Origin of the sequence: Alloactinosynnema sp. L-07 (assembly GCF_900070365.1) — a bacterium.
Classification (GTDB): domain Bacteria; phylum Actinomycetota; class Actinomycetes; order Mycobacteriales; family Pseudonocardiaceae; genus Actinokineospora.
In genome coordinates this window covers 957,578-1,188,263 of record NZ_LN850107.1, presented here as the reverse complement: position 1 = coordinate 1,188,263, position 230,686 = coordinate 957,578, and the positions used below count along the sequence as shown (strand labels likewise).

The 230,686-nt window shown below is 69.5% G+C and carries 206 protein-coding genes, 1 tRNA gene, 2 pseudogenes and 1 riboswitch (2 of these 210 cut by a window edge); of the genes and pseudogenes, 97 read left to right on the top strand and 112 right to left on the bottom strand.

All coding sequences use genetic code 11. The features are described 5' to 3' along the window. From BN1701_RS05695 to egtA, 6 genes and pseudogenes are all read right to left on the bottom strand, one after another. On the bottom strand, window positions 1-1,297 hold the 5' portion of the coding sequence (locus BN1701_RS05695; protein ID WP_082859668.1) for an amidase. Its footprint begins 200 nt before the window's first position; only the first 1,297 of its 1,497 coding nucleotides appear in the window; the start codon lies at window positions 1,295-1,297; its stop codon lies off the left edge, out of view. Between the two features lie 33 nt (window positions 1,298-1,330). After that, window positions 1,331-1,627 carry an ATP-binding cassette domain-containing protein gene (locus tag BN1701_RS38085; protein ID WP_082859667.1) on the bottom strand — a complete coding sequence of 99 codons (297 nt, stop codon included), beginning with the start codon at window positions 1,625-1,627 and terminating at the stop codon, window positions 1,331-1,333. Continuing rightward, a complete protein-coding gene (gene egtD / locus BN1701_RS36340) occupies window positions 1,624-2,595 on the bottom strand; it encodes an L-histidine N(alpha)-methyltransferase (RefSeq protein ID WP_054055649.1) in 972 nt (323 codons plus the stop codon). Before egtD ends, BN1701_RS38085 begins: the two co-directional genes overlap by 4 nt. 36 nt (window positions 2,596-2,631) lie before the next feature. Then, window positions 2,632-3,351: pseudogene (gene egtC, locus BN1701_RS36335) on the bottom strand (ergothioneine biosynthesis protein EgtC); the annotation flags it as partial. Between the two features lies 1 nt (window position 3,352). Beyond that, on the bottom strand, window positions 3,353-4,666 hold the full coding sequence (egtB, locus tag BN1701_RS05685; protein ID WP_054046162.1) for an ergothioneine biosynthesis protein EgtB: 1,314 nt from the start codon (window positions 4,664-4,666) through the stop codon (window positions 3,353-3,355). Then, a complete protein-coding gene (gene egtA, locus BN1701_RS05680) occupies window positions 4,663-5,850 on the bottom strand; it encodes an ergothioneine biosynthesis glutamate--cysteine ligase EgtA (protein WP_231949496.1) in 1,188 nt (395 codons plus the stop codon). The genes egtB and egtA overlap by 4 nt, the downstream gene beginning before the upstream one ends. Before the next feature lie 225 nt (window positions 5,851-6,075). On the opposite strand from egtA, the gene BN1701_RS05675 reads away from it, so the two are divergent. The 5 genes from BN1701_RS05675 to BN1701_RS05655 all read left to right on the top strand — a co-directional run bounded on the left by BN1701_RS05675 (window position 6,076) and on the right by BN1701_RS05655 (window position 11,919). Beyond that, window positions 6,076-6,669 carry a TetR/AcrR family transcriptional regulator gene (locus BN1701_RS05675; RefSeq protein ID WP_054046158.1) on the top strand — a complete coding sequence of 198 codons (594 nt, stop codon included), beginning with the start codon at window positions 6,076-6,078 and terminating at the stop codon, window positions 6,667-6,669. 162 nt (window positions 6,670-6,831) lie between these two features. Continuing rightward, on the top strand, window positions 6,832-8,157 hold the full coding sequence (locus BN1701_RS05670; RefSeq protein WP_054055648.1) for a hemolysin family protein: 1,326 nt from the start codon (window positions 6,832-6,834) through the stop codon (window positions 8,155-8,157). Further along, window positions 8,154-9,203: a hemolysin family protein gene (locus BN1701_RS05665; RefSeq protein ID WP_054046156.1), complete on the top strand. Its 1,050-nt coding sequence runs from the start codon at window positions 8,154-8,156 to the stop codon at window positions 9,201-9,203. Before BN1701_RS05670 ends, BN1701_RS05665 begins: the two co-directional genes overlap by 4 nt. Then, entirely contained in the window at window positions 9,196-10,092 is an 897-nt protein-coding gene (locus BN1701_RS05660) for a hypothetical protein (RefSeq protein ID WP_054046154.1), read from the top strand. Before BN1701_RS05665 ends, BN1701_RS05660 begins: the two co-directional genes overlap by 8 nt. Window positions 10,093-10,158: 66 nt before the next feature. Then, entirely contained in the window at window positions 10,159-11,919 is a 1,761-nt protein-coding gene (locus BN1701_RS05655; protein WP_067520547.1) for a substrate-binding domain-containing protein, read from the top strand. 64 nt (window positions 11,920-11,983) lie between these two features. On the opposite strand, the gene BN1701_RS05650 is transcribed toward BN1701_RS05655, so the two are convergent. Then, on the bottom strand, window positions 11,984-12,802 hold the full coding sequence (locus BN1701_RS05650) for an aldo/keto reductase (protein WP_054046150.1): 819 nt from the start codon (window positions 12,800-12,802) through the stop codon (window positions 11,984-11,986). A gap of 83 nt (window positions 12,803-12,885) precedes the next feature. Between BN1701_RS05650 and rnhA the strand changes: the two genes are divergently transcribed. Beyond that, entirely contained in the window at window positions 12,886-13,353 is a 468-nt protein-coding gene (gene rnhA / locus BN1701_RS05645) for a ribonuclease HI (RefSeq protein ID WP_172803190.1), read from the top strand. 69 nt (window positions 13,354-13,422) lie between these two features. Here the strand turns inward: rnhA and gcvP are convergent, their stop codons facing one another. Then, window positions 13,423-16,302 (bottom strand): aminomethyl-transferring glycine dehydrogenase, encoded by a 2,880-nt coding sequence (gcvP, locus tag BN1701_RS05640; protein ID WP_054046148.1) that lies wholly within the window; start codon window positions 16,300-16,302, stop codon window positions 13,423-13,425. 170 nt (window positions 16,303-16,472) lie between these two features. Beyond that, window positions 16,473-16,573, bottom strand: a riboswitch (glycine riboswitch). A gap of 80 nt (window positions 16,574-16,653) precedes the next feature. On the opposite strand from gcvP, the gene BN1701_RS05635 reads away from it, so the two are divergent. Continuing rightward, on the top strand, window positions 16,654-17,409 hold the full coding sequence (locus BN1701_RS05635) for a GNAT family N-acetyltransferase (RefSeq protein WP_054046146.1): 756 nt from the start codon (window positions 16,654-16,656) through the stop codon (window positions 17,407-17,409). On the opposite strand, the gene BN1701_RS05630 is transcribed toward BN1701_RS05635, so the two are convergent. The 7 genes from BN1701_RS05630 to BN1701_RS33955 all read right to left on the bottom strand — a co-directional run bounded on the left by BN1701_RS05630 (window position 17,406) and on the right by BN1701_RS33955 (window position 21,205). Continuing rightward, on the bottom strand, window positions 17,406-17,972 hold the full coding sequence (locus BN1701_RS05630; RefSeq protein ID WP_054055646.1) for a MerR family transcriptional regulator: 567 nt from the start codon (window positions 17,970-17,972) through the stop codon (window positions 17,406-17,408). The genes BN1701_RS05635 and BN1701_RS05630 overlap by 4 nt on opposite strands. Window positions 17,973-18,197: 225 nt before the next feature. Beyond that, on the bottom strand, window positions 18,198-18,671 hold the full coding sequence (locus BN1701_RS05625) for a bifunctional nuclease family protein (RefSeq protein WP_054046144.1): 474 nt from the start codon (window positions 18,669-18,671) through the stop codon (window positions 18,198-18,200). 154 nt (window positions 18,672-18,825) lie between these two features. Then, window positions 18,826-19,551, bottom strand: coding sequence for a MerR family transcriptional regulator (locus BN1701_RS05620; protein WP_054046142.1), 726 nt, complete (start codon window positions 19,549-19,551; stop codon window positions 18,826-18,828). Window positions 19,552-19,562: 11 nt separating this feature from the next. Next, window positions 19,563-20,015: a glycogen accumulation regulator GarA gene (gene garA / locus BN1701_RS05615; protein ID WP_054046140.1), complete on the bottom strand. Its 453-nt coding sequence runs from the start codon at window positions 20,013-20,015 to the stop codon at window positions 19,563-19,565. A gap of 109 nt (window positions 20,016-20,124) precedes the next feature. Further along, window positions 20,125-20,715, bottom strand: coding sequence for a CDP-alcohol phosphatidyltransferase family protein (locus BN1701_RS05610; RefSeq protein ID WP_054046138.1), 591 nt, complete (start codon window positions 20,713-20,715; stop codon window positions 20,125-20,127). 26 nt (window positions 20,716-20,741) lie between these two features. Continuing rightward, window positions 20,742-20,951: a hypothetical protein gene (locus BN1701_RS05605; protein WP_231949495.1), complete on the bottom strand. Its 210-nt coding sequence runs from the start codon at window positions 20,949-20,951 to the stop codon at window positions 20,742-20,744. Then, a complete protein-coding gene (locus tag BN1701_RS33955) occupies window positions 20,948-21,205 on the bottom strand; it encodes a hypothetical protein (protein WP_082859664.1) in 258 nt (85 codons plus the stop codon). Before BN1701_RS33955 ends, BN1701_RS05605 begins: the two co-directional genes overlap by 4 nt. A 135-nt stretch (window positions 21,206-21,340) precedes the next feature. Here BN1701_RS33955 and BN1701_RS05600 point away from each other — a divergent pair, with 135 nt between their 5' ends. After that, the gene (locus tag BN1701_RS05600) at window positions 21,341-22,678 is read left to right on the top strand and encodes an FAD-binding oxidoreductase (protein ID WP_054046136.1); all 1,338 of its coding nucleotides are present in this window, start codon (window positions 21,341-21,343) and stop codon (window positions 22,676-22,678) included. Here BN1701_RS05600 and BN1701_RS05595 read toward each other — a convergent pair. Then, window positions 22,665-23,489, bottom strand: coding sequence for a crotonase/enoyl-CoA hydratase family protein (locus BN1701_RS05595; RefSeq protein WP_172803189.1), 825 nt, complete (start codon window positions 23,487-23,489; stop codon window positions 22,665-22,667). The genes BN1701_RS05600 and BN1701_RS05595 overlap by 14 nt on opposite strands. A gap of 186 nt (window positions 23,490-23,675) precedes the next feature. On the opposite strand from BN1701_RS05595, the gene BN1701_RS35265 reads away from it, so the two are divergent. The 4 genes from BN1701_RS35265 (at window position 23,676) to BN1701_RS05580 (ending at window position 27,147) form a co-directional block, all read left to right on the top strand. Then, the gene (locus BN1701_RS35265; protein ID WP_157367778.1) at window positions 23,676-23,813 is read left to right on the top strand and encodes a hypothetical protein; all 138 of its coding nucleotides are present in this window, start codon (window positions 23,676-23,678) and stop codon (window positions 23,811-23,813) included. 25 nt (window positions 23,814-23,838) lie between these two features. Next, the gene (locus BN1701_RS05590) at window positions 23,839-24,642 is read left to right on the top strand and encodes an alpha/beta fold hydrolase (RefSeq protein ID WP_054046132.1); all 804 of its coding nucleotides are present in this window, start codon (window positions 23,839-23,841) and stop codon (window positions 24,640-24,642) included. A 41-nt stretch (window positions 24,643-24,683) separates the two neighbouring features. After that, window positions 24,684-25,109: a winged helix-turn-helix domain-containing protein gene (locus BN1701_RS05585; RefSeq protein WP_054046130.1), complete on the top strand. Its 426-nt coding sequence runs from the start codon at window positions 24,684-24,686 to the stop codon at window positions 25,107-25,109. Window positions 25,110-25,908: 799 nt separating this feature from the next. After that, window positions 25,909-27,147: an MFS transporter gene (locus BN1701_RS05580; protein WP_157367777.1), complete on the top strand. Its 1,239-nt coding sequence runs from the start codon at window positions 25,909-25,911 to the stop codon at window positions 27,145-27,147. On the opposite strand, the gene BN1701_RS05575 is transcribed toward BN1701_RS05580, so the two are convergent. The 6 genes from BN1701_RS05575 to BN1701_RS05550 all read right to left on the bottom strand — a co-directional run bounded on the left by BN1701_RS05575 (window position 27,094) and on the right by BN1701_RS05550 (window position 35,459). Beyond that, window positions 27,094-27,792, bottom strand: coding sequence for a helix-turn-helix transcriptional regulator (locus BN1701_RS05575; RefSeq protein ID WP_231949494.1), 699 nt, complete (start codon window positions 27,790-27,792; stop codon window positions 27,094-27,096). The genes BN1701_RS05580 and BN1701_RS05575 overlap by 54 nt on opposite strands. Before the next feature lie 41 nt (window positions 27,793-27,833). Beyond that, window positions 27,834-29,990 (bottom strand): excinuclease ABC subunit UvrB, encoded by a 2,157-nt coding sequence (uvrB, locus tag BN1701_RS05570; protein WP_054046127.1) that lies wholly within the window; start codon window positions 29,988-29,990, stop codon window positions 27,834-27,836. A gap of 10 nt (window positions 29,991-30,000) precedes the next feature. Continuing rightward, the gene (locus tag BN1701_RS05565) at window positions 30,001-30,573 is read right to left on the bottom strand and encodes a TetR/AcrR family transcriptional regulator (protein ID WP_054046125.1); all 573 of its coding nucleotides are present in this window, start codon (window positions 30,571-30,573) and stop codon (window positions 30,001-30,003) included. Next, complete coding sequence (locus BN1701_RS05560; RefSeq protein WP_054046123.1) at window positions 30,566-32,974, bottom strand: molybdopterin-dependent oxidoreductase; 2,409 nt, start codon at window positions 32,972-32,974, stop codon at window positions 30,566-30,568. The genes BN1701_RS05565 and BN1701_RS05560 overlap by 8 nt, the downstream gene beginning before the upstream one ends. A 65-nt stretch (window positions 32,975-33,039) precedes the next feature. Continuing rightward, window positions 33,040-34,254 (bottom strand): DUF5685 family protein, encoded by a 1,215-nt coding sequence (locus tag BN1701_RS05555; protein ID WP_054055643.1) that lies wholly within the window; start codon window positions 34,252-34,254, stop codon window positions 33,040-33,042. After that, window positions 34,254-35,459 carry a DUF5685 family protein gene (locus tag BN1701_RS05550; protein ID WP_054046121.1) on the bottom strand — a complete coding sequence of 402 codons (1,206 nt, stop codon included), beginning with the start codon at window positions 35,457-35,459 and terminating at the stop codon, window positions 34,254-34,256. The genes BN1701_RS05555 and BN1701_RS05550 overlap by 1 nt, the downstream gene beginning before the upstream one ends. Before the next feature lie 128 nt (window positions 35,460-35,587). Here BN1701_RS05550 and BN1701_RS05545 point away from each other — a divergent pair, with 128 nt between their 5' ends. Together BN1701_RS05545 and BN1701_RS05540 are read left to right on the top strand one after the other, a co-directional pair. Continuing rightward, window positions 35,588-36,151 (top strand): DUF402 domain-containing protein, encoded by a 564-nt coding sequence (locus BN1701_RS05545; protein ID WP_054046119.1) that lies wholly within the window; start codon window positions 35,588-35,590, stop codon window positions 36,149-36,151. Between the two features lie 143 nt (window positions 36,152-36,294). Continuing rightward, the gene (locus BN1701_RS05540) at window positions 36,295-36,813 is read left to right on the top strand and encodes a DUF402 domain-containing protein (protein WP_054046117.1); all 519 of its coding nucleotides are present in this window, start codon (window positions 36,295-36,297) and stop codon (window positions 36,811-36,813) included. On the opposite strand, the gene coaE is transcribed toward BN1701_RS05540, so the two are convergent. Further along, the gene (gene coaE, locus BN1701_RS05535) at window positions 36,810-37,994 is read right to left on the bottom strand and encodes a dephospho-CoA kinase (protein WP_054046115.1); all 1,185 of its coding nucleotides are present in this window, start codon (window positions 37,992-37,994) and stop codon (window positions 36,810-36,812) included. The genes BN1701_RS05540 and coaE overlap by 4 nt on opposite strands. Window positions 37,995-38,029: 35 nt before the next feature. Between coaE and BN1701_RS05530 the strand changes: the two genes are divergently transcribed. Both BN1701_RS05530 and BN1701_RS05525 read left to right on the top strand, forming a co-directional pair. Next, window positions 38,030-38,629 (top strand): DUF4126 domain-containing protein, encoded by a 600-nt coding sequence (locus BN1701_RS05530; protein ID WP_054046113.1) that lies wholly within the window; start codon window positions 38,030-38,032, stop codon window positions 38,627-38,629. 85 nt (window positions 38,630-38,714) lie between these two features. Then, the gene (locus BN1701_RS05525) at window positions 38,715-38,927 is read left to right on the top strand and encodes a hypothetical protein (RefSeq protein WP_054046110.1); all 213 of its coding nucleotides are present in this window, start codon (window positions 38,715-38,717) and stop codon (window positions 38,925-38,927) included. Here the strand turns inward: BN1701_RS05525 and BN1701_RS05520 are convergent. From BN1701_RS05520 to rpsA, 3 genes are all read right to left on the bottom strand, one after another. Further along, window positions 38,917-39,594 carry a Clp protease N-terminal domain-containing protein gene (locus BN1701_RS05520; RefSeq protein WP_054046108.1) on the bottom strand — a complete coding sequence of 226 codons (678 nt, stop codon included), beginning with the start codon at window positions 39,592-39,594 and terminating at the stop codon, window positions 38,917-38,919. The two genes, BN1701_RS05525 and BN1701_RS05520, sit on opposite strands and share 11 nt — an antisense overlap. A gap of 64 nt (window positions 39,595-39,658) precedes the next feature. Next, window positions 39,659-41,260: a M28 family metallopeptidase gene (locus BN1701_RS05515; RefSeq protein WP_054046106.1), complete on the bottom strand. Its 1,602-nt coding sequence runs from the start codon at window positions 41,258-41,260 to the stop codon at window positions 39,659-39,661. Between the two features lie 144 nt (window positions 41,261-41,404). Then, window positions 41,405-42,910, bottom strand: a complete 1,506-nt coding sequence (rpsA, locus tag BN1701_RS05510; protein WP_054046105.1) for a 30S ribosomal protein S1 — start codon at window positions 42,908-42,910, stop codon at window positions 41,405-41,407. Between the two features lie 235 nt (window positions 42,911-43,145). On the opposite strand from rpsA, the gene BN1701_RS05505 reads away from it, so the two are divergent. Both BN1701_RS05505 and BN1701_RS05500 read left to right on the top strand, forming a co-directional pair. Then, on the top strand, window positions 43,146-43,967 hold the full coding sequence (locus tag BN1701_RS05505) for a class I SAM-dependent methyltransferase (protein WP_054046103.1): 822 nt from the start codon (window positions 43,146-43,148) through the stop codon (window positions 43,965-43,967). After that, window positions 43,964-44,860, top strand: coding sequence for a GNAT family N-acetyltransferase (locus BN1701_RS05500; protein ID WP_054055642.1), 897 nt, complete (start codon window positions 43,964-43,966; stop codon window positions 44,858-44,860). The genes BN1701_RS05505 and BN1701_RS05500 overlap by 4 nt, the downstream gene beginning before the upstream one ends. 35 nt (window positions 44,861-44,895) lie before the next feature. Here the strand turns inward: BN1701_RS05500 and BN1701_RS05495 are convergent, their stop codons facing one another. Together BN1701_RS05495 and BN1701_RS05490 are read right to left on the bottom strand one after the other, a co-directional pair. Beyond that, window positions 44,896-45,375 (bottom strand): hypothetical protein, encoded by a 480-nt coding sequence (locus BN1701_RS05495; RefSeq protein ID WP_054046100.1) that lies wholly within the window; start codon window positions 45,373-45,375, stop codon window positions 44,896-44,898. A gap of 101 nt (window positions 45,376-45,476) precedes the next feature. Beyond that, window positions 45,477-46,844 (bottom strand): hypothetical protein, encoded by a 1,368-nt coding sequence (locus BN1701_RS05490; protein ID WP_054055641.1) that lies wholly within the window; start codon window positions 46,842-46,844, stop codon window positions 45,477-45,479. Between the two features lie 234 nt (window positions 46,845-47,078). Between BN1701_RS05490 and BN1701_RS05485 the strand changes: the two genes are divergently transcribed. The 5 genes from BN1701_RS05485 (at window position 47,079) to BN1701_RS05465 (ending at window position 51,564) form a co-directional block, all read left to right on the top strand. After that, window positions 47,079-47,540, top strand: coding sequence for a hypothetical protein (locus BN1701_RS05485; protein ID WP_231949493.1), 462 nt, complete (start codon window positions 47,079-47,081; stop codon window positions 47,538-47,540). Window positions 47,541-47,609: 69 nt separating this feature from the next. Next, on the top strand, window positions 47,610-48,269 hold the full coding sequence (locus BN1701_RS05480; protein ID WP_054046098.1) for a bifunctional 2-polyprenyl-6-hydroxyphenol methylase/3-demethylubiquinol 3-O-methyltransferase UbiG: 660 nt from the start codon (window positions 47,610-47,612) through the stop codon (window positions 48,267-48,269). A gap of 117 nt (window positions 48,270-48,386) precedes the next feature. Further along, on the top strand, window positions 48,387-49,004 hold the full coding sequence (locus BN1701_RS05475) for an ABC transporter ATP-binding protein (protein ID WP_054046096.1): 618 nt from the start codon (window positions 48,387-48,389) through the stop codon (window positions 49,002-49,004). Further along, window positions 49,001-50,980 carry a YhgE/Pip domain-containing protein gene (locus BN1701_RS05470; RefSeq protein WP_054046095.1) on the top strand — a complete coding sequence of 660 codons (1,980 nt, stop codon included), beginning with the start codon at window positions 49,001-49,003 and terminating at the stop codon, window positions 50,978-50,980. Before BN1701_RS05475 ends, BN1701_RS05470 begins: the two co-directional genes overlap by 4 nt. Continuing rightward, window positions 50,977-51,564: a TetR/AcrR family transcriptional regulator gene (locus BN1701_RS05465; protein ID WP_054046093.1), complete on the top strand. Its 588-nt coding sequence runs from the start codon at window positions 50,977-50,979 to the stop codon at window positions 51,562-51,564. The genes BN1701_RS05470 and BN1701_RS05465 overlap by 4 nt, the downstream gene beginning before the upstream one ends. On the opposite strand, the gene BN1701_RS05460 is transcribed toward BN1701_RS05465, so the two are convergent. The 4 genes from BN1701_RS05460 to BN1701_RS05445 all read right to left on the bottom strand — a co-directional run bounded on the left by BN1701_RS05460 (window position 51,561) and on the right by BN1701_RS05445 (window position 54,145). After that, window positions 51,561-52,085, bottom strand: coding sequence for a hypothetical protein (locus BN1701_RS05460; protein ID WP_231949492.1), 525 nt, complete (start codon window positions 52,083-52,085; stop codon window positions 51,561-51,563). The genes BN1701_RS05465 and BN1701_RS05460 overlap by 4 nt on opposite strands. A 28-nt stretch (window positions 52,086-52,113) precedes the next feature. Then, the gene (gene bluB, locus BN1701_RS05455) at window positions 52,114-52,743 is read right to left on the bottom strand and encodes a 5,6-dimethylbenzimidazole synthase (RefSeq protein ID WP_172803188.1); all 630 of its coding nucleotides are present in this window, start codon (window positions 52,741-52,743) and stop codon (window positions 52,114-52,116) included. A gap of 92 nt (window positions 52,744-52,835) precedes the next feature. After that, a complete protein-coding gene (locus BN1701_RS05450) occupies window positions 52,836-53,429 on the bottom strand; it encodes a class F sortase (protein ID WP_054046091.1) in 594 nt (197 codons plus the stop codon). Then, window positions 53,429-54,145, bottom strand: coding sequence for a hypothetical protein (locus BN1701_RS05445; protein ID WP_054046089.1), 717 nt, complete (start codon window positions 54,143-54,145; stop codon window positions 53,429-53,431). The genes BN1701_RS05450 and BN1701_RS05445 overlap by 1 nt, the downstream gene beginning before the upstream one ends. Window positions 54,146-54,362: 217 nt before the next feature. On the opposite strand from BN1701_RS05445, the gene BN1701_RS05440 reads away from it, so the two are divergent. Then, window positions 54,363-55,544 carry a nucleoside 2-deoxyribosyltransferase domain-containing protein gene (locus BN1701_RS05440; RefSeq protein ID WP_054046087.1) on the top strand — a complete coding sequence of 394 codons (1,182 nt, stop codon included), beginning with the start codon at window positions 54,363-54,365 and terminating at the stop codon, window positions 55,542-55,544. Here the strand turns inward: BN1701_RS05440 and polA are convergent. Then, on the bottom strand, window positions 55,503-58,157 hold the full coding sequence (polA, locus tag BN1701_RS05435; protein ID WP_231949815.1) for a DNA polymerase I: 2,655 nt from the start codon (window positions 58,155-58,157) through the stop codon (window positions 55,503-55,505). The two genes, BN1701_RS05440 and polA, sit on opposite strands and share 42 nt — an antisense overlap. 163 nt (window positions 58,158-58,320) lie before the next feature. On the opposite strand from polA, the gene BN1701_RS05430 reads away from it, so the two are divergent. Both BN1701_RS05430 and BN1701_RS05425 read left to right on the top strand, forming a co-directional pair. Beyond that, window positions 58,321-58,755, top strand: coding sequence for a hotdog fold thioesterase (locus BN1701_RS05430; RefSeq protein WP_054046083.1), 435 nt, complete (start codon window positions 58,321-58,323; stop codon window positions 58,753-58,755). Next, window positions 58,752-59,102 (top strand): hypothetical protein, encoded by a 351-nt coding sequence (locus BN1701_RS05425; RefSeq protein WP_157367775.1) that lies wholly within the window; start codon window positions 58,752-58,754, stop codon window positions 59,100-59,102. Before BN1701_RS05430 ends, BN1701_RS05425 begins: the two co-directional genes overlap by 4 nt. Here BN1701_RS05425 and BN1701_RS05420 read toward each other — a convergent pair whose 3' ends face one another. From BN1701_RS05420 to BN1701_RS05390, 7 genes are all read right to left on the bottom strand, one after another. Continuing rightward, complete coding sequence (locus BN1701_RS05420) at window positions 59,103-59,282, bottom strand: DUF397 domain-containing protein (protein ID WP_054046079.1); 180 nt, start codon at window positions 59,280-59,282, stop codon at window positions 59,103-59,105. A 6-nt stretch (window positions 59,283-59,288) separates the two neighbouring features. Beyond that, window positions 59,289-60,131: a helix-turn-helix transcriptional regulator gene (locus tag BN1701_RS05415; protein WP_082859663.1), complete on the bottom strand. Its 843-nt coding sequence runs from the start codon at window positions 60,129-60,131 to the stop codon at window positions 59,289-59,291. Window positions 60,132-60,252: 121 nt separating this feature from the next. After that, on the bottom strand, window positions 60,253-60,966 hold the full coding sequence (locus BN1701_RS05410) for an ABC transporter ATP-binding protein (protein ID WP_054046075.1): 714 nt from the start codon (window positions 60,964-60,966) through the stop codon (window positions 60,253-60,255). Next, on the bottom strand, window positions 60,963-61,856 hold the full coding sequence (locus BN1701_RS05405; RefSeq protein WP_082859662.1) for an ABC transporter ATP-binding protein: 894 nt from the start codon (window positions 61,854-61,856) through the stop codon (window positions 60,963-60,965). The genes BN1701_RS05410 and BN1701_RS05405 overlap by 4 nt, the downstream gene beginning before the upstream one ends. Next, window positions 61,853-63,586, bottom strand: coding sequence for a branched-chain amino acid ABC transporter permease (locus tag BN1701_RS05400; RefSeq protein ID WP_082859661.1), 1,734 nt, complete (start codon window positions 63,584-63,586; stop codon window positions 61,853-61,855). Before BN1701_RS05400 ends, BN1701_RS05405 begins: the two co-directional genes overlap by 4 nt. Continuing rightward, window positions 63,583-64,512 carry a branched-chain amino acid ABC transporter permease gene (locus tag BN1701_RS05395; protein ID WP_054046071.1) on the bottom strand — a complete coding sequence of 310 codons (930 nt, stop codon included), beginning with the start codon at window positions 64,510-64,512 and terminating at the stop codon, window positions 63,583-63,585. Before BN1701_RS05395 ends, BN1701_RS05400 begins: the two co-directional genes overlap by 4 nt. A gap of 80 nt (window positions 64,513-64,592) precedes the next feature. After that, window positions 64,593-65,819 (bottom strand): branched-chain amino acid ABC transporter substrate-binding protein, encoded by a 1,227-nt coding sequence (locus tag BN1701_RS05390; RefSeq protein WP_067520540.1) that lies wholly within the window; start codon window positions 65,817-65,819, stop codon window positions 64,593-64,595. A gap of 227 nt (window positions 65,820-66,046) precedes the next feature. Between BN1701_RS05390 and BN1701_RS05385 the strand changes: the two genes are divergently transcribed. Next, entirely contained in the window at window positions 66,047-67,966 is a 1,920-nt protein-coding gene (locus tag BN1701_RS05385; protein WP_054046069.1) for a fibronectin type III domain-containing protein, read from the top strand. 159 nt (window positions 67,967-68,125) lie between these two features. Here BN1701_RS05385 and BN1701_RS05380 read toward each other — a convergent pair whose 3' ends face one another. Continuing rightward, entirely contained in the window at window positions 68,126-68,728 is a 603-nt protein-coding gene (locus BN1701_RS05380) for an ANTAR domain-containing response regulator (protein WP_054046067.1), read from the bottom strand. Between the two features lie 155 nt (window positions 68,729-68,883). On the opposite strand from BN1701_RS05380, the gene BN1701_RS05375 reads away from it, so the two are divergent. The 6 genes from BN1701_RS05375 (at window position 68,884) to BN1701_RS38080 (ending at window position 75,354) form a co-directional block, all read left to right on the top strand. After that, window positions 68,884-68,957: transfer RNA gene (locus BN1701_RS05375), tRNA-Leu, on the top strand. 277 nt (window positions 68,958-69,234) lie between these two features. Continuing rightward, complete coding sequence (locus tag BN1701_RS05370) at window positions 69,235-71,115, top strand: lysophospholipid acyltransferase (protein ID WP_054046066.1); 1,881 nt, start codon at window positions 69,235-69,237, stop codon at window positions 71,113-71,115. Beyond that, entirely contained in the window at window positions 71,112-72,554 is a 1,443-nt protein-coding gene (locus BN1701_RS05365; RefSeq protein ID WP_067520537.1) for an HAD-IB family hydrolase, read from the top strand. The genes BN1701_RS05370 and BN1701_RS05365 overlap by 4 nt, the downstream gene beginning before the upstream one ends. Continuing rightward, window positions 72,554-73,570, top strand: a complete 1,017-nt coding sequence (locus BN1701_RS05360; RefSeq protein ID WP_054046062.1) for an NAD(P)H-dependent glycerol-3-phosphate dehydrogenase — start codon at window positions 72,554-72,556, stop codon at window positions 73,568-73,570. The genes BN1701_RS05365 and BN1701_RS05360 overlap by 1 nt, the downstream gene beginning before the upstream one ends. Further along, complete coding sequence (locus tag BN1701_RS05355) at window positions 73,567-75,012, top strand: wax ester/triacylglycerol synthase domain-containing protein (protein WP_054046060.1); 1,446 nt, start codon at window positions 73,567-73,569, stop codon at window positions 75,010-75,012. Before BN1701_RS05360 ends, BN1701_RS05355 begins: the two co-directional genes overlap by 4 nt. A 144-nt stretch (window positions 75,013-75,156) precedes the next feature. Beyond that, the gene (locus BN1701_RS38080; RefSeq protein WP_369800666.1) at window positions 75,157-75,354 is read left to right on the top strand and encodes a hypothetical protein; all 198 of its coding nucleotides are present in this window, start codon (window positions 75,157-75,159) and stop codon (window positions 75,352-75,354) included. Here the strand turns inward: BN1701_RS38080 and mftF are convergent. From mftF to BN1701_RS05310, 9 genes and pseudogenes are all read right to left on the bottom strand, one after another. Then, a pseudogene (gene mftF, locus BN1701_RS05350) lies at window positions 75,297-76,673 on the bottom strand (mycofactocin biosynthesis glycosyltransferase MftF); the annotation flags it as partial. The gene BN1701_RS38080 and the pseudogene mftF overlap by 58 nt on opposite strands. Beyond that, window positions 76,670-77,434, bottom strand: coding sequence for a mycofactocin-coupled SDR family oxidoreductase (locus tag BN1701_RS05345; RefSeq protein WP_054046058.1), 765 nt, complete (start codon window positions 77,432-77,434; stop codon window positions 76,670-76,672). The pseudogene mftF and the gene BN1701_RS05345, both read right to left, overlap by 4 nt. Next, window positions 77,431-78,093: a mycofactocin biosynthesis peptidyl-dipeptidase MftE gene (mftE, locus tag BN1701_RS05340; protein ID WP_054046056.1), complete on the bottom strand. Its 663-nt coding sequence runs from the start codon at window positions 78,091-78,093 to the stop codon at window positions 77,431-77,433. The genes BN1701_RS05345 and mftE overlap by 4 nt, the downstream gene beginning before the upstream one ends. Further along, window positions 78,090-79,319, bottom strand: coding sequence for a pre-mycofactocin synthase MftD (gene mftD, locus BN1701_RS05335; protein WP_054046054.1), 1,230 nt, complete (start codon window positions 79,317-79,319; stop codon window positions 78,090-78,092). The genes mftE and mftD overlap by 4 nt, the downstream gene beginning before the upstream one ends. Further along, entirely contained in the window at window positions 79,316-80,536 is a 1,221-nt protein-coding gene (gene mftC, locus BN1701_RS05330) for a mycofactocin radical SAM maturase (protein ID WP_054046052.1), read from the bottom strand. Before mftC ends, mftD begins: the two co-directional genes overlap by 4 nt. Then, window positions 80,533-80,832 carry a mycofactocin biosynthesis chaperone MftB gene (gene mftB / locus BN1701_RS05325; RefSeq protein WP_054046050.1) on the bottom strand — a complete coding sequence of 100 codons (300 nt, stop codon included), beginning with the start codon at window positions 80,830-80,832 and terminating at the stop codon, window positions 80,533-80,535. The genes mftC and mftB overlap by 4 nt, the downstream gene beginning before the upstream one ends. Continuing rightward, entirely contained in the window at window positions 80,832-80,945 is a 114-nt protein-coding gene (gene mftA, locus BN1701_RS05320) for a mycofactocin precursor MftA (RefSeq protein WP_082859660.1), read from the bottom strand. The genes mftB and mftA overlap by 1 nt, the downstream gene beginning before the upstream one ends. A 22-nt stretch (window positions 80,946-80,967) precedes the next feature. Then, window positions 80,968-82,473, bottom strand: a complete 1,506-nt coding sequence (locus tag BN1701_RS05315; protein WP_054055637.1) for an aldehyde dehydrogenase family protein — start codon at window positions 82,471-82,473, stop codon at window positions 80,968-80,970. Between the two features lie 104 nt (window positions 82,474-82,577). Then, the gene (locus BN1701_RS05310; RefSeq protein ID WP_231949814.1) at window positions 82,578-84,065 is read right to left on the bottom strand and encodes a sigma-54-dependent Fis family transcriptional regulator; all 1,488 of its coding nucleotides are present in this window, start codon (window positions 84,063-84,065) and stop codon (window positions 82,578-82,580) included. Between the two features lie 296 nt (window positions 84,066-84,361). On the opposite strand from BN1701_RS05310, the gene BN1701_RS05305 reads away from it, so the two are divergent. From BN1701_RS05305 to BN1701_RS05290, 4 genes are all read left to right on the top strand, one after another. Beyond that, window positions 84,362-85,474 carry a Zn-dependent alcohol dehydrogenase gene (locus BN1701_RS05305; protein WP_054046044.1) on the top strand — a complete coding sequence of 371 codons (1,113 nt, stop codon included), beginning with the start codon at window positions 84,362-84,364 and terminating at the stop codon, window positions 85,472-85,474. Continuing rightward, the gene (locus tag BN1701_RS37105; RefSeq protein ID WP_231949491.1) at window positions 85,475-87,358 is read left to right on the top strand and encodes an AAA family ATPase; all 1,884 of its coding nucleotides are present in this window, start codon (window positions 85,475-85,477) and stop codon (window positions 87,356-87,358) included. It abuts the gene before it with no gap. A 289-nt stretch (window positions 87,359-87,647) separates the two neighbouring features. Then, on the top strand, window positions 87,648-89,519 hold the full coding sequence (locus BN1701_RS05295; protein WP_197672049.1) for a S8 family serine peptidase: 1,872 nt from the start codon (window positions 87,648-87,650) through the stop codon (window positions 89,517-89,519). A gap of 104 nt (window positions 89,520-89,623) precedes the next feature. Beyond that, complete coding sequence (locus BN1701_RS05290; RefSeq protein WP_067520526.1) at window positions 89,624-90,541, top strand: helix-turn-helix transcriptional regulator; 918 nt, start codon at window positions 89,624-89,626, stop codon at window positions 90,539-90,541. Between the two features lie 49 nt (window positions 90,542-90,590). On the opposite strand, the gene BN1701_RS05285 is transcribed toward BN1701_RS05290, so the two are convergent. After that, window positions 90,591-91,487 carry a LysR family transcriptional regulator gene (locus tag BN1701_RS05285; protein ID WP_054055636.1) on the bottom strand — a complete coding sequence of 299 codons (897 nt, stop codon included), beginning with the start codon at window positions 91,485-91,487 and terminating at the stop codon, window positions 90,591-90,593. 82 nt (window positions 91,488-91,569) lie between these two features. On the opposite strand from BN1701_RS05285, the gene BN1701_RS05280 reads away from it, so the two are divergent. Next, window positions 91,570-92,838, top strand: coding sequence for an MFS transporter (locus BN1701_RS05280; protein ID WP_197672048.1), 1,269 nt, complete (start codon window positions 91,570-91,572; stop codon window positions 92,836-92,838). A 103-nt stretch (window positions 92,839-92,941) separates the two neighbouring features. Here BN1701_RS05280 and BN1701_RS05275 read toward each other — a convergent pair whose 3' ends face one another. Next, on the bottom strand, window positions 92,942-94,498 hold the full coding sequence (locus BN1701_RS05275) for a substrate-binding domain-containing protein (protein WP_054046038.1): 1,557 nt from the start codon (window positions 94,496-94,498) through the stop codon (window positions 92,942-92,944). A 211-nt stretch (window positions 94,499-94,709) separates the two neighbouring features. On the opposite strand from BN1701_RS05275, the gene BN1701_RS05270 reads away from it, so the two are divergent. From BN1701_RS05270 to BN1701_RS05260, 3 genes are read left to right on the top strand one after another with little or no spacing between them, the layout of a single operon-like run. After that, window positions 94,710-95,102: a GntR family transcriptional regulator gene (locus BN1701_RS05270; protein WP_054046036.1), complete on the top strand. Its 393-nt coding sequence runs from the start codon at window positions 94,710-94,712 to the stop codon at window positions 95,100-95,102. Next, window positions 95,099-95,980 (top strand): ABC transporter ATP-binding protein, encoded by an 882-nt coding sequence (locus BN1701_RS05265; RefSeq protein WP_054046034.1) that lies wholly within the window; start codon window positions 95,099-95,101, stop codon window positions 95,978-95,980. The genes BN1701_RS05270 and BN1701_RS05265 overlap by 4 nt, the downstream gene beginning before the upstream one ends. Beyond that, complete coding sequence (locus tag BN1701_RS05260; protein WP_054046033.1) at window positions 95,977-96,966, top strand: transporter; 990 nt, start codon at window positions 95,977-95,979, stop codon at window positions 96,964-96,966. The genes BN1701_RS05265 and BN1701_RS05260 overlap by 4 nt, the downstream gene beginning before the upstream one ends. Window positions 96,967-97,013: 47 nt before the next feature. Here BN1701_RS05260 and BN1701_RS05255 read toward each other — a convergent pair whose 3' ends face one another. Beyond that, on the bottom strand, window positions 97,014-98,099 hold the full coding sequence (locus BN1701_RS05255; RefSeq protein ID WP_054046031.1) for a ScyD/ScyE family protein: 1,086 nt from the start codon (window positions 98,097-98,099) through the stop codon (window positions 97,014-97,016). A 222-nt stretch (window positions 98,100-98,321) separates the two neighbouring features. After that, window positions 98,322-99,710 carry a family 2B encapsulin nanocompartment shell protein gene (locus tag BN1701_RS05250; protein WP_054046029.1) on the bottom strand — a complete coding sequence of 463 codons (1,389 nt, stop codon included), beginning with the start codon at window positions 99,708-99,710 and terminating at the stop codon, window positions 98,322-98,324. Between the two features lie 283 nt (window positions 99,711-99,993). On the opposite strand from BN1701_RS05250, the gene BN1701_RS05245 reads away from it, so the two are divergent. The 3 genes from BN1701_RS05245 to BN1701_RS05235 are packed head-to-tail and all read left to right on the top strand — an operon-like array spanning window position 99,994 to window position 103,572. Next, entirely contained in the window at window positions 99,994-101,397 is a 1,404-nt protein-coding gene (locus tag BN1701_RS05245; protein ID WP_054046027.1) for a family 2B encapsulin nanocompartment shell protein, read from the top strand. A 52-nt stretch (window positions 101,398-101,449) separates the two neighbouring features. Beyond that, complete coding sequence (locus tag BN1701_RS05240; protein ID WP_054046025.1) at window positions 101,450-102,322, top strand: geranyl diphosphate 2-C-methyltransferase; 873 nt, start codon at window positions 101,450-101,452, stop codon at window positions 102,320-102,322. A 20-nt stretch (window positions 102,323-102,342) separates the two neighbouring features. Next, window positions 102,343-103,572: a family 2 encapsulin nanocompartment cargo protein terpene cyclase gene (locus BN1701_RS05235; RefSeq protein WP_197672047.1), complete on the top strand. Its 1,230-nt coding sequence runs from the start codon at window positions 102,343-102,345 to the stop codon at window positions 103,570-103,572. 40 nt (window positions 103,573-103,612) lie between these two features. On the opposite strand, the gene BN1701_RS05230 is transcribed toward BN1701_RS05235, so the two are convergent. Together BN1701_RS05230 and BN1701_RS05225 are read right to left on the bottom strand one after the other, a co-directional pair. Continuing rightward, a complete protein-coding gene (locus tag BN1701_RS05230; RefSeq protein ID WP_054046021.1) occupies window positions 103,613-104,638 on the bottom strand; it encodes an alpha/beta hydrolase family protein in 1,026 nt (341 codons plus the stop codon). A 117-nt stretch (window positions 104,639-104,755) separates the two neighbouring features. Next, window positions 104,756-105,760: an NAD(P)-dependent oxidoreductase gene (locus BN1701_RS05225; protein ID WP_054046019.1), complete on the bottom strand. Its 1,005-nt coding sequence runs from the start codon at window positions 105,758-105,760 to the stop codon at window positions 104,756-104,758. 289 nt (window positions 105,761-106,049) lie between these two features. On the opposite strand from BN1701_RS05225, the gene BN1701_RS05220 reads away from it, so the two are divergent. The 5 genes from BN1701_RS05220 to BN1701_RS05200 are packed head-to-tail and all read left to right on the top strand — an operon-like array spanning window position 106,050 to window position 112,379. Next, window positions 106,050-107,441 (top strand): NDP-hexose 2,3-dehydratase family protein, encoded by a 1,392-nt coding sequence (locus tag BN1701_RS05220; RefSeq protein ID WP_054046017.1) that lies wholly within the window; start codon window positions 106,050-106,052, stop codon window positions 107,439-107,441. A 21-nt stretch (window positions 107,442-107,462) separates the two neighbouring features. After that, window positions 107,463-108,572, top strand: coding sequence for a DegT/DnrJ/EryC1/StrS aminotransferase family protein (locus BN1701_RS05215; protein WP_054055634.1), 1,110 nt, complete (start codon window positions 107,463-107,465; stop codon window positions 108,570-108,572). Window positions 108,573-108,600: 28 nt separating this feature from the next. Further along, a complete protein-coding gene (locus BN1701_RS05210; RefSeq protein WP_054046014.1) occupies window positions 108,601-109,899 on the top strand; it encodes a nucleotide disphospho-sugar-binding domain-containing protein in 1,299 nt (432 codons plus the stop codon). Window positions 109,900-109,912: 13 nt separating this feature from the next. Further along, window positions 109,913-111,151 carry a class I SAM-dependent methyltransferase gene (locus BN1701_RS05205; protein WP_054046012.1) on the top strand — a complete coding sequence of 413 codons (1,239 nt, stop codon included), beginning with the start codon at window positions 109,913-109,915 and terminating at the stop codon, window positions 111,149-111,151. 7 nt (window positions 111,152-111,158) lie between these two features. Continuing rightward, entirely contained in the window at window positions 111,159-112,379 is a 1,221-nt protein-coding gene (locus tag BN1701_RS05200) for a class I SAM-dependent methyltransferase (protein ID WP_054046010.1), read from the top strand. Window positions 112,380-112,436: 57 nt separating this feature from the next. On the opposite strand, the gene BN1701_RS37100 is transcribed toward BN1701_RS05200, so the two are convergent. Continuing rightward, window positions 112,437-115,325 (bottom strand): proprotein convertase P-domain-containing protein, encoded by a 2,889-nt coding sequence (locus BN1701_RS37100; protein WP_054046008.1) that lies wholly within the window; start codon window positions 115,323-115,325, stop codon window positions 112,437-112,439. Between the two features lie 256 nt (window positions 115,326-115,581). Between BN1701_RS37100 and BN1701_RS05190 the strand changes: the two genes are divergently transcribed. From BN1701_RS05190 to BN1701_RS05175, 4 genes are all read left to right on the top strand, one after another. After that, a complete protein-coding gene (locus BN1701_RS05190) occupies window positions 115,582-116,394 on the top strand; it encodes a carbohydrate ABC transporter permease (RefSeq protein WP_054046006.1) in 813 nt (270 codons plus the stop codon). Then, window positions 116,391-117,725, top strand: a complete 1,335-nt coding sequence (locus BN1701_RS05185) for a sugar ABC transporter substrate-binding protein (protein WP_054046004.1) — start codon at window positions 116,391-116,393, stop codon at window positions 117,723-117,725. The genes BN1701_RS05190 and BN1701_RS05185 overlap by 4 nt, the downstream gene beginning before the upstream one ends. Further along, window positions 117,722-118,720 (top strand): ABC transporter ATP-binding protein, encoded by a 999-nt coding sequence (locus BN1701_RS05180; RefSeq protein ID WP_054046002.1) that lies wholly within the window; start codon window positions 117,722-117,724, stop codon window positions 118,718-118,720. Before BN1701_RS05185 ends, BN1701_RS05180 begins: the two co-directional genes overlap by 4 nt. Before the next feature lie 174 nt (window positions 118,721-118,894). After that, complete coding sequence (locus tag BN1701_RS05175; RefSeq protein ID WP_054046000.1) at window positions 118,895-119,752, top strand: carbohydrate ABC transporter permease; 858 nt, start codon at window positions 118,895-118,897, stop codon at window positions 119,750-119,752. On the opposite strand, the gene BN1701_RS05170 is transcribed toward BN1701_RS05175, so the two are convergent. Both BN1701_RS05170 and BN1701_RS05165 read right to left on the bottom strand, forming a co-directional pair. Continuing rightward, window positions 119,734-120,405, bottom strand: coding sequence for a response regulator (locus BN1701_RS05170; protein WP_054045998.1), 672 nt, complete (start codon window positions 120,403-120,405; stop codon window positions 119,734-119,736). The two genes, BN1701_RS05175 and BN1701_RS05170, sit on opposite strands and share 19 nt — an antisense overlap. After that, complete coding sequence (locus BN1701_RS05165) at window positions 120,402-121,958, bottom strand: sensor histidine kinase (protein ID WP_054045996.1); 1,557 nt, start codon at window positions 121,956-121,958, stop codon at window positions 120,402-120,404. Before BN1701_RS05165 ends, BN1701_RS05170 begins: the two co-directional genes overlap by 4 nt. A 209-nt stretch (window positions 121,959-122,167) precedes the next feature. Here BN1701_RS05165 and BN1701_RS05160 point away from each other — a divergent pair, with 209 nt between their 5' ends. The 7 genes from BN1701_RS05160 (at window position 122,168) to BN1701_RS05135 (ending at window position 129,603) form a co-directional block, all read left to right on the top strand. Further along, entirely contained in the window at window positions 122,168-123,112 is a 945-nt protein-coding gene (locus BN1701_RS05160) for a Bug family tripartite tricarboxylate transporter substrate binding protein (RefSeq protein ID WP_369800665.1), read from the top strand. Then, window positions 123,109-123,627, top strand: a complete 519-nt coding sequence (locus tag BN1701_RS05155) for a tripartite tricarboxylate transporter TctB family protein (RefSeq protein ID WP_054045992.1) — start codon at window positions 123,109-123,111, stop codon at window positions 123,625-123,627. Before BN1701_RS05160 ends, BN1701_RS05155 begins: the two co-directional genes overlap by 4 nt. Before the next feature lies 1 nt (window position 123,628). Further along, window positions 123,629-125,137: a tripartite tricarboxylate transporter permease gene (locus BN1701_RS05150; protein WP_054045990.1), complete on the top strand. Its 1,509-nt coding sequence runs from the start codon at window positions 123,629-123,631 to the stop codon at window positions 125,135-125,137. 339 nt (window positions 125,138-125,476) lie between these two features. After that, a complete protein-coding gene (locus BN1701_RS05145; protein ID WP_054045988.1) occupies window positions 125,477-126,607 on the top strand; it encodes a glutamate--cysteine ligase in 1,131 nt (376 codons plus the stop codon). Between the two features lie 41 nt (window positions 126,608-126,648). Further along, window positions 126,649-126,771, top strand: a complete 123-nt coding sequence (locus tag BN1701_RS36325) for a response regulator (protein WP_172803186.1) — start codon at window positions 126,649-126,651, stop codon at window positions 126,769-126,771. 55 nt (window positions 126,772-126,826) lie between these two features. Beyond that, window positions 126,827-128,878, top strand: coding sequence for an MDR family MFS transporter (locus BN1701_RS05140; protein ID WP_054045986.1), 2,052 nt, complete (start codon window positions 126,827-126,829; stop codon window positions 128,876-128,878). Between the two features lie 110 nt (window positions 128,879-128,988). Continuing rightward, on the top strand, window positions 128,989-129,603 hold the full coding sequence (locus BN1701_RS05135) for a cysteine hydrolase family protein (protein ID WP_054045984.1): 615 nt from the start codon (window positions 128,989-128,991) through the stop codon (window positions 129,601-129,603). Here the strand turns inward: BN1701_RS05135 and BN1701_RS05130 are convergent. The 10 genes from BN1701_RS05130 to BN1701_RS05085 form a co-directional block, all read right to left on the bottom strand. Beyond that, a complete protein-coding gene (locus BN1701_RS05130; protein ID WP_054045982.1) occupies window positions 129,600-130,781 on the bottom strand; it encodes a PQQ-binding-like beta-propeller repeat protein in 1,182 nt (393 codons plus the stop codon). The genes BN1701_RS05135 and BN1701_RS05130 overlap by 4 nt on opposite strands. After that, entirely contained in the window at window positions 130,778-131,539 is a 762-nt protein-coding gene (locus BN1701_RS05125; protein ID WP_054045980.1) for a DUF4239 domain-containing protein, read from the bottom strand. Before BN1701_RS05125 ends, BN1701_RS05130 begins: the two co-directional genes overlap by 4 nt. A 75-nt stretch (window positions 131,540-131,614) precedes the next feature. Then, complete coding sequence (locus BN1701_RS05120) at window positions 131,615-132,655, bottom strand: family 2 encapsulin nanocompartment cargo protein polyprenyl transferase (protein ID WP_054045978.1); 1,041 nt, start codon at window positions 132,653-132,655, stop codon at window positions 131,615-131,617. Window position 132,656: 1 nt separating this feature from the next. Further along, window positions 132,657-134,042, bottom strand: a complete 1,386-nt coding sequence (locus BN1701_RS05115) for a family 2B encapsulin nanocompartment shell protein (protein ID WP_054045975.1) — start codon at window positions 134,040-134,042, stop codon at window positions 132,657-132,659. Window positions 134,043-134,071: 29 nt separating this feature from the next. Next, window positions 134,072-136,279, bottom strand: coding sequence for a geosmin synthase (locus tag BN1701_RS05110; protein ID WP_054055633.1), 2,208 nt, complete (start codon window positions 136,277-136,279; stop codon window positions 134,072-134,074). A 7-nt stretch (window positions 136,280-136,286) separates the two neighbouring features. Continuing rightward, window positions 136,287-137,708, bottom strand: coding sequence for a family 2B encapsulin nanocompartment shell protein (locus BN1701_RS05105; protein ID WP_369800493.1), 1,422 nt, complete (start codon window positions 137,706-137,708; stop codon window positions 136,287-136,289). Between the two features lie 609 nt (window positions 137,709-138,317). Continuing rightward, window positions 138,318-139,169, bottom strand: a complete 852-nt coding sequence (locus BN1701_RS05100; protein WP_054045971.1) for an SDR family oxidoreductase — start codon at window positions 139,167-139,169, stop codon at window positions 138,318-138,320. A gap of 50 nt (window positions 139,170-139,219) precedes the next feature. Further along, the gene (locus BN1701_RS05095) at window positions 139,220-139,657 is read right to left on the bottom strand and encodes a MarR family winged helix-turn-helix transcriptional regulator (protein ID WP_054045969.1); all 438 of its coding nucleotides are present in this window, start codon (window positions 139,655-139,657) and stop codon (window positions 139,220-139,222) included. Next, entirely contained in the window at window positions 139,654-140,067 is a 414-nt protein-coding gene (locus BN1701_RS05090; protein ID WP_054045967.1) for an SRPBCC family protein, read from the bottom strand. Before BN1701_RS05090 ends, BN1701_RS05095 begins: the two co-directional genes overlap by 4 nt. A gap of 40 nt (window positions 140,068-140,107) precedes the next feature. After that, window positions 140,108-140,944 (bottom strand): dienelactone hydrolase family protein, encoded by an 837-nt coding sequence (locus BN1701_RS05085; RefSeq protein ID WP_054045965.1) that lies wholly within the window; start codon window positions 140,942-140,944, stop codon window positions 140,108-140,110. Between the two features lie 95 nt (window positions 140,945-141,039). Here BN1701_RS05085 and BN1701_RS05080 point away from each other — a divergent pair, with 95 nt between their 5' ends. Together BN1701_RS05080 and BN1701_RS05075 are read left to right on the top strand one after the other, a co-directional pair. After that, entirely contained in the window at window positions 141,040-141,537 is a 498-nt protein-coding gene (locus tag BN1701_RS05080; protein WP_231949490.1) for an RNA polymerase sigma factor, read from the top strand. After that, a complete protein-coding gene (locus BN1701_RS05075) occupies window positions 141,534-142,589 on the top strand; it encodes a hypothetical protein (RefSeq protein WP_054045963.1) in 1,056 nt (351 codons plus the stop codon). Before BN1701_RS05080 ends, BN1701_RS05075 begins: the two co-directional genes overlap by 4 nt. Here BN1701_RS05075 and BN1701_RS05070 read toward each other — a convergent pair whose 3' ends face one another. Beyond that, complete coding sequence (locus tag BN1701_RS05070) at window positions 142,590-143,792, bottom strand: ROK family protein (protein ID WP_157367774.1); 1,203 nt, start codon at window positions 143,790-143,792, stop codon at window positions 142,590-142,592. 453 nt (window positions 143,793-144,245) lie between these two features. Here BN1701_RS05070 and BN1701_RS05065 point away from each other — a divergent pair, with 453 nt between their 5' ends. From BN1701_RS05065 to BN1701_RS05045, 5 genes are all read left to right on the top strand, one after another. After that, window positions 144,246-145,487, top strand: coding sequence for an extracellular solute-binding protein (locus tag BN1701_RS05065; RefSeq protein ID WP_054045958.1), 1,242 nt, complete (start codon window positions 144,246-144,248; stop codon window positions 145,485-145,487). A gap of 97 nt (window positions 145,488-145,584) precedes the next feature. Beyond that, window positions 145,585-146,532: a carbohydrate ABC transporter permease gene (locus tag BN1701_RS05060; protein WP_231949489.1), complete on the top strand. Its 948-nt coding sequence runs from the start codon at window positions 145,585-145,587 to the stop codon at window positions 146,530-146,532. Between the two features lie 50 nt (window positions 146,533-146,582). Continuing rightward, on the top strand, window positions 146,583-147,470 hold the full coding sequence (locus BN1701_RS05055; RefSeq protein WP_082859658.1) for a carbohydrate ABC transporter permease: 888 nt from the start codon (window positions 146,583-146,585) through the stop codon (window positions 147,468-147,470). A gap of 184 nt (window positions 147,471-147,654) precedes the next feature. Then, window positions 147,655-152,907 carry a SpaA isopeptide-forming pilin-related protein gene (locus BN1701_RS05050; RefSeq protein ID WP_054045956.1) on the top strand — a complete coding sequence of 1,751 codons (5,253 nt, stop codon included), beginning with the start codon at window positions 147,655-147,657 and terminating at the stop codon, window positions 152,905-152,907. 94 nt (window positions 152,908-153,001) lie between these two features. Next, window positions 153,002-153,556, top strand: a complete 555-nt coding sequence (locus BN1701_RS05045) for an EF-hand domain-containing protein (protein WP_054045954.1) — start codon at window positions 153,002-153,004, stop codon at window positions 153,554-153,556. Here BN1701_RS05045 and BN1701_RS05040 read toward each other — a convergent pair. Together BN1701_RS05040 and BN1701_RS05035 are read right to left on the bottom strand one after the other, a co-directional pair. After that, the gene (locus tag BN1701_RS05040) at window positions 153,553-153,984 is read right to left on the bottom strand and encodes a hypothetical protein (RefSeq protein WP_054045952.1); all 432 of its coding nucleotides are present in this window, start codon (window positions 153,982-153,984) and stop codon (window positions 153,553-153,555) included. The genes BN1701_RS05045 and BN1701_RS05040 overlap by 4 nt on opposite strands. Window positions 153,985-154,045: 61 nt before the next feature. Further along, a complete protein-coding gene (locus tag BN1701_RS05035; protein WP_054045950.1) occupies window positions 154,046-154,789 on the bottom strand; it encodes a PaaX family transcriptional regulator C-terminal domain-containing protein in 744 nt (247 codons plus the stop codon). 83 nt (window positions 154,790-154,872) lie between these two features. Between BN1701_RS05035 and BN1701_RS05030 the strand changes: the two genes are divergently transcribed. Together BN1701_RS05030 and BN1701_RS05025 are read left to right on the top strand one after the other, a co-directional pair. Continuing rightward, window positions 154,873-156,495 (top strand): acyl-CoA dehydrogenase family protein, encoded by a 1,623-nt coding sequence (locus BN1701_RS05030; RefSeq protein WP_054045948.1) that lies wholly within the window; start codon window positions 154,873-154,875, stop codon window positions 156,493-156,495. A gap of 13 nt (window positions 156,496-156,508) precedes the next feature. Continuing rightward, the gene (locus BN1701_RS05025; RefSeq protein ID WP_054045946.1) at window positions 156,509-157,504 is read left to right on the top strand and encodes a crotonase/enoyl-CoA hydratase family protein; all 996 of its coding nucleotides are present in this window, start codon (window positions 156,509-156,511) and stop codon (window positions 157,502-157,504) included. Here BN1701_RS05025 and BN1701_RS05020 read toward each other — a convergent pair. After that, the gene (locus tag BN1701_RS05020) at window positions 157,491-157,736 is read right to left on the bottom strand and encodes a hypothetical protein (protein ID WP_054045943.1); all 246 of its coding nucleotides are present in this window, start codon (window positions 157,734-157,736) and stop codon (window positions 157,491-157,493) included. The two genes, BN1701_RS05025 and BN1701_RS05020, sit on opposite strands and share 14 nt — an antisense overlap. A gap of 152 nt (window positions 157,737-157,888) precedes the next feature. Here BN1701_RS05020 and BN1701_RS05015 point away from each other — a divergent pair, with 152 nt between their 5' ends. Next, the gene (locus BN1701_RS05015) at window positions 157,889-158,710 is read left to right on the top strand and encodes an NAD(P)-dependent oxidoreductase (protein WP_054045941.1); all 822 of its coding nucleotides are present in this window, start codon (window positions 157,889-157,891) and stop codon (window positions 158,708-158,710) included. Here the strand turns inward: BN1701_RS05015 and BN1701_RS05010 are convergent. The 3 genes from BN1701_RS05010 to BN1701_RS37095 form a co-directional block, all read right to left on the bottom strand. Next, window positions 158,677-159,186, bottom strand: a complete 510-nt coding sequence (locus BN1701_RS05010) for a MarR family winged helix-turn-helix transcriptional regulator (protein WP_054045939.1) — start codon at window positions 159,184-159,186, stop codon at window positions 158,677-158,679. The two genes, BN1701_RS05015 and BN1701_RS05010, sit on opposite strands and share 34 nt — an antisense overlap. 123 nt (window positions 159,187-159,309) lie before the next feature. Further along, a complete protein-coding gene (locus BN1701_RS05005; protein WP_054045937.1) occupies window positions 159,310-161,157 on the bottom strand; it encodes a S8 family serine peptidase in 1,848 nt (615 codons plus the stop codon). A gap of 248 nt (window positions 161,158-161,405) precedes the next feature. Next, window positions 161,406-163,328 (bottom strand): M14 family zinc carboxypeptidase, encoded by a 1,923-nt coding sequence (locus tag BN1701_RS37095; protein ID WP_231949488.1) that lies wholly within the window; start codon window positions 163,326-163,328, stop codon window positions 161,406-161,408. 249 nt (window positions 163,329-163,577) lie between these two features. Between BN1701_RS37095 and BN1701_RS04995 the strand changes: the two genes are divergently transcribed. The 7 genes from BN1701_RS04995 to BN1701_RS04960 all read left to right on the top strand — a co-directional run bounded on the left by BN1701_RS04995 (window position 163,578) and on the right by BN1701_RS04960 (window position 172,298). Further along, a complete protein-coding gene (locus BN1701_RS04995) occupies window positions 163,578-163,952 on the top strand; it encodes a PH domain-containing protein (RefSeq protein ID WP_054045934.1) in 375 nt (124 codons plus the stop codon). A gap of 108 nt (window positions 163,953-164,060) precedes the next feature. Beyond that, window positions 164,061-165,413: a rhodanese-like domain-containing protein gene (locus tag BN1701_RS04990; protein WP_054045932.1), complete on the top strand. Its 1,353-nt coding sequence runs from the start codon at window positions 164,061-164,063 to the stop codon at window positions 165,411-165,413. Between the two features lie 337 nt (window positions 165,414-165,750). Further along, complete coding sequence (locus tag BN1701_RS04985; RefSeq protein ID WP_054045930.1) at window positions 165,751-166,527, top strand: sulfite exporter TauE/SafE family protein; 777 nt, start codon at window positions 165,751-165,753, stop codon at window positions 166,525-166,527. 140 nt (window positions 166,528-166,667) lie between these two features. Beyond that, the gene (locus BN1701_RS04980; RefSeq protein WP_067521060.1) at window positions 166,668-167,501 is read left to right on the top strand and encodes an alpha/beta fold hydrolase; all 834 of its coding nucleotides are present in this window, start codon (window positions 166,668-166,670) and stop codon (window positions 167,499-167,501) included. 14 nt (window positions 167,502-167,515) lie between these two features. Next, window positions 167,516-168,763 carry a triacylglycerol lipase gene (locus tag BN1701_RS04975; protein ID WP_054055628.1) on the top strand — a complete coding sequence of 416 codons (1,248 nt, stop codon included), beginning with the start codon at window positions 167,516-167,518 and terminating at the stop codon, window positions 168,761-168,763. A gap of 11 nt (window positions 168,764-168,774) precedes the next feature. Then, the gene (locus tag BN1701_RS04970) at window positions 168,775-169,824 is read left to right on the top strand and encodes an alpha/beta fold hydrolase (protein ID WP_231949487.1); all 1,050 of its coding nucleotides are present in this window, start codon (window positions 168,775-168,777) and stop codon (window positions 169,822-169,824) included. A gap of 992 nt (window positions 169,825-170,816) precedes the next feature. Next, entirely contained in the window at window positions 170,817-172,298 is a 1,482-nt protein-coding gene (locus BN1701_RS04960; RefSeq protein ID WP_054045924.1) for a helix-turn-helix domain-containing protein, read from the top strand. On the opposite strand, the gene BN1701_RS04955 is transcribed toward BN1701_RS04960, so the two are convergent. The 3 genes from BN1701_RS04955 to BN1701_RS38075 are packed head-to-tail and all read right to left on the bottom strand — an operon-like array spanning window position 172,295 to window position 173,621. Beyond that, on the bottom strand, window positions 172,295-172,798 hold the full coding sequence (locus BN1701_RS04955; protein WP_231949486.1) for an NUDIX hydrolase: 504 nt from the start codon (window positions 172,796-172,798) through the stop codon (window positions 172,295-172,297). The genes BN1701_RS04960 and BN1701_RS04955 overlap by 4 nt on opposite strands. A gap of 53 nt (window positions 172,799-172,851) precedes the next feature. Then, window positions 172,852-173,283 (bottom strand): Imm1 family immunity protein, encoded by a 432-nt coding sequence (locus BN1701_RS04950; protein ID WP_054045920.1) that lies wholly within the window; start codon window positions 173,281-173,283, stop codon window positions 172,852-172,854. Continuing rightward, window positions 173,271-173,621, bottom strand: coding sequence for a DddA-like double-stranded DNA deaminase toxin (locus BN1701_RS38075; RefSeq protein ID WP_172803185.1), 351 nt, complete (start codon window positions 173,619-173,621; stop codon window positions 173,271-173,273). The genes BN1701_RS04950 and BN1701_RS38075 overlap by 13 nt, the downstream gene beginning before the upstream one ends. A gap of 291 nt (window positions 173,622-173,912) precedes the next feature. On the opposite strand from BN1701_RS38075, the gene BN1701_RS04945 reads away from it, so the two are divergent. Next, complete coding sequence (locus BN1701_RS04945) at window positions 173,913-174,929, top strand: DUF2382 domain-containing protein (RefSeq protein ID WP_067520523.1); 1,017 nt, start codon at window positions 173,913-173,915, stop codon at window positions 174,927-174,929. 55 nt (window positions 174,930-174,984) lie between these two features. After that, on the top strand, window positions 174,985-175,365 hold the full coding sequence (locus BN1701_RS04940) for an MmcQ/YjbR family DNA-binding protein (protein WP_054045916.1): 381 nt from the start codon (window positions 174,985-174,987) through the stop codon (window positions 175,363-175,365). A gap of 6 nt (window positions 175,366-175,371) precedes the next feature. Here BN1701_RS04940 and BN1701_RS04935 read toward each other — a convergent pair whose 3' ends face one another. After that, window positions 175,372-177,588 (bottom strand): M9 family metallopeptidase, encoded by a 2,217-nt coding sequence (locus BN1701_RS04935; protein WP_231949485.1) that lies wholly within the window; start codon window positions 177,586-177,588, stop codon window positions 175,372-175,374. A gap of 113 nt (window positions 177,589-177,701) precedes the next feature. Here BN1701_RS04935 and BN1701_RS04930 point away from each other — a divergent pair, with 113 nt between their 5' ends. After that, window positions 177,702-178,658 carry a LysR family transcriptional regulator gene (locus BN1701_RS04930; RefSeq protein ID WP_054045914.1) on the top strand — a complete coding sequence of 319 codons (957 nt, stop codon included), beginning with the start codon at window positions 177,702-177,704 and terminating at the stop codon, window positions 178,656-178,658. 22 nt (window positions 178,659-178,680) lie between these two features. On the opposite strand, the gene BN1701_RS04925 is transcribed toward BN1701_RS04930, so the two are convergent. The 11 genes from BN1701_RS04925 to BN1701_RS04875 form a co-directional block, all read right to left on the bottom strand. Next, entirely contained in the window at window positions 178,681-180,084 is a 1,404-nt protein-coding gene (locus BN1701_RS04925; protein WP_054045912.1) for an aminopeptidase P family protein, read from the bottom strand. Next, window positions 180,081-181,451, bottom strand: coding sequence for an aldehyde dehydrogenase (locus BN1701_RS04920; RefSeq protein WP_054045910.1), 1,371 nt, complete (start codon window positions 181,449-181,451; stop codon window positions 180,081-180,083). The genes BN1701_RS04925 and BN1701_RS04920 overlap by 4 nt, the downstream gene beginning before the upstream one ends. Beyond that, complete coding sequence (locus tag BN1701_RS04915) at window positions 181,448-182,449, bottom strand: proline racemase family protein (protein WP_054045908.1); 1,002 nt, start codon at window positions 182,447-182,449, stop codon at window positions 181,448-181,450. The genes BN1701_RS04920 and BN1701_RS04915 overlap by 4 nt, the downstream gene beginning before the upstream one ends. Before the next feature lies 1 nt (window position 182,450). Beyond that, window positions 182,451-183,365, bottom strand: coding sequence for a dihydrodipicolinate synthase family protein (locus BN1701_RS04910; RefSeq protein ID WP_054045906.1), 915 nt, complete (start codon window positions 183,363-183,365; stop codon window positions 182,451-182,453). Then, window positions 183,362-184,723, bottom strand: coding sequence for an NAD(P)/FAD-dependent oxidoreductase (locus tag BN1701_RS04905; protein WP_054045903.1), 1,362 nt, complete (start codon window positions 184,721-184,723; stop codon window positions 183,362-183,364). The genes BN1701_RS04910 and BN1701_RS04905 overlap by 4 nt, the downstream gene beginning before the upstream one ends. Then, window positions 184,720-184,986, bottom strand: a complete 267-nt coding sequence (locus tag BN1701_RS04900) for a (2Fe-2S)-binding protein (protein ID WP_054045901.1) — start codon at window positions 184,984-184,986, stop codon at window positions 184,720-184,722. The genes BN1701_RS04905 and BN1701_RS04900 overlap by 4 nt, the downstream gene beginning before the upstream one ends. After that, window positions 184,983-186,125: an FAD-dependent oxidoreductase gene (locus BN1701_RS04895; protein ID WP_054055625.1), complete on the bottom strand. Its 1,143-nt coding sequence runs from the start codon at window positions 186,123-186,125 to the stop codon at window positions 184,983-184,985. Before BN1701_RS04895 ends, BN1701_RS04900 begins: the two co-directional genes overlap by 4 nt. A gap of 61 nt (window positions 186,126-186,186) precedes the next feature. Further along, window positions 186,187-186,792, bottom strand: coding sequence for a helix-turn-helix domain-containing protein (locus tag BN1701_RS04890; RefSeq protein ID WP_197672045.1), 606 nt, complete (start codon window positions 186,790-186,792; stop codon window positions 186,187-186,189). A gap of 40 nt (window positions 186,793-186,832) precedes the next feature. Beyond that, on the bottom strand, window positions 186,833-187,423 hold the full coding sequence (locus BN1701_RS04885) for a hypothetical protein (RefSeq protein ID WP_157367771.1): 591 nt from the start codon (window positions 187,421-187,423) through the stop codon (window positions 186,833-186,835). Window positions 187,424-187,475: 52 nt separating this feature from the next. Next, on the bottom strand, window positions 187,476-188,063 hold the full coding sequence (locus BN1701_RS04880) for a hypothetical protein (protein WP_054045895.1): 588 nt from the start codon (window positions 188,061-188,063) through the stop codon (window positions 187,476-187,478). 65 nt (window positions 188,064-188,128) lie between these two features. Next, window positions 188,129-188,875, bottom strand: a complete 747-nt coding sequence (locus BN1701_RS04875; RefSeq protein ID WP_054045893.1) for a cyclopropane-fatty-acyl-phospholipid synthase family protein — start codon at window positions 188,873-188,875, stop codon at window positions 188,129-188,131. A 131-nt stretch (window positions 188,876-189,006) separates the two neighbouring features. Here BN1701_RS04875 and BN1701_RS35260 point away from each other — a divergent pair, with 131 nt between their 5' ends. After that, complete coding sequence (locus tag BN1701_RS35260; RefSeq protein ID WP_157367770.1) at window positions 189,007-189,384, top strand: hypothetical protein; 378 nt, start codon at window positions 189,007-189,009, stop codon at window positions 189,382-189,384. A gap of 71 nt (window positions 189,385-189,455) precedes the next feature. Further along, window positions 189,456-189,878 (top strand): PPOX class F420-dependent oxidoreductase, encoded by a 423-nt coding sequence (locus BN1701_RS04865; RefSeq protein WP_054045889.1) that lies wholly within the window; start codon window positions 189,456-189,458, stop codon window positions 189,876-189,878. Window positions 189,879-189,982: 104 nt separating this feature from the next. Here the strand turns inward: BN1701_RS04865 and BN1701_RS04860 are convergent, their stop codons facing one another. Together BN1701_RS04860 and BN1701_RS04855 are read right to left on the bottom strand one after the other, a co-directional pair. Next, complete coding sequence (locus BN1701_RS04860) at window positions 189,983-190,801, bottom strand: XRE family transcriptional regulator (protein ID WP_231949483.1); 819 nt, start codon at window positions 190,799-190,801, stop codon at window positions 189,983-189,985. Between the two features lie 80 nt (window positions 190,802-190,881). Next, window positions 190,882-193,017, bottom strand: coding sequence for a fibronectin type III domain-containing protein (locus tag BN1701_RS04855; protein ID WP_172803184.1), 2,136 nt, complete (start codon window positions 193,015-193,017; stop codon window positions 190,882-190,884). Between the two features lie 204 nt (window positions 193,018-193,221). Here BN1701_RS04855 and BN1701_RS04850 point away from each other — a divergent pair, with 204 nt between their 5' ends. Then, on the top strand, window positions 193,222-193,683 hold the full coding sequence (locus BN1701_RS04850) for a PaaI family thioesterase (RefSeq protein WP_054055624.1): 462 nt from the start codon (window positions 193,222-193,224) through the stop codon (window positions 193,681-193,683). 4 nt (window positions 193,684-193,687) lie between these two features. Here the strand turns inward: BN1701_RS04850 and BN1701_RS04845 are convergent, their stop codons facing one another. The 3 genes from BN1701_RS04845 to BN1701_RS04835 all read right to left on the bottom strand — a co-directional run bounded on the left by BN1701_RS04845 (window position 193,688) and on the right by BN1701_RS04835 (window position 197,765). Next, window positions 193,688-194,314, bottom strand: a complete 627-nt coding sequence (locus BN1701_RS04845; RefSeq protein WP_054045885.1) for a hypothetical protein — start codon at window positions 194,312-194,314, stop codon at window positions 193,688-193,690. Between the two features lie 102 nt (window positions 194,315-194,416). Beyond that, window positions 194,417-196,744 carry a glycoside hydrolase family 65 protein gene (locus BN1701_RS04840; RefSeq protein ID WP_157367769.1) on the bottom strand — a complete coding sequence of 776 codons (2,328 nt, stop codon included), beginning with the start codon at window positions 196,742-196,744 and terminating at the stop codon, window positions 194,417-194,419. 289 nt (window positions 196,745-197,033) lie between these two features. Next, window positions 197,034-197,765, bottom strand: a complete 732-nt coding sequence (locus BN1701_RS04835; RefSeq protein ID WP_054045881.1) for an HAD family phosphatase — start codon at window positions 197,763-197,765, stop codon at window positions 197,034-197,036. Between the two features lie 86 nt (window positions 197,766-197,851). On the opposite strand from BN1701_RS04835, the gene BN1701_RS04830 reads away from it, so the two are divergent. Next, window positions 197,852-198,205 carry a VOC family protein gene (locus BN1701_RS04830; protein ID WP_054045879.1) on the top strand — a complete coding sequence of 118 codons (354 nt, stop codon included), beginning with the start codon at window positions 197,852-197,854 and terminating at the stop codon, window positions 198,203-198,205. Here BN1701_RS04830 and BN1701_RS04825 read toward each other — a convergent pair. Both BN1701_RS04825 and BN1701_RS04820 read right to left on the bottom strand, forming a co-directional pair. Next, a complete protein-coding gene (locus tag BN1701_RS04825) occupies window positions 198,202-199,755 on the bottom strand; it encodes an AMP-binding protein (protein ID WP_067520520.1) in 1,554 nt (517 codons plus the stop codon). The genes BN1701_RS04830 and BN1701_RS04825 overlap by 4 nt on opposite strands. Continuing rightward, a complete protein-coding gene (locus BN1701_RS04820; protein WP_082859652.1) occupies window positions 199,755-200,615 on the bottom strand; it encodes an SDR family NAD(P)-dependent oxidoreductase in 861 nt (286 codons plus the stop codon). The genes BN1701_RS04825 and BN1701_RS04820 overlap by 1 nt, the downstream gene beginning before the upstream one ends. Before the next feature lie 73 nt (window positions 200,616-200,688). Between BN1701_RS04820 and BN1701_RS04815 the strand changes: the two genes are divergently transcribed. From BN1701_RS04815 to BN1701_RS04805, 3 genes are read left to right on the top strand one after another with little or no spacing between them, the layout of a single operon-like run. Beyond that, window positions 200,689-201,276 (top strand): TetR/AcrR family transcriptional regulator, encoded by a 588-nt coding sequence (locus BN1701_RS04815; RefSeq protein ID WP_054045877.1) that lies wholly within the window; start codon window positions 200,689-200,691, stop codon window positions 201,274-201,276. 52 nt (window positions 201,277-201,328) lie between these two features. Beyond that, a complete protein-coding gene (locus BN1701_RS04810) occupies window positions 201,329-202,255 on the top strand; it encodes a patatin-like phospholipase family protein (RefSeq protein WP_054045874.1) in 927 nt (308 codons plus the stop codon). Further along, window positions 202,252-203,733 carry an NAD(P)/FAD-dependent oxidoreductase gene (locus tag BN1701_RS04805; RefSeq protein WP_054045872.1) on the top strand — a complete coding sequence of 494 codons (1,482 nt, stop codon included), beginning with the start codon at window positions 202,252-202,254 and terminating at the stop codon, window positions 203,731-203,733. Before BN1701_RS04810 ends, BN1701_RS04805 begins: the two co-directional genes overlap by 4 nt. A gap of 319 nt (window positions 203,734-204,052) precedes the next feature. Here BN1701_RS04805 and BN1701_RS04800 read toward each other — a convergent pair whose 3' ends face one another. The 5 genes from BN1701_RS04800 to BN1701_RS35250 all read right to left on the bottom strand — a co-directional run bounded on the left by BN1701_RS04800 (window position 204,053) and on the right by BN1701_RS35250 (window position 213,285). Further along, window positions 204,053-205,591, bottom strand: coding sequence for an AMP-binding protein (locus tag BN1701_RS04800; RefSeq protein ID WP_054045870.1), 1,539 nt, complete (start codon window positions 205,589-205,591; stop codon window positions 204,053-204,055). Window positions 205,592-205,662: 71 nt separating this feature from the next. Beyond that, window positions 205,663-206,094, bottom strand: a complete 432-nt coding sequence (locus tag BN1701_RS04795) for an OsmC family protein (protein ID WP_054055621.1) — start codon at window positions 206,092-206,094, stop codon at window positions 205,663-205,665. A 129-nt stretch (window positions 206,095-206,223) separates the two neighbouring features. Beyond that, window positions 206,224-212,037: an ExeM/NucH family extracellular endonuclease gene (locus BN1701_RS04790; protein ID WP_157367767.1), complete on the bottom strand. Its 5,814-nt coding sequence runs from the start codon at window positions 212,035-212,037 to the stop codon at window positions 206,224-206,226. Between the two features lie 262 nt (window positions 212,038-212,299). After that, window positions 212,300-212,587 carry a hypothetical protein gene (locus BN1701_RS35255; RefSeq protein WP_157367766.1) on the bottom strand — a complete coding sequence of 96 codons (288 nt, stop codon included), beginning with the start codon at window positions 212,585-212,587 and terminating at the stop codon, window positions 212,300-212,302. Further along, entirely contained in the window at window positions 212,584-213,285 is a 702-nt protein-coding gene (locus BN1701_RS35250; RefSeq protein ID WP_157367765.1) for a hypothetical protein, read from the bottom strand. Before BN1701_RS35250 ends, BN1701_RS35255 begins: the two co-directional genes overlap by 4 nt. A 280-nt stretch (window positions 213,286-213,565) precedes the next feature. Between BN1701_RS35250 and BN1701_RS04785 the strand changes: the two genes are divergently transcribed. Genes BN1701_RS04785 through BN1701_RS36320 form a run of 3 tightly spaced genes read left to right on the top strand, consistent with a single transcriptional unit; the run spans window position 213,566 to window position 216,626 of the window. Next, window positions 213,566-214,462, top strand: coding sequence for a hypothetical protein (locus BN1701_RS04785; RefSeq protein ID WP_157367764.1), 897 nt, complete (start codon window positions 213,566-213,568; stop codon window positions 214,460-214,462). Next, window positions 214,459-215,064, top strand: coding sequence for an AAA family ATPase (locus tag BN1701_RS04780; protein WP_082859651.1), 606 nt, complete (start codon window positions 214,459-214,461; stop codon window positions 215,062-215,064). The genes BN1701_RS04785 and BN1701_RS04780 overlap by 4 nt, the downstream gene beginning before the upstream one ends. After that, entirely contained in the window at window positions 215,064-216,626 is a 1,563-nt protein-coding gene (locus BN1701_RS36320) for an ASCH domain-containing protein (protein ID WP_197672044.1), read from the top strand. The genes BN1701_RS04780 and BN1701_RS36320 overlap by 1 nt, the downstream gene beginning before the upstream one ends. Here the strand turns inward: BN1701_RS36320 and BN1701_RS04770 are convergent. After that, entirely contained in the window at window positions 216,541-218,127 is a 1,587-nt protein-coding gene (locus BN1701_RS04770) for a GMC family oxidoreductase (protein ID WP_054045861.1), read from the bottom strand. The genes BN1701_RS36320 and BN1701_RS04770 overlap by 86 nt on opposite strands. 96 nt (window positions 218,128-218,223) lie before the next feature. Here BN1701_RS04770 and BN1701_RS04765 point away from each other — a divergent pair, with 96 nt between their 5' ends. Next, complete coding sequence (locus BN1701_RS04765) at window positions 218,224-218,820, top strand: cysteine hydrolase (RefSeq protein WP_054045859.1); 597 nt, start codon at window positions 218,224-218,226, stop codon at window positions 218,818-218,820. On the opposite strand, the gene BN1701_RS04760 is transcribed toward BN1701_RS04765, so the two are convergent. After that, window positions 218,807-219,832: an acyl-CoA desaturase gene (locus tag BN1701_RS04760; RefSeq protein ID WP_054045857.1), complete on the bottom strand. Its 1,026-nt coding sequence runs from the start codon at window positions 219,830-219,832 to the stop codon at window positions 218,807-218,809. The two genes, BN1701_RS04765 and BN1701_RS04760, sit on opposite strands and share 14 nt — an antisense overlap. Window positions 219,833-219,977: 145 nt before the next feature. Here BN1701_RS04760 and BN1701_RS04755 point away from each other — a divergent pair, with 145 nt between their 5' ends. Continuing rightward, window positions 219,978-220,502, top strand: a complete 525-nt coding sequence (locus tag BN1701_RS04755; RefSeq protein WP_054045855.1) for a hypothetical protein — start codon at window positions 219,978-219,980, stop codon at window positions 220,500-220,502. A 1-nt stretch (window position 220,503) separates the two neighbouring features. Then, window positions 220,504-221,433 (top strand): NAD-dependent epimerase/dehydratase family protein, encoded by a 930-nt coding sequence (locus BN1701_RS04750; protein ID WP_054045853.1) that lies wholly within the window; start codon window positions 220,504-220,506, stop codon window positions 221,431-221,433. Here BN1701_RS04750 and zapE read toward each other — a convergent pair. After that, entirely contained in the window at window positions 221,405-221,806 is a 402-nt protein-coding gene (gene zapE / locus BN1701_RS38070) for an AFG1/ZapE family ATPase (protein WP_082859650.1), read from the bottom strand. The two genes, BN1701_RS04750 and zapE, sit on opposite strands and share 29 nt — an antisense overlap. A gap of 98 nt (window positions 221,807-221,904) precedes the next feature. Here zapE and BN1701_RS04745 point away from each other — a divergent pair, with 98 nt between their 5' ends. Both BN1701_RS04745 and BN1701_RS04740 read left to right on the top strand, forming a co-directional pair. Further along, window positions 221,905-222,357 carry a YidH family protein gene (locus tag BN1701_RS04745; RefSeq protein WP_231949482.1) on the top strand — a complete coding sequence of 151 codons (453 nt, stop codon included), beginning with the start codon at window positions 221,905-221,907 and terminating at the stop codon, window positions 222,355-222,357. Beyond that, complete coding sequence (locus tag BN1701_RS04740; protein WP_054045851.1) at window positions 222,354-222,602, top strand: DUF202 domain-containing protein; 249 nt, start codon at window positions 222,354-222,356, stop codon at window positions 222,600-222,602. The genes BN1701_RS04745 and BN1701_RS04740 overlap by 4 nt, the downstream gene beginning before the upstream one ends. Here the strand turns inward: BN1701_RS04740 and BN1701_RS04735 are convergent. Next, window positions 222,595-223,914 (bottom strand): HNH endonuclease signature motif containing protein, encoded by a 1,320-nt coding sequence (locus BN1701_RS04735; RefSeq protein ID WP_054045849.1) that lies wholly within the window; start codon window positions 223,912-223,914, stop codon window positions 222,595-222,597. The genes BN1701_RS04740 and BN1701_RS04735 overlap by 8 nt on opposite strands. A gap of 135 nt (window positions 223,915-224,049) precedes the next feature. Here BN1701_RS04735 and BN1701_RS04730 point away from each other — a divergent pair, with 135 nt between their 5' ends. Both BN1701_RS04730 and BN1701_RS04725 read left to right on the top strand, forming a co-directional pair. Further along, window positions 224,050-224,556: a hypothetical protein gene (locus BN1701_RS04730; protein ID WP_054045847.1), complete on the top strand. Its 507-nt coding sequence runs from the start codon at window positions 224,050-224,052 to the stop codon at window positions 224,554-224,556. 162 nt (window positions 224,557-224,718) lie between these two features. Further along, complete coding sequence (locus BN1701_RS04725; RefSeq protein ID WP_054045845.1) at window positions 224,719-224,979, top strand: hypothetical protein; 261 nt, start codon at window positions 224,719-224,721, stop codon at window positions 224,977-224,979. A 24-nt stretch (window positions 224,980-225,003) separates the two neighbouring features. Here the strand turns inward: BN1701_RS04725 and BN1701_RS04720 are convergent, their stop codons facing one another. The 5 genes from BN1701_RS04720 to BN1701_RS04700 all read right to left on the bottom strand — a co-directional run. Beyond that, window positions 225,004-225,408: an SgcJ/EcaC family oxidoreductase gene (locus tag BN1701_RS04720; RefSeq protein ID WP_054045842.1), complete on the bottom strand. Its 405-nt coding sequence runs from the start codon at window positions 225,406-225,408 to the stop codon at window positions 225,004-225,006. A 33-nt stretch (window positions 225,409-225,441) separates the two neighbouring features. Next, a complete protein-coding gene (locus BN1701_RS04715; protein ID WP_054045840.1) occupies window positions 225,442-227,445 on the bottom strand; it encodes an EAL domain-containing protein in 2,004 nt (667 codons plus the stop codon). A gap of 167 nt (window positions 227,446-227,612) precedes the next feature. Continuing rightward, window positions 227,613-228,434: an SAM-dependent methyltransferase gene (locus BN1701_RS04710; RefSeq protein ID WP_054045838.1), complete on the bottom strand. Its 822-nt coding sequence runs from the start codon at window positions 228,432-228,434 to the stop codon at window positions 227,613-227,615. Window positions 228,435-228,521: 87 nt separating this feature from the next. Then, a complete protein-coding gene (locus tag BN1701_RS04705) occupies window positions 228,522-229,397 on the bottom strand; it encodes an alpha/beta hydrolase (protein WP_054045836.1) in 876 nt (291 codons plus the stop codon). Between the two features lie 220 nt (window positions 229,398-229,617). Continuing rightward, window positions 229,618-230,686, bottom strand: partial view of a molybdopterin cofactor-binding domain-containing protein gene (locus tag BN1701_RS04700; protein WP_054045833.1) — the 3' end only. Its footprint extends 1,136 nt past the window's final position; 1,069 of the gene's 2,205 nt are visible here — the last part of the coding sequence; its start codon lies off the right edge, out of view — the gene reads right to left on this strand; it ends in the stop codon at window positions 229,618-229,620.

Below are 230,686 nucleotides of genomic sequence, written 5' to 3'. Positions count from 1 at the left end.
GGAACGCCACGAATCCGGCCGCGACGCGTTCGGTCTCGGTGGGGTCGTCGCCTGCCATCGCGCCCAGGAACGGGGGTGGCTGAGCCAGGGTCGGCGACAGCCACAGGTCGAAGTCGGCCATCGCGGCGGCGACCTCGCGGGTGAACCGCTGGATGGTCGTGGCGGCCAGCAGCAGATCGCCGCCGGTCACCTGTCGTCCGCGCTCCCAGTAGAGCTGGGTCAGCGGTTCCAGGTCGCCGGGGGCGGGCTCGCGGCCAAGCTCGGCCGCCCGGCAGCGGATCGCCCAGTCGAGGGAGGCCCCGTACATCCGGCCGATCGCGGTGCCGACATCCGGCGTCAGCTCTGTCAGGTCGCGTTCGAAGACGTGGTGGCCGAGCGACTCCAGCAGGTCGACGGCGGCGTCGAGGGCGGCGAGGCAGTCGGGGTGCACCGGGTGGCCTTCGGGGGTTCGGCGGGTCACCGCGATCCGCAGCCTGCCCGGCGACCGACCCACCTCAGCGGCCCACGCGCCGTCATGGGGCGACGCGCGATACGGGTCGCCGGGTGCGGGACCCGCGGTGACGTCGAGCAGTGCGGCGCTGTCGCGCACGGTTCTGGTGAGGACATGGTCGGTGAGCAACCCGAGGAACGCGTCGCCGTAGCGGGGCCCGAGTGGATTGCGCGCGCGGGCGGGCTTGAGCCCGAACAGCCCGCAACACGACGCGGGGATACGCAGCGACCCACCCACGTCATTGCCGTGAGCGACCGGCACCATGCCCGCGGCCACGGCGGCGGCCGACCCACCGCTGGAGCCACCGGGGGTACGGGTGAGGTCCCACGGGTTCGCCGTCGGCCCATACAGCCGGGGTTCCACGGTCGGGACCATGCCGAACTCCGGAACGTTGGTCTTGCCCATCACCACGAACCCCGCCACCCGCAACCTGCGCACATACTCCTGATCACCGGAAGAAACATGGCCCCGCAAGAACGCCGAGCCCTCGGAACACGGCATCCCATCAACCTCGGCGAACAAATCCTTGATCAGAATCGGCACACCGGCGAACGGCCGATCCGGATCCATCCGACACGCGGTGTCGACCGCCCGCTCATACCCGGTCGCGATCACCGCGTTGAGCATCGGATCAAGCGACTCAATCCGCTCGATCGCGTCACGAACCAACTCGACCGGCCGCACCACCCGCAGATGGACCAGCTCGGCCAAACTCACCGCGTCGAACTTGGCCGTACGGCACCCCGGCGCCGCCGGACCATCGCCGGACTCGGTGCCAACCGCCGCCACTTCCGGCGACTCACCCATCCGGCCAGTGTGGACTCGCAGCGGGGGCCGGTCCTATGGCCTTTCGTACCGACCTGGTGTGCCGAGCCCGCGCCCAGCGCGGTCCTTCGTCGCGCGGCAGCCAACGCACGGACCGGACCACATACTCGGCAGGCTCGTCCGCACCTCGCCCGCGTCCGGTGTCATCGCGCCGACGACGCACCGCAGGAGGGTGGTCTTGCCCGACCCGTTCGGCCCCGTCACCGCGACCGCCGACCCTGCTCGACCGCGAGACTGATCCCGTCGAGCAGGGTCGCCTAGCCGCTGGTCAGCCCGACGTCCAGCCGTGCCAGACCACCCACCCCCGGTTATTCAGCCTTCGCCAGCGACAGCGCGAACCGCCCCTCGGTGTCGGTCCACCAGTTGGTCAACGAGAACCCGGCGGCGGAAAGTTCCTCGGCCACGCCCGCGCGTCGGAACTTCGCCGAGATCTCGGTGCGCAGTTCCTCGCCCTCGGCGAAGGACACCTCAAGATCCAGGCCCGCGATCCGCACCCGCTGCCCGCGGGTCGAGCGCAGGCGCATCTCGATCCACTCGTTCTCCGCGTCCCACAACGCGACGTGGGTGAACGCGTCGACGTCGAAGTCGGCGTCTAGTTCGCGGTTGAGGACGTGCAGCACGTTCTTGTTGAACTCGGCCGTGACGCCTGCCGCATCGTCATAGGCGGCGACGACCGTGGCCTCGTCCTTCACCAGGTCGGTCCCCAGCAGCAGCCACTCCCCCGGCTTCAACACCCCGCGCACCGACGCCAGGAACCGCGCGCGCTCGTCGGGCAGCAGGTTGCCGATCGTGCCACCGAGGAAGGCCACCAGCCGGGCGGGCTCGCCCGGCAGCAGATCCAGGTGCTCGGTGAAGTCCCCGACCACACCGTTGACCTGGGCGTTCGGGTACTCGACGCTCAGCGCCGCCGACGCTTCGCGCAGGGCGGACTCGGACACGTCGAGGACGACGATCTGGTTCAGGGTCTCGTGCAGGGAGTCCAGCAGCAGCCGGGTCTTCTCCGACGAACCCGAACCCAACTCCACCAGCGTGTGCGCGCCCGTCACCTCCGCGATCTCCCGGGCGCGGGTGGCCAGGATCTCGCGTTCGGCGCGGGTCGGGTAGTACTCGGGCAGTCGGGTGATCTGTTCGAACAGCTCACTGCCGCGTGTGTCGTAGAACCACTTGGGCGGTAACGACTTCGGCGTGGCGGTCAGTCCGGAGAGGACATCGGCGGCCAGTGATCGGGCGGCGTGGTCGTCGGGCAGGTGGATGTCCACCACGGCTTCGGTCGTGTTCACTGCGTTCCCCTCAAGCGAATTGTCCAGGGCGCGCACGCGCACCTGGTCGAGCGTGGCGGTCACCAGCAGTCCGTCGCCCAGCGACGCCCAGTCGGGCGAGTCGTCCCAGGGTTCGGAGGCGAGGACCACGGAGTCACCGCGGTGCAGGACGGACAGGGAGTGCCACCAGGTGGTGGCGTAGAGCGTGTGGCCGTCGGTGAGCAGGAAGTTGAGTCGGGAGTCGGGCGCGAGGTCGCCCAATTCGGCCGCGAGGCCCGCGAGCACGTCACCGGGGTCGGCGCCGGAACGCAGCCGGTGGCGCAGCAGTGCCCAGACGAAGGCGCTGTCGGTCGGCGCGTCGAGCGTCATCAAGTCCACTGCGGACAGTTCGCCGGCGAGTTCCTCGACGCTGTGCGGCCAGCCCTTGACCCGGCCGTTGTGGCTGAACAGCCAGCGCCCGTCGGTGAACGGCGCGCACGCCGCGTCGCACACCGGCATGCCGACGGTGGCCGAGCGGACCGCCGCGACCACCGCCGTGCTCGACACGCCTGCGGCCACCGCCGCGAACGACTCGTCCGTCCACATCGGAACCGCGCGCCGGTAGCGGACCACGGAACCGTCCACGTACCAACCGACGCCGAACCCGTCGACGTTGACCGAACCGCCGCCGCGCATGTCCAGCGGCGCCCACGCCTGCTTGCGCAACCCACCGGGCGGGTCGAACAGCAGAGTGGACAAGGGCACGGCGGGGCCTAGGTAACCCAGATGGCGGCACATGTCAGCCGACCTCGCCGGGCCGCGGGTCTCGCGCGCATCTGAAGCCTGCGAAGATCTGCCTGCGGATCGGGTGGTCCCAGTTGCGGAACGTGCCCCGCACCGCCGACGCGTCCGTGCCGAACGAGCCGCCGCGCAGCATCTTGTAGTCGCCGCCGAAGAACACCTCGGAGTACTCCTGGTATGGGAACGCGGCGAATCCCGGATAGGCGTGGAAGTCGGAGTCGACCCACTCCCACACGTCGCCGATCAGCTGCCGCACGCCCAGCGGCGACTCACCCGCCGGATACGACCCGACCGGCGCGGGCCGCAGGTGCCGCTGACCGAGGTTCGCGTGTTCCGGGGCCGGATCGTCGTCGCCCCACGGATAACGTCGGGACCGTCCGGTCGCCGGGTCGAAGCGGGCCGCCTTCTCCCACTCCGGCTCGGTCGGCAGCCGCTTGCCCGCCCACCGCGCGTAGGCGTCCGCCTCGTGGAAGCACACGTGCACCACGGGTTCGTTCACCGGAACCGGTTCCACGACACCGAACCGCGTGCGGACCCAGCCGTCGCCGTCACGTTCCCAGAACCGGGGCGCCACCAGCTTGGCCCTGATCCGGTGCGCCCAGCCGGACTCGCTCCACCAGCGTTCGTCGTCGTAGCCGCCCGCGTCGATGAACGCCAGGTAGTCGCCGTTGCTGACCGGGACGGTGTCGATGAAGAACGGGTCGACGCGCGTGCGGAACGCGGGACGCTCGTTGTCCAGTGCCCACGGCTCGGTCGAGGTGCCCATGGTGAACTCGCCGCCGGGCACCAGCACCTCCCGTCGGGCGGGCGGGGTGGCGGGCGCCGGGTCCGGAGCGGTGAGCACCGGGGCGCCGATCCGCAGCTGGTGGGTGGCCAGCATCGTCTCGTCGTGCTGCTGCTCGTGCTGGACGATCATGCCGAAGACGAACCCCTGGTCGACCAGCGGCGAGCCCTCCAGCGGCACCCGGTCGAGCACCTCGAGCACCTTGTCGCGCACCTCCCGCACATAGCCGCGGGTCTCGGCTGGCGAGAGCAGCGGCAGGGCGGGCCGATCCGCGCGGGCGTGCTGGAACGCGTCGTAGAGGTGGTCGATGTCGGCGCGCACCGGCTCGCGCCCGCCCACATCGCGCACCAGCCACAGTTCCTCCTGGTTGCCGATGTGCGCCAGGTCCCACACCAGCGGCGACATCAGCTTCGAGTGCTGGCGCACCAGGTCGCCCTCGTCGACGGCCTCGGTGAGCGCGGTGCTGCGCTCGCGGGAGCGCCGCAGCTGGTCGGCTACCTTGCCGCGCAGGTCTTCGGTGCTGGTCACGACGTCCTCCCGGTGGTGCGGTCGTGCAGGCGGTCCAGATCGGCGGCGATGAGACGCTGGTACTCCGGTCTCAGGCACAGCCGATCGACGGCCGCTCTTCCCAGGTCGATCAGGCCACGGGCGGCCGCCGCGATCGGCCGGTCGGCCAGGCCGTTCATGGCGGCCTCGACCCAGCGGTCGGCGACCGGCGCGCACGCCTGGGCCACGGCGTCGACCGTGGCGCGGTCGGCGGTCAGTGCGGTGATCAGCGCCGCGGGCGTGACCCAGCCCGACCCTTCCTGGGCGTCGAGGTAGCGCACCTCGAAGTAGCCCTGCGGTCGGACCGCCGGGAACAGCGTGGAGATGTGATAGTCCAGATCGGCGGTGGTGGGCGGTGTGGACAGTGCCCCGGCGATCCAGTCGGCGAAGGTCACCCCTGGCGGGGCGTCCCAGCATTCGCCCGGTCCGCGCACGCACAGCAGCGGCGTGTCGAGCACGTGTCTGGTCCAGGTGTTGATCGGATCGTCGCTGAGCGGCAGTGGCGTGGTGCGGACCGGGTCGCAGCCGAACACCGCACGCGCGCGGGCCGACGCCCAGCCCGTGGGGTGGCCCGCCAGTTCCGGGGAGTTCGCGAACAGCGCCAGCAGCACCGGGCCCATCGATGTGATCGCGTTCCAGCGGGCGGGCACGTCCTCGGGTTCGCCGACGTCGACGCAGACCTGCAGGCCCGCCGTCGCGCACATCATGGCGATGCCGTCGGGCCCGATCGGCTCGAACGCGCGCTCCATCGCCGCGTAGCGGGGGGTGTCGAGGACCCGGCGCGGGGTCCGGAACGGATCGGTCCCCCTGGCACCGAACTCCAGGCCCGCTTCGTCTAACAGCCGGGCGAGGTGGTGGTGGTCGGCGATCACCGCGTCAAGCAGGTGATCGAAGCGGGGGGCGGGTAATGAGGAGATCTCCACCTGGCCGCCGGGTTCAACGGTGACCGGGGAGCCCGCGGGGAGAGGAAGTTGGGGACTGTCGGGATCCAGCGTGCGGGGCGTGTGTGGCCCCAGGGCGGCGACCAAGGCCGCGGGCTCGAGTCGCCGCCGGGGATCGTCGCGATGGTGGACGGTCCATTCCAGCTCGACGCCCACCAGGTTCGGTGGACCATGTTTGAAACAGACCGAGGCGACGTACGCCTCGGCCTCCACGCGGGCCCGCAACCGCTTTCCGTCGGGCCCCGTGGTCTCCGGTTCGCGCAGTGCGGTCAGGAGGGATCACCCCTTCGTCCATGCCTCCGAACGGCTTGAAATCGAAGCTACACGCGGCCACCGACAGTCGCACGACGCCGAATTGCCGACGTAAGGGTCTGTTCATGGACCTTGGGAGTGATACCCAATACGTACGTACGGATTGCTTCCGGCCGGCTTGGCTGACACCATCGTCCGGTGCCCAGGGTGAGCCAGGACCATCTCGACGCGCGCCGCCGCCAGATCCTCGACGGGGCGCGGTCCTGTTTCGCGCGCCACGGCTACGAGGGTGCGACCGTACGCCGTCTGGAAGAGGCTACCGGGTTGTCCCGGGGTGCGATCTTCCACCACTTCCGCGACAAGGAGTCGCTGTTCCTGGCCTTGGCCGAGGACGACGTGCTGCGGATGACCGAGGTCGTGGCCCAGCAGGGCCTCGTCCAGGTCATGCGCGACCTGCTCGCGGGCCCGACCGACACCGGCGGCGAGTCCCCGGCCGACTGGCTGGGCACCCGCCTGGAGGTCTCCCGGCGGCTGCGCACCGACCCGGAGTTCCGCGGCCGGTGGGCCGAGCGGTCCGAGCAGCTCACCATCGCCACCCGCAACCGCCTGCTCCGCCAGCGCGAGGCGGGCAAGCTGCGCGACGACATCGACGTGACGGTGCTCACCGCGTTCCTGGAGCTGGTGCTGGAGGGCGTGGTCTCGCATTTGGCCATGGGCCTGCCCGCCGACGACCTGGAGCCGGTGTTGGACCTGGTGGAGGAATCGGTCCGCCGACACCGACGCGCCGGATAAGCGCGCGAAAACCGGCTCGGGTTCCCTAGAATGGGGACATTCAGTACGTGAATAACGAGGAGTGCAGTTCACCGTGCGCAAAGCGCAGTCCCCGGGCCGCAGTAGCGGGCCGGGAGAGAGTCCCGGCGACCATACCGACCCGGAAGCCGGGTGTACTTCCCGGTGACCGGTCCCCTGTTCAGCGTCCTCGGCCTGCTGGCCGTCGCCGCCCTCACCCTCGGAACGGCGCTCTTCGTCGCGGCCGAGTTCTCCCTGACCACCCTCGAACGCAGCCAGGTCGACCACCACGTCGCCCAGGTCGGTGACCGGCGGGCCCACGCCATCGCCAAGGCGCACCGGACGCTGTCGTTCCAGCTCTCCGGCGCCCAACTCGGCATCACGATCACCACGCTGATCACCGGATACATCGCCGAGCCCGCCATCGCCGAGCTGATCGAGCCGCTGCTCACCCTGGTCGGCCTGCCCACGGCCGCGGCCGACGCGGTCGCCATCGCCATCGCATTGCTGCTGGCCACGTCGCTGTCGATGGTGTTCGGCGAGCTCGTGCCCAAGAACCTGGCGATCGCCAAGCCGCTGGCCACCGCGCGTGCCGTCGCCGGTGCGCAGGCGGTGTTCTCCTCGGGCCTGCGCTGGCTGATCAGCGCGCTCAACGGCTCGGCCAACTGGATCGTGCGGCGCCTGGGCGTCGAGCCGCAGGAGGAACTGCGGTCGGCGCGCTCGCCGCAGGAACTCGGTGGCCTGGTCCGCTCCAGCGCGGCGCTCGGCACGCTCGACACCGGCACGGCCACGCTGCTGAGCCGGTCGCTGCGCTTCGGCGACCGCACGGCCGACGAGTTGATGACCCCGCGCGTTCAGGTGCAGGCGCTGCGCGCGGACGCCGCCGTGGTCGACCTGATCGACCTGGCCAGGGCCACCGGCTTCTCCCGGTTCCCGGTGTACGGCGGCGACCTGGACGAGATCCGCGGCGTCGTGCACGTCAAGCAGGTGTTCAGCGTGCCGAGCGCGATGCGGGCCACCACCAAGGTGTCCGCGCTGGCCCGGCCGGTGCCGACGGTCCCGGAGACGCTCGACGGCGACGTGCTGCTCGACCGGCTGCGCGGCTCCGGCCTGCAGGTGGCGATCGTGGTCGACGAGTACGGCGGCACCGCCGGGATCGTCACCCTTGAGGACCTGATCGAGGAGATCGTCGGCGACGTGCGCGACGAGCACGACCGCGGCGAGGTCAACCCGGTCCGCCCGCTGGGCAAGGACAGTTGGATGGTCTCCGGCCTGCTGCGCGACGACGAACTCGCCGAGGCGACGGGTCTGCGGATGCCGCACGGCGAGTACGAGACCGTCGCGGGCTTCGTGCTGACGAGGCTCGGCCGAATCCCATCGGTCAACGACGAGATCCGCTTCGACGGCTGGCGGATCACGGTGATGCGGATGGACCGCCACCGGGTCGCCGAGCTGCGCGTGGCCAAGGTGCAGAAGGAGGTGTCGGCGTGAGTGACGTACTCGCTTTGTTCGTGACGATCCTTCTGTTGCTGGGCAACGGTTTCTTCGTCGGCGCCGAGTTCGCCATCATCACCGCGCGCCGCGACCGGCTGGAGTCGCTGGCCCGCGACGGCCACGCCAGGGCGGCCGTGGCGATCGAGGCCGGCCGGGAGCTGCCGCTGCTGATCGCGGGCGCCCAACTGGGCATCACGGTCTGCTCGCTCGGCCTTGGCGCGCTGTCGGAGCCGGTGATCGCGAGTCTGCTCGAAGCGCCGTTCCGCTCCCTCGACATCCCGCCCGCGGTGCTGCACGGCGTCGCGTTCGCCATCGCCCTGGGCATCGTGGTCACGCTGCACACGGTGATCGGCGAGATGGTGCCGAAGAACCTCGCCATCGCGGGGCCGGAGGGCGCGGCGATGGCGCTGGTGCCGATCCACTTCGCGTTCTGCAAGCTGGTCCGGCCGCTGCTGGGCCTGTTCACCGTGGCCTCGACGTTCATCCTCAAGCTCTTCAAGGTCGAGCCGAAGGACGAACTGGAGAGCGCCTACACCCCCGACGAGTTGGCCACGCTGATCGCCGAGTCCCGGCGTGAGGGCCTGCTGGACGCCTCGGAGCACCGGCGGCTCACCAACACGCTGTCGTCGGTCGAGCGGACCGTCGCCGACGTGATGGTCCCGCTGGACCGGATCAAGACGGTGCCGTTCCCGCCGACGGTCGGCGACATCGACCAGGCGGTCGGAGAGACCGGCTTCTCCCGGTTCCCGGTGCGCACCGACGACGGCGGGCTCGGCGGGTACGTCCACGTCAAGGATGTCCTCGACCAGATCGACGCCGACCCGGCCACCCGACTGCCCGCGACCAGGATCCGCGCCCTGCCGCAGGTGCCCGCCGACTCCCGGGTCGACGAGGCGCTCAGCGCGCTGCGCCGGGCGCACAGCCACCTGGCGATGGCGGTCGCGGCGGACCGTACGGTGCTCGGCGTGATCGCGTTGGAGGACCTGGTCGAGGAGTACGTGGGAACCGTGCGGGACGGGACGCACATCGCCAACGGTGGCTGAGCCGACCGTGCTGGCCGAACCCGTCTGGCAAGCCAGGCGGGACCTCCACGCGCGCCGCATGCGCGCGTGGACGGTGCCCCACCAGCAGCGCCGGGTCCGCGGCGAGAAGCACCCGGTCCTGGACTTCCTGTTCACCTACTACTCGCACCGGCCCGCGCAGCTGGAGCGCTGGCACCCCGGTCCCGGCGTGGTGCTGGCGGGCGAGTCGGCGCGGGAGTACCTGCGCTGGCCCGCCTACACCGAGACCCCGGACGGCGTCACGGTCGACGTCGCGGCGCTGCCGGAGTCGCGGCGGCGGTCGGCCCGGTTCATCCGCGACCTGCTGTCGGCCACGGCGTCCCGCGCGCCCCGGCTGGGCTGCTTCGGCCTGCACGAGTGGGCCATGGTCTACCGGCAGCCCGCCACGCAGGTCCGGCACGTCGACTGGCCGCTACGGCTGGGCGCAGCGGGCACCGACGCGGTGGTGGAGACCCAGACGATCAAGTGCAGCCACTTCGACGCGTTCCGCTTCTTCACCGAGCCCGCGCGGCCGCTCAACACCCTGGATCCCAGCCGGGACAAGCAGATCGCCCTCGAACAGCCTGGCTGCCTGCACGCGACCATGGACCTGTTCAAGTGGGCGTACAAGCTCGACCCGTACACCCCGTCCGACCTGCTGGCCGACTGCTTCGACCTGGCCTCCGACGTCCGTGAGCTCGACATGCGGGCCAGTCCGTACGACCTGTCCGACCTCGGCTACGAACCGGTGATGATCGAGACCGAGCGCGGCCGGGCCGACTACGTCCGCGCCCAGGCCGAGTTCACCCGCCGCGCGAAACCCTTGCGGGCCAATCTGATCGCGCTTTGTGACGATCTGTTGAGCGACTTCACGGACCGTCAACCCTATTGACGCAAGAGTTTCACCTAATAGAGTGCCCCCACCGAGCGCGCACCGGGTGTGCTCGAAAGGGATGCGATGTCTCGACAACGTGGGCACCCCCGCCGTGCGCGGTGGGCGATCCTGCTCCCGGGGCTGATCGTGCTCATGATCGCCCTCTGGTTCGGCGGAAACTGGCTGCGCTACGCCGCTGACCAGCGCGCCGTCGAACGCGGCCGGGAGTGCGCCGGCGGTCCGGCCGCGCTCAAGGTCGTGGTGACACCGTCAGTCGAGACGCCCATGCGCGAGATCGCGAAGCGGTGGAACGCATCCGGCCCCGTGCTCGGCGACCACTGCCTTAAGGTCAACATCTCCTCCGCCGACTCCGCCGTCGTCCTCGCCGGGCTGACCAGCGAATGGTCAGTCCGCGAACTCGGCGACCGCCCGCACGCGTGGCTGCCAGAGTCCTCCATCTGGACCGACCGGCTCAGCGCCGTCGACGACGCCCTGCTCGGCTCGGCGCCGGACACTGTCGGGGGCAGCCCGGTCGTGCTGGCCGCGCCGCAGGAAGCCGCGACCACCCTGTCGAAGTCCATGGCGTTCAGCTGGGCCGACATCGTCACCCTGACCTCCGACCCCGGCGGCTGGACCCGGTTCGGCAAGTCGGGTTGGGGCCGGATCACCATGGCCCTGCCCTCCCCCGCGGCCAACCCGGCGACCGGCCTCGCGGTGCAGGCGGTGTTGTCCGGTGTCGGCAAGCAGAGCCCGCTGACACAGGACGTCCTCGCCCGGCCCGAGGTCACCGACGCGATTGGGAAGCTGGCCGCGGGCCAGCCCGCGGGCGTCCCGGAGACCACCCGCGACGCGCTGATCAGCTTGGGCGACACCGAGACGATGGAGTCGGCGCCGTTCAGCATGGTCCCGGTCCTGGAGGTCGACCTGCACCGGCGCAACCTCGCCGCCGACGGCAGACCCGCGGCCCGGCACCCGCTGTCCGAGATCGTCGCCACCGGCCCGGTACCCACCGCCGACTTCCCGTTCGTCCGGCTCGCGGGCATCGACCAGGTGCTCGCCGACGCCGCGGACCAGTTCCGCCAGTTCATCCTCGCCCCCGACCAGCAGCGCGACCTCGCCCGCGCGGGCCTGCGCACGGCGTCCTCGCGCGAGCGGCCGTCGGACTCGGTGTCGATGACCTGGCCGGACCTGCCGCCCGCGACGGCCCCGGCGAACTCCAAGACCACCCAGCAGCTCGCCGCGACCTGGGCGGCGGCCACCGAGGGCGGCCGGATCGTGACCCTGCTGGTCGACGTGTCGAAGTCGATGTCCGGCGACGGCGGCGACGGCCGGAGCCGGATCGACCGGGTCAAGGAGTCGCTGCACGGGTACGCGGACTACACGGTGTCGGGATCGGTCGGGCTGTGGCGGTTCTCCCGCGCGCTCGACAAAACCAAGGCCTACCAGCAGCTGGTCCCCATCGGCCCCATCGCCGAACGCCGCGCGGCACTGCACCGCGCGATCGACACGCTGGCGCCCACCGGGGCGACCGACCTGTACGAGAGCATCGCGGCGGCCTACAAGTCGGCGACCTCGACTTATGTGGCCGACAAGCGCAACGAGATCGTGGTGATCACCGACGGCGGCACCGACGGGCCGATGACCCTGGCCGAGCTGACCGCCCTGATCAAGTCCGTGGACGACCCGAAGAAGCCGGTGGCCGTCAGCGTGATCGCCTTCGGCCCCGGCCACAACCGCGCCGCACTGCGGGAACTGACCAAACTCACCAACGGCACGGTGTCGACCTTGACCGACGCCCGCGGCATCCAGGCCGCACTCGGCCAACTCTCCGCCCGCCGCGGCTGATCGCTCCCCTAGAGCATTAGCGACCAGACGTAGAAATTCGGGGGCGGCGGGAACGGCCCGCGGATCACCCCCAGAAGACGTCCGGGTCGGGGCCGATGCGCACGCCGTTGTCCAGCGCGGCCAGTTCGGCGCGGTCGGTGTCGGTCAGCTCGAAGTCGAACACGTCGATGTTGGCCCGGATCCGCTCCGGGGTGACCGACTTGGGAATGACGATGTTGCCCAGGTCCAGGTGCCACCGCAGCAGCACCTGCGCCGCCGATTTCCCGTGCCGCGCACCGATGCCGACGACCGTCTTGTCGTCGAGCAGCTTGCCCTGGCCCAGCGGGCTCCACGCCTCGGTCGCGATGCCGTGCTCGGCGTGGATGGCGCGCAGTTCGGCCTGCGGCAGGTTGGGGTGCAGCTCGATCTGGTTGACCGAGGGCACGGTGCCGGTCTCGGCGAAGAGGCGGTCCAAGTGCGACTTGTGGAAGTTGGACACCCCGATGGACCGGGCCCGGCCGTCTTCCTTGATCTTCTCCAGCGCGCGCCACGAGTCGACGTACTTGTCCTGTTCCGGCGCGGGCCAGTGGATCAGGTACAGGTCGACGTAGTCGAGCTTGAGCTTGTCCAGGCTCGCGTCGAAGGCGCGCAGGGCCTGGTCGTAGCCCTGGTCGGAGTTCCAGAGCTTGGTGGTGACGAACAGCTCTTCCCGCGCCACCCCGGACGCGGCGATCGCGGCACCGGTCCCCACCTCGTTGCCGTAGATGGCCGCGGTGTCGACGCTGCGGTAGCCGGCCTCGATGGCGGTGGCCACCGCGGTCACGGCGACGTCGTCGGGCACCTGCCAGACGCCGAAGCCGAGCTGCGGGATGGTGGTGCCGTCGTTGAGCTTCACTTCCGACATGCGGTGGTTTCCTCCCGAGTGGAATTACCCTCACTGTGGACAACTCGGACGGGCGATCATTATTCCCCGATAGCATCGCCACCGTGGGTGATCAGGTGGTGGAGATCTATACCGATGGCGCGTGCGTGCCCAATCCCGGCCCGGGCGGCTGGGGCGCGGTGCTGCGCTACGGCGACCGCGAACGCGACCTCTGCGGCGGCGAGGCGGAGCGCACGACCAACAACCGGATGGAACTGATGGCGCCGATCCAGGCGTTGGAGACGCTGTCGCGTGCGTGTCGGGTGGACGTCTACACCGACAGCACCTACGTCCGCAACGGCATCACCAAATGGATGACCACCTGGAAAGCGAACGGGTGGCAGACCTCGGCCAAGACCCCGGTCGCCAACGAGGACCTGTGGAAGCGCCTGGAAGCGGCGGCGGAGCGCCATGAGGTCGAGTGGCACTGGGTGAAGGGCCACGCCGGCCACCCGGAGAACGAACGCGCCGACCGCCTCGCCCTCGAAGGCCTCCAAGCAGCAGTCAAAGCGGCCCAACAGTCCGGAACCTAAGGGGACCGGGGCGGCAGCCGACCACGGCTACCGCCCCGACCGCACCTAAACCTCGTAAGGCGACCAAACTTAGAGGTTCGGGGAGGCGGAATAGGTGTCCAGGGGCGGGCAGGAGCAGACCAGGTTGCGGTCGCCCTTGGCGCCGTCGATACGGCGAACCGGGGGCCAGATCTTGTTGGCCGTGACGCCCGCCGGGAACACCGCTTCCTCGCGGCTGTACGGGTGGTCCCACTTGCCCGCGATCGACGCGGCCGTGTGCGGGGCGTTGACCAGCGGGTTGTCCTCGGCGGGCCAGTCCCCCGCCGCGACCCGGTCGACCTCGCCCTTGATGGCGATCATGGCCTCGCAGAAGCGATCGATCTCGGCGAGGTCCTCCGACTCGGTCGGCTCCACCATCAGCGTGCCCGCGACCGGGAACGACATGGTCGGGGCGTGCAGGCCGTAGTCGGCAAGGCGCTTGGCCACGTCGTCGACGGTGATGCCGGTGGCCTTGGTCAGCGGGCGCAGGTCGAGGATGCACTCGTGGGCGACGAAACCGCCCTCGCCGGTGTACAGCACCGGGAAGTGCTCATCGAGCCGACGCGCGATGTAGTTGGCCGACGCGACCGCGGTCAGGGTCGCGCGGCGCAGGCCGTCGGCGCCCATCATCCGGACGTAGGCCCAGGAGATCGGCAGGATCGACGCGCTGCCCCAGGGGGCGGCGCTGATCGGCCCGACACCGGTGGGCGGGCCCGCGGTGGGCTGCAGCGGGTGGTTGGGCAGGAACGGCGCCAGGTGCGACTTGACACCGATCGGGCCGACACCGGGACCGCCGCCGCCGTGCGGGATGCAGAAGGTCTTGTGCAGGTTCAGGTGCGAGACATCCGAACCGAACTTGCCGTAGCGCGCGAGTCCGATGAGGGCGTTGAGGTTCGCACCGTCCACATAGACCTGACCGCCCGCGTCGTGCACCAGGCCGCAGACCTCGCGCACGGTGTCCTCGTACACGCCGTGGGTGGACGGGTAGGTGATCATGATGGCGGCGAGGTCGGCCTTGTGCTCCTCGACGCTGGCGCGCAGGTGGTCGAGGTCGATGTTGCCCGAGTCGTCGCACTTGACGACCGCGACCCGCATGCCCGCCATGACCGCGCTGGCGGCGTTGGTGCCGTGCGCGCTCGACGGGATCAGGCAGACGTCACGCTCGCCGTGGCCCTGCGAGCGGTGGTAGGCGCGGATGGCCAGCAGGCCCGCGAACTCGCCCTGGCTGCCCGCGTTGGGCTGCAGGCTGACCGCGTCGTAGCCGGTGACCTGGGCCAGCCAGCCCTCCAGGTCGGTGACGACCCGCAGGATGCCCTCGGCCTGGTCGGCCGGGGCGAACGGGTGCAGGTCGGCGAAGGCGGGCCAGGTGATCGGCTCCATCTCCGCGGTGGCGTTGAGCTTCATCGTGCAGGAGCCCAGTGGGATCATGCTGCGGTCGAGCGCGACGTCCTTGTCGGACAGGGCGCGCAGGTAGCGCAGCAGCGCGGTCTCCGAGCGGTGCGTGCTGAACACCGGGTGGGTCAGGTACTCCGACGTGCGGACCAGCGCGGCCGGGATGGCGTCGGCGGTGTCGATGTCGAGCGCGTCGGCGTCGGCGGTCACGCCGAAGGCCTGCCAGACCAGCGCCAGCGTCTCGCGCGAGGTGGTCTCGTCGCAGGCGATGCCGACGTGGTCGGCGTCGACCAGCCGCAGGTTGACACCCAGGTCGCGGGCGGCGGCGACGATGTCGGCGGCGGTGCCGTGCACGCGCGCCAGGACGGTGTCGAAGAAGTCGCCGTGGACGATGTCGATCCCGCCGTTGTGCAGCCCGGCGGCGAGGACCGTCGCCATCCGGTGTGCCCTGGTCGCGATGGCCTTCAGACCGTCGGGGCCGTGGTAGACCGCGTACATCGACGCGACCACGGCGAGCAGCACCTGCGCGGTGCAGATGTTCGAGGTGGCCTTCTCCCGGCGGATGTGCTGCTCCCGGGTCTGCAGCGCCAGCCGGTAGGCCAGGTTGCCGTCGGCGTCGGTGCTCACGCCGACCAGGCGGCCGGGCAGCTGCCGCTCCAGGCCCGCGCTGACGGCCATGTACCCGGCGTGCGGTCCGCCGAAGCCCATCGGCACGCCGAAGCGCTGCGTGGTGCCGACGACGACGTCGGCGCCGATCTCGCCCGGCGCGCGCAGCAGGGTCAGCGACAGCAGGTCGGCGGTGACGGCGACCTTCGCGCCGCGCTCGTGCGCCTCGGCGATCAGGCCTGCGTGGTCACGCACGGCGCCGCTGGCACCCGGGTACGACAGCAGGACGCCGAAGAAGTCGCCTGCGGGCAGCCCGTCGGCCAGGTCCGCGACGACGATCTCGATGCCCAGCGGCTCCGCGCGGGTCTCGATGACCGCGATGGTCTGCGGGAAGGTGTCGGCGTCGATGACGAACCGCGCCGACTTCGACTTGCCCGCGCGCCGCACCAGCGTCATCGCCTCGGCGGCCGCGGTCGACTCGTCGAGCATCGAGGCGTTGGCGGTGGGCAGACCGGCCAGGTCGGCGACCATGGTCTGGAAGTTGATGAGCGCCTCAAGCCTGCCCTGGGAGATCTCGGGCTGGTACGGCGTGTAGGCGGTGTACCAGGCGGGGCTCTCCAGCACGTTGCGGCGGATCACCGGCGGGGTGACGGTGCCGTAGTAGCCCAGGCCGATCATCTGGGTGAGCGTCTGGTTGCGGGCCGCCAGCTCACGCAGCTCGGCCAGCGAGCCCTGCTCCGTGGCGGGCGCGGGCAGGTCGATGGCGAGTTCGCCGTCGCGGATGGACTCCGGCACCGCGCGCTGGGCCAGTTCCTCCAGCGACCCGACGCCGATGACGTCGAGGATCCGGGCCAGCTCGGCCGGACGGGGACCGACGTGGCGGTCGGCGAACAGGGTGCCGTGCTCGAGCGCGGCGAGGGGGATCCGTGTCATCAGTGCAGCTCCTCCGGCGAACGGGGTCGGGCCTGAAGCGGGTGGGGTGCCCGCTAGCCCTCCCCCTCTGTCCGTGCCCGTTGAACCCGGGCGCCTGAGAGCTTCGCCCGAACATCCGGACTTGCACCTTCGGCGGGGCCGCCCGAGGGCAGCCCGCTTTCCAGAGGCGTCTCGCCCACGCGGTCCTTTTGCCTGAGAGGTTCCGGGGAGGATTTGCTCCTTCGGCGTCGAGTCGGTCGGGTGACCGCTCGATCTCTCCCGCGTGGGTTCAGCGACGACTGCCCTTGAGTCTAGACGGACGGGTCGCTAACTCATTTGCCCAGAGTGCTGTGTCCAGGTTCCACTTGCCGAATGGATACCGCAGCGGCACTCTCCGCGTTCGACCGGCAACTCAGGCGTGAACTTCCGCCCGGCGACGACGCCACCACGGTCGAACGGGAGCTGCGGCTGATCCGCCATGTCAGCACGGCCGCGCACAGCTGGCAGGGTGTGGTGTGGACCGATCTAGACGAGGCCACCGCCGACGCGGCCATCGCCGCCGAACTGCCGCGGATCACCGGGGACTATGAGTGGAAGTACTACAGCCACGACCAGCCCGCCGATCTCCCGGACCGGCTCGTCGCGGCCGGACTGGTGCCCGACGACCTGGAGGCGGTGCTCGTCGCCGAGGCCGCCGAGGTCCCCGACTTCGCCCCGCCCGCCGGGGTCGAGATCGTCGACGCGACCACCCCGGCGGGCATCTCGCAGGCCACGGAACTGCACCAACGCGTCTTCGACAAGGACATGACCAAGCTGCGCGCCCAACTGCTGGCAGCGGCACCCGGCACGCTCGACGTGGTGTTGGCCGTCGCGGATGGCGAGGTCGTGTGCGCGGCGCGGACCGACTACTACGTGGGCACAGACTTCGCCGGCCTGTGGGGCGGCGGCACGCTGCCCGAGTGGCGCGGCAAAGGGGTCTACAAAGCCGTGGTCAGCCACCGCGCCCGCCGCGCCCAAGCTCGCGGGTTCCGCTACCTACAGGTCGACGCCCTGCCCACGAGCGAGCCGATCCTGCGCCGGGCAGGATTCACCAGGCTGACCTCGACCAGGCCGTTCACCCGCACCTAACCGACGTTTCTGGCTTTCCGGCGTTGGGTCAGCTCGTCCTCGGAGTGGTGCGGCAGCTCGACGCCGTCGGCACGCTCGGCCGGGAACTCGTGGATGGTGCCGCTGATCTCCCGGATCGCGCCGGAGACCGCGATGCCGAAGACGCCCTGACCGCCCTGGAGCAGGTCGACGACCTCCTCTGGCGACGTGCACTCGTAGACCGTGGTGCCGTCGCTGAACAGCGTGATCCGGGCCAGGTCGCGCACCCCGTGCTTGCGCAGGGTCTCGACGGCGACGCGGATGTTCTGCAGCGAGACGCCGGTGTCGAGCAGGCGCTTGACGACCTTGAGCACCAGGACGTCCTTGAACGAGTAGAGCCGCTGGGAACCCGAGCCGTGCGCGCCGCGCACAGTGGGAACGACCAGGTCAGTGCGGGCCCAGTAGTCGAGCTGCCGGTAGGTGATGCCCGCGATCTGGCACGCGGCAGGACCCCGGTAGCCGACGAACTCGTCGGGCAGTGAGGCATCCGGGAACAGTTCGCCCTGCTCTCCGGTATCAGCCCCGACGGGACCTTCCTCGAACACGCTGCCTCCCCTCGTCCGGCCACACTGGCCGTCGAACGAGACCGCCCGCTCCACTGTGGGGAACCGCCGGCCATGCGTATCGACCGGTCCTGGGTGCCTCTGCGGCGGTCGGACCGGCGATGCGCTATAGCTGACGGTAAGTCGGGCACGCGGACAGGTCAACGCGACGCGCGGGTGCGCGACACGCCGGTTCCGCGCGCAAGGGTCCGCATCGGGGCCGGACCACTATGTGTCAGCGCCTCGGAAGTCCTCGGGGGAGACCGAGTCGAGGAACTCGCGGAACTTCTCGACCTCGTCCTCCTGCTCGTCCGGGATGATCAGCCCGGCTTCCTGCAGCACGGAGTCCTCGGCGTGGATCGGTACGCCGACCCGCAGCGCCAAGGCTACCGAGTCGCTCGGGCGGGCCGAGACGCGCACGTCGCCGTCGAAGACGAGCTCGGCGAAGAACGTGCCTTCGCGCAGGTCGGTGATGCGGACCTGCTCCAATTCGCGGCCCAGCGCGCCGATCACGTCCTTGAGCAGGTCGTGGGTGAGCGGCCGGGCGGGCCGCACCCCCTGCTGCTCCAGAGCGATCGCGGTCGCCTCGACCGATCCGATCCAGATCGGGAGGTACCTTTCACCTTCCGTCTCGCGCAGCAACAAGATCGGCTGGTTCGCGGGCAACTCCACCCGCACTCCCACGACGCGCATCTCGCTCATCGGGCTCGCCTCCCTCCGCTCGCTGGGGCGTCCGGCGTCCCGTTCCCTTTCGAGGATCGCTCATCGCCTAGCTCGACGCTACCCGCCATCCGGTCCGAACGCCCGACTATCTCACGGTGATCAGATCACAATGAATAGATGGACAGAACCGGTTTTACCTGCTGATCATCCGTCGAAGACCGGCCTGGACGAGCAGTGAGTGCAAGCCCACCGCCAGTGTGCCGAGTTCCCGTGTCACCGCGTCCGCGCGCTCGCGGGCCGACGGGTCGCGCTGCCGGTAGAGCGGCGCCACGACCTGCTCGACCAGTCCGAGTTCCCGGTCGGCCGCGGCCCGGAACGCCCGCAGGTGCCGCGGCTCGATGCCGTACTCGGCCAGGTCCGCGGCCAGCCGGGCCACCCGCACCGCGTCACCGTCGTAGAAACCGCCGTCGTCGGCGGCGAGCAGACCGTACTGTTCCAACTCGTCGAGCAACTCGATCTCGACGGTCGCCTTCGCCGCGACCTCGGCCCTGGTCAGCCGCAGTGCCGGGGCCTCGTCGACATCCAGGGTGTCCGATACTTCCGTGGGCACCGCGCTTAGTTGCCTGGCCACGGCTGCCAGCGGCGGCGCGCCGCCGCGGTCGGCCTGGTCGAGCTGATCCTTGATCACCCGCAGCGGCAGGTAGTGGTCGCGCTGGGCGGCGAGGACGAACCGCAGCCGCGCGATGTCGTCCTCGGTGAACCGCCGATACCCAGACGGCGTGCGCTGCGGGGTGACGAGACCTTCGGCCTCGAGGAACCGGATCTTGGAGATCGTCACGTCCGGGAACTCGGGGCGGAGTCGTTCGAGCACCGCCCCGATGTTCCACCCGTCACGGGCAGGCCGCCCGGCCGCCGTCACGGTTCGACTGCCTACGCGCCCGCGCCGGGTCCGGTCAGGAAGACCAGGCGGAACTTGCCGATCTGGACCTCGTCGCCACCGGCGAGCACGGCCTGGTCGACCGGCTCGCGGTTGACGTAGGTGCCGTTGAGGCTGCCGACGTCGATCACCACGAACTCGCCACCCTCGCGGCGGAATTCCGCGTGACGGCGGGAGACGGTGACGTCGTCGAGGAAGATGTCGCTGTCGGGGTGCCGACCCGCGCTGGTGGTGTCGCGGTCGAGCAGGAAGCGTGACCCCGCGTTCGGGCCGCGCTTGACCACCAGGAGGGCCGATCCGGCGGGCAGGGCGTCGACGCCCGCCACCGCGGGTTCGGGGGCCGGGGCCTGGGTGCCCTCGGCTTCGGAGAGGAAGTCGGCCCGGAAAACGGAAGTCCGCTCCGGAGACTGCTCCGGCGGGACGCCGGGCCCGTCGTTCGTGCTCACCTGAGCTCCTCCTGCTGTTCTGATCCGCTGAACAGTGTCAACGTACCGTGCGCGATCAGCACCCGGGATGGTGGCACCCCCGAGAGCACTCGGCCGAACGAAGATCGTCTCACGCCGACCCGGTCCGGCGCAGTGCGGCCCTGGTCTGCACCAGGTAGAGCAGCCCCGACCAGAGGAACAGCGCCCCGCCCCAGATGGCCAGCGCGTAGGAGACCGGACGGACCACCGTGGCCAGGGTCGACTCCCCTTCGGCCAGCAGGAGCAGTGGGAAGGCGTACATCAGGTTGAACGTGGCCGCCTTGCCGATGTAGGTCACCTCGGGCGGGCCGAAGCCGTTGCGCCGCAGCACCGCGATGCAGCCCGCCACCACGACGTCCCGCGCGACGAGGGCGGCGGCCACCCACCAGGGCACGATGTCGCGGATGACGAAGGCGACGATCGTGGCCAGGGTGTAGAGCCGGTCGGCCGCGGGGTCGAGCAGGGCGCCGAGCTTGCTGGACTGGTCGAGCCAGCGCGCGATCTTGCCGTCAAGCCAGTCGGTGAACCCGCCGAACATCAGGATGCCGATCGCCCACGCGTCCGCGCGCGGGACCAGCAGCAAGTACAGGAAGACGGGCACCCCGGCGAGCCTGAGCATGCTCAGCACGTTGGGGATGGTCAGCACCCGGTCGGAGAGTGCGTCCCGTGCGGGTTCGGCCATAGGCCGAGAGCGTAATGGCCGGTCGCTCAGGTGCGGCGGCGCGACCAACCTTGCTCGTCAAGCGCGGCGGCGCTCAGCGCGCACGGCCGTCCGAAGGTGTCGAGGCCGACCCAGCGCAGGCGACCCGCGGAGCCTTCCAGGACGTAGGCGCGGCCTTTGCTCCAGACCACGGAGCATGGCGCGGTGGGAAGTTTCCGGTGAGTGCGGACGCCGGGTTTTACGGCGATGTCGTTCACGCTGTTTTCCGTTCGGCACGATGTGGGGTCCAGCCCTGCCGTTCGAGCGCTGATCGGCTCAGCGACTGCGGCCTGCCGTATTGGTCGAATCCGACCCAGAACGCGTATCCGTCCACTGCTTCCAGGACGTAGGCGCGCCCGCGGCTCCACACGACGCTGCAGGGCAGGGTGGGCAGTCTACGCGGACGCAACGGCGTCGCCGCCGCGGGTCGCCCCGCTTCGGGCCCACCGCCTGAGATCGCGTCGTCGCTCATCTCCGCCCACCTCCGCCAGGACTGTCGAACCCCGATGCGCCTTCGTTAGCCTGTTTACATAGTGGCCGCCTGATCGGTGCATTAGCTCCATCTATCGGCTGACAGGGCGACATTCCGCACACCGGAAGGGGATCCGTGGCACTGGCGCGACGCCTTGCCGCCGTGGTCGGTGTCGAGCACGTGCTGACCGATCCGGCGGTGTGTGCCGGGTTCGCGACCGACTGGACGGGGCGATATCGGGGATCGGCGGCGCTGGTGGTCCGGCCGGCGGATCGTGATCAGGTCGCCGGGGTCCTGAGCGAGTGTCAGGAGTCCGGGGTCGCTGTGGTGCCCCAGGGCGGCAATACGGGCCTTGTGGGCGGCGGTGTCCCCCACAACGGTGAAGTTCTGCTGAACCTGACGCGGCTGGACTCGCTCGGCCCGGTCGACCGGGCCGCCCGCCAGGTCACCGCGGGTGCGGGCGTCCGGTTGTCGGCGCTGCGGGCGCACGCGGGGGACGCGGGCCTGGACTTCGCCGTCGACATCGCCGCGCGGGACAGCGCGACGGTCGGCGGGATGGTGGCGACGAACGCCGGTGGGCTGCGGGTGCTGCGGTGGGGATCGATGCGGGAGCAGGTGGCGGGCGTCGAGGCCGTGCTCGCCGACGGGAGCCGCGTCGGGTCGCTCGCGGGGCTGGGCAAGGACAGCACGGGCTACGACCTGGCGGGTGGCCTGATCGGCAGCGAGGGCACGCTTGCGGTGATCACCGCCGTGCGGCTGCGGCTGGTTCCTTCGGTCGCTCGCCGAGCGACCGCGACGCTGGCTTTCGCCAGTACAGCCGACGCGGTGGCCGCGGTGTCCGAGTTGCGCGCGGTGCCGTCGTTGACCTCGGCCGAGGTCTTCTACGACGACGGGCTGCGGCTGGTCTGCGCGCACCGCGACCTCGCTCCGCCGTTCCCCACGGCGTACCCGGTTTACCTACTGGTGGAGTGCGCTGACGACGCGGATCCCACCGAGGCACTGGGGGCCGCGGTGGCCGACATCCCTGGCGTGCTGGACACGGCGCTCGCGGTGGACGAGGCCGCGCGGCGGACACTGTGGACACACCGCGAGGCGCACACCGAGACGGTGAATTCCCTTGGCACACCGCTGAAACTGGACGTCGGCGTCCCGGTGGCGCACGCCGCGGCGTTCGAACGGGAGATCCGGGCGGCGGTCGCCTCGGGCACATTAGTCCTTTTCGGACACTTGGCCGAGGGGAACTTCCACGTCAACGTCGTCGGCGCCGACGACGAGGAGCGGATCACCGAGACCATCCTGCGCGCCGCCGCCGCGCACGGCGGAACGATCTCCGCCGAGCACGGCGTCGGGGTGGCCAAAGCGGCCTGGCTGAGCCTGACCCGCTCCCCCGCCGAGCGTGACCTCTACGCCGCGATCAAGCACGCCTGGGATCCCCGCGGCGTGCTCAATCCGGGCGTCCTCATTCCCCGCTGAAGTTCGGCGGCCTGCGCTCCAGGAAGGCCTGGACGGCCTCGCCGAGGTCCTTGCTGGGCAGGAACGCGGAGTTCCACGTGGCGACGTAGCGCAGGCCATCGGCGACGCGGGCGTCGCGCTGGTGGCCGAGGACGTCCTTGGTGCCCTGCACGACCAGCGGCGGGTTCGCGGCGATGTCGGCGGCGAGTTCCCGCGCGGCGGCGAGCAGTTCGGCCTGGTCGGCGTAGACGTCGTTGACCAGGCCGATCGAGCGGGCCCGGTCGGCGTCGATGTCCTTGCCGGTGAAGGCCAGCTCGCGCAGGTGGCCCTCGCCGATGATCCCGGCCAGCCGCTGCAGGCTGCCCAGGTCGGCCACGATGGCGACCTTGACCTCGCGCACGCTGAACTTGGCGTCGGCGGAGGCGACCCGGATGTCGGCGGCGGCGATGACGTCCACGCCGCCGCCGATGCACCATCCGCTGACCGCGGCGATGACCGGCTTGCGGCACGCGGCAACGGCGGTGACGGAGTCCTGCAGGTCACGGATGATGCCGAGGAACTTGGTACGCGGGCCCGCGAGCGCCTCCCCGCTGAGCATCCCGGCCCAGTCGCCCATCATCGCGGGCAGGTCGAGGCCATACGAGAAGTTCGCGCCGCTGCCGGTGAGCACGATCGCGCGCACGTCCGGGTCGGCGTCGAGCTGGTTGAACACGATGGGCAGCTCGCGCCAGAAGTCGGGGCCCATCGCGTTGCCCTTGCCGGGGCCGAGCAGGGTTACCTCGGCGACGTGGTCGGCCACGTCGACCTTGAGCGAGACCAGATTCTCCGTCATGCACCCATTATTACTCATCAGTAACAACTTGTCCCGCGCGCGTTCTACTCCGAGTGGCGTTGCCCACGCTGTGCGGTTCGCCCGATCGTGTCAGCCTGGGTTTGCCAAGCTTGTCGTGGACGCGGGGTAGGTTCCGAGTCCGTACCGAGAGTGGATGGGAGACCCGCCGTGGCAGGGCAAACAGCGATGTCAACGCCGATCTTCGACGAACTGCTGCGCGAGATGGCGGCGGGCACCGCTCCGGCCCCGGCGAAGGACGAGCAGCCCAAGCAGCCGGAGCCCGACGCCACCGCAGGTGCCGGACGCCGCAGGCGACCCGATTAGCGCTACCGCCGAGTAACATCGCCCTATGCCCGCTGAGTTCGTCCGATCCTTCCAAGTAGGCGGTCACACGCTGCGCTACACCGAGTTCGGCGTGGGCGACCGGCTGGTGGTGCTCACCCACGGCCAGCTCATGACCCGCCGCATGCAGGCGCCGTTGGCCCGCGCCCTGGCCGAGACCGGCTTGCGGGTGGTCACCCTGGACCTGCTCGGCCACGGCGAGTCCGATCGGCCGACCCGTTCCTGGGAATACTCGATGACAACCTGGGCCACCCAGGTCGTCGCCCTGCTCGACCACCTCGGCGTCGACCGGGCCGTCATCGGCGGAACCTCATTGGGCGCGAACGTGTCCCTGGAGGTCGCGGTCGCGGCCCCGGACCGCGTCGAGAGCCTGATCATCGAGATGCCGGTGCTGGACAACGCGATCGTGGCGGGCCTGATCGCCTTCGCCCCGCTGCTGTTCACCGCCCGCTTCCTCCCCCAAGCCGTACGCGGCGTCGCCTGGGCCGCGGCCCGCGTGCCCAGCGGCAACCAGTGGGTCGACGTCGTCACCGACACCTTGCGACAGGAGCCCGCCGCGATGGCGGCCGCCGTCCACGGGATCTTCTTCGGCCGCATCGCCCCGCCCAAGTCCCTGCGCCTCGGGATCACCGCCCCCGCCTTGGTGATCGGCCACCGCCGCGACCCCATTCACCCGTTCGGGGACGCCGACATGCTTGCGGGTGAACTGTCGAACTCGACTTTCGTGGAGGCCGAGAGCCCACTTGAGCTGCGGTTGCGACCACGGCGCCTCACCGGCGTGATCCAGGACTTCCTCGCGGGCGTTTCATAATCGTTTGACATACCCCGCACACTTGCGGGCACACTCGTGTCATGACTCTGGGGGAGACTCATAGCACGCTGCGTGCCCTGGCCCACCCGCTGCGGCTGCGCATCCTGACCATGCTGACCACCACCGCCATGAGCGCGGCCGAGGTGGCCAGGGAAGTCGGCCACAGCCAGCCCAACATCAGCTACCACCTGCGCAAGCTCCTTGACGCGAGCATGGTCGAGATGGTCGAGGAAGTCCCGATCCGCGGCGGCATCGCCAAGCGCTACCGCAGCACGACGCTTGACCACGCCGCCCCGACAGCATCGGCGACCGACGCCGAGATCTGGGTGGACCCAGCCCTCTGGCGAGATACCGTCAGCCGCGCCCGAGAGTTGACCCACCGCCTTCACAACGCGGCCCAGGCGCCGCACACGCCGGGCACGGTGCCGGTTCGGGCGGCGAGCATGTTGGACATGGACTGCCGCTAGGGGAGCTTCGCCGTTCGGTGCGGCTTGATGCGGTGGGTGCCTGACTGGTGCGGGCGGGCTGCTGAGGCGGTGGGCGCCTGTTTGGGTGGTTCGCCTTGATTCGGGGACCCCGAAAATGGGCCTGTGCGGGTCAAAAGGCGAGGTCAAGGAGCCGCACCCGCACCGCGAGTTTAGGCCCATTTACCCCGAATCAAGGCGAACCACCCAAACAGGCCGTTCCGTTGTGCCCCTAGCGTTTGCCGTCATCACCTCGCTCCTCGCTCCATGTCCATGCCGATGGCGCATGCCCCTTGCCTCACCCCATTGGCCCTTCGGCCTAGCCCTTGCCCTTCGGGCCCTGGCCTCTTCGCCCCATCACTCGCCGCTCGCGCCTAACCCCTGATCCTCGCCCCCGGCCCTTGCCTGTCGGCCTGTCGGTCCGTCACCGCTCGGCCCTCTGCGTTCGCCCGTTGCCTTTGCCCTCTGCCCCTCGCCGCCTCGGCCTTTGCCTTTGGCCCGTCGGCCCTCTTGCCCTCTTCCCACCTCCGCACCCTCCTCACCGCACAAACCGCCCGAGCAGCATCGGGTGAAGCTGGGTGATCCCGCTTTGTCTGGGGGGACGACGGCCCTAAGCTGCTTGGCGTGTGGGGTGCCTTATCCGCCACCGCTTTTTCCCCACAGGGCCGTCGTAGGGGCCCCAGGCAAAGCGGGATCACCCAGCTTCACCCGATGGTGCGGACAGCACCACCGAAGCCCGGCGCACTTGCTCGGTGGACCTCGCGGCGGTGCCGGAATTCACCGAGATCACCTTCACCCTACGATGCTCCGCATGCTCGAACCATTGCGGCACAGCATGTTTCGCAGGCTCACGATCGGCAGGGTGACGACCTTCCTCGGCAACTCCGTGGCGCCTATCGCGTTGGCGTTCGCGGTGTTGGACTTGACGCACTCGGTTATCGCGTTGGGGCTGGTGGTGGGGGCCAGGTCGATCGCCAATGTGTTGTTGCTGCTCATGGGGGGTGTGCTGGCTGACCGGTTGCCGCGGTCGGTGATCCTTCAGGGGGCGAGTCTGGCGGCGGCGGTGTCGCAGGCGATGACCGCGGCGGCTGTGCTTATGGGGTTCGCGAACATTCCCCTTCTGGTCGTCCTCAGCGTCATCAACGGGGCGGTCTCGGCTGTCTCGCTCCCGGCGGCTTCGGCGTTGACGCCGCAGACGGTGCCCAAGGCGCTGTTGCGGCAGGCCAACGCGGTGGTGCGGATGGGGATCAACACCGCGATGATCACCGGGGCGTCGATGGGGGGCATGGTCGCGGCGCTGGCTGGGCCTGGGTGGGCTATCGGGGGCACCGCCGTGGTGTTCCTGATCGCGTCGTTCTTCTACGCGCGGGTGGATGCTCCGGAGATCGATGAGGACGCGCCGACGCGGCCGTGGGCGGACATTCGGTCCGGGTGGCGGGAGTTCACCGCGCGGGCGTGGGTGTGGACTGTTGTGGCGGCACTCATGGTGATCAACGCGGTCATGACCGGGGGCATCTTCGTGCTCGGTCCGTCCATCGCCGACAGCACGATCGGGCGGTTGGCCTGGGGGTTCGTGCTGGGCGCGCAGACGGTGGGGGCGTTGATCGGCGGGATCGTGGCGACTCGGTGGCAGCCGCGACGGGCGCTGTTGTTCGGGACGGCGCTGATCGGGGTTCAGGCGGTTCCGCTGCTGTTCCTCGCGCACGCGCCCGCGGTGGTGCCGCTGCTGGTCGTGATGTTCGTCGGCGGGATGGCGATCGAGCAGTTCGGGATCGCTTGGGACGTTTCGCTGCAGGAGAACGTGGCGCCGGACCGGCTCGCCCGCGTGTACTCCTATGACGCCGTGGGGTCGTTCATCGCGATCCCGGTCGGCGAGATGGCTGCGGGTCCGCTGGCCAAGGCTTTCGGCGTGTCCGCCACCCTGACCGGGGGCGCGGTGCTCGTCGTCGTCGCGGTGGCGGCGGCCGCGTTCGCGCCCAGTGTGCGGTCACTCGTGCGGCATCCGGACGTCCAGAAGCCGGTCGAGCGCGCCCGCTCCTGACGCCGTCAGCCGGACGGCTCGCGACGAGCCGACGCGCACGACCCATTCCCGCTCCATCAGCGCCGTGCACAGGGCCGCTCCGGCGGCGCCCGCGAGGTGGGGGCGGCGTTCGGTCCAGTCGAGGCACGCGCGGGCGGTCGGTCTGGTTTTGGACCTGAGCGCATCGGGATCTATGCCCAGCTCACCGACCAGCCACGATCCACCCTGGGCGGTCAGCGCGAGATCGGCGTCGCGGTCCAGCAGTTGGCGTTCTGCCATGGCGTCGGTGAGGGCCACGCCGAGGGTGCCCGCCAGGTGGTCGTAGCAGGTGCGGGCGGCGGCCATGGCCCGGTTCGCGATGGCCACGCGCAGGGACGACGGGGCCGCCGTCGGAGCGGTTCGGCTCACCAGCTGCTCGACAAGCGATGCGACAGACGTGTCCGCGAGGCGGACGTACCGGTGTCGACCTTGGCGTTCCTCGACCAGCAGGCCGCCGCGAACGAGCTTGTCCAGGTGTTCGCTGGCCGTCGACCGGGCGACCCCGGCCGAGCGGGCCAGTTCCCCCGCCGTCCACGCCCGGCCGTCGAGCAGGGCGAGGCAGAACCCGGCGCGGGTCTCGTCGGACAGCAAGCCCGCAACCGCGGCTAGTTCGGCTGCTCCTGTCACGCCCACAAGCATCCACCCGCGACTGTTCGGCCAGGACCGAACTATTTGATCCCGGCCGCGTCCATCCCCCGCAATTCGCGCTTGAGGTCGTGGATCTCGTCGCGCAGGCGGGCGGCGAGTTCGAACTGGAGGTCGCGGGCGGCGTTCATCATCTGGTCGGTGAGTTGTTGCACCAGGTCCGCCAGTTCGGCGCGGGGCATGGACTTGACGTCCTTGTCGCCGATGACTCCGGCGCTGCGGGCGTTGCCCGGCTCCCCCGCCGCCCGCTTGCCGCGGGAGGCGTTGCGGCCGGAGCCGCCCACGGGAACGTCCTCGTCCTCGGCCTCGGTGAGCACGCGATCGAGGATGTCGGCGATCTTCTTGCGCAGTGGCTGCGGGTCGAGGCCGCGTTCGGTGTTGTACGCGACTTGCTTGGCACGCCTGCGGTTCGTCTCGTCGATGGCGTGCCGCATCGAGTCGGTGATCCGGTCGGCGTACATGTGGACCTGGCCGGACACGTTTCGCGCGGCGCGGCCGATCGTCTGGATCAGGGATGTGCCGCTACGCAGGAAGCCTTCCTTGTCGGCGTCGAGGATGGCGACCAGCGAGACCTCAGGAAGGTCGAGGCCCTCGCGCAGCAGGTTGATGCCGACCAGGACGTCGTAGTCGCCGAGGCGGAGCTGGCGCAGCAGCTCGATCCGGCGCAGGGTGTCGACCTCGGAGTGCAGGTACCGCACCCGGATGCCCAGCTCCAGCAGATAGTCCGTCAGGTCCTCGGACATCTTCTTCGTCAGCGTGGTGACCAGGACGCGCTCGTCGCGTTCGGCGCGGACGCGGATCTCGTGCACCAGGTCGTCGATCTGGCCCTCGGTCGGCTTGATGATCACCTCGGGGTCGACCAGGCCGGTCGGCCGGATGACCTGCTCGACGAACTCGCCGCCCGCCTGGCCCATCTCGTACGGTCCGGGGGTGGCCGACAGATACACCGTCTGGCCGATCCGGTCGGCGAACTCCTCCCAGGTCAACGGCCGGTTGTCGACGGCGCTGGGCAGCCGGAAGCCGTGTTCGACCAGGTTGCGCTTGCGCGACATGTCGCCCTCGTACATGCCGCCGATCTGCGGCACCGTCACGTGCGACTCGTCGATGACGAGGAGGAAGTCGTCGGGGAAGTAGTCGATCAGGGTGGCGGGGGCGGTGCCCCCGGCGCGGCCGTCGATGTGGCGGGAGTAGTTCTCGATGCCGGAGCAGAATCCGACCTGGCGCATCATCTCGACGTCGTAGCTGGTGCGCATGCGCAGCCGCTGGGCCTCCAGCAGCTTGCCTTGCCGCTCCAGCGTGGCCAGTCGCTCCTCCAGTTCGGACTCGATGTCGCGGATCGCCCGCTCCAGCCGCTCCGGGCCCGCCACGTAGTGCGTCGCGGGGAAGATGCGCAGTTCGTCGACCTCGCTGACGATGTCGCCGGTCAGCGGGTGCAGGTAGTAGAGCTTGTCGATCTCGTCGCCGAAGAACTCGATCCGGATGGCCAGTTCCTCATAGGCCGGGATGATCTCGACGGTGTCGCCACGAACCCGGAACGTGCCGCGGGCGAAGGACATGTCGTTGCGCGTGTACTGCACGTCGACCAGGGCGCGCAGGAACACGTCCCGCTCGACCTCGGCGCCGACCTTGAGCGCGACCGAGCGGTCCAAATAGGACTGTGGGGTGCCGAGGCCGTAGATGCACGACACCGAGGCCACCACGATGACGTCACGCCGCGACAGCAGGCTCATCGTGGCCGAGTGGCGCAGCCGCTCGACGTCGTCGTTGATCGACGAGTCCTTCTCGATGTAGGTGTCGGTCTGCGGGATGTACGCCTCGGGCTGGTAGTAGTCGTAGTAGCTGACGAAGTACTCCACGGCGTTGTCCGGGAAGAACTCGCGCAGCTCGTTGGCCAACTGCGCGGCCAGCGTCTTGTTCGGCGCCATGACCAGGGTCGGCCGCTGCACCCGCTCGATCAGCCAGGCCGCGGTCGCCGACTTGCCCGTACCGGTGGCGCCGAGCAGCACGATGTCCTGCTCGTTGGCCTTGATGCGCTTCTCCAGCTCATCGATGGCGACTGGCTGGTCGCCCGCGGGCTGGTAGTCGGCGACCATGCGGAACCGGCCGCCCGCGCGCGGGATGTCGCTGACGGGGCGGTGCTCGGAGTGCGCGAGGACTGGGTGCTCGGTCGGGAATGCCACACGAACGAGGCTACGCGGCCCCACCGACATTCTCAGCGACGAGCCTGCGCAGCTCCGCACCCACCCTGGCCAGCGGCTCCGTGCTGCCCTGCGCGCGGCAGATCAACAACGCGCCCTCGATGCCCGCGATCGCCAAAGTCGCCAGCGATGCCGCCCGAGCGGCAGGCACACCGCGCCGAGCGATCGCCTCGGCGAGCAGCGATTCCCACCGCCCGAACGCGACCCCCGCCGCCGTGCGCGCCGAGGCGGTCTCGTCTGAGGAAAGCGCCGCCGCCGCGACCGGGCAGCCATCCTGAAAGCCCGCCGCGGTGAGCGCCGACGTCCAATAGTCGACGAACGCGGCGATGGCCTTCTCGGCGTCGTCGTCGAGCAGCCGCTCCAGCAGCCCGCTGATGAACGTGCCGCCGCGCTCGGTCGCGGCAAGCGCCAGCTCTTCTTTGCCGCCGGGGAAATGGTGGTAGATCGACCCGCGCGAGACCCCGCTGTGCTCGACCACGTCCCGCAGCGACGTGTCGGCCACCCCGCGGACCCGGAACAGCGTGACCGCGCTGTCGATCATCGCCTCGCGGGGAGCCCTAGGCATCGATACGCTCCAAGCGGGCCGGGACGTACTTGTGCCATGGCGTGCCCGCCAGCCAGTCGCGGTGGTGCAGCGAGGTCAGCTCGTTGGGCGCCACGCCCGGTCCGCCGTCGAGGCCGAGCCCGTTGGGCAGCGAGATGTGCCCGGCCTGCATCGTGTCGGACACCTCGACCACCGCGTCGGCCTGCCCGCGCTCAGTGACCACGCGCAGGGTGTCGCCGGTGGTGACGCCGAGCCCGTCGGCGTCGGCCGGGCTCAGCCGCAGCGCGCCGTCGCGGTCGCGGCGCCGCCAGCCCGGGTCGCGGATGATCGTGTTCGCGGTAAACGCGCGACGCTCCCCCGCCGACAGCACGAACGGGAACTCCTCGGTGACCCAGGAACTCGGCTCGTCGGCCAGAGCGCGGGTCCGCTCGACCAGTTCGGGGATGTCGAGGGTGAACCGCTGGTCGGGCCTGCGCACGTAGTCCCACGCGTGCTCGTAGTCGTCCAGGGTGAACACCACGCCCTCACCGCAAAGCACCGCGTCGAACAGCTTGTCCCCTGGTTCGAATCCGGATCCGGTGAACCCCGCTCGGCGCACGGACGCCGGGTTGGCCAGCGCGCAGAGCTGCGCGGCGCCCCACAGCGACGCCGTGCCCTCGGCGCCCTCCGGCAGTGTCGGGCCGAGGGTCTCCCGCAGCAGGTACGGCGCCAGCGGCATGAGCTTGGGGTTGGCGCCCACGGTCAGGAAGAACGCCGCCGCGTACTGCTTGCGCCCGCGGCGCGCGGCGCGGCGCAGCGGCGCGAGCACGGACTCGCCGACCACGCCGAGCGCGCGGATCACCCTGGCGTAGATCTCCGGCTCCGACAGCGTGCCCGTCAGCGGCGCCATGACCGGTTTGCGCAGGTGGAAGACGTTGCGCGGGAAGTCGACGTTGAAGAACGTGCACTCCCACTTCTCGAACTGGCTCGACGCGGGCAGCACGTAGTCGGCCTGCTTGGCCGTCTCGGTCATCGCGATGTCGACGACGACGGTCAGATCGAGCGAACGCATGGCCGCGCGGAAGCTCGCCGAGTCGGCCAGCGAGTGCGCCGGGTTGACGCTGTCGATCCACATCGCCCGGAATCGGTCGGGGTGGTCGGTGAGGATCTCTTCGGCGATGGAGTTGCACGGGACCAGCCCGGCGATGATCCGCGCGCCGGTCACCGGGGTGCGCCTGCTCGGCCCGCCCGGCTTGCCCGGTCCGCCGCGGGCGACCTTGGCGGCCTGCGGGCTCAGCGCCGCGCCGATCCGGGACGCGAGCGCGTCCGGCAGGACCGAGGGCAGCCGGACCACCGCGCCCGACACCATGTCCTTCGCGGTGCCGACGAGCATGTCCAGACCACTCTTTGGCTTGCGGGATCCGCCGGAACCGGGCGCCCCGCCCGCGAGCGGGGCGAAGGACGAGTGCAGGAACATCGCGCCCGGCTTGGCGAAGTTGCCGGTCAGGATCCAGAGCAGCTTGTTCAGATAGGACGAAAGCGTGCTGTGCGGGGCCTGCTGGATGCCGAGGTCCTCATAGGTGCAGACGCTCTTGGCCGCACCGATGCGCCGCGCGGTCTCGCGCAGCAGGGCTTCCTCGACCCCACAGCGGGCCGCGTAGTCGGCCACGTCCACCGCCCGCAGGGTGTCGATGATCGTCTCGCCGCCGGACGTGTGGCGGTCGATGAACGCGTGGTCGACCAGGTCCTCCTGGACCAGGATCGCGCCGAGCGCGGCCAGACACCACGCGTCGGTCCCCGGCCTGACCTGCAGGTGGATGTCGGCCATCGCCGCGGACTCGCTGCGGCGCGGGTCGATGACGACCATGGCCCGCTCCGGGTCGGCGGCCAGCGCCTTGAGCACCGGGCGGGCGCGCGGGAAGCTGTGCGACTGCCACGGGTTCTTGCCGACGAACACCACGACCTCGGCGTGCTCGAAGTCGCCCTTGGTGTGACCGCCGTAGAGCCTGCCGTCGACGTACATCTCGCCGGTCTTCTCCTGGGCGAGCGCGTTCGACTGGTACCGCGCGCCGATCGCACCCTGCAGCGCCTTGTTGTAGGTGGCGCCGAGGTGGTTGCCCTGGCCGCCGCCACCGTAGAAGAAGATCTTGTCGCCGCCGTGCTCGTCACGGATCGCGGTGAGCCGGGTGGCGATCTCGGCGATCGCGGTGTCCCAGCTGATCTCCTCGTACTCGCCGTCGGGGGTACGGCGCAACGGGCTGGTCAGGCGGACGGTCCGGCTCTGGTAGTGGTCGAGCCGCAGCGCCTTCTCACAGGTGTAGCCCTCGGAGCCGGGGTGGGCCTTGTCGCCGCGGATCTTGGCCAGGGACCGGTCCTCGACCTGCACCTCGATGCCGCAGTTGCACTCGCAGAGGATGCAGGCGGACTTTTGCCACTCGGTCACGGGTACCTCCAGGGGCGTCTATGACAGTCGTCATAATCGCCGACGCCGGAGGTCGCGTCAACCGGTCAGCAGGAACAGTCACAGCAGCTGCAGCAGTCGCAATCGCAGTCGCACGACTCGCGGGGCTTGCCGCTCCACGGCCCCGGATACGGGTCGCGGCAGCACATCTGGCAGGTCCCGCACTCGTACAGGCAGGCCACACACCCGAGAACCACGCCGCGCCGCTTGGGCGGGATCTCCAGCGTCGGCCAGCGCCAGCACAGGCAGCTGGAGGGCTTGCGGTGGCCGCCGTGGCGATGCGGCGGCGGCGGTGGCGGGCCCTGCGGCCCAGGGGCGCCCTGGGGTGGGCGGTACTGCTGATAGCCGCCCGGGGGCAGGGGTGGCCCTGGGCGCTGCCAGCCGCCGGGCGGGACGTCGTGGACCGACATCCCGTGGACCCGGAACGCCCGGTCGACCGCGACGCCGAGTTCGTGCACGAGCAGCGCGTGGACCAGCGCGGAGTCGCGCAGGTCGGCCTCGGCCAAGGCGAGCCGGACACCGAACACGGCGTCGTCACACAGCCTGCGTGCCTCGATCAGGGTGGTGCCGGTCCCGGTCAGCGGATTCCAGGCACCTGCCGCGGCGTCGGCGTCCAGGTCCTCGACGGCGTCGATGAGATGGGCGACCCGGCCGAACAGCCTGCCCGCCTCGCTCAGGGGCGCGACGTTCCCCGGCTTGCCCGCGAGCACGGCGGTGTGGGCGAACGCGGCGGCCGTCGCGGTCTCGGTCGGCTCGGTCGCGGTGAGCACCGAGGCGCCGAGCCCAAGACCCGATTCCAGTTCACCCTGACGCCCGACCGCGTCGAGCAGGACCGCGGTCGGGAAGCCGATGTCCGCGCCGGTCACCCCGCCCTGGCGGGCCCAGCGGTCGGCGATCTTGCGGGCCGCGCCCGCCACGGGCCGCAGGCCGAAGACGCCGTCGCCGTCCTCCACGTGATCACGGACTTTGGCCGAAGCCAGCACCAGTGACACAGCCGCGGCGAGGCGCGCCCCCGAGCCCTCGGCGACCGACGCGGAACGCATCCCGCGCAGCGCGCATGGTCCCGCCGTGCGGCGGGCGGCGGCCGGTATCTGGGCCTCGACCAGCGCGGAGATCACCAGGCCGTCGTAATTGGTGACGGTGCGGGCGAACTGGCCGTGATCGTCACGCAGGGCGAGGCAGAGGCCGCAGAGGTGGGCAAGCCAGGTCTTGGCGAGGTCGCCCGGCAGACGGTGGCGGCAGGGCCGCAGGATCCCGAACATCAGCAGGAACAATCGCAGCAGCAGCCGTCACAACAGCAGCTATCGCAGCCCGAGCAGTCCGCACAGCTGCATGAGGAACAGTCGCAGTTGCGGCACCAGCCAGACCTGGGCTCGCCGGTCCAGGGGTCGTGGAACTCCTCGGCGCAGCAGTACTGGCAGGTCACACACATCGCCAGGGCGACGCCGCAGCCCGCCAGCGTGCCGCGCGACTTGCCTCTGCGCGGGCCGTGCGGCGGCATTCCGGGCGGCGGGTATCCCGGCGGCTGATACCCCGGCGGCGGCTGCTGCCAGCCGGGCGGGGGCGGCCGGTGGCCGGGCTGCGGGGGCTGGCCGTGGCCGTGGAGCAGGCCCTGCGGGTGGCCGAACGTCCGCACGACCGCGGTGTCGAGCTCATGCGCGAGCAGCCGGTGGACGAGCTTCGCGTCGGTGAACTCGGCTTCCTTGAGCGCCAGCCGGACCCCGAGCACGGCGTCGTCACAGAGTCGCCGAGCCTCGGAAAGGCTGGTGCCGGTCGCGGTCAGCGGGTTCCAGGCGCCCGCGGCGGCGTCGGCGTCGATGTCCTCGACGGCGTCGAGCAGGTGCGCGACCCGGCCGAAGAGCCGACCCGCCTCGCTCAGCGGCGCCACGTTCCCCGGCCTGCCCGCCAGCACGGCGGTGTGGGCGAACGCCGCGGCCGTCGCGGTCTCGGTCGGCTCGGTCGCACTCAGCACCGACGCGCCCAGGCCCAGCCCCGATTCCAGCTCACCCTGGCGGCCCACGGCGTCGAGCAGCACGGCGGTGGAGAACCCGATCCGCTCCCCCGTCGCCGAGCCCTGCCGGGCCCAGCGGGTGGCGATGCGCCGCGCGACTCCGGCGACCGGAGCGCGGCGGAACACGCCGTCGCCGTCGCCTACGTGGTCGCGCACCTTGGCCGAGGCCAGCACCAGCGACACAGCCGCGGCGAGCCGGGCGCCGTCACCCTCCGCGACCGGCGCCGGGCGCATCCCTCGAAGGGGGCACGGCCCGGCGACCCGGCGACCGCCGACGACGGTCGACTGTGCCTCCACAAGCGCGGAGATCACCAGGCCGTCGTAGTTCGTCACCGTCCGGGCGAGATGCCCGTGGTCGTCGCGCAAGGCAAGGCACAGTCCACAAAGGTGGGCCATCCACGAAGTACGCAGCGTGGCGGAAAGCCGGTGACGACAAGGGCGGATGATTCCGAACATCGACTCGACTGTCCCTTCGCGATCACCGAACCAGGCGCGCGCGGAGCCTAGCGGGATTCACCCGTTCGGATGGCGAAAACCCTCGGAAAGCACTGGGCGAAGTCGTGTCCGATAGGCACGATGGCGACATGGCCGCGAACTTCCCGGTGCCCGTCCCGATCGCCCGTCGCGACGACACCCACCACGAGGTGCATCCGCCCAAGGTGGAGCTGTTCGACCTGGCCGCGATGACGAACACCGACCCGAAGGGCTTCGTCCGCGCGGTCGACGAGTACCGGCGCACCGACCACGGCCTGCTGATGGCCCGCCCGGTCGACAGCCACCGCCGCATCGCCTACTTCGAGTCGCTGCTACTGCCCGAGTTGGGCCTGCGGGTGTCGAAGTGGCGCGCGAAACCCGGCTACGACCTGGGCCACGACTTCTACATCGACGTCGTCGACATCACCGACGGCCCGGTCTGGCGCACCGTCGACCTGTATCTCGACGTGCTCGTGCGCACCGGCCGCGACCTGCGCGTGGAGGACACCGACGAACTGCTGGCGGCTCTGGGCGCCCGGCTCATCGACCGCTCGGCTGCCCAGCGCGCGCTGGAGCGGACCCACGACGCGGTCGACGGCATCGCCTATCACGGCTACGACGTCGACGCCTGGCTGCGCACGCTCGGAATCACCACGATCTGGCGAACCCAATAGTGGAGAACCGGCAGCCTCGTCAACAGTGCGTAGTCCGCCGGTGACAAAATTCCCCTGATAGATATCGAAGTGCACACGACTCGTGACATAACGAATCGACCCTGATGATCACTGCCTGAACTCGGCCGACTACGCTCTGGCCGGTGGGCACCGCCATCACGCCGCAACTGGTCGACATCGTCGACACGGTGACCGCGGTACGAAGCTTCTCGTCCGGGATGTCGCGCACTCTCGGGACGTGCCAGGTCGAGCGCTGGGGCCTGCGGCTGGAGTGCCCGACGCCGGAGGACCCGTTCTCCGACACCGAGGTCACCTGGCTGCTGCCCGACCACAATCTCCGCCTCACCCAGCAGAAACCCCGCTCCCGGCACGCGCGCGGCGGCCCGAGCGTGCTCACCGCGGTGCGAATCCTGCGGGACGGCCGCTACTGGCGCACCACGGACCTGCTACTCGGCCTTGCCGCCCCCGGCGGCACGTCGGCCCGGATCGTGCGCTCGGAGGAGTTCGCCGCCGCGGTCGCGGGCCGCGTCCTGCGCGTCGGCGACGCGGACCTCGCGCTGTGCACGGTGCACAAGACGCTCGAAGAACTGAGCCGAGTCCGCCACGACCTGTCGTCCTGGCTGGCGTTCAAGCACATCTTCGAGGTCTGGCCTCCCTATTAGGGTGTCCAGCGAGCCTGGGTCGCCCACGTCTCGGCGCGCGGCAGGGCTTGGGCGAACCACGGTTCCTTGGCGTCGCCGTAGGCCGGGATCGCGTCGAACTGGCCCGTCAGTCCGCGCTTGACCTGCTCGTATTCGTCGCGGGCCGCGGTGTCGGCGCGGAGCCAGGCAGGCATCAGCAGGGCATAGCGCCACCCCGGTGACCCCTGCTCGCGGACATGCACGTTGGCCCAGCGCAGCGGGTCGGCGCCGACGTGGGTGCGCTTGCGCCAGCCCGCCGGGTCGCCGCCGAGCGGGTACGGCGTGTCCTGGTCGAACCCCGGCAGATACGGGAAGCCCGCCGCGCCCAGCGGCTCGACCAGTTTCTCGGCGTCGTCGAGGTTCGCCACCGTCACCTGGAAATCCAGCACATCCTTGGCCGCCAATCCGAGCACCGAGGTCGAGCCGATGTGGTCGACCCGCGTGGCGACCGAGCCCGCCGCGAGGCGCAGCCGGGCCAGTGCCCGCTCGGCCTGCGCGGGCCATGTGGGGTCGGCGTCGACCAGCCGAGGAGCGCCGCGCGGGGTGTGTCGGTGCAGCCGGACGTTGGCCTCGAACCGCACCAGCCGGTCGGCCCACAGCTCGTCGACCGCGGCCAGCACCTTGTCCTGCGCGCCGCCGTTGTCCAGCCACACGTCCGCCACCGCGCGGCGGGCCGCCTCGGTGGCCTGCGCGGCCACGCGGGCCCGAGCGTCGGCCTCGGCCAGTCCACGCGAGTGCACCAGTCGGTGGACTCGCACCTCCACGGGCGCGTCCACGATCACCACGAGGTGATAGGCGGCCGCGAGTCCACCCTCGACCAGCAGCGGGATGTCGTGCACGACCACCGCGTCGGCGGGCGCGGCGGCGAGCAGCTCCGCGGTCCGCGCGCCGATCTTGGGGTGCACGATCGAGTTCAGCAGCCCACGCGAGTCCGCGTCGGCGAACGCGATCTTGGCCAGCCCGGCCCGGTCGAGCGTTCCGTCGGTGGTCAAGATGCCTTTGCCGAAGGCCGCCGCCAGCTCGACCAGGCCGTCGGTGCCCGGCTCGACCACCTCGCGGGCGATCTTGTCCGAATCGATGACCCAGGCGCCGTGCTCGGCCAGCCGACCGGCCACAGTGGACTTGCCGGATCCGATTCCACCGGTGAGGCCGACCTTCAACATGCCGACAGTCTGTCAGGCGCCTTACGATCCATCTCATGCTGGCGGCGCTGACAGGAATGGGTCTCTCGGCCGCCGCGGGGCTCAACGCCTACATCCCGATCCTGATCGTCGGACTGCTGTCGAACTTCACCGACGCCGTCCACCTGCCCAAGGACTTCGCCTGGCTGGGCAACGGCTGGGTGCTCGGTGTCGTCGGCGTGCTGCTGGCCGCCGAGTTCGTGCTGGACAAGGTGCCGGTGGTCGACAGCGTCAACGACACCATCCAGACCGCCATCCGCCCGGCCTCCGGCGGCATCGTCTTCAGCGCGACCCAGGCCGCCTCGGAGATCGACAACTCGACCTGGATGAGTGAACACCCGTGGGTCGGCTGGCTGCTCGGCATCGTCATCGCGCTGATCGTGCACGTCATGAAGTCCACCGCCCGGCCGGTGATCAACGCGACGACCGTGGGCGCGGGCGGGCCCGTGGTCAGCGCGGTCGAGGACGCCGGTTCGGTCGGGTTGAGCTTCGTGGCGATCTTCCTGCCGATCCTGGTGATCGCGTTCCTGATCGCCCTGGCGTTCATGGCGGTGTGGACCTTCCGCAAAGTGCGCGCCTTCAGAGCCCGCAACCGGCGGCGTCCCGTCCCCGGATAGTGGCGACACGCCCGGCGAATTCCGGCGTTCGCACACGGTGAGTGGCTACGGTGGCCCGCAACACCGTCACCCACACGGAGGACCGATGCGCGGCGCCCGGCATCCTGGACGGCATCGGCTCGGCACGCCCGGGCTGGTGCACTGCATGGCGCACGCTTCCGTAGCCGACGCGCTCACCGAGTACCGCAGGACGTGGTGGTCGACGCTGCTGCTCCCCGCCCGCCACAGCCTCGCCGGGCTGCGCCGCCGCGCCGTGGCCGCCGCCATGGAACGCGCGTGGGCCCCCGCTATTGGCTGAGCTTCGCCAGCATGTCGAGGATGAACTTCTCCACCTTGTCCCGATCGATGTCCAGCGTCGCGAGCGGGGAATCGTCCAGTTCGAACAGCGCCAGCAGCTGGTGCTCGGTGCCGATGTAGTTGTGGCCCAGCCGCAGCGCCTCCCGGACCGACAGCTCCATGGCCTTCTTGCCCGCAGGCGCGAACGGGACCAACGGGCCGGGATCGTCCGCCCCTGACTCGGGGAACACCAGGGCGGCCCGGATCTTGTCCGCGTCGAATCCCTGCTCGGCCAGGGCGACCATCGCCATGCTGGTCGGGGCCGCGAGCAGGCCGAGGACCAGGTGCTCCGGCTGGATCTTGGGGTGATGGGCAGCGCGCGCCTCTTCCTGCGCGGTGACGACGACCGCGCGCGCCTTCTCCGTGTAGCGGGTGAACATGTTCGGGTCGTCCTTGGGGACCGACCGCTGCTGCGCGGCCTGCTTGGTCACCCCCATGCTCTGTCCGATGTCGGTCCAGGACGCGCCGGAGCGGCGGGCCTGGTCGACGAAGTGGCCGATGAGGTGGTCGGCGAGTTCGCCGAGGTGTTGAGCGGTGAGGACGGCCGCGGAGAGCTGGTCCAGCGGGCTGTCGTCGGAATACGCCGCGCGAATGGTGCTGATCAGGTCATCGAGTCGTGGTTGTTCCATGCGTCAACTGTAGATTGACGCACCCCGGATCGTCAATCTTAAGTTGACGATCCGGGGTTTCACGTCAGGAGGCCGCCCCCGCGTGTTCGCTGTTGCCCGCGCCGTGGGACTTGCCCGGCGCGCGGACCCCGTTGACCGTCGAGGTGTCGAACGCGAAGGTGATCACCGCGGTGGCGATCGCGTCCGCGTTGACGTCGAGTGCGTGCACGTTCACGTTGCCGTCGAGGTCGTACAGCGCGTTCAGCTGCGCGTACAGCGCGGCGTTGGCACCGTCGGCGACAGGGGTGAAGCTGTCGCACGGCTGGTGGTAGCACGGGTCGTAGGCCGCGCCCGCGACACCGCCGTACCGCCCGGCCTGCGCGGCCGTCTTCACGCCCTCGGCGCCGGTGAACAACCCGCCAGCCGGGATGCCGACGGCGATGAACGGCCCGTAGTCCGACCGACCGGAGAACTCCGTGTCGTCCTTGGGCAGCCCTCGGTCGGCGTAGAACTTCTCGAAGACGTCCTCGATCTGCGCCGACCCCGGCGGGATGAACCCGGGCGGCGCGGTGCCACCGGAGTTGTCGCCGTCGTAGATGCCGAAGAAGTAGTTCGGCGAGCCGACCATGTCGAAGTTCAGGTACAGCGCGATCTTGTCCTGCTCGGCCTGCGGCAGGGTATCGATGTAGTGCTCGGAGCCCAGGAGACCTTCCTCCTCAGCACCCCACCACGCGAACCGGACCTTGGCGTTGGGCTTGACCTTCGACATCTGCTCGGCGACCTCAAGGATGGCCGCGGACCCGGTGCCGTTGTCGTTGATGGCCGGGCCGTCCTGGACACCGTCGAGGTGCGCGCCCGCCATGACCACGTTGTTCGGGTTGCCCTCGTCGCTCTCGGCGAAGACGTTCCACGACGTGCGGGTCTCGGACAGGAAGTCGACCTTCACCCGGACCGTGCGCGGGCCGGGTGCGGCGAGCGCGTTGCCGGTGGCGAAGGTCGCGAACACGACGGGGATCGCCAGGCCGGGCGTGGCACCGATCGGCGTGACCAGGCCGGTGCGACCAGGCTGGCCCTCATTGAACAGGATCACCGCTGAGGCGCCCGCGGCTTGCGCGTTGAGCGTCTTGACGCTGAACCCGCAGGTCCCGCGTTGCAGCAGCGCGACGTTGCCCGCGGGGAAGCCTGCGAAGTCGGCGGCCTCGCAGCCACTGGAGTTGGAGTTCGGCGCTGGAGGCGGCGGCAGGACCACGTCAACCGGGGTCACCGTACCGGTCGCCTGACCGATGAACGTCGGCACGAAGCCGTTGCGGTTGAAGTCGGTGCCGTCCACGTAGCTGATCGGGGTGGGACTGAGCTGCACCAGCTCGGAGTTCTCCTCGAAGTAGGGGAACTCGAAGGCCTGGACGGTCGGGGCGTACCCGGCGGCGGTGAGCCGGTCGACGATGTAGTCGACCGACGCGGCGTAGCCGGGCCTGCCCGCGGCACGGTCGCCGCCGTTGGCGTCGGAGATCGCCTGCAGCGCTCGCAGGTGTTCCAGGACGCCCTCGACCGTGACGGCCTTGGTCAGCTTCTGGGGTGAGTTGTTGTTCGGGTCGGCGGCGGCGGGACCAGCGGCCGTCACGGAGGCGACAAGCGCCCCGACGGCCAGCAGGCTCAGCCATGTCCGCTTGTGGGCGCGGATCGACATCGAGCTCCCTCCAAAGGTCTGTGACGCGAGTCACCCAATGAGGGTCTCTCTTACACCCGGAAGCGTTACAAAAAGGACAGTGAAATACCCGAGGGCCCCACACCGTGATGGTGTGGGGCCCTCGGGTGAATCTCAGCGGCTAGCTCACACGCCGCCAGACAGCTTCTCGCGCAGTGCGGCGAGCTGCTCGTCGCTGGCGAGGGTGCCGCCACTCTGGGCGGGCTTGTCGCCGCCACCGGTGGAGGAGTAGTTCTGCTCGCCACCAGCGGCCGCGGCGGCGCCTTCGCCCGCCTCGGCGGCCTCGGCGTCGGCCTCGGCGGCCTTGACGATCTGCTTCATGTGCTGCTCGTAACGAGTGTGGGCGTCGGCGTACTGACGCTCCCACTCCTCACGCTGCTTCTCGAAGCCTTCCTGCCATTCCTGGGTGTCGGGGTCGAAGCCCTCGGGGTAGATGTAGTTACCCTCGGCGTCGTACTCCGCGGCCATGCCGTACTGAGTCGGGTCGAACTCGGTGTCGGCGGTGAAGCCCTCGTTGGCCTGCTTGAGCGACAGCGAGATCCGGCGACGCTCCAGGTCGATGTCGATGACCTTGACCATGACGTCGTTGCCGACCTGCACGACCTGCTCGGGGATCTCCACGTGGCGCTCGGCCAGCTCGGAGATGTGCACCAGGCCCTCGATGCCCTCGTCCACCCGGACGAACGCGCCGAACGGAACCAGCTTGGTGACCTTGCCCGGCACGATCTGGCCGATCGCGTGGGTGCGGGCGAACTGGCGCCACGGGTCTTCCTGCGTCGCCTTGAGCGAGAGCGACACGCGCTCGCGCTCCATGTCGACGTCGAGGACCTCGACGGTGACTTCCTGGCCGACCTCGACAACCTCCGACGGGTGGTCGATGTGCTTCCAGGACAGCTCCGAGACGTGCACCAGGCCGTCGACGCCACCGAGGTCCACGAACGCACCGAAGTTGACGATCGAGGACACGACGCCCTTGCGGACCTGGCCCTTCTGCAGCTGGTTGAGGAACTCGCTGCGCACCTCGGACTGGGTCTGCTCCAGCCACGCGCGGCGCGAAAGGACCACGTTGTTGCGGTTCTTGTCCAGCTCGATGATCTTCGCCTCGAGCTCGCGGCCCACATACGGCTGCAGGTCGCGCACGCGGCGCATCTCCACCAGCGAAGCCGGGAGGAAGCCACGCAGGCCGATGTCGAGGATGAGGCCACCCTTGACGACCTCGATGACCGTGCCCTTGACCGGCTCGTCCGACTCCTTGAGCGCCTCGATCGTGCCCCAGGCCCGCTCGTACTGAGCGCGCTTCTTGGACAGGATCAGGCGGCCCTCCTTGTCCTCCTTCTGGAGAACCAGGGCCTCGACCTCATCGCCGACCTTGACCACATCGGCGGGATCGACATCATGCTTGATCGACAACTCACGCGAGGGGATGACGCCCTCGGTCTTGTAGCCGATGTCGAGCAGGACCTCGTCCCGGTCGACCTTGACAATCGTGCCCTCGACGATGTCGCCATCGTTGAAGTACTTGATCGTCGCGTCGATAGCGGCGAGGAATTCCTCCTCAGAGGCGAAGTCGTTGATGGCGACCTGCTGCTTCGGCGCGGTGACAGCCGGGACAATGGTGGTGTCGGTGGACATTAGGTAGGTGGCTCCGGTACGGATTGGGTTGCGGTGCGTGGCTGGGTGTCTAGCGGGTATGGCGTGGCTTCTGTGCACTGGAACGCCGCGCGACCCAAGCATGATTCCCAGCGAGGCGAAACCCAAGTCAGCGCGATACCACTGCGCGCCGGTATCCTACGCGGCCGCTCGACGGCCGAGCAAACCCGGGGTAGGTCCGAGAATGCGGACTCCGCCCTGGTGACAGGATGTCACGATGGCCAACCCCAGCGCCGAGAAAGCCCTAGGCACGACCGGTGTCGCCCGGGTGCCGGTGGGCTCGGCCGAATCCGTCGCCGCGAACATCGCGTGGTGGGACGCCGACGCCGACGACTACCACGCCGAACACGGTGAGTTCCTCGGCGTCGCCGACTTCGTCTGGTGCCCGGAGGCCCTGCGCGAGGAGGACGCCCGCCTGCTCGGCGACGTCGCCGGGCGGGACGTGCTGGAGGTCGGCTGCGGCTCGGCGCCGTGTGCGCGCTGGCTGGCCGCCGAGGGCGCGCGGGTGGTCGGGCTGGACCTGTCGACCGGGATGCTGCGCTATGCCGCCGCCGCGAACGTCGCCACCGGCATCACGGTGCCGCTGATCAGGGGAAACGCCGAGCGGCTGCCGTTCGCCGACGGCTCGTTCGACCTGGCCTGCTCGGCGTTCGGCGCGGTCCCGTTCGTCGCCGACGTCGGCGCGGTGTTCAGTGAGGTCGCGCGGGTGCTGCGGCCGGGCGGGACGTGGACGTTCGCGGTGACCCACCCGATGCGGTGGATCTTCCCCGACGATCCGGGTCCGGACGGCCTGCGGGTCACGGGCTCGTATTTCGACCGCACGCCGTATGTGGAAGTCGACGCCTCCGGCACACCCACCTACGTCGAGCACCACCGCACGCTCGGTGACTATGTGCGCGCGCTGTCCGGCGCCGGGTTCACCCTGTTCGATCTGGTCGAGCCCGAGTGGCCGGAGGGCCACACCCAGGAGTGGGGCCAGTGGAGCCCGCTGCGCGGGGAACGGTTCCCCGGGACCGCGATCTTCCGGTGCCGCCGGTGACAGCGGCGCTTCTGCGCGCCCAGTCAGCCTGGTTCGCCTGCCTGGACCCTCTGCTGCCGTCCGCGGTCGAGCCGCCCGCGGGCGAGGTGGTCCAGCCCGACGGCTCCCCGGCCGTGGGCGTGCTCGTCCGCACCCTGCTGGAACCCGGAACCCCACAGACCCTGTGGTCGGCCATGGACGTCACCGAACTCCACCCGATCATGGGCGACACCGACGACTTGGACCCTCTCCTGCGTGCCGCGCGGCCCACGCTGCGGGACGCGGCGGACTCCAGTTTCGTCGTCATCTGGCCCAGCCGGGACATCCGAGCGGCCCGGGCGCTGCTGGCGCACGGCTTGGTCCCCCTGTCCGTGCTCGCCGCGCGCACCGCCCACGCCGGTCCGGTCGCGGAGGTGCCCGGCCTGTCGATCCGTCGGGCCGGAACAGCCGACCTGCCCGCCCTGACGGAGTCGGCCATGGCCGAACTGACCTACTCCCACCAGGTCGGCGGCGCGTTCCTGCGCCCGAACGCCCCAGCGATCAAACGAGCCGCGCTGAGCACACATCTGCTCCAAGGCGACCCGGTGTGGATCGCCGAGCGCGACGGCAGGGTGGTCGGGCATGCCGAGGGCTGGCATACCGACTCGGTCCCCGGCTCGTGGGCGGAGACGCGGGTGCGCCACGGGCGGTGGGGGTACGTGAACTGCCTGTCGGTCCGCGCGGACGCGCGGGGGACGGGGGTCGGCCGGGCGCTGATGGATGTCGTGCACGCGGAACTGCTGGGTGAGCCGTCGGTCGGGGCGTTCCTCTATTACAACCCGCCGAATCCGGTGTCCCCCGCGTTCTGGTCCCGCCAGGGTTACCGTCCCTTGTGGACAGTCTGGGAGATCCGCCCGGCGTCAGCGCTACGCTGAGCGGTCTCTGCTGGCGAGTCCGAGAAATGACCAGTTCACCCGCGCCGTGCCCCATCGGGCCAAACGACCGTCACGACAAGACCGCGCGCGCGAGCCGCGTCCACAACGTCGGCGGTCCCGCCGTACCCGCCGGAGGGACCACCGTCCCACACAGCGACCATTGCGTCCACGTTGTCGAGCACGCACTCGCTCGCCGCCATGTAGGCATCGCGGTTGGACTCCGCGAACGGCATCACGCGGACCGTCGTCGCTTTGCCTACCAGGTCATCGAAGTCGGCCGAGTTGTCGGGCTTGACCTTGCGGTCGCGGTAGTCGGCGGCAGGCAGGACCACTTCGACAGCGCCGCCCATGTCCAGCACGACGCGGGCGAACACTTGGTCCGCACCGCGCGCCAGGCACGTCACGCCCACAAGGCCGGGGCCGACGTACGAGCTCAGCGCCGCGCGGATCTCTTCGGCGACGAGTGGCACGGTGTCGTCGCTGAGGTTGCTGTGTCCGGTGATGCCGATGCGCACGTGCGGAAGTCCTCTCCGTCAGGGCTCACGAACTGGTTCGATCATCTTCGCGCCGTTGCTTTCGCCTTCAGGCGCAGTTTGTCGCGCAGCTGAATCAGCCGCTAGTTCTTTCCGTGGTCACGACCCTGACTGCCAACCAGGTCGGCAATTCCATCCCTGGCGTTGCGCATCGCAGGCACGACGGCGTACGGCGCGGACTCCCGGTGAAAGTCGCGCAGTTTCGCACCGACCCGCCCGGATGCCCACGATTCGGCCAGCGGGAGCACTTGGTCGATCAATTCAGCGGCCTCGTTGGCGTCGCCGCTGATCAGGTGCGTGCGGGCCAAGCCGATCATGTCGAACGCGCGGTTGCGGGTCTTGCTGGGATGGCGCAGTTCCAGTGCGCGGCCAATGTGTTCCTGTGCGGCGTGGACGTATCGCCTGTCGTGTTGGGCTAGGTCGCGGAAGCGTGCGCCGATGACACCGGCCAACTCGGCTGCGTCGAGCCCTCGCACAGTCGGGAGGTTGCTGTCGCCCTCATACACACCCTCCCCGTGGTGATCCTCCGCCAGAGCGACTGTGCGCGTGAACGCCCGGACATCCCCGCGTTGCGCGTACGCCCATGCCTCACGGGTAGCAAGCGCCGCCCGCAACCGTGGCGTTCCGCAACGCCGTGTCGCGTACTGGGCGAGCTGTACCACCTCCAGACCGTCGTCCGGTCGGCCGAGGTCGAAGCACTGTCGTGCCAGCGACGACAATGCGACCGCGGCGAGTGCGTCATCACCAGCTACGTGGGCGAGTTGGGCAGACAAGATGAAGTACCGCTGCGCTGGTGCGTGTTCGCCCCCGTCCCAGGCCATCGATGCCGCGATATCCGCCAATTCAGCACCGACGCGGAACGCGCGCACCGTTTCCGGTGTTCCTTGCGGAGCACCGCGCAACCGGCTGATGTGGGCTTTCAGCTGGGCCACGACTGCCGAACGGGCGAGCGCACCGTTGCCGCTGTGCCAGGCGCGCAGGTTGGCGGTGAGGTGCTCGGCACCCTCCAACTCGCACACGGTGAACGCGCTTCCGTGCGCCGAGCCGCCTGCCGCCCTGACCAGCCGTAGGAACGGTTCCAGTTCGGCGAGCAAAGCGGTCCCGGTCACGGTCACGGCATTTGTGAGTACTGAGCGGCGGTTGGGCGGCATCAGGTCATCCTGGGTGAGTGCGATCGCCAGTTCTACCGCCGATGCGGCATCCCACGTACTGGGCCGCGCGAAGGAATCGACAGCCCATATTGCCGGACGGCTCGCGGTCGTGAAGAACCCAAGGGCCGCATCGTCGAGTGCGCCAAGCACTTGCCGCAGCGCCGACCGGTAGTACGCGCCGGGCCAGCGCACCGCGCCGCGTTCCCACCGTGCGACGGCGCGGGCGTCGAGGTCGAACCGCTCACCGGTGGTTTCCCACAGCCAGGCGTTGACCGCCTCAGCCAGCTCCGCGCGGCTCATCGGCTCGCCCGAGACCCGCCGCGACGGGGTTCGTTCGCGCGCGGCGCGGAGCTGGGTGTTGGGCTCGAACACCTGCCGAGTGTAACCGAGCAAGTTCGGAGCGTCAGCGCCCCGATTTGCCCCGCGATGCCCCCGGATGCCACTTGATCTGCGCTCCCGTTCACAGCGTCGCGCACCGACGCTGATCACCATGAACTCCGTGCCGTCCGGTGCGGAGTGACGATTGGAGGATCAGTGACAGCCACCGTGGAGCCGGCAGTACCGGTCATCGTGCGAGACCCGCGCGACTACGTGACCGCCGAAGTATGGGATCGTGAGGTTCGGCTGATCATGCGCGACCACGACTTCGACCGTGACTTGGCCGAACGCACATTCGGACAGACGATCGCCTATCTCGTCACGACGGCAGAGAAGCCGCGGACGCCGATGGGGCCAACTCCACAGGTCGACAAAGGCGTCCACTCGTTCGTGCTGGACACGCCCCGCTACGTGGACTTCTGCATGGAACACGCTGGACGGTACCTGCACCACGTGCCACACCTCCCGGAGGAACGGGGCAGTCAGCCAAAGGTTCTACACCACACCATCGAGACCATCCGCGCCGCCGGGTTTCCGCTGGACACTGAGTTGTGGAACGCCCAAGACGTGGATTGCCACCAGTGCTACGCCTGCTGCTCGAACAGCCCAAAGAAGTAGTTGGCCGTACCTTCGCCCCCGCGCCCCGTCACAGGGGCGCGGGGGTGAGAAACGTCAGGAAGGCAAACTATGGTCACTCCGACCCAGGCATGGGACCGCTTCGCCCAGAGGGCCACCCCGCGCCGGGCCGCGAACGCGGCTGGAGCCACTAGCTGGCTGAACTGGACCCAGTACCCGGACCACGGTCCTGACGAGTCCGTCCTCGGCTTGGTCGACGGCAAGCGAGTGGTCGAGTTGGGCTCGGGTTCCGGCGACAACCTCGCGCACCTGGTCAGTCTCGGGGCCACGGGGGTGGGGGTAGACATCGCCCCCAGCCGGACGGCCGTTGCGACCACAGTCTGGGGGCATCTTTCAGGCGTCGACTTCGTCACCGCTGACGCAGCCGACTACCTCGCCGCCAACCTTGGCGGCTTTGACATCGTTTACTCGATCTTCGGCGCGCTCTGGTTCACCGACCCTAAGCTGCTCCTGCCCCGCGTGCGCGACGCACTTGTGCCGGGCGGGGTGCTGGTGTTCTCACACCTGCCCGCCTGCGCCGCCGGGCAGTCAGTCAACCGGGTGATCACTCAGCACCACCTGTCTGCCGAACTGTGGGTGAACAAGTTGCTCGCCAGCGGATTCGAGCGGGCGACCGCAAACACTGTCGCCTCGCCGACCACCGCCGAAGATCAACGCGGCACCCTCCTCGTGCGGGCATACCGGCCGGACGCCGACTCAGTGCCACGATGACGCTCGACATGGGCTAGGACCGCCTGTCGGCCTACCGATGGAGGTTGCACTCACGTTGCCCAACCCAACCATGCGTGCCACTATTTAGACTGACCAGTCAGTTCAAATGGAGGTCCCATGGAGGTCGTCGCCGATCGTGTCGCGGTCACCGGCACGCACGGGCCGTTGCTCGCGGCGACCTCGTTGCGGGTCGGGCCGGGTGAGTTGGCCGTGGTGGCGGGCGACCCGTACGCCGGGCACACCGCCTTCGGGCTCGCGCTGACCGGCCGGATCGCCCCATCCGCTGGGTCGATCGCACCAAAGGGCGCTGAGCTGCGCAAACGCTCGGTCCTGATCGACGCCCCCGGGGTGACGGAGCCGGAACCTGGGCTGTCGGTGGGCGACGTGATCACCGAGGAGCTGGCGCTGAGCCGGGTGCGCGGGCGCAAGTCGCACCGGCTGTTGCTCGACCGGTACGGCCTCGACCCGCGCGATCGGTTCGAATCGGTGGCGCCCGCCGTGCGGACCGCGCTGCTGGCCGACCTGGCGAAACCGGGGACCGATCTGCTCGTCCTCGACACGCCCGATCGGCACACCGCCGACACCGCTGACTGGTGGCCCACCGCGCTCGCCCAAGCCCAGGCTGGACGCGCGGTCGTCGTGCTCTGCGGCACCGCGGCCGCCGAGCGGCTCCCCCTTGTCCCGGCCCGCCTCGGCGAGCACTTCCAACCCGCGCCCCTGGAGATGCTGTCGTGAACACCGTGCGCCTCGCGTTGACCGAATTGCGCCGGGTCACCTCGGGCAGGCTGCCCAAGCTCGCCGTGCTCGCCCTGGTGCTGGTCCCGCTGCTCTACGGCTCGCTCTACCTCTACGCCAACGCCGACCCGTACGACCGGCTCGACCACATCCCGGCCGCGCTGGTCATGTCCGACACCGGCGTGGCGACCGCTGACGGCACCCGGCTCAACGCAGGCCGCAAGGTCGCCGACAAGCTCAAGGAGTCCGGCGCGTTCGAGTGGCACGAGGTGAGCGCCGCCGACGCCGAGGCCGGGGTGCGCGACGGCCGGTACACCTTCTCCTTGACGCTGCCCGCCGACTTCTCCGCCGCGCTGACGTCCACTTCGGACTTCACGCCGCGGCAGGGGCTGATGACGGTGACCACCAACGACGCCAACAACTATCTCGTCGGCACGATCGCCGACCGGGTGGTCAGCGAGGTGCGGCGGTCGGTGGCCACGGAGGTCGGGCAGGAGGCGGCCGAGAAGTTCCTGATCGGGTTCGGCACGGTCTACCAGCGCACGCGGGAGGCCGCCGACGGCGCCGCGCGGCTCACCGATGGCGCGAACCAGGCGAACACGGGCGCGACCAAGCTCGCCGACGGCACGCGGCAGCTCCTCGACGGCGCGCAGCGGCTGGCCGACGGCACCGCGAGCGCGGCGACCGGCGCGACGGAGCTGTCGTCCGGTCTCGGCACGCTGCAGGACAAGACCAAGGACCTGCCCGCGCAGACCTCGAAGCTGGCGACCGGCGCCCGCCAGGTCGCCGACGGCAACGAGCAGGTCGCGGCCAAGGGCGAAGAGGTCGCGGGCGCCGCGCAGGGCGTGGTGGACCAGCTCGACGGCGCCGAGTCGCGGCTGACCGACCGGCTGCGGTCGCTGGGCTTGTCCGAGGCGCAGGTGACCCAGGCGATCACCGAGTTGCACGGGCTACGCGCGCCGGTCGACGCGGCGAACACCCGCGTGCGGACCGCGTCGACTCAGCTCCGCACGCTGGCCAACGGCGCCGACCAGGTGGCCGACGGCGCGGAGACACTCGCCGCGGCGACACCCGCGCTCACTGAGGGAATCGGCAAGGCCGCGACTGGAGCCAAGCAACTGGCCGACGGCTCGGCCCAGCTCCGCGACGGCGCCGCGACCCTGCGCGACGGTGAACGCACCGCGGCCGACGGCGCGTCCCAACTCGCCGACGGCACTCGTGCGTTGGCCGACGGCTCGACGCGGCTGCGGGACGGCCTCACCGCGGGCCTCGGCTCGATCCCCCACCCCGACGACGCCACCCGCGACGCCACGGCGCGCACCATAGGCGACCCGGTGGCGATCCGCGCGGTCGGCGAGAACGGCGCGGGCTCCTACGGTGCGGGTTTGGCCCCGTTCTTCCTGGGGCTGGCGGCGTGGATCGGCGCGTTCGTGCTGTTCCTGCTGCTGCGCCCACTGTCGCCGCGCGCACTGGCCGCTGGGTATCCCGCGCTGCCGACCGCGATCGCGGGGTGGCTGCCCGCCGCGCTGCTCGGATTGGCCCAGGTCACGCTGATGTTCGCGGCGGTGACGACGCTGATCGGCATCCATCCGGCCCGGCCGCTGGCCACCCTCGGCTTCCTGATGCTCACGTCGATGGCGTTCATCGCGATCGTGCACGCGCTCAACGCGTATTTCGGCGCGGTGGGCAAGTTCATCGCACTCGTGGTGCTGATCTTGCAGTTGATCAGCGCGGGCGGCACCTTCCCCTGGCAGACTCTGCCCGAGGCGCTCTACCCCCTGCACAAGGCGCTGCCCATGGGCTACGTGGTCGACGGTCTGCGACACCTGATGTATGGCGGTCCACCGTCGGGCGTCGTTGTCGATGTTGCGGTGTTGGCGGCGTACCTGATCGGAGGGCTCGCGGTGTCCACTGTGGCCGCACGGCGGAATCGAGTGTGGACGGCGACGCGGCTGCGCCCGGAACTGGTCCTGTGACCAACCGGCCCGCCCGCACGGACGTCACCAAGCGCAAGCTCTTCGAGGCCACCTTGCGCCTGGTCGGCACGCGCGGCGTCGGTGGGCTGACGGTGGACGAGATCGCCGCCGAGGCCGGGGTGGCGAAGGGAACGGTCTACTACAACTTCGGCAGCAAGGACGGCCTGATCGAGGCCCTGCTCCGCTTCGGTGTCGACCTGCTGGCCGAACGGATCCGCGGCGCGGAGTCCCTCGACGCGGCCGACACCGTCGCGCACCTGGTTGACGGGATGCTGGGATTCTGCGCGGACTATCCGACCTTCGCCCAACTCCTGGTCAGCGAACTGTGGCGGACGCCTGGGCAGTGGCAGCAGACGCTGTCGCTGGTCCGGGAGCAGGTGACGTCGATCATCCGAGCGCAGTTGCAGCGGCTCGGCGACTTGGGCGAACTGCCGGACGGGGTTCGGGTGCCCACAGCTTCTTCGGCGCTGTTCGGGACGGTGCTGGTGGTCGCGCTGGACTGGCAGGTCTTCACCCCGGAGCAGTCCCGCGCCGAGGTCCGCGACTCGGTGCTGCTGCTCTTACGCGGGCTGCGCGGCACTTAGCCGACGCGGGCCACACCGATCTGGTGGACGCCGGGGGCGCGCCCCGCGAGGCCTCGGCGGACGGCGTCCAGCACGCTTTCGGCTATCTCCTGCTGGGTCAGCCAGCGGGAGGCTCCGCGTTCGGTCATGGTGCCCAGGACCACCTGCTGCGTCGGGTGGTCGATGACCGGGTCCGGGGTGCCCCGCACCGGGTCCGCCGCAGAGTGCACCTCCACGACCGGCGCTTCCGGCGACAACAGCGGTACGACGGCGCGCAGGATCGGTTCCCGGGAGTGGCCGTCGACCCACGCGACCAATAGGTCGGCTTCGCCGCCCAGGGCCCGGCCCGCGCGGGCGGCGACGTCTTCGGGATCCGACCAGTCCGCCTCGACCCACAAGGCCCGGCCGACGCCGCCCTCGGCGGGCAGGGGGGCGTATCGCCTGCTGGGGACCACCACGTGCCAGCCCTCGGCGATGAGGGCGGACGTGCAGTGGGTGAGCATGCCGGTGCCGCCCAGGATGAGTGCCCGCCGAATCGCCATGGCCGTCTCCCTCCGGGGAAACCTCAGGCTAACCGCTGCGCGTGGGGTACCGCTCGTGGTGGACGACCTCGTCGAGCGGCAGCCGGGAGCGCCAGCCGTGGCGTTCGAGGTCGGGCACCTCGTGCAGCCGCGCCACCGGGCCCAGGCAGAGCCAGGCGACCGGTCGCACGGAACCGGGGATACCCAGCAAGCCGCGCAAGTAGTCCTCGCGGTAGAAACTCACCCAGCCCACGCCCAGTCCCTCGGCGGTCGCGGCGAGCCACAGGTTCTGGATGGCCAAGCACACCGAGTACAGACCCGCGTCGGCGATGGCGTGCCTGCCGAGCACCGACGGCGAACCCCGGTCGGGGTCGTAGGTGACCACGACGGACAGGGTCGACTCCAGGATGCCGTCGATCTTGATCCGTTCGAACGTCTTCGCGCGCTCGCCGCTCAGGGTCGCGGCGTAGGTGGCGCGCTCGTCGTGGACGTGCCGGTGGAAGGCCGCGCGGGTGTCGGGGTCGCGCACGACCACGAAGTCCCACGGCTGGCTCATCCCGACGCTCGGCGCGGCGTGCGCGGCGCCGAGCACGCGTCGCAGCACCGTGTCGTCGAGCGGTTCGCCGGTGAACTCCGCGCGCACGTCCCTGCGGCGGTTGATTACCTCGTAGACATCCACGGCGGGCAGCGTAGTTCGGCTCCGCCGCGGCGCGGCGATGACAGATATCACCACGCGGGTCCGCCCACCCCCAGGAGAGCGGACCCGCGCGGCTACTCCGCGAGCGTCGCGTAGACGATGACGTTGTCGCGGTAGCTCTTGGCGGCCGGGTCGAACGACCCGCCGCAGGTGATCAGCCGCAGTTCGGCCGCGTCGGTCTCGCCGTAGACCTTCTCGGTCGGGAACTCCGTCTTGGCCACGCGCTCGACCAGCCGGACCACGAACACCGCGACGCCGCCGTCCTGGCGGGTCACGACCACTTCGTCGCCGGGAGCCAGTTCGCGCAGGCGGTGGAAGATCCCCGGCTTCCCGCCGCCGTCGACGTGGCCGAGCACGACCGCTGGGCCGATCTCCCCCGGCCGCGGCCCGTGCTGGTACCAGCCCGCCTGCATCGGCTGCTCGACCGGTGGCACCTGCACGGTCTCGTCCGGGTTCAGGCCCAGTGAGACCACAGTGGACACCGCGCCGATCTTCGGGATCTCGATGGACGCTGGTTCGGCGACCCGGTCGGTCTCCTCGGCGACCACCTGTTCGGCCGACGCCGACGAGGTGACCGTCCCGGCGGGAGACGGCGGCGCGGGAGCACCGCCGCAGCCCGCCACGATCAGCAAGAGCGCGGCCAGCGCCCCGAGGATGATGCGGCGCATCACGAAACCGGACCGCCGCCGGTCTCCGGCGCGCCCTTGGGCGTGACCGAAGCCTTGACCGGGGTGCGCGCGACGACGGTCAGCTTGGCGGACAGCTTCGCGCCCGCGCACGACACGGTGACGGTGTGGGTGCCGGGCTTGGTGCCCGATGGCACGATCGCCGTCGCCGACATCCGCATCTCGTCCTCGATCACCGTCGCCGCCCGCGCGCCGCCCGCGAGGCGGACACCAGTCACGGTGACGTCCGAGCCGCAGCTGGCGGCGTGCCACCACAGCGTGACCTTGTGGCCCGCGACGGCCTTGCCGGGGAAGATCTTGAGCTGGCCTGGGTCGACCTTGATGTTGTCGTTCGCGCCAGGCACGTGGACGGTGAGCACGCTCTCGATCTTCTTGCCCCCGCAGGTGAAGGCGACCTGGTACACGCCGGACTTGGCGGACTTCTTGACGTGTCCGGTGCCCGCGAACGATCGCTTGCCGTCTGCCCCGTCCTTGGCCGCGATGGTGAGCGAGTTCAGCACCGGCGAGGTGATCACCGCGGCGGTGAAGGCGGGGTCGGTGCACCAGCCGTCGAGCGGGACGGTGCCGCCCGGCTTGGCGACGTAGGACTGACCGCCGAAGCTGAGGCCGCCTTCGACGGTGGCGGCCTGCGCCCCCGGCGCGAGGACGGTCAGCGCGGCGGCGGCGATGCCGATTCCGAGAACAGTGCGACGAGACATGTGAAGCTCCCCAGGTGCTGTCCGCGCTCCCAGCGCGGTTTGTGGACTGACAGCACGGACACGCCCGGACCGGTCCGGCGGTTGCCAAGGTCATGGCAAGTTGCGACGTTCGGCTCGACTTCGGCGACCAGCGCAACCTGGCACGTGATCGGGCGTCTTTACGACTTCATGGACACCCACCGGATGACGTAGTTCGATGGCTCGCGTGGGAGTTCCAGTGAGCGAAGTCGTCAGAGTCCACGCGGGCGAGGATCCGCCCGCCGAGTGGACGGCCAGCCTGTTCCTCGCGGGACCGACACCGCGATCACCCGAGGTGCCCTCGTGGCGGCCCGCCGCGCTCGCCGAGATCGAGCGGACGTGGGACCGCCCCGGCAAGCTGGTGGTGTTCATCCCGGAGCCGCGCGGCGCGGTCTGGCCGGTCTACGACGACCAGCGCACGTGGGAGCTCCACTGGGGCGACCGCGCCGACGTCGTCCTGTTCTGGATCGCCCGCGGCCCCGGGATGCCCGCGCTGACGACGAACGACGAGTTCGGGCGGTGGAAGGACAGCGGCCGGGTCGTCCTGGGCACCCCGCCCGACGCCGAGCGCGTGCGCTACCAGCGCGAGTACGCCCGCGAGGCACACGTCCCGCTGTCGGACACCCTCCCGGACACGATCGCGGCGGCCATGAAGTCCATTGAGGACGGAGCGTCCCGGCGCGGCGGCGCGCGCGACGTGCCGCTGCTGGTGTGGCGCACCCCGTCGTTCCAGCACTGGCTGCGCGCGCACGAGGCGGCGGGCAACGACCTGCGCGGCGGCCGTCTGGAGTGGACGTTCCGGGTCGGCCCGGACCGGGACATCGTGTTCCTGTGGGCGTTCCACGCCCAAATCCATGTCGCGGCCGAAGATCGGGTGAAGACCAACGAGATCGTCCTGTCCCGCCCGGACGTCGCCGCGGTCCTCGCCTACCGCCGCGCGCCCGAGTTGATGGACACTCGCGTGGTCCTGGTCCGCGAGTTCCGCTCCCCCACCGTCTCCCCCGACGGCTTCGTGCACGAACTGCCCAGCGGTTCGAGCCACCGCCCGATGCCGCCGGTCGAGGTCGCCGCGCTGGAACTGGCCGAGGAGACGGGGCTGGACCTGCCGTTGAACCGGTTCCGCGCCCACCACGCCCGCCAGCTCGCAGCGACGTTCAGCGCCCATCGGCAGCACTTGTTCTCGGTGGAGCTGACCGCCGACGAACTGGACCGCATCGACCCGGCCGCCCGCGGCGTTCCCGGCCACAGCGAGCGCACCTACCCCGAGGTCTGGCGCCTCGGCGACCTCGTCAGCGACCCCAGGGCCGACTGGACGACCCTGGGCGCGCTGATGGAAGTACTAGTGAGCGGCCTCGTTCCAGGAGCGGCCGAAGCCGACTGAGACGTCCAGCGGGACCTGGAGCTGGTACGCGCCGCCCATCTGAGTGCGGACCAGGGTCTCCACCGGCTCCCGTTCGCCCTTGGCCACGTCAAGGACCAACTCGTCGTGGACCTGGAGCAGCATGCGGCTGCGCAGCCCCGATGACCTGAGTTCCTTTTGCACGCCGAGCATCGCGACCTTGATGATGTCGGCGGCGCTGCCCTGGATGGGCGCGTTGAGCGCCATGCGTTCGGCCATCTCGCGGCGCTGGCGGTTGTCGCTGGTCAGGTCCGGGAGGTAGCGGCGGCGGCCGAAGATGGTCTCGGTGTAGCCGTCCTTGCGGGCCTGGGCGACGATCTCCTGGAGGTAGTCGCGGACGCCGCCGAAGCCCGCGAAGTACTCGTCCATCAGACCGCGGGCCTCCTCGGTGGAGATCCGCAGCTGCTGGGAGAGCCCGTAGGCCGACAGACCGTAGGCGAGCCCGTAGTTCATCGCCTTGATCTTGGCGCGCTGTTCGCTGGTGACCGCGGCGGGCTCGACCCCGAACACGCGCGCCGCGGTGGCGGCGTGGAAGTCGTGGCCGGACTGGAAGGCGGCGATCAGGGCCGCGTCGGCGGACAGGTGGGCCATGATCCGCATCTCGATCTGGCTGTAGTCGGCGGTGAGCAGCTCCGCGCAGTCCGGGCCGACGATGAAGGCGTCGCGGATGGTGCGGCCTTCCTCGGTGCGGATGGGGATGTTCTGCAGGTTCGGCTCGGTCGAGGAGAGCCTGCCGGTGGCCGCGATGGTCTGGTTGAACGTGGTGTGGATGCGGCCGTCGTCGGCGACGGACTTGAGCAAGCCCTCGACGGTGATCTTGAGGCGCATCGCGTCGCGATGTTCGAGCAGGTGTTCCAGGAACGGGTGTTCGGTCTGGGCGAAGAGGGTGGTCAGGGCCTCGGCGTCGGTCGTGTAGCCGGTCTTGGTCTTCTTCGTCTTCGGCATCGCGAGCTCGTCGAACAGCACCACCTGGAGCTGCTTGGGCGAACCCAGGTTGATCTCCTTGCCGATGACCTGGAACGCGGCCTGCTCGGCCTCCCTGACCCGGTTGGCGAAGTGCGACTCCAGGGTGCCCAGCTTCTCGGTGTCGACGGCGATGCCGACGGCCTCCAACTCGGCGAGGACCTGGAGCAGGGGCAGCTCCATCTCCCCCAGCAGCGAGTACTGGCCCGCGTCGCGCAGCGCGGTGTCCAGGGCGTCGGCGAGTTCGGCGATGGCGCGGGCCCGCAGGATCTCGCCCGCGGCGAGCTTGCGCTCGTCGTCGCCTTCCTCGTCCAGCAGGGACAGCTGCTGCTCGCCGTCGCCGTCCTCGACGCGCAGTTCGCGCTTGAGGTAGCGCAGGACGAGGTCGTCGAGGCTGAACGTGCGCTGACCAGGGCGGACCAGGTAGGCCGCGAGCGCGGTATCGGTGGTCAGGCCCGCGAGGGTCCAGCCGCGGTGGCGCAGCGCGTGCAAGGCGCGCTTGACGTCGTGGGCGAGCTTGGGGACGTCCGGGTCGGCGAGCCAGTCGCGGAAGGCGCGCTCGTCGTCCTCGTTGAGGGTGGCGACGTCGACGTAGACGCCTTGGCCCGCCGCGTCGCACAGTGCCACCGAGCGCAGCTCGACCGCCTGCCCGGACACGCCGGTTGCCACGTCGCGGAACGACAGGCCGATCCGGGTGCCCTTCGGCGCGTGCTTGACCAGCCACGCGGGCAGCGCGCCCGCCTCCAGCGCGCCGCCGCTGACCTCGAAGCCCTCGTCGGCCTCCGGCTCGGCGCTGCTCAGCGTCGCGAACAGCCGGTCGCGCAGGACGCGGAACTCCAGTTCGTCGAACAACCGGTGCACGGCGTCGCGGTCCCAGGGGCGCACGCCAAGCTCGTCGGGACCCAGTTCCAGCGGCACGTCGCGGACCAGCTCAGTGAGCTGGCGGTTGAGCATGACGCTGGACAGGTTCTCCCGCAGCGAGTCGCCGATCTTGCCCTTGACCTCGTCGACCCGGTCGATCAGCTCGTTGAGCGAGCCGAACTGCTGGATCCACTTGGTGATCGTCTTCTCGCCGACGCCGGGCACCTTGGGCAGGTTGTCGCTCGGGTCGCCCCGCAGCGCGGCGAAGTCGGGGTACTGGGTGGGGGTCACGCCGTACTTGGCGAGAACCGCCTCCGGGGTGAACCGGGCCAGCTCGGAGACGCCCTTCACCGGGTAGAGCACGGTGACGTTGTCGTTGACCAGCTGCAGCGCGTCACGGTCGCCGGTACAGATCGCGACATCGAACCCGTCGGCCACGGCCTGCGTGGTGAGCGTGGCGATGAGGTCGTCGGCCTCGTAGTTGTCCTTCGACATCGTCGGGATGTTCAGCGCGGCCAGGACTTCCTCGATGAGGCTGACCTGGCCCTTGAACTCGTCGGGGCTGGTGCTGCGGTTGGCCTTGTACTCGGCGTAGGTCTCGGTGCGGAACGTCTTGCGCGAGACGTCGAAGCAGACCGCCAGGTGCGTCGGCGCCTCGTCGCGCAGCAGGTTGATCAGCATCGAGGTGAAGCCGTAGACGGCGTTGGTGTGCTGGCCGGTGCCGGTGGAGAAGTTCTCCTTCGGCAGCGCGAAGAACGCCCGGTAAGCCATCGAGTGGCCGTCGATAAGAAGCAATCGACGGGTGTCGGTGGTGGCGACGGGCTTGGTCCGGGTTTCGGTCTGCGCGGGCACCCGGCGAGTCTAGGCTGAGGCACCGACAGCCTCGCCCAGAGTGGGGGTCAGTCGACCATGCGTCACCCATCGGAGGTTTTCCGTGAGCACGATCGACCCGACGAAGATTCCCGGCCTGCGCCCGGAGGTCGCCGACCAGCTGCTGGCCGACAAGCTCGGCATCGAGGTCACCGAGTGGGAACCGAGCAGGCTCGTGGCGACCATGCCGGTCAAGGGCAACCTCCAGCCCTACGGCCTGCTCCACGGTGGCGCCAACGCGGTGCTGGCCGAGACCCTGGGCTCGATCGGCGCCGCGCTCAACGCGCCGGAGGGCAAACTGGTCGTCGGCCTGGAACTGTCCTGCACCCACCACCGCGCGGCCCGCGACGGCCTGGTCACCGCGGTGTGCACGCCGCTGCACGTGGGCCGGTCGACGTCGACCTTCGAGATCGTGATCACCGAGGACAACACGGGCAAGCGCACCTGCACCGCCCGCCTCACGTGTGTCGCGCTCGACCGCGCCCCCGGCGACAAATGAGACGACTCGCCCTTGCCGCGGCGCTGGTACTGACCGCCTGCGGCTCCCCCACTGTGGTGTCCACGCCGACGACGACGGAGACTCCCCCGCCGGATCCCCTGACGGTGTGCGCGAACCAGCTCGACTACTGGGTCGGGCAGAAGCTCGCGGGCGTCACCGACACCTACGAATACCAGGCGATGGGGCTGACGGGCGACCAGTACGAGGTTTTCATCCCACTGGCCGACGAGGCGATCCGCCAGCGGGACGCAGGCGTGCTGCGGGACGGGTGGGTGCGGGAGCAGGCGACGGAGAAGTGCCGGGGCATCCTCGCGAAGGCCGACCCGTCGGCGCCGGGCTGGCCGTGATCAGCGGCGCGCGGCCAGTTCGGCGAGCACAGCGGGCGACCAGGCGAACGGGGGCACGCTGAGCAGGCCGCCATCGGGGTTCTTGGAATCCCGCACGCGCACAGTGGTGGCGAAGGAGACCTCAACGCAGCTCGCCTGCCCGCCGCCGCTAAAGCTCGACTTCCGCCACTGTGCGCGCATGCCGTTTCAGCCCCACTCGTAGTCGACCGCCATCCTGGTCAGAAAGTTCACCGAATCGGCGGACCCCAACGCGAACTCGACCAGCCTAGCAGCCAGATCTTGGAACATCCCCGCGTCTGAGGGCGCATCGAGGAAGCCCGACGCGCCTTCATGTTCCACGTAAACGATCGGCGGGACACCGCGAAACCCCATGAGCGCGAATTGACCCGGGTTCCGATATCCGCCGAGCCGGAACGGGATCACGCGAAGGTTGATGTTCGGCTGCTGCGCCTTCCCGATCAGCCAATGGATTTGCTGCGCCATCACCTCTGCCCCACCGAATGGCCTGCGCAAAGCGGCCTCATCAATGATTGCCGTGTAGGTCGGCGCGGTGCGCTTGCTCAGCACATTCTGGCGGTCCAGGCGAGCCTCGACCATCGCGTCTTGGTCGGCACCCGTGATGCCACAGGCAGCGTGGATAGCCCTGGCGTAGGCGGGTGTCTGAAAGAGACCCGGCACTTCGGCAGGCGCGAAGTCAAGTAGCGAGGTCGCTCGCGACTCGAAGGCCATCAGCGCAGGCAGCAGGCGGGGCAACCGGTCGCATGACTCCAGCCATTCGCTGGCTTCCAGATTGTGGGCGAGGTCCAAGATTCTTTCCCTGTCCGGCCCTGTCACCCCGTAAAGCGCTAGCAGGCCCGCCACATCCGTGATCGGCGAGACGCGCTTGGCGTTCTCGGTCCGATTAACTGTCGTCGGCGAGGACCCGATTCCCTTCGCCGCTTCCTTGGTCGTCTTCCCGTCATACACACGGGCTGCCGCCAACTCCATACCCAAGGCCCGCATCCGAGCGGGCAACCGGTTACTGATCATGTGCTCATGACACCGGACCAGCCGATGAACAGCAACCGGACCGATCGGCTGAACGATTTCGGCACATGAAACGGCGAAGGCCGCACCCCGTGGGATGCGGCCTTCGCTCGATCTGAAACCTCTAATCCTCGCCGAGGTAGGCGGCGCGGACGCGGGTGTCGGCCAGCAGGTCGTGACCCTGGCCTTCCAGCGTCGTGCGGCCCAGGTCGACCACGTAGCCGCGGTCGGACAAGGCCAGGGCGGCCAGCGCGTTCTGCTCGACCAAGAGGATCGTCGTCCCCTGGGACTGCAGCTCGGAAATGGTGTCGAAGATGCGCTGGGTCATGATCGGCGACAGGCCCATGGAGGGCTCGTCGAGCATGAGCAGTCGCGGCTTGGACATCATCGCCCGGCCGATGGCGAGCATCTGCTGCTCACCGCCGGAGAACAGGCCCGCCTTCTGGTTGCGTCGTTCACCGAGGACCGGGAACAGCTCGTAGACCCGGTGCATGTCCTGCTCGACGCCGTTGTCCCGGCGGACGTAGGCGCCGAGTTGCAGGTTCTCCTCGACGGTCATCCGGCCGAAGAGCCTGCGGCCCTCCGGACAGTGCGACACGCCCTTCTCCAGGATCTCGTGCGCGGCCGCGTTGGCGATCGACCTCCCCTCGAAGAGGATCTCGCCCGCCTTGGGCCGGAGCAGACCGGAGATGGTGCGCAGCGTGGTGGTCTTGCCCGCGCCGTTGCTGCCGATGAGGCTGACGATCTGGCCCTCTTCGACGGAGAACGAGACGTCGCGAACGGCTTCGATGGCGCCGTAGGCGACGCTGAGGTTGCGTACCTCGAGCAGTGCGGTCACCGCTGTCCTCCCTCTTCCCGGCGGATGGGCTCCATCACCTGGGTGCGCTCCGAAATCGTCTCGATCACCGATGTGCGCTCAGCCGGGGATTCCTCCGCGTACTGGCGCACCTCGGCCTGGACTTCCTCCGGCGGTTTGCCAAGGTATGCCTCGATGACCCGCGGATCGCCGCGGACCACCTCGGGCGCGCCCTCCACCAGCAGTTGGCCCTGCACGAGGACCGACACGTGGTCGCACAGCGAGAAGATGAACTTCGTGTCGTGCTCGATGACCACCACGGCGATGCCCAGCTCGCGGATCGCGAAGATCAGCTGGCGGGCCGCTTCGGTCTCCTGCGGGTTCATGCCCGCGGTGGGCTCGTCGAGCAGGAGCACCGCCGGGTCGGTGGCCAGCGCGCGGGCGATCTCAAGCCGACGCTGGTCACCGTATGGCAGGTTGCGCGCGAGCTCGTCGTCCAAACCGGACAGTCCGACGAACTCGAGCAGCTCCAGCCCACGCGCCTTGGCCGCGGCTTCGCCCTTCTTGAAGGCGGGGCCGTGGAACAGCGACGCGACCGGGCCCTGCTTCATCCGCGCGTGCCGTCCCACCAGGACGTTCTCCAGCGCGGTCATGCTGGGGAACAGCCGGATGTTCTGGAACGTGCGGGCCACACCGGCCACCGTCACCGCGGCCGGGTCGCTGGGCAGGGTGCGCCCGTGCAGCTTCACCGTGCCCCGGGTCGGGGTGTAGAGACCGGTGAGGCAGTTGAAGAACGTGGTCTTGCCTGCGCCGTTGGGGCCGATCAGCCCGAGGATCTGGCCCTCGTGCAGCTCGATGTTGACGTCCTTGAGGGCGGTGAGACCGCCGAAGACCATCGAGACGTCGGTGGCGGACAACACTGGAGCCGTCATCGGGCCACCTCCGCTTTCGCGCCACCCGGGGTGTCATCGGTGACGTTGAGTTCACTGATGGGGACGCCTTCGGCGCCCTCGTTGGCCAACTCCGCTCTCCGGTGCTTGTCGGGCACCAGGCCCTGCGGCCGGAAGCGCATGATCAGCACCAGCGCGAATCCGAACAGGATCAGGCGGTAGTCGGAGAACTCACGCAGTTTCTCCGGCAGCACCAGCAGCAGCGCGGCACCGAGCACGGCACCGGGGATCGACCCCATGCCGCCCAGGATGACCGCCGCCAGCAGCGTCACCGACTCGATGAACTGGAAGCTGTCATAGGCCACTGTGGACGTCTTGTGCGCGAACACCGCGCCCGCCAGACCGGCCAGCGTGGCACCGATCAGGAAGGCGAGGATCTTGGCCTGGCCGGTCTTGATGCCCATGGCCCGCGCCGCGTCCTCGTCCTCGCGGATCGCGATCCAGGCACGGCCGATCCGCGAGTTCTTCAGGTTCGCGAACACGACCATGACCAGCGCGACGAGCACGATGATCAGCACGTAGTACAGGACGCCGGACGGCAGCTCGATCGAGCCGATGGTCAGCCCCTCGTCGAAGGACTGGCCGAACCAGTTGATCGGCGGCACGCCGGGGATGGCGTTGGCGCCGCCGGTGAGCCCGCCGATGTCGTTCTGCGCCGACTTCTTGAAGATCTCACCGAAGGCGAGCGTCACGATCGCCAGGTAGTCACCGCGCACGCGCAGCGTCGGCGAGCCGACCACCGCGCCGAAGATGCCCGCCACGATCGCGGCGATGATCGCCGCGACCACGAACGGCAGCTCGATGCCCGCCTTGGCCGCGACCGCCCCGGAGAAGTTCGCCGCGACGAACGCGCCGATACCCAGGAACGCGACATAACCGAGGTCGAGCAGACCCGCGAGACCGACCACGATGTTCAGACCGATCGCGGTGGCGGCGTAGATGCCGATGTTGGCCGCGGTGGTCATCCAGTAGTCGGTGCCCGCCTCGGTGAACGGCAGCGCCAGCGCGCACGCCAGCAGCACGATGATGCTGAACCACTTGTGGTCGTCGGAGAGCCGGGAGATCCAGGTGGTGAGCCCGATCCCGTGCAGCGCGCCCAGGGCACCGGCGAGGAAGCCCAGCAGTGACAGGAAGATCGGTCCCGCGTACGGGTTGCCGACACCGCCCTGGCCACCCGCGTTGAGCAGCATCGCCACGACCAGCAGCAAGGCGACGAACGCCACGATCAGCGCCACGTAGGCCACCAGGGTCGGGACCTTGGTGTTCCAGTGCGGGATCGGCTCGACGGTGCTCGCCTTGGTGGCCAGGATGACCAGCACGGCGGCGATGATGCCCACGATGCCGCCGAAAGCGACATTGCCCTCGGCGGCGGTGATCGCGCCGAAGCCGCCGCCGTCGCCGAGGATGAACGCGGTGTTCACCGCGGCCACGGCCAGCAGGCCCCAGCCCAGCGAGCGCTGGATCCGGGTGCGAGCCGGGATCGGCGCGAAGGTCACGACCAGCAGAGCCACGCCGAGGATCAAGGTGTGCAGGCGGAACCCGCTCACCGCGAACGGCAGGTCGAAGAACTGCAGCGTCGCCTTGTCCGGGTAGGGACCGTCGTTGAGGGTGAAGGTCGCCCACGGCAGCAGCGCCGCGATGATCCCGAGAACGCCACCCGCGATGATCATGGGTCGCGCCATCGAGGGCTTGACAAGCTCATTGAGGCTCACGCGCGCACCCTTTCCGGCTCACCGAACAGGCCCTGCGGCCGGAAGACCAGCACGACGATGAGGATGACGAAGATCCACACCAGGTCGTACTGCGTGCCGCCCCACATGTACTGGCCGGACAGCGTCTTGACCAGACCGATGGCGAACCCGCCGATCACGGCGCCCTTGATCGAACCGACGCCGCCCAGCACCGCCGCGGTGAACGCGAAGATGCCGTAGAGGAACCCGACCTCGGTGTCGACGTTGGTGATCTGGATGCCGTACAGCACACCCGCGATACCCGCCAGTGCCGCGCCGATGACGAAGGTCAGCACGATCGTGCGGTTCGGGTTGACGCCCATGAGCCGGGCGGTGTCCGGGTCCTGCGCGGTGGCTCGCATGGCGCGACCCATCCGCGACCTGGTGATGTAGGTCTGCAGGATCACCGCGCCGATGATCGAGACGGCGATCATGAGCAGCGCCGTCGAGCCGATCGTGATGGAGCCGCCGAAGACGTCGAAGCTGAACGTCTTGTCGACGAAGATGCGGGGGAAGGGGACCGGTGCGGTCGCGCCCGGGTACCACAGGCGGACCGCTTCCTTGAGGATCACCGAGACACCGAGCGCGGTGATCAGCGGTGCCAGGCGCGGCGCGTTGCGCAGCGGCCGGTAGGCGAACCGCTCCATGATCACCGCGAGTATCACGGCGACAAGCGCACCACCGAGCGCCATGAGCGGCAGCGCGAACCACCAGTCGCTCTTGAGACCCTCGGGAAGGACGTATGAATAGGTGGCGAGGGATGCGAATCCGCCCACCATGAAGACCTCGCCGTGGGCGAAGTTGATCAACTGGATAATGCCGTACACCATCGTGTAGCCCAGCGCGATGAGCGCGATCAAACCGCCCAGCACGAGGCCGTTAATGAGCTGCTGTAGCAGCGTGGCCACGTCTACCTCCAAAAGCGGCGGGGGCAAGCATGTTCGCCTACCCCCGCCACATCCGACTTATTGGGACCAGAACTTAGCTATCAGCCGCCGAACGTTCCGGTCTCGTCGGCCACCCACTTGCCCGCCGACACCTTGTAGACGGTGAGCAGCTTGTTGGTGCTGTCGCCGTACTCGTCGAACTTGATGTCACCGGTCGCGCCCTGAGCCGAGTAGGACTGGACGTTCTTGATCACGTCAGCGCGCTTCGAGTCGCTCCAGTCGCCGCCTTCGACGGCCTTGGCGAGCGAGCCGATGATGGCGTTGGTGGCGTCGTAGGAGAAGGCGCCGTACGCGCTGAAGTCGTCCTTGAAGCCCTTGGCCTTGTACGCGTCGATGAACGCCTTCGCGCTGGGCAGGGTGTCGGTGGGGGCGCCGACCGACGTGGCCAGGTCGCCTTCCTTACCGCCGAGGTCGATGTACTTCTGGTCGTAGATGCCGTCGCCGCCCATGACCGGGACGTTCAGACCGGCGTCCTTGGCCTGCTTCGACAGCGGGCCCGCCTGCGGGTACTCGCCGCCGTAGTAGATGGCGTCGGGGTTGGAACCCTTGATCGTGGCGATGACGCCCGCGAAGTCGGTGTCCTTCTCGCCGACCTTGGCCGACGCCACGATCTTGGCGCCGTCCTTCTCGGCCTGCTTCTTGAACTCCGCCGCGAGGCCCTCACCGTAGGTCTTGCCGTCGGTGATGATCGCGATGGACTTCTTGCCCGCCTTGCCGACCAGGTACTTGGCCGCGAACGGGCCCTGGAGGTCGTCAGTGGCGCAGACGCGGAAGTACGTCTCGAACGCGCGCTTGGGCGCGGTGCCGTAGTCGGCGCCGCGGGTCAGCGCCGGGTTGGTGTTGGCGGGCGAGATCTGAACGATGTTCTTGCCCTTGAGAATCGGCTGCACGCTCTGCGCGACCGAGGAGTTCAGCGTTCCGACGACGCCGACCACGTTCGCGTTCGAGGAGAGCCGAGTAGCGGCCTGCGCGCCGACCTGAGCCGTGGCCTGGTCGTCCTCGGTCTGCACAGCGAGCTTGTAGCCCTTGACAGCGCACTTCTCGTTGGCCTGATCGGCCGCGAGCTGCGCGGAGTTCTTAATGCCGAGGCCAAGCGCGGACAGACCACCGGACTGCGGCGCGATGACGCCGATGACCAAGGTGCCCTTGCTCTGGTCGCAGCTCTGGTTGCCCCCGCCTGCACCGGTCTCGGTCTTGTTGGTGCCACAGGCTGCGAGCAACAACGCGCCAGCGACCAGCACACCGGCCTTCACCGTCTGGTTTCGCACGTGATGTCCCTTCTCCGCTTCTGTCCGACGATGCCGTACAGCATGTCGAACCTAGCCCTCATACCTTTGGAGGGTTGGGGCGGAAAGTAGTGACCTAACGAGGTGTAGTCACGCGCCTAGGCTGCTCGTGACCAGACTGCAACGAAAGTGTGTGGTGATGTTGGCCCTGTTTTGGATCGTTCGGACAGGTGGTCGAGCGGGCGGGGTCCTGGCCATACGCTGCGATAGTGCCGAGCCGCAAGCAGGTACTCAGCTGGGTGGGCGCCGTCGCCCTGGTCGGGGGCGCGGTGCTCATTCTGCGTACTCCGAGTGACGAACCCGAGGCCGAACGGCCGTCTCCTCCACCGTCGGTTCCGATCGTGCGGGTGACGAAGTACGCCGCCGACACGGTTCTGCTGCCCGAGCCGGGACGGGTGCCCGACCAGCCGCGCGACCTGCGCGCGGTCCCGGGGCCGGGACGCCTGCGCGTGTCGTGGGCGGGCTCGCGGACGGCCGGGTACGAGGTGCGGTGGGCCGAGGGCGATCAGGTCAGGACCCGGCTGGTCGTGACCCCGGAAGCGCAGCTCGACCGCCTGGCCGACGGCACGGAATACCAGGTGGAGGTGCGCGCGGTCGACCACTTCGGCCAGCGCTCGACCCCAGCCCGGATCGAGGCGAGCCCCGGGCGCGGCGACGTCGGCTGGCGCAACGGCCTGACCGGCCTGCTCGACGACTTCGGCGACGACAGCACCGTCCTGGCCGACGTGCCGGGCTCGCGGTGGCACCTGTCGGGCTACCGGGGCTGTGTCGACATCGGACAGCGCGGCCCCGGCGAGGCAGGGCTGCCGATCGACCTGGGCTGCGGCGCCGATGAGGCGGTCCTGCGGGCCCGCCAGCCACTGCGACTCGCCGAGGACGGCGCCGGGGTGCTGGCCCGGTTCGCCGCGCTGACCGACGCCGCCGGACCCGGCGGGCGACTCACCTTGGACCTGGTCCCCGGCAGGCCCGACCGGATCGGCGCGGTCCGGTCCGCCCCGCACCCCGGCGAGGACCCGACGCTGCCCGACGGCGCGATCCGGGCGATCGTCGACGACACGGGCGCGCGGGTGAACACCGGCGCGGGCCTGGACTGGCTCACCGCCACCGACCAGCCCGCCATCGCGCCGCCGCGCGGGGCGGGCGTGCTGCACCTGATCGAGGTCCGGCTGACCACGCGCGGGGTGTTCGTCCAGCAGGACGGGGTCACCATCGCGGTCTCGGGGGCGCTGCCGCGCTGGCAGGAGGCGTCCGCGCTGGTCGGGGTCCGCGGCCCGCAAGGCAGGCGGGCGCGGGTGCACCTCGCGGCGGCCGGGTTCACCGGCCCGTCCGCCCCGGTGCCGCAGGTCATCGAGGTCCCGGTCAACGTGGCGACCCGCCAGGTCCAGACCCCGGAGTCGGCCGCGCCGGACTTCGGGATCAACCGCCGCCCCCTGACCGGCGCCCTGGCCGCGAAGATCGTGGTCACCATGACGACCTCAGGCGGCATGGACGCCACCGCGACGACGATCCAGCTGGGCGATCGGCTGCTCCCCGCCGCACCTGCCGTCCCTGGCAGACCGCCGGTGTCCGCCGGAGCCGCGGTCACGGTGATCGCCGACGTGCCGCCCGACCTGCTGGGGTCGCAGGGCCCGGCGACCCTGAGCCCGTTCGTCGTGCGCGCCCCGGGAGCAGGCGCCGGGGCGGTGGTCCAGGAGAGCTACCTTGAGCTGACACCGGCACCGTCGGCGGCGCCCCAGACCACCACCCAGCCCCGCCGCACCGATCGCAACCGCCCAGGTCAAGCCGCCCTCCCGGTGGCCACGGTCGACCTCGGCGACTCCGCGGGCACGCCGCTGCCCACCCCCACGGTCACCCCGGAGGGCCGACTGGTGGTGACGATCGACCTGGCGGGCGCCCCGGCGCAGTGGGACACCGGCTCGGTGGGTGGTGTGCAGGGCCTGCAACTGTGGCTCGACGGCACGCTGGTCGCGGGCCTGCCCACGTCGATCGGCGGCCCGTCCCCGGGCGGCCGCTACACGATCCCGATGGGCCTGAGTGGACTGACACCGGGGCGGCATGTGCTGGAAACACGGGTGATCGGGGTGGACGGGAGCCAGTCGTCCACCCTGCAGAGCTTCATCGTCGTCTAGTGCTGTGTCCATGAGCGTTGTCGGGCTATCGGCGGATCCAGGTTTCCGCTGGGCGTGCCGCCGGAATGCCGCTCGTACTGGGTGTACTTGGGCTTTCCGCCCATGCGGCCAGGGGCCGCTCGGGCGCGGATAGCGCGTGCCGGACTCGCAGGGCGGCGCCTAGGTGATGTTCTCCACCACGGCTTCGGCGACGGCCTTCATCGTCGTACGCCGGTCCATCGCGGTGCGCTGGATCCACCGGAACGCCTCGGGCTCGGACAGCCCCTGCTTGCTCATCAGCAGCCCCTTGGCCCGCTCGATGACCTTGCGCGTCTCCAGCCGCTCGGTGAGCCCGGCGACCTCGGTCTCCAGGGCCTGCAACTCGGAGAACCGGCTGACCGCGAGCTCGATCGCGGGCACCAGATCATGCTTGGCGAACGGCTTGACCAGATAAGCCATCGCCCCAGCGTCCCGCGCCCGCTCCACCAGCTCCCGCTGACTGAACGCCGTCAACATCACCACCGGCGCGATCCGCTCCCCCGCGATCGTCGTCGCCGCGTCGATCCCATCCATCTTGGGCATCTTGACGTCGAGGATCACCAGGTCGGGCTTGAGTTCACCGGCCAGCCGCACAGCCTCTTCGCCGTCGGCGGCCTCACCCGCGACCTCGTACCCCTCTTCCCGCAACATCTCGACCAGGTCAAGCCGGATGAGCGCCTCGTCCTCCGCCACCAGCACCCGACGGGGCGCGGCGGCTTGGGCCTCGGTAGCCAGCTCGGTCACCGGGGTCCTCCTTGCTGCCAGGAAACGGGGAACCTGAAGCCTACCGCCGCGTACCCCTTGACCACGTACCCGGCGACGTGACACCCCCGACATCACCCCAACGCCCCAACCTCCGCGCGAGCCGTCCGACTGATCGCGTAGAGTGCTCAGCCGACGCCCCCGTAGCCCAACCGGCAGAGGCAGCGGACTCAAAATCCGTCCAGTGTCAGTTCGACTCTGACCGGGGGCACGTACAGCATCTACACAAGCAGGGTCTGCCGTCGGAGCAGGCGCTGCTGGTGTTTTGATCAGGTTCGTTGATCCTTTCCGCCGTTTCGGCGATGTGGGGTAGTTGGTCTGCGGGTAGCCGGATGGCGATGTCGACGGCTCGGTTCGGCGTCGTCGGCCGCGTCTAGTTTGAGTGATGGCGCCGAGGGTGGCGATCCGTTCGGCTCCATTGACCTTGACGAGGTGCTCAACAAGACTGAACCCTCTGTGATCTGGTTCACATAACCAGGGAGGCGGTCATGGGCGAGGGGCACCCGGCCTTGATCGGTGCGCTGGATCGGCTGCACGCGCGAAGACTGCTGCAGCGGGCGGGCGTACTCGAGGAGGCGGTCACCCCGCTCGGTTCGGACACGCGGGAGGTGGCCGACCTGCTCGGCGACACGGCCGCCGACGAGAGCCTGGCGAGCCTGGCGCAGCGGCTGGGCAAGAAACCCGACGATGTCCGGGCGGAGGCCGCGGGGTACCTGCGCGAGATGTCCGCGACCCACGGCGACAGGGCGGGCGACACGTGGAGCCGGTTCAGTCAGTGGCTGATGCGCGCGCACGATGTGTATGTCGATGACGAGTCGGTCAGTCGGCTGCGGGCCCTGGACCGCAAGCATTCGCTGCTGTTCCTGTTTTCCCACCGCTCCTATCTCGACGGAACGATGGTCCCGGAGGTGGTCAGCTCCCGCGGAATCTCGCCCGCATACACCTTCGGTGGCGCGAACCTGAAGTTCTTCCCGGTGGGCAACTGGATCAGCCGGGCGGGCGTCATCTTCATCCGGCGCAACACGTCCGACATGCCGGTGTACCGGTGGGCGCTGCGCAACTACATCGCTCAGCTGGTGCGCAACCGGGCGAACCTGGCTTGGTCGATCGAGGGCGGCCGCACCCGGACCGGCAAGCTGCGCCCGCCGGTGTTCGGGATCCTGCGCTACATCGCTGACGCGGTGGACGCCGTCGGCGCCGCGGAGGCTCTGGTCGTGCCGGTGTCGATCGTCTACGACCAACTGCACGAGGTCGCCATGATGACCACGGAGGCGCGTGGTGGCAGCAAACGGCCCGAGGACCTGCGCTGGCTGGTCAACTTCGCCCGCGAGCAGCGCCAGCGCCTCGGCCGCGCCTACCTGGACTTCGGTGAGCCGTTCTCGCTCAGCGAGCGGCTGGCGGAACTGCGGGCGGACGAGGCGGCGGCGCCGCACGTGATCGAGCGGGTCGCGCTGGACGTGTGCCACCGGATCAACCGGGCCACACCGGTCACCCCGACCGCGGTGGTCAGCCTGGCGATGCTGGGCGCGGACCGCGCGTTGTCGCTGGACGAGGTGCTGGCGACGGTCGCTCCACTGGCCGACTATTTGAGCAGCCGCAGTTGGCCGGTGGCCGGGGCGGCGAACTTGACCGACCGTTCGACGATCCGCCGCGCACTGCAGGAGATGACCTCCTCCGGCGTGCTCACCTGCTACGAGGGCGGCACCGAGACGGTGTGGGGCATCGCGCCGGACAGGCATCTGGTTGCCGCGTTCTACCGCAACACCGCGATCCACGTTCTGGTCGAGCGGGCGATCGGCGAGTTGGCGCTGCTCGCCGCGGCCGAGGATTCAGCGGTCGAGGGCACCGGCGAGGTGGCGCGGACCGCGCGCGGGGAGGCCCTGCGGCTGCGCGAGCTGCTCAAGTTCGAGTTCTTCTTCTCCGGCCGCGACGAGTTCGGTCACGAACTGCGCGAGGAACTGGCCCTCTTCGGCGACGCCAAGGTCGAGTTCGACCCGGCGGATCTGCGGCTGCGGCTGGAACGGGCTCGGCCACATGTCGCGCACCTGGTGCTGCGTCCGTACCTGGACGCCTACCACGTGGTGGCCGACCGGCTGGCCGCGTGGGACGACGAGTTCGAGGAGAAGCGCTTCCTCGACGAGTGCCTGCGAGTGGGCCGCCAGTGGGCGCTGCAGCGGCGAGTGGCAAGTGACGAGTCGGTGACGCTGGAGCTGTTCCGGACGGCGCTGCGCCTGGCCCGACACCGTGATCTGATCGACTCGGCGGAGCCGCATCTGGCCAAGCGCCGCAAGGACTTCCTGGCCGAGATCCGGGAGGCGGCCCGCCGTGCGGGAGTCGTCGCGCAGCTTGCCAGGGCGAGCAGCCGATGATCACACCTGAAGACGTGGTCGCGTCCATCCATAGTGGACCGGGTGGTCCGCGGATCGGAGCGTTCTTCGACCTCGACGGCACAGTCGTGGCGGGCTACACGGCCAGTGCGTTCTGGAACGACCGGCTGCGCAGCCGTGACATCGGCGTCGGCGAGTTCACCAGGACAATGGTCGCGGCGCTGGACGGCAACCTGCTTGGCGGCAACCCGACCAAGATCGGTGATGTGAGCGTCGGGGGCCTGCGCGGACGCGGTGAGGACGAACTGGTCGAACTGGGCGAGCGGCTGTTCGTGCAGAAGACCGCGGGCACCATCCGTCCGCAGGCCCGCGACCTGGTCCGGGCGCACCTGAAGATGGGGCACACGGTGGCCTTCGCTTCGGCGGCGACCCGGTTCCAGATCGAGCCGATCGCCGCTGATCTGGGCGTGACTCACGTGTTGTGCACCGAATTGGAGACCGAGGACGGCATCCTCACCGGGCGCCTGGCCGGGAAGATGCTGTGGGGTGAGCCGAAGGCGCGGGCGGTGCGGCAGTTCGCGCGGGACAAGGGAATCGACCTCGCCGCCAGCCACGCCTACGCCAACGGCGACGAGGATGTGGCGTTTCTCGCCTCGGCAGGCCTGCCGTACGCGATCAACCCGCACCGCGGCTTGCTGGACGCGGCGGCGCTGCAGAAGTGGCCGGTGCTGAGGCTTCGCGAGCCGAGGAAGGCGGGGCTGCGTTCGGTGCTGGGCACGGTCGGCGCGCTGGCCGGGCTCAACGTCGGCCTCGGGGTCGGCGCCGCGCTCGGCATCCTCAACCGTGACCGCAAGTTCGGCATCAACACCGGCATCCCGCTGGCATGCGACTCGGCGCTGGCGCTGGCCGGGGTGAAGCTGAACGTGATCGGCGAGCACAACCTGTGGCGGGCGCGGCCGTCGATCTTCATCGGCAACCACCAGAGCTCGCTTGATTCAATTGTGATGGGTTCCTTGCTGCGCAAGGATTTCACCGCGGTCGGCAAGAAGGAGGCGCAGTACGATCCACGGACGCTGATCGGCGGATTGCTGCTCGACCCGGCGTTCATCGATCGCTCCAACCCGGAGAAGGCCATCGCGGAGCTGGACAAGCTCGGTGAGCGGATCCGCTCGGGCACGTCGATCGTGATCTTCCCGGAGGGCGCCCGGGCGCCGACTCCGGCGCTGGCGCGGTTCAAAAAGGGCGCGTTCCACATCGCTATCCAGGCGGGCGTGCCGATGGTGCCCATCGTGTTGCGCAACACCGGCGAGCTGATGTGGCGCCGGTCCAAACTGGTGCACCCTGGCACCGTCGAAGTGTGCGTGCTCGACCCGATCCCGACCGATGACTGGAAGGTCGAGGACCTGGACCGGATCACCGCCGAGGTGCGGCAGAAGTTCGTTGACACGCTTGAGAAGTGGCCGGATCGAGAGGGAGATTGATGGCTGGCAGGATGCCCAGTGTCGCGGTGCTCGGCGGCGGGTCGTGGGGTACGACCGTCGCTTCGCTGGCGGCGCGAAACACCGACACAGTCCTGTGGGCGCGTGACCCGGCGACGGTCGCGGACATCAATGACAACCACCGCAATTCCCGCTATCTCAACGACTTGCCGCTCACCGAGGCGCTCCGCGCGACCGCGGAGCTGGCCGAGGCGGTAGGCAAGGCGGACGTGATCGTGCTCGGAGTCCCGTCGCAGCACAGCCGTTCGGTGCTGGAGCAGGTCGCCGAGCACGTGCGGCCGTGGGTACCGGTGGTGAGCCTGGTGAAGGGCCTGGAGCAGGGCACCCGGAAGCGGATGACCGAGATCGTCAACGAGATCCTGCCGGGGCATCCGGCCGGTGTGCTGGCCGGGCCGAACATCGCGCGCGAGGTGGTGCAGGGTTACGCGGCCGCGGCGACCATCGCCATGCCGGAGCAGCAGCAGGCCTCGATGCTGCAGGATCTGTTCCGTACCACGCGTTTCCGGGTCTACACCACCACTGACGTGATCGGCGTGGAGTACGCCGGGTCGCTGAAGAACGTGTTCGCCATCGCGGTCGGCATCGGCGACGGCCTGGAGGCAGGGGACAACACCAGGGCGATGGTGATCACCCGTGCGCTGCGTGAACTGACCCGCCTCGGCGTCGCACTCGGCGGGCAGGCCGACACGTTCGCGGGGCTGTCCGGCATGGGCGACCTGATCGCCACCTGCACCAGCCCGCTCAGTCGCAACAGGACGGTTGGAGTCGGTCTGGCGCAAGGGAAGTCGCTGGATCAGATCGCGCAGGAGATGAACCAGGTCGCCGAGGGCGTCAAGACCGTCGCCACCGTGATGAAGCTGGCCGCCGAGCGCGGGATCGACATGCCGATCGCCCGCGAGATGGATGCGGTGATCAACCACGGGCAGCCGGTCGAGGACACCTACCGTGGCCTGCTGCGCAAGGCGCCCGGCCACGAGGTGCACGGGGAGGAGTGGTGACCGGACCGCTTTCGACCAACGAGGAGGCCTGGGCCGCCGCCTCCGGGTGGAACACCAGCGACCGGATGAACGAGATCGAGGCGCTGTTGTGGCGCTCGGAACGGCATCCGCGGCTGTCCTCCACGATCACCTCGGTGCTGATCTACGACCAGGTCCCGGACTGGGACCGGTTCTTCGCCGCGCACGATTGGGCCAGCCTGCTGATCGCGCGCTGCCGCCAGCGGGTGCTCGAACCCGCCCTGCCGGTCGGCCCGCCCGCCTGGGTGCCGGACGAGAACTTCCAGCTCGACTACCACGTCCGGCGTACCCGCCTGCCCGCCCCGGGCGGCCTGGCCGCACTGCTGGAACTGGCCCAGTCACTGGCGATGACGCCGTTCGACCGCACCCGCCCGCTTTGGGAGGGCACCCTGGTCGAGGGATTCGACGGCGAAAAGGCCGCCTACGTGCTGAAGCTGCACCACTCACTCACCGACGGGATGGGCGGCATCCAGCTGATGACCATGGTGCAGAGCCGCACCCGCGAGCACACCCCGAACAAGCCGCTGCCCGCGGATCCGTTGACCGCCAGGGAAACCATGGACGCCTCCGGGCTGGCAACGGTCGAGCTGACCGAGCAGGCCCGGCGGGTGCCCGGCGTGCTGTGGCGCGCGCTGTCGATGGGCGTGTACGCCGCGACGCACCCGTCGGAGGTGCTCAGCGATGCGGTCAGATTCGCCGGGTCGATGCGCCGCACCCTCTCGCCACCACCCGCGGCGCCGTCCCCGCTGCTGACCAACCGGTCCGGCACATCCTGGAAGTTCGGTGTGCTGGAGTGCGGGCTGGCGGAGCTGCGTTCGGCGGCGAAGGCGGCCGGTGGATCGCTCAACGACGCCTATGTCGCCGCTCTGCTCGGCGGGTTGCGGCGCTACCACGACCGGCACGGCACGTCGATCGACGAACTGCCGATGGCGATGCCGGTCAGCCTGCGCAAGGCCGACGATCCGTTGGGCGGCAACAAGTTCGCCGGTGCGTTCTTCGCCGCGCCGGTCGGTGTGGAGGACCCGGCGGAGCGGATCGCCACCATCCGCGGCACCGTGCTCTCGCTGCGCACCGAACCCGCATTGGACACCTTCTCGATGGTCGCGCCGGTGCTGAACCGGATTCCGTCGGCGGTCGGCGGGTTCGTCTACGACCAGATCGGCAGCGCGGCCGACCTGTCCGCGTCCAACATCCCGGGCGTACCGCACCCGGTGTACATGGCCGGAGCGAAGGTGGAGCGGCTGTTCCCGTTCGGCCCGCTGCCAGGCGTCGCGGTGATGGCGGCGATGGTCTCGCATGCCGGGGTCTGCTGCTTCGGCATCAATATGGACGGTAGCGCGGTCCAGGATCCGGACGTGATGATGGAATGTCTGGACGAGGGCCTGCGCGAGGTGCTCGAGCTATCCACCGTGGAGGGCCGATGACGGAGCATGTGGAGGGTCGGTTCACCGGTACCGCGGGCGGCACCATCCACTGGCAGGGCTGGACCGGCCCGGACGCCAACGACGCCAAGGCCGTCGTGGTGATCTCGCACGGCATCGCCGAGCACGCGCCTTTACGGCCACAGCATGGGCGGCCTGATCGCCCTGCAGTGCACCACCGGCAACCCCGCCGACCTGGCCGGACTGATCCTCTCCGGCCCGGCGGTGGAGATCGCCGTCGGCTCCAAGCGCGGCGTTGAGATCCCGATCGAGCGGACCAACCGCACCGCGAGTGCCCGGGGAGAACGGGCCCGGATAGAGCCCCACCAGAGACCACCGCCATAGGCCAGATCATCGATCCGACGTCCGAAGAAGGCAGCGATGGGTCGCAGGCGAACTCCTTCCAGGGTGGCCGCGATGAGGTCCACGACGGTCGCCGTCACGATGGCGCGGCGTATCGACCGGCTCCACACGGCGGCAGCCAGTGCTGCCGGCCACCAGTGGCGCAGCAGCAGCGACGACTCCTGGCGCAGTGCCCAGCCCAATCCCCGCGCGGAGATCTGGCCCACGAGTCGAGGCGTGATCACCGGATCGGGGAGGCTGGTGGCCAAGGACCTGGCGCCGCGCGCAAGGCAGACGGCGGCGATCGGCACGGACCAGCGTCGGCGGACGAGCAGCGCACCGGCCGCCAGCGCCATCGCAGGCGACAATTGCGCCACCGCCGTGTGAGCGCCGTGCCGCTGTGCGAGCACGGCACCACCGGTGCCGTAGGCGAACTTGCGTCCCAGCCACCCGGTCAGGGTCGGTCGCGTGTCGTGTCGAGCAAGCACGGAGGGGTCGTAACGGACCGTGTGGCCCGCGGCGACGAGCCGCCACACCAGGTCGACGTCTTCCCCGATGCGCAGGTCGCCGTCGAACCCGTCGGCCAGCAGATCAACGCGACCGACGACGCACGCGCTGGGCAGCCAGGCGACCGCGGCGCCGGGGCGCACGGAGCAGGCGCGAACTCCCAGGTCGAGCGAGGATGCGGACTCGTCGTACCGCTCGTGCCATCGTGGCCGCGCGGAGCGCGCGACGCTGACGACCCGAGGCCCCACCAGGGCGACGCATGGATCGGCGAAGTGCTGTGCGAGGCGCATCAGGGCGTCAGCCGTGACGTCAACGTCGGAGTCGACGAACGCGACGTACGGCGTCTGGACGGTCGCGAGCCCGGCGTTCCGCGCGCCCGCCGGTCCCAGGTTGACCTGAAGTGGGACAAGTCGCGCACCATGGCGCGCCGCCACCGTGGCGACGGCCTCCGGGGCTTTCGAGCCATCGTCGACAACGACTGTGGGAAGCGGGTGGAGTGCTGCCAGGGCACGGTCCAACTGTTCGGGCCGGTCCCGCACCGGGATCACCACCGTCATCGAGTCGGCCGGGACCATCGCAAGCAGGACGGGGTCGGCGACGTTGGCGTCGAGGAGTCGTCGCGCGAGGGCGCCGCTCCGGGGGTCGACCACCCGAACCCGGTCTCGGTCGATCAGCCCCATCGCGCCGCTGCTGAGCCGGATGGCGCGCAACGGCGAGCCCCCGACCAGCACGCGACCATCGCCCAACCGTGTGACGTCGTCGCGGATGCGGACCTCGAACCCGTCCGGGAGCCGGGCCGCGGCTGACGTGGTCATGACGCGAAGCCGCCGTCGGCGTGCACGACACCGCCGTTCACGACCCGACCCGCCAGCGAGGCGCAGAAGGCGATCGTGGCGGCGATCTCGGCGGGGTCGATCGGTCGCCGGATCAGCTGGTGCCCCGCGAGTTCCGCGGCCGTGACGCCGTAGAGGTCGGCGGTCGCCTGCAGCATGGGCGTGTCGGTGGAGCCGGGCGAGACGGCGCAGGCCGTGACGCCGGTGGCCGCCAAGTCGGCGGCCAGGCCCTTCACGATGCCGACCACCGCGTGCTTGACGGCGTTGTAGGCGGCCAGGTGGAACATGCCGTGGGTGCCTGCCGCCGACGCGACGGCCACGAACCGGCAACCGGACGGGTCGGCGCCTGCCAGCATCGCGGGCACGGTGACGGCGGCGGTGTTCCAGACACCCTTGGCGTCCACGTCCCACAGCAGGTCCAGGTCTGCCTCGGCCGTCTCCCACAGCGGTGCGCCGCCACGGATGACCGCGGCGGAGGCGACGGCCACGTCGAGCCGGTGCCAGCGGTCGATCGTGTGCGTGACGGCCTCGGCCAGGGCAGCGCGGTCGCGGACGTCCGCGACGTGGGCGAGCACGGTGTCTCCGTGGGCGGCGGCCACGGCGTCGAGGTCAGCGCGAGTGGCCAGCGGGGCGCCCTCGCAGGAGTCCACTGCCGTGACCCGATAGCCGTCGGCGACCAGTCGCGCGACGGTCGCCGCTCCGATCCCGCGGGCCGCTCCGGTGACGATCGCCACCCGGCTCATGTCGCGCGCGCCAAGACGTCGCGCACCATCCGCGCGAGGAGCCGGGAGCCTTCCTCCGCCGTGGCGCCAGTCGGATCGCCCAGCACCCCGTTGGCGGAGACGGCACGCACGCCGCGCGTGATGAGGGTTGGCAGGATCTCTTGCAGGGGCTGAGTGTTTCCCGCCTCGGACCGGTCGAGGCGCACCGAGTCCGGTCGCAGGTGCAGCATCAGCGAGGTCTCGGTGCGACCGGCATGCAGATCGACCTCCTCCGTCGCGCACGGCGCCCAGGTGACATCGTGGCCTTCGTCCACCAGTTGGCGGACGGCGCCGTCCAGGGCCCGCAGGTTGCCACCGTGGGCGTTGACGAACAGCACGCGTCGCGTCCACGTCCGCATGGACCGGACCAGCTCGACCAGCATGAGACGCAGGGCATCGGTGCCGACGGAGCTGGTGCCCGGGAACGCCTGGTGCTCGCCGCTGGAGCCGTAGACGACCGCAGGCGCCACCCAGGCCCCCTCCAGAGCCGCGGCCACACCCCGCGCCACGCCGGTCGCGATCGCGGTGTCCGTGTCGAGCGGCAGGTGGGGTCCGTGCTGCTCGATCGACCCGACCGGCACCAGCACGAGATCGACCTGGGCCAGCTCGGGCCAGGTGGCGTCCGCGATCTGACCGGTCATCCGCCTGCGACCTCCGGAGTCCGTACGCCGAGAGTGCGGTGGAATCCCGCGGGCACCAGCACGTGCTCGGGGGTCAGCTCGTCGACCGAGGCGACACCCAGGCCCATGAGCGCCGAGTCGATGCCGCCGCGCAATACGTCGAGGACGTTCTCAACGCCCGCTTGACCGTTGGCCGCGAGACCCCACAGGTAGGCGCGGCCGATCATCACGGCCCGGGCGCCGAGAGCGACAGCTTTGACGACGTCGGAGCCGCGGCGAATGCCGCCGTCCATCACGACATCGAGGTCGTGACCGACAGCGTCGGCGATCGGCTTGACCATCCGGATCGCGGCAGGCGTGCCGTCGAGGTTGTTGCCGCCGTGGTTGGAGACAGAAAGGCCGGAGACCCCCACGTCGCGGGCGCGGATGGCGTCGTCGACGCGACAGACCCCCTTGAGCAGGAACGGCGTCCCACTGATCTGGGCCCACTGCTCGCGCATCCACGCGACGTCCTCCCAGGAGGGCGGCGGGGTGGTCATCCATTCGTAGTACGCCGTGAAGAACGTCGGCGCCTCTCCACCGAGAGGTGCCAGGTTGGGTGCGGTGAGGTCGGGGATATGGCCGGTGCGCCCGAACTGGTAGAGCCAGCGCGGTTTGGTGAGGACTTTCGGCGCCATTCGGACCATCGTCTTGAGGTCGACCTTCTCCGGGATCTCGGGACTCCCCCAGTCGCGGCCCATCGAGAACGACCAGTCGAGGGTGGCGATCAGGCCCACCACACCGGCCGCGTGCGCGCGCCGCATCCGCTGGACCACTACGTCGCGGTCGCCGGTCCAGTACATCTGGAAGAACGTCGCCGCTCCGGTGGCCGTGACCTCCTCGACGGACTTGGAGGCGAAATTCGACAACCCCATCACCGTTCCCCGCGCGGCGGCCGCGCGGGCGACGGCCACCTCGCCATCGGGGTGCACCGCCTGGACGCCGGTCGGGCTGATGAGGACCGGCAGCGAGATCTCCTGGCCCAGCACCGTTGTGGCCATCGATCGCTCTGCCCACTGACCAGCGACGTGCGGAGCGAACCCGAGTTCGCGGAACGCTGCTTCGTTGTCGCTCATCGTCTGGCCACGCTCGGAGCCCGCCACGAGGGCGCCGTACACCGGGGCGGGCAACTTCTTCCGTGCACGTCGTTGGGCGACGGCGACGGACTCGAACCAGGGGTTCTGTTTCCAGGGGTTCTCGAGCTTCACGAGCAGCAGCCGTTCTCGGGCGAGTAGTCGGCGAGCGGGCTCTCCGAGCACGCGGACACGGGAGGCCGGGTCATCAGTTTGAGCATCACCGGCTGGTTGCGCGTCGGACCGGTCTTGGAGTGGTCCTGGCTCGCGGCGGGAATGGTTCGCGCCCCGGCGAGCGCGGTTTCGCCATAGCCCCGCACGCATTCGGGATCGGGCCCGTCGAGCGGCAGCCCGGTGAAGAACTTGGCAGCCATGCAACCACCGCGACACGAGTCGAAGAACGTGCACTTCGCGCACGCGCCACCGGTCTGCGGCGAGCGCAGCTCGGTGAACAGCTCGGAGGTCTGCCACACCCGCTGGAATCCACCGTCGGCCAGGAGGTTGCCCGCCAGGAAATTGGCGTGGATCGCGAACGGGCACGCATACACGTCACCGATCGGGTCGATCAAGCACACCACGCGGCCCGCGCCGCACAGGTTCAGGCCCGGCAGGCTTTCGCCGAACGCGGCGAGGTGGAAGAACGAGTCACCGGTCAGGACGTCCTCGCCGTGCGCCATCAGCCAGTCGTAGAGCACCTTCTGCTGCTCGGGCCGGGGATGCAGCTCGTCCCACACATCCGCCCCGCGCCCCGAGGGGCGCAGCCGCGTCAGGCGCAGCGTCGCGCCGAACCGGTCCGCCAGGGCCTTGAACTCGTCGAGCTGCCCGATGTTCTCGCGGGTGCAGACGACCGAGATCTTCGCGTCTTTGAAACCCGCGTCGTGGAGGTTCCGCAGCGCGGTGAGCGCGGTGTCGTACGACCCTGGCCCCCGCACGTAGTCGTTGACTTCCGCGGTCGCGCCGTCCAGGGAGATCTGAACGTCGATGTAGTCGGTCGACGCCAGGAACCGCGCTCGCTCGGGAGTGATCCGCACGCCGTTGGTGGAGAACTTCACGCCGACCTGGTGGTCGACGGCGTACTCCAGCAGGTGCCAGAAATCCGGCCGGATCGTGGGCTCGCCACCGCCGATGTTGACGTAGAACACCTGCATCCGCCGCAGTTCGTCGATCACCGCCTCGCACTGCTCGGTACTCAGCTCACGCGGGTCGCGCTTGCCCGATGACGAGAGGCAGTGTGCGCACGCGAGGTTGCACGCGTAGGTGAGCTCCCACGTCAGGCAGATCGGCGCGTCCAGTCCGAGCTCGAACTGATCGATGAGGGAGCCGCCCAAGGGACGTTCGCGCACCGCGGTCATGTGGTCACCTCCTCGGCGCGCGGGCGAATCATGTCGGTGGCGGCCAGAGCGCGCAGCGCCGCGACGTACGCCGCGTGCTGGGCCTCGGGAACGCCTGCGGCTATCAGGGCCGACCGCACGTCCGGGCGCTCACCGAGCGCCCGGACCACTGACACCAACCGCGGGCGCTTGAGGAAGGTGAGCTTGCGGTTGCCGAAGTGGTAGGCCAGCGCACCGAAGGGTTCGGGACGCAGCGCCACCGACGGGGACAGTGTCCACGCCTGCCCCAGCATCGGGTCGAGCAGGAGGTCCGGCATCAGTAAACGCCACACATGCCGTCGATCGAGACCTCCTCGATGAGGTCTTCCGCGACGAGTTCCTCGCCTGCGTCCTCGGTGTCCTGCGGTGGGTTCATGTCAGCCGGGTTCATGGTGTTCCCTTCCTGCGGTGAGTCAGAGTGCGACGTTGACTGACTTGTTCTGGGTGTAGAGGTCGATCGCGCCTTCGCCGAGTTCGCGGCCCCACCCGGATTCCTTGAAGCCGCCGAAGGGCATGGCGGCGTCGAAGGCGTTGTGGCAGTTGATCCACACGGTGCCCGCGTTGATCTCGCGAGCGGTGCGGTGGGCCTTGGCGACGTCGCGGGTCCAGACACTCGCGGCGAGACCGAACGGCGTGTCGTTCGCCTGCCGACGGACTCCCTCCCGCGCGCTGAAGGGGGTGGCGACCACGACCGGCCCGAAGATCTCCTCGCGGTAGACGCTGAAGGAGTCCTGGACGTCCACCAGCACGGTCGGCTCCACGTAGAAGCCCTCGTCGCCGTGGCGGCCACCGCCGGTGAGTGCACGGGCTCCGTCATTGAGGCCTGCCTCGATGAAGCCGGTCACGCGCGCCAATTGGGTGCCGTCGATCAGCGGTCCCACCTCCGAGGTCGGGTCCAGGCCTGGCCCGAGCTTGCTCGCGCCTGCCACCTCGGCGACGGCCTGTGTGAACTCCTCGAAGATCGAGTCCTCCACGAGGAGGCGGGTGCCCGAGGTGCAGGCTTGGCCGTGGTTGAACAGGAAACCGCTCGCTGTTCCCGGGACCGCGACATTGAGGTCGGCGTCGGCGTAGACCACCTGGGGGCTCTTGCCCCCGAGTTCCAGCGAGACCTTCTTGAGGTTGCCGCGAGCGGCGTCGACGACGAGCTTGCCCACCTCGGTCGACCCGGTGAAGGCGATCTTGTCGACGTCCATGTGCGCGGCGAGCGAGGCGCCTGCGTCGCCGTAGCCGGTGACCACGTTGAACACTCCGTCGGGCAGACCCGCGTCGGCCATCACCTGGGCCAACAGCAGCGCGGACAGCGGGGTCTGCTCGGCGGGCTTGAGCACCGTCGTGTTGCCGCACGCCAGCGCGGCGGGCACCTTGAAGGCGGCCATGAGCAGCGGGAAGTTCCAAGGCACGATGCCGCCGCAGACACCCACGGGCTGGCGCAGCGTGTAGGCGTGCCACTGGGCGCCGGGCGCCCAAGGGACGGAGACCGGGATCGTTCGACCCTCGATCTTGGTCGCCCAGCCCGCGTAGTACGCGAACAACTCGGCCACCCACAGCACGTCGACGGCTTGGGCGACGGCAGCCGACTTTCCGTTGTCGAGCGATTCGAGCTGGGCGAACTCCTCGGCCCGATCCCGGATCGCCTCACTGATCTGGAACAGCAGACGCTGGCGCTGGGCCGGTGTCCAGAGGCTCCATTCGCCATCGAAGGCCATGCGCGCGGCCTTGACGGCCCGGTCGATGTCCTCCGCGCCGCCGAGGGCGGCGGTCGTGAGGACTCGTCCCGTGGCGGGGTCGACCGTGTCGAACGTTTCGCCGCTCGCCGCGTCGACCCATTCTCCGCCGATGAACAACTGCTTCGGGGTACCCAGGAAGTCGCGTACGGCCGGGATGACCGAAGCGTGTAGGTCGGGAAGAACAAACGTCATGGATGCCTCCGGGTGCGGCGACCCCGCCTCCTGCGAGGTCCGTGCGACCAGGATCACTCCCGACCGCGAGCGCCGGTGTTCAGTCTCTGGACAGTCCCGGGACGTCAGTACGTCGTGATGCGCAGGGTTCTCATGCGCGCATACAGGGTCGTGCGGGAAATGCCCAGTTCTTCGGCCGCGCGGACTTTGTTGCCGTCGGCGGCTTTGAGGGCCGTGACGATCACGTCCCGCTCGGCTTGATCCAACGCCGTCAGCGGGTGGTCCAGCGACGTCGAACGGTATTGCTCGGGAAGATCTCGCACGGTGAGGGCGCCCACGGACCGTTGCTGTGCCAGGTAGCTGATCACGGCCTTGAGCTCCCAGAGGTTCCCCGGCCAGGACTGGGCGGCGAGGGCCTGGATGAGGCTGGGAGCCAGGTGCAGCGCCCGATTCGGCGCCACCTCGCTCAACATCGCCGCGGCCAGCCCGGGGATGTCTTTGCGCCGGGTGGCGAGGGGGACGAGTTCCTCGCGGATCATCGCCATCCCGGCCAACGCGGCCGCGCGGCCGGTGAGGCCCGCGATCGGACCTGCCGTGAGGATCAGGTCAGGGCGCGGGTCACGATCGACCCAGTCGACGACGAGGTCGAGCAACTCGCTGGACAACAGGTCGATTCCGTCTACGCACACCGTCCCCTTCGGACGCCGCATCGCCTCCTCGAACTCGCAGGCCCACTCCGCGCCGCCTTCGAGGAGCGCGGCCGCTGGTCGCATGACCTTCAACGGGGGATGCTCGGCGGCCAACTCTCTTGCTCGCGTGGAACGTCCGGTACCTGGTACGCCGGTGACCATGCGGGGAGCGCCGACCTCCTTGAGTTTCGTCTGGGATCGGTGCAGTACCGCCCGTGCCCGATCGCCGCTCACGCGGTCCACCCGCAAGAGCGCGCCACGACACGCGCCACCCACGCGCGAGATTTCGATGCTGACGGCGACACCGGCCTCCAGCGTGAGCTCCACTGTCTGTTCCTCGCGCGGCGACTCTTCGGCAAGGGCGCGAAGCAGCGCGATGTCGCCAGGACTGAGCAAATCGTTGGCGGCGTGGTTCGACAGCACGATGTCCTCGCCAATGGCCAGGATCGCTCGACGCCGCAGGCCTGCCGCACCTTGGAACGCCAAAAGCAGGCTTTTCTCCGAGGTGCGACTGCCGTCCAGGAGACGCTGCTCGATGTCGTGGACCGCCCGGGAGATCAGCGGCGGCAAGAGCGGGCTGGCCTGGTCGACAATCGCCGTGATGTCGAGGACGCCTTCGATGCGCTTGGTGAGCGGATGCCTGATCGGGTGGCCGTAGCAGCTGAAACCCTGAAGGGATTTCGCGAAGTGCTCGTGCCCGCTGATGCTGATGCCCTGCCGGGTGACCATGACGGTGCCCAGCGCGTTGGTGCCGATGTTCTCCTCGAGGAGGCAGGCACCGAGCGTGACATTGAGAGCGTCGAAGCCACATTCGAGGCGCGGGTCGTCGAACCACCGACGGACGACTCGACAGTCGCGGTCCACCAGCAGCGTGCAGTAGTTGCTCCCCCGCAGGTTCTCCTCCAGCTCCTCGAGAACCGGCATCGCGCCCACCAGCAGCGAACTGCGCAGGTCGACGTCGTGGGCCGCCGTGTCGAACTCGGCGGACGGGTCGAGACCGGACATGGTCGCGCGCTGCCAGGACAGCGCGATGTCTTCGCGGACGCCTGCGCCCGCTGGCCCAGCGGGCCGATGCGAGTCCATAGGGCTGGCTCCCTTCGGGCTGTTATCGCCGTCACACAGTGTGACCCGCGCCGTGAACTCGACTTGTCCAGACTTTGAACAGAGTTTGTTCCTCAATCTTGCGATGATGTGGTCCCCATCACAACTTAGGAGGACCCGTGAAGACCATCGCCGCGGTCGTCTACGAGCCCGGGAAGCCGATCGAGATCGAGGAACTCGACCTTGACGGTCCCCAGGCCGGGGAGGTGCTGATTCGCTACACGCACGCTGGGCTGTGCCATTCCGATGTGCACGTCGCCCACGGCGACATCCAAGCGCGGCTCCCCATGGTGCTGGGCCACGAGGGCGCCGGAATCATCGAGGAAGTCGGCCCCGGTGTCACCCGCGTAAAGGTCGGGGACCACGTTGTCTGCTCGTTCATCCCCAACTGCGGCACCTGTCGCTATTGCGCGAACGGCCAGCAGTCGATCTGCGACATGGGCGCGACGATCCTCGAGGGCTACCTGCCGGGCGATCGCTTCCCGATCTCTGGCCCGCGCGGCCAGTACGGCGCCATGTGCATGCTGGGCACGTTCAGCCAGTGGGGCGTGATCCACCAGAACTCCTGCGTCAAGGTCGATGACGACCTCCCGCTGGAGAAGGCTGTGCTCGTCGGCTGCGGCGTGCCGACCGGATGGGGTTCCGCGGTCAACACCGCCAAGGTCCAGCCCGGTGACACGGTCGCCGTCTACGGCATCGGCGGCATCGGCATCAACGCCGTGCAGGGCGCCCGCCTTGCGGGCGCCAAGAACATCGTCGCCATCGACCCCCTGGAGAACAAGCGGGAAAAGGCGATGGAGCTCGGCGCCACGCACGCGTTCGCCGACGCCGCGCAGGCACAGGACAAGATCGTTGAGCTGACCCGCGGACAAGGGGCCGATTCCGCGATCCTGACGCCCGACCTGTTGACCGCCGAGATCGTCACCAGCGGGTTCAACGCCATCGGCAAGGGCGGCACCGTGGTCGTGACCGGACTGAACAAGCTCGACGAGCAGACAATTCAGCTGCCAGGCTCGATCTTGACTCTGTTCCGCAAGACCATCAAGGGCAGCCTCTTCGGCGACTGCAACCCCACCGTGGACATCCCCAAGATCCTCGGCCTGTACCAGAGCGGCGACCTCAAGCTGGACGAGATCATCACCCGCACATACCGCCTCGACCAGGTCAACGAGGGCTACGACGACCTCCTCGCGGGCAAGAACGTGCGCGGCGTCGTCGTCCACGAGCACTGAGTGGCCAACCAGCCGTCACTGTCGACGGGTGCGGCAGGCGCTGCCGCACCCATGGACGCGGTCGCCCGGACCGACGAGGCCCAGATCCTCGAAGCCGCGCTGCTCAGCGGCACACACGTGCTGCTCGAAGGGCCTCCCGGCACCGGCAAGTCCACCCTGCTGCGGCAGGTCGCTCGCGAACGTGAGATCCCGTTCGTCCTCGTGGAGGGCAACTCGGAACTCACTCCGGCCCGCCTCATCGGCCATTTCGACCCGGCACTGGTCCTGGACCGCGGCTACGTCGCGGAGATCTTCGAGGACGGACCCCTGCTCGACGCCATGAGAAGAGGAGGCCTCCTCTACGTCGAAGAGCTCAATCGCATTCCCGAGGAGACCCTGAACGTTCTCCTGGCCGCGATGTCCGAGAAGGAGATCGCCGTACCCCGGCTGGGACGCATCGTCGCAGCTGCGGGCTTCGGGCTCGTCGCGGCCATGAATCCCTTCGACACGGTGGGCACGGCACGCGTCTCCAGCGCGCTGTACGACCGGACATGCCGCATTTCCATGGGATACCAGTCGGCCGAGGCGGAGCGCGACATCGTCTCGCTGCACGCCCCCGGCATCGACGCGTCTTGGCGGAACAAAGTGGTCGCACTCGTGCGTGCCTCTCGTGAGCACGACGCTCTCGAATGGGGATCGTCGGTGCGGGGCGCCATCGACATCGCCCGCATCGCGGTCGAGCTGGCAAGGCTGCGCGGGGTGGCGGTGAACGATTGGCACGTGGGTCTGGCCGCGGCCAAGGTCTCACTCAGCGGTCGGATCCGGCTCCACGACTCCGCAGGCCGGAGCCCTGAGGACGTCGTGTTGGAGATGTATGAACGCGTCTTCGGTCCCGAGCCTGCCCAGAACGCGGCAGACCCCGACCCCGAGGCGTCGCCCGAGGGAACGCTGAGCCCGTCGACCCCGACGGGCTCACCTCAGCCGACGCACAGCCCACATGCGCGTGACCGCCCCCGCGGCGAGCGCACGACCGGCCGCTCGGACCTGGCGCGCAACCCGCGCTTCGCCGAGTTGTCCCCGGAGGTGGGCGTCCTGGACCAGGACGCCTTGAACTCGGCCCTGGCCGAACACGCCGACGAGACGCTCACGCTGATCGTCGAGATGTCGCTGGCGACCGACGACGCTCTGCGCAGCCAGGTGCGCCGACTGGCCCCTCGACTGATCCTGGAACAGACGCGGCGCGGCCTGCCGAAGTCCTCGGGTATCGCGAGGAGGCGCATCCGCCGTGCCGTGGACGGAGGCGACATCGACCTCGACCGATCCATGGACCGGGTGCTCGGCGCGCGAGCGGAAGGTCGCAGCCCGAGGCTCGACGAGCTCCTCGTCAGCGACTGGGCGAGGCCAGAGCTCGCGCTGTGTCTGGTGATCGACAGGTCAGGCTCGATGAACGGCGCCCGGCTGACGACGGCCGCGGTGGCGGCAGCCGCCTGCGCCAGCCTGACGCCTCGAGAGCACGCGGTGATCACCTTCGCGGCCCACGTGGGTGTGCTCAAGCCGATGAACGAGCGGAGACCGGCGAGTGAGACGGTGGCGTCGATCTTGTCGTTGCGCGGACACGGGACGACGTCGCTATCCGCCGCGCTCGACGAGGCTCACTCGCAGCTGGGCAAAGCCGGCGCGCGCCGCAAGGTCACCCTGCTCCTGTCGGACTGTCGGGCAACGGAGGAGTCCGGGGCCGTAGCCGCGGCGTTGGGGTTGCAGGAGCTGATTATCCTGGCCCCGGGCGACGACGTCGAGGCAGCCCGGCAGTTGGCCCGCGCCGCGGGTGGGACCTGGGCTCCCGTCGACACCGTCTTGGACGTACCACGGCTGCTGAACCGCCTGATGGCGGACGACCGCGTCTAGTGCTACCCGCAGACCGCCTCAAGCTCGGGGAACTGGTCGCCTGGCTCACCTCCGACGGCCACGCAGATCCCGAACCGCCGGGCGGTCCTGGTCTCGCCGGACCATGATTCCTTCGGCGGCATGATTTCGTTCGAAACGATCGTGGAAATCCATATGTCGCGAGTCGTTCGATCAAGGCAGGCCTGAGTCGCGCAATTCGACTGTTAAGAGTTAAGGGTTTCCTTAAGGTATTTCCGCACGCAGACTCACGACCCACAGAAAGCGCCGCAGTTCAGGAAGGTGCGCAGTCGTGGGTAGAAGAATCGCGCTCAATATCATTATCGCGCTCGCCGCGTCGAGTGTCGCAATTGTCGCCGCGCCGGTGGCCAATGCCGAACAACCGGGCCGCGCATATGTCGAGAACGTCGCCGACGGCGATATTGTCGATCAGTACATCGTGACCTACAAGCCACAGTCGCAGGCGCGTCGGGACAAGGCCAAGCGAGTCGCGTCGCAGCGTGCGGCGGGCACCAAGCACGGCGTCGCCGTCGAGGAGCTCCGGGACACCGCGCTCGGCAGTCAGGTGGTGCGGACCGACCGCGGGCTCGACGCGGCCCAGGCGCGGGGCTTCCTGCGCACGCTGGCCGCGCAGCCCGATGTCGAGGCGGTCGAACCGGACTCGCGGTTCTATCCGACGTACTCGCCGAACGACACCTACTACGGCGACCAGTGGCACTACTGGGAGTCCACCGCGGGCATGCGCCTGCCGACGGCGTGGGACACCGCGAACGGCGCGGGGTCGGTCGTCGCCGTGATCGACACCGGTCGGACGTTCCACCCCGACCTTGACGCGAACACGCTGCCCGGCTACGACTTCATCAGCTCGTCGAGCGCGGCCCGCGACGGCAATGGCCGCGACTCCAACCCGCAGGACCAGGGCGACTGGGTGCCCAACGCCGGTGACTGCGGCGTGGGCAGCAACCCGAGCGACTCCTCCTGGCACGGCACGCACGTCGCGGGCACCATCGCCGCGGTGACCGGCAACGGGTCAGGTGTCGCGGGTGTCGCCCCGAACGCCAAGGTCCTGCACGCGAGGGTCCTGGGGTTCTGCGGCGGCGCGCTGTCCGACATCGCCGACGCGATCATCTGGGCCTCCGGCGGCTCCGTCCCGGGCGTCCCGGCCAACGCGAACCCGGCCAAGGTCATCAACATGAGTCTCGGTGGCGGCGGCGCGTGCGGCACGACCTACCAGAACGCGATCAACTCCGCGGTCGGCCGCGGCTCGTCGGTCATCGTCGCTGCCGGCAACAGCAACATCGACGCGGCCAACACGCGGCCCGCCAACTGCGGCGGCGTGATCACCGTCGCCGCGACCGACCGCCAGGGCAACCGGGCGTCGTACTCGAACTACGGCGCGGTGATCGACGTCTCCGCCCCCGGCGGCGAGACCGCGACGGCCACCAACGGTGTCCTGTCCGCGATGAACGCGGGCACCACCACGCCCGGCGGGTCGACCTACGAGTACTACCAGGGCACGAGCATGGCGACGCCGCACGTGGCCGGGCTGGTCGCGCTGATGCTGGGCGAGAAGTCGATGTCCCCGGCGAGCGTGGAGAGTTCCCTGAAGGCCAACTCGCGGCCACTGCCCGGATCGTGCTCCGGCGGGTGCGGCGCGGGCCTGGTCGACGCGGCGGCGACGATCGCCTCGCTCGGCGGCGGCTCCGGCCAGGTCCTCGCCAACCCCGGCTTCGAGTCGGGCAACACCAGCTGGACCGCCAGCAGCGGCGTGATCACCACCGACGCCACCTACCCGGCGCGGACCGGCTCGTGGAAGGCCTGGCTGTGCGGCTACGGCGCGACGCACACCGACACCGTCGACCAGACCGTCAGCATCCCGTCCGGCGCGACGTCGTCAACGCTGTCGTTCTACCTGCGGATCGACTCCGCGGAGACCGGAACGACCGTCTACGACACGCTCAAGGTACAGATCCTCAGCACCTCGGGCGCCGTGCTCGGATCCGTCACCTACTCCAACGCGGACGAGAACACCGCGTACGCGCTGAAGTCGATCAACATGAACTCCTACATCGGGCAGACGGTGAAGATCCGGTTCACCGCCACCGAGGACGCCGACCTGCAGACGTCGTTCGTCATCGACGACACCGCGTTGACATACAGCTGACCAAGTCCCGCGGACGGCGGCACCCCTGCCCGGGGTGCCGCCGTCTCGGTCCGCGGACCCCAGGCCTTTCCCTACTCTAGGTGGCGCAGCTAACGTGGCTCATCGTGAGAACTCCCCGGTCGGCGAGCGGGACGGGCTCTGAGCCGGGCCCGAGCTTCGCTTTCACGCTGCGCAAGGCGATTCGGGAGCGTGGGATCAGCATGGAGCGGATCTGTGAACGGCTCCGCGAGCGTGGCACCCCGGTCAGCGTCGCCACCTTGAGCTACTGGCAGTCCGGCCGCAGCCAGCCGGAACGCGCGGCGTCGCTGGCCGCGGTCGAGCAACTCGAGCAGCTGCTCAACCTGCGGACGGGCGACCTGCTCGGCATGTTGTCCGCCCCGCGGCCACGCGGCCGGTCGGTCAACCGCGAAGCCATCGACGTGGCGGCGCTGTGGCCGGAGCCGGAGGCAGTGCACAGCGCCCTCGCCAACGTCGACACCAGCTGGGACACGCGGCTGAGCAGGGTCAGCCTGCACGACCGGATCGTGATCGGGCCGGACGGCACCGAACAGACCCAGTCCATCCGCCAGGTGCTGCGCGCCGAGGAGGACGGCGTCGACCGGTGGGTCGTGATCTATGAGGTCGATGAGCCAGGTGGGCCGATGCCCCTGATCCGTCCCGTGTGGAACTGCTCGCTCGGCACGGTGAACGTCGACCAGGCCACCGGGCTGCTCGTGACCGAGCTGGTTTTCCCGCATCCGTTGGCACGCGGGGAATCCATCCTCACCGAGCACGCGCTGGACAACCCGCCGGGGCAGCCGCTGTCGGTGCAACACGAGCGCCGCTGCAGGCTCCTCGTCCGGGAACTGCTGCTGGAGGTGCGTTTCGACCGGGCCGCCCTGCCCGCCAGGATCGTGCAGTACAGCGTGATCGCCGACCACGAGCGGGTCAAGACGTTGAGCTTGGACGCGGAAGGGTCCGTACACGCCCTGGCCACCGACTTCGGGCCAGGCCGCTACGGCATCCGCTGGGAGTGGGACTAGGAGCCTCCGCGACCAGCTCCATCACCAGGCATACCTGCGCCAGCCCAGGTCAGACCAGGCCTGACCTGGGCTGGGTCGGATTCGGCGTGCTCTTGATGAAGTCGAGAAGGCGGGTGGCCGCAGGCGCGAGATCACGGTCGCTGCGCCACGTGAGGCCCACCGTGCGGCGGGCGGCCGGGGTGTTCAGGGCGATCCCGATGGTGCCGGAAAGTCCGGCGAACTGCTCCGGTACCAGGGCAACGCCGAGTCCGGCCGCGACAAGACCCTCGATGGTCGCGAAGTCCGCGCTCTCAAAGGAGACGGTGGGTGAGACGCCCGCTTCGGTGAGGAGCTTGTCGAGCTGGGTTCGGAAGCCGAAGCCGACCGGTGTGGTCACCAGTTCCTCGCCCGCCAGCTCTTCGAGTCCGATCCGGCGCCGGGCGCGCAGGCGGTGGGTGGGCGGGACGACGAGGATGAGCCGGTCCTGCTGCAGTGCGAGCCAGCCGTGGTTCGGGCCCGGCCGGGATGAGGTGATGGCGAGTTCCGCGGCGCCGGTTTCCAGGTCGCGCAGGATCTCGTGGGCCGGTTCCTGGGTCAGCAGCACCTTGATCTTGGGTGCGTGCTGGTGGAAGGCCCGGAGCAGCCGCGGCACCAGCGAGGTGGCCATCGAGTCGAGGAAGGCGAGTCGAACGGTGCCGGTGTCCGGGTCGAGCCGACTTTCCAGCTCGGCGACCATCCGCTGGTATCGCGCGATGATCTCGCGGGCCGCGGTCACGACGAGGTCGCCGTTGGGATTGGCCCGCACACCGTGCGGAACGCGTTCGAACAATCGGGCGCCGAGTTCGGATTCGACGCGGGCGAGTGCTCGGGACAGCGTGGGCTGCGGCACTTTGAGGACGGCCGCGGTGTCGGTCACATGCCGGTAGTCAGCCAGGGCGACGAGCCAGGCGAGGTCACGCAGCAACATCGCCACATCATACGGCAAACGCATGATGTGGCGCTGTTTCACTCATTGGACGCATTGACTTACCGGCACGAGAGTCGGTCGGGTGAACACGCTCCTGCCGCCAAGGCCCGTCGAACACCTAGGCCATCAGTCCGGTACCGGTCCCTACCGCCGCGTCGTCTTCGCGCTCTTCACCGCGGGCATAGCGACTTTCGCCCTGCTCTACAGCACCCAGGCGCTGCTTCCCGAACTGGCGAACGGGTTCGGCGTCACCCCGGCGCAGAGCACCCTCGCGCTGTCGCTGACCACGGCCAGTCTCGCCATCGCGATCATCGTGGTGGGGCCGGTGTCGGACCGGTTCGGCCGGACCGCTTTCATCCACGTCTCGCTCGCGGCCGCCGCGGTGATCGCCGTGGCCTGCGCGTTGGCGCCGACCTGGCAGCTTTTCCTTGCGCTGCGCCTTGTCGAAGGTGTCGCGCTGGCCGGTCTGCCGTCGGTCGCCACCGCGTACCTGCGTGAGGAGCTCCACCCCGCCACCCACGCCCGCGCGGCGGGCTTGTACGTCGGTGGCACCGCGCTGGGCGGAATGGCCGGACGGCTGGTGACCGCGCCGATCGCGGAGGCCGCCGGATGGCGGTGGTCGATGGTCGCGGTGGCGGCGCTCGGCCTCGGCTGCGCGCTGACCGTGCGACTCCTGCTCCCGCCCTCCCGCCGGTTCACCGCGGCCCCCGCGGGCGGCCGGGCGGCACTCGCGCGGTTGCGCGGGGCGGTCTCCGACCCCGGGCTGCTCGCCCTCTACGGCATCGGCGCGTGCGTCGTAGGCGCGTTCGTCGCCGTCCTCAACACGATCGGATTCCGGCTCGCGGGCGCTCCGTTCCACATGGGACTCACCGCCGCGGGGATGGTCTTCCTCGTCTACCCGCTCGGGACCGTCAGCTCCACTGTGGCCGGTCGACTGGCCGACAAGCTGGGGCGGCGATCGGTCGTTCCGCTGGGGTGCATGCTGGCCGTCTTCGGCCTCCTGCTGACCCTTCCGGCCACCGTACCGACTGTCGTCGCAGGTCTGGCGCTGCTCACCGCGGGCTTCTTCATCGTCCACGGCGTCACCAGCGGGTGGGTCCCGGCCCGCGCCCACGCGGGCGGCGTCGCCACCGGCCAAGCGGCCTCGCTCTACCTGTTCGCCTACTACCTCGGGTCATCCGCGTTCGGCACCCTCGCCGCCCACGCCTGGTCGACAGCGGGGTGGCCGACCGTCGTCGGCCTGTCGCTCGCGCTGCTGGCGGTCACCGGCGTGCTGGCCCGCGTGCTGCACAGAACACCACCGCTCACCAGCGGACGCTCAGCGCAGGAGCGCGACAGCGTCGCCTTGTAGGTGATCACCAGCAGGCGCGGGTCTTCTCGGCCGCCGAGTCTGGTCAAGGGGGACCTCCTCCGGCCTGCCGCGATCGTCCTGGTCGAGCAGGCCGGTGCGGTCCTCAGAAGCACCCACGGGACTCCTTGAACGCGTCGGCGAGCGACCCGGCGGTCGCGTCGATCATCGAACCGCCGGTCGCGGTGGCGACCCGGCTGAGCTCCGCGGCGTCGGCGTCGCCGAACAGGATCGGGAACAGCGGGCCGACCGGGCCTCGGGCCTGTCGCGCGGCGAGGAACGCGTCGGCGGTGTCTCCGGCGTTGTTGAGGCCGTCGGTCATCAGCACGACCGACACCTGCGTTCCGGGGCGGGCGGCGCGGACCTTGACACCGATGTCGTACGCGGCGCCCACCGCCGACCAGATCGCGGTGTGGTCGCCGAAGTTCTCGACGGCGATCATGTCGCGCAGGGCGGCCATGTCCTGTTCGCCCGCGACCGCGAACTCACGTTGATCGAGCACGCCGTCGGCGAATTTCAGCACACTCATACGCTCGCCTTGGTGGAACCGGACGAAGCTGCTCTCCCCCGCGCCGGTCAACTCGTTGAACGCGGCGCGCAGCTCGGCGATGCGGTCCCCGCGCATGGAGCCGGAATAGTCGAGCACGAACACCACGTGCCGCCGGGCCGGGTCGCCGTGGCCCGGTTGGCCGTAATTGTCCAGGAGCGTCTTGATGACGTCGAGGTCGTCGGGGTAGTACAGGGCGGTGCCGACGGACCGGGCGAGCCGGTCGCTGCGCGGCACGTCGGGGTTGATCGGCCTGCGCGCGGTGTTGTCCATGATCCACCGCTGGGCGGACTCGGCGCGCAGCCACGTCGTGACCTTCTCGTAGGCGGCGTGGTGGGCGTCGTCGAGCAGCAGCAGCGGATGGTCGGCGAGCACGATCCCGTCGGCCGGGTAGACGATCCGCAGCGGCTCGGGCAGCTTGCCGCTCGCGTTGAGTTCCAACAGGACCGACTCGGTGGCGATCAGTCCGTCGAGCCCGCCGGGCGAGGTGAACCGCTCGGCGGCGTCGGCGGAGCTGTCGGTCGCCACCGTGTGCCCGGTGCGGAACCCGCTGAGCCGGTCGCACCGCACGTCCTCGACGCGCAGCGCCTGCCCGGTGTCCGCCGCCGCCGTGGCCACGCCGACCAGCGCGGACAGGCCGGAGCCGCTGTGCCGGGGATCGCCCATGGCGAACCGCAGCTCACCGGCCGCGGCGAGGTCGGCGATCGTCGCCCAGGTCGGGTTCGGGCCGCGCGCGGCGACCTTGTCGGCGACAGCGCCGGTGACGCCGATGACCACCGGCGAGGTCATGATCGCCGTGCTGGGCGGCAGGTTCCTCGGCGGCCGCTGGGCGCGCAGCCGCAGGTCGAGGTACTTGTCGGAGGACAGCCAGGCCAGGTCGTAGCCCGATCCGCCCGCGGCGATGTCCGCGCTGGCGTCGACGGTGGCCCGGTATTCCAGGCTCAGCTCGATCCCGGTCTCCGCGCGGAGGTCGGCGAGCAGCGGTTCCACGTCGCGCATCTCCGGACTCGCCAGCACCCGCAACCGGATCCGTTCGCCCGCGGGCGTGCAGCTCACCCCCGCGAGGACCACGACCATGCCGAGCACGCAGGCCAGCACCCGCGCGGGCAACGTCATTTCGGGCACGTCTTGGTGTCGGCGAGCACCTGGTCGATCATCGCCTCCAGCAGGGGTCCCCCAGGAATCCGTACAGGTTCCACCGCGCCTCGTGGCGCGCGGTCACTGATCACATCGCTTGCGTAGTCGACCCGTTACGGGTCGGGCACCTTGCCGCCCATTCATCGATGCATCTATAGTACTAGTTAGCTAGTTAAATGGAGGTGGCAATGTGATCGAGTTTCACCTGGACGGCGGCTCCGGGCTCTCGCCCTACCAACAGCTCGTCCAGCAGGTGCGTCACGCGCTGCGGCTGGGACTGCTGGAGGTCGGCGACCAGCTGCCGAAGGTCAAGGACGTCGTGGCGAGCCTGGCGATCAATCCGAACACCGTGCTCAAGGCCTATCGGGAGCTGGAGCACGACGGGCTCGTCTCGGCCCGACCGGGGGTGGGGACGTTCGTGACGGCGACCCTCAACGGGGCCCCGCTCGCCGTGCTCGGGCCGCTGCGGCAGGACCTGCGGCGGTGGCTGGCCAAGGCCCGCCGCGCGGGCGTCGACGACGAAAGCATCGAGGCGCTGTTCCTGGCCACGTTTCGCACCGCCGCCAGAGAGGAAATAGCGTGACCGTGCTGCGCGCCCGGGGACTGGGCAAGAAGTACAAGCGCAAGTGGGCGCTGACCGGCTGCACGATCGAGATCGAGGCCGGACACGTGACCGGACTTGTCGGACCCAACGGCGCGGGCAAGTCGACGCTGCTGAACCTCGCGTCCGGGATGCTCACGCCGAGCACCGGCACGATCGAGGTGTGCGGCGGAGTGCCGGGCAGCGGTCCGGCCCAGCTCGCCAAGGTCGGCTACGTCGCGCAGAGCACGCCGGTCTACGCGGGTCTGACCGTCGAGGACCACCTCCGCCTCGGCGCCCATCTCAACCCCAACTGGGACGACAAGCTGGCCCAGCGCCGGATCGAACGGATCGGGCTGGACCCGGGACAGCGGGCGGGCAGGTTGTCCGGCGGCCAGCGCGCGCAGCTCGCGCTCACGCTGGGCATCGCGAAGCGACCCGCGCTGCTGCTGCTCGACGAACCGGTCGCCGCGCTCGACCCGCTCGCCCGGCGGGAGTTCCTGCGGGACCTGATGGAGGCGGTCGCCGAGCACGAGCTCAGCGTCGTGCTGTCCTCCCATCTGGTCGCCGACCTCGAACGCGTCTGCGACCACCTGATCGTGCTGGTGGACTCCCAGGTGCGGATCATGGGCGAGGTCGAGGACCTGCTGGCCACCCAACACCGGCTCAGCGGGCCGCGGCGCGACCTCGACACCCTGCCCGCGGACCAGCACGTCATCTCCGCGAGCCACACCGACCGCCAGACCATCGCCGTCGTCCGCACCGACGCGCCGATCCTCGACCCCACGTGGACCGTCGGCGCCCTCACGCTGGAGGACCTGGTCCTCGAGTACATGGGCAACCCGGTCGCCGTCCGCCCCGCCCTGGAGGTCCTCCGATGATCTGGCTGACTTGGCGCCAGTTCCGTGTCCAGGCCGCGTCGGTGTACGCGGGCCTCGCCGTGATCGCGGTGATCCTGGTGATCACCGGGCAGGATCTGGCAGGCCGCACGGATTACTCGAACCTGGACGTGCTCTACCAGGGCGGCCTGATCACGCTGTACCTGCTGCCCGCGGTCCTCGGCGTCTTCTGGGGCGTGCCGATGGTGACCCGCGAGCTGGAGACCGGGACCCACGCGCTGGTGTGGAACCAGAGCGTCACCCGCTCCCGCTGGCTGACGACCAAACTCGGCATCGCCGTGCCCGCGGCCATGGTCGCGGCGGGGCTGCTGAGCCTGGCGGTCAGCTGGTGGGCAGGCCCGATCGACGCGCTCGCGAGCCAGACCGCGGACAGCTCCCTGCCCAGCCGCATCTCGCCAGTGGTGTTCGCCGCGCGGGGACTGGTCCCCATCGGCTACGCCGCGTTCGCGCTGGTCCTCGGCGTCACCATCGCAATGGTGCTGCGCCGCACGGTCGCCGCCATGGCCGTCACCCTCGTCGCGCTCACGGCGGTGCAGCTGGCCGTCCCCTTGCTGGTCCGCCCGAACCTACTGCCCGCCACGGAGCAGACGGTGACGATCAGCATCGACAACGTCACGCAGATCAGCGGGACTCAGGCAGGGGTGATCGATTACATCGCGATGGCCGAACCCGCGGGTGTGTGGGGGCTGAGCAACGTGACCGTGGACGCCGCGGGCAACGCGGTCACCCCGCTGCCCGACACGTTCCAGCAGTGCATGCCGAAACCGGATCGGGGCGAAGGCCCGCCGAGCGGCCAAACGCTCGCGAAGTGCTTCGCGCTGCTCAACGACCTCGGCTACCGGCAGCACCTAGTCTACCAGCCGGGCAGCCGCTTCTGGCCGCTGCAGTGGATCGAGACGGCGATCCTGCTCGCGCTGTCCGGCCTGCTGACCTGGTTCTGCTTCCGGCGCCTGCGCCATCTGTCCTGATCATCCCTGGGGGCAGGGCGTCGTCGGCCTGCCCCCAGGGATCGCAGTCAGGACAGCGGGATCCGCTTCACAGTGCCGGTTCCCGGGCAGACGCCGCAGTCGGTGACGTACGCGGCACCGTCCTTGATCGCGATGCCGCCGGGGCCGGTCAGGTCGGTGGTGACGATCTCGTGGGAGCCGTCCCGCTTGACCTTGATCAATGCGCCGGTCAGGTCGCCGGAGAGCAAGCCGTTGTGGGCGACCTCCAGGACATAGAGGGAGCCACGGCGGTCGAAGGCCAGGTCGATGATGTTGGTGAAACCGCCTGCCACGACGGTCGGCTGCTCGCCGGGCACCACGCGGAACACGCTGGCTTTGCCCACTGGGAACGGGAATCCGGTGAGCTGGCTGACGTAGTACGCGCCGTCCGGGCCGGTGACGACCCCGGTGGGCACGGCCTGCGCCGGGATCTGGGTGCCGGGCGGCAGCCCGAGGAACGGCGGCGCGTCGACCAGCTGGCTCGGGAACGAGGCCAGGGTGGTGATGCCGCCGTCCCGGTTGACGCGCACGAGGGTGTTGCCCGCCGAGTCGGCGACGGCCGCGCCCGCCGACGTGATGGCCACCGAGTTCGGGTTGCCGCCGTCCGGGTCGGTCTGGGTGGCGTAGCCGGTGATGTCTGCCAGTCGGGTGACCTGGCCGCGGTTGGCTGCCAGCAGCCAACCTGCGTTCTGACCCGCGCCGGGAAGCGTGGGTCGGTGCTCGGCGCGGACGGCGAGCCCGGCGGTGAACACCGGGACGCCGCCGACGACCGCGACGTCGGAGGGGCCGATGGCCGAGGCGCCGTCGGCTCCGGCGATGGAGGGCAGACCCGTCACCACGCGGCGCTGGTGGCCGTAGCCGACCTTGGTGATCGCGCCGGTCGCGCCGTAGCACACCTCCGCGGCCGTCTCACCGGGGAAGCACGGCGCGGTGCCGCCCGTGCCCGCCTCGGCGACATACAGCGACCCGTCCGCGGCGAAGGCCAGGCCACGCGGGTTGTCCAGGCCGGTGGCGATCGTGGTGACCCCCGTGTTGGCCGAGGCGACCGCGGGGGCTAACAGGGTGACGAGGATCGCGGCGCCGATGGCCTGCCCGACCCTGCCTCGAGTGATCATTGGAGTCCCTTCCGAGCATGTTCGTCCACTTAGGACTGGCAAGAGATCTGCCTGCCGCGGAGGCTACTGCGGCAACCGCCTTTGCCTGCCCCACTTGGACACCCGGAACTGGACACCGCACTCGCCGATGTCGGGTTTCGCACTGCTGGGTCGCTGTGATCGGAGGCGCTGTCCTCGGTTGGACAGCGCGGTCTCGACCTATCGGAACGCCGAGACTACTTGTCAGCGACCGAGTTCGACGTTGTCCAGGACGCCGAGGGCGTCGGGGACGAGCACCGCCGCCGAGAAGTAGGCACTGACCAGGTAGGAGATCACCGCCTTCTCGTTGATGCCCATGAAGCGGATGTTCAAGCCGGGCTCGAACTCGTCGGGCAGGGCGGCCGGGGTCAGACCGATGACCCCTTGATCCTCCTCGCCGGTGCGCATCACCAGGATGGAACTGGTGTTGGTGTTGGTGATCGGGATCTTGTCGCAGGGCAGCACCGGCACGCCTCGCCACGCCATCACCGGGGTGCCGTCGACCTCTGTGGTGGTGGGGTAGATGCCGCGCTTGGTGCACTCGCGGCCGAAGGCGGCGATGGTGCGCGGATGCGCCAGAAAGAACCGGGACTTGCGGCGCCTGCACAGCAGTTCGTCCATGTCGTCGGGGGTGGGTGGGCCGGTGCGGGTGTGGATGCGCTGGCGGAGATCGGCGTTGTGCAGCAGGCCGAACTCGCGGTTGTTGATCAGCTCGCGTTCCTGGCGCTCGCGCAGCGCCTCCACGGTGAGCCGCAACTGCTGCTCGGTCTGGTTCATCGGCTGGTTGTAGAGGTCTGCGACCCGGGAGTGGACCCGCAGGACCGTCTGGGCGACGCTGAGTTCGTACTCCCTCGGCGAGGTCTCGTAGTCGACGAAGGTGCCCGGCAGCTCCGCCTCCCCGGCGTGGCCCGCCGACAGCGCGATCTCGGCCTCACCGTACTTGTTCTGCGACAGCACCGGCCTGGACCGGAACGCTTCCAGGTGCGCCCGCAGCGGTTCCGACCGCTGGGCGAGCTCGTCAAGCGCCCGCTCCGCCAGGACCAGGACCGTGCACGCGGTCGTGGCCGTCACGCTGAACGGCCAGGTATCGCCGTTCTGATGGCTGACATGGTCGCCGTCGGCCAGCACACCCAGCACGACATCGTCGTCGTACATGCCGGTGCCCAGCTTGTCCGCCCTGCCGTGCGCGATCAGGCAGATCCGGTCGGCCGGATCCCCCGCCCGGATGATGACCTCGCCCGCGGCGAACTCCTGCTGCACGAACCGGTCGGCCAGCGCGGCCAGGGTCTCCTCGTCGTCGAAGTCGTGCAGCAGCGGCAACTCGCGCAATTCCTGCGGGATCACCCGGACCCGCGCGCCGACGTTGGTGAACTCGACACTGCCGTCGCCGACGGTGTAGGTCAGCCGCTGGTTCACGCGATACGTGCCGCCCGCGACGGTCACCCACGGCAGCATCTTCAGCAGCCAGCGCGGCGAGATGCCTTGCATCTGCGGCTCGGACTTGGTCGTCGTGGCCAGGTTGCGGGCAGCCTTGGTGCTCAGGCTGAGCTGAGCGTGCCCATTCAGGCTGACGTCGGGTTCTGTCACGGTCACAACGCATCACCAATCCGTTGGGTACTACCTGCGGCCGGGGTGAATAGCCAACGGAATTAAAACATTCACACCGCGCCGTGACCATGACACGAAAGTGGGTTCCGGCTCGATCCATCACCCTGTCGAGTGACTAGTCCTCGAAGATCATCAGTGCTAGTTTCGGTGCTGTCGCCCCAAACCGGGGCCGCTCGCCGACACGGCCGGGAATTCCTCCCAGCCGGTTAGGCCTATTTCGATATCGGCTTTCTCGTCGACCCTCACAGTTCGATAGGAGTATTCGCCGGTGACCGACATTCTTGACCCGGAAACCGAACAAACACAATTGAGTCTGAGCACGGCGGCGGCGCGAAATCTCGCGACGACCACCAAGTCGGTTCCCCAGATGCAGGGCATCAGCTCCCGCTGGCTGCTGCGCACCCTGCCGTGGGTGGAGGCCAAGGGCGGCGCCTACCGGGTCAACCGCCGCCGCACCCACACTGTCGGCGACGGGCGCGTCGAGTTCGTCACCACCGGGGCCGAGGTCCGGGTGATCCCCGAGGAGCTGCGCGAACTGGCCCCGCTGCGCGGATTCGACGACGCGGAGGTGCTCGCCGAGCTGGCCAACCGCTTCGAGCAACGCGAGTACGCCGCAGGCGAGTCCATTGTGGAGCAGGGTGGGTCGGTCGACCGGCTCGTCCTCATCGCCCACGGCAAGGTGCACAAGCTGGCCACGGGCGACTACGGCGACCGAACGACGCTGGGCGTGCTGGCCGACGGCGATCACATCGGCGACGAGATCCTGTCGACGGCCGAGGCGACGTGGGCGTACACCGCGCACACCGCCACCCGCTGCACCGCGCTGATCCTGTCCAAGGCCGACTTCCTGGCGCTGAACGCGCGTTCGGAGGCCCTGCGCGCGCAGCTGGCGTGGCACCGGGAGTTCACGGCAGGCGCCCAGGACGAGCACGGCGAGGCCGCCATCGAACTGGCCGCGGGCCACCGAGGTGAGCCCGAGCTGCCCGGCACGTTCGTCGACTACGAACTCACGCCGCGGGAGTACGAGCTCAGCGTCGCCCAGACCGTGCTGCGCGTGCACACCAGGGTCTCCGACCTCTACAACGACCCGATGAACCAGGCCGAGCAGCAGTTGCGCCTGACCATCGAGGCACTTCGCGAGCGCCAGGAACGGGAACTGGTGAACAACCGCGAGTTCGGCCTGCTGCACAACGCCGATCTCGGCCAGCGCATCCACACCCGCGGCGGCCCGCCCACCCCCGACGACATGGACGAGCTGCTGGCCACGGTGTGGAAGGAACCCACGGCGTTCCTGGCCCACCCCAAGGCCATCGCCGCGTTCGGCCAGGCGTGCAGCAGGCGCGGGGTCTACCCGCAGCACGTCGACATGAACGGCCAGATGGTGCCCGCGTGGCGCGGTGTGCCGGTGCTGCCCTGCGGCAAGATCCCGATCAGCGACCGCGGCACCACCTCGATCATGCTGCTGCGCACCGGTGAGGACCGCCAGGGCGTGATCGGCCTGCACCAGACCGGGCTGCCCGACGAGTACCGCCCTGGCCTGTCCGTGCGGAACATGGGCACCGACGCCAAGGCGATCACCTCCTACCTGGTCACCGCGTACTACTCCGCCGCCGTCCTGATGCCCGACGCGCTGGGCATCCTCGAAGACGTCGAACTCGGCCGCGCCGACTGACCCACGGGTCATCGATCCAACATCCGCACCACCGTTGAAGGAGTTCCCCAAAATGACCACGACGCGGTCTTTCTCCGATGCCCCCGCCCAGCCGGTGCTGCGCAGCGACTACCAGCGCTCGGTCGCGACGTACTGGAACAACGAGAAGGACCCGGTGAACCTGCGGCTGGGCGACGTCGACGGCCTCTACCACCACCACTACGGCCTCGGCGACTACGACCCCGCGGTGCTCACCGGCCCGGTTGAGGGTCGCGAGCAGGCGATCATCGCCGAGATGCACCGCCTGGAGACCGCTCAGGCCGACGTCCTGCTCGACCACCTCGGCGAGATCCCGGCGACCGGCGGGCTCATGGACGGCGGGTCCGGCCGGGGCGGCACGTCGTTCATGGCCAACAAGCGGTTCGGCTGCCGGGTCGACGGCGTCTCGATCTCGGAGTCCCAGGTCGAGTTCGCCAATTCCCAGGCCGTCGACCGCGGCGTCGCCGACCAGGTCCGGTTCCACTTCCGCAACATGCTCGACACCGGCTTCGAAACCGGGTCGATGAACGGCATCTGGACCAACGAGACGACCATGTACGTCGACCTGGACGACCTCTACGCCGAGTTCGCCCGGCTGATCCCGTTCGGTGGCCGCTACGTCTGCATCACCGGCTGCTACAACGACGTCACCGGCGGGCGGTCCAAGGCGGTCAGCCAGATCGACCAGCACTACACCTGCAACATCCATCCGCGCAGCAAGTACTTCGAAGCCTTGGCCCGCAACAACTTCGTGCCCATCAATGTCGTCGACCTGACCGCCGCCACGATCCCCTACTGGGAACTGCGGGCCCAGTCCTCGGTCGCCACCGGAATCGAAGACCCGTTCCTCACCGCGTATCGCGAAGGCAGCTTCCACTACCTCCTCATCGCCGCCGACCGGATCTGAGGCCGCCGACCATGTCCGTGTTGTCCCGTCTGTTCGCCCCCCTCGCGACCGACGACCTGGCCAGGCAAGCGGCGGCCGTGCTCGCGGACATGGACACGGCCCCGGCGGGCGAACTCGCCGCGCTGCTCGCCGGGGCCGGTCTGGCGCGAACGCCGTCCACTGTGTTCCCGCCGATCGAGAACCCGACCTCGCTGGGCATGTCGGCGGTCCTGCTCCCATTGCTTCTCGCGGCCAGGCTGCGCGAGGAAGCCGAGGATCCCGAGCCCGCAGACGACGATGACGCGATCCCGGAGCTGTTCTGCCCCGGCCCGGTGCGGGACAACCCCGCGCTCGGCGAGGAGGTCAACGACCGGATGGTCGAGTGGGCCGGGCAGGTCGGGATCTATCCCGGGCGCGAAGACCACCTGCGGGCCTGCGGGTTCGGCAGGCTGGTCATGCTCACCCACCCCGGCACCGACGACCCGGATCGGCTGCTGGCTGCCACCAAGGTCGTTGTGGCCGAGTGGGCCGCCGACGACTACTACCTCGACGAAGAGGAGATGGGCGCCGACCCTCAGCTCGCCGCCGCGCGGCTCGGGGTGCTCTACGGCGTGGTCGACCCGGTCGTGCTCCCCCAGCGCTACCAGCACGAACTCGATCGGTTCATCAAGGAGGAACCGATCGCCCACGCCTTCCGCACCGGCATGGAACACCTGGCGAAGTACACCACCGCGCCGCAAATGGGCCGGTTCCAGCACCAGATGGCGATCCTGTTCACCGCGCTGGGCCAGAACGCGAGCTGGCGCAACACCGGCAGGCGGCCCGCGGTCTGGGAGTACCTGATGCACCGCCATCACAACAGCTATCTGCCGCCGATGCTCCTGGTCGACGCGGTGGCGGGGTACGAGCTGCCCGCCCAGGAGTTCTTCGACCCGGCGGTGCGCCGCGCGTTCACCATGGCCGGGACCGCCGCCGTGCTGATCAACGACCTGCACTCGATGAGCAAGGAGGCCGACAACGACATCAGCCTGCCGATCGCGCTCATGGAGGAGGAGGGCTGCACGCCGCGGCAGGCGGTCAAGCGCACCGTGGAGATCCACAACGAGCTGATGAAGCGCTTCGTCGCCGAGGCGGCCGCGCTCAGCCTGAAGGGCACACCGATGTTGCAGCGCTTCCTGGCCGACACGTGGGCCTGGTGCGGCGGCAGCCGGGAATGGCACGCCACCACCAAGCGCTACCACGCCGAGAACGCCGCCACCAGCGCCGCGTAGCACCCAGCCATCCACCTGCACCGCTGACAGCGCCACGCTGTCAGCGGTGCAGGCGTTCGGCCAGCCAGGTCAGCGCGAGTGGGTAGCGGTAGTCGATCGCGCCGTGTCCGGCGTCGAAGAGTTCGAAGTGGACCCGGTCGTCCGGAACGCCGATCTTCGCCAGTTCCGCGCGGAACGCCTGGGCGCCAAGGTCCAGATACCACTCGTCGCTGGTGCCCGCGTCGATCCAGATCGAGTGCACAGAGCGCAGAGCGTCGGCGTGAGGCGCGACCATGCGAACCGGATCCCAAGCCAGCCAGCGGTTCCACTGGTCCGGGCGCAGGACGCCCGTTGCCGGGTCGAACGGGAGTTCAGGGGTGCCGTCCACGCTCGGGGAGAAGCACGAGGACAGGCACATCATCTCGATGAGGACGGCGTCCTCCGGCTTGGTGAAGGCCGGGCGGGACCGGAAGTCGGCGTGCCAGCGGGTGATGTCGCCGTCGTAGGCGCGCAGGGCGCGGACGGCCTTGGCGATATCGGGGATATAGCTCAGCTCGTAGAGGGTGTCGCCCGCGTGGGTGGCGAGGGCGCCGAACACGTCCGGGCGCAGCATCGGGGTGATCATCGCGCCGAAGCCGCCGGAGGACTTCCCCGCGATCGCGCGCGAGTCGCGGTCGGAGATGGTGCGATAGTGCTCGTCCACCCACGGCACGACCTCATCACACAGATAGGAGTGGTACGGGCCGGTGCCCGGCGAGTCGACGAACTGGGAGCCGCCCAGCGCGGTCCAGGCGTCGACGTACACCACGACGCAGCCGGGCACGCCGCCCGCGAAAGCGGCGTCGGCGGTCTCGATGAACGGCTGCCGGAACGGGGTCCGGTTGGCCCACATCGACACCGACCCGGTGTACCCCTGGATCACGTAGACGGCGGGGTACCGGATGTCGGGATCGTCGTCGTAGCCCGGCGGAACGTATACCCACAGCGGCCGCTCGTGCGGATCACCCAGCGGGTTGTCGCGCAGCAGATCGGAGGTGATGGTGTTGCGGTCGAGGCGACCGGCGAGTTCGACGTCCCAGGGCAGCATGCCGCCAGTCAACCACCGGTGGGCGGGGAATTCACGTCAGCGAAACCAGCGAGGGCGAAAGCTGTCCTATGCGAAGCGCGGACCTGGGCATGTTGTCCTTGGGAGGCGCGTGGTGGGTCAGGCCGCCGCTTGGTCGGTGTTGGGGGCTACGCCGCTGTCGGGTTGGGCTAGCCACCATGGGTTCTTTCGGGCCCAATCGATGGTTTTGGCTAGGCCGTCGCGTAGGTCGGTTGTGCAGTGCCAGCCGAGGGCGTTTCGGATCTTGTTCGTATCTGGGACGCGTCGTTGTAGGTCCTGGTAGCGGGCGCCTAGGTGGATGCGGGTGTCGATCGGGACTATCGCGTCGGTGTTGGTGAGTTCGGCGACCAGGTTGATTACCTCGGCGACCGTCGTTTCGACTGAGCTGCCGACGTTGAAGCACTCTCCTATCGCGGCGTCGCTGTTTCCTGCCGTGATGGTGGCGTCGATCGCGTCTTGGACGTAGGTGAAGCAGCGGGTTTGGACGCCGTTGTCGTAGACGACCTGGGGTTGGGCGTTGAGGGCTCGGTGGACGCTTCGGCTGACGACGAACGCCGGGCGTTGGCGTGGGCCGTAGACATTGAAGTAGCGGACGATGGCTGTCTTCAGTCCACGGTCGCGGGCGTAGGCGAAGGCCAGGTGCTCCCCCAGTGCCTTGCTTGAGGAGTAGCACCAGCGGTCGACGGCGGTGCTTCCCAGCACCCGGTCGTCGTCTTCCCGCCACGGGACGGCCGGGTTCTTGCCGAATACCTCGCTGGTGCTGGCCACGACGACTTTCGCGTCTGCCTTCGACGCTAGATCCAACACGTTTCGGGTGCCCAGCAAGTTGATGTCGATGACGTCGACTGGGCTGGCGAGGTAGCGGTCGACGCCGACGACGGCGGCCATGTGGTAGACGGTGTCGACGCCGCTCTTCACGACCTCGGTCAGGGCCGCCGCGTCGCGGACGTCGCCTGCCACGTATCGGACTGACGCGGGTGGTGTCTGGTCGGGTGGGGGTGTGCCGCCGTCGAACACGGTGACATCGTCGCCGCGTCGGACCAGCTCATCGACCAGGTGGCTGCCCAGGAATCCGCATCCGCCGGTGACCACAACCCGCGCCATGACCGCTACCTCCCCGTCCCGGTGCCGACCTTCGCGGACATTTTCCCCTGACCGGACAACGAATTCATGGGTCACCCATTCTCGGAATGTGACGGGGCGGCGCTCGACCAGCCTGTCAACGGCACATGAGCCGCGCATCTCCGGTGATGCCCTGCCCGCGCTTTCCCGTGGCGCAGGGCCGATCGGGTATGCGCTGGTCGCGCCGACCGCACCGCAATCCAGAAGGTGCAAGGCAAAACCTGCCGTACGACGATGATCGGAGTCCCACGACCCCAAGGGGAGCCCTCCGGTGCCTGCGCGACTCTCTCAGCTCGACCCGAGCCCGGCCGTCGAGGTCGCCGACCGCGTCACCGCCTCGGCGCGGACGACCGAGTCTCGGGTGAGCCCCGTCGACATCGACGGGTGGATCAAGGGCAAGCGTGACCAGCCGTTCGAGAGCACCGTGATCACGCTGGACGAACTGGCCGAGCCAACGGGCTGGCGCACCGCCGACACCGGGAACCTCGAACACCACACCGGCCGGTTCTACACCGTCGAAGGACTGCACGTCACCACAAACCATGGCCACGTCGGCGAGTGGTGGCAACCCATCCTGGTCCAGCGTGACATCGCCATCCTCGGCATCATCGCCAAGGAGTTCGACGGCGTCCTGCACTTCCTGTTGCAGGCCAAGATGGAGCCCGGGAACGTCGATATGGTGCAGCTGTCGCCGACGGTCCAGGCGACGTCGAGCAACTACCTTGGCGTGCACGGCGGCAGGCCCGCGCGCTATGTCGACTACTTCCGGGAACCAGGTCGTGGCCGCACGGTGGTCGACATCCTCCAGTCGGAGCAGGGTTCCTGGTTCCACTTGAAGCGCAACCGAAACGTCGTGGTCGAGGTCACCGACGACGTGCCGGTCCACGAGGACTTTTGCTGGCTGACGCTCGGCCAGATCCGCCTGCTGCTTCAGCAGCCCAACGTCATCAACATGGACGCCCGGACGGTGCTCGGGTGCCTGCCCATCGCGGGCCCGGCGGGCGGGGGCACGTTCGGCAGCGCGGAGTCGGGCGGCAGGCACACCATGACCGAGGTGCTCAGTTGGTTCACCGGCCGCAAGAGCGAGCACGAGCTGTCCGCCCGCCTGGTCCCGATGAACTCCGTGGTCGGGTGGCGGCGCGACGCCGACCGGATTTCCCCTGCGGGGCACGGAAACTTCAGTATCGTGGGGGTGCGGACCCACGCCGAGACCCGCGAGGTCCACAGCTGGCAGCAGCCCCTGTTGGCACCGCATGGCGTCGGCCTGGCCGGGCTGGTCGTCCGGCACATCGGCGGGATGCCGCACGCGCTGGTGCGGGCCGAGGTCCTGCCGGGCAACCGCGACACCGTGGAGATCGGTCCCACGGTGCGGTTCATGATGGAGGACTACCCCCACACCCCGGCCGACCGTCGCCCGGAGTTCCTCGACTACCTTCTGTCGGCCCGAAAAGGCGTCCGCTATGACGTCGTCCAGTCCGAAGAGGGCGGTCGGTTCCTGCACGCCGAGACCCGCTACCTCGTGGTGCAGGACGACGACTTCCCGCTCGAAGTGCCGCCGGACTTCCTCTGGGCCACCGCCGAGCAGCTGATGGCGCTGCAACGACACAGCTACAACCTCAGCATCGAGGCCCGCACCCTGCTCCTCTGCCTGAACAACCTGTGACCGAAAGGAATGTCGGCACCGATGACCACCTACGTTTGGGACCACCGGCGGGAGTACGAGAACGAGCGCGAGGACATCCTCGACGCGGTCGACACCGTGTTCCGCTCCGACCAGCTCATCCTCGGTGAGAGCGTGCGGGGCTTCGAGAACGAGTTCGCCGCCTACCACGGCGTCGCGCACTGCGTCGGGGTCGACAACGGCACCAACGCGGTCAAGCTCGGTCTCCAGGCGATCGGGGTCGGCCCCGGCGACGAGGTCGTCACCGTCTCCAACACCGCGGCGCCGACCGTGCTGGCCATCGACGCCGTGGGCGCCAAGCCGGTGTTCGTCGACATCGATCCCGACACGTACCTCATGGACACCGACCAGGTGGCCGGGGTGATCACCGACCGCACCAAGTGCCTGCTCCCGGTGCACCTCTACGGGCAGTGCGTGGACCTCGACCCGCTGGAGCGGCTGGCGGCCCAGCACGGCCTCAAGATCCTGGAGGACTGCGCCCAGGCGCACGGCGCGCGGCGAAACGGCCGGATGGCGGGGACGACCGGTGCCGCGGCCGCGTTCTCCTTCTACCCCACCAAGGTCCTCGGCGCGTACGGCGACGCGGGCGCGGTGATCACCTCCGACGACGAGGCCGAGCAGCGGCTGCGCAAGCTGCGGCGCTACGGCATGGAGAAGCAGTACTACGTCGTCACCACGCCCGGCCACAACTCCCGACTCGACGAGGTGCACGCGGAGATCCTGCGCCGCAAGCTGCGCAGGCTCGACACCTACATCGCCGACCGCCGGGCGGTGGCCCAGCGCTATGCCGACGGACTCGGCGACACCGAGCTGGTCCTGCCCCAGATCGCCGACGGCAACGACCACGTCTACTACATCTACGTGGTGCGCCACCCCGCGCGGGACGAGATCCTCAAGGCGCTCAAGGAACTCGACTTCGAATTCAACATCAGCTACCCGTGGCCGATCCACACCATGACCGGATTCGCCCACCTTGGCCACTCCGTCGGCGAGCTCCCGGTGACCGAGCGGGTCGCCGACGAGATCTTCTCCCTGCCGATGTACCCGACGCTGCCGGAAGACCTCCAGGAAAAGATCATCACCGCCCTGCGCGACATCCTCGGCCGCGGCTGACGATCTCAATCTAGCCGGAAGGACTGTCATGCGGGTTCTCTTCGTTACCAACCCTTTCAGGGCACACCTGTACGTACAGGTTCCGCTGGCGTGGGCGCTGCGCACCGCGGGCCACGAGGTCGTCATCGCGGGCCCGCCGGATCTGGCCGACGCGATCGCGCGCACCGGGCTGCCCGGCGTCGCGATCGGCGACATGCTCAACCTGGAAGCGATGATGGCGGGCGGGGTGCCCAGCGACGACCCGATCCGGATGACGCCGGGCGACCCCGCGGGCCCCTGCGACCCGCGGGGGCTGAGCACCGGCAAGTCGGTCCAGGGCGACTTCGGCTGGGGCGATCCGCATATCGAGCTGGAGGACCTCACCGTCGGCGTGCGGATGGCGTTCTTCCCGGAGTCGACCTTCGACGACCTGGTGGGCTTCGCCCGCCAGTGGAAGCCGGATCTGGTGATCACCGACCCGACCGCCCTGCCCGGCGCGGTCGCGGCCAGGGTCGTCGGCGCGGCCCACGCCCGGATGACGCTCAACGTCGACCGGATCGGGCAGCTGCGCGCGGCTTGCGGGCCGCGGTTCGACACCGCGGGCGACCCGATGCGGGACTGGCTGGAGCCGATCCTGGGCCGCTACGGGTGCGAGTTCGACGAGTCCGTGGTGCTCGGGAAGTGGACGATCTCGCCCGCGCCGTCCTGGATCGGGCAGCCCGATGGCGTGCACTACGTCCCGGTGCGCGGGGTGCCGTTCAACGGTCCCGCCGCCACCCCGCGGTGGGTGTACGAGCCGCCGACGCGCAAGCGGGTCTGCATCACCCAGGGCATCTCGCACCGGGACGCCACCCTCAGCGGCGGGTCGTCCGCCCAGGACCTGCTCGACGCGGTGGCCGACCTCGACGCCGAGGTGATCGCCACGCTCAACGCCCAGCAGCTCGGGTCGGCGACGCTGCCAGACAACGTCCGGGCCGTCGACTTCGTCCCGTTCACCTCGCTGCTGCCGTCGTGCTCGGCGTTCGTCCACGAGGGCGGCGTCGGCAGCCTGGCCTCGGCGCTGGAGTACGGCGTCCCGCAGATCATCGTGCCCAACGACTTCAAGGTCGAGAAGTGGTGGGGCCCGGTCGCCATCGCGCACGGGCTGGAGGAGCGCGGCGCCGGGGTCTACGCGGGCAACTCCACCACGTTCACCGCCGACGTGCTGCGCGACAGCCTCAAGCGCGTCCTGGACGACCCGTCCCACGCCGCGAACGCCGCCCGGCTGCGCACCGAGGTGCGGGCCACCCCGAGCCCGAACGACGTCGTGCCCGCGCTGGAGAAGCTGACCGCCGAACACCGTCCCTGACCTGGAGGGCACCATGAACGTCATCGAGTGCACCGCGTGCCGCATCTGCGGCAACCGGACCCTGCTGCCCGTGCTCGACCTGGGCACCCAGGCGCTGACCGGCATCTTCCCCAAGCCGGGCGTGGAGGTGCCGACCGCGCCGCTGGAAGTGGTCAAGTGCTCCCCCGACGGCTGCGGGCTCGTGCAGCTCAAGCACACCGCCGACCTCTCCCTCATGTACGGCGTCCACTATGGATACCGCTCCGGCATCCGCCCGTTCATGATCAACTATCTGCACGACAAGGTCGCCACCCTCACCGGCCTGGTCGACCTCGACGCGGGCGACGTGGTCGTCGACATCGGCAGCAACGACTCGACGCTGCTGCAGGGCTACCGCACCGAGGGCCTCACCAGGGTCGGCATCGACCCGACCGGCGACAAGTGGCGCCAGTACTACCCGGACAGTGTCGACCTGATCCCGGACTTCTTCTCCAAGGACGTCTACGCCGAGAAGTTCGGCGACCGCAAAGCCAAGATCGTCACCTCCATCGCGATGTACTACGACCTGCCCGACCCGACCGGGTTCATGTCCGACGTGCGCGACATCCTCACCGACGACGGCGTGTGGATGGTCGAGATGACCGACCTGGCCTCCACGATCGAGGCCTTGGCCTACGACGCGGTCTGCCAGGAACACCTGGAGTACTACACGCTGCGCCAGATCGAGTGGATGGCCGACCGCGTGGGCCTCACCGTGTCCTCGGCCGAGCTCACCGAGGCCAACGGCGGCAGCCTGTGCCTCACCCTGGTCAAGGACCCCAGCCGCCACAAGATCGACACCGCGGCGATCGAGCGGGCCCGCGAGCGCGAGGCCGAACTCCGGCTGGACTCGATGGCCACCTACGAGACCTTCGCCCGCCGCGTCACCGACCACCGCGACGAACTGCGCGCCTTCCTCGACGACTCGAAAGCGGCGGGCAAGCTGACCCTGGGATACGGGGCATCGACCAAGGGCAACGTGACGCTGCAGTACTGCGGGGTCACCACCGACGACCTGCCGTGCATCGGCGAGGTCAGCCCGGAGAAGCACGGCTGCGTCACCCCCGGCTCCGGCATCCCCATCGTCTCCGAGGAGGACGCCAAGGCCCTCAAGCCCGACCAGCTGCTGATCCTCCCCTGGGCCTACCGCGACGGTTTCGTCGAACGCGAGCAGGAGTTCCTCGCGCGGGGCGGCAAGTTCGTCGTCCCCCTGCCGACGGTCTCCGAGATCTGACGAAGGGCTGGCACCAGTGACCGAATGCCGGGTGTGCGGCGGCACCGTCGAGGAGTTCCTGGACCTCGGACGCCAACCCCTCGCCGACGCCTTCCTGCTCCCCGAGGACATCGACGGGGAGTACTTCGACCGCCTCGCCATCGGCCGGTGCACCACCTGCACCATGGTCCAGCTCACCGAAGAGGTCCAGCGCGAACGGGTGTTCCACGACGACTACCCCTATCACTCCTCCGGGTCGTCGGTGATGGCAGAACACTTCACCCGGACCGCGCTGGGCCTGCTCACCACCGAACTCACCAAGCCGGACGCGTTCTTCGTCGAGATCGGCTGCAACGACGGCTCCCTGCTGCGCACCCTGGCCGAGTCCGGCATCCGTCACCTGGGCTTCGAGCCCGCGGGCGGGGTGGCCCGACTCGCCAGGGAACGCGGCGTCCGCGTCCGGCCCGACTTCTTCGAGGAGTCCACCGCGGCGGACGTCTTCGCGACCGAAGGTGCCGCCGACGTCATCTACTCGACCGACACCATCAGTCAGATCCCTTACGTGGCATCGCTGCTTGGCGGTGTGGACGCCCTGCTGAGTCCGGACGGTGTCTTCGTCTTCGAGGACCCCTACCTGTGGGACGTGATCGAGAAGACGTCCTTCGACCAGGTCTGCAACGAGCGCTTCTTCCTGTTCTCGGTCCGGTCCGTCCGAGCGATGGCCGAGCGGTTCGGGTTCGACTTGGTCGATGTCGAGCGATTGGCGGCCTACGGCGGAGGAATGCGCTACACCCTCGCCCGGACGGGAGCCCGCACCCCGACACCAGCGGTCGCCCGACTGCTCGCCGAAGAAGGCGGCCAAGCGGAACTCAAGGCGCTCACCGACTTCGCCGCCTCGGTCACGCGGATCCGCGACAACCTCATCGACCTGCTCAGGACCTTGAAAGCGGACGGCAAGACGATCGTCGGCTACGGCGCCACCGCCAAGAGTTCAGCGGTCACCAACTTCTGCGGAATAGGCCCGGACCTGGTCTCGTTCGTGTGCGACACCACCCCGGCCAAGCAAGGCAGGCTGACCCCAGGCGTCCACCTCCCGGTCCGGCCACCGACGGCCTTCGCCGACCCGTACCCGGACTACGCGCTCCTGTTCGCGTGGAACCACGCCGAGGAGATCACCGCCAAGGAACAGGAGTTCCGCGCCGCGGGCGGCAAATGGATCATGTACGTACCCGAGGTCCGCGTGCTCTAGAAGGTCGATATGAGAACGGCCCCCGACCTGAGTCGGGGGCCGTTCCTCATTCAAGGATCACAGCGTGAGCGTCCAGGTGTCGATCGTGCCGACGTCCTGTGCCGCGGCGTCCTGGACTCGCAACGTCCAAGTCCCGTCGCGGACCTCCGACGACAGGTTCACCGTGTACACCTTGTCGATGTTGTCCGTGCTCGACCCCGTCCGGTTGTGCAGGACATAAGCGGTCCCGTCCGGCGCCACCAGGCTGACGACCAGGTCACCGATGTAGGTGTGCCGGATGTGCACCTCGGCCGTCGAGGTCGCCGATGCGTTGCCCGAGCAGCCGGAGATCACGATGGTCGAGGTCACCGTCGTGTTGTCCGGAATCGCCACATCCGTGCCGTTGGTGCCCGCGCAGCCGCCCGCGATCGCGACCGTCAGGGTGAACGTGGTGCTCCTGACGGCCGAGGCGGCGGTGCCGGTGATGGTCACCGAGTAGGTGCCCGCCGGAGTCGACGCCGAGGTGGCGACCGTGGCGGTGGTGGAGCCGCCCGCGGTGACCGAGGTGGGGTTGAACGACGCGGTCGCGCCCGCGGGCAGACCGGTCGCGGAGAAGGACACCGACTCCGCGGTGCCGGACACGACCGCCGTGCTGACCGTCGTGGTCGCCGACGAGCCCTGGATCACCGTCGCCGACGCCGGGGACGCCGACAGCGAGAAGTCGTTGCTTGGCGTGCCCGCGGGCCGGATCTGGTAGATGCCGAGACCGTAGGTGGCCGCCGTCAGCACCGTCTGACCCGCCGACACCGACGGCTCCAGGTCCGTCACCGGGACCAGCGGCATGCCAGTGCCGACCGGCGACCAGTTCGCGCCGCCGTTGGTGGAGGTGAAGGCGCCGACGTCGGTGCCCACGTACAGGATGTTGCGGTTCTGCGGGTCCAGCACGATGTCGTTGACCGGCGCGTCGGGCAGGTTGCCCGAGATCGCCTGGTAGGTCGACCCGCCGTTGGTGGTGCGGAAGACCTGCGCGGCGCTGGAACCGTTGCGGTAGCCCGACACCGTGATGTAGGCCAGGTTGGCGTCGGTCGGGTCGACGGTCACCCTGGTCATGTACCGGCTGGGCAGGCCCGCGGTGATGTCGGTCCAGGTCGAGCCCGTGTTGCGGGTGACCCACAGCTTGCCGTCGTCGGTGCCCGCGTAGATCACCGCGGCGTTCGACTTGGCCACCCCGATGGCGCTGACCGTGCCCCAGGAGGTGACGGCCAGGTTCGGGCTGATCACCGAGAAGCCCGCGGCCGAGTTGGTCGAGCGGTTCACCCGGTTGCCCGCGAAGTAGACCGTCGACGGGGTGGTCGGGTCGAGCGCCACCGGGGACAGCCAGTTCCACCGATCGGAGGTGGCCGCGCCGAACGCCGACATCGAGTTGCCGCCGTTGGTGGAGCGGCCGCAGGAGCCGTTCTGCGAGCAGGCGTACACCTTGAGGTGGTTGGTCGGGTCGATCACGTTGGCCAGGCCGTCACCGCCGTAGTACGAGCCCCAGCCCGCCCACGACCGCACCGATCCGTTGTCCTGCAGGCCGCCGTTGATCCGCGTCGGGTCCTGTTGGGACACTCCAACGGTGTAGAACTGCATGTTCGCCAGGTTGCCGCTCTTGGTCCACGAGCCGCTGAGCGAGCCGTTCTGGGTCGAGCGGTAGATGCCGCCGTCGTTGCCGAGGTAGACCTTGTTGGCCACGTTCGGGTCGAACGCGAGCGCGTGCTGGTCGACGTGGAAGGAAGAGCTGTTGCTGGTCCAGCTCGTGCCCGCGTTGGTCGACTCCAGCATCGGCACGCCGGGCACCCAGATGTGCTGCGCGGCCAGCGGGTCGACGAAGATCCGGCCGAACCACCAGCCGAAGGTGGACTGCGAGCCGCTCAGCGTGGACGAGCTGGTCACCTGGGTCCAACTCGCGCCCTTGTTGGTGGAGGTCCAGAAGCCGAGGAAGTTGCCAGGGGTGTTCGCGGCGATGGCGTAGAGCCGGTTCGGGTCGCTCTTGGCGACCGCGACGCCCATGCGGCCCAGGTTCGAGCTGGACGCGGGCAGGCCGCCCGCCAGCCGGGTCCAGGTGGCGCCGCCGTCGGTCGACTTGTGGATACCGGAGCCGACGCCGCCGTAGACGCGACCCGCGGGGGTGCGCGTGTGGTCCCACATCGAGGTGTAGATCGTGTTGGAGTCGTCGGGGCTGATCGAGACGTCGATCGAGCCGGTGGTGTCGTTGGCGCCCGCCAGCACCTGCTGCCAGGTCGTGCCGCCGTCCTCGGTGCGGTAGAGGCCGCGCGCGCCGCCGGGCTGGTAGAGCTTGCCCGCTGCGGCGACGAAGAGGCGGTTGGAGTTGTTGGGGTCGATCGAGATCCGGCCGATCCGGTCGGTGCCGGTCAGGCCCATCGACAGCCAGGTGCTGCCGCCGTCGGTCGACTTGTAGACGCCGTTGCCGGGGAAGGAGTACGACGCGGAGCCGGGGTTGCCCTCGCCGGTGCCGACGTAGATCGTTCCGTTGGCCGCGACCGCGACCGCGCCGACGCTCTGCGGCAGGGTCGGACCCCAGGAGTAGCTGAAGGTGCTGCCGCCGTCGGTGCTCTTCCACAGCCCGCCGGACGCCGCGCCCGCGTAGATCGTGTTGGCGCGCGTGGGATCGGTGGCCAGGTCGGAGACGCGTCCGCCGAGGCCGGGGCCCAGCGACTGCCAGGCCGCGGCCTGCGCCTGGCTCTGGATCGCCGCGCGACTGTGGCCTGCCTGCAGCGACTTGGCGTGCCCCTGCGCCCTGGACAGGTTGCCCGCCAGATCGACTGTGGGGTCAGGGAAAAGCCGCTGTCGGGCGAACCACTCGTCGGCACCGACCGGACCGGTGGCCTGGTCGGGGTCGATCGCGGCGATCCCGATGACCCGGTCGGCCTCATTCGGCGTCGCGGCAGCGGGCAACACGGTCATTCCCAATACCAATAATGGGAACAGAGATTTTCTGGAGAGTCTCATCGACGCCCTTTCCCTCGCGAAATACGGCGTGTGCAGGACGCCGGCGCCATGATCGGGCACGGAGGGACACGGCGGACAGGGCCGAATCGGGCAATTCACCTACGGGTTTTTGCCGCAGTTGCCATTGTGTTCGGCCAGGGCGGTGTGCCACCGTTCCCCGGCCGCGGTGGCACGCCGCGGCTTGTCTTCGTTGGCAGGAGCGGCAACCGCCATGCACAGCAGCGGTCTCGGACGCGCCATGGGCGCGATCGCCGTGGTCGCGGTCTTCGGCGCGCTACTGGTCCTGTTGGTGTCTGGGTCGCTGCACATGCCAGGCCTGCCCCCGCCGGTCACCCCCGACCTGGTGCCGGATCCCTTGTCGACACAGGGATACCGCCAATCGGTCGAACTGGGTGGTCTGGCCAGAGCAACGCTGAACTCCGCGCTGGTGTGCTTGATCGCGGTGCCGTTGAGCGTGCTTGTCGCGGCCACGGCCGGGTTCGCGCTCACCCAGGTGTCGCCGCGGACCGCGCGGGTGGTGATCGGGCTGTCGCTGGTGGCGCTGATGGTGCCCGCGATCGCCCTGCTTGTGCCCAGGTTCGCGCTGTTCCGGGCGCTGGACCTGACCGGTACCCTGGCCCCGCTGATCGCGCCCGCGCTGATCGCCACCTCGCCGCTGTACCCGCTGGTCTACTACCTGGCGTTCCGCGCGGTGCCCGCCGAGCTGTACGACGCGTGCCGGTTGGAGGACATGTCGCCCTTGCGGATCTGGTGGCAGGTCGGGATGCCGCTGGTGCGGCCGGTGACCGCCGGCGTCGCGGCACTGACGTTCGTGCTCACCTGGTCGAACTTCCTCGACCCGCTGGTGTTCCTCTACGAGCGCGACACCTTCACCCTGCCGCTCGCGCTGCGGTCGCTGGCCACGCTCGACCCGACCGACTTCCCGGTCTTCCTCGCGGGCGCCGTCTTGGCGACCGTGCCCGCACTGATGGTGTTCGCCGTGGCCCAACGAGGTCTGCGGCTCAGGAAAGGACAAGGGGAATGAGATTCGCGCGCTCGCTGGCACTGCTCATGGCGACGGCGACCGTGGCGTCGGCCTGCTCGGCCGAGGTGGCCGCTGGACCAGCCGGGTCGGTGAGCCTGCTGGTCTTCGGCGACCCCAACGAGCTGGCCGCGTACCGCGAACTCGAGGCCGCCTACGAGCTCGCGGTGCCCGGCGCGGACCTGCGGCTGATCGAGGCGAGCGACCGCAAGGACCTGATCACCAAGCTGTCCACGTCGATCTCCGGCGGCAACCCGCCGGACCTGTTCCTGATGAACTACCGGTTCTACGGCCAGTTCGCCAAGCGCGACGCCATCGAGCCGGTGCAGGAGCGGCTCGACCAGTCCAAGGCGATCCGTGCCGCGGACTTCTACCCGCAGGCGCTGTCGGCGTTCCAGATCGACGGCAAGCAGCTGTGCATGCCGCAGAACGTGTCCAGCCTGGTCGTGTACTACAACCGGACCCTGTTCGCCAAGTACGGCATCGCCGAGCCGAAGCCGGGCTGGGGCTGGCCCGACATGGTGGCCACCGCGGCCGGGCTGACCCGCGACGCCAACGGCGACGTGGCCAAGGGCGCCGACCCGGACGCCGCGCCGGGCACCCCCGCGCCAACCGGTCCGCCTCCGGCCACCTACGGCCTCGGCGTGTCCCCCGAGGTCATCCGGCTCGCGCCGTTCGTGTGGTCCAACGGCGGCACCCTGTTCGACGATGAGCGGCGGCCGACCCGGTTCGCCTTGGACGGTCCGGCGATCGAGGCGCTGTCGGAGTTCATCGACCTGCGCGGCCGCCACGGCGTCGTGCCCACAGACCAGGAGGTGGAGAGCGAGGACGACGAGGCCAGGTTCGCCGCGGGCAAACTCGGCATGCTGATGTCGTCGCGCCGCTCGACCACCACCTTCCGCAAGATCACCGGCTTCGAGTGGGACGTGGCGCCGCTGCCGGTGCACAAGTCCCCCGCCACCGTCCTGCACAGCGACGCGTACTGCGTCACGAAGGGCTCGAAGAACAAGTCCGGCGCCTGGCGGTTCGTGGAGTACGCGCTGGGCAAGGAAGGCGCCGCGATCATGGCGAGGACCGGCCGGACCGTTCCGTCCACTGTGGAGGTTTCCCGGTCGCCCGCGTTCCTCGACGCGACCAAGCCGCCGCGCAGCGCCGCGGTGTTCCTCGACTCCATCGCCACGATCCGGGCCACCCCGACGATCTCGACGTGGCCGGAGATCGAGGACGTGGCCAACGGCATCCTGGAGAACGCCCTCTACTACGGCCACCAGCCCCAGGAAGTCGCGCGTCAACTAGACGAGCAGACCAGGTCACTGTTCGAGCGCGGACGATGAGCCTGGATCTGGAGTCCGTGCGCGCGGCCCACGGTGGCACCGAGACACTCAGCGGCATCGACCTGACGGCGGCGAAAGGCGAGCTGCTGGTGCTGCTGGGGCCGTCCGGCGCGGGCAAGTCCACGCTGCTGCGGGTGATCGCGGGCCTGCACCCGACCGCGGCGGGCGTCGTGCGCATCGCGGGCCGGGACGTCACCGCGCTGAGCCCCGGCGAGCGCGACGTGTCGATGGTGTTCCAGTCCTACGCGCTGTTCCCGCACTTGAGCGTGATCGACAACATCGGGTTCGGCCTCCGCGCCCGCGGCGTCAGCCGGACCGAGGCGCGTCGGCGATCGCAGGAGGCCGCCACCGTGGCGGGGTGTGATCAGGTGCTCCCCCGCAGACCGGACCAGCTCTCCGGCGGCGAACGCCAACGCGTCGCACTGGCCAGGGCGCTGGTGCGCGAGCCCGCACTGTTCCTACTGGACGAGCCATTGTCCAATTTGGACGCCGAGTCGAGAGTGCGGACCAGAGTGGAACTCCGCGCCCTGCACGACCGGGTCGGGGCGACGATGGTGCACGTCACCCACGACCAGACCGAGGCCCTGGCCATCGCCGACCGGATAGCGGTACTGCACGACGGCCGGATCGAGCAGATCGGCACCCCCGACGAGATCTGGCGGCGACCCGCCACCACCTTCGTCGCGGGTTTCGTCGGCTCCCCCGCGATGAACCTCCTGCCCGGCGACGGCCCGTGGCGGGTTCCCGGCGGCCACCGGATCGGCATCCGGCCGGAGGCCGTACGACTGGCGGCTACCGGCTCTGGGCACGCCGCGACGGTCACGGGGATGGAGGTGATCGGCGAGGACGCGTGGGTCCGCCTGCGCATCGGCGACCACCCGCTGGTCGCCCGGGTCCCCGCGAGTTCTCGCCCGGAACCCGGCGCGGCGGTGGTGGCGAACGCTACGGACGCCGACCTGCACGCGTTCGACGTCGACGGAAAGCGGGTCCCTTAGGTGCCCGGCCACAGCCGACCGAGAAACGCCGACCTGGCCGAGACGGACCCGGCGACACCGGACCTGACACAGATGGGCGGCGAAGCATCACCAAAACATGTGGTGCCTGACCGCGTGCCGTCCGGCGGTGGAGCACGGCGGCGGCGGTTGTCTCGGCGTGGGCAGCTTGGGTTGATGCTCGCGCCGTACCTGGTCGGGCTTGTGCTGCTGGTGCTGGGCCCGTCCCTGGTCACCTTCGCCCTCGCGTTCGCCGACTACGACCTGATCGGCGCCGTCGAGTGGGTCGGTGTCGCCAACTTCGTCGAACTGGCGGGCAGTCCCGCCTTTCACGCCGCCCTGTCCAACTCGCTGGGGTTCGCCGCGGTCGCCGTGCCGCTCCGGCTGTTGCTCGCGTTCGGGTTGGCCCTGCTGCTGTACCGCCGCGCCCCCGGCGTGGGGACCGCGCGGACCGCGGTCACCCTGCCCGCCGCCGTGCCGGAGGTCGCCTACGGGCTGTTATGGCTGTGGCTGCTGAACCCCATGTACGGCCCGATCAACCAGATCCTGCGCACCTTCGCCGAGCCCGACTCGATCCCCAACTGGCTCACCGACCCGACCGACGCGCGCGCCGGAATCATCCTGATGAGTCTGTTCACCATCGGTGAGACGTTCATCGTCCTGCTCGTCGCCCGCCGCGCGGTGCCCGCGGAGGTCTATGAGATGGCCGCCATCGAGGGCGCCACCGGCTGGTACCTCCTGCGTCGGGTGACGCTGCCGCTGATGGCGCCGGTGCTCGGGTTGCTGCTGCTGCGGGACACGATCTTGAGCTTCCAGTTCTCGTTCGTCCCCGCACTCGTGGTCACCGAGGGTGGCCCACCGCCCTACGCCACCACGTACCTGCCGCTCTTCGTCTACCGCAACGCCTTCGAGTACCTACGGTACGGCTACGCGGCGGCCGCGACCCTGGTCATGCTCCTGTGCACGGGTGCGGCGGTGTTCCTCCAGTGGCGCCTGATCCGCCGGTATCACGCCCGCTACACCACCCACCGGTAACGCCGTTCCGGCCTGCCTGTCCCGCCGTACCGCAGCCGGACAACAGCCCGCCCGGTGTCCACGAAGTGTTCCAGGTACCGCCGAGCACTGGCCCGCGAGAGAGCAGCGACGACAGCGCACTCCGCGGCTGACATGTCCTCGTCCGCCGATCGCAGCGCCCGCGCCACCAGGTCGCCGGTTTCGGCGGTCAGCCCCTTGGGCAACGCCGAAGTCCCGCCGGGTCGAGCGCCGAACACTTTGTCCACATCGGACTGGCCAGCGGTCGACAACGCGCTCAATCGGGTGTGCAGGGCGGCGAAGTGCTGGAGTTGATCATAGAGCGCCGAGTAGGAGAACGGCTTGATCAGGTAGTGCAGGACGCCGCTGCGCATGGCCCGGCGAACCGTGTCCACGTCGGTCGCGGCGCTGATGACGATCACGTCCGGGTCGACCGACGACCCGCTGCGCAGCTCGCGCAGCACGGCGATGCCGTCCATGTCCGGCAGGTAGATGTCCAGCAGCACCAGGTCGGGCCGCAGTCGGTCGACCGCCCGCACCGTGTCCGCCCCCGTGTGGGCGACCCCCACAACGGTGAAACCCGGCGTGCGGGCGACGTAGCCGCTGTGCACCTTGGCGACCATGAAGTCGTCGTCGACCACCAGGACGCGGATCATGGCGTCACCGGCAAAGTCGCGGTGAAGACCGCTCCGTCCGCGTTGTGCACCGTCACCGAACCCGATCTGCGCACACACGCCTGCCGGGTCAGCGCGAGACCGAGTCCGCGCTGGCCGCCCTCCTCGGCGGCCTTGGTGGTGAACCCGTTGCGGAAGATCTCCTCCGCCAGGTCCGGGGCCACCCCTGGCCCGGAGTCGCGCACCACGACCCGGACGACCTCCGTGTGCGCCACGTCCACCTCGATCCACCCGCCCGGACCCGGCAGCGCGTCGAGCGCGTTGTCGACCAGGTTCCCCAGCACCGTCACCAGGTCGGCCGAGAGCCGCTCATCGACCTCGCCGAGCCGCGCCGAGTCGGCCAGGCGCAGGTCGACGCCCTGTTCGGCGGCAAGGCTGGCCTTGGCGATGAGCAGGGCGGCCACCGACGGGTCGGCGATGCGGGTGCTGACCTCGGCGTGCCAGCGGTCCATGGTCGTGCTGACCCGGGTGACGAACCGGCGCACCTCGTCGTACTCCCCCAGCTCGATCAGGCCGGAGATGGTGTGCAGCCGGTTGGAGAACTCGTGCGCCTGCGCGCGCAGGGTGTCGGTGATGTTGCGGTTGGCCGCCAGCTCGTCGCGCAGCCGCACCAACTCGGTCCGGTCCCGCAGGGTGACCACGGCGCCGAGGCCGCGGGTGCCGATCGAGATCGGCACCCGGTTCATCACCAGGACCCGCCCTTTGCGCAGCACGATCTGGTCGGACCCGGCGGCCCGGCCGGTAAGCACGTCGAGCAGCCGCCCATTGAGATCCAGGTCGGCCACCGCCGACCCGACCACCCGGTCGGGCAGCGACAGCAGGGTGCGGGCCTGGTCGTTGACCAGGGTGATCCGGTGCTGCGGGTCAAGGCCGACGACACCCTCGCGGATGCCGTGCAGCATCGCCTCGCGGTGCTCGACCAAGCCGGTGATCTCGGCGGGCTCCAGCCCCAGGGTCTGTCGCTTGACCCACCACGCCAGCCAGAACGACCCGACGACGCCCAGCGCGGTGGCGATGCCGAGCAGCACGAGCACGTCGGCGGGCGAGTCGACCATGGCCTGCCACACGCTGGGCAGGTCCTGGCCCGCCGCGACGATGCCGATCACGTCGCCCGCCAGGCCCATGACCGGCACGTGCGCCACCATCGCCCCGTCCACCTCGCCAACCCACGAGCGGCCCGACGTGATCGTGCTGTCGCCGATGGGCAGCGGCTCGCCGTTCTGCCGGGGGTCCGGCGAGGTCAGCACCGTGCGGTCCGGCCGGGCGATGATGACGAAGCTGGCCCCGGACTGGCTGCGGGCCGACTCGGCGAACGGCGCGAGCATCTCGTGCCGGGCCCGGTCGGCCAGGGAGAACCGCAGGCCCTGGTTGGCCGCGACGTCCTCGGCCAACCCGAGCATCCGCCTGCCCTCGGTGTCCCGGAAGCTCTGCCCGACCTGCGCGAGGCTCACCGCGGCCACCGCCACGAGCAGCACCAGCACGCTGAGCAGCTGCAACACCAGCAGCTGGCGGGCGAGCGAGCCCTTCTTACCCATGCGCTCACCTCCTGGCCACGGCGCGTGCGTCAGCAGAGAGAGTGTGACCCTAACCCGGTGGCTCCAGCCGTGAGCAAAACGAGCAAATCGACCGATGCGCACGCAACCGTGACGCCACGCCCGCCGCGCCGCACGATTCGGGGCACTCGACGAGAGAGGCAGGGATCACAGTGAGGTCACGCAGAATCATTCCGCTATTGGCGGCGCTGGTGGCGGTCACGGGCGTGACGGCGTGCAACACCGCGGAGAGCGAGTCGGCGGCCAAGGTCACCGGCCTGCGGCTGATGGTGCCCAACACCCCCGGCGGCGGCTACGACATCACCGCGCGCACCGCGGCCAAGGCGATGGAAGAGGCCGGGCTGGCCCGCAACGTCGAGGTCTTCAACCTGCCGGGCGCGGGCGGCACGGTCGGCCTGGGCCGCCTGGTCAGCGAGAAGGGCAACGGCAAGCTCATCATGCAGATGGGCCTGGGCGTCGTGGGCAGCGTCTACACGAACAAGTCGCCGTCGACCCTGCAGGAGACCACGCCGATCGCCCGGCTGATCGAGGAGCCCGACATCATCGTGGTGTCGAAGAACTCCAAGTACACCAGCATCAAGCAGCTCATCGAGGCGTGGAAGGCCGACCCGGGCAAGGTGCCGGTCGGCGGCGGGTCCTCCCCCGGCGGGCCGGACCACCTGGCGCCGATGCTGGTGGCCAAGGCGATCGGCCTGGAGCCGAAGGCGGTCAACTACGTGCCGTTCGACGGCGGCGGCGAGCTGCTGGCCTCGGTGCTCGGCGACAAGGTCGCCTTCGGCGTCTCCGGCGTCGGTGAGTACGCCGACCAGGTCAAGGCGGGCGAGCTGCGGGTGCTGGCCGTGACCGGGCCGAAGCGGGTGTCCGGGATCGACGCGCCGACGCTCAAGGAGTCCGGTGTGGACGTCGAGTTCACCAACTGGCGCGGAGTCGTCGCGCCGCCCGGGATCAGCGACCAGGACCGCGACGCGCTGGTCGCCCTCTACAAGTCGCTGCACGAGTCGAAGGCGTGGAAGGACGCGCTGAGCAAGAACGGCTGGCAGGACGCGTTCATCACCGGCCCCGAGTTCGCCACGTTCCTCAAGTCGGAGAACGACCGGGTTGGCTTGGTGCTCAAGGATCTGGGCCTGACCGCATGACGACGACCGTCGAGGTGCGCCGCCGCTCGTGGCTGCGGCAGCACTCTGAGTTGGGCGTCGCGGTCTTTCTGGCCGGGTTGGGCGCGTTGGTCCTCGCCGACGCGCTCACCCTGCCGACCGACTTCGCCCAGCGCGGACCGGTGGGGCCCGCCGCCGTGCCGACAATGGTCGGCGGCGGGCTGATCGCCATCGCGATAGCGCTGGCGGTGAATGTGCTGCGCGGCGGGCGTGGACAGGCGGAGTCCGGTGAGGACGTCGACCTGTCCACGCCCCCGGACTGGCGCACGGTCGGACTGCTCGCCGCGGCGTTCCTGGCGAACATCGCCCTGATCGACACGGTCGGCTTCCCGATCTCCGGGGCCGTGCAGTTCTGGGGCGCGGCCTACGCGTTGGGCAGCAGGAAGTACGTGCGGGACGCGGTCGTCGCGGTGACGCTGTCGGTAGGCACCTACGTGGTCTTCCACGGCCTGCTCGGCGTCACCCTGCCGGGCGGTCCGCTGACGGGACTGGTGTGACGTGAGTACCTTCGAGAACCTGCTCGCGGGCTTCGGCACCGCGCTGACCCCCACGCACCTGCTGCTCGCCGCCGTCGGTGTCCTGCTCGGCACCGCGATCGGCGTGCTGCCCGGGATCGGCCCGGCTATGGCGGTGGCGCTGCTGCTGCCGGTCACCTACGGCATCGAGCCGACCGGCGCGTTCATCATGTTCGCCGGGATCTACTTCGGCGGAATGTTCGGCGGGTCGACCACGTCGATCCTGCTGAACACCCCCGGCGAGACGGCCTCGGTGGTGGCGGCGATCGACGGGCATCCGATGGCCCGCAAGGGCCGCGGCCCGCAGGCCCTCGCCGCGGCGGCGATCGGCCACTTCATCGGCGGCATCGTCGGCACCACGCTGCTCGTGCTGCTGGCGCCGACCGTGGCGAAACTGGCCGTCGACATCGGCGCGCCGGACTACTTCGCCGTGATGGTGCTCGCGTTCATCGCGGTGACCTCGGTACTCGGCACGTCCCGGGTGCGCGGGTTCGCCTCGCTGGGCATCGGGCTGGCCATCGGCCTGGTCGGGCTCGACCCGATCACCGGCCAGGCCCGGCTGACCTTCGGCTCGCTGCACCTGGCCGACGGCATCGACGTCGTGGTCGTCGCGGTCGGCCTGTTCGCCGTCGGCGAGGCGCTGTGGGTGGCCGCGCACCTGCGGCGGACCACCGGCACGGTCATCCCGGTCGGGCGGCCGTGGATGGACCGCGCCGACATCCGCCGGTCCTGGAAGCCGTGGCTGCGGGGCCCGCTGATCGGCTTCCCGTTCGGCGCGGTGCCCGCGGGCGGCGCGGAGATCCCGACGTTCCTGTCGTATGTGACCGAACGGAAGCTGTCCAAGCACCCCGAGGAGTTCGGCCACGGCGCCATCGAGGGCGTCGCCGGACCGGAGGCCACCGCGAGCGCGTCGGCCGCGGGCACGCTGACCTCGATGCTGACGCTCGGTCTGCCGACCACGGCGACCGCGGCGGTGATGCTGGCGGCGTTCCAGCAGTACGGGATCCAGCCCGGCCCGCTGCTGTTCGCCCGTGAGCCGGAGCTGGTGTGGGCGCTGATCGCGAGCCTGTTCATCGGCACGGTGCTGCTGCTGGTGCTGAACCTGCCGCTGGCCCCGATGTGGGCGAAGCTGCTGCGGATCCCCCGGCCCTATCTGTACTCGGGAATCCTGTTCTTCGCCGCCGTCGGCGCGTACGCGGTCAGCGCGGACGTGCTGGACCTGGTGTTGTTGTTCGTGATCGGCCTGGTCGGCTTCATGATGCGCCGCTTCGGCCTGCCGGTCCTCCCCGCGATCATCGGCGTCATTCTCGGCCCGAACGCCGAACAGCAGCTGCGTCGAGCGCTGCAACTCAGCGACGGGGAACTGTCAGGACTGGTGAACACGACGTTCTCGGTCACCATCTACGCGGTGATCGCCCTGATCCTGCTGTGGCCTCTGATCCGCCGGATGCTCCCCGCGCGGACCAAGGAGAAGGAGACAGTCGACGCCTAGTGCCCCGAGTCGGAGGTTCGGCGCCAGATCCGGTGATCCGCGTGGTGGCTGGGCACGCCGCGCGGGAGGTCTAGTACCGGGTGTACTTGGCCTTTCGCGCGGTGTGGCCAGGCGCCGCGCGGGCGCCGGAGGTGGTGTCGAACTTCCGGCTCGGGGCACTAGAGTTCCCTGCCCGGACGGACGCCGTCGCACATCACCGTGTGCGACGGCGTCCGTCCGCTCGGTGCGAATCCCGTGGTGACCGGCTGATTCGAACCTCAGGGTGGCGCGGTCCCGTTTGACGGCGTGCCATGGTGGGGTATCCCTTGGTCCCTGGCACCACTTGGTCGGAGGGCCGCGATGACCGTCTCCGGATCGACTTCCCTGCCCCCGACGCTCGGGGTGGAGGAGGAGTTCCTGCTGGTCGACGCGGTCAGCGGGATGCCCGCCCCGAAGGGGGACGAGGTCATCCGGCACGCCGCAAAGGTGTTCGGGGTCGAGTTGGGGCAGGAGTTGGCGCTGGCCCAGCTCGAGATCCGCACTGGGGTGTGCCAAACCCTCGCCGATGCCCACGCCCAGCTGCGTGACCTGCGGAAAGTCGCCACCGCGGCGGCCAGGGCGGTCAGCTGCGAGGCGCTGGCGGCCGGGGTGCCGGTGGTGGGCGGGCCGGAGATCGAGACGTCGACCGACGGGCGGTACGGGCTGCTGGTCGACGGGTACCGGCAGCTCGCGGCCGAGCAGTCCATCTGCGGCTGCCATGTCCACGTGGCCGTGCCCGACCCGGAGACAGCGGTACGGGTTTGCAACCACCTGCGGCCGTGGCTGCCAGTGCTGGGCCTGCTGACCGCGAACTCGCCGATCGCGGCGGGGCGGGACACCGGGTACGCGAGCTGGCGCACGATCGTGTGGTCGCGGTGGCCGAGTTCGGGCCCGCCGCCATACTTCGAGTCCGCCGCCCACCACCGCGAGACGGTCGCCATGCTGCGCGAGTCGGGCGCGGCGAGTGACGGGCGGATGGTCTATTGGGATGTCCGCCCGTCCGCCCACCTGCCCACTGTCGAGGTCCGGGTCGCCGACGTGGCCGGGACCGCGGCGGAGGCCGTGCTGCTGGCCGCGCTCGTGCGCGGGCTGGTGGCCACCGCCCTGACCGAGCTGCGCCGGGGTCGGCGGGCGCCGCGGGTGCCGGTCGAGGTGCTGCGGGCCGCGGGGTGGCGGGCCGCGCGCGACGGGATCACCGGGCAAGCGCTCGACGTGCTCACCGGGCGGCTGGTCCCGGCGCGGACCCTGGTGGACCGGCTGCTGGAGCGGACCAAGAGCGCATTGGCCCAGTTCGGCGACCTCGACACCGTCACCGGCCTGCTCGCCGACCTGGACCGCACCGGCACCGGGGCGATGCGGCAGCGGGCCGCGTTCGCCCGCGCGGGACAGCTACGCGACGTCATCGACCAGTGCGCCGTGGACGGCGCCGCCCGCCCGGTCCAGCACACCTAGCCCGAACTGTCCGATGAGGACAGCCGCTATCCTTGCGGTCCGTGCGGGTACTGGTGGTCGAGGACGACGAGGACATGCGGTTCGCGGTGGTCGGGGCGCTGCGCAAGGCGGGCAGGCCGTCGACGCCTACCTGGTCGACCTCAAGCCCATCACACCCGGCCTGACCTGCTGAGATCGTTCCGGCGCGCGGATCGCGGCGGCCCGGTTGATGATGGCCGGGTGACCACACTCGAGGCCGCCCGGCCGGTATCCGGCCCGCCCGTGCTCAGTCCCGCTCAGCGCACCGTCGTGTTCACCGCCATCGCCATGGGCATGCTGCTCGCCGCGCTCGACCAGACGATCGTGGGCACGGCGCTGCCCACGATCGTGGCCGACCTGGGCGGCGCGGCGCACATGTCGTGGGTGGTCACGGCGTATCTCCTGGCCGAGACGGTGGCCACGGCGCTGGTCGGCAAGTTCGGCGACCAGTTCGGCCGCAAGGTCGTCTTCCAGGCCTCCACCGTGATCTTCACCGTCGGCTCGCTGCTGTGCGGGCTGGCCGACAGCATGACCCTGCTCATCGCCTGGCGGGCGCTGCAGGGCATCGGCGCGGGCGGGCTGATGGTCACCGCCATGGCGCTGATCGCCGACGTGATCCCGCTGCGCGAGCGAGGCCGCTACCAGGGCGCGATCGGCGCGGTGTTCGGCGTCTCGACCGTGATCGGTCCGCTGCTCGGCGGGCTGTTCACCGACCACATGTCATGGCGGTGGGCCTTCTACGTCAACGTGCCGCTCGCGGTGGCCGTCATCGTGGTGTCCGCCCGCGCGATCCCGACGATCCGGGCGGCGGCCAAGCCGATCATCGACTACCTGGGCATCGTACTGATCGCCGCCGGGTCGAGCGCGCTGATCCTGGCCACCAGTTGGGGCGGCAGCGAATACGCGTGGGACTCGCCGGTGATCATCGGGCTGTTCGTGGGCGGCGCGGTCGCGCTGGGGCTGTTCTGCCTGGCGGAGACGAAGGCCAAGGAGCCGATGCTGCCGATGCGGCTGTTCGGCAACCCGGTGTTCACCGTGTGCTCGGTGCTCAGCTTCGTCGTCGGGTTCGCGATGCTCGGCGCGATGATCTTCCTGCCCACCTACCTGCAGTACGTCGACGGCGAGTCGGCGACCGGGTCCGGGCTGCGGCTGCTGCCGATGATCGTCGGCCTGCTCGCCGCGTCGATCTTCAGCGGCACCGTGGTGAGCAAGACCGGGCAGTACCGACTGTTCCCGATCGCCGGGTCGCTGGTGATGGGGGTCGGGCTGTTCCTGCTGTCGCTGATGGACCGCGATACCGGGTTCTGGCTGACCTCGCTGTACATGCTGGTGCTCGGCCTGGGCATCGGCCTGTGCATGCAGGTGCTGACGATCGCTGTGCAGAACACCGTCGACTACGCCGACCTGGGCGCGGCGACCTCCGGGGTCTCGTTCTTCCGCACCCTGGGCAGCGCGTTCGGCACCGCCGTCTTCGGCACGATCTACGCCAACCAGCTCACCCCGAACCTCACCGAGGGCGTCACCGCGGCGGCTGTCCAGACCGGCGCCGACCCGCGGGCGCTGGCCGCAGCCGCGCAGAGCCCGAAAGGCGTGCACGACCTGCCCGCCGCGCAGGCCGGTCCGATCATCGACGCCTACGCCGACGCGCTGCACACGGTGTTCCTGTGGACGGTCCCCGTGGCCGTGATCGGGTTCCTGATCTCGCTGTTCCTCAAACAGGTCGAGCTGCGCGACCCGGCCAGGGCGTCCTCGACCGACGTCGGCGAGGGATTCGCCGCACCCACGACGAGCGAGTCGGCCGCGGTGCTGGAGTCCTCGGTCTGCTCGGTCCTGCGCGGCTTCGGCCCCGACGACGCCCACCGGATCCGCGAGCGGTCCGGCACCCGGCTCGACCCGGCGGGCGCGTGGGCGGTGGTGCAGGTCCAGGTCTACGCGACGGCGGTGGGCGAGGCCGCGCTCGCCGACATCGCCAGGGGCAGGCGGATGCCGCCCGAGGTGCTCGAACCGGTGTTCCACCGGATGGTGCACGAGGGCTACCTGACCCGCCACGACGGCGTCTACGTCCATACCCCGGCGGGCGCGGGGGAATTCGACCTCATCAGCGCCGCCTGGGCCGACTGGATCCACGAACACATCCGCCGCGACGCCGCCGACGACCGCCCCGAAGTCCGAGCGGCGGTGTACTCCATCGCGCGCAGACTGGTCACCGAGGACGTCGCCGAGTCGTCAGGGCGCGAGTTGGCCCGCGTCTAGCGAGCCTGCCACCACCGGGAGCAGACCAGACCACCTGAGCGGCGCCTTGCCCGATCGGTGGCGGGGTGGTTGGTTGATCGTGCCCTGGAACCGAGTGGACGAGGTGCCCGATGACGGTGACGCTGGACCCGAAGACGACGGCCGTGGTGCTCATCGAGTACCAGAACGACTTCACCAGCGAAGGCGGCGTGCTGCACGGTGCGGTGGCCGGGGTCATGGCCGAGACCGGCATGCTGGGCAACACCGTCGCCGTCGTCGACGCCGCGCGGAAGGCGGGGGTGACGATCATGCACGCGCCGATCACGTTCGCCGACGGCTACACCGAGATCTCCGCGCACCCGTACGGCATTCTGAAGGGTGTCGTGGACGGCAACGCCTTCGTCAAGGGCGGCTGGGGTGCCGCGATCGTCGACGACCTGGCTCCGCACGACGGCGACATCGTCGTCGAGGGCAAGCGGGGCCTCGACACCTTCGCGTCGACGAATCTCGACTTCATGTTGCGCAGCAAGGGGATCACCACCATCGTGCTCGGCGGCTTCCTCACCAACTGCTGTGTGGAATCCACGATGCGCAGCGGCTATGAGAACGGCTACCGGGTCATCACCTTGACCGACTGTGTCGCCGCCACCTCGCAGGCCGAGCACGACAACGCACTCACCTACGACTATCCGATGTTCTCGCTGCCGGTCACCTCCGACGAAGTCATCGCCGCGTTGCAGAACTAGCGGCGACGGCGGGCGGCGGAGGCGGCGGCGCCTCCGCCCAGGATCAGCACGAGTGCCGTCAGACCCCAGCGGCGTTTCTCCTCGGTACGGGTCTGGTAGTCCTTGGGCGCCGGGGCGGTCGGCGTGGCGGTCCGGTAGGGCTTGCGGGTCGGCGCGGGCGGATTCGGGGCAGGCGTGGGCGGTGGCGTCGGTGAAGTCGGCGCGGTGGTGGTCGGCGGTGGCGTGGTCGGTGACGTCGTCGGTGGCTGAGTGGTCGTCGTCGGCGGCCGAGTAGTCGTGGCGGGCGGGGGTGCCGGGATCGGGGCCGCGGTCGTGGTGCGCGGCGGTGTCGTTGTGGGCGGAACCGGAACCGGAACCGTTGGCGGCGGTGGCGGCGGCGGCGGGGCGGGCAGGCAGCCCGCGGCGTCGGTGTGGTCGACGGTGGGCTTGCTGACCAACTCGGCGACGGCAGGCGGGCGCAGAGTGACGTGGAACCAGACGCTGTGGCCGCGATAGTCGTTGGCCAGCACGTAAAGCGTCCCGTCGGAGGCGCGGGCCGCCGCACCGTAGCTGGTGCCCTGGCCGACGCTGGGTGAGCGGGTCGGGCGGACTTCCCCGGTGCGCGGGTCGAGCGTCACAAGCTTGCCGTGGGCGGCCACCCCGTAGAGCAGGCCATCCGGTCCGAAGTCGAAGTCGTCGACCGAGCGGGCCAGTCCCCCCGGCCACAGCCACACGTGGGAGACGACCGTCAGATACCGGGCGCTGCGGGGATCGACGTCGACCACATACAGTCCCGTGTCGTCGCGCAGGTACCAACGCGTCCCGGATACGGTACCAGCCAGCGCTTGCAGCGGGTGCGGCCATCCCCGCAACGGTCCTTTGTCGACAGTCGTGCCGTCGCGGGCGATGGTGACCACGTGGCCGCCGTCGGGGAACGGACCGGATCGGCCGCGGGTGGCCAGTCCGTAGACGGTGTCGCCCGCCGTGCCGATGGCGTTGACCTTGAACCCGAGCTCCGCGATCGTGCGCACCCTGCCGCCGGGAAGGTCCACCGCGACCAGGGTCGACAGGCCGCGGCCGTTGCTCTGGACCTGCAGCGCGAGACAGGCCGCGGGGGCGGCGGCCGCGGTCGGGCCCACCGACAGGACGGCGGCGCTGATCCCGATCACCAGGACCAGACGCCATCCGCGCCGGTTCACCGCAGCCGTTCCTGGGCGGTTTGGAACGCGTCGGGACCCACCTTGGCGCCGCCGCTATAGGGGTTCTGCAGTTGCTGGGTGGCGAAAAGCAGCAGTGCCAGGGTCCCGGCCAGGATCGACACGATGATGATGTGGGTGACCGGCCGCGGCCCGCCGAACATCACCGGCAGGGCGACCGACAGGATGCTGCCGACGATCAGCGCGAACCACACGACGCCGCTGACGCCGTCGCTGCCCGCGGTGTCGAGGCGGGCCTGCCTGGCCTGGTAGACGTGCCAGAGTTGGCTCGCCGCCTCGGTTTTGCGGCCGGTCTGCCACTCGTCGGACACCGTCGCCGACGACACGGACTTGCGCAGGTCGTCGAGCTGGGTCCAGCCGTCCCCGCCCACCTCAGTGCCATCGACCATGGCGGGCCACTCCGTGTCGGCGACCGTCACGGCGTACGCGCGGGCGAGGTCCTGGACGTCGGTCTTGATCGGGTCGGGCAGCGAGTCGGCGGCCCAGTAGGCCGCGACGAGGCTGTCGGCCTCCTGGTAGGCACCGTCCTCGGCGGCGCTCACCCCGTCGAACAGGGAGATCAGGACGAAGGCGAGCAGGACCGCGTGCAGGCCGCCGACGATGGTGAACACCTGGCCCGCGGCCTCGTTGTTCTCCACGATGCCGTCGGTCTCACCGATGCGCCGGACCAGATAGGCCACCAGCGCCGCGATCGCCGCCGCGCCCACGACCCACAGGCCACCCGCCACATAGATGTTCATCGGCCCACCTCACGTAAGTCCACTGCTGTTTCCCTTTCCTGGCAAGCCAACGGGTGCAGGATGCCGGCTCCCGCGTCAGTGATCCCGGCGGGTGGCCAGTCGAGCCAGCGCGCCCAGTTCGGCGGCGGCTCGGGGCACGGGATCGGCCATCGCCAATTCGTTGAGCGCGGCGGCGAGTTCGTCCTCGGCACGCTGTTCGGCCCAGGTCCGGCCGCCCGCCAGGTCGATGAGACCCGCGGCGCGCCGAGCCTGCTCGTCGGTGAGTGGCGTGTCGCCCGCGTAGAGGTCGGCCAGGTCGCGGCCCGCCTGGGTGCCCGAGGTGAGCGCGGCGACCACGGGCAGCGACTTCTTGTGGCTGACCAGATCCGAGTGCACCGGCTTGCCGGTCACCGCGGGCACACCCCAGACCCCAAGCAGGTCGTCGGCGCTCTGGAACGCCACGCCCAGGTGTCTGCCGAACGCGCCGAGCCTGCCCGCCCTGGCCTGGTCGGCCCGGCCGAACAGGGCGCCCAGCGTGCACGACGCGGCGAGCAGCGCCCCCGTCTTCGCCTCGACCATGCGCAGGCACTCCACCATGGTCACGTCGGCCCGGGCCTCGAAGGCGATGTCGTTGCCCTGGCCGTCGATCAGCTCCTGCACGCAGGCGGCTAGCAGCCGGGTGGCCGGTTCGGCGGCCGGGTGGCCCGCGGCGGCCAGCACGTCCATCGCCAGGGTCAGCGCCGAGTCCCCGGCCAGGATCGCCGCGCTGGTGCCGAACACTGTCCACGCGGTAGGCCGGTGGCGCCGAGTCAGGTCGCCGTCGATCACGTCGTCGTGCAGCAGCGAGAAGTTGTGCACCAGCTCGACGGCCACCGCGGCCGGGATCGCCTCGGCTGGGTCACCGCCGACGGCCTCGGCCGCGCACAGCACCAGCGCGGGCCGCAGCGCCTTGCCGCTGTCGGCGTCGGTGGGCTCGCCGTCGGCGTCCCACCAGCCGAGGTGGTAGCCGGTGATGTGCCGCATCGACCCCGGCATGGAGTCCACCGCGGCCCGAAGCGCGGGCGTGCCGAGGTCCCGGCACGCGGCGAGCACGTCGGTGGCCGACCGGGCCGCGGTGGCGTCGTTGATGGTGGTCATGTCAGCGGCCGATTTCGACGTTCTCCAGCACACCGAGCGCGTCGGGGACGAGCACGGCGGCGGAGTAGTAGGCGCTGACGAGGTAGGAGATGATCGCCTTCTCGTTGACGCCCATGAACTTCACGTTGAGCCCCGGCTGGTACTCGTCGGGCAGGCCCGTGCGGTGCAGGCCGATCACGCCCTCGTCCTGCTCGCCGGTGCGCAGCACCAGGATCGAGCTGATGCCGCCGTCGGTGATCGGGATCTTGTCGCAGGGCAGGATCGGCACCCCGCGCCACGCCTGCGCGGGCTTGCCGTCCACGACCGTGCCCTCCGGGTAGAGCCCGCGCGCGGTGCACTCGCGGCCGAACGCGGCGATGGTGCGCGGGTGGGCCAGGAAGAAGCGGGACTTGCGGCGGCGCGACAGCAGTTCGTCCATGTCGTCCGGGGTGGGCGGGCCGGTGCGGGTGTGCAGGCGCTGCTTGAGGTCGGCGTTGTGCAGCAGGCCGAAGTCGCGGTTGTTGATCAGCTCGTGCTCCTGGCGCTCCCGCAGCGCCTCGATGGTCAGCCGGAGCTGCTGGTCGACCTGGTTCATCGGGTCGTTGTAGAGGTCGGCGACCCGCGAGTGCACCCGCAGCACGGTCTGGGCGACGCTCAGCTCGAACTCGCGCGGGCTGGTCTCGTAGTCGACGAACGTGCCGGGCAGGTCGTACTCGCCCGACTGCCCGGAGGCCAGATCGATCGCGGCCTCGCCGTGCTTGTTCTGCGGCTTACCCGCGCTGTCAAGGATCTTGGCGACCTGCGCCCGCAGCGCGTCGGACCGCTCGGTCACCTCGGCGAACACGGAGCTGGGCAGCGCGAGCACGATGCACTTGGTCAGCGCCTTGGCGGTGAACTCCCAGATGTCGTCGGCGCGCAGCAGGGACCGGTCGCCGAAGTAGTCGCCGTCGGCCAGGCCGCCGAGCACCACCGGGTCGCCGTAGGCGCCGCTGCCGACCTTCTCCACCTTGCCGTGCGCGATCAGGTACACGTGGTCGACGGCGTGGCCGAACTCCACGATCACCTCGCCCGCGGCGAACTCGCGCTGCACGAACCGATCGGCCAGCGAGGAGAGCACGGCGTCGTCGTCGAACCCGCGCAGCACCGGCAGCTCGCACAGCTCCTGCGGGACCACCCGGACGTCGGCACCGGTGTTGGTGAAGGTGACCCGGCCGTCGCCGATGGCGTAGCTCAGCCGCCGGTTGACCCGGTACGCGCCGCCCTTGGCCTCGATCCACGGCAGCATCTTGAGCAGCCAGCGCGGCGAGATGCCCTGCATCTGCGGCACGGACTTGGTGGTGGTGGCCAGTTTCCTGGCCGCCGCGGTGCCGAGGCTGAGCTGACCGGCATCGGTTTCTGTCGTCGTCACAACGTTCCTATCTGTTCTCTGCAAAGGGGTCAGCGCGAGGCGAGCTGGGCGACCAGACGGGCCGCCGAGGTGCCAAGGCCCGTGGGTCCGAACGGGATGGTGGGCGGCGTGGGCGTGCTGTGGCGGCGGAGATCGGCCTCGCCGTAACGCGCGACGGTGCGATGCCACTCCAAGATCCCCGACATCCACTCCTTCAGGTCCTCGGCGTGCTGGAGCAGAATCGACCGGGTCGGCTCGGCGATGGCGAACTCGGCGAGCATGGCGGGCAGGTCGTGGTCGGCGATCTGCTGGAACTGCCGCATCCGGTCGTTCATCAGGTCGGCGACCACGTCGCGCGCGGCCATCCGGTCGATGCCGAGGAACTTCTCCACGACCAGGACCATGTTGTGCAGTTCGCCCTCGTACTGGATCTCCTTCTGATAGGAGAAGAGGTCGTTGGTGAAGCACGCGTAGTCCTGCGCCGCGGTGTCGAGTTCGTGCAGCACCCGGTTCTGGTACAGCTCGGGGGCCACGTCGTCGGAGTGCGCGAGCCGGGCCAGGGCCGCGGTCAGGTCCGAGCCGAAGGTCTTGCGCCGCATCTCGATGTAGTCGACCGGGTCCGGGACCCGGTTGTGGATCTGGTTCTCCAGCTCCCACACCCAGCTGTTGAGCATGTCCTCGACCGCGGTGCGGAACACCTGCCGCGAGTGGCCCGACATCGGCCCGGCCGTGCGGCGCCACAGGTCGGCGAGGCCGCGGTCCAACGGGGTCACCGGCTCGGGCGTCGCGCCCGCGTCCAGCGGCATGAACAGCGAGAACCGCGCGGTGGTCGCCTTGGCCGCGGCCAGGTCGCGCCGGGCGCCGAAGACGACCGGGTAGTAGTCGTCGCCGTAGGTGCCCCACGTCAGCCAGTCGCCGGACAGGTCGAGCTGGTCGGCTCCGGAGTCGGCGTGGATCATGGCCGCGCAGTGGACCAGGTCATAGCCGAGGAACTTCTCCCGGTTCCACACGCCCTCGCCGAAGAACCCCATCCGCTCGGCCCACTCGGCGGCGTTGATCCTGGCCTGGGCCAGGTGCGGGCTGGTCCGCACCGGGTATGGCATGTGGAACTCGGGCAGCGGCAGGTGCCCGACCTGGGCGAACGGCACATGTGAGAACTGCGCCGAGCGGCGGGTCAGGCCCAGCGCGGCGGGCGACAGCGAGAACGTGCCGAGACCCGTCGGTCCACCTAGGACAGTCCCGGTTCCCGAGACGGGCCCCTGGTTCATGTACCGGCTGGACTTGGCGTGCCACTCGTGTCCGCCCGCCTGCCAGTCCTGCAGGCCCTTCACATACAGCCCGACCGCGAGCTGCTCGTGCGGCGGTACGGCGTTCTCGGCCAGCAGTGCGGGCACCTCGACCAGCGCGGTGGTCTCGAACTGGTGCAGCCGGGAGGTCAGCAGCTCGTTGGTCAGCTCTGCGGCGTCCTGAGTGGACAGACCGAGGAACTTCTCGAACACCAGGACAGCGTTGGAGTTCTCACCTTCCCGCTGGACCTCGCGCTCGTAGGAGAACAGGTCGTTGCGCAGGTGCACCGCGTCGGAGAAGGTGTCCGACAGCACCCGCAGCGGCCTGCTGTGCGCGATCGCCGTCGGGATCTCCGCGTGCGCGGCGAACTCGACCAGGTTGGCCGACCACGGGGCGCCACCGACCCGGCGGCGCATCTGGATGTACTCGATCGGGTTGGCGATGCGGCCCTTGTCGATGTTGTCCAGCTCCCACATCGACTCGACCATCAGGTTGTGGGTGCTGGTGATGAACCGCTCGCGCCACGCGTCCGACATCGCGGGCACCGTGCGCGCCCAGAGGTCGAGCAGGCCCGCCTCGGCCGGGTTGCCCGGCTTAGGCGGGGTCTGACCGGTCCTGGTCATGAACCGTTCGAGGTTGTCCAGGTATTCCCGCGCGCCCTTGAGGTCGCGGGAGTACTTGAACTGTTCGAGGAAGTGGTCGTCGAAGAAGAAGACCCAGACATACCAGTCGGTGATGAGGTCCAGGGTCGGCCCGTCGCAGTCGGGATGGGTGTAGGCGCACATGAGCGCGTAGTCCATCCCGGCCAGCGCCGCCTCGTCCCACACAACGCCGCCGCCGGGTTTGGGCGCGTCGAGCATGCCCATGTCCTTCGCCCACGCCATGCTGTGCGCCCGGGTGGCTTCGAGATTCGGGTTGAGCCGCGCCGGGTAGGCGACATAGAAGTCGGGCAGCGTGAATGCCTGCTGCATCGTCAACTCAGCCTTCGAGTCCGATTTGGACGCTCTCCAGGACGCCCAGCGCGTCGGGGACGAGCACGGCGGCGGAGTAGTAGGCGCTGACCAGGTAGGAGATGATCGCCTTCTCGTTCATGCCCATGAACCGGACGTTGAGGCCGGGCTGGTACTCGTCGGGCAGACCGATCTGGTGCAGCCCGACGACACCCTGGGTCTGCTCGCCGGTCCGCATCAGCATGATCGAGCTGGTGCGGGTGTCCGTCACCGGGATCTTGTTGCACGGGAACAGCGGCACGCCGCGCCAGGACGGCACGCGGTGCCCGTCAAGGTCGACGCTGCTCGGGTAGATCCCGCGCTTGGTGCACTCGTGACCGAAGGCTGCGATGGCCTTGGGGTGGGCGATGAAGAACGCTGGTTCCTTCCACACCAGGGCCAGCAGCTCGTCCATGTCGTCCGGGGTCGGCGGGCCACTGCGGGTGTGGATGCGCTGCTTGGGGAAGGCGTTGTGCAGCAGGCCGAAGTCGCGGTTGTTGACGATCTCGTATTCCTGGCGCTCGCGCAGCGCCTCGACGGTCAGGCGTAGCTGCTGCTCGACCTGGTTCATCGGGTCGTTGTAGAGGTCGGACACCCGGGAGTGCACCCGCAGTACGGTCTGGGCGACGCTCAGCTCGTACTCGCGCGGGGTGGTCTCGTAGTCGACGAAGGTGCCCGGCAGGTCCAGTTCGCCCGCGTGGCCGGAGGCGACCTCGATGGCGGCCTCGCCATGGGAGTTCTGCGCTCGGGCCGGGTTGTCCCGGAACCGCGCCACGTGCGCGGCCAGCGCGTCGGACTGGGCGATCAGGTCCTCGAACGAGCTCTGCGACAGCGACAGCACGGTGCAGGAGGTGACCGCCTTGACGGTGTACTCCCAGTGGTCGTCGTCCTCGATGATCGCCTGGTAGGTGAAGTGGTCGCCGTCGGCGAGGGTCTCCAGCACGGTCTCGTCGTCGTACTCGCCCGCGCCGATCTTGTTCACCTTGCCGTGCGCGATGAGCACGACCTGGTCGGCCGGGCTGCCCGCGGCCACGAGGACGTCGCCGGGCGCGTACTCCTGCTGCACGAACCGGCCCGCGAGCGCGGCCAGCACCTCTTCGTCGTCGAAGTCGTGCAGCAGCTGCAACTCGCGCAGTTCCTGCGGGATGACCCGGAAGTCCGCGCCGGTGTGGGTGAAGGTGACCCGGCCGTCGCCGACGGTGTAGCTGAGCCTGCGGTTGACCCGGTAGGCGCCGCCGGAGACCTGGACCCACGGCAGCAGCTTGAGCAGCCAGCGGGAGGTGATCCCCTGCATCTGCGGGACGGACTTGGTCGTGGTCGCGAGGTTGCGCGCGGCCGCGGTGCCGAGGCTCAACTGCGGCGCGACACCATTCGGATTGGATTCCGACTGCACCGAATCCGTCATTGTCACGACATGCACCACCATTTCATAAATACGGGAATCAGACTGGAACTTCATTTCGATAAACGCCAGGACAAAGCGTTGCGAGGACTCGCGGTCATCGACAACGAAAAGTTAGCACCGCCGATCACGACTGCCATTCCGCCACTCGGGCGAAGGCCACGCGGGCGAATGTGACGCAGCGGAGTCGTACATCCGGCGGTCATAGGCGGACGGTATGAGCCATTCGGCAGGACCGCTAGCACCAACGTCGACGCCCAACAATACGACGAACAGGGTCAAGATCCACCCGATCGAGATCGACACACCCACTCTGCGCGGGTCGCCGGATGCGATTAAGCTCGACCGAGTCTTCTTGACGAACAGGATGACTCGGTCGAATGAACAAACAAATGTGTACCGACCTCCGTCCGCCAAAGGCGGCCCCCGACCCGCGCAAGATCATCGGCGTGGGCCGAACGGGTGGGCGACACAGTCAACGCACGATCAACACCGTCATCGCCTCGACCGCTTCGGCCTCCGCCAGCCTGTTGACCGCGCGGAGCGACTGCCACGTCCAGAACGACACGGCGTGGGCAACCAACGCCGCGCGCCGCAGATCACCGGCGGCGAATGGTTCTATGCGGACGTCTCGTTGACTTGAGCGTCGATCCGCTTGACGTAGGCGGCGCGGGCGTCGTGGTCGATCGACGTGAGCGCCCGGCGGTCGCCGAGCAGCCGGCGGCCGGTGCGCATGATCGGCTCCGGGGTGATCGCGTCGAGCACGTCCCAGCCCGCCAGGAACCCGGGGACCGGGATCTCCGCCTTGCGCGTGCGGCAGCTGTCCACGACGGCCGCGGCGACGCGTTCCGGGTCCACGGTCGGCATCCCCCGGCCCAGCGGCGCGCCCGCGGCGAGTTCGGTGCGGACCGCGCTGGGCAGCACCGCGCTCACGCTGACCCCCGTGTCGGCGTATTCGCGGCGGACCGCGGCGGTGAGCCCGACGGCGGCGAACTTGCTCGCGTTGTAGACGGCCATACCCGGAATCGGGATCTTGCCCGCCATCGACGCGATGGTGACGACATGGCCGCGCCCGCGCTCGATCATGCCAGGCAGGACGAGCCGCATCCCGTGGATCAGCCCCCACACGTTGACGTCCAAAGTCGTGCGGGACAACGCATCCGGTTCCTCGATGAAGCCGCCCAGCGGCATCACGCCGGCGTTGTTGACCAGCACGTCGACCCGCCCGTGCGCGGCGAGGACCTCGTCGACGAACCCGGCGAACGACGATCGGGACGTCACGTCGACCGTGTGTCCGGACATCCGGGAGCCGATCGCCGCTTCCTGTGCGGCCGAGCCGTCGAGGTCGCCGAGGCAGACGGTCGCGCCCGCCGCCGCGAACGCCGCCCCGGTCGCCTTGCCGATGCCCCGCCCGCCGCCGGTCACCACGACCACCGCGTCGGCGAGGTCGATCTTCGGATACCTGCGCATACCCACTCCGATCGTTCGGAGACTGAGAATATTCGAATACCTATGGCATCTCAATCCTCGGCGAGGCGGGCCAGCCCAGCGACGAAGTCCCCCAGTCCGTCGAGCCTGCCGAAGAACTCGGCGTCGACCCGCTCGACATCGGCCAGCGCGGGGGTGAGCAGGGCGAGACCCTCCTGGGTGACGGCGATCCGCCGGGCGCGCGCGTCGGCCGGGTCCTCGTCGCGCGTGACCAGCCCGCGCTCGGCCAACTTGCGCAGGACCTGGCTGGTCATCATCGAGTCGGTCCCGGCGTGCGCGGCGATGGCCTGCTGAGTCGGCGGCCCCTCTTTGCCCAGCCACCACGCGGCGGCCAGCAGCACGAACTGCACATGGGTCAACTCGTGCGGCGCGAGCGCGGCCCGCATGGCGCGCTGCCAGGACAAGGTCACCTGCCAGAGCAGGAAGCCCGGACTCTGCTCGGGCCCCTGCCAGCGCGTGCGCGGAGTCATGCGGCCGAGGATGCCAGCCTCACCAGCGCCCGCACCGCGTCGGGTACATCCGCGGTGACGACGGGACCGAGCCGTTCGGCCAGGGCGCCCTCGATCTCGACCCGGTGCGTCACCGCGGTCAGCCCGTCCACGACGGCCACCTCGTGGTGAAACCGCAGCACGGCACCGGGAATCTCGGTCTCGTCGCTGAACCCCTGCCCCGGCCGCACCTCGGTCAGCCGGAAGTGAACCGGGGGCCGCCCTTCGAAGTTCATGACGCCCGCCGACCCGACGTCGAACGGCCCCTCCAACGTGACCCCGGTCAAAGACGAGTCCCACTCGGCCCACCGCGCGACGTCGCCCCACAGGGCCCAGACGGCGTCGGCGTCGGCGGTCGTGGTCTCGGTGTGCGCGAACTCGTAAGTTGTCATGCGTGCAGATTATATGCACGCATGACATTTGCCAAGCCGGTCAGCGGTCCCGGTCTGCCGCCCCCAGCAGACGGGCCCGGAACAGGTCCAGCACCTGGTCCAACGCCGCTCGCGTCGGCTCGCCCGCGCCGTCGATGAGGTGTTCGGTCAGCACGGAGTGCGGCGGGAGGAGCCCATCGGGGTTGGCGTGCTCGTCCTCCAGTTCCACCGCGACGAACGCGTCGCCGAGTTCGCGGCGGAGGAAGTCGAAGCGGGCCGGGGGCACGAACCGGTCGCCCCGGAACCGCAGGCCGAGCACCTGGAGTCCGTCGCGGGCGCATCGCTGCTTGACCACGGCCAGGTCGTCGGCGGAGATGTCGATGGACGCCGCGTGCTTGCGGGTGAGCGGCAGCGGCAGCGACGGCTGGGACAGCACCGGGGCGATGAGCCGGTCGTCGGTGGCCATGGCCAGCGCGAAGCCGCCGGTGAAGCACATGCCCACGGCGCCGACGCCGGGACCGCCGCAGCGGTCGTGCTCGTGGGCGGCCAGCGCACGCAGCCAGGTCACCACCTTTGACGTCCGGCCGGTGGCCAGGATGGTGAACTCCCGGCTGACGCACGCCGACCCGAACGACGACAGCCCATAGCCAGCGGTCCCGAGCATGCTGTGCGCGCCGGGGTTGGGATCGCGGCCGGGCGTGCCGAACAGGACCGGCAGCACCACCGTGCAGCCGACGTCCGCGACCCGCTCGGCGAACTCCAGCACCTTCGGCGTGATGCCCGGCATCTCCGCCATCACGATCACCGCGGGTCCGCTCCCCCGCCGCAGGACCGGGCGGGTCCTGCCGTCGTGGGTGAACGAGCCGCGCTCGAAGCCCGTCAGGTCGTGGTCAGCCATCGATGAACACCCGCGTTCGCATACCGACAGAATCCCGGTAAAGCGGCTTGCCGTCCAGTCCCAACCGGATGACGTTCTCGTGGGGTAGAGAGGTCATGGCAGTGACGATGGAAGCCACGCCGGACCTGGGGGCGTCAGTGGAGGACTTCGAGACGTGGGTGCGCCCGCACGTGCCCGCGATGGCACGGCTGGCCGCCCGGCTGGCACCCGACGGCGACCGCGACGACGTCGTCCAGGAGGCGCTGGCCCGCGCCTGGGCCAAACGCCACCAGTTCGACGCGGCGCGCGGGGCGCCGTCGTCCTGGCTGCTCGCGATCACCGCCGACCAGGCCGCCAAGGCCAGACGCCGGGCCGCGGGCAGGCTGCGCGCGGTGCCCGCCCCACCCGAGGCGGCGGCCGACCCCGAACTCGACCTGGACTGGGCACTCGACCGGCTGACCGCCCGGCAGCGACTGGCCGTCGACTGCGTCTACTACGTCGGCCTGACCGTCGCCGAGACCGCCGCGGTCATGGGCTGCTCGGACGGCACGGTCAAATCCACCCTCTCCGACGCCCGCACCAAACTGCGCACTTTGCTGGAGGTAGCCCGATGAACGTCGACGAACTGCTGGAACGAGCGGGCGAGCACTGGCGCGCGGAGCAGCCGCCGCCCCCGGATTTCGACTTCACCCGGTTCACCCACCGCCGCCGCTGGACGGTGGCCGCCGCCGCGACCGCGGCCGCCGCCGTAGTGATCACCGGCGTCGCCGTACTGGGCCGCACCCCGGCCGCCGACCCGGCTTCGGCCCACCAGTCCGACGGATCCGGTTCCACAACTAGCGCGACGGACGTGCGCGTCGGCCCTGAGGGACTGATCGTGCGCGACGGAATGACCGTGCGGGCCCAAGGCCGAGTGGTCGCCGCACCGGGCAAGCCGGTCCGCTTCTGCGCCCCGACGCCCATCACGGCGATCGGCGGGGGCCCGGACCCGTACTTCGCGGACTGCCAACACACTGGCGTCACCGTGACCGGGGTCGATCTCGCCCAGCTCACGGACAGCCGCGGCGAAGGCGGCACCGTGGCGGGCGGCGCCACCCTGACCGGGGTCTACACGGCGGGGGTCGTGCGGGTCACCCTGCAAGGGCCACTTCCTCCGGCGACGGTCACACCCATCCCGGCCCGCCCGGTCCCGTGTGCGGCGCCACCCGGCGGCTGGAGTCCGACCGGTCTCGCGGAGAACCACGCGCTCCACGACTACCTGGAGCAGCAGGGCGACAACATCGGGGCGACCTGGGTCGGCTACCCCGATGGCCCGCCGACGCCCCCGACCGGGTCACCTGGCTACCTCAAACCCGCGGTCATGGTCATCGAGGTCGTCGCGGGCGACATCGACCGGATCCGGGCCGAACTCGACGCCCGCTACGCCGGAGACCTCTGCGTCGTGGCCGCCCCGCCCGCCGCGGTGTCGAAAGCGGAGGCCAGCCGGATCATGGAGGCGATCCGGCCGATCATGGAAGACCGCACGTCCGGGATCTACACGACGGGCGGAGGCGGCGGGGACAGGATCAAGGTCGAGTTGGTCATGGTCGATCAGCGGCTCTTCGACCGGTTCGCCGCCATCGGCATCGACCGGATCGATCTCGAACCCTGGTTGCGCCCGGTCTGATCAGAGCAACGCGGACATGCGGTCCTCCGCAGCGTCCAGTGCCATCCTGATCGCGCCGAGGACGACGCCGTTCTCGCGCAGGGTCGAGGCGCGCAGGTCGACGGGCACGAGCAGCAGGCGGCCCAGGTGGGTGCGGACCGCGTCGAAGAGGGTGTCGCCCGCGCGGGAGACGCCGCCGCCGATGATGACTCGTTCCGGGTCGAGGATGAGGATCTGGGTGGCCAGGCCGCGGGCGAAGCGGGCGGCGATGGTGTCGACCACGGCCATCGCCGTTGCCGAGCCCGCCGCCGCGGCCTCGAACAGCGGGGCGAGGTCCCCACCCGCGAGCCGGTCGCGCAGCGGTGCCTCGCAGCGGGACATCGCCTCACGCAGGATGGCACCGGCTGCGACAAGGCGTTCGAACGCGCCGAGTCCGTCGCCGACGTTCGGGGGCTCGGTGTCGATCGGGGTGACCAGGTCGATGAACCCGAGTTCGCCCGCCGCCGATGACGCGCCGCGGTAGGGCTTGCCGTCGATGACGATGCCGGAGCCGATCCGCTCGCCCCAGTACACGAACAGCAGGTTGTCGCTGGCCTCGCCCCGCCACCGCTCGGCCACGACCGCGAGGTTCACGTCGTTGTCGACCAGCACCGGGCAGCCGAGCCAGTCCCGTAGCTCCGCCACCAGCGGCACGCCACTCCAGCCGGGCATGCTTGGCGCGAGCACCACCTCGCCGCTCTCGTGGTTGACGATGCCGGGCGTGCCGATGCCGACCGACCACAGCTCGGCCGGGTCGATCCCGGCGTCGGCCGCGGTCGCCGCCAGGGTCGCCCGGACCATCTCGACCAGCCTGGGCCCGGTGGCGTCCGACGGCGGGGTCTCCCGGCGCACCGCGCGGACCGTGCCCGCCAGGTCGGTGACTGTCACCTGGACGCGGTGCATGCCGACGTCCACGCCTGCGACGTGCCCAAGCTCGGCCCGGAACCGGACCCGCACGGCTGGCCTGCCGACCTGCGCCGTGGTGGTCGGCAGCGACTCGATGACCCGCGCCTCGCCCAGGGTGGACAGGGCGCGGGTGACCGCCGGACGCGACAACCCGGTCGCGAGCACGAGATCGGACACGCGCGCGGTCTGGTCGTCGGCATCGCGCAGCGCGGCGAGCACCGCCGCCGCATTGATCTTGCGCAGCACGTGTGGCCCAGTGGCCGCCATACCCGTCGGCACGTACTGCCTCCCTGTTGTGTAGTCGGGACGTTATAGGACCGGCCTTGACAAACCGTGTCCGGCGCCACAGAGTATCGAACCATCCGTTACTAATCCACCCTCCTGGCAGCGAGGTATTCATGCGCCGTCTCGTCGCTTCACCAGCGCCAGTCGTCGTCCCGCCGGGTCAGCCCACGACCCGAGCGCGAGTGCGCGAACGGGACCAGACTGCCGCTGTGAAGTCGCCGTGGCGGAGTGAGTCAGCGCTGGGGAATCCCATCCCGACCAGGGGAAACATCCCTTGTCTCAAGTGGACTACAACTCGGCCGGGTCCTTGACTCCTGAAGGCATCCGGGGAGAGCATAGCCATCTTGCGCGAAGATGCGCGTAACTACCCTGTTTCAATCTAAAGTTTGCAACACGTGGCATTCGGTGCTCATCGGCACACCGAAGTAGGCAGAAGGGCAGAAGAAGTTGAGGCGTTTCACACAGAGTGCCGCGATCGTCACCGCGGCCGTGCTGGGCCTGACCGCGTGCGGCAGCTCCAGTGACAGCAGCGGCGGCAGCGCCGGAGGCACCACCGAGATCGAGGTGATGGTCCCCTCCTACGGCGACAAGACCAAGCCGTACTGGGAGGACCTGGCCAAGGCGTTCGAGGCCAAGAACTCCAACATCAAGGTCAAGCTCGAGGTGCAGAGCTGGGACGACATCCAGAAGGTCGTCGACACCCGGATCCAGGGCAACAAGGCACCCGACATCCTCGAACTCGACGCCGCGGGCCCCGCCTACGGCAAGGAAGGCCTGCTGTTCAAGGCCGAGGAGATCGTGTCCGAGGCCACCATCAAGGACATCGTCCCGGCGTTCCTCGATGGCGGCAAGATCGACGGCACCAACTACGGCGTGCCGACCGTGGCCTCGACCCGGGCCCTGTTCTACAACAAGGACCTCTTCACCAAGGCGGGCATCGCCGCCCCGCCGAAGACCTGGGACGAACTGCTCGACAGCGCCAAGAAGATCTCGGCGCTGGGTGACGGCGTCTCCGGCTACGGCATGCCGCTGGGCTCCGAGGAGGCGCAGGCCGAGGCGTCGATCTGGGCGTTCGGCGCGGGCGCGTCCTGGGAGAAGGACGGCAAGATGACCATCAACACGCCGCAGGCGGTCGAGGGTCTCAACTTCGCCAAGAAGATGATCGACGAGAAGGCCACCCAGGCCGACCCTGGCGCGACCAACCGCACCCCGCTGCTCAACGTGTTCATCCAGGGCAAGATCGGCATGATCGAGGGCCTGCCCCCGGTCGTCGGCCAGGTCAAGGAGAAGAACCCGTCGCTCAAATGGGGCATCGCGGCCAGCCCGTCCAAGGACGGCAAGCCGTTCACCCTCGGTGTCGCCGACTACTTCGTCGCCTTCAAGAAGGACGGCAAGAAGCAGGACGCGGTCAAGAAGTTCCTCGACTTCTTCTACGAGTCGACCAACTACGTCAAGTTCAACGACAACGAGGGCTTCATCCCCGCCACCAAGTCCGGTGGCGCCGCCGCCGCGGCCAAGCCGGAGCTGAAGGCGTTCGTCGAGGCACTGCCGGGTGCCCAGTTCTACCCGTCGCAGAACCCCGCCTGGGCCGCCACTAAGGGTGGCTTCCAGTCGCTCGTCGGCCAGATCCAGACCAAGTCGGCCGAGGATGTCCTCAAGGAGATCCAGGCCAAGGCTGACGCAGGCTGATCCACCCCGCACCGGTCCGATCGATTTCCGCCGGCGGCGAGCCGTGTCCCGGCTCGCCACCGGCGGGTCCACCGTCGAAGTTAGGGAGATGTGCGCAGTGACCCAATCCGCCGGGCTGGGGACCACCATGGCCCCGCGTCCGACCCGTAAACGCGCCAGGCGCGGTGAAGTCGGCCGGGAATCCACCTTGCGGGCACTGCCGTGGCTGGCTCCCGCGCTGCTGCTGATCGGCGGCGTGGTGGTCTACCCGGCGGGCTACATGATCTACTCCTCGTTCCGGGACATCTCCCGGTTCGGCACCGACCAGGGCTGGGCGGGCTGGGACAACTACGCCCGCATCTTCGACCTCGGGCACCTGCCCCGCGTCTTCCTCAACACCACGATCTGGGTCATCGGCGTCGTGCTGCTCAGCGTGGTCATCTCGTTGGCGCTGGCCCAGTTCCTCAACAAGCAGTTCCCCGGCCGCAAGGCCGTGCGGCTGGCCGTCATCGTGCCGTGGGCCGCGTCGGTCGTGATGACCTCGACGATCTTCGTCTACGGCCTGGACCCGTTCTACGGCATCATCAACCAGTTCCTGGTCGACATCGGCCTGATCGACCAGCCCTACGGCTTCCTGAAGAACGCCGTGTCCGGCTTCCTCATGTCGGCCGCGGTCGCGATCTTCGTATCGGTCCCGTTCACCACGTTCGTCATCCTCGCGGGCCTGCAGACCGTGCCCGGCGAGGTCCTGGAGGCCGCCTCGATCGACGGCGCCACCAAGCCACAGACCTACTGGCGCGTGGTGTTCCCGATGCTGCGCCCGGCGCTGGCGGTGGCCAGCCTGATCAACGTCATCAACGTGTTCAACTCGCTGCCCATCCTGCGCACCATGACCGGCGCGATCCCCGGCTACGACGCCGACACCACCACCACCCTCACGTTCAAGATCATCCAGTCGGACCGGCAGATCGACACGGCCAGCGCGCTCAGTGTCCTGAACTTCCTGGTCGTGCTCGTGGTGATCGCCGTCTACATGCGGGTCGTGCGCCCGATGCGGGAGGTCTAGGCCATGAGCGAGCTCGCGAGCGAATCATTGACACCGTGCGAGGTAGCCGCATGAGCGCTGTCGCAGAAGCGCCGCCGCGGCGGGTGGCGCCGCAGGCTCCGCCGCCGGTCAAGCGGGACCGCAAGCGCTGGGATCTGACCGTGGCGGGCGGGATCATCGCGCTGGTCTTCCTGGCCCCCTACCTGGTGATGCTGTCCGGTGCGTTCAAGTCGCGCCCGGAGATCCTCAAGGTCCCACCGAACTACCTGCCCACCCAGTGGCACCCCGAGAACTTCGTGACCATGTGGAACACCCCGGAGACCCCGCTCCCGGACAACCTGTGGTCCACGATCGTGATCTCGCTGGGCGGCACCGCGCTGGCGCTGATCGCCGCCGTGCCCGCCGCCTACTTCGCCGCCCGGTCGAACTTCAAGCTCAAGCTGCCGTTCCTGCTGCTGGTGCTGATCACCCAGATGCTCCAGCCGACCGTGCTGGCCTCCGGCCTGTTCCGCGAGTTCGTCACCCTCGGACTCAACGACACCTATACGTCGATGATCCTGGTCAACGCCGCGTTCAACCTGTCCTTCGCGGTATGGATCATGCACAGCTTCTTCCTATCGGTCCCCAAGGAGATCGAGGAGGCGGCCTGGATCGACGGCTGCACCCGGTTCGACTCGCTGCGGCGGATCATGCTGCCGCTGGTGTGGCCGGGCATCGTGACCACGATCGTCTTCACGTTCATCGCCTGCTGGAACGAGTTCGCCGCCAGCCTCATCCTGCTGCCGACCGACACCAACCAGCCGCTGACCGTCGCGCTGACCAAGTTCGTCGGCCAGTACGACGCAGCATGGCAGTACGTCTTCGCCGTCTCGCTCATCGGCATCCTGCCGGTGGTCATCCTCTTCGCCCTCATCGAGAAGCGCCTCGTCGCCGGTCTCACCGCGGGCGGGGTGAAGTAGCACCGGCAGTGGCGGGTGCGGCGGTATCGACGCCGCGCCCGCCGCGGTCGTTTGCCGCACCCATCGTCGAGGATTGACCGTGACGCGCCGGATACGAGCAGTAACACATTAGGCCGAATGGCCGATAGTCTCCCACGCCTGGACTCCGTCGGCACCGGTCGGCGGTCATGCTGCGGAGGCGCTCATGTCGCTGCGTCGGCTGGTCTCACTCACGGCGGTAGCCGCAGTTCTGCTGCCCTTCATGAGCGTCGGTGCCGCGGCCAACGTGCTGCCCGGGTCACCACCCGATGTGCTGATGCCCAACCAGACGGGTGGGTTCCAGATGGACGGGAACCCGCAGCAGACGATGTACAACCCGGCCCCGCCGCCGGGCAGCATCGACTGGACCGACGTCAACACCCCACCGAACCCCTGGGCCGTCGACCCGATCGGCGGCGCCGACACCACCGTCTTCGACCAGGGCTCGAAAGAGGGCGACTCGGTCGACGACTGGAACGACGCGGGTAGCGCCGGGGCGCCGCAGAAGGGCGACTTCGGCAACGTCTACTTCGACGCGCGACTCTACGACGTGGCCCCCGGCCCCACCGTGGACAACCGCGTCCTCATGTACTTCGGCTACGAGCGTGCGTCCAACAACGGCAGCCTCGACATGAACGTCGAGCTGAACCAGCTGCCCAACCACGTCAACCCCAACGGTGTCTCGGTCCCCACCCGCACCGTCGGCGACGTGCGGCTCGCCCTCAACAACCAGGGCAGCCAGAACCTGCTGATCAGCGGCGACTACAACATCTGGGACGGCGACGAGTGGGGCCCGGACGTCCCGTTGGGCGCCAACATCGTCGGTCGGCTCAACGACACCGCCGTCCCCGAGCCCTACACCAGCGCCGTCGCGGTGGCCGGGCAGATCCCGGTGCAGCAGTTCGTCGAGTTCGGCATCGACATGACAGGTGCGGGCATCATCCCGCCCACCTGCCCGCTCGACATCTACTTCGGCTCGATGAACCTGCGCTCGCGGGCGTCGCCCTCCCAGCAGTCCGAGCTCAAGGACTTCCTCCATGCCGAGATCTTCACCCCGTCGCTGTGCACCCGGCTGCGGATCGAGAAGCAGGCCGCGGGCGGCGCGCTGGTTCCCGGCGCGACGTTCCTGATCACCCCCAACCCCGACACCGGGTCGGGATCGATGACGGCCACCGACGGCGGCGTCAACGACCGGACCCCGACCGGTACCCAGGCCCCGGCCGACGGCGTGATCGACTTCCCGCAGGCCCAACCCGGCTCCTACACCGTCACCGAGACCGTTCCCCCACCCGGCTACGTCGGCGACCCGGCGCCGCAGACCAAGACCTGCGCGGCGCAGGGGTCGTGCGTGTTCGTGTTCACCAACAGCCTCGGCTCATTGGTCTTCCACAAGCGCGACGACGCGGGACAGCCGCTGGGCGGCGCGACGTTCACCCTGACCGCCACCGGCGGCGCGGCGGCGGCCCCGCCGTGGGACCTCGACACCGCGCCGATCACCATCGCCGACTGCACCGCCGCGCCCTGCCCTGGCCGCGACACCAACGCCGCGCCCGGTGAGTTCACCGTCGTCGGCCTGCCCACCGGCACGTACTCTCTGGCCGAGACGGTCGCGCCCACGGGCTACGACGCCGACCCGGACACGGTGCCGGTCACGATCACCGGCACCACCCCGTTCGAGGTCGTCGCCCCGTTCGTCGACCCGCGCGAGGTCGGCTGGGTGCGCGTGGTCAAGAAGCTGGTCGACGAGACCGGCGCCCCGCTGACCCCGGCCGACCTGGCCGCCCTCGACGGCGCCACCTTCGTCGTCTACGCCGACGCCAACGGCAGCGGGACGATGGACCCTGGCGAGCAGGCCCACCTGTGGCCCAACCCGCCCGTCGACGGCACCGACATCGCCACCTGCACGGTCAGCGGCGGCCTCGGCTACTGCGACATCGGCCCGCTGGCCACCGGCGCCTACCGGATCACCGAGACGGTGGCCCCGCCGTTCACCACCTCCGCGGGCGACGTGAACGTGACGGTCACCGAGACCACCGTCGTCGCCCCGATCACGGTCGACTTCACCAACGTGGCCACCGACATAAACATCACGCTCGACAAGACCGGCCCGACCACGGCCAACGTCGGCGACGTGATCACCTACACGTTCACCGTCGTCACCACCGGCCCCCGGCTGCACAACGTCCTGCTGATCGACGACACCGGCGTCTGCCAGGCCGCTCCGCTCTTCCAGTCCGGCGACGACGGCGACGGATTCCTCGAATCCGGCGAGTCGTGGGTCTACTCGTGTGCGCACGAGGTCACCATGGCCGACCCCGACCCGCTGCCGAACACCGCGACCGCCGCAGGCGTCGACGACTTCGGCCGCGACGTCAGCGACAGCGACGACCACAACGTCGACATCCTCTACCCGGACCTCACGGTGCTGAAGACCGGCAACGGCCCGATCTCGTCGGGCGAGACCGCCACCTTCACCATCACCCTCACCGTCGGCGGCGACGCCGGGTCCATCGCCCGATCGGTCACCCTCGACGACCAACTCCCCGCGGGCTACGCGTGGGAGGTCGCGCCGGGTCCCGACTGCTCGATCGTCATCACGACCCTGCACTGCGACTTCCGTGACCTGTCCGAGGGCAGCCAGGTCACCGTGGTGGTGTCGGCCGTGACCGGCCTGGCCGACTGCGGCACCATCACCAACACCGCCACCGTCGCGGCCACGAACGAGCCCGACACCAGCGACAACTCCTCGACCGGCACCGTTGTCGTCGACTGCCCCGACGTGACGGTAGAGAAGACCACCGACACCCCGACCATCGCCGCGGGCGACACCGCCCGCTTCACCGTGACGGTCCGCAACCTCGGGCCAGGCGCGGCGACCAACGTGACGCTGTCCGACCCGCTCCCGGCCGGGGTCGCGTGGGTGGAGAACCCGGACCTGCCCGCCTGCTCGATCACGGCCAACACCCTCAACTGCACCTTCACCACACTCGCCGCCAACGCGTCGGTGTCGGTGACGGTGGAAGGGATCTACTCGGCCGCCGGCTGCGCCGCGCTCCCGAACACCGCGACGGTATCCGCCCTCAACGAGCCCATCGGCGCGACCGGCAACAACACCGCCACGGCGACGATTAATGTCAACTGCCCGGATGTCACGGTCGAGAAGACCACCGACACAGGAACAATCAGCGCCGGAGACACCGCGCGCTTCACCATCACCGTTCGCAACCTCGGCCCAGGCATCGCCTTCGACGTCGGCGTGACCGACCCGCTGCCCGCGGGCATCACCTGGACTGTCAACCCGCCGACCCCCGGCTGCGCCATCGCCGACAACACCCTGACCTGTGCACTGGGCGCCATCGCACCGAACGCTTCGGTCGCAATCACCGTGGAGGGCGTCACCGACGCCGCCGACTGCGGCACCCTGCCGAACACCGCGACGGTCTCGGCCACCAACGACTCGAACCCCGCCAACAACACCGCGACGGCCACCATCACCGTCAACTGTCCGGACGTCACGGTCGAGAAGACCACCGACACGGGAACGATCAGCGCGGGCGACACCGCACGCTTCACCATCACCGTCCGAAACCTCGGACCCGGCACCGCATCCGGCATCACCCTGACCGACCCACTCCCCGCAGGAATCACCTGGACCATCAACCCGGCGACCGCTGGCTGCGCCATCACCAACAACACCCTCACCTGCGACCTCGGCACCCTCGCCACCAACGCATCAGTCGCCATCACAGTCGAAGGCATCACTGACGCCACGGACTGCGGCACCCTCACCAACACCGCCACGGTGTCCGCGACCAACGAAACCAACACCGAGAACAACACCGCAACCGCTGTCATCACGGTCAACTGCTCCGACGTCACCGTCGAGAAGACCACCGACACGGGAACAATCAGCGCGGGAGACACCGCACGCTTCACCATCACCGTCCGAAACCTCGGACCAGGCACCGCATCCGGCGTCACCTTGACCGACCCGCTGCCAGCGGGCGTCACCTGGGCCATCAACCCGGCGACCCAGGGCTGCGCCATCGCCAATAGCACCCTGACCTGCGATCTGGGCACCCTCGCCACCGACGCATCGGTCACCGTCACGGTCGAGGGCGGCACCGACGCGGCGGACTGCGGCAACCTGCTCAACACCGCCACCGTGTCAGCCACCAACGAGACCAACACCAGCAACAACACCGCCACAGCCACGATCACCGTGAACTGCGCGGACGTCACCGTCGAGAAGACCACCGACACGAGCGAGATCCTCGCGGGCGACCTGGCCCGGTTCACCATCACGGTCCGCAACGTCGGTCCAGGCACCGCCTACGCCGTCCGCCTCGACGACCCACTGCCCGCAGGCATCACCTGGGCGGAGAACCCGGACGTCACCGAGTGCGCCATCGCCAACAACACCCTCACCTGCGACTGGCCATCACTCGCTCCACAAGGGACAGTCACGGTCACCGTCGAGGGCACCACCCCCGAGGCCGAGTGCGGCACCCTGACCAACACCGCGACGGTGTCGGCGGGCAACGAGACCAACACCGAGAACAACACCGCGACGGCCAGGATCACCGTCACGTGCCTGCCCAACGTCATCATCGAGAAGGTCGCCGACGACGACACGATCGACGCCGGGGCGACCGCCGCCTTCACGATCACCGTGAAGAACATCGGCGCGGGACCGGCGCTGAACGTCGTCCTGACCGACGAACTGCCCGACGGCATCGCGTGGACGGCCGACAACGATCTGTGCGAGATCGTCGAAGGCGTGCTCACCTGCGAGTTCGGCACGATGGCGCCCACCGCCGAGCAGGTCGTGCACCTGACCGGCCCGACCACGGCCGCCGACTGCGGTGTCCTGGCGAACACCGCCTCCGTCGCGCTCACCCGGGCCGAGGGCGGCGAGTCCTCGGCGACGATCACCGTGGTGTGCTCGGTCGACATCGGGATCGACAAGTCCGGCCCGACGACGGCGAAGGTCGGCGACACGATCACCTACACCTTCACCGTGACCAACGTCGGCCAGACCGACCTCACCAAGGTCACCCTGACCGACCCGATCTGCACCACGGGCACCCTCGTGTGGACCAACCAGGCCGACGGTGACGCGGTACTGAAGGTCGGCGAGGTGTGGACGGCCACCTGCAAGCACACGATCACGTCGACCGACCCCGATCCGCTGCCCAACACCGCCTCGGTGGTCGGCACCGCCGCCGACGGCCGCACCACCCCGCCGCGGTCGGACAACCACCTGGTCGACCTGATCCAGCCCGCGCCGACACCGGTGCCCGCGCCCCGGCCGCCGCTGGCCACCACCGGCGTCAACGTGCTCCCGCTGGGCCTGGCCGCCTTGGTCCTGATCCTGCTGGGCGGCGTGATCGTCCTGCTCACCCCGAAACGCCGATAGTCGGTAGCGCCCAAGGAACCGCCAGGTGGATCATCACCTGGCGGTTTCTTGCTAGTGTCCAGAAAGATCAACTTCCCGACTCCGAGAGGCAGCCATGGAGATCTCGCCGTTCTTGGAGCGCAAGCTCGCCCGCCGCTTCCAGACCTTCGACATCGACGGCGACGGCGACATCGACCGCGCCGACTTCGAGACCTCCGCGATCCGCCTCGCCCGCGAGTTCGGGCACGGACCCGACTCCCCGGCGCGGCGGCGGCTGCTGGAGCTGAGCCTGGACCTGTGGGGCAGGCTCGCGGACGCGGCGGACGCCGATGAGGACAGCGCGATCTCCGTCGACGAGTACAAGGCCGCCTTCGCCGCGGACCTGCTGGTGACCGAGGAGTCGTTCGAGGCCGGGTACCGCCCGTTCCTGGACGCGGTCATGGCCGTCGTCGACACCAACGATGGCAAGCTCAACGTGGAGGAGCACATCCGCTGGACCGGCGCGCTGATGGACCTCCCCGAGGAGGACGCCCGCACGGTGCACCGCAGGCTCGACACCGACACCGACGGCCTCATCGGCACCGAGGACCTGCTGCGCGCCATCCACGGCTTCTATTTCGACGAGGACCCCGAAGGCTCGGGCGGCTGGCTGCTCGGCGCACTCCCTTAGGGCGTCAGTCGCTCCGCCTCGGCCCACAGGCGGGCCAGCAGCGCGGGGTCGTAGTCGGCCTGCTTTCCCGGCTCGTACCGGACGGACAGCAGCGTTCCGGTGTAGGGGAACGACTTCTCCCGCTCGTAGCCCACCCAGTCGACCGGGCCACCGCGATCGGCTCCGACGCTGATCCCGGTGAACGGTGCCATCCCGATCATCATCGGCGCCGGTCCCAGCTCACCCGCCGCCGCGCCGACCCGCAGCCGCAGCGCCCAGCGGAACTCCGGCAGCGCCTCGGCCTCCAGCGCGACTCTGGTCTCACCTTCGGGCAGCGCGATCGGCTCGGATCGGTGCATGACGCCATAAGCGTTGTAGGCCAACACAACCAGTCCGTCCTCAATGGACACAACATAGCCGCCACCCTGGTCGCCGTGGGCGAACAGCACGCCCCGGTCGCCTGCCCGGGTCGAGGTCCCCGATCCTGCCGTGCCCGGATCCGGCCGCCCATCAGGTGAGACCGGACCGAGCGCCGCGGGCGAGGTCGCCCAGTTCGACCCGGTAACCCGCGTACGCCTCCCGCAACGCGTCGGCGGGCCAGTCAGCCGGTAGGAGTTCAGCGGGCAGGACCGGGTCGGCGAGCAGGTGGCGCACGATCGCGGCCGCCGCGGTCAGGCGCACCGCGGGGTCGGACGCCGTGGTGAAGTGGTTGAGCAGCGCCTTGGCCGTCGCCGCCCACTCGGCCAGCGGCCACAGGCGGGCGGCGAGCACCTTGGGCTCCTCCTCCGGCCGGGCGGTGAAGTGCTCCACCACGGAGTTCACGTGTTCGGGCCAGGATCGCCGGAGGTTGGCGGGCCGCAGCCACAGGCCTTCGCGGAGTTCGGCGAGCCGCAGTCCCGCCAGGTCGGAGCGCAGTTCGGCGCGGTCGGCGGGTCCTCGGCCGGTGGTGGTGATGACCACCAGCTCCCACTGACCCCGCCAGGCCTTGGTTTGCGGCTCGACCGACTCGTCCTGACGGCGCTGGCGGTCGACCAGGCGGTCGCTGAGGCGGCAGACGGCGTCGGTTCGGACCAGGTCGCCCGCGGCGACCATGCGGCTCAGCGCGACGCGGACGGTCGGTTCGGACACCCCGAGGCGCTCGACGCCGCGGACGAGGTCGGTGACCGGGAGTTCCGGGGGGTGGGCGCCGAGCAGCAGGCTCAGCACGACCGATCGCGCCGAGAGTGGCCGCAGCTTGACCGAGTCGCTCCGCATCCGGCCATTGTGCCGAACGCGCTCACCACCCCCACGACCATTACACCCTTGCTGCGGTCGCAGAGTGAACGTAATATGCGGTCATGACGCATCAGGTCGACAACCAGGCTCCCCCGCTGACCCCCTATGACGCGGCCGACGATGTCGCCCTGATCGAAGGTCTGCGCCGTGAGGGCGCCAGCTGGGCCGAGGACGACGTGCGGCGGCTGGGCAAGCTCGCGGGCGGCGAGGAGGCCCAGGCCTGGGCCGAGCAGGCCAACCGGTATCCCCCTGAGCTGCGCACGCACGACCGCTACGGCAACCGGATCGACGAGGTCGAGTTCCACCCCAGCTGGCACAGCCTCATGCGCGTCGCCGTCGTCGAGGGGGCCGCGTCGGTGTGGGCCGACAACCGCGCGGGCGGACACGTGGCCCGTGCGGCGGGCGCCCTGGTGTGGGGGCACACCGAGGCCGGGCACGGCTGCCCGGTGTCGATGACCTACGCCGTGGTGCCCGCGCTGCGCCACCAGCCCGACCTCGCCGCGATCTACGAGCCGCTGCTGGTCAGCCGCGAATACGACCCCGGCCTGCGGATCCCGACCACCAAGCGCGGGATCCTCGCGGGCATGGGGATGACCGAGAAGCAGGGCGGCTCCGACGTCCGCACCAACACCACCGCGGCCACCCCGACCGCCGAACCCGGCGTCTACACCCTCACCGGCCACAAGTGGTTCACCTCGGCGCCGATGTGCGACGTGTTCCTGGTCCTGGCGCAGACACCGGGTGGCCTGTCCTGTTTCCTGGTCCCCCGGATCCTGCCCGACGGCACCCGCAACACCTTCCGCATCCAGCGCCTCAAGGACAAGCTCGGCAACCGCTCCAACGCCTCGTCGGAGCCGGAGTTCGACCACACGGTGGCGTGGCTGGTCGGCGCGGAGGGTCGCGGCGTCAAGACGATCATCGAGATGGTCAACTTCACCCGCCTGGACTGCGTGATCGGCACGTCGGCGATCATGCGCAAGGCACTGGTCGAGGCGGGCCACCACACCCGCCACCGCGCCGCCTTCGGGGCAAACCTCATCGACCAGCCGCTGATGCGCAACGTCCTGGCCGACCTCGCCATCGAGTCCGAGGCCGCCACGACCCTCGCACTGCGGCTGGCGGGCGCGGCCGACCGAGCCGTGCGCGGCGACGAGTCCGAGACCGCGTTCCGCCGCATCGCCACGGCGGTGGGCAAGTACTGGGTCACCAAGCGCGGCCCGGCGTTCACGGCCGAGGCCCTGGAATGTCTGGGCGGCAACGGGTACGTCGAGGAGTCCGGCATGCCGCGCCTCTACCGGGAGGCGCCCCTTCTGTCCATTTGGGAGGGTTCGGGCAACGTCAACGCGCTCGACGTGCTGCGCGCGCTGGCCAAGGAGCCCTCGACAGCGGAGGCACTGATCGCGGAGCTGTCACTGTCCACCGGCGCCAACACCCACCTCGACGCCGCGGTGACCCGACTGGGCGCGGAACTGTCCGATCTTGAGGGTATCGAGAGCCGTTCCCGCCGCCTGGTCGAGCTGATGGCGTTGGCACTGCAGGGTTCCCTGCTGGTCCGCCACGCCCCCGCCGCCGTCGCCGACGCCTTCTGCGCCACCCGCCTCGGCGGCGACTGGGGCCACGCCTTCGGCACCCTGCCCACCACCGCCGACGTCGACGCGATCCTCACCCGCGCCCTCCCCCACTGAGCAGGAGTCCCCCATGTCAGACAACACGGCTCCGTGGCGCCAGGGCTGGACCGAGGGCGAGGACTCCCTGTTCGCCGACCGCCCCCGCCCGGACACCGAGGTCGCTTACGCCACCCTGACCTACGAGGTGACCGGCCGCGTCGCCCGCATCACCTTCAACCGCCCCGAACGCGGCAACGCCATCACCGCGGACACCCCCGCCGACCTCACCGCCGCCGTCGAGCGGGCCGACCTGGACCCGCGCGTGCACGTGATCCTGCTCAGCGGCCGGGGCAAGGGCTTCTGCGGCGGCTACGACCTGTCGATCTACGCGGAGAACGGCTGGGCGCCCGACGGCCGGGACGCCCAGGTCGGCAGCGTCGTCGACCCGGTGGTCCAGGCCCGCAACCACGTGCCGGGAAGCACCTGGGACCCGATGGCCGACTACGCGATGATGAGCCGCTTCAACCGCGGCTTTTCCAGCCTGCTGCACGCGAACAAGCCGACCGTGGCCAAACTCCACGGCTTCTGCGTCGCGGGCGGCACGGACATCGCCCTGTACTGCGACTTGATCGTCGCCGCCGACGACACCAAGATCGGGTACCCGCCCACCCGCGTCTGGGGCGTCCCCGCCGCGGGCATGTGGTCACACCGCCTCGGGGACCAGCGCGCCAAGCGCCTGCTCCTCACCGGCGACTGCATCACCGGCACCCAGGCCGCCGAGTGGGGACTGGCCGTCGAGTCCGCCCCGATCGAGGACCTGGACGCGGTGACCGAGCGCCTGGTCGACAAGATCGCGATGATGCCGGTGAACCAGCTGATGATGGTCAAGCTGGCACTGAACAGCGCTTTGCTGGCCCAGGGCGTGCAGAACTCGACCATGATCAGCACGGTGTTCGACGGCGTCTCCCGCCACACCAGGGAGGGATACGCCTTCCAGCGGCGCGCGATGACCGTGGGCTTCCGCGAGGCCGTCCGCGAACGCGACGAACCTTTCGGCGACCACAAACGCCAGGTCAACGGTTCTTGAGCAGCCGCGATCCCAGCCACGCGCCGTAGGCGACCAGGCCGACCGCGCCTGCCGTGCGGGTGCGGTCGGCGGTCAGCGCTAGCCCGATCGCCAGTTCGGTGGCCCCGTTTCGCTTGATCCAGCGCCCGGTCTCCTCCGGAAACGCCATCCGCGACACCGACTCGAACGCCTTGGGCACGACGAAGTGCGCGGCCCCGGTCAGAGCGAGCGAGATTCCGAGCAGGCGGGACATGGCGCTCCTTCGGATCGGCCGCACGTCGCGGCGATGGTGCCTTTGTACACCCCGGACGTCGTCGGTTCCTTCGACCACTAAACCATAGGGGAAACATATCATTCGTGGTACGTATTATTCGCAGGACCAACCGACGTCACAGGAGGCACCATATGGGCACGCTCGCGGGCAAGACCATCGTCATGTCCGGCGGCAGCCGGGGCATCGGGCTGGCGATCGCGCTGCGGGCGGCCGAGGACGGTGCCAACGTGGTGCTGCTGGCCAAGACCGCCGAGCCACACCCCAAGCTGCAGGGCACCGTGTTCACCGCCGCCGAGGACATCGAGCGGGCGGGCGGCAAGGCGCTGGCCGTGGTCGGTGACGTGCGGGTGGACGCCGACGTGGCGACCGCGGTCGCGCGGGCGGTCGAGCGGTTCGGCGGGATCGACATCGTGGTGAACAACGCCAGCGCGATCGACCTGTCCGGCACCGAGCAGGTCGACATGAGGCGCTACGACCTCATGCAGGACATCAACACCCGCGGCACGTTCCTGCTGAGCAAGGCCGCCATCCCCCACCTGCGGGCCGCCGCCAACCCACACATCCTGACCCTGTCGCCACCACTCAACCTCGCGCCGCACTGGCCGGGCAGGCACCTGGCCTACACGCTGTCGAAGTACGGCATGAGCCTGTGCACCCTCGGCTTGGCCAACGAGTTCGCCGCCGACGGGATCGCCGCCAACTCGCTGTGGCCGCGCACTTTGATCGACACCGCGGCCGTGCGCAACATCCTCGGTGGGGCCGACCAGGCCAGGACCCCGGCCATCGTGGCCGACGCGGCGCACGCGGTCCTCACCCGCGATTCGCGCGCGTGCACCGGCAACCACTTCATCGACGACGAGGTGCTCGTCGCCGAAGGTGTGACCGACCTGGAGCGCTACCGGCCCGAGGGTGCCACGGGTCAGCTCGCGCTGGACATCTTCTTGGACGACTGATCCCGCGCGACGTCGAACTCGTGCGGGAGGGTGTGGCCGTTGGACAGCTTGGACAGCAGGCGGTGCAAGGTCTTCGCCTCGGTGTCGGTCAAGTCCTCGAACACCACCCCGTCGAGCGCGTTCAGGGCGTTGTTGGCGGGCCCGAGCAGGTTCCGCCCGAGCTTGGTGAGCTCCACGACGTAGCGGCGCCGGTCCTTGGGGTCACGGACCCGCTCGACCCGCTCGTGGGTCTGCAGGTCGTCCAGGCTCGTCACCATCGTGGCCGGGTCGATGCGCAGGTACGCCCCGAGCGCCAGCTGCGTCATCGGCCCGTTGTCGGCCAGGGCTTGCAGGATGCTGTAGTGGCGGACCCGCAGTTCGTGGCTCGCCAGGTTCCGCTCGGCGAGCCGGAAGGCGACCTGGCCCAGCTTCACCAGCAGGCAGCTGGTGTGCTCGGCCACGCTGCCGGGCACCAGCGGCAGATCCTGCTCGCCCATCGTTCGCCCTGCCCATCATTCGATGTACGTATCGTTCGACATCGTACGTGCCGGAGGACGACACCTTGGGCAGCCCGAATGCCACCCCCGATGTCGTGGGGGGTGGCATTCGGAAAGCGGGAACTACAGGGTGAGCGTCCAGGTGTCGATGTTGCCCGTGTCGTACCGGGCCACGTCCTGAACCTTGAGCTTCCAGGCACCGTTGCGGGCCTCAGAGGACAGGTTGACCGTGTAGGTTGCGTCAACGTTGTCCGCGCTGTCGGAGCTGCTGGAGTTCTTCAAGCGGTACGCGGTGCCGTCCGGCGCCACCAGATCGATGACCAGGTCACCACGCCAGGTGTGCTTGATGTGCACCTCCACCTTCGAGGTCGCCGAACCATTGCCCGAGCAACCCGACATGGTGATCGTGCTGGTCACAGCCGCGCCAGGCGAGTCCGCGATGGCGACGTCAGTGCCGTTGGTCTGCGGCGCGCAGCCCGCGATCGTGTTGATCGTCCAGGTGAACGAGGTCGTCGCCGACTTCGCCGGGCTGGAGCTGTCGGTCGCCGTCGCGGTCACGTTGTAGACACCCGACGCCGACGGGGTGCCGCTGACGGCACCGGAGGCGCTGATCGACAGGCCGGTTGGGAGACCGGTGGCCGACCAGGTGTACGGCGCGCTGCCGCCGGACGCCGAGAGCTGCAGCGGCGAGATCGCCGTGCCGACCGTCGAGGTCTGGTTGCCAGGGTTGGTCACCGAGACGCCGCCCGGCGTGACGCCGCCGACGAACAGCAGGCGGTTCGGGGTGCCGGTACCCGGGTTGGTGATCTTGTTCGGGGTGGAGCTGTCGATGATCGCCTGGTGCACCTGGGCGGGGGTCGCCGCGGCGTTGCCCGCCAGGTAGAGCGCCGCCCCGCCCGCGACGTGCGGGGAGGCCATCGAGGTGCCGCTCATCGTCGCCGTGCCGCTGTTGTTGCTGTGCGATGCGGACACGATGCTCGACCCCGGCGCGTACAGGTCGGTGCAGACGCCATAGCTGGAGGTCGACGCGCGGGCGTCGCTGCTGGTCGAGTTGCCGACGTTGATCGTCTCGCGCACCCGCTGCGGCGAGTACTTACACGAGTCGTCGTTGAAGTTGCCCGCCGCGACGACGTAGGTGACGCCCTTGGCGATGGAGTTCTTCACCGCGGTGTCGAGCACGGTGCTCGGCTCGTTCGCGGTGCCGGTGTAGAGGCTCATGTTGGCCACGGCCGGGAGCACCGCGTTCGCGGTCACCCAGTCGACGCCCGCGGCCTCGGTGGACACCGAGCCGCCGCCCTGGCAGTTGAGCACGCGCACGGCCTTGAGCTTGACCTCCTTGGCCACGCCATAGGTGGTGCCGCCGACGGTGCCCGCGACGTGCGTGCCGTGGCCCTGGCAGTCCTTGCCGTTCTGGCCGTCGCTGAACGCGTCGAACCCGAAGGTCGCGCGCCCGCCGAAGTCGGTGTGGTTGTAGTTGATGCCAGTGTCGATGATGTACGCGGTGACGTTCGACGCGCCGTTGTTGTAGGTGTACTTCTGGTTCAGCGGCAGGTCGCGCTGGTCGACCCGGTCCAGGCCCCAGGTCGGGTTGAGCTGGTCGGTGAGCATCTTGACCGCCCGGTCCTGCTCCACATAGGACACAGCGGGATCGGCGGCGAGCCTGCGCGCCTGCTGGGCCGACATGGTCACCGAGAAGCCGCGCAGCGCGGCCTGGTAGGTGAAGCCGACCTTGCCGTTGTAACGGCTCGCGAGGTCACCCGCGCGCCCGGAGACGTCGGCCTGCGCGGTCAGGTTGTCTTTCAAGACGACGATGTAGCTGTCCTTGATCGCCTCGGCCGATCCCTCGGCCAGGATGGTGCCCTCGGCGGCCGAGGCCGAGTTGGGCATGACCACAGCGGCGGTGATCGCCGCGGCGGCCGCGAGACCCGCGCCAAGGGTCTTCTTGGCGGACAGGGTCGTTCGGATACGCATGCGGTGCTCCTCAATGCAGGGACACCCGGCAGGCCAGCCCTCGTTGGCGATTTGCCGGACGTTGAATGAGCTCGTGCGGTGTGAACGAATCCGAGTATTAACAGCGAGCGACCATCCAACAACAATTCCCAATAAACACTTTTGTTCACACCTGCGGCCATCTGGCCCATGTCCCTGATACGCCGAAATGCCTATAACCGCCCCGTGGCCGAGGAGGTTATAGGCATTCGATCTAGCGGTGTAGCTACTTACAGGGTGAGCGTCCAGGTGTCGATGTTGCCCGTGTCGTACCGGGCCACGTCCTGAACCTTGAGCTTCCAGGCACCGTTGCGGGCCTCAGAGGACAGGTTGACCGTGTAGGTCGCGTCCACGTTGTCCGCGCTGTCGTTGCTGGCGGAGTTCTTCAAGCGGTACGCGGTGCCGTCCGGCGCCACCAGATCGATGACCACGTCACCACGCCAGGTGTGCTTGATGTGCACCTCCACCTTCGAGGTGGCCGACGCGTTGCCCGAACAGCCCGACATGGTGATCGTGCTGGTCACGGCCGCGCCAGGCGAGTCCGGGATGGCGACGTCGGTGCCGTTGGTCTGCGGCGCGCAGACGCCGGTCGGGTTGACCGTCCACGAGAAGTTCGTGGTGCCCGAGCCGCCCGCCGTGGCCGTCGCGGTCGCGGTCACGTTGTAGGTTCCCGCGGTGGTCGGCGTGCCAGAGATCAGACCGCTGGTCGAGTTGATCGAAACTCCAGCGGGCAGGCCGGTGGCCGACCAGGTGTACGGCGCGGTGCCGCCGGACGCGGTCAGCTGCACGCTGGCCGCGGTGCCGACCGTGCCGGTCTGGTTGCCGGGGTTGGCCACCGAGACGCCAGCGGTCCCACACGTCTGACCGATCGAGCGCTTCGGGCAGTCGGCGTAGTCGAGCATCATCAGGACCGAGGCCTTGTTGCGCTGCGTCTCGCGGGAGATGACCTCGTCACCCGGGTAGAAGCCACCGCCGCTGGCGCTGGCCGGGAACATCTCGAAGGTGTAGCCGAAGATCTTCTGGTCGCCCCACAGCCAGTCGTCGATCGAGCCGTCGGTGATGTAGAGGTCGGAGGACTGCTCCGGGGTGTAGCCGTTGGTCTGCGCCATCTCGGTGCCGATGGTGCGGAAGATCCGCTCCTCGTCAGCGTTCAGGCCAGGCGCGACGTTGTCGTAGGTCCAGCCGAACGGCCAGAGCACCAGCTCACTGTAGGTGTGGAAGTCGATACCCATGGTGATCTGCTGCGTACCGCCGATCTTGCGGCCGCGCACGAAGTCCGCGACCGCCTTGACCTCGGGCGTCGACTCGGCCGACGGGCCGCGGTAGGTGTCCGAGCTGGTGCTGCCCGAGGAGCCGTTGCAGCAACCCCACTTGTAGTTCCAGTTGCGGTTCATGTCGGTGCCGACGGCGGTAGACCCGGCGTTCGGCTGCCGGTTCTTGCGCCAGCTCTTGTAGGAGCCGGTGGAGATGTCGAACTCGCCGCCGTCAGGGTTGAGGTCGGGCAGGATCCAGATCTCGCGGGTGTCGACCAGGTTCTTGACGCGGCTGTCGGTCGAGTAGCCGTCGGTGAACATGTTGATCAGGTAGACCGCCATCTCGACGGTCAGGTGCTCACGGGCGTGCTGGTGGTGGGTGAAGAGCACCTCCGGCTCGGCCTCGTCGGTGGCCGCGTTGTCCGAGATCTTGATCGCGTACAGGTCGCGGTTCTCGTAGGACTTGCCGTAGACCTGCTTGGTGATGATCCCGGGGTGGTCGGCGACGGCCTTGTTGATGACCGCGACCATCTCGGAGTAGTTGTGGAAGCCCGAGTCTGCCGAGGGGAAGTCGTAGATCCCGTTGGCCGACTGGGTGCCCTGGACCGCCGCGACGGCGTCGGCCTCGACGGCGAAGCCCTGGGCGCGGATCTTGGCGACCTCACCCGGGGTGGCGGTGATGAGCAGCCGAGAGTCCTCGGTGCCGTTGATGGCCGCACCGGTCTTGGCGATGGCGGTGCGGTCCTGAGCGTTCTTCACGCCGGTCACGTGGTACTCGGCGGTGGCCCGCTCGTTCTGCGGGTTCGCCTTCGCGCCGATGGCGGGGTTGGACCCCATCGACACGACCAACGCGGTCGCGGCAATCGCTCCGGCCAAGATGGCCGCGCGTTTGCGATTCACTTTTTCCTCCTGCAGGGGTAATGCCGGGGGTACCCGGCATTGGAGGGCAATTCGCTGTGCAAGATAGCCCATGTCGAGCGGAATTCAAGGTCACGTTCCGGCGGTGCCTTGTTTCTTCCACCCGTCCCGGGGACACCCACAGGTGGCGGCCAGGCGGCGACGCCCGCCGCCGTGTGTGACGCGGACCACATGGATCGAACGTGAGGGCACGGACAGTCGACGGAACAAGCACACCGGTACCGTGGATTCATGATCGACTTTCAGAAAAGTGCCGTCTTCAAGCTCTCGCCGTGCGACCCGAGGGACATCGAGCCCGCGGTCGCCCCACTGATCATCGCCGGGGAGCAGGTCCTGAGCTGCTTCAAGGGCGTGCGCGACTTCGTCGTGTTCACCAACAAGCGGCTCATCGCGGTCAACGTGCAGGGCATGACCGGCAAGAAGCGCGACTACACCTCACTGCCCTACAACAAGATCCAGGCGTTCTCCATCGAGACGGCGGGCACCTTCGACCGCGACGCCGAGCTGGACCTGTGGTTCAGCGGGCTCGGCAGCGTCCGGCTCGAGTTCAAGGGCAGCGCCGACATCCGCGGACTGGGTCACATGATCGCCTCCTACGTTCTCTGAGCGGTCGCGGGCGTGCGCAGTGCGCACGTTCACGTCCGGTTCCCCTTGTCGTCCCCTCAGCCGGACCCGTACGGTATTTGTACGGACATTTGAGGGAGGCGGGTGCGCGTGGACAACCTCGTGTTCCAGCAGTACTACCTCGACTGCTTGTCCCACGCGTCCTACCTGGTCGGAGACCGTGGGACCGGGCGAGCGGTCGTGGTCGACCCCCAGCGCGACATCGGCGGCTACCTCGCCGACGCCGACGCGTGGGGGCTCAAGATCGAGCTGGTGGTCGAGACGCACGTCCACGCCGACTTCCTCTCCGGGCATCTGGAGCTGGCCGAGGCCACCGGCGCCCGGATCGCCTACGGGGCCGCGGCGCAGGTGGACTTCGAGATCGACCGGCTGACCGACGGTGCCCGGCTCTCCCTCGGTGAGGTCGAGCTGGAGATCCGGCACACGCCGGGCCACACCCCGGAGTCGATCTGCGTCGTGATCCGCGAGCACGCACGCGACGCTGTACCGTACGGTGTACTGACCGGCGACACCCTGTTCATCGGCGACGTCGGCCGACCCGACCTGCTCGGCGCGGTGGGCTGGTCGGCCGACCAGCTGGCCAGGGCCCTGTTCCGCTCGACCAGGCAGCGGCTGCTCACCCTGCCCGACGCCACCCGCGTCTTCCCCGCCCACGGCGCCGGGTCGGCCTGCGGGAAGAACCTGTCCAGCGAGACCACCAGCACCATCGGCGAACAGCGCGCGACGAACTACGCGCTCGCGCCGATGAGCGAGGACGACTTCGTCCGGGCGGTGTGTGAGGGCCAGACGCTCGCGCCGATGTACTTCGCCTACGCGTCGCATCGGAATCGGGAGGCTCGGCCGACGCTGCACGAGACCGACCCGGTTCCTGCGCTCGACGCGCTTCCTGCCGGTGTGACGGTGCTTGATACCCGCGATCCGGATGCGTTCGCCGCCGGCCATCTGCCGGGCGCGATCAATGTGGGTCTTGGTGGGCGGTTCGCTGAACTGGTCGGGCAGGTTCTTCGTGCGGAGGACCCGATCGTGCTGGTGTGCGCGGATGGGCACGCGGTGGAGGCGCGCAATCGGTTGGCCCGTATCGGGTTCGATCAGGTGGTGGGTGAGTTCACTGGATCCGCTGGTCGTTTGCGGGCCCGTCGGGTGACCGCCGAGGAACTGAGCACGCTCGACGTCCGTCTGGTTGACGTCCGTGGGCGGGGTGAGGTTGAGGTGTCGGGGACGATCTCCGGTGCTCTTCTGCTTCCGCTTCCAGAGCTGATCAGCAGGCTGGACGAGTTGGACCCGGTTTTGCCGACGGTGGTGTTCTGTGCGGGCGGGTATCGGTCTTCGGTCGCGGCTTCGGTGTTGCGGGCTCGTGGATTCGCTGATGTCGCGGATCTTTCTGGCGGGTTCTCAGCCTGGCTCGACGGTGGGTTTCCGGTTGTCCACCCGGAGCACGTGTGATCGGCGTTGCGGGGCCTTGGGTGCAAGCGCACTGGGGCGGGCTGCGGCTTGGCCTTGGGGCGCCTGTTTGGGTGGTTCGCCTTGATTTGGGGCCCCTCGAATGGGCCTGCGCGGGTCTAAAAGGTGGGCCAGGTGAAGCCCACCCGCGCCGAAAGTTTAGGCCCATTCACCCCAAATCAAGGCGAACCACCCAAACAGGCCGTTCTGTTGGGCCCGTTGGGTTTGGGCTGCGGTCCAGTGCGCAGACCTTGCGGCCCAGTCGCTCCGCCCGGCCGTCTTGCGTCTCGTCGCCCCACCACCGCTCCACCTTGCTCCCCAACGTCTGCCCGGAGTCCGGTTGAGTGCCCTGGTGCTCGCCCTCGGCGCGGGCGCGGTGATCGGGCTCGCGCTCGGCGCCCTTGGGGGCGGCGGGGGGATGCTTGCCGTACCCGCGTTGATCTACCTGCTCGGCCTTGATCCGACCTCGGCGGCGACGGCCAGTCTGCTGATCGTCAGCGCCACCTCGCTAACCGCTCTGACCCGGCACGCGGGCGCTGTCGCCTGGCGTACCGGGGTCGCGTTCGCGGCGGCGGGGGTGGTTCCGGCCATAGCCGCCGCCGCACTTGCTCGGTTCATTCCCAACGCGGTGCTGACGGGGTCGTTCGCCATGATCGCGGCGGCGGCGGGGATCGCGATGTTGCGGTCCACCCAGTTGGTCGAACCCGCGTCGACCGGCACCGTGTTGACCGCGCGGCGGGTCGGGTTGTCCAAGGTGTTGACGGCGGGGGCTGGGCTCGGCACGGTCACGGGGCTGCTCGGCGTCGGCGGTGGGTTCCTGGCGGTGCCGACGCTGGTCACTGTGCTCAAGCTGCGGATGGGGGTGGCGATCGGGACCAGCCTGTTCGTCATCTCGATCAACTCGGCGGCGGCGTTGGCGACCCGGCTGGCCACCGCCCAGCTCACGCTCGACTGGCGGATCATCGGGCCGTTCGCGGGCGCTGCCCTGCTCGGCGCGTGGGATGGGAAGCGGCTGTCGGGGAAGGTGTCGACGGCGACGCTGAAGCGGATCTTCGCGTGTCTGCTGTTCGGGTTGGCGGCGTTCATGTTCATCGACGCCGTGGTCCGGCCCCACTGAACAGGCGCATGGTTCCCAGCACTACACCAGCGTGATCATGATGGTGGTCAGCCACATTGACGGTGGGCACGAGTGGGCGGGAAGGTGTGCGCCTGCCAGGTCACATCGTCGGTGACCCGCCCTTGGAGGAGGTCGCCGCCATGTCCGCGTCCCTGTCCACCGTCCCCGTCGCGGGCGGACACCTCACGGTGGCCCAGTGGAACCCGGCGCGACGACACCCCGAGCCCGCCCGCCCGGTGCTGGCGATCCACGGCATCACCGCGTCGCACCGGGCGTGGTCGGCCGTGGCCGCCGCCCATCCCGGCCGCATCATCGCGCCCGACCTGCGGGGACGCGGCGGCAGCAGCGAGTTGTCCGGCCCCTTCGGCATGGCCGCCCACGCCGAGGACTGCGTGGCCGTCCTGGACGCTCACGGCATCGATGAGGCGGTCGTCGTCGGTCACTCCATGGGTGGATTCGTCGCCGCTGTGCTCGCCCACCGGTATCCGGAGCGGGTAGCCAAGCTGGTCCTGGTCGACGGCGGCGCTCCCCTGCCCGGCGTCGACGACATCGAGACCGCGCTCGGCCCGGCGGTCAAGCGCTTGAGTATGCGCTTCCCCGATCGTGAGTCCTATCGCGACTTCTGGCGCGCGCACCCCGCCTTCGCCGAGTGGACCGCCGACATAGAGTCCTATGTGGACTACGATCTGATCGGGACCGAGCCGGAGCTGCGCAGCCGGGTCAACGCCGATGCCGTGCGGACCGACTTCCTCGACCTGCACAGCGGCGATGTCCCCCGCGCCGCGTTCGCCGCCCTCAAGCCGGACACGCTACTCATCCGCGCCACCAAGGGTTTGTTCGACGAACCATCACCGCTCTACCCGCATACCGAGGACTACCCGTTCACCGTGCGGACCGTGGACGGCAGCAACCACTATTCGATCCTCTTCGGCGCGGACGGCGTGCGCGCCGTGGCTTCCGCGCTCGCTTCCTGACCGTGGAGACGCCGATGCTTCGCTTACTCACCGCGGCCGCCGTGGTCGCCGCGACCGTGTTCGTGCCGACCGGGACCGCCGCCGCCGACCCCGCCTACCTGACCAAGGAGGCGACCTACACCACGGTCGCCAACGGCTGGGAGAAGGTCGACCGCTACCGCGACACGACTCCAGGCTTCGTCGACGAGCAGTATCCGCCGGACGGCCGCGGCGACCAGGACGGTCAGCGCAAGACGTTCTTCAACAACGTCGCCCGGCCATCGTCGAGCCGGTTCCTGCTGTACTCGGCGCCCGGTTGGTCCACCGGCAGCAAGCCGGTGCCCGTGCTGCTCGTCCACGGCGCCAACGACAATCCCGACCGCGCGTGGGCGAACCCGAACGAGTCCGGCGGCTTCGGCTGCGGCTCGGCGAGCTGCCCGTCCACCGGCATGATGCAGTACCTCAGCTCGCGCGGGCACCGCGTGTTCGCCGTCGGCTTCGCCCACAAGCAGGGCGACAACCGCCAGCACGCGCAGCAGGTCGGCGACGCCATCGCGATCATCAAGGCGCGGCTCGGGGTCACGCAGGTCGACGTGGTCGGCTGGAGCAAGGGGATGATGTCCGGCCGGATGTATGTGTCGTCGGTGAAGCCGTCCTGGGGCCGCTCCTACGCGGGCGACGTGCGCAGGCTGGTTACCCTAGGCGGCCCCAACGGCGGCTACGACTACCCCTTCGCCCACGGCTGGGCGCACGACTTCTCCATCTGGCCGGAGTGCGGCGGCAAGATCAACGCGCCGAGCCCGCACACCAGGATGACCTGCTACGGCCAATACACCTACCACCCGGAACTATCGATCACCCCGACCGCGGGCTGGGACGCCTACCCCGGCCAACGCCAAATGCTCAAGCGCTGGGACGGCGTGTTCGGCGTCAACACCTCCGCGCAGGACTGGTACACCACCTACCACGGCGGCCAGGGCTTCTACACCGACGGCCCCGGCATCCAGGCCGCGATCAACGCGGGCTCACTCATCGCGGCTATTCAAGGTGCGGGAACCCCCAGCGGCGTGCGGGTCTACCTGCTCGCGGGCGGCGCGGCGAACATCGTCGGAGTGTGGAACGAGACCCGCGGCCCGAGCGACGGCATCGTCTTCATCGCCAGCGCCCTCGACACCACCGGCGTGGCCACGCTGGGCGGCACCTCGACGATCCACTCCGCGAACCACTTGCAGCTCGGCTGGGCATCGGCGTCGATGTCCCAGGTCGCGACCTGGCTGTCCTGAGAGGAATGACCATGCTGTTCAACGGAATCAGCGCCCGCCGGGTGCCCACTCACCGGCTGACGATGAACATCCTGGAGACCGACCGCGTCGGCGACCCGGTGGTGTTCATCCACGGCAATGTGTCGTCGAGCCTGTTCTGGCAGCGCCCGATGCTCGACCTGCCCGCGGGCTACCGCCCGATCGCGGTCGACCTGCGCGGCTTCGGCGACACCGACCCGGAACCGGTCGACGCCACTCGCGGCCTCAGCGACTATGCCGACGACGTGGCGGCCCTGCTCAACACCCTCGACTTGGGCCCCGTCCACCTGGTCGGCTGGAGCATGGGCGGCGGCATCGCGCTCCAACTGCTGCGCGACCACCCGGCGTCGGTCCGCACCCTCACCCTGGTGAACCCGGTCTCCCCCTTCGGCTTCGGCGCCACCCGCGGCGAGAACGGCGAACTGATCGACCCGAACGGCGCCGGTTCCGGCGCGGGCGGCGCCAACCCGGAGTTCGTCAAGATGCTCGCCGACGGAGTCACCGCGGACGACTCACCATTCGCCCCACGAACGATCATGCACGCCTTCTACTTCAAACCCCCGTTTGAACCCACCGACGCCGACGTCTACGTCACCTCCATGCTGAGCACCAGAACCGGCGACCCCCACTACCCCGGCGACACCACTCCGACCGACGCCTGGCCCGGCGCCGCCCCCGGCACCCAAGGCGTTCTGAACGCCTTGGCACCCAACCACTTCCGCATCGACGACCTCCACACCATCACCCCCAAACCCCCCATCCGCTGGATTCGCGGCGCAGCCGACCAAATCGTCTCCGACGGCTCGATGTTCGACTTGGCCTACCTCGGCAGCCTCGGCGCCATCCCCGGCTGGCCCGGCGCCGAAACCCACCCACCACAACCCATGCTCGCGCAGACCAGAGCCGTCCTGACCCGCTACGCGGAAGCAGGCGGAACCTACGATGAAATCGTCATAGACGACTGTGGCCACACTCCCCACCTGGAAAAGCCCACGGAGTTCAACGCGGCACTGGAGGGAATCCTCAGCAAGGGTGGCCACTAGCTGACGGAGTGAGGGTTCCGTGGTCTGGCTAACCCGGTAGTCAGGGCGCGCAATGCCAGGCCCGAAACCCGCTCACCATGCACCGCCCACGGCCGGGAAGTTGGCCGCGCGGAGCGCGGTACCCTCCGGGGACGCGGTGCGCGACATGCAGCGCTCGCAAGGCATCCCGCCCAACCCTGGCAACACGTCGACCTCCCCCGCGACGGGGGTGAACCCGCACAACGCCGTCAACACCGCAAGCGGCCTCCCATCGGACTCGGCGACAGGGACTAGGTGCACGACCCGTTGCGTCTCACGCACCCTCGGACCTGATCGCAGACGCACCAACAACAGTGCCTCAGGCCGCGCCGCCGTCATCGCCTGCCTCGCCCCAGCCATCGCATCCATCGACGCTCGCTATGGTCAGGGGCGCCTGGCCGCGCCGAGGTGGCCTGCGCCCACGCCAACACGAACCGGCCACACCCAGCGCATGGCGGACGCGGCGCGCAGTGCGAGGACGCGGGCACCACCGACGCGCCGCACACCGCCTCGAACACCCCTGACGCGCAGGTGCCGAATTCCTCGTCCCGCACCGCGTGGTCGAGCCGATCCAAACAGGTCAACCAGATCACCGGCGGTCGGGTCCATATCGGAGCCGAGGTCATCACCGACCTCGCAAGTCGCGTACGTCGCGCACGACGTCGCGGATGGTCAATCCGACGGTCAGGGCCGCTGACACGCCCAGAAGGATGAGCACCCAGACGGTGCCGCTCATGACGGCACACCATGTGGGCCGCAGTGGCGCTTGATCATGTACATCTCCCAACAGCTGGATCCGGCCGGGCCTTCCGCGGCCGCGGTTCGTCGTGGTGGTGTCGACGATGGGCGGTGGGCACGCGGGGCGGGGCGCATGTCGCGCATATGGCCTGCGGATATGTATGGCACGCATTTCCGCAGGTGGCGTACCGTGTTGGTCGGTACACTGTCGGTCATCATCTGGGATAGGGGTACCGATGGCCGATCGGTCGCGTCGCGGGGTCTGCCGCGAGTGCGGTGCGCGGCTGGCCGCGGACAACCGCGGTCGACTGTGCAGCCCCTGCGCGCGCAACGTGACGGCGCAGCGGGGCAGCGCGCCGCAGTTGCCCGACGCGTTCTGGGACTCGGCCGAGATCGTGGAAGTCCTCGCGCAGCGCCAATTCGGCAAGCTGCTGCGGGCCTACCGCAAGGCCCAGATACCTGAGATCAAACAGACCGACCTGGCGGTGTGGCTGGGCTTGACCCAAGGGCAGGTCAGTCGCATCGAGCGCGGCGACACCCCGACACGGGATCTCGACAAGCTGGATCGGTGGGCGCGGACGCTGCGGATTCCCCAGCGGTGCCTGTGGTTCACGCTGTCACCGGATTCGCCTCACGCATACGTGTCTGCCGCACCGCCTTCTACGCTGCCGCCATCCACCCGCGCAGACAGTCAAGGCGGAGACGTGCATCGACGACAGTTCCTCGCGACAACGGCGTTCGGCGTGGGCGCCTCGCTCTTGCGTCCCAACGGAGCCAAACAACCGGCGCCGGTACCGGCCGGTTCGATTGGCAGCCCGGAAGTCGATCTCGTCCGCGAGATGACGGGCGCGTTCCGCCGGATCGACAACCGCTACGGCGGCGCGCACAGCCACACCGCCGTCACCTCCTACATCACCTCGACCGTCGAACCGATGCTCAACGACACCCGCTCCAAGAACGCCGCGCGGTCGGAGTTGTTCGGCGCGTCCGCCGAGCTGCATCAACTCGCCGGGTGGATGGCCTACGACACCGGCCAGGCCGAGACCGGTCGACGGCACCTGCGCACGGCGTTCCGCCTGTGCCAGGAAGCCGGGGATGACGCGCTGGGCGCGGAGATGCTGGCGGGCATGAGCCACCACGCCGCGTTCCACGGCAGCCCCGACTCGGCCGTCGATCTCGCCCTCGCCGCACGCCAGACCGCCAAGCGGGTCAACGCCCCCGCCCTCCACGCCGAAGCCGCTGTGATGGAAGCGCACGGTTTGGCTCTGCGAAGCGACAAACGAGGCTCGCTGGCGGCGCTGCGAGAAGCCGAGAACCTCTTCACCGCCGTCGACCCGACCCACCTGCCGACCTGGCTCACCTACTTCGACGCCGCCTACCTCGCCGCGAAGTTCGCTCACACCTTCCGAGACCTCGGCATGGCCGAGGACGCCGAGGCATTCGCACGTCGGTCCCTGGAGATGAGCGCCGGATACGAGCGAGGACGGCTGTTCAACACCGCGCTGCTCGCCTCGATCCTCGCCGACCAAGGCAAGGTCGACGAGTCGTGCGCACACGGCTCCCTGGCCGTGCAGATGACCGGGTCGGTGCGGTCAGTCCGCAGCGCCGCCTACCTCGCCGACCTGGCGCGGCGGCTGGCGCCCTACGGGTCGCACGCGGGTGTCGGAACGCTCTACCGGCAGCTGGTCGATGTCGGCATCCCGGTCCCGACCCGCTAGCCCGCGCCGAACGCCAAGACGTGCAGGAGACCGACCAACGACGCCGCGCCGACGACCTCGCCGCGCCCGATCAGGTCACGCACCGAGGCCAGCGGAATCCACTCGACCCGCTCAGCCTCGTTGATGTCCTCGGGTGCACCGATGTAGTCCGCGCCCGACGCCACATAGAGCAGGTTCTCCGCGTCCGCGCTGCCCACCATGGGCTGCAGCGACACCAGCGGTCGGACATTCCGGGGCCGCCACCCAGTCTCTTCCTCGACCTCACGAGCCGCAGTGGCACCGGGCTCCTCGTCGGGATCGACGTAGCCGCCGGGCAGCTCCCACACCCACTTGTCGATGATGAACCGGTGCCGCCACATCATCAGTACCCGCTCCTGGTCATCGACCACGACCACCATCGCGGCCTTCGGCACCCGAAGCACGTACTGCTCGAACGTCACACCATCGGGCAACTCGACCGACGCCACACTCAGCCGCAGCCGCCGAGTGTCATCGACCAATCGTTCACCGTGGACAACCCATCGGGTTGACTCCGCGCCTTGCCGGTCAATGGTCACTGGTCCGCCAATTCATCAACTTCTTGCCATTGGACACAGATGGGACGCACACCATTAGTGGACATGAATTCCTTGATGGCCGCCTTAATCGTGGCGAGCGAAATCTCGGCGTTCGACGGGAATTCCCGCCAGTGGCCCATATAGAAGTACGGCACCGGGTTGCCGCCAGCAGACGCCTCGCCGGTGCTGACGACCCCGAGCGGCCAGTCCCGGCCCGCGTACCGGATCAGGCCACGCTCGGCCACCACGCCAACGTCCAATCCCTGCGCGTAGGGATCGCCGGAAAGGTGAAGGTCCATGAGGATCGGCGCCGCCATGGGCGACTGCGCGACGACCTTGTCGATGAACGCGTCCACCTCGTCCTCGGTGGCCACCATGACCGGACTTTCGTCGTGCTCGGGCAGGTAGTAGACGTCTAGGGAACCCACTTCGACGTTCCTCCTCCTCGATATTCTCGGCGGAATCCATCGGTACCGTACACCGTGAGCATATAACCGGGCGGAAGGACCACCGAAACAAGCGCGTCACAACCCATCGGCCCCTTGCAAGGGACGTTATTCAATACCAACGTCGCAGACCGAATCCCGTTCTTCCGCATATGTACCGCCAACTTGATTTCCACATCGGTGACGGTCGTCGGGATACGTCGCGCTTTCAGTTCCTCGGCGAAGAACCGCAACGCCTGCTTGCCCTTGGCGTCAGCGCCGCTGACCTCGGTGTACCGTGCCGTCGGCGTCGACCCACCGGCTGTGTGTCTACTGACCACTGCTGGGCACGACCGGTGGAGGCAACTCGCCGCGCAACCAGTCTCTCGACGAGCCTGCCAGGCCTCATCAAACAGTGCCGGGGGCAGCGTTCAAGCAACCGCGGGCAGTCACCAGCGGACCCCGTCCCGACCCCACCTAGCACCCCGAGACCCCAAATGCCCGCCAAGACACGCTCACCCTTTCGCGTGAAGCGCACCATCAAGAACCCCTGTACCAGCCCCGTTTCCCCAGCTCACCCAGGTTGCGCCCGGACGAACCCCAAGCGACCGTGACGAGAGGAGGTGGTACCCATGACTATGTCCATGAAGCCACAGGACCTCATCGGACATGACGTTTTCGACCCGGACGGCGAAAAGATCGGCCGGGTGGAGACGGTGTACGTCGGCGAGGAATCGCACGAACCCGAATGGGTGACAGTGCGAACCGGCTTGTTCGGGCACCGGGAATCCTTCGTCCCCCTGGCCGGAGCCCGCAACGAAGCGGACGGCCTCCGCGTCGGCGTCCGCAAGGACGTCGTCAAGGACGCGCCGCATGTTGATGCGGAGGGGAAGTTGTCCGAACAGGAAGGGATCGACCTGCGCCGGTACTACGGCCTTCCGATCCAACGCGGCGGCACCGGCCCGGTCGCGCGTCCCGGCGGCCACCAGCCCCCGACGACCGCGAAACCCGCGGCTGAGCAGGCCTCCGGGAAGCACGACCTGCGCCCCCAGACCGAGCCGGACCGCGAAAAGTCCCTGCGCGACCGAGCGATGCGGAACATGGGCGACCCCGTCCACGAGTCGGCCACCCACAGCCCCTCGACGCCAGGCACCGCAGCACACGACAAGACCATGCAGAACATGGCGCCCCAGAGCAGGTCCACCCACGCGCCGAACCCGACGGACCCGAAAACACAGGCCAGGCGGGACAAGGCTGATCCACCGGCAGAACAGATCGTCGTCCGCTCCGAGGAGCGGCTGCGGGTCACCACCGAGCGGGTCGAGGCAGGCCGGGTCCGACTCCGCAAGTACGTGGTCACCGAACCCCAGCAGCTGACCGTCCAGCTCACCCACGAAGAGATCCACGTCGAACGCGAGATCATCGGCGAGACCGAGTTGGCCACCCTCAAAGCCGACCCGCGTTCCTTCGCCGAGTCGGTCGTCGAGGTGACGCTGCACCGCGACCAGCCGGTCGTCACCAAGGACACCGTGCCGGTCGAGCGCATCCGCCTGGCCACCAGGCCGGTCACCGTGGAGCACACCGTCACCGACGAGATCCGCAAGGAACAGTTCGACATCATCGACGACACCGCCAAGCCCGGTCACTGACGTAGGAAAGCGGCGGCGGGTGTGTTCCCGCCGCCGCCGGACTACATTCACCATCATGGCCACTTGGGACGACGTCCGGCGCATCGCTCTCGCCCTGCCGGAGACTGAGGAGACCTCCAGCGACACCGCCCAGTGGCGGGTGCGGTCCAAGGGCTTCGTCTGGGAGCGTCCGCTGCGCAAGGCCGATCTGGCCGCCTTGGGTGAGGCGGCGCCGACCGGGCCCATCCTCGGGGTGTGGGTCGCCGACGAAGGCGTCAAGCACGCCCTGATCGCCGACGACCCAGCGGTCTTCTTCACCACCCCGCACTTCAACGGCTACCCCGCGGTTCTGGTGCGGCTCGACGAGATCGAGGTCGACGAACTCACCGAGCTGGTCACCGAGGCGTGGCTGCTCAAGGCACCCAAACGGGTCGCCGCGGAGTTCCTGGCGAAGTAGCCCCGCCTAGAACCGGGTGGCTACCGCGACCCCGGAGCAGGCCGTGGCACCCTTCAGGCTGATGTAGACATATGTGTTGCCGGGCGGTGCGGTGACCACAATGGACTCCGCGGTGCCCGAGTTCGTCGAGCGGTGCGTCGCGGTCGTGGGCGTCGCCCAGGTCGATGGGCTGTAGTAGAGGTCGCAGTCGCCGGTACCGCCCGCCGAGGTGATGGTCACCTGTGCCGTGCCAGGCGGGACGAACAGGTACAGATGGTCGTACCACGAGTTCGCCGCGGATCGGTTGCCACGCTGACAGTTCTTGCCGAGCGCGCGAACATCCGAGCCCGTGCACTCCGGCAGCGCGGGCGTGGTCGCGCCGCAGTTCCCGGCCGCGCAGGCGGTCAGCCACGCGTTCCAGTCGTTCTCGTACCGGCTGCCGATGGTGGTCTTCAGCAGCGTCCGGGCGGCGGTGTAGTTGCCCGCGCGGTAGTGGCCGAGGAGCGTGGCCGTATCAGCGGGGTGCGACTGCATCATGTACCGCACGGCCAGGTAGCCCCAGCGGTACACCCGGTTGGCGTCGTGGTCATAACTTGTGTCGAACAAGGTGTTCAGCGCGTAGGTGTGCTTACCCGCCTCCGCGATCGCGGCCGTGTTGGTCGTCCCCCGGTAGGAGTAGGACACGTACTCGGCCACGCCCTCGATCCACCACACCGTCGGGGTCGCGACGGTGGCGGGGAAGTCGCCGTACATGTTGTAGCGGCCGTCGAGGTAGTGGGTGTACTCGTGGTTGAGGTTCCACACCTCGAACGCCGGACGCAGCCATTCCGCCTCGTAGGCGATGAACCGCGGCTGGTTGCCGACTACGGCGGGATCGCCTTCCAGGTACATGCCGCCGTTGTTGGTGTCGATGCCGAACAGAATCCCGGCATAGGTCTGGTAGTCGGAACTGGAGTCGAACGCCACGACCTCCAGCGTCGTGTTGTTGTCGTTGGCCACGGGGCCGGGATCGTTGACCGTCCGGTGGAAGAACGCGTCCTGGTTGAGCAGGCTGCCGCACGAGGACGACAGTTCGGCCGCGGTCATCTGCTGGGCGCGGATCCGCAGGGTCGCGCCGCAGCTGTGGTTGATCGGCAGGATCGCCGCCGTCAGCCGGTTCTTCAGGTCGCACACGCCGTAGTAGGCGCAGTCGGCCTTGTCGTAGGCGTCGGCCATCTCGGCCGCGCCCGCCCACAGGTGGGCGGTCGGGCCGGTGATCGAGGTGCGGTCGAGCAGGCCCTTCACCAGCGCACGCGCGGCCGGTCGGATCGACGTGTGCTGCAGGAAGCGGCCGAGTTCGCGGCCCGCGTTGACGACGAGGTATTCGCGGGACGTGCCGAGCAGGTGCAGGTTCGCCTGCGCGAGGCGGCTCAACGAGGTGAGCACGCTCGAATCCGCGGCCACGGCGCTGACGAACTCGGGCAGGTAGTGCCCGCGGAACAACACCGTGTACGCGCTGTTGACCGCGCCGGTCATCGACGGATACGGGTCGTAGGCGGTGGAGTAGCCGTCGAGCAGCCGCTTGACCACCCACAGGTAGCGCGCGTTCTCCTGCGCGCTGTCGATCAGGATGACCGACTCCCCCAGCGTCGGACCGTTGGCGTCGCTGAGCGTGAACGCGCGGCTGTTGTTGAAGAACGTGTCGAGTGCAGCCTGGATGGCCGTGCGCAGCGCCGGACCGTACGGCCCGACCACGTCCGGGTTGTACCACTGCACGAAATACCCGGCGCGCAGGTACAGCACGACCTGCTGGGTGGCCGTGGAGTTGTCGCCGGGATAGGTCGACGCGTTGTCCCGCAAACCATTCGCGACGCTGATCATCTGCGATTCGCGGAATGCAGCGGTTGCCGTCGAGCCGGTGAGCTGGAACAGCGAGTTGACGCAGTCGACGCTCGACGCGCGGATGTGCTGGACCAGCGCCGGACCGGTCCGGCTGGTGAACTCGGCCGCGTCGCACGCGGCGGCCGAGGCGGTCAGGCCACGGGATTTCTCGGCCGAATAGTCGCGGCGGTTCTCGGCCGAGTCGGCCGGGATCGGGCCGCGGTCCTTGAGCGGGACAGGAGCCTTGCCGGGTTTGGCTTCCTGGGTCCGCGCCGGTGCGGGGTTCGGCGCGGGTGCGGCCTCGGCGACCGGGGTAAGCAGGCCTAGGCCGGTTGCCAGCAGGGTCAATAAGGCGAGCCCGCCACGCGGGCGAATTCTGTTCACGGTGTCTCCAGTGCAGGGAATGACAGGGGCAGAAACACTGTCGGATGTGGACCTTGGAAGAGTCACACGCGAAGGCATTCCCTGGTAATGACTTCTCTCTATAGACTTCGCCTATGGACCTGGAATTCCGTCATCTGCGGGCGATCTGCACCATCGCGGAGACCGGCAGTCTTTCCCAGGCCGCGTCCGCGCTCGGGGTGTCCCAGCCCGCGCTGACGGTGCTGCTGCAACGGGTCGAGCGCTCGGTCGGCGGACAGTTGTTCCTGCGCAGCCGAACCGGTACCGAGCCGACGCCGCTGGGCGAGCGGGTGCTGCGCCGAGCCCGGGTTCTCCTGGTGGAACTGGACGCGTTCGGCGCGGACCTGGTGCGACCCGACACCCGAGGCGTGATTCGCATGGGATCAGCGCACATGGAATGCGTGGGAACAATGGTTCAGCGCCTCGACGAGGCGATGCCCGACACCGAAGTCACCCTGCAAGTCGAGTCTTCCGCCACGATCCTGGCGCACTCGCTGAGCCATGGCAGGCTCGACATCGCCATCGTCGGGATGTCCGACGAACAGAACACGGCACTGGGCCCGCATGTGGCGCAGCGGACCTTGGTGACGCGGGTTCCGGTGCTGGTCAGCATGTCGGTCAAGCACCACTGCGCCGATCTGCCCGAGGTGCCGCTCAGCGCGTTGGCCGAGGACGCCTGGATCTGCCCGCCCGGCGCCGAGGACGGATCGCTCGCCGCGCTGCGGTCGGCCTGCCGCAAAGCGGGTTTCAGCCCGCGAATCCGGTTCGAGGCACCCAGCGGCGGCGGCAGGCAGCTGGTCAAGTCCGGCCAGGCGATCCAGTTGGTGGAACCGACAACGCAGTGGCCGGACGACATCACGGTGCGACCGCTGGTGGACGACCCGATCCAGATGCGGCTGGTACTGGGCTGGCGGCGGGACCGGCTGACCGAGGACGTGGTCGACGCCATCTACCGCGTGGCCGCCGCCGCCTACACCGAGCACGCCATGGAAAGCCCGGTGTTCCAGCCTTGGTGGCTGGCGCATCCCGAGGTACACCCGCGGGTGGTCTGAGCCGACCACCCGCGGGCGGGCCCTACATCCGGTCGCGTACCCAGGCTTCCAACTTGTCGGGCTCGATCGGCAGCGCCTTGGTCAGCACGTCGACGCCGCCGCCGGTCACGACCACATTGTCCTCGATCCGCACACCGATCCCGCGCAGCTCCGGGGGAACGGTCAAGTCGTTGGGGTGGAAGTAGAGTCCCGGCTCCACGGCCAGCGCCATACCCTCGGCCAGCGTCCCGTCGTGGTAGGCCTCCGGCGAGGAGTGCGCGCAGTCGTGCACGTCGAGCCCGAGGTAGTGCCCGACGCCGCAGACGATGTAGCGGCGGTGGTGCTGGTTCTCCACCGACAGCGCCTCATCCACCGACACCGGCAGCAGGTCCCAGTCGTGCAGCCCTTGGGCGAGCACTCCCATGGCGGCCGTGTGGAAGTCGCTGTAGGCCGCACCGGGACGCACCGCGTCCAGCGCCGCGAGGTGCGCCTTCAACACCAGGTCATACACCTTGCGCTGGACGGGCGAATACGTCCCGGACACGGGCATCGTCCGGGTCACGTCGGCGGTGTAGAGGCTGTCGACCTCCACCCCCGCGTCCAGCAGCAGCAAGGAGTCCTCGGGCACGGGCCCGTTGTTGCGCACCCAGTGCAGCACCGGCGCGTGCGCGCCCGCCGCGACGATCGACGCGTACCCGACTCCGTTGCCCTCGGTGTAGGCACGCCGGTTGAACGTGCCCATGAGCCACCGCTCACCGCCGCCTTTGATCGCGGCGGGCAGTTCGGCGGCCACGTCGGCGAAGCCGCGGATGGTCGCGTCGACCGCGCGGCGCAGTTCACCGATCTCCCAGTCGTCCTTGATCCGGCGCAGTTCGGCCAAGGTCTGCCGCAGTCCCCCGTCCGGCGCACCCGGCGCGAGCGCGTCGAGCAGCGGGTCCACTCCCCTGGTGACCAGGGTCTCGGGGATGCGCCCGCGCAGCGCGGACGACAGTTCGGTCACCGACCTGCACGGCAGCCCCAGCGCCTCGGCCCACTCGGCCAGACCCGGTGTGGGGCCGATCCAGAGTTCGCCGTCGCGGGCGTTGGCGAAGAAGTCGGCTTCCTCCGGGCCGGCGGGTTCGATCAGGAACAGTTCCGCGTCGCCGTCGGGCCGGATCACGAGCACGGCGCCCTCGGCGTGGCAGCCGGTCAGCCAGGCGAAGTCGCTGTCGGATCGGAAGCCGTAGTCGGTGTCGTTGGCCCGCACCGGCGCCCAGCCGGACGCGACCGCGATCCGCTTGCCCGGCAGTGCCTCGACCAGCCGCCGCCGGTGTTCGGCGGCGGCTGCCGCCGCCCCGGCGGGCAACTCGACCTGGCGTTCGGCCGGTCCCCAGTCCTTGCTCACGAAGTCACGGAATCCGCTCGCCTCCAGCAGCCTGCTGGGGTCGCGCCGCGCCGGACGGTTCACTTCGCCGCTCCAATCTGCACCGTGCGCGCGGAGGTGTAGAAGGCCGCCGCCGCTTTTCCCTGTTCCTTGCCGCCGTAGCCGGAGTTCTTGTCGCCGCCGAAGGGCAGGTGGAAGTCCACCCCCGCGGTCGGCGCGTTCACCTTGACCATGCCGGTCTCGCACCGCTGGGCCGCGGCCAGCGCGGCGTCGAGGTCGGCGGTGTAGACCGAGGTGACCAGGCCGTAGTCGGTGGCGTTCGCGAGTTCCAGCGCGGTGTCCACATCGGACACCTCGGCCAGCGTGCAGATCGGCCCGAACACCTCCTCGCGGTTGAGCGCCGCGTCGGCGTCCAGCCTCGCGATGACGGCGGGCGCGGCGTACCAGCCATCGGCTGACGGCACGACCCCGAACGCCACGACCTCGCCGCCCGCCGCCCTGGCCTGACCCGCCGCGTCGAGCACGCGGTCCCGTGCCTGGGCGGTGATCAGGGGCCCGACGACGACGCCGGACTCGGCCGGGTCGCCCAGCCCGAGCGCGCTCACCTTCGCCGCCAGCGCCTCGGCGAGCGGGCGGCTGTCGCCCACGGCGATGATCCGCTTGGTCGCCGTGCACTTCTGACCCGCGAAGCCCATGGCGGCGTAGGCGATATCGGTCGCCGCCCGGTCGTGGTCGGCGTCGGGCAGCACGATCGTGGCCGACAGCCCACCCATCTCGCACTGCGCCGGGATGCCCCGCTCGGCAGCGGCGACCGCGACGGCCCGCCCGACCGCGGTGGACCCGGTGAACGACACCGCGTCCACACAGGACACGAGCGCCGACCCGGTCGCCGCGCCGCCGGGCAGCACGGTGAGCAGGCCATCTGGCAGGTGCGGCGCGGCCAGTTCGGCCAGCCGCAGCGCGCACGCGGTGGCGTCCGGCGCGGGCTTGATGACCACCGCGTTGCCGAAGGCCAGCGCCGGGGCGGACTTCCACACCGGGATCGCCAGCGGGAAGTTCCACGGGGTGATCAGACCGGCCAGCCCGCGCGGCTTGCGCGCGGTGTAGCCGAGTCCGCCGCCCACGGCGTAGGTCTCGCCGATCGGGTCGAACGCCTGCTGGGCGTAGTACCGCAGCAGCGCGATCGCCCGGCCGACCTCGCCCGCGGCCTCACCGGCGGGCTTGCCGACCTCGCGCACGATCAGCGCGGCGAGGTCGGCGGCGTTGTCCGCCAGCGACTGGGCGATGCCGTGCAGCGCCGCGGCCCGGATCCCGGGTGCGGCCGCGGCCCAGTCCCGCTGGGCCTTGTAGGCCTTGGCCGCCGTCAGGATGACCTCGGACGGGGTCGCGGCGGGCAGTTCGACCACCACGTCAGCGGGTCGCTGCGGGGAGGTGGAGACGACGCGGGTCACAGGACGAACCCCTTCGGGAACGGGTCGGTGGGATCGAGCAGGTACTGCCCCATACCGGTGATCCAGGCGCGGCCGGTCACCGTCGGGATCACCGCGGGCCGGTCGCCGACCTGGGCGTCCTCGATGAGCCTGCCGGTGAACCGGGTGCCGATGAAGGACTCGTTGACGAAGTCCTCCTCCAGCTTCAACTCCCCGCGCGCGTGCAGTTGAGCCATCCGCGCGCAGGTGCCGGTGCCGCAGGGTGAGCGGTCGAACCAGCCGGGGTGGATGGCCATGGCGTGGCGCGAGTGGCTGCCGTCATGGCCGGGGGCGGTGAACTGGACGTGCTTGCAGCCGCCGATGGTTGGGTCGGTCACATGCACCGGGCGCCGCTGCTCGTTGATCGCGTCCATAATGGACAGACCAGCGGTGAGGATCCGGTCCTTGTGCGCCCGGTCGAACGGGATGCCCAGGTCGGCCAGCGGCAGGATCGCGTAGAAGTTGCCGCCGTAGGCAAGGTCGTAGCGCACCTGGCCGTAGCCCGGCACGTCGACCGTCGCGTCCAGCTCGTGGGAGTAGGCGGGAACGTTGCGGATGGTCACGTGCTCGGCCCGGCCGTCGCGCACCGCGACGTCGGCCAGCACGAGCCCGGCCGGGGTGTCCAGGCGCACGGTGGTGACCGGCTCGGTCACCGCGACCATCCCGGTCTCCACCAGGACCGTGGCCACGCCGATGGTCCCGTGCCCGCACATCGGCAGGCAGCCGGAGACCTCGATGTAGAGCACGCCCCAGTCGGCGTCCGGCCGGGTCGGCGGCTGCAGGATCGCCCCGCTCATCGCCGCGTGCCCGCGCGGCTCGTTCATCAGGAACTCACGCAGGTGGTCGAGGTGGGCGATGAAGTGCATGCGCCGGTCCGCCATGGTCGCGCCGGGGATGACGCCGACGCCGCCGGTGACGACCCGGGTCGGCATGCCCTCGGTGTGCGAGTCGACCGCGCTGAAATAACGGGACGCGCGCATGTCAGACCGCCACGCTGTGCAGGTGCTCGACGGCCTTGCGCATGTCGGCGCCCAACAGTTCGCGCTGGGCGGGGCTCAGCGGGCCGCGCGGCGGACGGCTCGGGCCGCCGAACCGGCCGACGTAGTCCATGCCGAACTTGATCGCCTGGACGAACTCGACGCGCGAGTCCCAGCGGAACGCGGCCACCAGCGGCTCGTAGAGCGCGCGGGCCTCTTCGAGGCGGCCTTCGGTGGCCAGGGCGTAGAGGCGGGCGGACTCGGCGGGGAAGACGTTCGGGAAGCCCGCGAACCAGCCGGTGGCGCCCATCAGCAGGCTCTCCAGCACGACGTCGTCGGCGCCCGCGATGACCGCGATGTCGGTTGCCTCGCGGATCTCCAGCACCCGGCGCACGTCGCCGGAGAACTCCTTGACCGCGACCACATTGTCGATCTGGGCCAGCTCGGCGACCAGGTCCGGGGTCAGGTCGACCTTGGTGTCGATCGGGTTGTTGTAGATCATGATCGGCAGCCCGGCCTTGGCCACCTCGGTGAAGTGGTGGACCACCTCGGCGCGGTTGGCCCGGTACATCGTCGGCGGCAGGCACAGCACACCGTCGGCGCCGTCCTCGGCGGCCAACTCGGCCCAGTGGCGGGCCTGGTGGGCACCCGCGCCGTGCACGCCGACCACGACAACGCCTTGACCCCGCACCGCCGCGACAGCGGTCTTGGCGACCTGCCTGCGCTCGTCGTCGGTGAGCGACGAGTACTCGCCGAGCGAGCCGTTGGGGCCGACGCCGCGGCAGCCGTTGGCGACCAGCCACTGGCAGTGCTCGGCGTAGCGGTCCAGGTCGGGACGCAGGCCCGCAGGGGCGCTCGCGTCCTCGGTGTAGGGCAGCGCGGTGGCCACGATCACGCCGTCGAGCCGTTCCTGAGTCACTTCTCCTCCACTGTTTCATCAAAAGCAGGCCGGCACTGTGCTAGTTCACTGAGTCTCAATGGCGCCGCGATCGGCCGTTTCGCGGTGGCGGCTGGGTCAAATGTGCCGCCGGTGATCCCGGCGGCGAGTTCGGCGGCGGCACGTCCGCAGACGCGGCCCTGGCAGGGTCCGAGGCCGACCCGGCTGGTCAACTTGAGCGACCGAACGCCGAGGGCTTCGTACTGCGCGAGCGCGGCGCGCAGGGCGCCGAGGCTGACTTCCTCGCACCGGCAGACCAGCGTGTCGTCGGTGAGCCAGCGCTGCCAGCCCGGCCGCACTGGGTAAGCCTTGTCCAGCCCTTGGGCGAACAGGCGACCGCGCCGAACGGCTTTCAGTGAGGGCTTGGCGGTCTCGTGGCCCAGGTAGGCCGCGGCGGCGGTACCCGCGACCGTGCCCTCGGCGGCGGCGAGGTCGGCGCCCCCGATACCGGTCAGCTCGCCTGCGGCGAAGACGCCGGGGACCGAGGTGGCCTGGGCGTCGTTCACTTCGACGAACCCGTCGACCAGGCGGCAGCGGGCGGACACGGCGAGTTCGAGTTGCGGGGTGAAGCCGAAGCCGACACACACGGCGTCGACGGCGATCCGGCGCTCGGTGCCCGGCTTGACCTTCCACTGGGTGTCGAGGGCAGCGGTGGTGACCCCGGTGACCCGATCGGTGCCGTGCGCGGCGATCACGGTGCGGCTCGTGCGGTACGGGATGCGGTGCCGGGCCAGGAGTTTGGCGTAGCCCGCGAGTTCGCCGAGCTTGCCCCGGCCCGCGAACAGCGCCTTGGGGGCAAGGAACCAGCCCCGCGCCCGGTTCGCCTCCAGAACGCCGACTACGTGGGCACCGACGTGGACCAGTGATTGGGTGACGGGCAGCAGGAACGGGCCGGTGCCCGCCACGACGACCCGCTTGCCGACCGCGACACCCTGGCCTTTCGCCATGGCTTGCGCGGCACCCGCGGTGACGACGCCGGGCAGGTCCCAGCCGGGGAACGGCAGGGCGCGGTCGTAGGCACCGGTCGCGAGGATGAGGGCGTCGGCGTGGACGGTGTGGCCCTGCCTGCCGGGGCCGTCGGCCTGGCCGGTGCGGACGTGGATCTTGTGTCCGTTGTGGACAGACTCGATGGCCCAGACGACGGACTCGGCGAGGTGGCGGATCTTGGGCTCACTCGCGATGTCGGCGGCGCCCGGAGCGTTGTCCGCGCCCGGGGCCTGGCGGTGGTACTGGCCGCCGACGGTCGGGGCGGTGTCGATCAGGGTGACCTCGGCCCCGGCCGTCGCGGCGGCTCTGGCTGCGTTGATCCCGGCTGGTCCGGCGCCGATGACGACGATCATGGGCGGGCCTCCGGCAGCTCGGCGCCATGCTGGGTGCGCACGTCGTCGCCGTTGGCCACGAGACGCTGGCACGCGCGGACGTCCGGGACGCCGTTGACCACGACCAGGCAGTCGAAACACACGCCGATGCCGCAGAACAGGCCGCGCGGTTTGCCACCGTGCCGGGTGTCGCGCCAGGACACCCGGCCGGTCGCCATGAGCGCGGCGGCCACGGTCTGCCCCGGCCGGACCGGCGTCGCCACGCCGTCCACGGTGATCTTCACGAGGCCTCCATCACCGCGGGGCGGTCCACGCGGAACGGGGTGGGGTCGAGGTGCGGGTCGGTGCCGGTCAGCAGCTCGGCCAGCAGGTCGCCGGTGGCGGGCGCCAGGCCGATGCCCGCGCCCTCGTGTCCGGTGGCGTGCCAGAGCCCGGCCAGACGCGGGTCAGCGCCGATGACGGGCAGGTGATCGGGGGCGTAGGGCCGGAAGCCGCCGTACGCGCGCATCACCGGGACGTTCGCGAGCACCGGGAACAGCGCCACGGCTTTGCGCGCGAGCTCCCGCAGGACCTCGACGTCGATCCGCTCGGCGAAGCCGATCCGCTGGCGGCTCGACCCGATGAGCACCGGACCCGCCGGGGTCGACTCGACCACACTGGAAGTCTGCAGCGCGGCGTCACCGCTGGCCACCGCGCCGACGTAGTCCGCGTCGTAGACCTTGTGGCGCACCACGAGCGGCAGCGCGGCGGTGACGAGCACGATGCCCCGGCGCGGCAGGATCGCGATCGGCGCCCCGGCCGCGCGGGCGAACTCGCCGGACCACGGCCCACAGGCGTTGACCACGGCACCGCAGGGAATCACCCCGTCATCGGTGCGCACCCCGGAGATCCGACCGTCCACTGTGTCCACACCGGACACCGCGACGCCTGCCCGGACGGTGCCGCCGCGCTTGCGGACGTCGGCGAGCAGGGCCGACGCGGCGAGAACGGGCTGTAACTGCGCGTCCTGCGGATAGTGGACGGCGGCGGTCACCGCGCGCGTCAGGTGGGGTTCGAGGTCGTGGACCCGGTCGAGCACGTCGGCCTGGATCCCGACTTTTCGCTGCGCGTCGGCGAAGTCGAGCAAGGGCTGGGCGGCCGCGTCCGTGGTCGCCACCACCACGCCGCCCTTGGACTCCCACTCGACGTCGACGTCCAGCGACTCGATCAGCGACGGCCAGCGCAGCCGGGAGGCGGCGGCGAGGTCGAGTTCCGGGCCGGGGCCCTTGTCCGACACCAGCACGTTGCCCTCACCGGAGGCGGTCGTCGCCGAGGCGGGCGCCCCCCGGTCCAGCACGGTGACCCGGAGCCCGGCGACGGTCAGCGCCCGCGCGCACGCGGCGCCGATGACGCCAGCGCCGACGACCACCACGTCCGGGTACACCCACACCTCCAGCGTTCATTAAAGTGAACACGGGGGACGTTAGGGGGAGAACGACGGGACGTCAAGCCTGCGGTCGGGCGGCGGTGGACACCGCGCAGGAACCGGCGAGCGGGCTGGTGCCGACGTCGACCGGGTACTGCAGCATCAGCACGGAGGTGACCGGGCCGTCGACGGTCTCATAGAGGTGCGGGAGGTGGCCGGGAAAGCAGACGTAGTCACCGGGTTCGAGGATGTGGGGATCGTCGACCGGGCCCACTCTGAGCACGCCCGCGGTGACCACGACGTGCTCGAACCCGGGATGGCCCGCCGACTGCTGCACCTCGCCGGGCCGCACCCGCTGGTCGTAGACCTCCATGACGGTGTCGGTCACGTCCATCCGCCGCAACAGCCGCAGGTCCACGGCGTTGCCGCTGAGCACGTCGAGCCCGGCCGACCGGACCAGCACGACCCCCGGCTCGGCACGCTCGGTCAGCAAAGAGGACACGGGAACTTTAAGAGCGTTCGAAAGACTGAACACTGTTTCGATCGTGGGGTTGCCCAGCCCGTTCTCCAACTGCGACAGCGTCCCCTTGGCGATCGCCGACCGCCTGGCCAGCTCCGACAGCGAGAGCCCGAGTTCCCCCCGCAACGCGCGAATGTTCGCGCCGAGGACCGCACCGGCACTCATCCGCCCCACCCTGCCTCCCTGGTCGACCAACCCGACCAGGCTACCCAGCGTCGCGCTTCGCCGCGTCGATCAGCCGGTCGGCCCGGTCTTTCCCGCGCGGGGTGAAGGCCACCAACTTGCCGAATTTCGCGTCCCCGGGAACGGTCCGCCGGGCCAGCCGGGGCTTGCCACCGCCGACCGGACTGATCACCCGCCACTTGCCCGAGCCCGCCATCCACACGATCACCTCCTCGCCGATCCACAGCCAGCGCCTGCGCTCGATCGGCAGGACGTAAGCCAAGAGCAGTTCCTCCGGCCCGAACCGATCAGGCCGGACCCAGACGGCGCCGTGGTAGTGGTTGTCAACGTCGATGTAGTAGTCGACCCGACGCTCCACCCACGGCTCCTGGCTCAGCACCCGCCGCGCCGCCAAGGCGGTGCGCAGGACACGCGCCGCCACGATCGCGCCTACCGCGCCCAAGCCCGACACCACGCCACCCAGCGGGATCGACGCCTCGCCCGCCCAGTACCCGAGCGCGATGAGCAGGCCGATGAGCACCACTCCGATGCCGCTGAGGATGGGAAACACCGACTCCCAGATCCGCGCGGTCACATCGAGCTTGGTCAGACGGTTGGACAGCGCCGGTTCCATCAGTCGGCCCACACCCTTGTCATCGCCGGGGCAGATCCTTTCGAGAGGCCCGCTACTCAGCGTCGCGCTGCATCGCCCTCATCAGCTTGTCGGCGCGCTTGGCTCCACCCGGAGTCATCCCGACGATCCTGCCGAACAAGGCGTCCCCGGGAACCGCCTTCCGCGCCAGCCGCGTTGTGCCGCCACCCTCCGGGCTGACCACCCGCCACTCACCCGATCCGGCGAACCACATCGTTTCGGCCACCCCCACCCGCACCAGCGGTCGCTTCTCCAGGGGCAGCAGCCGGACCCACAGCACTTCCTCCGGCTTGGACCGCGTCCAGACCCAGGCCTGACGGGTGTAGAACACGTGCGTGTGGTAGTAGTCGACCCGCCGCTCCTCCCACGGCTCCACCCGCAAGATCCGCCGCATGCGCAGCGTCATGAGCAGCACCCGAACCGCTTTCAGCACCACCCACAAGCCGCCCGCCACGACCAGCATGCCGCCAAAGACCGACATATCGCCCAGCCAGCCGCCCAAGATGACCAGCAACCCGATCAACACCACCCCAAGGCCGCTCAACATCGGGAACACCGTCTCCCACATCCGCGCGGTCACGTCGAGCTTGGTCAGGCGGTTGGACAGCGCCGGTTCAGCCACAGATGATCGTCCCCTCAGTCGGCCTACACCCTGATCATCGCCGGGACGGATCCTAATATGAGGCGTCAGCGGTCCATCAGGGCGAACAAACCCCAGCCGAGGTATTCGCGCTGGTACCGGACGTGGAGCACCGGAGCGGTGTCCAACTCGGCCCGGAGCCGCGGAGCCAGCTCGTCGTCGGGGTTGGCGTCGAGCCAGCGGCGGAGGTTGAGCCACTGTGCGGCGACGTAGCGGTCCCAGCTGTCCTTGTCGGCGTGGATCATCTCCACCACGTCCATGCCCAGCGCGGCGAAGTGCTCCAGCAGCTCCGGCAGCGACCGGAAGTCGTCGCGCTCGGTGGCGTGGCAGTGGTTGATCGTCTCCTGGTCCGGTGGCTCCCGCAGCCAGTACGGCTCGCCGATCAGCATCATCCCGCCGGGGGCCAGGCTGCGCCGCAGGAGTTCGACGGTGCCGGTGACGCCGCCGCCGATCCAGGTGGCGCCGACGCACGCGGCCAGGTCGACCGGCTCGTCGGCCACATGCTTCCCAGCGTCGCCGTGGACGAAGGTCACCCGGTCTGCGACGCCGAGCTCGGCCGCCCTGGCCCGCGCGGAGTCCAGGAACACAGTGCTGATGTCGACGCCGGTACCGGTGATCCGGTGGTCACGCGCCCAGGTCGCGAGCAACTCGCCGGTGCCGCAAGCCAGATCGAGCACCCGCGCCCCCTGCGCGAGCCGCAGTGCTTGACCCATCGTGGCCAGCTTGGCCTCGGTGAGCGGGTTGTGCACACGGTGGCTGCTCTCACGGATGGTGTAGTGCCGGGGAAGGTCCACGCGCGCAGCCAACCGGGCGACTCTCCCGCCGTCCACCGAATTAGCACCGCCCGGCCAGCACCGACGGCGCCTCGCCGAGATCGGGCGATGTGACTGTTGCCCAACCCGAAGAACTATGAGAAAATATATATATGAACCCCTTAGAAAAAGACCTAGAACGAATTGGTATTGACCTTGCAGCCGTAGAGGCAGATCTCGCCCGACTCAACGCGAGAGCGGAGGGTCTCCGCGCCGAACGGGACGCGCTGGCCCGCGCCATCGCTTCGCCGGAGTCATCGGCAGAGAGCTTGACCTCGGAGATCGCGGACATGGTCAAGGCCGATGCGATAGTCACCGTCCTTCGCAACGCGAAGCCCCAGCCGCTGCGCGCGGCCGGGATCGTAGAAGCTCTGCACAAGGGCGGTCGAACCAACGAGGTCGCCGCGCATATTTCCGTCTACCTCGACAGTCTTCTCAAACAGGGCCGAGTGATCCGTGTGTCACGTGGTGAGTACACGGCACCAGACTGACGATCACCTGCCCCGCGATCCTGCCTGACATCGCAGGGAATACGGCATCGGCGTCGCCGGTTTGACTGACCATGGCTGATGACGCTCTCTACCGGCTCCTCCGATCCCGCCCCTTCGGCGTCCTCATCACCCTCAAACGAGACGGCCGCCCCCAATCCTCGAATGTTCTTCACCACTTCGATGAAGCCGAAGGCGTCCTGCGGGTCTCCGTTACTGATGGGCGGGCGAAGACGGCCAACCTTCGCCGGGATGCGCGGGCCACCTACCACGTCAGCAGTGCCGACGGCTGGCAGTACGCGGTCGTCGAGGGCGAGGCGGACTTCTCCGAGGTCGCCCGCGACCCGCACGACGCGGCGGTGGACGAGTTGGTCGAGTTGTATCGGAACCTCAGCGGCGAGCACCCGAACTGGGATGAGTACCGCGCCGCGATGGTGTCCGACGGGCGGCTGGTGCTCCGGATCAAGGTCGACCGGATCTACGGCACGGCACGGTAGTTCAGTCCCACTCCCAGCGGTAGCCGTACCAGCCGGGGCCGAAGTTCAACGCGACCCCGTGCACCGAGTTTGTCCCGTCCACCTCCGCCGCGACCACCAGTTCCTCACCACTTCCCGCCCGCGAGAAACTGCGTGCACCTGACCGGCTGGGCGGCCGCGTGGAAGCCCACCTCCACCACGAACTCCCGAACCGGCCGTCGGAACTTGCGTTCGTAGTTCGTGGCCAGCGGATAGGGCGCCTGGTAACCCACCTCGTGCTCGGTGATGATCGTCTCCCCGCGCGCCAGCGGCCGGTCGAACAGCAGCTCCGTCACCAGCAGCCCGTCCCCTGGCTGGTGCACGGTCCGCCCCAGCGTGCAGTGCCGCAGCGGCCGGACGACGGGCAGAGGCCGGGTGTGGTCGTCCAGGTGCAGGATCACCACCCAGCGGTCCGGCCCGTCCTCATCGGCGCGCAGGACCTGGCGGGAGAGGATTGAGCGCAGCTCGCGGTCGGGGCCGACGGTGACCAAGTCATGCTGGCTGATCCTGGTGAGCCGCTGGTCCCACCGCGAATTGACCGACCGGACCGCCGCCCGGACCAGGGCCTTGTTCGGCCAGTACGCCTCGATGTCCGGCGCCGCGCCGGTCAGCCAGCGGCCGCGCGGGCGGGGTGGGCCGAGCAGCGAAATCAACGAGCCCGCCGGGACCTCGAGCACCGACTCCAGGTGCGCGAGGGCGATCAGCGAGTCCGGCCGCTCCGGTCTGCAGCGGCCGGACTGCCAATAGCTGAGCGCGGCGACGCTGACCGGTGCGCCCAGCACGCGCAGGCGGTCGCGAATACGTTCCAGACCAAGACCTCTGGCCCGGATGGCTGCCCGCAGCGCATCCGGGAACGGATCGGCGTGCGGGGTCTGATCGACTTCGGTGGTTGGGCGTGCGGCCACGATGACTCCCCTGTCCATGGCTGCTGCCCGCGCCCCGACCATAACCGACCAGACCCCGCCGAGACCAGCGTGCGGCTGAGTCAGAGCGTGATCGACCAGCGATCCAGTGTGCCAGTGTCACCGGGGCCGTAGTCGGTGATCCGCAGCGACCAGGTGCCCGACGCAGGCGAGTTGACGTTGTTCACGGTGAACGTCTTCTGGCCGCTCCACTGCGTGCACTGGTAGCCGCCGCTGTACTTGACCGGGTACGCCTTGCCGTTCGGGTCGAACAGCGAGATGCCCAGGTCCTCCAGGCAGGTGTGCGCGACGGCGATCACCAGCGTGATGCTGCTGGTGGCCGCGCCTGTCGCCGTCGACGTGATCCGGCTGTAGGTCTGGGTGTAATCGCGGATCGGGTGGTCGGTGTCGTTGGTCAGCGTCCGGCCGCCGCCTGTGCCCGGCGCGGTCTTCACCGTCACCGGCTGGGTCGGCTTGGACTTGTTGCCCGCGGCGTCCTTGGCCTGGATGGTGAACGAGTAGCCGGTGTCGGCGGTCAGACCGGACACCGTCGCGCTCGTGCCCGCGACCGAGGTGGCGAGCGTGGCGCCGTTGAAGACGTCGTAGCCGGTGACCCCGGTGTTGTCGGTCGAGGCGTTCCAGGCCAGCGACACCGTGGTCACGGTGGTGCCGGTCGAGCGCGGGTTGCTCGGGGTGGTCGGCGACTCCTCGTCGCCGCCCGAGCCCGGTTGGGTCCGCGCGGTCACCGAAGCGCTGGCGGGTGAGACGTTGCCCGCGGCGTCCTTCGACTTGACGGTGAAAGTGTAGGCGGTGTCGGCTGTCAGGCCGGACACCGTCGCGTTGAGCCCGGTGACACTGGCCGCCACGGTCGATCCGTTGTAGACGTCGTAGCCGGTGACGGCCACGTTGTCAGTCGAAGCGTCCCAGGCCAGGGCAACAGTGTTGGCCGTGGTGCCGGTGGAGCGCGGGTTGCCGGGCGCGGTCGGCGCCTGGGTGTCGGAGCCACCGCCGGTCACGAGGGTCAGGCCCCACTTGGTCAGCGGCTCGGCGATCGGCTGGAAGATCGACATGTCGGCGTCGCTCGGGTTGGTCACGCACTGGGACGGGCCGCCGTCGTGCAGGCCGGTCGCTTTGGTGCCCAGCAGCCAGCCGCCACCGGAGTCGCCGCCGAGCGAGCAGGCGTCGGTCCACGTCATGTCCTCGATGACGCCGACGCTGCCGCCGTAGTCGACCGCCTTGTGCGTGTACTTGACGACGCCGCACTTCCACTTGGAGGTGTTGCCGGAGTGGCAGACCGCGTCGCCGACCATCGCCTCCTGCTGGCCGGTCACCGTGATCGCGGGCGAGCCCCAGGTGTTGACCGCGGCTGAGAGGGTCCAGCCCGCCTCGGTCACCGCGACCAGGCCCATGTCACCCTCGCGCCCGTTGACGCTGCCGGTGCCGCCCACGTTCGACGTGCCGATCTTGTTCGACTGTCCACTTTGGCCGTAGGCGGGTTGGTTGACGTTGTTGGTGCAGTGCCCGGCGGTCAGGAAGTGCTTGTTGCCAGCCGAGTCCGTCACCGCGAACCCGATCGAGCAGTAGTCCTTCTCCGTGCCCGGCCACCACGGGCTTCCCGGCTGGATGGTGCCCGCCCGCGGCGCGGGCTGGGCGGCCTGCTGCCGGGGCGCGGAGTCCGTCCGGGTGATCCGGACGCCGTCGCCCAGCGCCTTGACCTTGGTCAGGAACGCGTCGGTCGAGGCGGTGGCGGCGGTGGTGTTCACGTTGACGTGCACCACGTTGGCCCGGACGTCGACGCCCCAGCCGAAGACACCGGGTACGCCCGTGCCGACAAGACCGCGCACCGAGCCCAGCAGCCGGTCCAACTCGGCCTGCCCGCGGCCGACGAGCTTGACCTCCGCACCCTCGGCCCGAGCCTGGTCGGCCGCGTCCTCGCTGGTCACCGCCACCGTCAGCTTGCCCGTGGCCGAGTCGAACCAGTGGCCCGCGAGCCGCTTGCTCAGCGACTCGGACAGGGCCTTGTGGACCCGGTGCGCGCGGTCCTGCTGGTCCAACTGGATCCGCGCTTGGTCCGCCGAGATCCCCAGCGCCTCGGCCACACCGCTCACCTGGGCGTCGACCGCGGGCTGTCGCGGCGCGGCGGTCGACTGGCCACCGACTATCAACGCTCCAGCCACTACTGAAAAGCCGCTCACCGCGGCGAAAACCTTGCTGCGCATTCGCATGCGTAAGTCACCTCACCATAAATTTTTGCAGGGTGAGGAAACGGTAGGGCGACACCTCGAATGGGGTAACCGGAAACAGACGTTTCAGAGTTAAGAAATACGCCGACAATTTCAAGGTTAACTCAGGGTTGTGGGAAATCGCCAGAACCGCCGCGGACTACACTCGGGCCGCCTGTCCGAACCGCAAGCGGAGTGACCATGACCGACGACGCCCTGAGCATCCAGCAGCGGCTCTACCCCGACGTGCGCTGCTTCGGCTGCGGCCACGCCAACGACAAGGGCCTGCGCCTGCGCAGCTTCCCGGGCACCGACGGCGTGGCCACCGCGACCTTCACCCCGTGGCCGGAACACGACAACGGCGTCGGCTACCTCAACGGCGGCATCATCTGCACCGTGCTCGACTGCCATAGCGCGGCCGCGGTGCTCTGGGAAGCCGAACAGCGCGGCTGGCCGCCGTTGCCGGGCGCGGCATTGGCATATGTGACCGCCGGATTGCAGGTGCGCTATTTGCGCCCGAGTCCGCTCGACGAGCCGGTGGAATTGCGTGGGTGGGTGACCGAGGCGGGCGAGGCGGAGATGACCGCCGAGGTCGAACTCGTCTGGGACGGCAAAGTCCGCGCGGCCGCCTCCGCCCACTGGAAGCGGTGGCGACCGCGCTAGTGCGTCACTGCTGGCCGCGCCGCCGGTACTCGGCCTCGGCCTGGGCCTCGTCGAATTCGGCCTCGCGCCTGCGTTCGGCCTCGTACTCGACGTTCGTGTCGGACAGCCCAGGCTCGGCATCCTCGATGATGACCTTGTCGCGGACGGTGAACCGGCCTAGGGCGACGCCCGCCAGGAAGAGGATCAGCACGCCCAGCCCGGAGTGGAAGACCAGTTCGGTCACCACCCGGGTGGCCGTGTCGTCCGCGGCCACCTCGCCGGTCGCCGGGGTTCCGTTGTGCCACAACGTGCTCACGACCGGCCCGAGGACGAACCAGGCGCCGCCGACCGCGGCCAGCCAGCCGAACAGGACCCCGCCGCCACGGCTCGCGCTGGCCATCAGGCCTAGCCCGCCGAGCAGCGCGGCCACACCGGGCAGCACGTTGAGCCACAGCCGGTCGGTCGTCATGACCCAGGGTGAGTCGGGTGTGTACGCGAGCGCGAAGTACGGTCCGATGAAGGGGATCACCGCGCCCCACGCTCCCAGCGCGAACACCAGGAGTCCGTTCACCGCGCCCCTTCGCCGCGGTACGTCGGCCACTTCGTGGCGCACCTGAGACCCGCTCAGGCCATAGTCGCCGATGCTTGCCATCGCCTGCTCCCTTCGGGTGAACCACCCCGATGGGATACCCGTTCCGACGGCGACCAATCACCCGTGGGCAATCAATCGGCGCAGAGTGCTCACGGGAAACCATCACCGCCGACGCGGCTCCCGCCCGGCGGGCTGCGTGAGCGGACGCGGCCGCGGCGACGTCGGAATCGGCCGCACCACTGGCTCCCCCGGTCCGATAGTGATCGGCTCGCCGTGGTGCGACACCGCCAGCGGCTCACCGGACACCAGCCGGTACGTCGCCGACGACTGGGTGATCTCCACCTGGATCCGGCTGCCCCGCACATACATCCGGAACGCCACCCGGTGCAGCGCGTCGGGCAGGCGCGGTGCGAAGGCCAGGTTCTCGCCGTGGTCGCGCATGCCGCCCAGGCCCGCGACCACCGCGGTCCACGAACCCGCCAGCGACGCCATGTGCAGGCCGTTGCGGACGTTGTCATGCAGGTCGTGCAGATCGGTGAACGCGGCTTCGGCGAGATAGTCGTAGGCCAGGTCCAGCTGGCCGACCTCGGCGGCGATGACGGCCTGGGTGCCCGCCGACAGCGACGAGTCCCGCACGGTCCTGGCTTCGTAGTACGCGAAGTTCGCCGCCTTCTGCTCAGGGGTGAACGCGTCGCCGCACAGGTGCATCGCCAGCACCAGGTCGGCCTGCTTGACAACCTGCTTGCGGTACAGGTCGAAGTACGGATAGTGCAGCAGCAGTGGGTAGTTCTCCGCGGGCGTCGCGGCGAAGTCCCATTCCTGGTGTTGGGTGAATCCTTCCGACTGCGGGTGCACGCCCAGCAGCTCGTCGAACGGGATGACCATCTGGTCGGCCGCCAGCCGCCACGCGGCGAGTTCGTCGCCCGAGACGTCCAGGCTCATGGCGAGGTCGGGATGTCTGCGGCACGCGGCGATGGCCTCGGTCAGGTTCCGCCGGGCCATCAGGTTGGTGTAGACGTTGTTGTCCACCACCGCCGTGTACTCGTCCGGCCCGGTCACGCCGTCGATGCGGAAGCCGCCGTGCTGGTCGTGGTGGCCCAGCGACGCCCACAGGCGGGCGGTCTCCACCAGCAGATCCACGCCGTAGGACCGGTCGAACTCCTCGTCCCGGGTCGCGGCGATGTAGCGGGCCGTGGCATCGGCGACGGCGGCGCTGACGTGGAACGCGGCGGTCCCGGCAGGCCAGTAGGCCGAGCACTCGGCTCCGTCGATGGAGCGCCACGGGAACGCCGCGCCCTGCTTGCCGAGCACCTTCGCCCGCTCGCGGGCCTGCGGCAGCGTGCCGTGCCGCCAGCGCAGCGCGTCCCGGGCGGCGTCGGGCATGGTGTAGGTCAGGACCGGCAGGACGAACGCCTCGGTGTCCCAGAAGGCGTGTCCGTCGTAGCCCGGCCCCGTGAGCCCCTTCCCCGGAATGGCTCGGCTCTCTCCACGCGCCCCCGCCTGCAGGATGTGGAACAAGGCGAACCGCACGGCCTGCTGCAGCTCGTCGTCGCCGTCGATCTCGACGTCGGCTGCGGTCCAGAAGTCGTGGAGGAAGGCGCGCTGTTCGGCGAGCAGGCCATCCCACCCGGTCTGCCGCGCACCCGCGAGCGCGGCCTCGACCTGCGCGCGCAAGGCCGGGACCGAACGCTTCGCCGACCAGCCGTAGCCGAGGTACTTGACGAGCCGCAGCCTGCCGCCCGCGGGCACGTCGACCGCCGCGGTCAGTCGGGCCAGGTCGCCCTCGGCGGTGATGTCGGTGCGCAGCCCGTCGCCTGCCTCGATCTCATGGTCCATCGCCGCGGCCACCCGCAGGCCCGACTTGCGCGTGTGGTGGACGAGCACCGCGCGCAGCCGGTCGGCCGAGGCGAAGTCGGCGACCAGCGGCGAGCGCAGCGCGGCGGCGACGCGGGGGTCGCGGCCGACGCGCTCGATGGGCTCGTTGGCCAGCAGGTCGGACTGGACCACGAGCTGCATGGCCTCGGCGGGCTCGACCTCATACGAGATCGCCGCGACCGCGCGCTGGGTGAAGGAGACCAAGCGGGTGGAGCGGATCCGCACCCGGCGCCCGGTCGGCGACTCCCAGTCGGTGTCCCTGCTCAGGGTGCCCGCGCGGAAGTCGATGGCGCGCTCGTGGGCGACCGCGCGGCCGTAGCGCACGTCGAGCGGCTCGTCCTCGACCAGCAGCCGGATCACCTTGCCGTCGGTCACGTTGACGACGGTCTGGCCGTCCTCCGGGTAGCCGAAGCCGCTCTCGGCGTACGGCAGGACGTGGGACTCGTAGCAGCCGTTGAGGTAGGTGCCGGGCTTGCCGACCGGCTCACCCTCCTCCAGCGACCCGCGCATCCCGATGTGCCCGTTGGCCAGCGCGAACGTCGACTCGGTGCGATGCAGCTGGTCCACCGCGAGCCCACACCAGCGCAACTCCCACGGCGCGACCTGGTAGCTCATTGGGCCACCTCGCACACTCGGCGGCATTCCCGGGCGCACTGTGACATTGATTCGCTCGCAGGCTCGCTCATCCGGCCACCTCACAAGTTCGGTGGCTCCACTCACGAAGACACTGTGACACTGATTCGCTCGCAAGCTCGCTCAACCGGCCACCTCACAAGTTCGGTGGCTCCACTCACGAAGACACTGTGACACTGATTCGCTCGCAAGCTCGCTCAACCGGCCACCTCACAAGTTCGGTGGCTCCACTCACGAAGACACTGTGACACTGATTCGCTCGCAGGCTCGCTCACGGCGAATCCAACAGTTCGGCCAGGTCGGCGACGACGATGTCGGCGCCGTTGGCCCGCAGCTCGTCGGCCTGGTCGGCACGGTCGACGCCGACGACGAGCCGGAAGTGCCCGGCCTTGCCCGCGGCGACGCCCGCCAACGCGTCCTCGAAGACCGCCGTGGTCGCGGGCGGCACGCCCAAGTCGGCGGCGCCCGCGAGGAAGGAGTCCGGCGCCGGTTTGCCGCGCAGCCCACGCTCGGCGATCACCAAACCGTCGATCCTGGCCTGGACGAAGGGAGTCAGCCCGGCGACGTCGAGGACGTGGGCACCGTTGGCCGACGACGTCACGACACCGATGGCGAGCCCCGCGCCCTTCGCGGCGCGCAGATAGGCCACCGAACCGGGATACGGGGTGACCCCGCGGTCTTCGATGATCCGCAACAGCAGGTGGTTCTTGCGGTTGCCGACCCCGTTGACCGTCTCGTCGCCGGGCGGATCGTCGGGAAGCCCTTCTGGCAGTGTGATTCCCCGTGAGGCGAGGAAGGTGCGCACACCGTCGGTGCGCGGGCGTCCGTCCACATAGGCGGTGTAGTCGTTCGTGCTGAACTCCGCCTCGTGCGGTCCACAGTGGATGATCAGGAAGTCGTCGAAGGTCTGTTTCCACGCGATCTCATGCAAGGCGGCGGTGCTGGTCAACACGCCGTCGAGGTCGAACAGGCAGGCCGTCACGTCGTCGGGCAGTCCGATCACCCACCTCACGCTACCCGCGCTCCCGACCCCTCGCTCGGGTTCCGAACCGAGTCGACCGCTCGGTCGGGTGCCGGCAGGATCAGGGCATGGAACGCGTGCTCGGAATCGGTGGATACTTCATCCGCGCTTCGGACCCGGCCGCTCTGGGTGCCTGGTATCGGAACTGCCTCGGCATCGATGCCGACGAGAACGGCGTCTGGCACCAAGAGGCGGGCCTCACCGTCTTCGCGCCGTTCGAGGCTGGGACCGACTACTTCGGTTCCCGTTCCCAGCAGACCATGCTCAACTTCCGGGTCCGCGACCTGGACGCCATGCTCGCCCAACTCCGCGGCAAGGGCGCCGACGTGGCCGACGAGACCCAGGACATGGAAGGTGTCGGCCGCTTCGGCTGGGTCACCGACCCCGAGGGCAACCGAATCGAGCTTTGGCAGTCCGCCTAGTCGGCGGGCAGGTCCCGGCGCACTACCTTCCCGGTCGGGTTGCGGGGCAGTTCATCGAGAAAGACGAACGAGCGCGGCACCTTGTAGCGGGCCAGATTCGCCTTGACATGCTCGCGCAGGTCGGCCGGGTCGGGCCGGGCGCCCCTGGCCACGACGTAGGCGACCAGTCGCTGGCCGAACTCGGCGTCGTCCGTGCCGACCACGACCGCGTCGGCGATGGCGGGGTGGCGGGTGAGCAGGTCCTCGACCTCCTGGGGGAAGACGTTCTCGCCGCCGGAGACGATCATGTCGTCGGTGCGGCCGTCGACGTGGAGGCGGCCTTCCGCGTCGAAGTGGCCCAGATCGCCGGTGCTCATCAGGCCGTCGGCGATCTCCTTGCCGATCCCGTCGACCAGCAGCGCGCCGCCGACGAAGATCGTTCCAGGCCGACCGGTCGACACCGGGCGCCGCTGCTCATCGAGGACGCGGATCGGCACGCCGAGCGACGGCTTGCCGACGGTCCCCGGGGCGGCGCGCAGGTCGGCCGGGGTGGCGACGCTGGCGATGCCGACCTCGCTGGAGCCGTAGCCGTTGAACAGGACATCGCCGAACTCGGCGAGCAGGCGCTCGGCCAGTTCGGGCCGCAGCGGCGCGGCGCCGGAGAAGACGGTGTGCAGCCGGTCGCGGCGGTAGCGCGCGCGGACGTCGTCGGGCAGGGCGAGGATCCGCTGCAGCATCACGGGAACAGCCGCCAGCAGCGCGCCCCCGTGCCGCTCGACGTCGGCGAGCGTGGTCTCCGGATCGAACCGCCTGCGCAGCACGACGGGCCCGCGCAGGGTCACCGCGATGGCGAGGATGGCCAGGCCGAACCCGTGGAACAGCGGCGGTGCCACCACGAACGCGTCGCCCGCCCGCAGGCTGGTCCGGTCGAGGATGGTCGCGGCCGGGCCGAGCATGGCCAGCGGGTCCGGCCGCCGCGGGGCGCCTTTCGGGGTGCCGGTCGTGCCTGAGGTCAGGATGGTGATCGCCCCGGACCCGCCCCGGCCCGCGCGCGGCGGGTGGGCGGCGATCATCCGGTCCACTTCGGACTCACCCGCGTCGCGCCAGGCGACGACAACGTCCTGATTGCCCAGGTGTGGCAGGAATTCCTCGTCCGCGATCACGAGGTCGGGCCGGGACCGATCGAGGACGGCGGCCAGCTGTGGGCCGGAGAAGTCGGTGTTCAGCAGCAGAACGTCGCTGCCGAGCCTGCCCGCGGCGGCGAGGGCGAGCACGAACCCGCGGTGGTTGCGGCACAGGATCGCGATGTGCGGCCGCTCGGCCCGGTGGGCGAGACCTTCGGCCAGTCGGGCCGCGCCGGAGTCCAGTTCGCCGTAGGTGATCGTGCCCCGGTCGTCGATCACGCCGGGGGCGCCCGAACGGTGCGCAGCGGCGATGCCGATCAAGGTGGCCGGGGACAGGCCGCCGTGCCAGACCGCGCGAACCACGCCAGGGAGATGCCATGGCCGGAACCCGGAGAGCAGGCCACACGATGCCAGCGCGCGGAGGCCGGTGATCACGAGGCCGCCCATCAACGCCTGCTCGCCCGGTAGACCTGCCCGACCGTCCACACCCACGGCAGCCGGGTGACCGCGTCGACCGCCTGCACCGCGCCCGCCCACCATGGGCTGATCTGGGCGGGCTTGCGCACGATGGCGACGCAGACCAGCTCGGCCGCCTCGTCGGCGGTCATCCCCGGGACGTGCTCGAAGATCCGGGTCGGCGCGCTCATCCGGGTTCGGATCAGTGCCATGTAGACAGACGACGTGGAGATGTTGTCAGCGGCCAATTCCAGGGCCGCGCTGCGGAAGAAGATGTCGAACGCTCCTTTGGACGCTTGATAGGCCGCCCACCTCGGCCCCGGCGGCACCCGGACCCCGACCGTCGAGACGTTGACGATGTGGCCCTGCCCGCGTTCGCGCATCGACGGCAGCAGCGCCAGCATCAGCTTGACCGGGCCGAAGTAGTTGATCCCCATGGTGCGCTCGAAGTCGTGGAACCGGTCGTAGGACTGGGCGATCGTCCGGCGGATGGACTTGCCCGCGTTGCTGACCAGCACATCCACGTGCCCGTGCCGTTCCAGCACCGCCTTGGCCAGGTCGTCGACCTCGGCCGGGTTCGTCAAGTCGACCGGGTAGGACTCGGCGCGGCCACCCGCCGCGGTGATGTCGGCGGCGACCGAGTCGAGCTTGTCGCGGGTGCGGGCGACCAGCAGCACGGTGGCGCCCGCCGCGCCCAGGCGTCGGGCCGTGGCCTCGCCCAGGCCGAACGACGCGCCCGTGACCAGCACGATCTTGCCGTTCACCGCCTCCCGCAGCGCCGCGGCGCCCACCCGGCCGTGCGGACTGGCGAGCCAGTTCGCGGCCTTCGACCTAGCCAGCCAAGTGGCCATCGACAACCTCCAGGAGAGTGTTGATATCTGAATAACACCGATTTCTGGATACTGTCAATGCTACGGTTTCGCCATGCCGCGACTCACCCGCGCCGAGAGCCAGGCCCGCAACCGCGAAGCCCTGCTGCTGGCCGCCCGCGAGCTGTTCCTCAGCGACGGCTACCAGGTCACCTCCATCGCCAAGGTGGCCGACATGGCCGGGTTCTCCACCGGCGCGCTGTATTCGAACTTCGACAGCAAGGCCGAGATGGCGCTGCTGGTCCTGCGCGACATCCAGCGCGAACAACTCGACGAACTCACCTCGGTGCTCACCGGCAGACAGACCACCGCGGCCAAGATCGATCAGATCCAAGCCTGGGCGGAGCGGGCGATGGGGACCGGGTGGCCGCGGTTGGAGCTGGAGTTCGCCCTCGACGCGCGGGCCGACAGCTCGCTGATCGCCGCGGAGGCCGAGCGGCAGCGGTCGGCGGTCGACCGGATCGCCGAGGCCATCGCCGCGGATCTCGACACCGACCAGCTGCTCGGGTTCGTGCCGGTCCGCGCGGTGGCCGAAGCGTGCTTCAACCTGGCGATCGGTTGGGCCACCCGCAGGCTCATCGACCCGAACGTGTCCTCGGCCGGACTCTTCGACTTGGCCCGCCTGCTGCTTCGCGCGTCTTGACATACCAGCCGTATTCAAATATCAATGGAATCTCTACGGCGGAGGTGCGGCGGTGCGACGCGGACTGGTCATCGGGTGTGGCGGCACGGTCGGCGGCGCCTGGGAAGTCGGCGCACTGGCCGCGGTCCGCGACGCGCTGGACTGGGAACCCCGCACCGCCGAGGTGATCGTCGGCTCGTCCTCCGGCGCCTCGCTGGCCGCGATGCTCGGCGCGGGGGTCGGGGTCGATGAGCTGGTCGCGGGCCAGCGCGGCTACTTGGCCGCCCGCGAGTCCGTTCGCCGGTTCTTCACCGCTCCCCCGGCTCGATTCCCCCGCGCGCCCCTCGCGCCGCCGACGTCGCTGAAACTGGCCCGAGCCGGTCTGCGGTCGCGGTCCTGGCTGGTCGGCCTGTCCGGCCTGGCGCCCAGGGGCCGCACTGACGCGAGCTTCCTAGACCGCCTGGTCGACGACCTGGCACCCGACGGCTGGGTGGCGCACCCGCGAACCTGGATCGTCACCCTCGACGCGGCGACCGGGCAGCGGGTGGCCTTCGGCAGGCCCGACGCCCCCACGGCCGCGCTGCGGGACGCGGTGCGCGCGTCCTGGGCGGTGCCGGGCTGGTACCCGCCGGTCCCGATCGCGGGCAGGCGCTACCTCGACGGCGGCGTCGGCTCCCCCACGTCGGCCGACCTGGTCGCCGACCTGGGATTGGACGAGGTGGTCGTCATCTCGCCCATGGCCTCGACCGACGGCGCCACCGTGCCCGGGCTGGGCGGACGCGTCGAGGGCCTCCTGCGCCGCTCGATGAGCCGAACCCTGGCCGCCGAGGTCTCGACCCTGCGCGCCGCGGGCACCCGGGTGATCCAGGTGCATCCGACCACCGCGGAACTGGCACGGATGGGCTTCAACTTCATGGACCCGCGCCGCCGCCTGGCCGCGCTCGACGCCGCGCTCACCACTGTCCCAGCCCGCCTGGGCGACCTGGAGGTCAAGCCGTGACACCGCAATACGACGCGATCATCGTGGGCGCAGGCTTCGGCGGCATGGGCGCGGCCATCGAACTCAAGCGGCTCGGCTTCGACAACCTGCTCATCGTCGACCGGGAAGCCGACCTCGGCGGCACCTGGCATGTCAACCGGTACCCCGGCCTCGCGGTCGACATCGCCTCGGTGACGTACTCGTACTCTTTCGAGCCGAACCCCCACTGGTCCCGAATGTTCGCCCCCGGCGCCGAACTCAAGCGTTACGCCGAACACGTCGCGGACAAATACGGCCTACGCCCCCTGATGCGCTTCAACACCACAGTGGACGGTGCCCGCTGGGATGAGGACGCCCAACTCTGGCAAGTCCAACTCCGCGGCGAAGACCCGGTAACCGCAAGGTATTTGCTGACCGCGACCGGATTCCTGTCCCAGCCGAAGATGCCGGACATCCCAGGTATCGACACGTTCGCGGGCAAGGTCGTGCACAGTACGGCTTGGGACCACAACTACGACTTGACCGGCCGCAAGGCGGCGGTCATCGGCACGGGCGCCACCGCCGTCCAACTCATCCCCCAGGTCGCCAAGAAGGTCGCTGAACTGACCGTCTACCAGCGCACCCCGATCTGGGTCACGGCGAAGCCGGATTGGGCCATTCCCCGCCCACTGCGCACACTGTTCACCCGCCTGCCCATCACCCAGCGCATCGCCCGAATGATCAACACCACCGCCCTCGAAGCCCTGATGGTGATTGGCGTCCTCCACTACCGCCAGGCCCCGTTCACCAACAAGGGCGCTGCCCGATTCGCCATGGCCCACCTCCGCAGGCAAGTCAAGGACCCAGAACTGCGCCGCAAACTCACCCCCGACTACTCCTTCGGCTGCAAACGCCCCACCTTCTCCAACGACTATTTCCCCACCTTCAACAAACCCCACGTACACCTGGAGACGACGTCGATCGACCGGGTTGAACCTGATGGAGTCGTGACGACCGACGGCCGCAAGACCGCCATCGACACCCTCCTCCTGGCCACCGGCTTCAACCTCTGGGACGTCAACTTCCCCGCCATCGAGATCATCGGCCGCGACGGTCGAGACCTGGGAAAGTGGTGGCGGGACAACAGGTTCCAGGCCTACGAGGGCGTCACGATCCCCAAGTTCCCCAACCTGATCAGCCTGAACAGCCCGTACTCCTACAGCGGCCTGTCCTACTTCACCACCATCGAAGCGCAGATGAAGCACATGAACCGCCTGTTCACTGAGTTGAAACGACGCGGTGGGACCACTTTTGAGGTCACCGAGGAAGCAAACACCGCTTTCCTCAACCAGGTAACCGAGCGCCTGGAAGACTCGGTCTTCTACCGAGGCGACTGTTCCACCGCCCGCAGCTACTACTTCAACCAACACGGCGAAGCGGCGCTACTCCGTCCAAACTCGACACTCACCACCCACCGCCAGGCCACCCGCTTCCCCTTGTCGGACTACACCTACGCCTAACCACACGCGCAACCACCGGCTTTGTCCTAAGGGGACCGAAGGTCCTTGCTTGAAGGGACCGAAGGTCCCTGCACTTCCCCCTGCACCCTCGTCCTGGCGCACCAACGAGTGCACTCGTCGTGGGGCAGGCGGGGTCGCTCCCCTAGCCCGAGCGTTTAACATTCGATCGACGGCGTCAAGGGCGCCTGCGGCGTCGCTGCGCGATCAGCAAGCTGACCCTTGACACCGTCGATCGAATGTTAAAGATGGCCAGGACGGGGTGCTGGCCGGAAAGCGGTCGGGTGGGGCGTCGGTGCCGTTGTTCTGTTGCTGTCCAGGGCTAATTGACGCCGCGATCCAGGTTTGCCCAGTATGGCTGGCGGAGTTTGAACTTCTGGATCTTTCCTGTTGCTGTACGTGGGATTGAGTCGCGGAACTCTACGCTGGTGGGGGCCTTGTAGCCTGCGAGTCGTTCTTTGCAGTGGGTGATGATCTCCGACTCGGTGGCTTCCTTGCCCTCGGCGAGTACCACCAGTGCTTTGATTGTCTCGCCCCACTTCTCGTGGGGTACGCCGATCACCGCGACTTCGGCGACTGCAGGATGGTTGAAGATCGTGTCTTCGACCTCGATCGACGAAACGTTCTCGCCGCCGGTGATGATCACGTCTTTCTTTCGGTCCGAGATCGTCAAATGGCCTTCGTCATCCAACGATCCCCCGTCGCCGGTGTGGAACCAGCCATCGGACAACGCCGCTGAGGTTTCTTCGGGCTTCTCCCAGTAGCCCTCCAGGACCACATTGGACCGGGCCAACACCTCACCCGAGTCCGCGATGTCCAGGCGTACACCCAAAGCGGGCATCCCAGCCCTGGACAGTTTGCGGGCGCGGTCCTCGGCGGGCAGTGAATCGTCTGCGGGGCGGGATCGGTTGAAGGTCAGCAGGGGGGAGGTCTCGGTCAGGCCGTAGATCTGCATGAACTCCCAGCCCAGTTCCTCCCCGACCCGCTGGATCGTCCGGCTCGGCGGCGGTGCCCCGGCGCACACGATCCGAACCCGGTCGCGGCCTGGGATCTCCCCTTCCCACGTCGCCGCCGCGTCCAGGACCGCGTTCCACACGGCAGGCGCACCGCACATCAAGGTCACGCCGTGCTGGTCGACCCGGCGCAGGATCTCCGCTCCGTCGACCTTGCGCAGTACGACCTGTTTCGCGCCGACGCCCGCGAGTACGTATGGCATTCCCCAGCCGTTGCAGTGGAACATCGGCAGGGTGTGCAGGTAGACGTCACGTTCCCACACGCGGGCGTGCAGGCCGAAGGTCAGGCCGTTGACCCAGATGTTGCGGTGGGTCAGCTGGACGCCCTTCGGCCGGGCCGTCGTGCCGGAGGTGTAGTTGATCGTGGCGGTGGCGTCCTCGTCCGGTGACGACCAAGGGCGAGGGTCGACGCCTGGGCGCATCAGCGAGGTCTCCGTTTCCTCGCCCAGGACGAACCGGTGCCGGGCGGTCACCCCGGCCAGTGACGCGTCCAGCTCAGGGTCGACCAAGAGAACCGAGGCGCCGCTCTGGTCGATGATGTAGTCGACCTCGTCCGGGCGCAGGCGGAAGTTCACCGGCACGCAGATCCGCCCGCTCATCGGCACGGCGAAAAGCAACTCCAGCAGCCGCGCGGAGTTGTGGCTGACCACCGCCACCCGCTCGCCCTCGCCGACTCCCAGCGCGTCGAGACCGGCCTGCCAGGCCCGGACCCGGTCGCCCAGCGTGCCGTAGGTCGAGTCGGGGACCACCTCGGCGGGCTGGTCCGGCTCGTCGATCACCCCGGGGGTGTCGGCGAACCCGAGTTGGGCTCGGTCGAGGAAATCGGCCACGGTCATCGGTACCCGCATCGCACCTCCTGGTCAGCCAGGCGCCTACCCGACCACGCTAGCCGACGCGCGGGCCAGAGCAAGAGGACCGCTCAGGCCAGGGCGGCGTCCAGTTCGATCGTGGTGCCGGTGAGCGCGGCCGACACCGGGCACGTCTGCTTGGCTTGTTCGGCGATCTCGGCGAACTTGTCCGCCTCGATCCCGGGGACCGTCGCGCGAACCGTGAGCACGATGCCGGTGATCGCGTAGCCGCCGCCGGACCGGCCGAAACTCACCTTGGCCGAGGTCTCGATCCGCTCCGGCGGGGTGCCCGCGCGGGCCAGCAAGGCCGAGAACTGCATGCAGTAGCACGACGAGTGGGCCGCCGCGATCAGCTCTTCCGGGCTGGTCACGCCGTTGGGTTCCTCGGTGCGGGCGGGCCAGGAGACGTCGAACTCGCCCACCCCCGAGCTGTCCAGGCTGACCCGGCCGGACCCACTGGCCAGGTCACCGGTCCACTTGGCGGTCGCTTTGCGGTCGGTCATGGTGCCCGCTCCCTTCATGGCTGTCTGACGCCCACCACTCTCACATTCAGGCGGCCCATCAGCGACTCGGCGACGAAAGAAAGCGGGGCCCGGCGTCCGAAGTCGCCGAGCCCCGCTTCACTCACGAAGTCACCGCAGCGTGAACCTCACCGGGACCGATTGGGTCGGCGCGTCCGGGTAGGTCACCGACACCGTGGCGGTCACCTGGCCCGCGGGCCGCCGAGCCGTGTTCCACACCAGGGTGAAGGTGTTGGTGTACGGGTCGAACGAAGGCCGGGTCGCCGGGAACGACTGCGCCCCGCTGCCCGCGACCGTCAGCCTGCCGCTCGCCAGCAGCAGCGCCGAGGCCAGGGCCGGGAGCGGCTGGCCGGACGCCGAGGTCAGCTGGAACCGGATCGGGACGTTCGCCCCGGCCGAGTACGAGCCGCCCGCCGTCGGCGACAGGATCTTGATCCCTACATGGACGACCTGGTTCAGCGTCCCGGTGCTCGCCGTGAACGACGCCGAACCGGAGTACACCGCGGTCACCTGGTGGCCGCCCAGGGTCACCGCGACGACCGGCTGGCTGACCGCCGTGCCGTTGACCAACGCGACCGGGGAGCCGATCGCGTTGCCGTCCACGCTGAACTGCACGGTGCCGGTCGGCACCAGCGGGCCGGACACGGTCGCGGTGAAGCGGACCGTGGTCCCCGTGATCGCCGGGTTGGCCGACGAGGTGACGACCGTGGTGGTCGCCGCCGCGCCGATCGCGACCGTGTAGTCGCGGGTCGCGCTCGACACCGCGTTCTCGGCCTTGACCGTGAAGGTGAACGTGCCCGCCGCCGTCGGCGTGCCCGCGAGGGTCGCGCCGGTCAGCGTCAGGCCCGCGGGCAGCGTGCCCGCCGACACCGACAGGGTCACCGGCGCGCCGCCGGTGTGCTCGACGGCCGCCGAGTAGGCCGCGCCGACCGTGCCGCCGGGCAGCGTGCCGCCCAGGGTCACCGGGTCGACCACGTCGAACGAGGCCGCGGCCGAGACCGACCCGGCCACGTCGGCGTTGCCCGAGAACTCCGCGGTCACCGATCGGTGGCCCGAGGCGGGCGCCGACACCACAAGCGAAGCGGTACCGCCTGCGACCTCAGCCGAACCGAGGACCATGGAGCCCTCGCGGAATGTCACCGTGCCCGAGACAGCGACCGCGGCCGACACCGTGGCAGTCAGCGTGACCTGGCCACCCGTGGCCACCGGGGACGGACCGGCCACGAGGTCCACAGTGGACACGCCAGGCGCGACGGTCAGCGAGACCGCGGCCTCCGACACACCGAACGCGCTGGTCGCGCGCACGGTGAACGCGGAGGTCCCAGCACTGGTCGGCGTGCCGGTGAGGGTGCCGTCCTCGTTGAGGAACACGCCCGCGGGCAGCGAGCCAGACGCCAGGGTGACGCTCGCCGGGCCGCTCAGGGTGAACCCGAACGAGTACGGCAGGCCGACCGTGCCCGCGACCGGAGATCCGGAGATCACCGGCGGCGCGCCGAGGTCGATGCCGACGAGCACCGGGTCGTGGTCGCTGGTGCGGAACCGGTCCGGCGCGTACAGCGACGCGACCTGGCCCGCGGACTTGAAGTCGGTGTTGTAGTCAAGCACCGACGGCTCGTCCGCGTTGATGTGCGCCTCGCCCGCGCCGGTCACCTGGGCGGTGAGCGACGGCGACGACAGCGCGTAGTCCAGGTAGCCCCACTGCCCGTCGAAGACGTAGGAGTACGTCTCCGGACCGTGGAACGCCTTGGCCAGGTTGGTGTAGCCGGTGGCTTCGAGGACCGCGATCGGGTCCTCACCGGCGTACGAGTTGAGGTCGCCGACGATCAGGACGTCATCGTCACCCGCGCCCGGCTTGACGACGGAGTCCAGCCAGTCCGCGAGTTCGGTGGCCTGCTGGGTGCGCCGGGCGTTCCAGCAGCTCTGGCCGTCGCGCTGGTCAGCGTCCGGACCGGACGTCGGGCACGACCCCTTGGACTTGAAGTGGTTGGCCACGACGGTCAGGCGCGCACCGGCGGGCGTCTGGAACGTCTGCGCCACCGGCCGCCGCTCGAAGACCGGGTTCTGGTCGACGAACGTCGCACCGGCCACCGGCATGACCCGGTCGGCCCGGTACAGCAGCGCGGTCTTGATCGCGTCGGTGCCCGCGACATCGGTGACGCCCGTGGCCGCGTCGGCGTCCACGAAGCCCCACGAGCCGGGACCGTCGGCGGCGTTGAGCGCGTCGACCAAGGCCTGGATGGCGCTGGTCGGGCCGTAGCCGTCGTTCTCGATCTCCATCACGCCGGTCACGTCGGCGTCCAGGAACCGCAGCGAGGCGACCTCCTTGGCCAGCTGGCGCTGGTACTCGGTGTCGTTGTTCGCGCCGCGGCAGTCGGCGGGGCCGCCGAGGGTGCCGAACTTGCAGCCGGTGTAGGTGTTGAAGAAGTTGAGCAGGTTGGCGCCCGTGACCTTCACCGCGCCCGCGCCGGTGCCCGGCCGGGTGGTCGGCCGCTCGTTGGCGGCGTCGAACACGGCCGTGCCGCCGAGCGCGTTGAGCGGGCGCAGCCGGTAGGCGTTGCCGCTGGCCGCGTTGCCCGCCCAGGTGTAGGTGAGCACGCCGACCGCGTCGGTCAGGGTGTCGCCGCCGCGCAGGGTGTTGGCCGCCGACAGCGGCTGCCCGGCCCGGCCGAAGACGATCGGGTCGGGGTTCTGGCCGTTGGTGGCGTCGTCGACGATGAGCCGGTTGAGGTTGTTGGCGTTCTGCTTGGCGCTGACCGCCGCCGTGTCCGTCGCGCGGATCACCGAGGTCGGCTGCTGGAGCTTGCCGCCCGCCGACACCACTACCTGGCCGAAGCGGCCGAGCTGGAAGTGCTCGGTCACGGTCAGGGTCTGGTGGAACCGGACGAGCATGCCCTCGTAGGACTCCAGGTCGCCCGCGGTCGCGCGCGGCAGGATCAGGTCGGTCGGGGTGACCGCGCCCTGCCGGTTGCAGGACTGGACGCCCGCCGCGTTGGCCGCGAGCTGCGTCTGGCCCTGGAACTCCGAGACCAGGCCGGTGACCTGGACGACGTCACCCAGGGAGACCAGGTTGGCGCCGTTGTCGAAGACGAACAGGCCGTCGGAGGTGGCGCCGTCACCGTCGCCGCCGTCCTGAAGGTAGAAGCCGCGCAACGCGGGCTGGGCGCCCTCGCTGTCACTGACCACAGTGCCGCGGACGGTGACGGTCTGCCCGACCTTGGGGCTGGCGTCTCCGGTGCCCTGGACCGAGCCGACGGTGCTGACGCCGGAGGTGCAGACCGGGCCGGCGCCGACGGCCACGACCGCGCTGATGGACTTGCGCTGGGCCGGCGGCAGGTCCTTGGCGATGATGCCGTCGCCGTAGAAGACGGTGTCACCGGAGTCCGCGAGCACCTGGACCGACGAGGTGTCGGTCAGCGGCGACGGGACCTCGACGATCGCCTCGGGCTTGCCGGTGGCGGCGACGGTGTCGAGCGACCCGGCGCGCGGCAGCGGCTGGTGGGCGGCGTCGCCGTCCCACGAGTAGAACTTGAACTCGCCCGCGGCACCCGTGCCCGCGCTGGTCGGACCGGCGATGATCAGGTACTCGCCCGCGGTGTTCTTGCGGATCTCCCGCACGCCCCGACCGCCGAGGTCCCAGCGCAACGCGGTGCCGAACGACGCGCTGACGCCGGTCGTCGGGTTGGCCGCCACCAGCGCGGCGATGTTGGTCACCGGGATGACGATCGCCTTGTTGTCGCTGGTCAGCGGGCCGCGGAAGCCCAGAAGCAGGCTGCCGTCGGCGGCGAACTCGGCGGCTTCGATGTTGACGCCGGTCGGGCCGCCAAGCCCGTCACCCTCGGGCGCGCGGGTCGCGGCGGCGGCGATGCCGAGAGCGTCGCCGTTGGCCTGGTCCCACGCGATCAGGTCGTTGCGCAGGAGCTGGTAGCTGCCGCCGAGCGAGAGCGAAGCTCCCGTCCCGGTGCCGCTGACGGTTGTGGAGAACAGTTCCTGCCGGTTGAGGCGGGTCTTGGCCGAGGAGTTCTGTCCGTGCGAGCCGACCCAGTAGATGGTGTCGCCCTGGCGGGCCGACGCCTCGATGTCGATCTCGCGGGTGACGTCGGCGTCGCGCAGGGCCAGACCGGCGGCGCGCACGTCGAACGACTGCGCCGGGTAGCGCGAGTGGTCGCGGTCGTAGACGCGCAACACGTTGGTCTCGTCATCGGCGACGACCATCGCGCCGCCACCGAGGTCGATCGCGGTGCTGGCATCGCTGTGACCGTAGTGGTTGTGCGTGCCCGCGGGCCGCGCGGCCGAGACGGCGACCGCGAACGTCGTCGCGCTGGTCAACGCTCCGTCGGAGACCGTGACGGTCAGCGTGGCGTGGCCGACGCCGACCGGGTCGACCGTGAGCGTGCGGGGCGAACCGCTGCCGGTGGAGCCACCGGACGCGACGGCCGGGTTGCTGCTGTCGACAGTGATCGTGAGGCCGCTCGCCGGGGTCTCGGCGTCGGCGATGTCGACGGTGCGCAGCGCGGGCGGGTTGTCCGGGTCGCCTACGGTCAGCGCGAGTTCGGCCACGGGGACCGGGCCGATGGTCGGGGCGGAGTTGGTGCCGCCGGTGATGGTGACGGTCGCCGTGCGGCTGTCGGCCTGGCCGCCGGGGCCGGTGACCCGGACCCAGTAGGAGGCGGGCGCGGTCAGCGCAGGCGTGGTGTACGACGCGCTGGTGGCGTCCGCGATCGGGTTCGCGGTGTCACCCGCGGTGCCGGTGTACCACTGATAGGCCAGCGGGCCGGTGCCGGTCGCGGAGACGGTCAGCGTGGCCGACGCGCCGCTCGCGACGGCCGCGTCCTGCGGCTCGCCGACGATCGACGGCGCGGTGACCGAAGAGGACGGTGCGAACGCGACACCGCGGAAGGCGGTGTTGGCCGAGGCGGTGCGCAGCACGGCGCCGGTGGCCGCGATCGGCTCGGCGAAGGCCGCGGTGTCCTCGACGCGGACCAGCGAGCCCAGGGTCGCGCTGGTGGTGGCGAAGAGGGAAACGGACGAGCCCGTCACCGTGCCGGTGAGGCCGCGCACGCCGCTACTGTTGGGCCGATACGCGCCGCGCGCGGTCCAGGTGACACCGTCGAACGAGAACTTGAGGATGCCACCGTTGGGCGCGGCCGAGTCGTCGGCGACGTAGAGAGTGTCCACACCGGACACACCGGGGTCGCGGTCGAGCGCGACAACGGCGTACGGGCTGGGCACGGCCGCGACCAGCGCCGGGGTATGCCCCGGGGTGGTCGGCAGGCCGGTGCCGACGGTGTAGACGCCGGTCGTGCCGCTGCCGGTGGAGACGAACAGCTGCCCGCCCGCCGCCGTGGCGGTACGGATGTTGGTGGGCGCCACGGTGTTGATCTGCGTCGTCGTGGTCGCGCCGTGCTCGGCCAGGCGCACGCCGCCGTTGGCGCCGACGGCCCAGTGACGACCGCCGTCCGCGCTGGCCACGCCCCGTATGTTGTTGCCGCTGAACGCGTCGGTGATGGCGGTCGAACTGTCGACGGCGCCGTCGACGTCGACCCGCGCCACGACGCGGTTGACCGCGGCGGTGGTGGAGCTGGCGATACTCGCGGTCCCCGGGTCGGCGTCGTAGCCGCCAAGGGTCAGGTAGCGGCCGTCCTGCGAAAGGGAGAGCCCGCCCTCGGAGGTGGCCGAACCACTCGTGGTGACCCGCCGGTTGGCGCCCGACCCGGCGGTGGGCAGCGCGACCGTGCGGACCAGGGTCCCGTCCGGGGTGAACTCATCAAGGAAGACAGGCGTCGCGGCATTGGTAAGCGCGGCATCGCCGGTACCGACCCGGGCGACGACGATGTCACCGGGGCTGAACGCGGCCGCCGTCGCGGCGGGGGCGCTGAGGATCACGATCGACGGGACCACCGCCAACGCGGTGACCAAGGCGGCCACTACGGGCCTGGTGGGTCTGAGCGGACGCGAGCGCAACGGGTCTCCAAAGGACGACGGCGGGACTGGCCGACCGTAGGCACCCAAGAGCGTTTCCGATAGACCCGTTCAGGGAACGTTCAACGACCCGCCATCCGCTGACCCGCCTTGGGCCACGAAGTTGCAGCAGACGCCCAGGCTGCTCGCGCGAGGTTCGCACGAGCAGCCTGATGTCCACGTCGACCATGTTTTAGAAGTTGAGTCGAACGTCTGACGACCTGCCGGATTAGCTGTCGTCCCCCAACGGAACCAGATCACTGGTTTCCTCGGAGAAGATCAAACAACGGCTGGATCTGTCCCGCGCCCAACGAATTGCGTCCTCACGCGTGCCGTCGAACTCGCCGAGAGCATCGTGCTCGCCGTGCCACACCGCATGCCACACATCCTCATCGCGCAACTTCATGATGGTGACCGATTCCTCGAACGGAGGACTCTCGCGACTGTCAGGCTCGACGGATTCGACCCCCTCGGGCGCTGACAGATAATCTCGGTAGCGTGGTGGAAATTCGCTCATGCGCGCCAACCTGCTCCGTATGCGTTGGCCGGAAGCTGGTTGACCGAATAGAAGCGATAGGTCACCTTGTCCGACGTGTGGGTGGAGATACTCTTGATGTAAGCATACCAGTAGCCACTGTATCCGCTGGCGTTCCAGGACCACTGCTGAACCTGACTGTGGTTCCACATTGTGTTGTCATAGGATTTGTAGCCATTGGGTGCCCACGACCGCGTGAGACCGGCGGGAATATCCCCGGCGTTATAGAGGCTAAATTTGCCCGGAACCGGTGTGCCAGTCGCACCAGGCGCAGCATTGATCAAGTCGCCGGTGAACACGACATTCGTTGTCGCTCGACTATTCTTGTACTGTACCGGCTTGCTCACCGTCTGAGGCCCAGTCAATTGGTACGACGCATACAGATCGACGCGCCCGAGAACCGTGCCTCCGTAACCCCAGTTGCCCGAGATGCTCGCATCCGACTGGAAGTCATTGTATCGATTCCAGCAATTCCCGCTGACACAGTAGCTAGAATTTATGCTTTCCGTTTCGGGTGTTTGTACCGCCTTCTCAGCCGCGGTAAGGTAAACCCAATTGCCTGCCCGCTTCGACGGTTCGAAATCACATTGATCCGCCCCGGCGCTGGCGGCCGCAGTGGATCCAAGGTAATCCTGATATTTTCCTCCCAGCCCGGACTGTGCGCGGCCTGCCGACGCCACACCTTTCGACTAGCAGTGGGAGTACCAAACGGATAGAACCACCGAGAGAATTCGCGCGCGCAAGTTCCTACTCATCATGCCGCCTTTCCCCAGAAATCGGCGCTCATGTCGTGCTCTCGGAGGAGTCGCACCCGCGAGGTCCATAGGCGCCACGGGGCGGAGACGACCTGGATGTTCCCGCCCCACTGATGCGCCACACTGACAGGTCTTCGCCGACCACTGAACACATCCTCCACCACCAGGACTGGGCATTTTGTGGGCTTCATGCTTGACTAAAGCCATGCCCACAAAAAGCCCAGTCGAGGATGAGGTGATCGCGGCACTCACCAGACTGCTGCGGCCGGGGCTGCCGGTGACCGGCGCAGACCCGATCCTGCTCGAGCTGCGTGGAGTCATCGCCAGGGCCGTTGATCCCACGGATCCGGCTAGCCGGACGGCGGCCTTGGACGGAACGCTGCGCGGACTACTGGCCCGGTTCCCGGATGCCCGGTACGCACCCGCGGCGCGGGCGCTGTTCGGGCTGTTCCCGGCAGAGCCGGGGCTGAACCTGACCGCCCGGCGAGACCTTGCCGCCGAGCAGGCAGGGCACGAGGTCCACCACTTCCGCAAGCGAGTGGAGCCGAAGCTGATAGAGCGCATGGCATGGGAATTGCTGGCCGATGCGGAGCGATTCACCAGGATGCCGATGATCGCGCCCAGGCTGGCGCCGGTCACCGTCCGGCAGCCTGTCCCAGCCGATCCCTTCGCCTGGGAGGTCACCGAGCATGAGGAACAGCTCACGAGGTTGTGGTCGGCGATCTATGCCGCCCGCGCCGAGTTGCTTGCGGTCGATCGGCTGGTGAGCCTGCGAGCGACCAGGGTCGACTTGATCCAAATGGCGGTGACCGCGGCATGGCGGTGGGCAGCCGCCCGCGCGGAAGCAATGAGCTACACCAGCGCTTGCGCCGACGATCTCTCAGTCGATCAGCTGATCGCCTTGGCGGGCTGGACACCCAGACTGACCGAAGCGCAGGCCTCCCGGATGACCGAAGCCGCAGCCGGGGGCGTCTCGCGCGAACAGTTCGTCCACGCCCTGCACGACGACACTGAGCTGGGCGGCATCTGGGTCGACGAACTACTCGGCGTCGACCCGCGGCCCGACATCACCATCGACCGCGAGAACGGATCCCACCCATGACAAGGGACCCCAGCGCACTGGCAGCGGCTCTCGCCGCCGCGGCAGGCGGCCCACCAAGCCGCCACGTCATCACCGGTGGCCCCTCGTCGGGGAAGGACGACCTGATCGAGGCGATCCACACGGCCGGAATGCCCTGTATGAAGGATGAGCCCGGCCGGGAGATCTATCGCAAGCACCGCGAACGGCTGGGCAGGCACCTGCGCAAGGAAGACCGGCGCGAGTACTCCCTCGAAGTACTGGAGGCGTTCGTCGCCGAGTACATCGCGCACACCAGGGGGATCAGGTTCTACAACCGCGGCATCCCAGACGGCTTCGGCTGGGAAGGTTTCTTCGGACTCAAGCCGACCCCTCAGCTTGAGGAAGCCACCAAGCGCCACCGCTACGACACGATCTTCGTTCTCGACCCGCTGGACACCCTGGAGGATCCCGACGACATCGTCTGGGCGAAGGACCGCGAGATCCGCCGAGTGCACGAGCTGATCGTGCAGGGCTACTACGACGCTGGTTATGAGCCGGTTTTCGTCGCCCCCGACTCGGCTGCGGCGCGGCTTGACTTCATCTGCGCCAACCTCCGCCTGCCCAAGCCCAGCCGAGGAGCGTGATGTCGTTGAGCCGCAACGGAACAAGTTCGTTGCTGCTGTCACCGAACAGCATCCTGGCCAACGCGCTGCTACGAAGCATCGACCTACTGCGGCCCCGGGTTCACGCGGCCCGCCCGGCACGGATCGAATTCGTTGTCGGCACCCAGATCAACGGCGCCCCACACCTGGGCACCAACCTGGTTCAGACAGCGGCGTTCCTGCTGGCCAAGACCGCCCGCCGCGAGTTCTCCATCGAAACCGTCGTCCGCTTCGGCGCCTTGGACAACGCCCCACACGAGGTCGTCCTCGACCCCGAGACCCACCACGCCTATCAGCAGACCTATTATCATGCGCTCGGCAAGGACAAGATCGCCGAGCTGATCGGCACGTACTACACCGCGTTCTTCGACTCGCTTTCCGAGGCCACCGACACCACCTACGAGGTCGAGACCTACACCGACCAGCAGGCCACACCCGGATTCCGAGCCGAGTTCCTGCGCACGCTCGGTCAGCTGGAAGACATCCGTTGGTGGATGGCGCCGTCGCATGGCGCCGTCCACATCCGAGTCCCCTGCCCGAACTGCGGATGGGCCGAGAAACGCGCCGACCGAACCAAGCTGCTCAGACTTGACGAGGACGGCGCGACCTTTGGCGCGGTCTGCCTGGACCACGGCGACTACGAGACTCATGTCGACCCAGAGGACGACCAGCCGTATCTCGATCTGGCCACTCTCTATCGGAACCTGGTCAAGGAACGCGCTTTCGGGCGTGACACCAGCACGCTGCACGTGATGATGAAGGGCGGCGACTGGGCATTCGGCTGCCAGCTCGTCGATGGCGCCCTTGGCGCACTGGCCACCCCTGCCGGACAAATGCCGATGCGGATCTTCACCCCGCAGGTGCTCGCACCGACCGGCGCGAAGCTGTCCAAGTCACTCCTGCGCGAGCAGGGCCGCGCGGTTCTGCCCGCCGATGTCGAGCCCTGGATGCTCGACACCACCACGTGGCCTGGCGACATCGACAACTATGTGGACTCGCTGGTCTGGCTTGTCGGGGAGCTACTCACCGACCCTAAACACTTCTTCCGCTCGTTCACCGTAAAGGAACTCGGTCGCCTCATGTCCGCCCGCCCGATCAGCCTGCCCGTCCGCGCCCACGAGATGGGCATCTACAAACGCTATTTCGACCTCATCGCGACCGGGCGCAAGACCACGGAGATCCGCGTCAACGACTCCAGCCGCAAAAAGATCAAGGAAGGCTCGCTGATCCGGTTCCGCTGCCAGGGCGACGAAGTCCTCACCCGGGTCACCCGTGTTGCCCGCTACACCAGCTTCGACGAGATGTTCGACCACGAGGTCGCCGCGTCGGTCAACCCGCTGGCGACCCGCGAACAGCAACTGGCGAACATCCGCCAGATATATCCCCCGAACGCGAAGCACTCGGGGTCGTCGCCATCGGCATCGAACTCGTCGACCCACTCCGGCCCATCTGATCGACCTATGCGCCAACCATCAACTGGGCGCAGTGTTCGCCGATCATCATCGCGGGGGCGTTCGTGTTGCCGCCGACGATGTCCGGAATGACCGACGCGTCCGCCACCCGCAACCCCTCAATCCCCCGCACCTTCAACTCCGTGTCCACCACCGCACGCTCGTCCACACCCATCCGACACGTGCCAACCGGGTGATAGACCGTCGTCGCGCGGTTCGGCAGTTCGCGGGCCAGCGCGGCGTCGTCGGCGAAGTCCGGTCCCGGGGACAGTTCGCCGTCCAGATCGTTCGCGATCACCTTGTTCGCCATGACCTCGCGAATCAGCTTCATGCCCTCCAACAGCAGATCCGCGTCCCGCCCGCACGTCAAATACGCCGGGTCGATGATCGGCGCGGCGGTCGGGTCGGCCGACGCCAGCCGGAGTGTGCCGCGGCTCTCCGGGTAGATCAGGGTCGACATGACCGTCAGCGCGGACCGCTTGTCCACGGCATGGCGGATCGGCGCGTCCTGGTTGGGGTGCGGGTATGACCACGGCAGGGCGAGCAACTGGATGTCGGGCACGGCGGTGCCACGCGAGCTGTGCACGAAGCCGACCGCCTCGAACACCGTGCGGCCCATCCACGTGTTGCCCCGGATCGCTTCTTTGACCACCCCGGAGGCGAAGTAAGGCGCGGTGCCGCGGTGGACGGCCTTCTTCGTCAGGAACGTCATCGGCACGAAGAGATGATCGTGCAGGTTGTCGCCGACCGGCAGATCGGCACGGACCTCGACACCCACGTCCCGCAGATGCGCGGCGGGACCGACCCCGGACAGCATCAGCACCTGCGCGGACCCGAACACCCCGGCCGCGAGCACGACCTCCCGAGAGCAATGAATGATTTCCTTGCCCGCGCGAGTCAGGATCTCGACACCGGTCGCCCGACCGCCTTCGATGACCACCCGCGACACCGTCACACCGGTCCGCACCGTCAGGTTCGGCCGGGGCGTGAGGTAGCCGATCGAGGCGCTGTAGCGCAGGCCACGGTCGATGTTCTGCTGGATGAAGCTCGCGCCTTCCTGCGTCTCACCGTTGTAGTCGTCGTTCTTCTTCACCCCGGCGGTCTCGCTCAGCGCCTCGACGAACGCCTCAGCCGCGGGCGTGATGCCCTGCTGGCGGGTGACCTTGATCGGCCCACCCGTGCCACGAAGTTCGCTCGGCCCGTCGGCCCAGTCCTCCATGCGCTTGAAGCTGGGCAGCACGTCGTCGAACGACCAGCCCGGCAGCCCCCAGTCGTCGTAGTTGCGCCGGTTTCCGCGCACGAAGATCATCCCGTTGACCGAGCTGGACCCGCCGAGCACCTTGCCGCGCGTCTGCGGGATCCGCCTGCCCAGCGCGCTCGCCTGCGGGGTGGAGTAATAGCCCCAGTCGAGTCGCTTCTTGAGCTGCGGCACGTTGTGGAAGACCGCGATCATCCCTGGCTTGCGCACGAACATGTTCTTGTCACCAGGGCCTGCCTCGAGCAAGACCACCTCAGCCCCGCTCGCGGCCAGCCTCCCGGCCACCGCACACCCCGCACTACCAGCACCTACGACGACATAGTCGGGGTGATTCATGGGCATACCTCGCTGCTCGGGTGCCGACGGGCCACCCCCGCACTCTAGAACACGTTCTACCTATTCGTGAAGAGAGCATCTGGCAAGATCACCGCCATGACGACCGAACCGCGCCGCGCCGCCGTCCTCGCCCTGCACTGGCAGGTCAACGTGATCAAGCCGGAGGGATTCTTCGGCGGCATGCTCGCCGCGCCGGTGGCCGCCAGTGGCGTGGTCGACCGCGCCGTCGCGTTCCACGAGCGGGCCCGCGCGGCCGAACTGCCAGTGGTCTTCACCCGGTTCACGATCCCCGCGGGCGAGGGCGAGTTGGTCCGCAACACCGGATTCATGGCAGCGGTCGGCCAGGCTCAGGACTCGTTCCGCCCGGACGCGCCCGGCGCCGCACTGATCGAGGACATGCGCGACCAAGCCGACCACGTGGTCGACAACCAGAAACTGTCCGGCCTGGCGGGCAATGACCTGATGGCCTGGCTGGGCGAGCGCGGCATCGACACGGTGTTCATCACCGGGGTCGCCACCAACCTCACCGTCGAGCAGACCGCGCGCCACGGAACGGATCTGGGCCTGACCGTCCACGTCGTGCGCGAATGCGTCGCCGCCGCCACCGAGGAAGCCCACCTGGCGTCGCTGGCGAATCTCGACCTGACGACCGGGGGCTGCCTCAGCGGCGACGAAGCACTCAGGCTGTCTTGACCTTCTCCCGCAGCGGCGCACCCGCGTCGTGCAGGTGGCGCAGCACGTCGCCGTAGGAGGTCATGAAGTCCGTGTGCGTGTAGGAGACGCCACGGCCTTCACAGAAGCGCTGGACCACCGGCTGCGCGTGCCGCAGGCTGACGCTGGGCATGCTCGGGAACAGGTGGTGCTCGATCTGGTAGTTCAGCCCGCCGAGGATGATGTCGACCCAGCGCCTGCCGAGGATGTTGCGCGAGGTCAGCACCTGCTTGCGCAGGAAGTCCAACTTCTCGCCCTGCGGGATGATCGGCATACCCTTGTGGTTCGGCGCGAACGACATGCCAAGGTGGATGCCCATCAGGCCCTGGTGGATCAGGATGAACAGCACGGCCTTGCCCGGCGAGAGCACCAGGAACACCGCGGCCAGGTACCAGGCCACATGCGTGGCGAGCAGTGCCACCTCACGCTTCAAGCCCTTGATCGAACCCTCGACCGCGGCCTCGAGGCCCGCGCTCTTGAGCATGACGGCCTGGGTCATCAGCAGCGGGATGAACAGGTAGGCCTGGTACGCGGCGATCCAGCGCAGCGGGCCGGACTTGGTGCGGGCCTGGTCGCGGCTGAACGCCAGCGCAGGGATGTCGATGTCGGGATCTTCGTCCTCGTGGTTCGGGTTCTGGTGGTGTCGGTTGTGCTTGCCCACCCACCACTGGTAGCTGATCCCGGTGACCGCGCCACAGCCGTAGCCGACCCAGTCGTTGCGCCGCTTGGACGTGAAGATCTGCCGGTGCCCGGCATCGTGGCCGAGGAAGGCGAACTGCGTCGTGACGAACGACGCGGCCACCGCGAGGAACAACGACCACCACGAGTCGCCGACCCAGACGAACCCGACCGCCAAAGCGGCCAAGGACAGCGCCGTAAGCCCGATACGGGTGGCGTAGTAGCCATAGCGACGGTCGAGCAGGCCCAGTTCCTTGATCGAACGGGCGAGCACGGCGAAGTCGCTACCGCGGCGCTCGGTCAGCATTTCGGTCATGTAGGGCAGCCTCCAGTATTGCCGCGTTTCGGGGGACCCTAGGCGCTCGGGCTCCTCCCACCGCACAACGACTGTGAAACCCCGGGCGACATTTGGGCGACCACCTCACCTTGACTTTTCTCTGTACGCCGTACAACATAGTCGCGTGAGCACTTTCCTGCACACCGTACAGAGAAAGCGGTGGCCGCGCCTGGTCGCCGCTTTCCTCGCCTTCCCGCCCGCCGGGCTGCTCGGCCTGGCCGCGGCGGGCGGACGGGTCGACGACCCCGTGGCCGCGCTCGTCGGCGGCGCGGTGACCGGTCTGGTGATCGGCGCCGCGCAGGCGCTGGCGGGCGGGCTGCCGCAGCTCTGGACCGTGGCCACCAGCGCGGGCATGGCGGCGGGTCTGACCGTCGGCGCGACCGCGGTTGGCTTCGGCACCGGTCTCGGCGATCTGGTCGTCCAGGGCGCGATCACCGGCCTGGTCGTCGGCCCTGCCCAAGCGCTGGTGCTCAGCGGCCGCGGCCGGGTCATCTGGGTGATCGCCGCACCCGCGCTGTGGGCTTTGGGGTGGCTGGTGACGACGCTCGCGGGCGTCGACGTCAGCCGCCAATGCACCGTCTTCGGCGGTTCCGGCGCCCTCGTCCACAGCGCCCTGGCCGGGTTGCTGCTGATCCGAATCGAGAAGTGACTTGTCTGTCCGACACGTGGTGTTCGGCTCCGGCGCCATCGGCCTCGCGCTGGTCGACGCGCTGCGCTCGCGCGGCGAGTCCAGGATCCGGGTGGTCAACCGGTCCGGCTCGGCACCGGTCCCCGACGGCGTCGAGGTGGTCCGCGGCGACGCGGCCGACCCGGCCTTCGCCACCCGCGTCGCCGAGGGCGCCCGAGTCGTCTACCAGGTGCTCAACCCGGGTTACCACGAGTGGGTCGACCGCTTCCCCGCCCTGCAGGCGGGCGTGCTCGCCGCGGCGGAGGCGGCCGGGGCGCGGATAGTGAGCCTGGAAAACGTGTACATGTACGGCCACGCCGCCGGGTCGGCGTTCACCGAGGACCGGCCCCACGCGGCCCATACGGTCAAAGGCAAGCTGCGGGGCCGGATGGCCGACGACCTGCTGGCCGCGCACACGGCAGGTCGCGTCGAGGTCGCGATAGGGCGGGCCAGCGACTACTACGGCCCACGCGGCGGCGCACAGTCCAACCTCGGCGACCGCGTGTTCCGGTCCGTCCTGAAAGGCAAGTCAGCCTCGGTCCTCGGCGACCCGGACCAGCCGCACACCTACACCTACGTCCCCGACATCGGCGCGGGCCTGGCGATACTCGGCGAACACCCGGTCGCGGCGGGCCAGGTCTGGCACCTGCCCAACGACCCTGCAGAGAAGACCACCCGCGAGCTGGTGAACCTGGCCTACGCGGCGGCGGGCACCAGCGGCGCGGTTCGGTCGGTGCCCGACCTCGTGCTGTGGGCGCTGGGCGTGGTCAACCCGACTGTGCGGGAACTACGCGAGATGCGGTACGAGTTCGAGGAACCGTTCATCGTCGACAGCACCAAGATCGCCCAGCTCGGCGCCCGAGCGACGCCCTACGAGGACGGCATCACGCAGACCTTGGAGGGCTACCGCTAGAGCAGCGCCAACCTGCTCGCGGTGCGGGCGAGATCGATCGGGACGGCCGCCGAGACCAAGTCCGGCCACGGTTCGGCTTCGACGTCGTCAGCAACACGATCCCGCGATCGACCAGCACCCTGAACACGGCGGCGACGAGCATCGCATCGCCGGGGTCGTGCAAGTGGAACTCGTCGAAGCAGAGCAGACGGCAGCTGCCGATCACCTCGTCGACGGCGTGATCGACCGCCCGCGCTGGTGCCGATAGCGCGCGTAGCCGGCGTGGAAGTCGCGAAAGAACTCGTGGAAGTGCAGTCGACGCTTCCGGCCGCCGACGGCGTCGAACAAGACGGTCGTGAGCCAGGTCCGCCGCGCCCGACCGGACCCCACACATAGACCCCGCGCACGAGCCCGCGACGGCGCAGGTCGGCGGCCAGCCGGGTCAACCGCTCAGCCACCCGCCGCTGATCAGCGTCGAGGGCGCCGTCGAACATGGCCGCCCCCTCGCAGATCCCGATCACCGGCCAGCCCGGCCCACCCACCGGTCACCCGGCCCGCGCGTACCACAACGGGCAGGATCACCCCATGGACAAACGCTGGCCCCACCAGGTCTACGGCGTCGGCACCGACCCGGATGCCCGCTTCTCCTTGGCCAACGAGCGCACCATGCTCGCCTGGGTCCGCACCGGCCTAGCCCTGGTCGCCGCAGGCGTGGTGGTCGACGCCGTGACCCTCCCGATGCCCGACACTGCCCGCCGCTGGCTCGCGGCCGGTCTCGTACTCCTGGGAGCCGTAGCGGTGGCAGGCGGCTGGTTCCGCTGGGCCCGTACCGAACGCGCCATGCGCACCGATCGCCCACTGCCCGCACCGACTTTGGCGGCGGTCCTGGTCAGCGGCCTACTGGGCGCGGCGCTGGTCGTCCTCATCGTGATCCTCAGCCGATGAGCGCCCACATCGAACGCACAACCCTGGCATGGACGCGCACAACACTGGCCGCACTGGGCCTCGCCGCCGTCGTCATCCGCCTGAAAATCGACGACCCGATCCTGATCACGGTCGCCACAGTCGCCGTCTGCCTGCTGTTCCTCATCCTGATCCGCAGCAACCCCGGCGACGGCCGCCGATCCGCTGCCGTCGTCGGCTTGGTCCTAGTCGTGGCGGCGGTGGAACTGGTCCGGCTGCTTACCTGACCAGGCCCAGGAACCGGTTCGTGCGGTGCCAGGCGAAGTAAGGCTCGGTCTCATCTCGGTGCGCCGCGCACATGGTGCCACTCAGACTCATGACCAAGTCCGCGAAACGCCCGTCCGGATGAGCAGCCCCGGTGCGGATCAAGCCGGTGGGGTCGACGGTGATGTGGCCGGTCTCGAACAGCATGTCGCAGCCGAACACGCAGGCAGGCATCGCAACGTTCTGCAGGTCCCGGCGCTCACCGTCGGTGCACTGGGAACGGGGCTTGATGTGGGCAGCCACCAGGTACCGCAGCGGGAACTCGTGTCCGCAGAGCGCACAGGTCGCCGTGTCGCCGCTGCCGACGATGATCATCCGCAGGTCAGCCTGCTCAAACCGGTGCACCGCTGAACGCAGCTGGTCGAGAGTGTCCGGCGGGAGTACCCGCAGCTTGGTTCCGGTCATCGATGCCACCGCGTTGCCGATGTCGACTATCGGCGATCGCCCCGTGACTCCGACTCGGTCCAGCAAGGCGGGGAGGTCAGCAACCACGCGAAGGTGATTCCGCTTGAGGATCCCGATCGCCTGCTCGCGGATCACCGGGTTGGTCAACAGGGTGGCAGCGCCTGCGGTGAAGCCCGCCTCAGCCTCGGTGGGCAACTCCCAGAAATCCGGATGACTGCCCAGCTGAACAAGCGGGTCCACTGTGGTCGCCGAACCGAACTCGGCGATCAAGCCTGCAACCTCAGCCGCGAACTCGGACCGCACGAACAGAGGTCCGTCGCCCGCCGCAAGCCGCCCGCACGCCCACAGCACCGTGATCGCCTTGGTCGTGCTGTCGACAGCCTCGATGCCATCCAGGACCCGGTCCGCGCTGTAGATCGGGCTGCGCAGGTCTTCGCCGAGTCGCGCCGAGTCGCCCGGCCCGTAGTCGGGGACGTCGAGAATCAACCGGATGCGCTTTCGGTTGTTCCCGTCACTTTTCGCGCCCTCCGCTTGGCCGATCCGCCCTTGCCGAGTGGTCAACATCTTCCTCAAGTCAGCCACGTCGACGCCCAGGTGCAGTGCGATCGGCCCATCAATCAGCGACAGTTCGCTCTGCGGCCGGTCCCGAACCTTCGCCGAGGCCACTACCGCAGCTTCGATCACTGCCGAGCGATAGGCCAGGCGAGCCAGCAGCGCCTCCAACGCAGGCACGTAGTCCGAGTTCCGCGACCGAGTGCGGCCGGGGATCTTCCCACCTGCGCTCTTCAGGACCAGCGCCAAGCGGTCACCGTCCGATTCGATCTCGAACTCTGCATCGAACGGGTGACCTGAGTCGGCTAACGGACGCATGTTTGTCACCTTCGCACGAACTTCACGGTCACGGTGGCGGAATGCCCGCACACGGGGAGTGAAAGGTGCCGCCCGGGGTCCCGGTCGGGTGAGGGCCCGTGGCACCATCTTGCGCACGCGTGGAGGGAGAGGCCGATGAACGACCGGACCGAACAGGTCGATGACCTGCAGCTGGTCGCCCTGCCGAGCGCGGTCGGGTGTGCGGAGATGTTCGTGCGGTTCTCCCTCACCGAGTGGTCCCTCCGCGACATGCGCGATATCGCCGCCCGGGCGGCGCGGGCGATCACCGAGGCGGTGGTCGCCTCGGCGAATCCGGCGGCGCCGGGGATGGTTACGGCTCGGGTGCGGTTGTCGGGGGCGGATCTGATCTTCGAGGTGGAGACGCCCAGGGCGGTGCCGACGCCTGCGATTCCGGGGGTCATGCGGGCGGGGACGGCCCAGGTGGGGCCCGGGCGCTTCGTGGTCTGGTGCGCGCTGGCGCTGCCCAGTGGCATGAGCGCGTCGGCCGTGCCGTTGCCGCGGCGGCAGCGCAAGCCATCGCAGGCGGCTCGGGCGGTGGCGCCCGATGAGCCGATGACGACCGATCCGGACGTGATGCGGCGGATCCTGTTCGGCCTCAACTCGCCGGATCAGCTTCCGTAAACAGGTATCTGCTCACAACCCCGCGGTCTCTAACAAGATGTACAACGCGTTTTGGTCACGCTTTGTAACATCGACCGGTGTGGCTTCCGATGCAACCAAGTGACGGGGTCAAGCATCCAAAGCAGCACCACACGAAGTATCCACCGCAGGGGGGAACCTGAAATGTCGAGCGAACCGCACGAACTGAGCCACCGCGCACTGGCCATGCTGCGCGCCGTCGCCGCGGGACGGGCGCAGATCAGCTGTAGCCGCGAGCCGGACCTCTACATCGACGGCGTCCCGTGCTGCGACCAGTTCAGCGCCCACGTCCTCACCCACGACGGGTTCATCGCCGCCAGCGAGGGCCCCTTCGGCAGGCTCGTCCCCGCCGTACTCACCAATGAGGGCATCGCCGCCCTCGACTCCGTCGCCGTGGCCGCCTGAGAACCGTCGGGCAGGCGGCCCGGATCAGGGGTCGACGACCTCGGTGTTCTGGCAGGCGGCCAGTCGCCACCGGCCGTCCTCCTCGGTCATGACGTAGAGCGGGCTGCCCGCTGAGCCGACCTGTCGGCCGTCGGCGTCCAGATACCGCTGCCGCACCTTCACCGCGGCGACGTCGGGGCGCAGGAACAACACGTGCTCCACCTCGTAGCTCGGCAGCAGCTCCGTCATCGCGCCGGGCAGGACCTTTCGGGTGAACGCGGCGATCTCGTCGCGGCCGATGAGGCGTTTGCCGTGGCCGGTGGTCCAGATCGCGTCGGGTCGGAACAGGCCGACGAACTCTTCGACCAGTTCATTGCGCTGCGCGTGCTGCACGGCCGCGACCACCCGCTCGATCGCCGCGAGCCGGGTGTCCTCAGTTGTCGTCTCCACACGAACACCGTGGCACCTCGACTTAACTGAAGGTCAAGCCAGCAGGTTCGCCAGCGAGTCCGGACGGCCGAAGTGGGTGCCGACCGCCAGGTCCGCGCCCGCCGCGGCCCACCATTCGGCCTGAGCCGCGGTGTCGACCGAGCCGACCAGCACGGTTCGGCCCGCCGAGCGGACCATCGGGATCAGGTCCACCAGCGACCGCACGAACAGCGACTTCGGGTCCGGCGCCACACCGACGCGGGCGACGACGCTCTCGGCCAGCCGGACCCCGTGCACCGGGTAGTCCTCGACCGCTGCCAGATCCCCGCGGGCCGCGCCGAAGTCGGTGAGCACGAGTTGGATGCCCAGGTCGATCAGGACGTCCAGGTTGTCCTCGGCCTGGCTGTCGGCCAGCGCGGCGATCGGGAAGCCCAAGGTGACCCCCTCCGGGGTCAGCGCGCGGCGGACGGTGCGCACCAGGTCCGGGTCGGCCGACAGCTCCGATGACAGGTCGACGTACAACCGCGGCGCCTTGGGCCAGTCCGTCAGCCGCTCGGCCGCGGCGCCGAGGGCCCACTGGTCGACGTGGACGCCGAGGCCGGAGTCGGCCAAGATCTCGCGGCAGCACGAATGGGTGAACTTCCCGTGCACCGGGCTGTCCCACCGCAGCAGCGCCTGGACGGCCACCAGTTCGCCCGAGCACAGGTCCACGACGGGCTGGTAGTCGACTTCCAGCTCCCCGTTCTCCCACGCGCCCGGGATGGCCGCGGCGAGGCGGGACTGGGCGCGCAGCGGGTCGTCGACCGTGGCGTCGACCAGGCCCCACTGCCTGCGGCCCTGCCCCCTGAGTCGCCGCAGGGTGGTCTCGGTGGCGCGCAGGACGTCGGCCGGGTCGGTCGACGCGGGCGCGGGATACACCGCGACGGTCGCCGTGCTCGCGATCCCCTGTCCGTCCACATAGGTCGCCTCGGCCAGCGAGTCGTTGACCTCCGCGGCCAGCGCGGCGACGTCGGGGATGCCGCGCACGACGAAGGCGAACTCGTCCCCGGCCAGCCTGGCCAGGATCGCGTCGGCGCCGATGATCGACTTCAGCCTGCTCGTGCTCACCTGCAGCAGCCGGTCGCCCGCGTCGCGGCCGAGGCCGGTGTTCACCCCGACCAGGTCGTCGAGTCCGATGTGGAACACCGTGACCTGGCCGCCCGCGAGCAGTTCCTCCAGCTTGCTCTCGAAGGACTGCCGGTTCGACAGGCCGGTGAGCAGGTCGTGGGTGGTCTGGAAGCTCAGCTTCTGCTCGATCAGGTGCAGGTCGGAGACGTCCTCGACCATCGTCACGTGGTGGTCGGCGATGCCGTCGCGGTCGCGCAGCAGGGTCACCGACACCCGCACCCACGCGATCTCACCGTCGGCGCGCAGGAACTTGGTGCGCTCGCGGACCGACTCGTATTCGGCGTCGACGAGTTCGACATAGCGGGATCGCAGGAACCGTGCCTCGTCGGGATGGAAGATGAGGTCGAGGCGTTTGCGGAACATCGTGCCCGGCTTGTAGCCGAGCATCTGTTCCATCGCCTCGTTGGCCCGCACCACGCCGCCGCCGAGATCGGTGATCAGCATCCCCAGCGCCGACGTGGCGAACACGTCCTGGAAGCGCGCCTCGCTGGCCTGCAGGTCGCGCTCGACGTTCTCCTTGGCCCGCACGAAGGCGCTGCGGATGTCCTCCTGGTCGGAGAACAGCCGGTCGCGGGTGCCCTCGGTGAACCCGGCGGCCATCGCGGCCAGGGTCGGCACCACCCGCTTGGCGGGCAGACCCTCCATTTCGGACAGACCGGGCCCGAGGACGTCGATGGACACGCGCAGGCAGTCGGCCCTGGTGAAGCCCGTCCGCACCAGTTCGCCACCGATGTCGACCGCGGCGGACTGGTCGGCTCCCGCGCGCAGGCAGGCCGACAGCCGGGCCACCAAGTCCCCGAGGCCGCGTTCGATGTCGTCGCGCGAGCGCGCCACATACACGACCCGGTTCAGCGCGGTGGCCCACCTCCTGGCCAGCTCAGCACGGTCCACGGGAACCGTCCGGTTGGCTGGTCATCGGGGGTGTCCTTGGGTCCGAATCAGCTGAGCCCGCGATGCGCTTGAGCGCAGTCAGTACCGACAACGCTGTCGGCACGAACACTGTGCACCCGATCGGGTACTTTCCGCCACTCGAAGCGCACTCTGCGCGGGTGTTCGGCTCAGTCGGTCGACGGCGCTCCCGGCTTGTGGGCGACACCCGCGTAGAGGTTCGAGCGCTCGGCGTCGGCCACGTCCTCCGGCCGCTCGGGCCGCCACTGCGGGGTGTAGACCAGGCCCGGCTCGACCAGGTCGAGCCCTTCGAGCATCCGAGTGATCTCCCCGTGCGTGCGCGGGAAGATCGGGTCCTGGCTGTTGCGGAACAGCTCGACCGCGCCCTTCATCCCCTCCGGTGCGTTGTCCCAGGTGAACGCGGACATCGCCAGGTAGCTGCCGGGCGCGATCACCTCGCGGTAGCGCGCGACGAGCGCCCACGGGTCGTCGGTGTCGGGGATGAACTGCACGACGCCGACCATGAGCAGGCCCAGCGGCTTGTCCAGGTCGAGCAGCGCGCGCGCCTGCGGAGACTGCAGGATCTTCTCCGGCTCACGCATGTCGGCCTGCAGCACCGCGGCGTTGTGGTTGCCGTCGAGCATCAGTTCGCTGTGCGCGACCGCGACCGGCTCGTAGTCGACGTAGAGGATCTTGGCCTCCGGGTCGACCGCCTGGGCCACCTCGTGGACGTTGCCGACCGTCGGGATGCCGGAGCCGAGGTCAAGGAACTGGGTGATCCCCTGTTCGAGCAGGAACAGCACGGCCCGGCGCAGGAACGCCCGGTTGAGCCGGGCCATGTCCCGCGCGGGGACCATGGTCACCAGCTTCTCGGCCAGCGCGCGGTCGCCGGCGAAGTTGTGGCCGCCGCCAAGCAGATAGTCGTATACCCGAGCCGCGCTGGGGAGTTCGGTGTTCACGCCTTCGGGAACCCAGCTCGCCGTGTCAGTCACGATTCAACCTCGGAATCGGGGGAATGGTCTGGGCCAGCCTACTGACAACCCCTATCGTCCATTCGGGTCAATCTCGCTAAATTGATCTTAACCCTGGGTGACCAGATGCTTGTGCAGGAACGTCGCGGTCGCGTCGACGGCCTGGGTCACGTACGGCTCTACGTCGTAGAGGTCGACGTGCTCGTTCGCGTCGAGCCAGACGATCTCCTTCTCCCCCGGGGTCCGCGCGTGCAGCCGCTCGGCCAGCACCGGCGAGCAGTACAGGTCGACTTTGCCGTGCACCACCAGCAGCGGGGTCGCGCCGAGCAGATCGGCGGCGCCGAGGGCGTCGAAGGTCATCAGCGAGTGCAGCGACCCGCGGGTGACCTCGTTGCGCCAGTGCTCGGCGGTCGAACGCTCGGTGCCGTAGTAGGAGTACGGCTCGTCGCCGGACATCGCGGCCTCGCCGTTGTCCGGCGCGACCGCCGGGATCACCTCGTCATAGGCGGCGAGGAACGACCCCAGCGCGCCACGGTAGTTGTCGATCCCCATGCCCTCGGCGAAGAACGCGGGGCTGTTGTAGGCCCCTGCGATGCCCGCGACCGCCTTGACCCGCGGATCCGTCGCGGCGGCCCGCACGACGTAGCCGCCGCCGAGGCAGACCCCGACCAGCCCGATCCGGTCGGCGTCGACGTCCGGCCGCGCGGCGAGCACGTCGACGGCCGCGCGCAGGTCGGCGAGCTTGCCCTGGCTGTCCTCGTGCCCCCGCCTGCCGCCGCTCTCACCGAAACCCCGATGGTCGATGGCGAACGTGGTAATCCCCGCCTCGGCGAGCCGGTCGCCGTACCGGCCGACGACTTGTTCCTTGACTCCGGTGAACGGCCCGCTCAGCGCGACCGCGCCGATGGGGTTGTCTGCGACTCGCAGCGTGCCGACCAACGGGACATCGGCCGAGTTGAACTCGATGCGTTCTGTGCTGATCATCTTGATCTCTCAGGTTGAGTGGGCTCGTTCGTGCTTCGAGTGCTGGGGGCGCTCCCTCGTTTTTCAGCGTCTTATCCGGAAACAGCGATGTCAATGGCGCCTGCGGCGTCGCTGCGCGATCAGCGGAGCTGACCATTGACATCGCTGTTTCCGGATAAGGGATTGCCAGGACGAGGGTGCAGGGGGAAATGCAGGGACCTGCGGTCCCTCTGGGGCGGGTTCAGGTGCCGGTGATGTGCTCCGGACGCACTGGGATCCTGGTCAGCGCCAGGCCGGTCGCCGCTCGGATCGCCGCGACGATGGCGGGGGTCGCGGAGATGGTCGGTGGTTCGCCGACGCCACGCAAGCCGTAAGGCGCGTGGGGGTCGGCCAGTTCGAGGACGTCGATCGGCATCGGGGGCATGTCGAGGATCGTGGGGATCAGGTAGTCGGTGAAGGACGGGTTGCGGACCTTGCCGTCCACCACCTGGATCTCCTCCATCACCGCCAGTCCCAGCCCCTGCGCCGACCCGCCTTGGATCTGGCCGAGCACGGCCTGCGGGTTCATCGCCTTCCCCACGTCTTGCGCGCACGCCAGTTCGACCACGCGCACCAGGCCGAGTTCGACGTCGACGTCCACCACGGCCCGATGGGCGGCGAAGGCGTACTGGACGTGTGCGGTGCCCTGCCCGTGCGAGTCGAGCGGCTGCGTCGGGCGGTGGCGCCACTCGACGGTGTGCTCGATGACGCGGTCGCCAAGGACACTGACGATGTCGCCGTGGCCGAGTTCGTCCAGGGACGCGCGCACGGCCTGGCAGGCGGCCTGGACCGCGCCGCCGGTGACGTAGCTCTGGCGGGAGGCCGAGCTGGATCCGGCGCTGCCGACGCTGGTGTCGGCGGGCAGCACGGTCACTTTCTCCACGCCCAGTTCGGTCCGCGCGATCTGAGCTTGGAGGGTCACCAGGCCTTGGCCGACCTCGGCGGCGGCGGTGTGCACCGAGACGACCGGCTCGCCCGCCACGACCTCCAGCCGAACCCGCGCGGTCGAGTAGTCGTCGAAACCCTCGGAGAAGCCGACGTTCTTGATCCCGATCCCATAGCCGACGCCGCGCACGACGCCTTCGCCGTGGGTCGTGTTCGACACGCCGCCGGGCATCTCGCGCAGGTCGTCGGCGGCGGGAGCGGGCATGGGCTTGGACCGGACGAGTTCGAGCAGTTCGGCGACCGGCGCGGCCGAGTCGATCACCTGGCCGGTCGGCATCGTCGAGCCCTCGCTGACGGCGTTGAGCACGCGCAGCGCGACCGGGTCC

Excerpts from the sequence above, each read along its gene's own strand:
- BN1701_RS05655 (WP_067520547.1), top strand. The coding sequence starts at position 10,159 with ATGTCTCGACAACGTGGGCACCCCCGCCGTGCGCGGTGGGCGATCCTG.
- BN1701_RS05650 (WP_054046150.1), bottom strand. The coding sequence starts at position 12,802 with ATGTCGGAAGTGAAGCTCAACGACGGCACCACCATCCCGCAGCTCGGC.
- gcvP (WP_054046148.1), bottom strand. The coding sequence starts at position 16,302 with ATGACACGGATCCCCCTCGCCGCGCTCGAGCACGGCACCCTGTTCGCC.
- BN1701_RS05635 (WP_054046146.1), top strand. The coding sequence starts at position 16,654 with ATGGATACCGCAGCGGCACTCTCCGCGTTCGACCGGCAACTCAGGCGT.
- BN1701_RS05625 (WP_054046144.1), bottom strand. The coding sequence starts at position 18,671 with ATGAGCGAGATGCGCGTCGTGGGAGTGCGGGTGGAGTTGCCCGCGAAC.
- BN1701_RS05610 (WP_054046138.1), bottom strand. The coding sequence starts at position 20,715 with ATGGCCGAACCCGCACGGGACGCACTCTCCGACCGGGTGCTGACCATC.
- BN1701_RS33955 (WP_082859664.1), bottom strand. The coding sequence starts at position 21,205 with ATGAGCGACGACGCGATCTCAGGCGGTGGGCCCGAAGCGGGGCGACCC.
- BN1701_RS05595 (WP_172803189.1), bottom strand. The coding sequence starts at position 23,489 with ATGACGGAGAATCTGGTCTCGCTCAAGGTCGACGTGGCCGACCACGTC.
- BN1701_RS35265 (WP_157367778.1), top strand. The coding sequence starts at position 23,676 with ATGTCAACGCCGATCTTCGACGAACTGCTGCGCGAGATGGCGGCGGGC.
- BN1701_RS05590 (WP_054046132.1), top strand. The coding sequence starts at position 23,839 with ATGCCCGCTGAGTTCGTCCGATCCTTCCAAGTAGGCGGTCACACGCTG.
- BN1701_RS05585 (WP_054046130.1), top strand. The coding sequence starts at position 24,684 with ATGACTCTGGGGGAGACTCATAGCACGCTGCGTGCCCTGGCCCACCCG.
- BN1701_RS05580 (WP_157367777.1), top strand. The coding sequence starts at position 25,909 with ATGCTCCGCATGCTCGAACCATTGCGGCACAGCATGTTTCGCAGGCTC.
- BN1701_RS05565 (WP_054046125.1), bottom strand. The coding sequence starts at position 30,573 with ATGCCTAGGGCTCCCCGCGAGGCGATGATCGACAGCGCGGTCACGCTG.
- BN1701_RS05555 (WP_054055643.1), bottom strand. The coding sequence starts at position 34,254 with ATGTTCGGGATCCTGCGGCCCTGCCGCCACCGTCTGCCGGGCGACCTC.
- BN1701_RS05550 (WP_054046121.1), bottom strand. The coding sequence starts at position 35,459 with ATGTTCGGAATCATCCGCCCTTGTCGTCACCGGCTTTCCGCCACGCTG.
- BN1701_RS05545 (WP_054046119.1), top strand. The coding sequence starts at position 35,588 with ATGGCCGCGAACTTCCCGGTGCCCGTCCCGATCGCCCGTCGCGACGAC.
- coaE (WP_054046115.1), bottom strand. The coding sequence starts at position 37,994 with ATGTTGAAGGTCGGCCTCACCGGTGGAATCGGATCCGGCAAGTCCACT.
- BN1701_RS05530 (WP_054046113.1), top strand. The coding sequence starts at position 38,030 with ATGCTGGCGGCGCTGACAGGAATGGGTCTCTCGGCCGCCGCGGGGCTC.
- BN1701_RS05525 (WP_054046110.1), top strand. The coding sequence starts at position 38,715 with ATGCGCGGCGCCCGGCATCCTGGACGGCATCGGCTCGGCACGCCCGGG.
- BN1701_RS05520 (WP_054046108.1), bottom strand. The coding sequence starts at position 39,594 with ATGGAACAACCACGACTCGATGACCTGATCAGCACCATTCGCGCGGCG.
- BN1701_RS05515 (WP_054046106.1), bottom strand. The coding sequence starts at position 41,260 with ATGTCGATCCGCGCCCACAAGCGGACATGGCTGAGCCTGCTGGCCGTC.
- rpsA (WP_054046105.1), bottom strand. The coding sequence starts at position 42,910 with ATGTCCACCGACACCACCATTGTCCCGGCTGTCACCGCGCCGAAGCAG.
- BN1701_RS05505 (WP_054046103.1), top strand. The coding sequence starts at position 43,146 with ATGGCCAACCCCAGCGCCGAGAAAGCCCTAGGCACGACCGGTGTCGCC.
- BN1701_RS05490 (WP_054055641.1), bottom strand. The coding sequence starts at position 46,844 with ATGAGCCGCGCGGAGCTGGCTGAGGCGGTCAACGCCTGGCTGTGGGAA.
- BN1701_RS05480 (WP_054046098.1), top strand. The coding sequence starts at position 47,610 with ATGGTCACTCCGACCCAGGCATGGGACCGCTTCGCCCAGAGGGCCACC.
- BN1701_RS05475 (WP_054046096.1), top strand. The coding sequence starts at position 48,387 with ATGGAGGTCGTCGCCGATCGTGTCGCGGTCACCGGCACGCACGGGCCG.
- BN1701_RS05460 (WP_231949492.1), bottom strand. The coding sequence starts at position 52,085 with ATGGCGATTCGGCGGGCACTCATCCTGGGCGGCACCGGCATGCTCACC.
- BN1701_RS05450 (WP_054046091.1), bottom strand. The coding sequence starts at position 53,429 with ATGCGCCGCATCATCCTCGGGGCGCTGGCCGCGCTCTTGCTGATCGTG.
- BN1701_RS05445 (WP_054046089.1), bottom strand. The coding sequence starts at position 54,145 with ATGTCTCGTCGCACTGTTCTCGGAATCGGCATCGCCGCCGCCGCGCTG.
- polA (WP_231949815.1), bottom strand. The coding sequence starts at position 58,157 with ATGGCTTACCGGGCGTTCTTCGCGCTGCCGAAGGAGAACTTCTCCACC.
- BN1701_RS05425 (WP_157367775.1), top strand. The coding sequence starts at position 58,752 with ATGAGACGACTCGCCCTTGCCGCGGCGCTGGTACTGACCGCCTGCGGC.
- BN1701_RS05420 (WP_054046079.1), bottom strand. The coding sequence starts at position 59,282 with ATGCGCGCACAGTGGCGGAAGTCGAGCTTTAGCGGCGGCGGGCAGGCG.
- BN1701_RS05415 (WP_082859663.1), bottom strand. The coding sequence starts at position 60,131 with ATGATCAGTAACCGGTTGCCCGCTCGGATGCGGGCCTTGGGTATGGAG.
- BN1701_RS05405 (WP_082859662.1), bottom strand. The coding sequence starts at position 61,856 with ATGACGGCTCCAGTGTTGTCCGCCACCGACGTCTCGATGGTCTTCGGC.
- BN1701_RS05370 (WP_054046066.1), top strand. The coding sequence starts at position 69,235 with ATGGGCGAGGGGCACCCGGCCTTGATCGGTGCGCTGGATCGGCTGCAC.
- BN1701_RS05365 (WP_067520537.1), top strand. The coding sequence starts at position 71,112 with ATGATCACACCTGAAGACGTGGTCGCGTCCATCCATAGTGGACCGGGT.
- BN1701_RS05360 (WP_054046062.1), top strand. The coding sequence starts at position 72,554 with ATGGCTGGCAGGATGCCCAGTGTCGCGGTGCTCGGCGGCGGGTCGTGG.
- BN1701_RS38080 (WP_369800666.1), top strand. The coding sequence starts at position 75,157 with ATGGGCGGCCTGATCGCCCTGCAGTGCACCACCGGCAACCCCGCCGAC.
- BN1701_RS05345 (WP_054046058.1), bottom strand. The coding sequence starts at position 77,434 with ATGAGCCGGGTGGCGATCGTCACCGGAGCGGCCCGCGGGATCGGAGCG.
- mftE (WP_054046056.1), bottom strand. The coding sequence starts at position 78,093 with ATGACCGGTCAGATCGCGGACGCCACCTGGCCCGAGCTGGCCCAGGTC.
- mftC (WP_054046052.1), bottom strand. The coding sequence starts at position 80,536 with ATGACCGCGGTGCGCGAACGTCCCTTGGGCGGCTCCCTCATCGATCAG.
- mftB (WP_054046050.1), bottom strand. The coding sequence starts at position 80,832 with ATGCCGGACCTCCTGCTCGACCCGATGCTGGGGCAGGCGTGGACACTG.
- mftA (WP_082859660.1), bottom strand. The coding sequence starts at position 80,945 with ATGAACCCGGCTGACATGAACCCACCGCAGGACACCGAGGACGCAGGC.
- BN1701_RS05315 (WP_054055637.1), bottom strand. The coding sequence starts at position 82,473 with ATGACGTTTGTTCTTCCCGACCTACACGCTTCGGTCATCCCGGCCGTA.
- BN1701_RS05310 (WP_231949814.1), bottom strand. The coding sequence starts at position 84,065 with ATGCCGGTTCTCGAGGAGCTGGAGGAGAACCTGCGGGGGAGCAACTAC.
- BN1701_RS05285 (WP_054055636.1), bottom strand. The coding sequence starts at position 91,487 with ATGTTGCTGCGTGACCTCGCCTGGCTCGTCGCCCTGGCTGACTACCGG.
- BN1701_RS05275 (WP_054046038.1), bottom strand. The coding sequence starts at position 94,498 with ATGACGTTGCCCGCGCGGGTGCTGGCCTGCGTGCTCGGCATGGTCGTG.
- BN1701_RS05260 (WP_054046033.1), top strand. The coding sequence starts at position 95,977 with ATGATCTGGCTGACTTGGCGCCAGTTCCGTGTCCAGGCCGCGTCGGTG.
- BN1701_RS05255 (WP_054046031.1), bottom strand. The coding sequence starts at position 98,099 with ATGATCACTCGAGGCAGGGTCGGGCAGGCCATCGGCGCCGCGATCCTC.
- BN1701_RS05240 (WP_054046025.1), top strand. The coding sequence starts at position 101,450 with ATGACCACGACGCGGTCTTTCTCCGATGCCCCCGCCCAGCCGGTGCTG.
- BN1701_RS05230 (WP_054046021.1), bottom strand. The coding sequence starts at position 104,638 with ATGCTGCCCTGGGACGTCGAACTCGCCGGTCGCCTCGACCGCAACACC.
- BN1701_RS05225 (WP_054046019.1), bottom strand. The coding sequence starts at position 105,760 with ATGGCGCGGGTTGTGGTCACCGGCGGATGCGGATTCCTGGGCAGCCAC.
- BN1701_RS05215 (WP_054055634.1), top strand. The coding sequence starts at position 107,463 with ATGACCACCTACGTTTGGGACCACCGGCGGGAGTACGAGAACGAGCGC.
- BN1701_RS05210 (WP_054046014.1), top strand. The coding sequence starts at position 108,601 with ATGCGGGTTCTCTTCGTTACCAACCCTTTCAGGGCACACCTGTACGTA.
- BN1701_RS05205 (WP_054046012.1), top strand. The coding sequence starts at position 109,913 with ATGAACGTCATCGAGTGCACCGCGTGCCGCATCTGCGGCAACCGGACC.
- BN1701_RS37100 (WP_054046008.1), bottom strand. The coding sequence starts at position 115,325 with ATGACCGTGTTGCCCGCTGCCGCGACGCCGAATGAGGCCGACCGGGTC.
- BN1701_RS05190 (WP_054046006.1), top strand. The coding sequence starts at position 115,582 with ATGCACAGCAGCGGTCTCGGACGCGCCATGGGCGCGATCGCCGTGGTC.
- BN1701_RS05185 (WP_054046004.1), top strand. The coding sequence starts at position 116,391 with ATGAGATTCGCGCGCTCGCTGGCACTGCTCATGGCGACGGCGACCGTG.
- BN1701_RS05180 (WP_054046002.1), top strand. The coding sequence starts at position 117,722 with ATGAGCCTGGATCTGGAGTCCGTGCGCGCGGCCCACGGTGGCACCGAG.
- BN1701_RS05175 (WP_054046000.1), top strand. The coding sequence starts at position 118,895 with ATGCTCGCGCCGTACCTGGTCGGGCTTGTGCTGCTGGTGCTGGGCCCG.
- BN1701_RS05170 (WP_054045998.1), bottom strand. The coding sequence starts at position 120,405 with ATGATCCGCGTCCTGGTGGTCGACGACGACTTCATGGTCGCCAAGGTG.
- BN1701_RS05165 (WP_054045996.1), bottom strand. The coding sequence starts at position 121,958 with ATGGGTAAGAAGGGCTCGCTCGCCCGCCAGCTGCTGGTGTTGCAGCTG.
- BN1701_RS05155 (WP_054045992.1), top strand. The coding sequence starts at position 123,109 with ATGACGACGACCGTCGAGGTGCGCCGCCGCTCGTGGCTGCGGCAGCAC.
- BN1701_RS05145 (WP_054045988.1), top strand. The coding sequence starts at position 125,477 with ATGACCGTCTCCGGATCGACTTCCCTGCCCCCGACGCTCGGGGTGGAG.
- BN1701_RS05135 (WP_054045984.1), top strand. The coding sequence starts at position 128,989 with ATGACGGTGACGCTGGACCCGAAGACGACGGCCGTGGTGCTCATCGAG.
- BN1701_RS05125 (WP_054045980.1), bottom strand. The coding sequence starts at position 131,539 with ATGAACATCTATGTGGCGGGTGGCCTGTGGGTCGTGGGCGCGGCGGCG.
- BN1701_RS05120 (WP_054045978.1), bottom strand. The coding sequence starts at position 132,655 with ATGACCACCATCAACGACGCCACCGCGGCCCGGTCGGCCACCGACGTG.
- BN1701_RS05110 (WP_054055633.1), bottom strand. The coding sequence starts at position 136,279 with ATGCAGCAGGCATTCACGCTGCCCGACTTCTATGTCGCCTACCCGGCG.
- BN1701_RS05100 (WP_054045971.1), bottom strand. The coding sequence starts at position 139,169 with ATGCGCAGGTATCCGAAGATCGACCTCGCCGACGCGGTGGTCGTGGTG.
- BN1701_RS05095 (WP_054045969.1), bottom strand. The coding sequence starts at position 139,657 with ATGACTCCGCGCACGCGCTGGCAGGGGCCCGAGCAGAGTCCGGGCTTC.
- BN1701_RS05090 (WP_054045967.1), bottom strand. The coding sequence starts at position 140,067 with ATGACAACTTACGAGTTCGCGCACACCGAGACCACGACCGCCGACGCC.
- BN1701_RS05085 (WP_054045965.1), bottom strand. The coding sequence starts at position 140,944 with ATGGCTGACCACGACCTGACGGGCTTCGAGCGCGGCTCGTTCACCCAC.
- BN1701_RS05080 (WP_231949490.1), top strand. The coding sequence starts at position 141,040 with ATGGCAGTGACGATGGAAGCCACGCCGGACCTGGGGGCGTCAGTGGAG.
- BN1701_RS05075 (WP_054045963.1), top strand. The coding sequence starts at position 141,534 with ATGAACGTCGACGAACTGCTGGAACGAGCGGGCGAGCACTGGCGCGCG.
- BN1701_RS05055 (WP_082859658.1), top strand. The coding sequence starts at position 146,583 with ATGAGCGCTGTCGCAGAAGCGCCGCCGCGGCGGGTGGCGCCGCAGGCT.
- BN1701_RS05050 (WP_054045956.1), top strand. The coding sequence starts at position 147,655 with ATGTCGCTGCGTCGGCTGGTCTCACTCACGGCGGTAGCCGCAGTTCTG.
- BN1701_RS05045 (WP_054045954.1), top strand. The coding sequence starts at position 153,002 with ATGGAGATCTCGCCGTTCTTGGAGCGCAAGCTCGCCCGCCGCTTCCAG.
- BN1701_RS05035 (WP_054045950.1), bottom strand. The coding sequence starts at position 154,789 with ATGCGGAGCGACTCGGTCAAGCTGCGGCCACTCTCGGCGCGATCGGTC.
- BN1701_RS05030 (WP_054045948.1), top strand. The coding sequence starts at position 154,873 with ATGACGCATCAGGTCGACAACCAGGCTCCCCCGCTGACCCCCTATGAC.
- BN1701_RS05025 (WP_054045946.1), top strand. The coding sequence starts at position 156,509 with ATGTCAGACAACACGGCTCCGTGGCGCCAGGGCTGGACCGAGGGCGAG.
- BN1701_RS05020 (WP_054045943.1), bottom strand. The coding sequence starts at position 157,736 with ATGTCCCGCCTGCTCGGAATCTCGCTCGCTCTGACCGGGGCCGCGCAC.
- BN1701_RS05015 (WP_054045941.1), top strand. The coding sequence starts at position 157,889 with ATGGGCACGCTCGCGGGCAAGACCATCGTCATGTCCGGCGGCAGCCGG.
- BN1701_RS05010 (WP_054045939.1), bottom strand. The coding sequence starts at position 159,186 with ATGGGCGAGCAGGATCTGCCGCTGGTGCCCGGCAGCGTGGCCGAGCAC.
- BN1701_RS05005 (WP_054045937.1), bottom strand. The coding sequence starts at position 161,157 with ATGCGTATCCGAACGACCCTGTCCGCCAAGAAGACCCTTGGCGCGGGT.
- BN1701_RS04995 (WP_054045934.1), top strand. The coding sequence starts at position 163,578 with ATGATCGACTTTCAGAAAAGTGCCGTCTTCAAGCTCTCGCCGTGCGAC.
- BN1701_RS04980 (WP_067521060.1), top strand. The coding sequence starts at position 166,668 with ATGTCCGCGTCCCTGTCCACCGTCCCCGTCGCGGGCGGACACCTCACG.
- BN1701_RS04975 (WP_054055628.1), top strand. The coding sequence starts at position 167,516 with ATGCTTCGCTTACTCACCGCGGCCGCCGTGGTCGCCGCGACCGTGTTC.
- BN1701_RS04970 (WP_231949487.1), top strand. The coding sequence starts at position 168,775 with ATGCTGTTCAACGGAATCAGCGCCCGCCGGGTGCCCACTCACCGGCTG.
- BN1701_RS04960 (WP_054045924.1), top strand. The coding sequence starts at position 170,817 with ATGGCCGATCGGTCGCGTCGCGGGGTCTGCCGCGAGTGCGGTGCGCGG.
- BN1701_RS04945 (WP_067520523.1), top strand. The coding sequence starts at position 173,913 with ATGACTATGTCCATGAAGCCACAGGACCTCATCGGACATGACGTTTTC.
- BN1701_RS04940 (WP_054045916.1), top strand. The coding sequence starts at position 174,985 with ATGGCCACTTGGGACGACGTCCGGCGCATCGCTCTCGCCCTGCCGGAG.
- BN1701_RS04930 (WP_054045914.1), top strand. The coding sequence starts at position 177,702 with ATGGACCTGGAATTCCGTCATCTGCGGGCGATCTGCACCATCGCGGAG.
- BN1701_RS04915 (WP_054045908.1), bottom strand. The coding sequence starts at position 182,449 with ATGCGCGCGTCCCGTTATTTCAGCGCGGTCGACTCGCACACCGAGGGC.
- BN1701_RS04905 (WP_054045903.1), bottom strand. The coding sequence starts at position 184,723 with ATGATCGTCGTCATCGGCGCCGGACCAGCCGGGATCAACGCAGCCAGA.
- BN1701_RS04890 (WP_197672045.1), bottom strand. The coding sequence starts at position 186,792 with ATGAGTGCCGGTGCGGTCCTCGGCGCGAACATTCGCGCGTTGCGGGGG.
- BN1701_RS04885 (WP_157367771.1), bottom strand. The coding sequence starts at position 187,423 with ATGGAACCGGCGCTGTCCAACCGTCTGACCAAGCTCGATGTGACCGCG.
- BN1701_RS35260 (WP_157367770.1), top strand. The coding sequence starts at position 189,007 with ATGAACCCCTTAGAAAAAGACCTAGAACGAATTGGTATTGACCTTGCA.
- BN1701_RS04865 (WP_054045889.1), top strand. The coding sequence starts at position 189,456 with ATGGCTGATGACGCTCTCTACCGGCTCCTCCGATCCCGCCCCTTCGGC.
- BN1701_RS04855 (WP_172803184.1), bottom strand. The coding sequence starts at position 193,017 with ATGCGCAGCAAGGTTTTCGCCGCGGTGAGCGGCTTTTCAGTAGTGGCT.
- BN1701_RS04850 (WP_054055624.1), top strand. The coding sequence starts at position 193,222 with ATGACCGACGACGCCCTGAGCATCCAGCAGCGGCTCTACCCCGACGTG.
- BN1701_RS04845 (WP_054045885.1), bottom strand. The coding sequence starts at position 194,314 with ATGGCAAGCATCGGCGACTATGGCCTGAGCGGGTCTCAGGTGCGCCAC.
- BN1701_RS04840 (WP_157367769.1), bottom strand. The coding sequence starts at position 196,744 with ATGAGCTACCAGGTCGCGCCGTGGGAGTTGCGCTGGTGTGGGCTCGCG.
- BN1701_RS04830 (WP_054045879.1), top strand. The coding sequence starts at position 197,852 with ATGGAACGCGTGCTCGGAATCGGTGGATACTTCATCCGCGCTTCGGAC.
- BN1701_RS04825 (WP_067520520.1), bottom strand. The coding sequence starts at position 199,755 with ATGGGCGGCCTCGTGATCACCGGCCTCCGCGCGCTGGCATCGTGTGGC.
- BN1701_RS04820 (WP_082859652.1), bottom strand. The coding sequence starts at position 200,615 with ATGGCCACTTGGCTGGCTAGGTCGAAGGCCGCGAACTGGCTCGCCAGT.
- BN1701_RS04815 (WP_054045877.1), top strand. The coding sequence starts at position 200,689 with ATGCCGCGACTCACCCGCGCCGAGAGCCAGGCCCGCAACCGCGAAGCC.
- BN1701_RS04800 (WP_054045870.1), bottom strand. The coding sequence starts at position 205,591 with ATGCGGGTACCGATGACCGTGGCCGATTTCCTCGACCGAGCCCAACTC.
- BN1701_RS04795 (WP_054055621.1), bottom strand. The coding sequence starts at position 206,094 with ATGACCGACCGCAAAGCGACCGCCAAGTGGACCGGTGACCTGGCCAGT.
- BN1701_RS35255 (WP_157367766.1), bottom strand. The coding sequence starts at position 212,587 with ATGAGCGAATTTCCACCACGCTACCGAGATTATCTGTCAGCGCCCGAG.
- BN1701_RS04785 (WP_157367764.1), top strand. The coding sequence starts at position 213,566 with ATGCCCACAAAAAGCCCAGTCGAGGATGAGGTGATCGCGGCACTCACC.
- BN1701_RS04780 (WP_082859651.1), top strand. The coding sequence starts at position 214,459 with ATGACAAGGGACCCCAGCGCACTGGCAGCGGCTCTCGCCGCCGCGGCA.
- BN1701_RS36320 (WP_197672044.1), top strand. The coding sequence starts at position 215,064 with ATGTCGTTGAGCCGCAACGGAACAAGTTCGTTGCTGCTGTCACCGAAC.
- BN1701_RS04770 (WP_054045861.1), bottom strand. The coding sequence starts at position 218,127 with ATGAATCACCCCGACTATGTCGTCGTAGGTGCTGGTAGTGCGGGGTGT.
- BN1701_RS04765 (WP_054045859.1), top strand. The coding sequence starts at position 218,224 with ATGACGACCGAACCGCGCCGCGCCGCCGTCCTCGCCCTGCACTGGCAG.
- BN1701_RS04760 (WP_054045857.1), bottom strand. The coding sequence starts at position 219,832 with ATGACCGAAATGCTGACCGAGCGCCGCGGTAGCGACTTCGCCGTGCTC.
- zapE (WP_082859650.1), bottom strand. The coding sequence starts at position 221,806 with ATGTGTGGGGTCCGGTCGGGCGCGGCGGACCTGGCTCACGACCGTCTT.
- BN1701_RS04745 (WP_231949482.1), top strand. The coding sequence starts at position 221,905 with ATGGCCGCCCCCTCGCAGATCCCGATCACCGGCCAGCCCGGCCCACCC.
- BN1701_RS04740 (WP_054045851.1), top strand. The coding sequence starts at position 222,354 with ATGAGCGCCCACATCGAACGCACAACCCTGGCATGGACGCGCACAACA.
- BN1701_RS04735 (WP_054045849.1), bottom strand. The coding sequence starts at position 223,914 with ATGCGTCCGTTAGCCGACTCAGGTCACCCGTTCGATGCAGAGTTCGAG.
- BN1701_RS04730 (WP_054045847.1), top strand. The coding sequence starts at position 224,050 with ATGAACGACCGGACCGAACAGGTCGATGACCTGCAGCTGGTCGCCCTG.
- BN1701_RS04725 (WP_054045845.1), top strand. The coding sequence starts at position 224,719 with ATGTCGAGCGAACCGCACGAACTGAGCCACCGCGCACTGGCCATGCTG.
- BN1701_RS04705 (WP_054045836.1), bottom strand. The coding sequence starts at position 229,397 with ATGATCAGCACAGAACGCATCGAGTTCAACTCGGCCGATGTCCCGTTG.